Genomic DNA, 230,686 nt, shown 5'->3' with positions numbered 1-230,686 from the left:
CTGACGGAATGGCTGCAACGAAACCAGCAATGATTATCGGTTTTATTGGGCTTGGCGCAAACATTCCGCTTAACTGGGCCTTTGTTTATGGTAAGTTTGGTCTACCTGCACTTGGTGGTGTGGGTTGTGGTGTCGCAACGGCTATCGTATTTTGGCTGATGTTTATATCCATGCTAGTTTATATTCTCGTCTCTTCTAAACTAAAACAGGTTCAACTGTTTACTCATCCATATAAAGCTGTATGGGCTTCTCAAGTCCGGTTGTTTAAGCTGGGGTTTCCCGTTGCCCTTGCCTTGTTTTTCGAGGTGTCATTATTCGCAATAGTCGCATTGCTTGTCGCACCTTTAGGTGCAACGGTAGTAGCGGCTCATCAAGTTGCTATTAACTTTTCATCCTTAGTCTTCATGTTACCATTAAGTATCGGAATCGCGGCGAGTATTCAGGTCGGTCATCGATTAGGGCAAGAGAACATAGATGGCGCTAAAGTTACTTCACATGTTGCTCTTTTTATGGGGTTTGCCTGCGCTGTTTTCACTGGTATCTTCACCATTTTATTTAGAGAACAAATAACTGAACTGTATACCTCAGACAGCAGTGTCGCCGTTATTTCAACCCAACTGCTCATTATCGCCGCTATCTATCAAATTACTGACTCGGTTCAGGTGATAGGCGGAGGGATATTACGTGGCTATAAGGACATGAAAGCCATATTTACTTGTACTTTTATTGCCTATTGGATGCTCGGGCTCCCATCCGGTTATGTGTTGGCGGCCACCGATATTGTCGTTGAGCGAATGGGCGTATATGGTTATTGGATTGGTTTCATCATTGGCTTAACGAGTGCGGCTATTATGTTAAGCGTACGATTACGTTGGATGCATAAACAAGATGTCGAGATACAACTTGAATTTGCATCACGTTGACACTACACAAATATAATCTAACGCTAAAACAAGGCGTTGAATGTTCATACGCCTTGTTATCTTCGAGTTAAAATGGACGATTAATGTAAACAAAATGTTTATTATTTTGTATAATTTACTTGAAAACTAGGCACATGTTCTCATTTTTACAATCTTCTTACCTAAACATTAATATGTTTGATAGTAGCCACCTTCCGATTCTTCTAATATTCTCTCTCCAAAATTAAAAAGAGTGATATTAATGCCAGACAATGTTGCCGTTACCGTATCCGGAATTAAAGGTACCAGCCACTATAGATTGACTCGAAAATCGGTATTACGAATAAAACTACTGATACTTTCATTCTTTATCGCATTATTTTTTGTTTGCAGTTCTGTTGTTAGCCTAGTTGAAAAAATCAAGCTCTCACGCCACCAGCAAGTATTGTTAGAACTTCAATCTCTAGATTTAAATAGCCAATTAGACAACTACCTATCACTAAGAATTAGACTAGAAAACGACATATCCGTCAAAGAAGAACAACTAACATTAGTCGAGAGTCGGTTAAATGAAATTGAAAATTATTTAGGTGGTAATAATACCGAACTTGATATCGAAACAAGACTAGATATTGCCGCAATTAACACCGCAGTTCGTGTGGCAATATTGAGGTTAATACCAAATGGCCCACCAGTCAAAGGACCTACATCATCAGCATACGGCATGAGAATTCACCCCATTACAAAAAAAAGAACATTGCATAAAGGGTTAGATTTTTCTGTCAATACTGGTACGGAGATAGTAGCGCCAGCTGATGGCGTCATTGAGTGGACGCGGAAAAGCAACCAAGGGTCAGGGAATTTTCTACGTATAATACATTCATTCGGTATTACTTCTTCATACTCTCATATGAAGTCGTTCAATGTGAAGTCAGGACAGTTTGTGAAGAAAGGTGATCTTATTGGTTACACTGGAAATACAGGGATTACCTCAGGACCTCACCTTCACTATGAAATCCGTTTTGTTGGACGAGCTCTCGACCCAATGCCGTTTATAAACTGGAACATCGATAATTTTGAAACCGTATTCAACAACCAGAAGGGAATACCATGGGACTTTTTAATAAAAACAGTAGAACAACAGGTCAGCTTGGCACTACAACTCTAATTGCCGAAGGAGCCGTCCTTACCGGTGAAATAGCACTAACGAGCAATATACAAATAGATGGTAAAATTACCGGAACGTTGCGTACTGATGCTCATGTGACAATCAGTCCAACTGGGCACGTAAATGGTTCAATATTTGCAGATAAAGCTTTCATTAATGGGTGTTTTGAAGGTGAAATCTTTGCTAGCAGCGTAGAAATATTGAATAGTGGCAATCTAAAGGGCGATGTTACCTGCACAGATTTGACCATACAAAAAGGTGGTTTATTTCTCGGTACATCCAAAACTGTCTCGTCTGAGGACGTTGTCACCTTGTCTTCAAATAAAGGCAAGGGCAATAACGCAACTACCGTGGTAAAAGATAAAGCGGCAGTATAGCTTCTATTTTGCTTCTATCATTCAGGTTTTCTCACTCTCAAAAACCGAGCGAACCTTGGTAGACCATTGCTTGTGTAACCGTTGTAACGAAATGTGACTACTTCACCCAATGCTGGTGGATTTGCGCGTATTTTATCTGACAAGCCAGAGCCTACAGAAAGTATTTTTCCATTAACTAGTTTTAGAATAAGCGCACCAACTAACCCATCATATTTACCGTTGCCATTCTTATACGCGATGATTGTACCTTCGCTATCCATATGTCTTTTTATTTTTACAGGTTTTGTCACTCTGATCGGTTCATTATCCACTTTTCTCAGCATCAAGCCTTCACCACCTAACTGTTCCGTTTGATCTAATAACTCGACGAGTTCAGAGTAAGAAGAAATAGACCTCTGTTTTATAACATGAACATGTTGGATATGTAGACTGTCAACAAGCTCCAAAAGTTGAAAATAATGTTGCTTATACCTCCGAGAATCATTAGGTAGGCCAAACAACATAAACTGTATTTCTGACCAATCACGACCATGAGGTTCATTATCCAAAACTGTTTTTTGAACAAAGTTAAATCGGCCCCTTCCCGCCCACAACTCCCCTTCGACACTAAAATTAGGTAAGTCACGTGTAAACCATTCAGGCGCCGAGATTTTATTCCCCTTTCTCGTTAGCAATACTTTACCCGTCCAAAGAGCACGGATACCGTCAAGCTTTTCACTTACCCAATAGTGTTCCGACGCGAACTCTTTATCTTGTAGCAATGATGAACTTAATGTGTTCACGTCTTGATTCGCCAATGATTTAGTTGGTAATAATGCTGCATAGATGCAACAAGAGAGGATTGAAACAGTGCAGACTTTTGACATGACGGTTAGCTCATTAAATAAAATTCGATAATAAGAGCGTAAACTAATGGGTGTTTTATTTCATACAGGCAAAACTTAATTGCGATGAACACCTAAATTGATAGCACCAATTTTAGTCTTTTAGATTAGTGCATTAGCTATCAGGTGTAATAAAGTGAATGTTTTACGTCCATTCTGGCTATATTAACGCCACTCAGTTCATATATAGAAAAAATCTTCTTGAACTCGTCCGAATGAATGGTTAGTATTCTTGTCGTTCCAAGGCAAACATGAATTGGACAATTTGCTCGCTTAGCTCAGTTGGTTAGAGTACTTGCATGACATGCAAGGTGTCACTGGTTCGAGTCCAGTAGCGAGCACCAAATATAAATAAAAAAGCCCATATTATTATGGGCTTTTTTATTGCCTATTTTTCCCGTTTATTCTCTACCTAAAGTACACAGATTAGATCACTAATAAATAAGTAAGACCAGATAACAAAGCACTTCAGATATCTGTTGAACGGCACCGAGTGCATCGCCTGTATAACCCCCTACCTGCTTTGTCATCCAACGACCCAACCAGATTCGAGCAATAATCAACGACAATATGACGACTATCGCCTCTTTAAACGTGGGAATAAGTAAACAGGCCAACGCCCCAATAGAAAGCAAAGTGATAAAGTCTGTCGTACTACTTGGACTGCGAGCAATTTTTAGCTTCGAATGTTCAACCTGCCTCACGTAACCGTGCGTATAGATGAAACTCACCGCAACCGTTCGACTCAGAACATGGGCAATAATAAGTGCTAGAGCCACATTTTGTTGTGATATAAGTGTGGTGTATTTAAGCAATAATATAAGTACCACACCTAATAATGCATAGGCACCGACTCTGGAGTCTTTCATTATTTCCAGTTTTTTCTCTGCAGAGAATGCCCCGCCAAAACCGTCACACGTATCCGCGAAGCCATCCTCATGAAAAGCACCAGTAAGATACACACTGAACGCCATGGATAACGCCACAGAGACTTCAATAGGCCAAAGAAGGTTTGCACCACTGAATAACAACGCATTTAAGCAGCCCACGACGAGGCCAACTAGACCACAATACTTATAAGACTCGTTTTTACGTGTTTCACTGTAAGGCACTTTCTCAGATATCGGTATCCTTGTAAAAATCGACATCGCCAACAAAAATATCTGCCATTCTCTAATAATCTTTACTTTCATATTATTTACTTATTAAGTGCTAGGGTCGGTTGACCTCACGTGGTTGAAATTTATTCGAGATAAAAAAGAGCATTAGTCAGCACGTAATGGGTGGGTTGGCCAGTGAACCGTTGGCCACAACGTATCATCGTCGTCATGAAACACGCTTATTGTAACTCTCGCCGCATACGGGATTTCTATCCGTTGAAGGTAGTGACTTGTCTTTGGCATTTCCAATACTTGCCTTAATATTTGCTTAATTACACCACCATGAGTCACCAATAACACTTTTTTACCTTTGCATTCATTTAACAGGTTAATCCATGCTATTTGAATACGTTTATCATACTGCTCAATTGCTTCACCATTCGGCGGAGTAAACGTCCATGGTTGGGTCCAAAACTGAGAAAGTTGCTGCTGATGAGCCTCCCAAATGGCTTGCTTAGGTTGGCCATCCCAATCACCGAAATTTAATTCCATGAACTCAGGTTGCTTAATTAATTTAAGCTCATTTCTATTGGCATAATACGTGGCGAAATGGTCACAACGCTCTAGTGGTGAAGTCACCACTAAATCGACGAAAGGCATTCCTTTTACCGCCTCTTTCATCTGTTCGAAGCCCACAGAAGTTAATAGAAAGTCAGTATGGCCTCTAAAACACTCATCCCCTTCCGGTAATCCGTGCCTCAGCAATTCTATATGGGTTGTTGTCATGTTATTTCTCTACTCAAAGGTAACGTAATCGGTCGCCATTCTAAGATGCTAATTTGCCACTAGGTTAGATATTACACCCGATGTGCCAATAGTCTCGCATCGCTCTCTTTTGATCAACAACCGTGCCTCGCAAGAAACCTAAAAGTGTTAATAAATAACACGTTTGACGACAAACAATGTGGCCAGCCGAATTTCTATACTTCACGCGTCGTCAGAATCGTCACGTCACTTAACTTTTTTCGCCCAATAAATGGAGAATTCTTCATTTTCTTCATACACTAAATAGGAATTTAACTTATTCATTTAATTTGATTTATTTATAAGGCTAGGCAATGAAAAAAACAATACCTAACATGTTTGCAATGTTGGTCGCCATCACTTTTTTACTATTATCTATTGCCACACAAGCAAATGATTTAATCGATCGACAGCAGAGCTTACAATCCGACCTTACAAAATTAACTTCTGCACATGACAGCGACAAACCTTTCCTTGAAGATATTCTTAAGCGAAAAAACGCCAATTTTCGTGAAGATCTTCTGCTTAATATTCAAACTGCCTCTGACAAAGAAGAGGTGGCTGTTATCATATTTGGCCAGATTGAATTACTTAGAGATCTTATTAAATATAGTGACGAAGATGTCGTCAACCTTGCTAAAGAGGTAAGAGCGAGCGCTTTCGAGGAAAACATCAAATTGCGCCTTCGAGTGCAGCGTCGAATCGCCACTATGGACACCTATTATCAACAGTTAGATGCATCATTGCGTACGGCAGAACAATACAACCTCGATATAGAAGAATTCAAATCAGAATTCAAAGCATCTCTTGTAAGCCGCGCCGAATTTTTATCTAACGCAATTCTGTATCTGGATACACAAAAACAAGAAGCTGAAACTCGTCTAGCCTACGTGAGTTTGGCAGACAAAGAGCCTTTGTTACAGCAAATCATTAGATATAACGAACAGATTTCGGTGTCAGTAATCAGCTTAGAAGTCGCTATATCCATCATGGAATCAATGTCGATAGATGTGACACAAAACAAGCAGTTACTATTAACGATTACTGGTGATATCAACGTGGATGTTCTAGACATTGACGTTGCCTATGGTCTATTTGAGCAGTGGTTAGCGTCGTTAAAAGAGTGGGCCTTTGAAAACACACCATCACTCATTGTAAAAGCGTTATTGTTCCTATTCATACTCTATGTAACACGGAGTATCTCTCGTGTCGTCAGTAAGGGCGTACGGAAAAGCGCGAAGCACTCTAAAATGGATTTTAGTGTCTTGATGCAGGACTTCTTTGTTTCTATTGCATCTAAAACGGTTATCTTTATCGGGATATTATTTGCAGCATCTCAAATCGGCATCGAGCTTGCGCCCTTATTAACCGGTTTTGGTGTCGCAGGTGTCATCATCGGTTTTGCTCTTCAAGATACGCTATCTAACTTTGCTTCTGGACTAATGATACTCATCTATCGACCTTATGATGTCGGTGATATGGTAAAAGTTGCGGGTATTCAAGGGACCGTGAAAAATATGAGTCTGGTGTCAACAAGTATACAAACAATCGACAACCAACGATTGGTCATTCCAAACAACAAGATATGGGGTGATGTAATCAATAACATTACGGCCGAAACAATACGACGTGTCGATATGGTTTTTGGTATTGGTTATGCAGACGATATTGACGCCGCTAGAGCCGTTTTTTCAGATATTCTTTCAAGCGACCCACGCGTGCTGAAAAAACCAGAATCCATGGTGAAACTTCACACGCTTAACGAGTCATCTGTCGATTTTGTTGTCCGTCCATGGGTTAAAACAGAAGATTATTGGGATGTTTACTGGGATGTTACTGAGCAAGTTAAAAAGCAATTAGATAATGCGAAAATCACGATTCCTTTCCCTCAGCGAGATGTCCATATCTACAACCATAAAAGCGAAGATTAACCTTTCTCCGATCATGGAGTGAAGTCAAACTTGCGAAATACCAATGGAAGGTCTCTTTTTATTTGAGACTTCCCATTTAGCTAGCGCTAGTATCTAATCCCAACGGATCTGGTTTTTACCATTCGATTTCGCTAAATACATATTCCGGTCAGCGTCTTTTACTAAGCCATCAATACCTTTTTGACTTGCGCATTTACAGCCAGAAATAGCGACACCAATGCTCACACTAGACACAAGCTGGCCTTTTGATAAATCAAACACGGTGTCATTGAATGTTTGGCGGAGGTTTTCAGCGACGTGCTTAGCCAGTTCGAAGTTTGAGCTTTGTAAAAAAACAATAAACTCTTCCCCTCCCCACCGTCCAATAATACCGAGCTCTCCTACTTCTTCTTTTAAAATAGACGCCAACGTTCGAATTACTTCATCGCCATCCTGATGCCCGTGGGTATCATTAATTGATTTAAAGTTATCGATATCAATTAGCAGGCAAACTAATGACTCTCCGTTGGAACAGGACGCTTTCAATTTCTCATAAATAGCAGAACGATTATATAAATCGGTCAATGAATCATGTGATGCTCTGTATTCTAACTTCTTTCGCAACTCAACATGCTCAGTAACATCTTCCAATATGACTTGCAGTGCAGGCTCTCCATCCCACTCGATCAAATTATCATAAACATTGAAATAGCGTTTTGTTCCGTCATAACAAACATTTTGATAGACATTATTGTCATAGTCCACGCGCCTACCGCCAAGCTGAGCATTGTTGCGGTTAATAGCTGTTTGACGATTTTCGGGTAGTACCCGATCGAGAACATCATCTCTTGCTAATACGAATTCTATCGATTTCGCTCGCATGAGTTTAACCCAAGCTCTATTAACAAATAGAGGCTTGAAGTTCTTATGTACTAAGATACCTTGTCGAGAGTCGGTGATCATGCGTTTAAATTGAAGGTTCAACTCTTTGATCTGCTCATTGGCGTGCTCTACCATGGACAAATCTATGACCGTAACCTGTAGCGCTGGCGCGCCCTGCCACTCAATGAGATGGTCGATAGCGAAAATAATAAAACTTCTACCATATCTATCTACATTTCTAAACGTATGGCCTCGAGGAACCACTCTACCGGAAATAATATCTTTATAATTGTCCATTGCCGCTTCATGCATAGATGGCTCAATCAGGTCCAAGAAAGAGTCTGTCGAATCCATCAACTCTTGTGGAGAGTTATACCCAAATATCCGTGCATAATTATTATCCACAGATACAGCTTTATAGTTTTGGATAACCACTACGCCATATGTCGAGTCGATATTTAGCTTATTCATAGTAAACCATTTAACAAAATTAAATCGATTTCAAAAAAACACAGCACGGATAGAATCTAATATAGAAATCAATTTTGTAAAAAACCGTGCATTATTTAAATCATATTTAAACAATAACCAAAAAGAACCAATAATGACATACGATAACAAGAAAAGTCGGTCATAAGGTCTAAATTATGACGACTTGAGACAATTGATATTACACAACCAAGACAATTTATTGTGTTGGTTCATAGAAAGGAGAGCTAATAAAGAAGTTCTAAAGTTCGCATGCGGTTAGAAGCCTCGTCGCTTCCAAAACTGACCTTCGCCTTTTTCGTAAACATCAAACGTTTTGTCAGCAATAATGTTTCCATCCAATTCGATAGTCATTCGCCATGGTCCAAGTTTATTGTTAATTGGCAACCAAATCGTATCCCCAAGATAAAAATCCCAATCATTGCTATTGATATGTTCCTCTCCATCAAACGGAGCGAGAACATCGCCATCCTCTGTAGCAATACCTGGGTGATCGATACAAAAACGAATTTTTTTTCCTTTTGCTTTCTTAATATTAATAGAAAATCCAAATTCAATATCTAACTCTGCTGGTATCTGGGTCGTGAATTCCAAAATCTTCGGCAAATGCTTAGATTTTGAATCCCATGCTGAATATATACCATACGAGACCATGTCAATAATCGCTGAACGCTTTGTCATTTGAATTCATAAATTTAACGAAAAATTAGCTACACATTATAACAGTATTCGGTCAAAAAACCCTTATCTGCTTGAGTTTCCGTCGATTTATCACTCTCCATAATACGTCTGGTCTACTCAGCGAAAGACCAAATCAAATTATTGTCGCGCCATATTTAGTACACAAATCATTCATCAAAGTTAAATTTGAGCGAAACATAACTGTAATGATTTGACTCGATTATGGACACCACGCGAAACACAACACATTCATACGAAAGTAGTTTCTTTTTTTTGGACCTGATTTTGGAAACAAGCTCTTGTATACCTCCGCTTTATTAACGCGGTTTTTATTTAAACAATAATGACGAACATTTTTCATACATAAAGGAAATAATAATGAAAAAACTATGGCTAGCCGGACTACTGTCTGCAACCGTATCTGGTAATGTCTTTGCTGAAACTGAAGTTACTTGGTGGCACGCAATGGGGGGGCAACTTGGCGACACCGTAAATAAGATTGCGACTGATTTCAATGCATCACAATCTGAATACAAGATAACGCCCGTTTATAAAGGGTCTTATACCGAAGCATTGACTGCGGGTATTGCTGCTTTTCGTGCTAACGAATCGCCCAATATTCTTCAGGTATTTGATGCCGGAGCTGCAACCATTATGAATGCGCCAGGCGTCGCTAAGCCTGTTCAAGATATTATGATAGATTCTGGCTACAGCTTCGATTCCTCCGCCTATCTGTCTGGCGTTCGAAATTTTTACGCGGACAGCAATGGTAAAATGATTGGTATGCCATTCAATAGTTCGACCCCTGTTCTTTACTATAATAAAGACATGTTGAATGAAGCGGGTGTGACGCCACCAAAGACCTATGAAGAAATGGAAATGGTCGCGCAGAAGCTAAAAGAAAAGGGCCATGCCGCATTTTCTCAATCTCATACCCCTTGGATCTTCTTCGAAAACTTCAAGTCTCGTCATAATCAACAACTCGCGAACAAAAACAATGGTTTCGACGGCCCCGCGACTGAAATCATGTACAACACAAAAAACCTTCAAATGCACTTCACCAAAATGAAAGAGTGGTCAGATAAGGGCTACTACAAATATTATGGAAAAGACTGGGCCGCAAACCAAACGCCATTTGAACGTAAAGATGTCGCGATGTGGATTGGTTCGTCAGGTTCATTTGGTGGCCTAAAAGAACGTGTCGATTTCAAAATGGGCACCACTTTCTTACCCTATTGGAAATCGGTCAACGACAACCCAGGAGTCACCTTTATCGGTGGAGCCGCTCTGTTTGCTCTTTCTGGTCATGATAAAGAACAAGACAAGGGTGTTGCCGCCTTCTTTAACTACTTAACCAGCTCTGAAGTGCAAATGTATTGGCACAAAACAACGGGGTATGTACCCGTGACGAATGCTGCATATGACATGACAAAAACATCAGGTTACTACAACGAGAACCCCGACGCAGAAGTCGGTGTGCAACAACTTAGCTTGCCTGGTGGCGAATGGACCAAAGGTTATCGTTTGGGGTTCTATCCTCAAATCCGTGAGGTTATGTACCGTGAAACGGACAACATTTTCTCTGGTGAGTCGACCGTTAAAAACAGCCTAGAAAAAATCGATGCCGAAGCACAGCAATTGCTTAAACGTTTTGCTCGTACGATTAAGTAACCTGATTATTGCCTCAACCTAGGTTGAGGCATTTTTATTTTTTTGCTTCGCCTATCTTAACTAACAGCAGGTACTCTAGTGGAACGTCGACAAAATTTCCGACACTCTCCTCTGCCATATCTTTTTTTGGCACCGCAGATAATCATTATCGCCATCTTCTTTATCTACCCGGCGGCGAAAGCCGTTTATCTCTCTTTTATGCTTGAAGACCCTTGGGGTCTGTCATCCACTTTTGTTTGGTTTGAAAATTATCAGATGATATTGGAATCTGGCGAGTATATAAAATCCGTCGGATTCACCTTGTTTTTTTCCATTGTGGTCTCATTTTTATCTCTGGCTCTCGCCCTCCTGCTCGCAGTTAAAGCCGACAAGGTAATCCACGGCCAAAGTGTTTATCGAGTCACGCTTACTTGGGTATATGCGGTTGCGCCTGCCGTCGCGGGCATTATGGGTTATTTTATTTTTAATCCACATATCGGGTTATTCGCAGATTTCTTTAAGAGCATTGGCTATGATTTTCATTACCAAACTCACTCAACCCAAGCCATTAGCGTACTAATCCTTGTTTCAGTCTGGAAGCAAATATCCGTAAACTTTGTTTATTTTTTGGCCGGACTACAATCGATTTCTTACGCAGTAAGGGAAGCCGCTACTTTAGATTGTGAAAGCGACACTCGACGATTTTGGACCATCACTTTCCCTTTACTCGCGCCAACAGGGTTTTTCTTGCTCGTCATTAATATGACCTATGCCTTTTTCGATACCTTCGGCGTTATTGACACTATGACGGCGGGTGGACCCGGTGGTTCAACAACCTCACTTGTTTATAAAGTGTTTTCTGACGGCTTTGTTGGGGCCGATTTAGGTGGCAGCTCAGCCCAGTCTGTTGTTTTGTTAATTCTGGTCCTCTTTATTACTTATCTTCAATTCAGATTCGTTGAAAAACGAGTGCACTACTAAAGGAACCAATTATGAAGTCTAGTCACTGGAGTGATCACCTCGTTCTTATTCTCGGCGCGCTTATTATGCTTTTTCCGATATGGCTAATTTTTGCAAGCTCTACTCATGATTCAGCAACCATATTAAAAGAAGGATTACAGTTACTACCTGGCGAAAAAATGTTCGAAATATATGAAAAAGCATGGACTCAAAGTCAGGGGTTTGCCAACAATGTTACGGCTAAGACTATGATAATTAATTCAATGATTATGGGGCTAGGATTTTCAGCAGGTAAGATTGTTATCTCTATGTGCGCCGCTTATGCATTGGTGTATTTTAGACTTCCATACGCCTCGGCATGGTTTTGGCTTATTTTTATTACGCTGCTTTTACCACTAGAAGTACGCATTATCCCGTCTTACGAAGTGGTATCAAGCCTTGGGATGCTTAACAGCTTTTCAGGTTTGATCCTTCCACTCATAGCTTCAGCAACGGCAACTTTTTTCTTTCGCCAGTTTTTTAAAACGATACCGGATGAACTACTAGAAGCCGCCCAACTCGACAATGCTGGACCTATTCGATTCTTTATCGACATTTTGTTACCTCTATCAAAAACCATGATGGCCGCCATTTTTATTATTATGTTTGTGGTCGGTTGGAATCAATATCTATGGCCAATCATGATGACGACGGATGAGAACTACAACACTATGGTAATGGGCATTAAACAAATCCTCAGCAATATTAACGAAACGCCAAAACCCCAGTACAACTACGCGTTTGCCATGGTAATACTGGCCATGTTGCCTCCCGTACTTGTTGTCATCATTTTCCAACGCTGGTTTGTCAAAGGCTTAGTAGAAAGCGAAAAATAACCCGTCTTTAGGTTGGTCGAATTTAGAACAAAGGAATAAAAAATGTTAGAAATGCAGCAACTTGTAAAAACATATGAAAATGGGCACCAGGCTGTCAAAGGGATCGACCTCAACATATCTCAGGGAGAATTCATCGTATTGGTTGGTCCGTCAGGGTGCGGAAAATCATCAATCCTACGTTCTATCGCCGGGTTAGAAAGCATCACAGCAGGCGAAATTCATCTGAACGGACGTCGAGTCGATACGGTAAAACCTGCCGAGCGCGATATCGCGATGGTATTCCAGAATTACGCTCTTTATCCTCATATGACCGTGTACAATAACCTCGCTTACGGATTGAAAAATCGAGGTGTCGACAAGGCTGAGATCGAAAACAAAATTCAAGACGTCGCAAAGACCCTGAAAATTGAAGATTATTTGGACAGGAAGCCCTCAAAACTTTCTGGAGGACAGCGTCAACGCGTTGCGATGGGACGCGCGATAGTGCGTGACCCTCAGCTCTTCTTGTTCGATGAACCACTGTCTAATTTGGATGCAGCGCTACGTGCTCATATGCGACTACAGATCAAAAAACTACAGCGAAAACTTGCCGTCACCAGTGTCTATGTTACGCATGATCAGGTTGAAGCGATGACGCTGGCGGATAGAATCGTGGTATTGAACCTAGGGGAAATAGAGCAAATTGGAACGCCATCCGAAGTTTATCATCAACCCGCAAGTACATTCGTCGCCAGTTTTATGGGTAGCCCCGCCATGAACTTCTTGTCTTCTAGGATGATCAAAGGGCAATTAAATGTTGGTGACCAAATCCTGTTTATTCCTGAATACGCCCATTTATCGGATCAGGAAATTACATTAGGTGTTAGACCGGAGCATGCCGAAACGACGTTGTTTCATAATGGACTTAACCTAAATATTAAAATAAGCGTGATTGAACCGTTAGGACCTAATCAACTTGTCCATGGTAAGTTTCAATCTCAGAGCATCATCGCAGTGACCCCCGAATACCCGTTTGATATCAATCAGAGTCTACAACTCAGTGTTGAGCAGAAGAACCTCCATCTGTTTGATACACAAGGCAAACGGATCCAGGCGCTGTCATCTGAAAAAAGTCAGTAGTAATCTTAATCCCTGATACCTGCCGTCTTCGACGACATATTTTTATAGTTATCAGACAAGGTTAAAAGGTGAAACTGATCAATTTTGGGTATAGAGCCAGTTATCGCATCTATGCCCATTAACAGACCTATTATTTACTCTTCGCATTTGTCATAGCAACTCGGTTTTCTTGGGCACACGCCACCGCGAGAACAGATCAATCTCGCTTGCGAATCAATACCTCTTTCAACCCAGTTGATATTAAGAATTCGCGAGATTGTTGATAGCTTCTTCTTAATGTGTTTTGGAATAGCGGCCGCTCCCCCACTTTCAACGCATAACGCTTTGAGTTCACTTGCAATTTCATTGGCATCGCCCCCCTGCGCTTCTATCGCTGGATTGAGATCTAACCCAGCGCATAAAACCCGATTATTCATCGCTGGGTCTTTCACATTCACCGACTCGCAACAGTAGAGCCTTGGTTCATTGTTCACATCTAGGATTGAGATCTGAGCCGTAGTACCTGATTTCTGTTCTGACAGCATTCTAAATACCGACCAATGTTGACAAGGATCATTCACCATTCGCATATTGCCCCAAGGCAGTGGAATGCCGTTGCCACGGTATACTGCTTTTAATTTACCGGGAGCATAGGCGTCGAAGTAATGCCAGTGCGGATACGGCGAGACGACCGTCATTCTTCGCATCGCAACCGATGGGGACACCTCTATTGCTTTGTGCACATCAACTTCATATCCATATCGATCAAGTAGTTGTCGATATGGCACTTTAGGACAGAGCAAGGCCCCAGCAAAAAAACTGGATTCGAAATCACGCCATGCGTGTAGTATGTCCTGAGGGTTAATAGGCGAACCATTAGTGACACTATCGTCTACGGTCCAAGAATGATTACCTACCGTAAGCACACTCTTTAACCCTTCTTTATTATGAAGAATGCAATTGCCGATATACACGGCCAAATCGTATTTCAAGCGAGTGGGATGCTTCTTTAAAAGCTTGTTAATGTAAATATTACCTGGTGGTTCAAAATAAGAGGTCACCATTTGTTTACTCATCACACCGAGTTCGTCCATAACCTCCGTTGGTGTCGAATCGACCCAGTGGACCATAAGCCCCTGAGCTTTTACCAATTCCAACATATCATCAACCGTCAATCCTAGACGTTTTAGACCCACCTCTTCTGCTGCTCGTTCTAGGTCAGGAAAGTGATTTTGATGATGCTCTTGATAGGCACGTATAAGTAACTGAGCGAATTGGCGACCGTTCACGCCTGTTTGAGACAACAGTTCAGGAATAGCGATCTGCAGCATATCATTAGAGAATAGGAAGCTCGGCTCCAAGGGCATGCCACTGATTCCCCCTTTGCGACCTTTGTTCGGTGTGATGGCTTCCGATTCAGGTTCATCATCCAAAAACCACTTAGGCTCTTTTTGGAAAACCTTCGCAATGACCTCTAACATATCCGCACTGGGTACCCTTTTCCCGCGTTCAATCATTGACAGGTATGAGACAGACGGAGAATGTTCCGCATCAATTCTTACGCAACGGGCCGACAGGTCTTCCATGGTTAAGTGATTCCGTTTTCTTAGGTTTCTTATCTTTGTCCCTAAAAAATGTGACTTACGAATCAAGCTTTGTGACTGTCTCATTTCACACTATCCTTTTGTAAAATTCACACTGTAAAATTTTTGTTGTGAAATTGTATATAAAAATAGAGTAGTCTACAAATTAAGCAAGGAAGTAATTAGACCAGTTGGTCGCAAACGCATAAAACCAACCAAACCTTGTAGGCAAATTAAAGAATAAACTAAGAGGGCGAGACTATGAACATACCAGCATACAACAGCATTAAAACTGATCATCACGACAGAACATTTATTGCTGAAGCGGTCTTCGCCGTGGAAACGATAAAGAGTCAACAAACAAAAGAAAAACAAGCAAAAACCAAACTGCTTCTCGACGCCATATTTCCTCTAGATCAACGCGCTCACGAAGATGCAACAAGCTATATGCTGGATGGACGTCACCTAATAATCTATTTCACCGACGGACAGCACACAGGCTTGAAAAATGCCGGAAGCTTTGTTGCCTTTACCGGGCATAGAAGCCACCCAGATTCAATACTATTACGTGATAAAGAAGGCTGTTACGTAGAGGTAAGTTTCAAGCGTGGGTCTAATGAGGGGATGACAACCTTAGTTGAAATATCTGATATTCAATTAGAAACCTGTGCGACATTTGGCCACAACTACGACGATCAAGGTTTGCGAGGAATTCGTCATTGGGTCAGCTTGCTAAAAACTGACGATCAGGGGCAGCCTAGAGCAAGCTTAGATGATAAAGACTTTACGGCCAAAAATGGGGACGACTACGTACTGACGTGTTGCTTCAAAAAGTAATCAAAGTAAGCTGTTGCAAGTTTCTGTAATCCCCATCCATCTATTTTTTGTGGTTGGGGACTTTCTTTCTCTTCACCACTTTTTTGTTCACCTCTTTGTACTCTTTGTAGATAAACCAGATAAATAATACTATCCCTACAACAAAGCCCATAGTGAAAAGCAATAGTATCCCATCACAAACAATATCGGGCCGACAAGGCAGATAGATTTCAATTTCCATAAAGATAAAAACTCAAAACGGCGACAGTAAATAAGACCATAACGAAAGGGATTAACTTTCGCCACACACCGCTAATTCGGACAATCTTTTAGACGACTTTATATCTCTTTAGAAATCATAAACAATCGAGCATCAAACTCTAACTGATGGTAATCAGGCTCCATATGGCAACATAAAGCATAAAACGCCTTATTGTGTTCTTTCTCTTTTAAATGAGCTAACTCATGGACCACCAACATTCTTAACAACGGCTCTGGTGCATCTTTAAAGACATTTGCAATTCGGATCTCATTCTTGGATTTTAACTTGCCACCGTGTGCTCTAGAAATAAACGAGTGCAACCCCAATGCGTTATTGATCAGATGAATCTTACCGTCATAAACGACTTTACTGATCGGTGAGCTCTTCTTCAAATATTGATTTTTAATTGCAATAGCATAATCAAACAGTGCTTTCTCACTCTTTATTTGGTGGTTATCAGGATAACGTTGGAGGAACCATGCGGAAAATTGACCACTAGAGACAAGCTGTTCGATCTGCCCAACAATATGTTCTGGGTAACCTCGAATGTAGCGAAGAGAAGGATTCATGATAGAAATTCAGATAATAAAAGCGTTATTATACGTCAGTCCCAAGAAACTTACTCTAACCACCTACTATTTAACAGCAGGAAACATCATGAAAAGAGTCGTCTTATACGTAAACGACAAATGTCCTCACTGCAAGGACGCACAAAAACACCTTGATTCAAAAGGAATTAAGTACCGATTAACCAACGCCAAGATGCAGCGAGGTCGCAAAGAACTCGAGGCGATGGGCGCGCGTTCTGTACCAGTACTTAAAATTGGTGATCAGGTTATGATTGGCTGGAATGCTAAAAACTTTGATAGTATTTATAGCTCCAAGAATTAAATTATCGTTCCAACAACTGAATTATCCCTGCAGAAAATTGCGTTATAACGCATCTAGTTCAGCCTGTCGTTTTTTGGTTAATGACGATTTCACAAGTAAATAGGAATCGTCGACTAACCCTTTCAGCATCCCTTCATTTTCACTGTGGCCTAACTCTACCGACACCCAATGTTTTTTATTCATATGGTAGCCAAGAGTAATAGAATCGTTCTGTTCTGAAAGAAATAAAACATTATCCGGTATCGCCTTCAAATTGATAAAATATTTGCCATTTCGGTAACCAATCAAGGCAAACATTTTTTCTTTCACTTTAAAAACGAGGGTTTCAGGTCCGAAAGGATAACTCTGTTCGGAACCTGGTAACGATAATAAATAAGCAGTCCAATGTTCAACATGATCCATATTCGTATCTCACTCTTAGAATGGGCGTATTTTTACTAGACGTAATAATAACCTACCCCATAACAGGTTCAAGTATAGTTAATTAATCGTATTGAAAATGCCATCTGGTCACCGTCTAAGAAATAAAATAAAATGTGTTATTATCCGCTCAACTTATCTTATATGGACGCGAAAAATGAAACTAACCAAATTAACTCAGCCTATCTACGATCATATCTACCGTGACATTAATGAGTTTCGCGCGACATTCGATCTTCCCGTTAATGACAAAGCATCCATGAGCGATACACTGGACACTTTACACTCCTCATTAATTATTGAAGAGTTAACGGAATTAGCCGAAGCAGACAGCAAAATTGAACAAGCTGATGCTATAGTCGACAGTGTCTACGTTTTAATGGGCCGTTTGGTTCACCTTGGGAACACCCAAGTTGGAGATAACCTAGCAATAAGCTATTTCATTGACGTTCTTCTTAACGCCGCAACTAACCTGAAAATCGATTTTATTCCGTGTTGGGATGAAGTCCACTCAAGCAATATGAGCAAGGTTTGCAAAGACCAAGCCGAATACCTAGAAACGGAAACGTTTTATGCTAATCAAGGTATTGCATTGATGGCAGTAGAGAAAGGACATTACGTTATTGCTAAATGTGCCGAAGATTTTGTTTCTGATGCAAAAACCATCAGAAAAGGAAAGGTATTGAAATCGGTTAACTATCGTCCAGCGGATCTTGCCCCGTTACTTTAAGTCTAATTGCTCTATTTCAGGCAAAAAAATGCGCCTTCTGCAATGCCCACAGAAGGCGCTAATGCCTAACAAAAGTAGAACGAGAATGTATCAATATTAATATTGCTAATAGCATGCCAACAAACGAATATTTTTAACTAATTGTTTTTATAGGCATTTTATTTAACTGTTTATTTTACACGTAAACATTCGCACTATAACGGTGCTTACTGCCTTAAAATCGATCGTGGTTTCAATGTTAGGTCGAATAATTATTGATATAAATCAAGCAACTAGATTGGCATTTGGCAATAGTTTAAAGATAATAAACAAAAACGCCGACATTCATCGTCGGCGTTATTCATTCAATTTCAAAAATATCTAATCATAAACTAACTGATCGTCTTGAAACCATGTTTCTACCGGGCTCACCATCAAAGCGGCTCTCTGACCAAGCGCGACATGTTTGTTTGGAAACACGATGGCTTCTTGGTCTACTTTCGCAAACAACAGCTTCTCACCATCATGACCAAGTACCTGACCATGCTCAAACTGAGTAAAGTTTTCAACGTCGTCACTGAAATTGAAGTCAAAATCTTCAGTCAATCGCTTTATCGTCTGAGTCACTCTATACGTCACTACTGGTGAGGCTTCTATCGCGTCCATCTGATCAGATAAAAGCCCTCGTAATGCCTTATCAAAGCTTGAAATTGAACTAAGATCATTTTCACCCAATGGAGCAACCTTACCCAACTCTAGAGTTAACGCTTGAGCTGAAAACTGCTCGGCACTAAACCAACTGAAGGTGGTAGCTGGTGCATTAGAAAGCAAAATTGACTCAATTTTAGCCTTTTCTATAAACTGAATGAGTTCACGGCTACGACTTTTTGCTTTCGCAACCTTAGGACTTACGGCAAATGTGTAGTGCTTAGAACCACGTATCGCACAGTGCAAATCTAAATGCCAACGTTGATGCTCTTCAGTACCATTAAAAAATTGGGTTAGCGTCTCTTTTAATTCTTCCGCTATTTTGGTCTCGACCGTTTCTGGGCGTTCCTTTCCATCAAAAAGCCGATTTAAATTTTCATCTATATAACGACAATGTTGATTGGTCGCTTTTGGGTGACCATATAAGAACAAGCACCTGTGCTTCACCGTCACTTTTTGCTCGATGATATCGTTAACCAATGCATCAAGTAATTCCATCGGTGCTGTTTCATCTCCATGAATACCAGCCGAGAGTACAATCGCTTTCGTATCGTTTGTCGCTTGATAAGGAATAACTTCGACAACACCACGTTTTAGCAGACGTATTGTTGGGCCAGCAGGGAGTTGAACCTCTTGTTCTAACACTTCGTTATCTAGATTTAAGCTGTCATATAAAAATGATTGGCGAAACAGCGTTTGTGCCATGAGTAACTCCTTCAATACATCAGGTCTTGTTCTATCTGGTTCTATTAATATTATTCGCTAAAGTCTGCTTAGTTACTCTCAAATCATTTACTTGTGAGTACTGATCCATCCCATTAACTCTAGCTATAGGATCATCAAGCCTATCAGAGTAACTTTCTCAACTTTATGAATCAATCTCTAATAATTAAATTTCATATTTTCGAGACATACCTCAATGACTTAAGCCATTTAAACCGTAACACCAGCGCTTTCAAAGCTCGCCATATTATTATAAAACTCAGCAGCTGCGAGCAAAATAGGAAGCGCTAGTGCCGCCCCTGTTCCTTCACCTAACCTGAGCCCCAAATCTAGTAGCGGCTGTACATTCAATTCTGACAATACAAGTTGATGCCCTTGCTCTTCAGATTTGTGAGCAAATATCATCCACTCTCTACACTCAGGATTAAGTTGAATGGCGGCATAAGCTGCAATACTCACTATGAAACCGTCGACCAGTACGGGAACATTCTGCTTCGCTGCTTCTAAAAATCCCCCGACCATCTGTACAATCTCGTATCCACCAACCTCGGATAGTATCTCTTTCGTCGATTGACCATTGCAGCGCACAACCCCTTTTGTTACTAACGCTACTTTGGCCTTAAGTTGGTCTTCATTAATACCCGTTCCTGTCCCCACACATACGTGAGCGTCTTTACCTGAAATAGCGCTTAATATAGCGGCGGCACTGCTGGTGTTTCCAATGCCCATCTCTCCAAACATGAGCAAATTTGAACCATTTTCTATAACGTTGCTAACTATACTTGCTCCAAAATTTAGGCCCTTATTCACTGTATCAAGTTCCATCGCCTTTTGGTTTGCAAAATTCTTCGTACGTTTGCCCAACCTCTGCAATATCAGTCGATCCGATTCCGAATCAACGGGGCATAGAATGCCACAATCGACCACTTTAAACGCAATATTGTTAACTCGACAGAAGCAGTTGATAGCGGCCCCACCACCAAGAAAATTCATTACCATTTGAGCAGTTACTTCACTGGGAGCAATGCTCACGTTTTCGTCGGCAATACCATGGTCCCCTGCAAATACAAGCATTGTTGGTTTGTTTATTCTTATGTCGGTTACCGCTTCTTCTCTACCTTGGCTTTGGATTAAAGCGAGCTGATAAGCGACATCTTCGACTAACCCTAGTGAGCCTAACGGCTTGGTCTTTTGATCGATTCGGTTTTGGATAACAGTAGAAAATCTTTTGTTTAGCATAATGTCTTCTTTTACTTGGCGTGATTTAGGGCTAGTTCGGTCTGGCAACCGAGATTATTTTATCCAATGAAACAAACTCACTTCCGCCGAGTCGAGACAATGGGTCAATTTTTAATGCGTCAATTTTAAGGCGTTCGTCAACCTGACTGATCACTGAGTCATTGACATATATTTTTTCAATCTCAGCGAACAATAACGACTGAGGAGTATCTCCGATATCCTGAACCTGATACAAGGAGCAACCAAAAGCAATAGGACAAGATGCGACTCTCGGTAAACTGAATCCCGAAAATTCCGTAAGCTCGATCTCGTTTATGTCTACCTCCGAATCCCCATACTCTAGACTCGCAGACGTTCGTGTTAAGGCATCTTGCGAACCAACGCTTGATATATGAATAACAAGCTTACCCGTTTCCAGAGTATTGCGTGTAGTGTCTTTAATTTCACCCGTCGGCTTTTTACCAATAGAGAGCATAAGTAAAGGTGGTTGACTGGAAACAGCCGTAAAAAAAGAGAATGGGGCAAGATTGAACGATCTGTTTTCTGATTCTGTCAGCACCCATGCTATGGGTCTAGGCACGACAGTTTGAGTCATTAAATGGTAAATTTGAGTGGGAGAAATGGTACTCAAATCAATATTCATAGCCGCTCCTTGTTAGTACTATAAAACCAATGCTATTTATTAACCATGCAGATGAAATGTATTCGATGTTTCAAACCCCAATAGGCATGATCTTTTCGATAAAGCGCTTTTCTTAATGTACATGATTCGTTGGGGCGAATCGAATTCTTAAAAAAGAGTGTAGCTTCTGGCACACTCTCACGCACTAAACATTACCTATTTTTATTTCATTGAGTTGATACCGTCTCAACGCGATCAAATTGACTAATAGCTTAAATAAGTTATTGTTAGTTCAGGCAGAAATGGTATGCATGAGTACAAAATATTATAGAGGTTATTGATGGACAGTTTTGGTGACGGAGCACATGCCATTATCGCAGGGGCATCAGGTTTAATTGGTTCGCAGTTATTGGAGCAATTGTTAACCTTACCTTCAATACCAACAGTGACGGCTTTGGTCAGAAAACCGCTATCAGTACAACATGACAAACTCACTCAAGTTCAACATCCAAATTTAGCGATGACACAATGGAATGAGCAATCTCCCTCGCCCGATTTTGGTTTTATATGTCTCGGCACTACGATGAAACAAGCAGGGAGTAAGCATGCCCTCGCTCAGATAGACGTAGAATTGGTTACTCAGGTTGCACAAACCATGAAACTACTGGGTGTAAAAAGAATCGCGGTTGTCTCAAGCTATGGCGCTAACGCTCAATCACTTTCTAACTACCTAAAATGCAAAGGCAGAATGGAACAAAACCTCCTGAAGCTTGACTTCGAACGCTTGGTTTTTGTACGTCCAGGCCCGCTAAAGGGTGCCCGAGACAATCCAAGGGCAGATGAACAAGTCTTACAGAAAGTGCTGTGGGCTCTTCGTCCATTCCTTCTCGGCCCATTAGCAAACTTCAAGCCTATACGAGCCAGTGCGGTTGCCAAAGCAATGATATTTTCGTTAGTTAAACCAACACACCACCCATCGGACAATTACTGCACACTAAATTCAAAAGAAATTCATACGATGTTGATGGAATATCAAGTACCAAGTTGACCGTTTGATAGAATAAGAGCAAATAAACCAAAAATTACTGTTCAAAATGAAATATAATCGCCGCCAGTAAGGGATTTAAAGCGGTTAATTAGAGTCTATGACAAATTATAAAAACAACGAACAGCCTACATTCTTCTGGTTCGACTATGAAACCTGGGGGATAAGCCCTTCAAAAGATAGGCCTAGTCAATTTGCTGGCGTTCGTACCGATATGGATTTCAATATTATTGGCGAGCCTCTTGTCATCTATTGTCAGCCACCTGTTGATTATCTACCGTCACCAGAAGCCGCACTTATCACTCGCATCACACCACAGAAAGCCGTCCAACAAGGTTTGCCTGAACCAGAATTTATTCGACGAATCCACGACGCTCTTTCAACCCCAAACACCACCAGTTTGGGTTATAACAGTATTCGATTCGATGATGAAGTAACACGTTACACACTATACCGTAATTTTTTTGACCCATACGCATGGAGTTGGAAGAATGGTAATTCCCGCTGGGACCTTTTGGATGTAATGAGAACGTGCTACGCACTTCGTCCTGAAGGAATAAACTGGCCTGTCGATGATGAAGGTTTCCCGAGTTTCAAATTAGAAAAGCTCTCAGTTGAAAACGGTATCGAGCACGAGAATGCTCACGATGCGATGGCAGATGTCATCGCCACAATAGAGCTTGCAAAAAAATTGAAGGCAGCCCAACCAAAATTATTCGATTACCTTTTTAGCATGCGCCACAAGCGAAAGCTAAATGAGTTAGTGGATATCATCAACATGACGCCTCTTGTCCATGTATCCGGGATGTTCGGTGTTGGTTGCTCAAATACCAGTTGGGTTGTACCAATGGCATGGCATCCAAAAAATCAGAATGCTGTCATTATGATTAACCTTGCCATGGATCCAACGCCACTTTTGGAGCTGAGTTCAGATCAAATACGCGAACGTATGTACACTAAACGAGCAGACCTTGAAGCCGGACAACAGCCTATCCCTTTAAAGTTGGTGCACTTAAATAAATGCCCAATTTTGGCCCCTGCCAAAACGCTCACAGCTGAGAACGCAGAACGAATCGGCATAAACAGAGAAGAGTGCCTTCAGAACCTTGCTAGACTAAAGCAGCATCCAGAGATTCGCGAAAAACTGATAGATTTATACTCGATAGATAGAGATTATGCGGATAACGACAATGTAGATAACCAGCTTTATGACGGTTTTTTTACGCCTTCAGATAGAGCGGCGATGGATATCATTCTAGAAGCAAAACCCGAAAACTTGGCTGTACTAGACATACAATTTGGCGATAAACGTATCGCACCGCTTTTGTTTAAATACAGAGCGCGCAATTATGTAGAGACGTTAAGTGATGAAGAACAACAGCGATGGACTCGCCACTGCCGGGACTATTTTGAAACATCACTTCCGGATTATATGCTCAATCTGGAAAACCTCGCTCACGAACATGAAAGCGATGAGAAAAAACTCGCTATTCTAAAGTCCGTGTATAAATATGTTGAACAACTCGTCTCATAAAAATGATATTAACGATACTTAAATACATTGTTTCACTTGCGCTAATCTTATTAGCGCTAGCCATAGGCACTGCGATTCAGCATTGGTTAGCGATCTCTATACCCGGAAGTATAATTGGCATGCTAGTGCTCTTTACCGGAATGGTTTCAGGGCTGATCCCAGCAGAATGGGTAAAACCGAGCGCTAATGTTTTTATCCGATATATGATTTTGCTCTTCATTCCTATCAGTGCTGGGTTAATCGACCATTATCAACTATTAATGGATAACGCATTTCCGATAATCGCCAGCGCAGTAGGTGGCACCGCTATAATGACCGTTTTTCTTGCGCTGATGCTTGAAAAAATCTTGGTGGTTAAGAAATGATCTGGATTGCACTCACTTTCGTCGTATTCTTAGTGGCTCGATTTATTAGTAAGAAGCTTAACCATCCCTTAGCGAACCCCTTATTAATATGCTTACTGATTATTATTCCCATTTTAATTATTTTAGAGATGCCATATGAGGAATATAAACAGCACAACATAATATTCACCTACCTACTGCAACCCGCCGTAGTTGCCCTCGCCTACCCGTTATATGAACAATTTCCAGAAATCAGAAGACATTGGAAAATCATATTTCTCGCTTGTGGCATTGGTAGTGCTTTATCGATGATAACTTCGGCAACCATTGCGGTTTTACTTGGGACGGATATGACTCTGGTCGCAAGCATAATGGGTAAATCTGTTACGACACCCATTGCGATGGAAGTCTCCAGTCACCTAGGTGGGGAGCCTGCAATCGCGGCAATATTGGTATTAATAGTTGGCGTATTCGGTTCCATATTTGCGTACCCGATTTACAGCGTATTAGGGGTTAGTCACCCTATTGCAAAAGGACTAACCATGGGGACAGTCTCCCATGCGTTAGGAACCGCAACTTGCATTGAAAAAGATCAACGAGATGCCGCTTTCAGTTCACTCGCGCTGGTACTTTGTGGTGTAATTACTTCTATTCTCGCACCCATTGTCTACATTTATATAGAATGGCTAAATATTTTAATCAATAAATAGATAAGAGCTCGTGACGGTTCATTTATACTCGCTAGACTTAATGCATGATAAACACCGCTTGTGTTCAGATAGTAAATAGATGAGAGCTCGTGACGGTTCATTTATACTCGCTAGACTTAATGCATGGTAAACACCGCTTGTGTTCAGATAGTAAGTAGATGAGAGCTCGTGACGGTTCATTTATACTCGCTAGACTTAATGCATGGTAAACACCGCTTGTGTTCAGATAGTAAATAGATGAGAGCTCGTGACGGTTCATTTATACTCGCTAGACTTAATGCATGGTAAACACCGCTTGTGTTCAGATAGTAAATAGATGAGAGCTCGTGACGGTTCATTTATACTCGCTAGACTTAATGCATGGTAAACACCGCTTGTGTTCAGATAGTAAATAGATGAGAATGCGCGGTTCATTTTGCCATTGTTTTAGCGTGCATCTTTTTTCATGCTTTCTCCGCTATCTGATTTCCGATTAATTACTGAGAACCGACATATTATGAGTTTTACCTCTTTAGGCTTATCTGCACCTATTCTTAAAGCAATCGAAGAACAAGGTTACGACACTCCTTCCCCAATTCAAGAGCAGGCGATTCCTGCGGTATTAGCGGGAAAAGATGTGATGGCTGCGGCTCAAACAGGCACTGGTAAAACCGCAGGATTTACCCTACCTATTTTAGAAAGGTTAAGTGGAGGCCCACGAGTAAAAGGAAACCACGTCAGAACATTGATTCTTACGCCAACGCGAGAATTAGCGGCGCAGGTTAACGAAAGTGTAGTCAAATACAGTAAACATCTTCCGCTTAGTTCAATGGTCGTATTTGGTGGCGTAAAAATAAATCCACAAATGCAGTCTCTTCGAAAAGGCAGCGACGTGCTCGTTGCTACACCCGGTCGTTTACTCGATTTATATAATCAAAACGCGGTCAAGTTTACTCAAATTGAAGTGCTAGTTCTTGATGAAGCAGACCGAATGCTGGATATGGGCTTTTTCAGAGATATCAAAAAAATCCTAGATTTACTGCCTAATAAGCGTCAAAACCTTCTGTTTTCCGCCACGTTTTCTACCGAAATAAGAGCGTTAGCTAAAGGCTTAGTGAATAACCCTGTAGAAGTATCAGTCAGTCCTGAAAACTCAGCAGCACCATCCGTCGAGCAGTTTGTCTACCCCGTGGACAAATCTAAAAAGTCGGCGCTACTAGTAAAGTTAATCAAAGAAAATGATTGGCAGCAGGTGCTTATTTTTAGTCGCACTAAACACGGTGCCAACCGACTTTCTATGTACCTAGAAAAACAGGGGATTAAATCAGCACCAATTCATGGCAATAAGAGTCAGGGGGCGAGAACCAAAGCGTTAGCAGGATTTAAATCTGGTCAGGTTAGAGCGTTAGTCGCCACAGACATCGCCGCCCGTGGCATTGATATTCCCCAGCTTCCTCAAGTCGTTAATTTTGATTTACCTAATGTTTCTGAAGATTATGTCCATCGAATCGGTCGTACAGGCCGAGCTGGCGAGGTAGGCAAAGCCATTTCACTTGTAACGGCAGAAGAAGCGATAGACCTTTTTGGTATTGAAAAGTTAATTAAAAGTATTATTCCACGCATTGATGTTGAAGGCTTCATACCCGTCGATGTTTTACCAGAATCGAACCTAAATAAAAAACATATTAAGCCTAAAAAACCACGAACTCCGAAGCAAAACCACGCAGACGGACAACGTTCAGGGGACAACGCTCGCGGTAACAAGCCTGCGAGTAAAAATAAGCGTCATTTTGGTGCTAAAAGTTCAGATGGTAGTGGCAGCAACTCTACTTCCAATACGGCAAATAAAGCCCCTTCAAAGCGTAGAAGACCAACGAAGCCAGTATAGGGTCAATTAAGGCAAAAAAAGGATGGGTAACCCCATCCTTTTTTAATTCTTTTAAACTAATTTTGGAACCGACTTTAAATTCGCACGGCGACTCAATAAAGCATTTAGGTAACAAACCACCCACACCTGTTCGTCTAATCTAATCCCAATAACTTTGACATAGATATCCGCCTTTCTTTCAAACACTGCTTTGGCAAAACCTCACTGCTCACTCACCGTTTCACGTCGTATTTGAGTGGATTTTCTAACAAATTGATTGTCCAATGTTGGTTTAAACTATGTGACCTCACTCTATTTATGAAACATCCAAACATATTGCAGTTTAAAACGTGATCTATACCACTGCAATAAGGCTAATGTTGGTTAAAATATTCCACATCAATAAATTAAGGATTAACTATGAACTCTCGATTAGACGCAGCGCTAAACGATACACCTAAGTCAATAGCTGATTATTTAAGAAGTCTATTTAACTCAGAAAATTTCGATGCCACCATTTCTGCGCAACAATTTGAAGAACTCTTAGTACTTTCTGGATTGAGTGACGACGAGCTTCGAATTTGCTTACTTCCATTTGCAGCCGCTTACTCATACGCTCCTATTTCAGAGTTTTATGTTGGTTCTATCGTTCGTGGATTATCAGGAAGACTATACTTCGGCGCAAACATGGAATTTATCGGTGCGCAGATGAGCCAAACCGTACACGCCGAACAGTGTGGTATAAGCCATGCTTGGATGAAAGGTGAAACTGGAATCATAGATATTACCGTTAACTATAGTCCATGTGGTCACTGCCGACAGTTCATGAACGAGTTAACCACAGCCAACGAACTAAAAGTGCAACTGCCTGAACGTGACGAAATGTCGCTTCAGCAATATCTCCCGGATTCATTTGGGCCTGCTGATCTAGATATAGATGCGCGTTTAATGGACGGTAAAACAAGGTCTTATCAAACCCATGAAAGCGACCCTTTGGTGTTAAAGGCGGTTGAGGCACTCAACTACAGTCATGCACCATATTCAGAGAATCATAGTGGCGTTGCTCTAAGGTTAGCTGACGGTTCTGTTTACTTAGGTTCCTATGCAGAGAATGCAGCGTTCAACCCTAGCCTTCCTCCTCTTCAAGTTGCGCTCGCTCAAATTCTTATGGCAGGTAAGTCATTCGAGCAGATTGATACTGCAGCTCTGGCGGAGTTGTCAGCAGGTAAAATAAGTAATCTTGACGGGACTCAGTCAACCTTAGATGCCCTAAACCCCGACATTACGTTTGCTTATATCTCACTATAGACATTATTAATGCCCTAATATATTTAGGGCGTTTTTTTACCTATTTTTCCAAAGCAAACGATTGCGGTTTTTTAAAGATCCAGTATGATTCGCTCAATTTAATTGATAATGAAGGATATACGAATGCTGGGTACTGCTACTCGCGCTGGTGCGACTCGAGTTTTATTATTAGGTTCAGGTGAATTAGGTAAAGAAGTGGCGATAGAATGCCACCGACTTGGCTTAGAGGTTATCGCTTGTGACAGATATGAAGACGCCCCTGCGATGCAAGTAGCACATCGTAGTCATGTGTTCGATATGCTCGATGGTGACGCGCTAAGCGCTGTCATCGCGTTAGAAAAACCAGATTATGTTGTACCAGAGATAGAAGCCATCGCAACGGATACTCTGGTCAAACTCGAAACAAAGGGGCTTAACGTTGTCCCTACAGCAAACGCAACCAAACTAACGATGAACCGTGAAGGTATTCGTCGTTTAGCCTCTGAAGACCTGTCCATTCTAACCTCACCATACAAATTCGCCGATTCACTAGATGATTTTAAGCTCGCAGTAAGGGAAGTTGGCATACCCTGCGTAGTAAAGCCAATAATGAGCTCTTCTGGTAAAGGTCAAAGCATTATTAAAAGTGAAGACGATGTCTTGCAAGCATGGGAATATGCGCAAGATGGAGGCAGAACTGGCGCTGGACGCGTTATCGTTGAGGGCTTCGTTGACTTTGATTATGAAATTACGCTCCTTACCATTAGAGCCGTTGATGGAGTGCATTTTTGTCAGCCAGTTGGCCATCGACAAGAGGATGGCGACTACAGAGAGTCATGGCAACCACAAGCAATGTCAGAGGTCGCGTTAAAAGCGGCTGAATACATCTCAGAGCAGGTTGTCGATGCATTAGGTGGGTACGGCCTATTTGGTGTCGAATTGTTTGTAAAAGGGGATAAGGTTATTTTTAATGAAGTATCCCCTCGCCCGCATGATACCGGTATGGTCACCATGATTTCACAAGAGCTCTCAGAATTTGCGTTACATGTTCGGGCCTTCATTGGAATGCCAATTAATAAGATCATTCAACATGGTCCATCCGCTTCTGCTGTCATTCTGGGGGAAGGGACTTCCGATAACCTTCGTTATGAAGGGCTATGCGATGCGTTGGCGACACCAAAGACGCAGGTAAGGCTGTTTGGTAAACCGAATATTAATGGCCGACGTAGACTTGGTGTAGCCTTAACTCAACGTGAGACATTAGAACAAGCCATTGATGACGCTAAAAAGGCAGCGGAAAAAGTGAAAGTAATCTATTAACCCGCGAGCATAAAGATATTCAATAAGGGCTTTAACACCCCTTATTGAAACCTATCTCTTTATCCATCATCTTCTATCAGCCAAACCAACTCTGCAAATCGGCTCAAGCCCTTTTTCGATATCTTAGGGTGGTTTTCATCTGCTTGATCTCTATTGAGCATAGTTAATTTGTAATCGCTAAACAGTCGTCTTATTTCCGTCTCGTCGACACTAAATGGTGGGCCTGACATTTCAGACTGAACATAATCGAGTGTCACTAATAATAGCCGCCCTCCATTATTGAGCAGTGATTTTAGCCTGTTTACGTACTCTTCTCTCATATCTTCAGGAAGCGCAACTAATGCAGCTCGATCATATATAATATCGACATTACTTACCGACGCCGTAAAAACATCGCCGACATAAATCGATAGCTCATCAAATTGATAAAGCTCATGTGCGGAGTCGAGCCTTACAACGGTTGGTGTATAAAAATGTTCAGAAAAAAATGAACGCACTGCAATATCACTAATTTCAATGCCTTGCACTGCGTCATGTTTAGCGGCAAGCCAGATTAGGTCTTCACTCTTACCACATAGTGGAACCAACACGTTATCCGAAGCGCGAGGGTTGGTTCTATCCCAATATCGAATGAGTAAAGGATTTACATCTTCCAAATGAAAACCAATCTGGTTGGATGCCCATTTTTTGTGCCAAAATTCACTATCTTTCATGATGTCTAATTATAAATAAGAATAAGTCGCATTAATGTCGCTAAATCACTATCAAATTGCAAGAAAAAGAAAGCGGCTAATTAGGTGACACCTTTCACACCAATTGTAAATTTATGCAAAGATTACTTGGTTTTAAGAAAAATGCCCTAAGATACTACCTGTAGCCGATATTTCTACCAGTAACAATTAGATTATCGACTTCAATAGTTAATCCCTTGGACACGATACGACTTAGACTTTTAGTACACCGTTTTACTAAGTGTTTATCGACTCAAGGAGCGTTAATGAACGTTATGCTGCGTACCATCCTCACCCTATTGGTGTTTAGCCGGGCATCTGCATTCGCCTCTGTTGAACCTGTTTCTCAAAGTCAGCAAGAAAAAGAACAAACACAAAGCCAAATTAACCCAAAACTGTTTAAACACAGTTTAAGTGGGCTTTATGGTATATCTTCTATCAAACATGATGCTAGTCAACCCTACTCTGATTTCGATGCTCTATATAGTCAGGCTCAAAAAGCACAGCTTGAATTAGAAACCATATGTATAAGCACCGCTTTATTGACTAATTCTCACGCGATTTCCGTCGGAGTAAAGTCAAGACAACGAGCTGAAACAAAGATAAAAACAGATCTAGCGAACAATGTGAATCAAATTACCGATTTAGCAAGAGCTACTATCGTATCTGACGATATTGAAAGTCTAGTTTCCACTTTCGAGTTACTCGAAAAACAAGCAAATATAATTAGTGTTAAAAATCGCTTTAAAAAACCAGCACCTTCTGGATATCGTGACTTGAATATTCTTGTTGAACTACCAGAGACGAAAATTATAGCGGAAGTGCAGTTGCATCTTGCTGAGATTGCAAAAGTAAAAAGTGGTCCTGAACACGATTTATACAAACAGATTCAGGATATTGAACGCGGTGCATTATCATCAAACCGTGCGATAAGTGAGATTGAAAACGCCAAAATTGAAGGCTTAAGAAGACAATCTTTAGACCTATATCATTATGCTTGGCAACCCTATATCACGACGAATATAAAGGCAGCATAAAACAGAGGCTAAATTCGGATTCTCGAACCCAAGGGAGTCCATTCGTTTTCACTCATGTACTGAGCCCTAGGATTCAGCCCGAACGGAGCACCAGTGCTTTTTTAGAAGGTGATTTTGCAATGGAAAATAAAAAGACCACGCAGCGCGTGGTCTTTTTTATTGGTTACTTCTCGATTTTGATATTTTCAACTCGAGCTTTCAATTTTTGCCCAGGACGGAAGGTAACAACCCGCCGAGCGGAAATTGGTATGTCTTCGCCTGTTTTTGGATTTCGACCAGGTCGTTCACTTTTTTCTCTTAGGTCGAAATTCCCAAATCCGGATAGCTTGACCTGTTCGCCATTTTCAAGAGCTTTACGAATTTCTTCGAAAAACACCTCTACTGTTTCCTTGGCATCACGCTTGCTGTATCCAAGTTTCTCAAACAGGTTCTCAGCCAAATCGGCCTTTGTGAGCGCCATAAAAACTTCCCTCAAAGCTGTATTAAACATTGCTACAATTGTGTAGCGCCAAATTGGATTGTGCTATACCGACATAATTATCGGCGACATCAACAGAAGTGTAAGCCAACCTTATGATTTTCGCCAATTTTTTTCTTTTATTTATTCACTAATAACTCAAATATCAGTAGTAAAGGGAAGGTTTCAATAGGTTCCACTAAGAATATAGCCTCAACAAATGATACATAGGCAGTTTAATTCTCTACTATTTAAAATTTATCAGGATAATACTTCAATTAATTTCGTGCCTTTAAAATTTTAATTTTTTTCAATCAATTCATGATCTTGCATAGGTGTTTTAATACATTTATTGTTAATTTTGATGTCAGCTACTACTATTTTAACCAAATCACTCAAAACGTTAACAATACATATCCGACTTAAGAAACAAAGGGTGTGTACAATATGTTCGTGTAATTTAGTGACGGATCTCAAAAGATTGCAATCTCGATTATCCTCTTAGCAAATCGGTGACCTATGCAACAATGACCCATCAAGAATAATAGTAGTTTAGTAAGTGTTGGTGTTGGCCCCCTCTACTAATTACACAACATCATCATTTTTATACACATTACCTATAAGGCTTTAATTATATGTCAAGTAACAACTATTCACATGCTGATACCAACAAACTTGTTCGTGAAACAAGTGCGCTTATTTTAGCAGGAGGAAAGGGAACACGATTAAAACAATTGACTAACAATAATGCCAAGCCTGCCGTTTCATTCGGTGGCAAGTTTCGAATTATCGATTTTACTCTTTCAAACTGTATAAATTCTGGCGTTAGAAAAGTTGGTGTACTCACTCAGTACATGGCACAAGACCTAATCGACCACCTTCAAGATGGCTGGCAGATCCTTTCACCAGCAATGGGTGAAGGCGTTCGTATTATTCCTGCACAACAGAGAACTGGTAACGACTGGTACCGTGGTACAGCCGATGCTGTTTACCAGAATTTGGATCTTATTAAACGCCAAAACGCTAAGCGCGTATTGATACTTGGTGGCGACCACATTTATAAAATGGACTACTCTCGCATGCTTAATTTCCATGTGGAAAATAATGCTGCGGTCACTGTTGCATGTATTCATAAACCAATCGAAGAAGCCTCTTCTTTCGGTGTTATGGGACTCGATGCGACAGGACAAATTAATACCTTCGTTGAGAAGCCAGCTAACCCACCAGCCGACCCTAGTGACCCAACACAATCACTCGTTTCAATGGGAATCTATATCTTTGATGCAGACCTACTTGAGGATGAACTGGTTAAGGCGTTAGAAGACCCTGAATACAACCATGACTTTGGTCACAACATCATTCCAGGTCTGCTTGGCCGAGCTAAGGTATTCGGCTATATCTTTACTGAAGATGGCCACCCAGGTGACACCGCATACTGGCGCGATGTAGGTAACCTTGATGAGTATTTTGCTGCAACTATGGATCTACTTTCCCCAGACCCTGAGTTAGACCTTTACTCGCCAAATTGGCCTATCATGACCAACCAATCACAACGTCCAGGTGCTAAGTTTGTATTCAATGATGAGAATCGTCGTGGACATGCGGTCGATTCTGTTCTTTCTGCCGGTACTATTATTTCTGGTGCGGAGTTAGAACACTGCATGGTTTCAGCTAACGTTCGTGTTCACAGTTACTCACAATTAAAAGACTGTATCCTATTACCAAACTCTGATATCGGCAGAAATTGTCGATTAACGAAAGTAATCGTTGGCGAAGATTGTGTGATCCCAGACAATACAGTGATCGGCGAAAACCCAACAGAGGATGCCAAAAAGTACACGGTATCTGAAACAGGCGTGATCTTAGTTACATCCGAAATGTTCGGATAACGTTAACACCCTATATAATAAAGGGCTCTTCGGAGTCCTTTTTTTTATGTTGAAAAGTGTGTCTAACCAAAGTATATCAACACCGTTAGATAACGGTTCAGCACTATGGACAGTTATGTTTGAGCAAAAAAAAAGGCCCTATTCAAGGCCTATTTTTATATCGTTAAAACGGATTAATTAGTCGCGAAGAGCAGCACCAAATTTTTCTGATACATTGGCAACAATTGCTTCTACTGCACCTGCAATATCTGCATCTTCTAATGTACGTTCGACAGACTGGAGCGTTAGGGCGATAGCAAGACTTTTCTTGCCCTCTTCCACCCCTTTGCCTACATACACATCAAATAGACTAACATCCGTGAGGAAGTTTCCACCAGCGTCTAAACATGCATCAACAATATCGCCAGAAGCAATGTCATCAGCAACAACTAATGCTATATCACGACGGTTAGAAGGGAACTTAGATACCGCCACCGCTTCTGGAAGTACGCGGGTGTTAATTGCCGACCATTCAATTTCAAATACAATAGTACGACCATTTAGACCAAACGCACGTTCTAGTTCTGGATGCACGGTACCAATAACGCCCACTTCTTTACCATCAACAACGATTGCAGCAGCCTGTCCAGGATGAAGAGCTGGGTGTTTTGTTGAAGTAAAACTGTAAGCAGTTTCATTCGAAGTCAGTTCTAAAACGGCTTCTAGATCACCTTTTAGATCGTAAAAATCTACCGTATTGCTTTCAATGTCCCAGTGCTCTTCACCACGACTTCCTGCAATAACACCGGCAAGCATCTGCTCTTGGCGCATACCATTCTCTACCGCTTCATCTGGGATAAAACGAAGGCCTGACTCAAACAATCGCACGCGAGGTTGTTGACGTTTTTGGTTGTGAACAACCGTATTCAACAACCCTTGGATCAAACCAAGGCGCATTGCAGACATATCTGCCGATATTGGGAAAGGTAGAATAAGTGCCTCTACACCTGGAACCACGAGTTTCTGTTGCTCTGGTTCAACGAAGCTATAAGTAATCGCCTCGTGATAACCACGATCAACAAGTAAGTCACGAACACGTTTAAGCGATTGGTTCGCTTCTTTGTGAAGGTTCATGCTTAAACCAGCAACCGGAGCTTGGTTTGGAATATTGTCGTAACCGTAAATTCGGCCTACTTCTTCAATCAAATCTTGTTCAATTGCGATATCAAAACGCCATGACGGAGATTCAGCGGTCCAACCATTGTCAGTTTCAGAAACATCACAACCTAGTCGAGTAAGAATCTCAACTACATCAATTGATGGTATTTCATGGCCTAAAAGCGAATCAAGCTTTGTGCGACGAAGTAACACTGTGTTTGATTTCGGTAATGCAGATTCAGATTCAAAACCAGCAATAGGACCCGCAGCACCACCACAGATATCAATAAGTAGTTGTGTAGCACGTTCCATACAGTCCGCTTGGCGAGCATAATCAACACCACGCTCATAACGCATAGAGGCGTCAGTATGAAGACCATAGCGGCGAGCACGACCGCGAATAGCATCTGGCGAAAAGAAAGCACATTCAAGAAGTACATCTTTAGTTTCATTTGTTACGCCGGAACCTTCTCCACCAAAAACACCACCAATGGCGAGTGGTTTTTTATGGTCACAGATAATCAACGTATCGCTGTTTAACTCGGCTTCGTTGCCATCTAACAGTGTCAGTTTTTCACCCTGTTCTGCTAAACGAACCACAATACCCCCTTCGATTTGATCCAAATCGAAGGCATGCATTGGTTGACCTTGTTCTAACAATACATAGTTAGTGATATCAACAATAGGATCGATAGAGCGGATACCACATCTGCGCAATTTCTCTTGCATCCAGATTGGCGTTTCAGCTTGAACATTTACATTCTTAACGATACGACCTAGGTAACGAGGACAAGCATCAGCCGCTTTCACCTCTATTGAAATCATATCGTCAATGCTGGCGGCAACAACATCGAAAGATGGTGACTGCACTTCAGCTCTATTTAACACGCCAACTTCTCTTGCTAAACCGCGAATACTAAAGCAGTCCGCACGATTAGCTGTGAGGTCAACATCAATAGTTACATCGTCAAGATCTAAGTACTCACGGAAGTCTTTGCCAATAATGGCATCTTCAGTCAGTTCCATGATGCCATCGGATTCAACATCAATTCCAAGTTCCGAAAATGAACAAAGCATGCCATGTGATGGTTGACCACGTAGCTTTGCCTTCTTAATTTTAAAGTTACCAGGGAGAACCGCACCAACCGTAGCAACAGCGACCTTAATACCTTCTCGGCAATTTGGTGCACCACATATAATGTCTAATAATTCTTCGGCACCGACATCCACTTTTGTAACGCGAAGTTTATCTGCGTCTGGATGTTGGCCACACTCTACAACTTTACCCACTTTTACGCCGGTAAAAATGCCCGCTACTGGTAGAACGTCATCAACTTCTAGGCCAGCCATAGTGATTTGATGTGTTAGCTCGTCGGTCGTAACAGCGGGATTAACCCACTCACGTAGCCAAGATTCACTGAATTTCATTGTTCGACTGCCTCTGAATTACTTGAACTGTTTAAGGAAACGAAGATCGTTCTCGAAGAACGCTCGTAGATCATTGACGCCATAGCGAAGCATAGTCAGACGCTCTACGCCCATACCAAATGCAAAGCCCGAGTATTTCTCAGGGTCAATACCTACGCTGCGAAGTACATTGGGATGTACCATGCCGCAACCTAAAATTTCTAACCATTTACCATTTTTTCCTTTTACGTCCACTTCCGCAGAAGGCTCGGTAAATGGGAAATATGATGGGCGGAATCGAACCTCTAAATCTTCTTCAAAGAAGTTACAAAGAAAATCATTAAGAATGCCTTTAAGCTGTGCAAAGTTAACATTCTCGTCAACTAACATACCTTCTACTTGGTGGAACATTGGTGTATGCGTCTGATCATAATCGTTTCTATATACTCGACCAGGCGCGATAAAACGCAACGGTGGTTGACGTTCTTCCATGGTGCGGATCTGTACACCTGATGTATGAGTACGAAGCATCAACTTAGGATTAAAGAAGAAAGTATCGTGGTCAGTACGAGCAGGATGATCATCGGCAATATTCAGTGCATCAAAGTTATGGAAATCATCTTCAACTTCAGGACCAGACTCGACGGTAAAACCTAACTCACCAAAAAAGCTTTCAATTCGCTCTATTGTTCGAGTTACTGGGTGTAAGCCACCATTCTCAATACGACGACCTGGTAATGTCACATCGATTGTTTCTGCCGCGAGTTTTGTCTCTAATTCTGCACGTTGCAGTGCGTTTTTACGCTCTGCAATCGCTTGTTGTACGGCACCCTTCGCTTTGTTGATCTCTTGACCAGCAGTGCGACGTTCTTCAGGTGGTAGTTTACCTAGGCTTTGAAGTTGAGCCGTTAGCTCACCTTTCTTTCCTAGAAATTGAACACGCACTTCGTCAAGTGCAACTAACGAGTCAGCACTATCAATGGCTGACGTTGCGTTAGCAATGATCTCTTGTAGATGTTGCATCTTTTCCTCATCCACCTTGCGGTAGTGTCCATAATAAGGGCGTTTTGGTCTTTCAAAGTAGGTCGACTACTTTGAAAGATCAACACGCCCACATATTAAACTTAATAGCTGTACATATTAATCAAACCGAAGCTCAAAGCCAAATTGAATCTACATTAATCGACTCTTATCATTCAATTAGTTGCCAATTATTTTGTAAATAGCGATTTAGCCTCGTCTATTATGTAACTGATACCCTATATAGACGCCTTTTACACACCATAAATCATTGTATTGTCCGCACACAGTTCTTGCCCGCGTTTTTCGCCATATATACTGAGTCGTCGGCCAACTTAATCAAATCACTGACATCTTTAGTCGATTCGCATAGTGCTGCGACACCCACACTGATACTCCCTTCCCAGCAATATCCGTCATAAGGTAAACGTATTTTATTCACTTGTTCGTGAACGGTTTGTGCCAAAGCTAACCCTTGTTGTAGATCTATTTCCGGGCAAATAACAATAAACTCATCACCACCCAATCGACAGACTGAATCTTGTGGTCTAAAACTCCGCTTCAGAACAGTCGAAAGCTCGACGAGCACTGCGTCCCCAGCATCATGGCCACAGGTGTCATTGACTTGCTTAAATTTGTCCACATCGACAAGCATGCAAACTAGGGGCAGTTGTTCAGCTCGTGCTTTATCCCATTGCATACTGATCTCTCTCATTGCGAATCGGCGGTTAGGCAATTTAGTTAACGTATCAGAGTACGATAACTCTTGGAGCATTTCATTGGCTAATGATAATTCCTGAGTACGCTGCTCGACTTTATCTTCGAGAGACAAATTCAAAAGTATTAGCTCCTTATTGCGAGCTGAAACTTGTTCAAATAACGTTTTCAACGCTGTCAAAAGAGGACCAATCGCCTCATCATGTTCACGCTCTTCATTTTCGAAAGCTTGTGCAGAACTCAAACCATTTTCAATAGCAATCAATTGCCTCGCCATATTTTGGTCACTACCTAAAATATGGTAAACCAGCCATTGAACCAGAAAATCTAAAAGTTGTTTAGACAGGTCGTCACTTTCCAGTCGCAAAGATTCTGAAAACTCTTTTACATCATCAATAAATTTTTGATGAGATTGGCAGTGGCCCTCAAAATGTCCTTGAGAAATACCCACTCGTTTCATTAAGTTTTCTTCTTCATGAAAATGATAAGAAGTGTAGTCAGATAACTCTTTCAGTGCCCGCTTTGCTTCCAGAATTGAGAAATCGTTTTGTGTCGTTAATTCCCCATATTTATTGACAAGTTTTACAAGATACAGATGCTGCTCATCGACTTCCTTGATACCCGTTTCAAAATTTTTATCCCATTGAAATGACTGCATCTGGTACTCCTACCTTATGACTTCTGTTTCTTATAATACGAAATAAAAAAAAGAGAAGATATTAACAAGATATAATTTTTCACTTTATCTTCAATAATAATTAGATTTTTATTACTTCGAAAAGGAATATTTCGCAATGAGCACGCTGGTTCGGTAAGATACCATTGCATGGCGCTTTGATCTCACCACTGAGGTTACTACCTGCAAAATTTGTTTCCTATTTTAACTATACTGACCCGGCTGACTAAATAATGAAAAAAATATTCTGTGGTGCGTTGACTAAAGACAACGAAAAACAGATTCAACTTATAAGAAATACCGTCTTCACCTCCGAGCAAAATGTGGACCCTAGTATTGATTTTGATGGTCAAGATATCGTCGCCATCCATACCCTTATCTTCGTAGACAATACTCCTGTTGCAACAGGACGAATGCTTGGGGATGGACATATTGGAAGGGTTGCCGTACTTAAGACGCACAGAGGATTAGGTTTGGGTTCGCAGGTAATCGCAGCACTACAACAATACGCCATTGAAAATCAATATCCACGAATTTATTTGGGTTCTCAACTTCACGCTGAACCATTCTATACCAAATTAGGTTTTAAACCGTTTGGCGCTCAATATACCGAAGCGAATATTGAACATATCTCTATGGAGAAAGTCATCCTTCCATAAACCGTTGATCAAAAACGGAGTAGCAAACCAAATAGTCTTGTGGTAAATGTGATTTATAGACAAAAAAAAGAGACCCGAAGGTCTCTTTTTTAAAGTCTGTATAACTGTCTAATTAAAGAGCAGCTTTCGCTTTTTCTACTAAAACTGCAAATGCAGTTTTGTCGAATACAGCGATATCAGCAAGGATCTTACGATCGATCTCGATAGATGCTTTCTTAAGACCGTTAATAAAACGACTGTAAGATAGACCATTTTGACGAGAAGCAGCGTTGATACGAGCGATCCATAGTTGACGGAACTGACGCTTTTTATTGCGACGGTCGCGATATGCATATTGACCAGCTTTTGTAACTGCCTGGAAAGCTACACGATAAACACGTGAACGTGCTCCGTAATAACCTTTAGCTTGCTTTAGAACTTTCTTGTGGGATGCACGTGCTTGTACACCACGTTTTACGCGAGGCATTATGTCTCTCCTAAACTATTAATAAAACTAAAAAGAATTAAGCGTATGGCAACATACGTTTAACAGCAGCTACTTCACATTTAGGAAGTATTGCGTTAGGACGTAGTTGACGCTTGTTCTTAGTAGTACGCTTAGTCAGGATGTGACGTTTTGTAGCGTGCTTGAACTTTATACCACCAGCAGTTTTCTTAAAACGCTTGGCAGCACCTCTATTGGTTTTCATCTTCGGCATGATGAATAACTCCGCATTGTTAGTTGTTAATAAACATAGTAATTAGGGCGAATAAAATCCCGCAACATAAGCTGCGAGACTATACTACTTGCAGGCCTTTAATTACTTCTTTTTTGGGGCCAACACCATGATCATCTGACGGCCTTCTATTCTCGTTGGGAAAGATTCGACAACAGCTAATTCCTCTGTATCTACTTTCAAACGATTAAGAACGTCGACACCGATCTCTGGGTGTGCCATTTCTCGGCCACGATAGCGAATTGTTACCTTCACTTTGTTGCCTTCTTCTAGGAAACCGGTCAGGTTGCGTAGTTTTACCTGATAGTCTCCAATATCAGTCCCAGGTCGGAATTTTATTTCCTTAATCTGGATCTGCTTTTGCTTCTTCTTCTGCTCTTTTGCAGCTTTGCTCTTCTCGAAGAGGAACTTGCCATAGTCCATAACACGACAGACTGGTGGCTCGGCGTTTGGACTGATCTCTACGAGATCCATACCAGATTCTTCTGCTGTAGCTAATGCGTCAGCAAGACCTACGATACCTACTGGCTCACCATCTGCGCCAGTTAGACGTACTTCACGTACGCCACGAATTTCACCGTTTAAACGGTGTAGGTTTGGTTTGGCCACTTGCTGGCCGCGTCTTCCGCCTTTAATAGTTTATTCCTCCAGATTAAGCTTACGGGTAGAAACCTCAACTTGAAGATAGCTTATAAAGTCTTCAACTTTAATCTTACCAAGGTCTTTACCTTTACGAGTTCGTACTGCAATTTCTCCGGCTTCCATTTCTTGGTCACCACAAACAAGCAGATACGGTACACGCTTTAAAGTGTGTTCGCGGATTTTAAAGCCTATCTTCTCATTTCTCAAGTCCGCTTTTGCTCTAATTCCCGATTTTTGCAATTTATTTACAACTTCTTTAACGTAATCGGCCTGTTTGTCCGTAATATTCATAATAACGGCTTGTTCAGGTGCCAACCACGTCGGGAAAAATCCTGCGTACTCTTCAATGAGAATTCCGATAAAACGCTCTAATGAACCCAAAATCGCACGGTGAATCATTACAGGAATCAACCTTTCGTTGTTTTCGCCAACGTAAGTTGCCCCTAAACGACCAGGAAGGTTGAAATCGAGTTGTACTGTACCACATTGCCATGCACGATCTAAACAGTCATGTAATGTGAATTCGATCTTAGGACCATAAAATGCGCCCTCACCTTCTTGGATTTCATATTTAATATCAAGGTTTTCTAAAGATTCTTTGAGCGCTTCTTCTGAGCGGTCCCAAATCTCATCACTACCTACACGTTTTTCAGGGCGTGTCGAAAGCTTGACCTCAATCTCTTCAAAGCCAAATGTCTTGTATACATCATACACCATCTTGATGCATTCAGTGACTTCTTCTTGAATCTGTTCTTCTGTACAGAATACGTGGGCATCATCTTGTGTAAAGCCACGTACTCGCATTAAGCCGTGTAGCGCGCCAGATGGTTCATTTCGGTGACAAGAGCCGAACTCAGCCATACGTAAAGGCAGATCACGATAAGACTTCAAACCTTGATTGAATATTTGAACGTGCCCTGGACAGTTCATTGGTTTAATAGCATATTCACGGTTTTCAGAACTAGTGGTAAACATCGCATCCGCATATTTGTCCCAGTGACCAGAACGCTCCCATAGAACACGATCCATCATTAATGGACCTTTTACTTCTTGGTAACCGTACTCATCAAGTTTAGTTCGAACAAATACTTCTAAATCTCGGAAAATTGACCAGCCATTATGATGCCAGAATACCATTCCTGGTGCTTCTTGTTGCATGTGGAACAAGTCTAAATGCTTACCAATTTTACGATGGTCACGCTTGGCGGCTTCTTCTAAACGAGTTAAATGCGCTTTTAGCGCTTTCTTATCATGGAAAGCAGTACCATAAATACGCTGCAACATTTTATTGTCGCTATTACCTCTCCAATAAGCACCAGCCACGTTTAAAAGAGTAAAGTTTTGACAAAAGCCCATATGCGGTACATGAGGACCGCGACACATGTCGATGTATTCTTCATGGTGGTAAAGGCCTGGACGGTCGTCTTTAGCTACATTTTCGTCTAAGATCGCAATCTTATAACTTTCATCACGAGATTCGAAAGTATCACGAGCTTCTTGCCAGCTAACGTTCTTCTTAACAACCTGATATTTGGTTTTAGCCAGTTCTTTCATGCGCTTTTCTAACGCTTTAAGGTCATCTTCAGTTAGAGAATGCTCTAAATCGATATCATAATAAAAGCCACTGTCAATCGTTGGGCCAATTGCCATTTTAGCTTGTGGAAACAACTGCTTAATCGCGTGTCCAAGCAAGTGTGCACATGAATGACGTACGATTTCTAAACCATCTTTCTCATCTTTTGTCGTGATAATTTCTAAACTTGCATCGTTTTCGATAAGGTCACAAGCGTCGACACGATTGCCATCTAATCGGCCGGCGATGGTTGCTTTAGCAAGACCGGGACCAATTGAAGCGGCGATGTCCATTGTTGAAACAGGGTTGTCAAATTGACGCTGACTACCGTCAGGAAGAGTAATTACTGGCATGATATATCCTTCACAGTGGTGTTGCGTACCAAGCAACACATGCTAATTTATAATAAAGTTTGGTTTGGTGAATATCTATCAGTAATACGTATACCGGATATTCATCAAGGGGAGGGATTTTACTCGCTAAATCTAGATTTGCATAGTGTGAATATGCCGTTAATTCAACTTTTTAGCCGAATAAGCCATCGGATTGTTCTCACAGTGGATATTCCGATCAATACAGGGAGACTACTCTTAAAAATAATGGGCATAGTTTGTCCCTATGCCCAGCTTAGATTATTGGTACTACTTGGCCTTAATGTAAAGATCTTTGGAATAGATTCGACCTTCTGCATTATGCATTGGGAAGCCACCAATCGTTGGCTTTACTAACCTGGCTTGCATATAGAAATAGATAGGTGCTACCGGCATATCCTTAACGAGGATCGATTCCGCTTGATCGTAATACAGATTCCTTTCTTTTTCATTGGTCGCCATCTGAGCGTTAGAAATCGCTAGATCGTACTCATCATTTTTGTAAAAAGCGTAGTTTCGTTCATTATCGGATGTAAACAAGCTCAAAAAGGTAGAGGCTTCATTGTAGTCACCACACCACGATGCTCTTAAGATATCAAAGTCACCCGATTTCCTAGCACTCAGGTAAGACTTCCACTCTTGGTTTTCGGGCATTATCTGTGCACCTAGATTCTGATCAAGCATAGACGCAATGGCAATAGCAATGGTTTTGTGACTTTCGCTAGTGTTATATAAAAGCTTTGCTTTAATTGGGTTTTGCTCGTCAAAACCGGCCTCTTTAGCCAATAATGCACCCTGCTCTTCCCGTTCTTTCTGGCTCAATTTAGCATAATCCGGCAAGGTCGCTTTAAAGCCCGCAACATCTTTGTGCGCGAAAGTGAATGCCGGTTCATTTCCGACATTCGTAATTCCATCCGTGATCACATCACGCTTGATTGAATACGCCGCGGCCTTACGTACTTTTGGGTCATCAAATGGTTTGTGTTGCGTGTTAAAGGCATAGTAATAGGTACATAACAAAGGTGTCACACGATAGTCATCTGGATAGGTTTCTTTAATCTTTATTGCCATCTGTGCTGGCACGTCTGACGTCATATCAACTTCGCCAGTTTTATATCGATTAAGTGCAGAATTTTGATTCTCAAACGGGATATAAGTTACGTGATTCAAGACAGTGTTGCTATTATCCCAATAGTTTTCGTTTCTTTCCAATTCGATACGTTCGTTAATCACCCATTCACTGAGCTTAAACGCTCCGTTAGAGACCATGGTTTCGGGTCTAGCCCACTTATCACCATTAGATAATACTGTTTTAGCATGGAGTGGCATCATCGCAGTATGTGCGGTCATGGCGATAAAGTACGGAACCGGTTTGTCCAATTCAAATTCCAAGGTATAGGCATCTAACACTTTTACGCCCAATGATTCTACTGGCATTTTTCCTTCTATTATCGCTTTGGCATTTTTTATTTCTGTCAGTTTCAAATACCACGCGTTAGGAGAGGCAAAATTAGGATCGACGACTCGTAACAAACTAAACAAGAAATCATTTGCAGTGACAGGGTCACCATTAGACCACTGCGCATCTTTACGAAGATGAAAAGTATAAATTTGGTTTCCTTTATTTTCCCATTTTTCAGCTACACCGGGGATTACTTTGCCGTTTTCATCCTGAATAACTAGCCCTTCAAACAAGTCTCGTAGGATATGCATTTCTGGCATCCCTTCCGCTAGTAAGGGATCTAATGTTGCAGCTTCTGCATCATTGCCTCTTACCAAAACCTGTTTTTCTGCGAGTGACACACCTTCTGGCACATTGGCCGCATTCGCTTGTGCAGAAAAGACGATCGACAAAATTACGCTCGTTAGTATTGAGAGGGGTGTTTTACACTTGTTTTCCATTGGTCATCCTTGAATGTTGATACACATATTAAATAACGCATTGACTAATTGATAGTTATAGACAAACCATAATGATATTGTTTATATCTCTGCGACATGTTACGAGATGTAAATATATCAGTTTGAGTGGGGCGTCGTTTAGGGTAAAGCTCACATATTAAAAAATGGAAAGCCTAATGATACAATTAAGACAGCGTTCTGAAAGAGCAACATTCACCGTTGAACCTATTTTATATGGTCACTCCGTTCATGGTGCCCCCCTGTTATATTTCCCTGCTCAAATTGAGGTCGATCAAGCGGGCCTAATTTTCGCGGGAACTCATGGTGATGAAACGGCCTCAATCTCTGCATTATCATGTGCACTACGAACACTTGTTGGGAACCAACAAAAACACCATGTCATTTTATCCGTTAATCCCGATGGCAATCAATTAGGCACACGTTCGAATGCTAACTACGTTGATCTAAACCGAAACTTCCCAACACGGAATCAATTAATTGAAGATACCGTCTACCGTTGGAACGGCAGAGCAAAGACAAGAGATGTGATCATTAAATCCCGAAACGGTACAAATCCAGAACCGGAAACAGAGGCGCTAATAGGTTTAATTACTCAACTAAAACCTTTATTTTCTATAAGTTTTCACGAGCCTCTTGCCTGTATTGATGATCCGAGTATGTCCCACCTTGCCCATTGGTTATCAATCAGATTCAATCTTCCAGTGGTTCCAAATGTTGGTTATGAAACACCGGGGTCATTCGGAACATGGTGCAAAGAGAATGACTTACCATGTGTAACGGTTGAGTTTCCTCCCGTGTCTCCCGACGATTCAAGCGAAACATATCTTACTGCATTAACTCAATTATTGAGTTCTAGTACAACAGAGTTACTCGGCTGACTCAAACAAAGTACTCATGCCAATAGTTTAATTGGCCACCAATATCTATCGAATGTCAGTAGTTGGTCAAAACTCACTGATTAGACCATTGTCACAAAAAAATTGTATATAATTGATCTGTTTTTAGCGACTAGCAGAGAATTATGTTTTTAACTCCTTATTTTTCAGTACTTAACCAGAGATTCCAATTTACTCGACGTCAAGCGAGCCACTTTGCCAAAAAAGTAGCAGGCGATTTTAACCCGCTTCATGACGAAGACAACAAACGTTTTTGCGTACCTGGTGATCTTCTTTTTGCTGTTTTACTTAAAAAAGAAGGAATCAGCCAAAAAATGCGTTTCGATTTTTCTGGCATGGTCAATGATGGTGTTGCGCTTCAGGTCGAAAACAAATGCGAAAACGAAAGTGCGGTTGTAGATGAAAATGGTAAAGAATATCTGCATATGAATCGAGAAGGTGAAGTGAGTCACGATGCAGAGTTTATCGAACATGTCGTTAAAAATTACGTACAGTTTTCCGGAATGAACTTCCCACACATCATGGTTCCTTTGATGGAACAACAAAAAATGATGATCAACTGCCAGCGTCCTCTGGTTATCTATGAAAGTATGGAAATTGAGTTTACTCGTTTAGATCTCCATCACCCAGAAGTTGAGTTTTCAGGTGCGACGTTTGATGTTGCAGGAAAACGTGGAATCGTCACCCTCAACTTTGATTTTAAAGAAGATGGTGAACTAGTAGGAAAAGGGGTTAAGCGCATGGTCGCAAGTGGATTACGCCCATATGACCATACTGCTGTGGATGATCTAGTCTCTCGATTTATCGAATGTAAAGACGCATTTTTGTCCAAATTTGTTATCACCGCTTAAATCCAGCATATTATTAAATAAAAACCCTCTTCACTATGTGAAGGGGGTTTTTATTTAGCTAAATCCAACGCCTAACCTTATTTTTATAATCCGTATAACCCTTGCCAAATTTACTGGTTAAGTGCCTCTCTTCAGGGCCAATTTGAAACCGATTCATGTACATTACAAATACAACGCACACAGCCATACTGGAGAGATCTTGTAACCAGTACCCAAAACCAAACAAAAGCAGAAGTAAACCCAAGTACATAGGGTTTCGGGTGAGTTTATAGACACCTGTATCTACCACCGATGTCGTCTTATTTATATCGACTGGATGTACCGATGTTTTCGCTTTCTTAAATTCATAGATCCCACTGAGACCAAAATAGCCAGCCCCAACAAAACAGATAGCAAAGATTACGTTTGAAATCGGAACGCCAATAGTAAATAACGAACTTAACGAGTGAAACCAATACATAAGGCAAAGACACACTAGAAACACAAATACTGGTGGTACTTTCAGTTCTAACACTTTCATTTCTTGGTTCCCAGTTTCTTACACATTAACAAGTACCATCGTCAACCTGCTTAGTTGAACGACAATTATTGAGTACAATTTTCAGCTAAATCATTAGCAGTAGAGCCTGCACCGGATGCTTCATCTTCTCATGCTCCAATCGCTTGACCTGACTACGGCAAGAATACCCTGTGACCAAGCAACGTTTTTTGTCTAACTGCTGCATCTGTACTCCCCAGCTCAAATTGTAGATATCTTTCGACATCTGGTACTTGTCTTGTTCGTGTCCGAATGTTCCAGCCATACCGCAGCAGCCTACAGACACACTCTCTAGCACGCCGCCAAAGAATTTAAAAATTGTTTGCCACTCTTTTTCAGCGTTTGGCAATCGTGTTTTCTCAGTACAGTGTGCAAAAAGATGCCACGGTGCTTCGTTGGATGGTTCACCAACCTTTAGACTATCAAGTTGATCAATTAGGTATTCGTGGGAATTCTGTACCTGAAACTCCCCTCTTTCCTCTCCCAAAATATCGACGTACTCATCGCGATAACAAAGCACAAGCGCGGGGTCAACACCAACCAATGGAATATTCAAGTCAGAGACCATATTTAAGAAACTTGCCGCTGTTTTTGCGGTGCCCGTAAACTGTTTTAAGAACCCCTTTATATGCTGTGCTTTCCCATTAGGTTTGAACGGTAACAGAATCGGTTGTTTACCCAGTTTCTCAAGCAAAACAACAAAGTCGGCGACCACTTCCGCATCGTAAAAAGAGGTGAACGGATCTTGTACGATAAGCACATGGTTGTCTCTGTCTTCTTTAGAAAGTTGAGCTAGTTTTTGAATGTCAAAATTGACGTTATTATTATCGGCAAGTTGTTGTTTCAATGTCGGTTTCGACAACAAAGGCGCGTCAATGTACCCCACTGTTTTTGCCGTTAAACCTTGTACCCATTTCTGAGCTAGAACCGCATTTACTACCATGGGTGCTTTTGCCATTAACGGCAACATCGTTTCAATATTTGCCACGAGGTAATCTTTCGCTGGGCGTTGATAACGAGAGTAGTAGATATTTAAGAAACGAGATCTAAAACTCGGCACATCAACTTTGATTGGGCACTGAGTACCACAGGCTTTGCATGCTAGGCAGCCGTTCATCGCCTCATACACTTCATGTGAGAAATCATATTCGTGTCGTTTGTTTAGGCTATTTCTTACTCGGTCAACCATCACGCTAATTGTTGGATTCTTGCTCAACGTCTCATTTTCTAGATCAAGGATATCAACGCCTTGCTCGGTCAGTTGACGAAGCCACTCACGAACAAGCCCTGCACGGCCTTTAGGCGATTGTCTTCTGTCTGCTGTTACTTTCATAGAAGGACACATTGGTGAACTGGTATCGTAATTGAAGCAGAGCCCGTTACCATTGCATTCCATTGCTTGCTTAAAGCTATCTCTTACTGTAACGCTAATTTGACGGTCGTAAAAAGCCCGTTTAGTATCACTCACTTTCACCAGTTCAGCACTGCTGTCTAGCGGTGTGCATATCTTTCCCGGATTCATCTTGTTCATTGGGTCAAACGCTGCTTTTATGCGACGAAGTTCAATAAACAACTCCTCCCCAAAGAACTCTGGGCCATATTCTGAGCGATAACCTTTTCCATGTTCTCCCCACATCAAGCCGCCATACTTGGCAACTAAGGCGACAACACGATCAGATAACTCCTGCATCAACGTCTCTTGTAAAGGGTCACAAAGGTCAAGCGCTGGACGAACATGAAGTACGCCAGTATCGACATGACCAAACATTCCGTAATAAAGCCCTTTGCTATCTAATAGCTCACGAAACTCCGCAATAAAATCGGCAAGATGTTCTGGTGGTACACACGTGTCTTCAGTGAAAGGAACGGGTTTCGCTCTTCCTTTTATCGCCCCTAACAGACCAACGGCTTTTTTCCGCATGCCGTAGATACGACCGATACTCGCTAAGTCTTCACAGACTTGATAGCCTATCAATCCTCTCTCGTCATTTGCGAGCATCTGGTCGAGTTGTGCCGTTAAGGCCGCAACTTGTTCAACGATGACTTCTGTATCATTTCCAGCAAACTCTACAATATTGATGCCAAGCATTTCCTTGTCTGGAACATCAAGAAGCAGATCACTAACCGAATGCCAAACAATATCCTCTTTCGCTAAATTGAGCACTTTTGAATCAATGGTTTCTACAGACAAAGCGTTAGCTTCTACAAGAAACGGCGCCATTCTAAGCGCGGAATCAAAGCTATTATATTTTACGTTGACTAGGGTTCTTGTCTTAGGGATTGGGGTAAGATTTAATTTGGCCTCGGTTATAAAAGCCAATGACCCTTCAGATCCACACAGTACGCGAGTTAAATCAAACTCGCCTTGTTCACTCAACGCATTTTTTAAATCATAGCCAGTTAAGAATCGATTTAATGGTGGAAACTTATCAACTATCTGTGTTCTTTTCTCTCGACATACTTGTTCCGTTACTTGATAGGCGTTGTATGCATACTCACCTATTTCATTCCCCCCATGAGACTTATCTGTCTCATAGATTGATCCGTCTGCAAATACAGCTTGCAATGAAAGAACGTGATCAGAGGTTTTACCATACCGAAGAGAACCTTGGCCTGACGCGTCGGTATTAATCATACCGCCAAGTGTCGCTCGGTTACTGGTTGACAGTTCAGGAGAGAAAAAGAACCCATACGGGCGAACAACATCGTTAAGTTGGTCCTTTATGATGCCAGTTTGTACTCTAACCCATCCCTCTTTTTCGTTCACCTCTAGCACTTTATTCATATGCCTAGACAGGTCGACAACAATGCCTTTCGTTAACGACTGACCATTAGTCCCTGTTCCTCCACCTCGAGGAGAAAAAGTAATGCGCTCGTAATCCGAATGCTGACTTAACCTACCGATAAGGATAACGTCGGCAGTCGTTTTTGGATGCACAACCGCTTGTGGCAGTTGTTGATAAACGCTGTTATCCGTTGCAACCGCGAGACGGCTCGAGTATTGAGATTCTATATCACCAGTAAAACCTTGGGTAGCTAACTGGTCCAAGTATTTTAATACAACAGGATCAACACTGTTTTGGTTCTCTAACCGGGGTAGTGTCATTCTGGTCACTGATTTTACGTTTTTAGACATATCTGCATTGCTAGACATTGTGCTTCCTGCCCTCTACCTACACTGTATCCTACAGCTAAGGGGATGCTTAAGTGTTAAAATTATGATTTGGGTCACTTTACCTCATCTGACATTTGAACAAAACACTATTCCTAATGACCTAGTCGATATTTTTGTTCATAATCAATAACAACTAATGTGAAATCAATATAAGAATAGACACAATGAAAAAAAATAAAGTCATCACTACCGAAGATATCTTGCTTATGCTTTGCCAATCTGTTTCAGGCGTTCTGAGCACGGCGACCAATACCGACATAAAATACTCAGCTATGGTACAAAAAATAAATAAGACCTGCTTACGACCTGACTTTGGTTGTTTTGTCTTATTCGATGGTGGTTTTTCTGGTTTGGTTGTCACGAACTTTACCTCACAATCCGCATTAGAAATTTACACCAATTACATGCGCAACATGGGGATGCCAGAAGAAGAGCTCGCGATACTTCACACCTCAGATGAAGTGGGTGACGTATTAGGTGAATTGATGAACCAACTAGTTGGTGACTTTACGCATAAAATCCGTAAAGAACTAAAGACAAACATTACTCAAAACCAACCTAAAATGCTCGCAATCAATAAACAGGTTCTTATTTCTATCGATACTAACTTAGATAGACCCCAAGCTAGACGCGTAACGTTCTCAACAGAAGGCAATAACATTTTTTATTTAGAACTAGCGATGGATAAAACCGAGTTTATTCAAATGGAAGAATTTGAGTTAGAAGAGAGTTCTGACCCTGATCTCATTCTAGAACAAGAGCAAAACAAAAAGGCTAAAACGAAATCTGAAGAGGTGGAATCAAACCATTCTGCAAACGATTTATTAGATGAACTAGGGATATAGTTAGACATTATTTGTCTTTGTACTCATAACGAACCGTCGAAAGACGGTTTTTTATTACTCTTCTATATTAAAGCTCTCCTTTATCTCCGAGCCAAAAGTAGGTAAAATAGTCGACTTTTCGAAGTTAAGCACTCTATTTTAAGTAGGTTCATGGATAAGCAGAAAGCGCTAAAGAAAATTGCAAAATGCCTAGAGTTAGGTAACTCAGCCAATGTAAACGAGGCTGCACAAGCAATTAAAATGGCCCATCGCCTAATGATCAAATATGGTCTGGATAAAGACGATATTGAATTCATTAAGATGGGTAAAACCCAATCTACCCATCTGCTACCAACCAGTATTAGTTCCACTATATTAAGAGTAATTCGTGGTATCAACACCAAGTTTGGTGTGGAAGCTGTTCTCTTAAACCATAAAGGACTTAAACGAGTAGAATTTATAGGAGAAGCTGATCGCGCTATTTTTGCCGCATTTGCTTTCGACATTATCTATCGAGAAATGAACGAACACACTGGTCAGTTTAGAAATAGCTTTTCTGGTACAGGGACAAGCAACACTGAAGTTACACGTAGAGTAAACTCATTTGTATCTGGCTGGGTAGAAGGCGCTCTAGAAAAATTACCTGAGATTGCACCCGACGACGATTCAAACAACAAAATCAACAACTATATTGATCGTGAGTTCAAAAACATCGATCGTGAAACTTTTAAGCAACAACTCAGAGACGCGATGAAGAACATCACGAAAGACTACGAAGTAGGATTAAAAAAAGGTCGAAAGCTATCAGTCAACCGGCCTGTCGATGGTGCCAAAGCACCAAAAATGCTTGAGTAACCATACACATTGGGATACGTGGGATAGCAACATGATATGTTTTAGGTCAGTTTGGTTAGCTTGTTGTTTGCTCATGAGTACACTCTCATATTCCGTCACTGCTGCGATCGATGAAAATCTTATTACGACTGCGGAGTCTGGAGACAACAAAGCACAAATAGCGCTTTCAATTGCATATCAAGAAGAGAACAAATTCAAAGAAAGTCATTATTGGCTAATTAGAGCGGCGATGCAGGGAAATGGAGAAGCCGCCGTTCTTCTCGGGAATCTTTTCGAATCTATAGATAGCGAAAGTTTCCACTCGCTATCTATAGCTGAAAACTGGTATTTAGCAGGCAGCAACAATGATATTGCTGAGGCGGAGTTGGGCTATGCTCGGGTATTAGAAGCTCAGTTTAATCATAGAAAATCTAAACAACTATCATCAATAACAGCACTTGATGATCAGATAGACCAAGATATTCAACAGTCCATAATGAGCGCCGCAGAATCCACTAATCATAATAAGAACAGAATCAACAGTGATATCATCGTTACGTTTCTTATTCTGTTCAGCGCTGTTACTTATGGGTCCATAAGACGTCGAATAACGCGTAGGCAGGGCGTAAAGAGGACTCAGTTAAACAATCAGCTACATCATCAAAGCAAAAAGATCAAAACGCTTCAAAGGCATCTAACCGCAGCGCATTCTCAGCTTAAACAAAATCAAATCGAAGTAAAAAAAACCAATGTAGACCAAGGCACTATGCTTGCGTGTGCCGTGCTTGGTTACCACCCAAACCACTTACCTAATGAAAAAGAAATAAAATTAAGATACAAAAAATTAAGTCGTATTTATCACCCAGACGCTAACGGCAGCGACGAAGAAATGAAGCGATTAAACAGCGCAATAAAAGTCATTAGTACTTTTCTTAAACAACGACAACGTCATTAGGTAACAAAAAATTAACATTTAAGTTTCAGGTATGTCATAATACTGCCCAAAAATAGCATTGTACTAAATTGCCCATTCATTTGGTCGATTGGATATAATTGCACAAAGCCATTGGAGAGAATGTAATGATTAACACTGAAGGAAACTGCGATTGGTGCAACAGATATAGTATGTTGATCCGCCATGACTATGTTGATGGTAAATATCACCACTCCTGTGAAAGCTGTAATGACATGGCAAAAATCGATGTCAACCTATTCAACATTGACGAAATTGCATTAAGAAATAAAGCAGCCGTAAGTATACGAGCATAAAAAACCAGTCGTTATCCTCCAATTAAAAACCGCAAATGCGGTTTTTTTTATATCTATAATTCCCCTATAGCCCTTATTTTTTGTGTCCTCTGTCTAAAATCTGTCTGATTCGCCTATAAAATCAGCGAAAAAATCTTGCGTGCCGACTAAATTCGGACTACTGTGTATCTATACAGTATGTACAGAGAGACAGTATTATGCTTCAACTAAACATCGATAACACAACCGACACATTAGTGGCATTGAGCCCAACAACAGAGTTCAACCAACGTTCTTCTTTTTCGGATGACATATATCCTAAATTGGCAAAGCTGTCTCAAAAAAAACAGTGGATTTTATATACGGCAAACTGCCCTCGCCCAATGCAATCTGAATTGATTCAACACAATATTAATTGCACCAATGTGATTCATTTGAAGCCTTCTAATCAATATTCTGAAGAACAGATCGTTATTAAAGCTTTTGAAGCGGGAACAGCAAGTGCCGTAGTCGCAAGCTCAAATTTAAATCTACATGCACGAGCAAGGATTCTCACGGTTGCCAAGTTAAGAAACTGCGCTGTGTTTTTTTTAAATGAGCAATCAAAGCCAAGTTATTTATGTCATTAATCGTTATGCTTTAGACTCCCTCTCTAATCGCGTGTGTCGTTAATAATTGATTTGAAGCAGCGAGTTCAATACGACTCATGATTTGGTTTCAATATAAATTTTCGGTGCTCTTTTTAGCACGTAGTGCTAGGCCAGTATTTTTGCTAGCAATAGTAACTACACCCTATAAAATAGATCTATTGACACCATTCATATTGGTATTGATACATATATTTAGCGCAATCGTTTGCTTTTTCAGTGGCAGTCCATTCTAGTTCTGGTATTATGCGCCCATATTTTGAAGCCTCTACCAAGGAATGTCTCGATGAGTCTCTCTGATCAAGTTCTCGCTGTTAATGATGATCTTCCAATCCGTACCAACAAACCTGTTCATAGTGGAAAAGTACGTTCTGTGTACTGGTTAACTGAAGAAGATAGCCAGCGATTAATCAAAGAAAAAAACTACAATGTCGCACCTGACGCGCCACTTGCAATCATGGTAATCAGTGACAGAATTTCAGCTTTCGATTGCATTTGGGAAGCGGAAGGTGGATTGAAGGGTGTTCCTGGCAAAGGAGCAGCACTCAACGCTATCTCAAATCACTGGTTTAGACTCTTTAAAGAGAATGGCCTCGCTGAAAGTCATATATTGGATATCCCGCACCCATTTGTTTGGATAGTCCAAAAAGCAAAACCAGTAATGATTGAAGCAATTTGTCGACAGTATATTACCGGTTCCATGTGGCGAGCTTATGACAAAGGCGAAAATGAATTCTGTGGCATTCAGCTTCCTAAAGGTTTAGAAAAAGATAAATCACTGCCCGAGCTTCTTATTACACCGTCAACCAAAGGTGTTCTTAAAGGAATACCAAATGTTCCTGAAGCTGATGACGTTAATATCTCTCGGCAAGACATAAAGGACAATTTTTCCGCCTTCAACTTCTCTCAATCTAGCGATATCAAAACCTACGAGAGACTACTTAAAGAAGGGTTCAATGTCATTAGTTCTGCGTTGGATGATGTTGGTCAAATATTTGTCGATACTAAATTTGAATTTGGTTATGTCATTGACCGTCACGAGAATGAGAAACTCATCTACATGGATGAAGTCGGTACGCCTGATTCGTCCAGAATTTGGGATAAAGCAGAGTATCGAAAAGGAAATATCGTAGAGAACTCTAAAGAGGCTTTTAGACAGTTCTTACTGAACTATTTTCCTGACCCAGATATCTTATTAAATAAAGCGCGCATGGATGAACGATTTGCACTCGCAAGGAACAATAAATTGCCAATCGAAGCGATGACTAATGTGTCAGAAGTCTATATCGGTATCGCTGAAAAAATAACGGGTCAAAAAATTCACATGAGTGATAACCCGAAGAAAGAAATTATTGATGTGTTACGAGCAGATTATGATCTGATAACCGATTAAAACATAATGTGACGTTAACAACTGAGATGAAAAAGGGACGCGATTGCGTCCCTTCTATTATATTTGGACGAGTAACTCATCTTGAGTTGTATGCTTAACTTGTGCATTAGTGTATTTGACTATTTTTTCTATTTGAATCTCATCAAGTTCATAAGGCATCATTAATCGGATCTCTTTTATACCTTCATGCTTTGCTAGGTTAATCAGACTAATTAGATTTGATTCATCACTACTCTGCGCTGAGAGATTATTAAAGGCTTGGTCCCACAATCTATCTTCAGGTTTTCTAGCTTCATCAATATTGCTTTTCCAAACGGTACCAAAGATAGGCGAAAAAAATCCCATCGCCTCGATAAAGGTCCACTTTTTTTTACAACTAGCACCTAAAAATGATGTGTAATCAAATACAGCTGATATCGTTTCTTGCTTTTCCATTATGCCCCCCAAGCGATAGCGGTAAAACAACAGTACTACTATTCAACACCTTCGCTCAGTTAGCAATAGAATATAGTACATTGTTCTGTTCTCATGAGCTGAATCTCAGTTAAAGCATACTAAAACCAAGGTTTTAACAAAAAAACTACAGTTATGAGACCTATCGCATTACGCCCTGTAATATTTACCCACTAAATACAGTTCTAATAATAATAGGACATCAGGCGGGCAAAATACTATTTCAGTTTAGATTAATTAAACTGATAGTTTACTGTTTAAATAATTATATAAACGAACAATTTTCAGCTAATTAATCATTATTTAACTGAACAGTTTATGTTTGATTACTATTATTTGATGTCTACTATTCGACTCGATTTTTTATACTTAATACGCCATCCAGACCAGATTGGCAGCTCCCACCGTTTCGGTTCGCTTTTACGCAACCCACTCTCATACAAAATGTATACCCGTTTTTTGCTCGGCACATATTCTACTTTTAGATGTAGGTCTCCAAGGTTAAGACGAAATGGGTACTTTTGCGAAAAATCATCATATTCCCAATAGGGAATCCCTTCAAAAAGAAGGTCATCTTCACAGAAAAGTAATAATTCATCTAGCTTATCAACACCGAGATCCTTTAGCTGACGAATAAACCAATCTTCAAATGTCAGTGATTGCGGACCAGAATATCTCTCATCCAAGCCTAGTTCTGTAAAAAGGCACCAATGATCAATCTCTTGTCTGCGTTTATTTGCAAAACCTGGAAGCACTTTCTGTTTCAAAACGGCTTCTAATAATGGCTTTAGCAGTAAATCGCCCTCGGGCTCTACGAGTCGATTCATGATTTCTCGTCCTGCAAATACCAGCGATAACTGACTATATAATTGACCATCGACGACAGTCGTCTTACCTTGTTCCCATTTCCCTAACCCCAATCTGGCGAAAAGATTTAAAGGAATAGGTAACATCACCGTTGCCAGATTGAGTGTCTGTTTGATCCCTTTTCCGGGCAGGCTGTGTTGGTCCAAGACTATCGCAGCCTCATCACCATCAGAAAATCGACTGTTTCGCGCAGGAACCATCTCTATAAGACCATTGCCTAGTGCTTGTCGCCTTTTTTTTCGTCTAACAAATACCAATTCAGGATGGTTCTCTGCTATTGCTGAAACAAATTCGACCCGCTTAAAACGAGAGGCGACTTCAAGCTCTGGTAAATGAAATACGCGACGCATTTGCTGAGCTAACCTCCTCGCCTCTTTAACTGCATCCATCTCTAATTGAATATTGTCTTGGATATCTCCTCGCACAATCTTTATCAAGATCTCAGCATCGCAGCTATTGGGTTCCCATTGAGCAATTTTGTTTAAGCCGTGTTCATCACTAGGCAATTGGTAGAGCGCTGCCGACACTGAAAGCGCCGCCGCTAGATCGAGCATAGCTTCTTTTGTTGCCTTACAAGGCATTCGAGTTAATAGGTCGGCATATAACGTGTCTATCGGTAGCGGGTAAAGCCGTCTTCCATGCTCAGTAACCACCCCGTTGTCATCGATCGCGGCCATTTTTAACAATACTAATTTTGCTTGCATCAGCGATTTTTCGGGAAGAACATCTAGGAAAGTGAGTTCACATAACTCAAATCCACAGCAGGCGGACGTCAACATGGCCTCTGACAACTCTTCGCGCAGTAATTCTGGTGGCGTAACCAATTCCAATGGAGCATGTTCTCCATAAAGACGAATGCACTCACCATCCATCACACGCCCTGCTCTACCCGATCTCTGTTTCGCACTCGCTTTTGAGATGCTTTTTAAACTCAATACAGTACGACCATTACGTTGCAATGTTCTTCGTTCTAAACCGGTGTCAATGACCAAGGTAATATTAGGTATCGTCAACGACGTTTCAGCAACGTTTGTGGCCACCACGATCTTCTTCTTATTCAACTGTGTTAATGCTCGATGCCGTTCATTGTCAGAAACCGATGCGTGCAGCATCACCACCTCGACATCGTCTAACTTAGACAATGATTGGACACATTGAGTGATTTCGTTTCTGCCCGGCATAAAGACAAGTATGTCTCCAGGGGTGTCTTGGTAAACCGATTTCACACAATTCACAGCATTCTGAACACAATTTTTGTTGTCTGGTAGATAGTGTGAATCTAAGCTCCTATAAACTAATCTCACATTATATTGACGGCCTTGTGCAACTAATCTCTTCGCCCCGATATATCGTGCAAGCTTATCTCCTTCGATGGTTGCGGAGGTTATAATCAGTCGGTGTCCTTGTGTTTTTTGTAATAAAGCGACGAGCAGATCGGTGTCCCATCGTCTTTCATGGAATTCATCAACTAACACGATGTCAAACTCTGCTAATCTATCGTCATAAAACCACCGTAATGCAACTCCGGGGGTAACAAAAACGATGTTGGTCTCTATGCTAAAGCAAGATTCAAGCTTTATTGCATAGCCAATATTACCCCCCAACGTTGAACCATTTTGTTTGGCTAAATAAGTCGCAAGCGAGGTACAAGCTATTCGCCTTGGCTCTATGACCAGCACGCGGCCATGTTCTGATGCCCATAAAGGAAGTTTGGTTGATTTTCCAGAGCCCGTTTCTGCTTCAACGACGATATGATGCTTTGGTAAAATCTGTAAAAATTTACTTTTAATGTTGTCGATTGGGAGCGATAGCATGGTCTATTTCAAAGAGGTGAGGATGCATGAAGGACTACTATACCGATTTTATACAATGAGAAAAATCAATTCAACACAAGACAATAGATTGATATTTGATAGAATCCTATTATTAAAAATACGTTAGGTTAAAAGTTAAGCCATGTTTGACATTTTTGCTCCAGTCGGAAGGCACATCGTCCCTTATATCCCAGAGATTTCTATCGCCTTTATTGCATGTATGCTGGTTATTTTAGGCGGAGACATTAATCGTCTACTAAGAAAAGTGATGGTCCGACAGCATTTTGTTGTGCGAACGTTCGCATTTGTACTGCTGAACGCATTTGGTTATGGCTTGTTAATAGTAAAGGCTTCACCTTACCTATCTTTGTGGCTAAAGACTCTAAATACTGGACTCTTATTGGTATCTATCGTTTCATGCTTTATTGTCATTGGTATTTGGGCACAAAGGCAGCGCCATGTATGATTTACTAATAGGAAAGATTTAATTTGTTTGGGCATTTTTCGAACGCAACTAAAAAGAAGGCAAGTAAACCAAGGTCTTTACGTGGCAGAACATCTGCAAGGGCCATTATATTAGGCGCAACTGCGCTCTGTATTGCTTTTGTCTTGGCTTTGGTCTTTGTTGACCGCGTATTTAGTTGGTCAACAAAAAACGACATCTATACCGAACCCTCTCATTTACCGAATTATGATGTCGCATTGGTCTTAGGCACAAGTAAGTACTTGGGAAAAGTACTGAACGACTACTATGCGAATCGAATTAACGCCGCCATTACTTTATTCAAAAATGATAAGGTCGATGCTTTTCTACTTAGTGGCGATAATGCCCATCGTTCATACAACGAACCATGGACAATGAAAAGAGATCTACTGAAAGCTGGCGTACCTGAGGAAGCTATCTACCTTGATTACGCGGGGTTTAGAACGTTGGACTCTATTGTTCGCGCAAAAAAAATCTTCGACGCCGATGAGTTTATTATTGTCACTCAAAAATTCCACTGCGAGCGAGCACTGTTTATAGCGGAGTATTACGATATTGAAGCGGTGTGCCTTGCCGTTCCAGGCCCAAAACAGCACTCTGGCTTAACGGTACGGTTTAGAGAAGTTTTTGCTCGAGTCAAAGCGCTACTAGACCTTTATATATTTGAAACTCAGCCGAAGTTTTTAGGCCCCAAAGAACCTATCAAACATAATGTCACGAGCGCCAAAGTCGATAAAAAACTGGAGATAAAAGTAGGAACTTAAGACAGATCATTAATTTGTCCGTTAGACATCCAATCCTTCACTTTTTCCCCTTGCCCAATAACTTAGCGTCCTATACTAAAAAGTGAGCGACAGAGCGAAAGGGGCGAACAATGAAGAGTCTTACGTCTGAAAAAATAAACAGTTATATAAACAAAAATACCGTTATTATTCTGGCCGACATTTGTCTGTTTATCTTCATGCTCAACTCTCTACCATTTGAAACAAGCGTAGTGCACGGGTTGAGTATCCTTATATTTATCGCCATTCTTTGGTTAACCGAAGCACTACACGTCAGTATCACCGCCCTTCTCGTACCCGTATTAGCCGTAGTATTCAATATATTCGACACATCAAAAGCCCTTAGTTATTTCTCTAGCTCTATTATTTTTATTTTTCTAGGCGGTTTCGCCTTAGCGGCCGCTCTGCATAAGCAAAAAATTGATAAGGCAATTGCGGACCAAGTATTGATTGCGGCAAAAGGTAAAATGTCCGTCGCCGTATTGATGTTGTTTTCCGTTAGCGCAGGACTCTCAATGTGGATATCAAACACTGCGACCATTGCCATGATGCTTCCTCTTGTTTTAGGTGTAATGAGCAATGTCGATGAGAAAAAGTACAAGAGCACCTATGTCTTTGTTTTATTGGGCATCGCTTACTGCGCATCTATAGGCGGTATTGCAACGCTTGTGGGGTCTCCGCCCAACGCAATTGCTGCCGCAGAACTCGGTTTAAACTTTACCCAATGGGTCGCTTTAGGGTTACCCGTGTCTTTGACATTGCTCCCAATTGCCGTCCTCGCTTTGTACCTACTTACTAAACCGAATCTTTCTCAATCATTTGAGATACATCACACCACGTTGGAATGGACGCCAAAGAGAAAACTCACTTTAGTTATTTTCGCATTAACCGTAAGCTTCTGGATATTCAGTCGGCCTATCAACGCCTTTTTAGGGGGGTACAGTAAATTCGATACCCTAGTCGCTATTGGTGCCATCTTATTATTAGGAAGTACCCGCGTGGTCGAATGGAAAGATATTGAAAAGACGGTTGATTGGGGGGTATTGCTGCTCTTTGGTGGGGGAATTTGCCTAAGTAATGTACTCAAAGAGACAGGCACGAGCGTTTTTCTCGCTAATGAACTCAGCGATGTACTTAGCCAAATGGGATTATTCATTACCCTCCTTGCCATTATAGCTTTCGTGGTATTTCTAACCGAATTCGCCAGTAATACTGCAAGTGCGGCACTTCTAATTCCAATATTCGCTAGTATCGCCGAAGTTCTTGGCGTGTCTCCCATTATTCTGTCAGTCATTATTGCTATATCTGCTTCCTGTGCCTTCATGCTCCCTGTTGCGACACCACCAAACGCCATAGTATTTGCCTCTGGTCACATAGAACAAAAGGATATGATGCGCGTCGGTTTCGTTTTGAATATCGTCTGTATCACTGTTTTAACCATCATTGCGCACTTTTTCTGGTGACTTAGAGACCGCGAGCCTGTGCTCATTTTGTCTATCGTCACTTTTCTCTTATAAAATATAACTATTAATTGCCTGTAATTGCTTTCAACACCTTAATTTATTCCCTACAATCACAATCAAAATTGATAACTATTTCGGAGTCAGCTCTATGAGCGAAGTTAAGCATAGCAAACTACTAATATTGGGCAGTGGTCCAGCAGGTTACACAGCGGCAGTATATGCCGCGAGAGCAAACCTAAACCCTGTTCTTATTACTGGTATACAGCAAGGTGGTCAACTTACCGAAACGACGGAAGTGGAAAACTGGCCTGGAGATGCTGAAGGCTTAACGGGTCCATCCCTGATGGAACGCATGAAAGAACATGCTGAAAAGTTTGATACCGAAATACTATTTGACCATATCCATACAGTGGATTTAGAGAACAGGCCATTCCGCTTAACTGGAGACAGTGCAGTCTACAGTTGCGACTCCCTGATTATTTCAACCGGCTCTACCGCAAAATATCTTGGACTAGAGTCTGAAGAAGCATTCAAAGGCCGCGGTGTATCCGCATGTGCGACCTGCGATGGCTTTTTCTATAAGAATCAAAAAGTAGCGGTTATTGGAGGAGGCAATACAGCGGTTGAAGAGGCCCTCTATTTAGCAAATATTGCGGCTGAGGTTCATCTAATACATCGCCGCGAAGGGTTTCGAGCTGAAAAAATATTGATGAAGCGCCTCCAAGATAAGGTGGACAATGGCAATATTGTCCTGCACACCAATCGTACTTTAGATGAAGTACTTGGTGATGATATGGGGGTTACTGGGGTTCGTTTACAAGATACCTTGTCCAATGCAAAAGAAGAGCTTCAGGTAATGGGGCTTTTTGTCGCAATTGGTCACCATCCAAATACGGGTATATTTGAAGGACAGCTCGAAATGAACAATGGCTATGTGGTCGTGAATTCGGGATTGAATGGCAATGCGACGCAAACCAGTATTGAAGGCGTATTTGCTGCCGGTGATGTTATGGACCAAAACTATCGCCAAGCTATCACATCGGCTGGCACCGGATGCATGGCGGCACTCGATGCCGAACGATACCTGGACGCACTAGCAGATGCCAATAAGTAGTCATTTATCTCTATTTATTGCATTAATTAACCGCTTTCTATCATAACCTTATAAACCAGCGGTATTCCCGCTGGTTTTCTTTTTGTATACTCTCTCTCTTATTCTAAATAACGAATGAATCTACAGATTTTTTTCTCATAAAATCTACAGGTCCAAATAAAGAAGCCTTATACGTAAATGGATAAAACAAAACAAAAAAACCTCAATAAGTGGCTGAAGCTTCAAGGTAAACTGGCTAAGCGATGGCTACTTATTAGCGTCTCTCTAGGGGTATTCTCTAGTATTGTCTTACTTGCTCAAGCAGGATTACTCGCATCAATATTGCATCAGCTTATTATAGAAAGTGTAGATAAGCATCAACTTGTCCCTTACTTCTTTGGCCTCGCGCTAACGGTTGTGGCTCGATCAGCCTGCACATGGGGAAGAGAGATCGCTGGTTTTCGCGCTGGCGAGCAGATTAGAATATACATTCGCCAACTTATCTTGGATAAGTTACGCGCTGTTGGACCGGCTTATATCAAAGGAAAACCCGCTGGTACGTGGGCAACATTGTTGTTGGAGCAGGTAGAGGATATGCAGGATTTCTTTTCTCGCTATCTTCCTCAGATGTCTCTTTCTGTGTTAATTCCTTTGGTTATTCTCGTTGTGGTATTCCCGACTAACTGGGCCGCAGGGTTAATTTTCCTTATCACCGCACCGTTGGTGCCATTCTTCATGGCATTGGTTGGCATGAAAGCCGCTGAAGCCAATAGAAAGAATTTTAAAGCTTTGCAACGTCTGTCAGGCCATTTTTATGACCGCTTGCAATCTATGACCACTATCCGCCTATTCAACAGAACAAAAGCAGAAGAAGAGACGCTTCACGGGGCTTCGGAGGTGTTTAGAACTCGAACTATGGATGTCCTAAAAGTCGCTTTTTTGTCGTCGGCTGTTCTGGAGTTTTTTACGTCTATCTCCATCGCGATTACCGCTGTTTACTTCGGTTTCAGTTACATTGGAGAGCTCAATTTTGGCTATTACGGAACCGGCATTACCCTATTTTCTGGTCTGTTTATTCTTATTCTCGCACCGGAGTTTTATCAACCTTTACGAGATCTCGGCACCTTTTATCACGCGAAGGCTCAAGCGGTAGGCGCGGCAGAAAGTATTGTGGATTTCTTAAATACCGAGGTGTCACATCAATCATCTGGACACGAACCTATTCGCGATGTTAATTCCATCAAAATAGAAGCATCTGACTTGGTCGTCAAAAGCCCTGAAGGATCAACATTGGTAGGGCCTTTATCATTTAGCATAGAACCAAACCAGATGACGGCACTTATCGGACCAAGTGGTGCAGGTAAAACCAGCCTTATCAACGCTATCCTCGGTTTTTTACCTTACGAAGGAAGTTTGAAGGTAAATAATGTTGAGATTAAGGATGCAGACCTTGTTCAATGGCGTGACCAGATCAGTTGGGTTGGGCAAAACCCGCTGCTTCTGCACGGCACTATTGAAGATAACATTACGTTAGGTAACAACAATGTTTCTGTTGAGCAACTTGATTCCGTTCTAAAAGAGTCCTATTCCGCTGAGTTTGTCTCTCAACATGGGTTGGATTATCAGGTCAGTGACCGATCTGGTGGCTTATCTGTAGGGCAGGCTCAACGATTAGCCCTAGCTCGTGCCATGTTGCAAAAAGGCAATTTTTGGCTATTGGATGAACCAACTGCAAGCCTTGACGCACGCAGCGAAAAGCTCGTCATGAAAGGATTAGAAAACAAGATCAACCAAAGCACAACTCTTATCGTTACACATCAACTTTCACAACTTAAAAATGTTGAACAGATTTTTGTAATGCAGGAAGGTTGCATTGTCGAATCGGGCTCCTATCAGGAACTCAAACAAAACCATGGACTCTTCGCTAGCATGTTAGATGCGAAAAACAGTGCACAAGAAGAAGGAAAAGGAGATCTCGATGCGTGAGTTATTGCCTTATATAAAGCTCTATAAAAAACATTGGTTCGGCCTTTCAGCAGGTATGCTGCTTGCGTTTGCGACCCTTTTCGCCTCTGTTGGGTTGTTGACTCTGTCTGGTTGGTTCATTTCAGCTTCTGCCGTCGCGGGCCTTAGCGTGGCGAGAAAAACCTTTAACTACATGCTACCCGGAGGTGCGGTACGAGGCTTGGCAATGGGCCGAACTGCAGGTCGTTGGGGGGAACGTGTCGTAAGCCACAACGCGACATTCAAGTTGTTAACAGAACTCAGGGTTTTCTTTTTCAAGAAACTTGCCCCGCTCGTCCCCGGTCGTATTGCCAATCTACGTGATGGTGACTTACTAAATCGATTAGTCGCCGATGTCGATGCGATGGATCATGTGTATCTTCGACTACTAAGTCCGGTTGTTGTGAGTGCGTTGGGCATTGCAACGCTTACTCTGTTTCTAAGTTGGTTCGACCTTACTTTGGGTCTTATTCTTGGTGCCATATTAATGTCATTATTGATTATCTGGCCCGTCGTCTTTTACAAGCTCGGTAAACACAATGGTCAGCAGCTCACCACCCAAAAATCCGATCTCCGCGTCGCCTCACTTGATTGGCTACAAGGACACAGTGAACTGGTTTTATTTGGTGCAGAAGAACGCTATCGAAATGCGATTCTTAATTCACAAGCTAAGCTGCTAAATAATCAATTCGTAAACGCAAATTTGACGGGCATGGCAAGCGGATTGCTCATGCTAGCGAATGGGCTGACATTGACACTGATCTTGTGGCTCGCAGCAGATGGTATTGGCGGTAATCCCCCCGGCCCGATGATCGCGTTATTTGCGTTTGCCACTATGGCCAGTTTTGAAATGTTAATGCCGATAGCGGGTGCATTTCAGTACCTAGGACAAACGCTCACCTCCGCAAGACGACTGAATGAAATCATCCTTGCTGAACCGGAAGTGACATTTCCTGAACAGGGAGAACTCAACTCAACAGAGTATGATATTCAATTTAATGATGTCAGTTTTCGTTATGATGATTCGGAACAATCCGTTATCAATAACCTCAACCTGCACATAGCCAGCAATACACGTGTCGCGATTCTTGGTCAAACAGGGTCAGGTAAATCCACCCTAATACAGCTGCTTTGTCGATATTGGGACACCACCGATGGGTCGATTTCTGTCGCCTCTACTCCCTTAAAGAAAGTGAGTGAGAACACGCTAAGAAACACTATCTCGGTCGTCAGCCAACGCGTCGATATTCTTAATGGTACGCTACAAGATAACCTCGCTATCGCGAAACCCGATGCTTCTGATGAAGAACTGGAATCGGTACTACAGAAAGTGGGGTTACAGGCGCTATTAGACGGTAAGAGTCTCAATACATGGTTGGGCGAAGGTGGGCGTCAGCTTTCCGGTGGAGAGAAGCGTCGTATCGGTATCGCAAGAGCCATTTTGCATAACGCACCAATCATTTTACTTGATGAGCCAACAGAAGGTCTGGACAAAAAAACTGAGCGTCAGATTATCACTTTGTTTGACAAACATTTCGAAGGAAAGACCGTAATTTTTATCACCCACCGTTTAGTTGGACTAGAGGCGATGAATCAAATATGTTTGATTGAAGATGGCTCTATTGTTGAACAAGGTACACATGATGATCTGATTGGTTTACAAGGGCGCTACCACCGCTTGCATCAAACCCTGTAATGACTATAAACGTATAGCCGTGACTGGTTTTAATCGGCTTGTAAAAACCCACCTGAATAGCCGGTGGGTTTTTATTATTTCAGCGAACGACTAGGTATTGTCAGCTTCAAATTTCTTCATAAACTCAACCAAGGCTTGGACGCCTTCTAATGACATCGCATTGTAGATCGAAGCACGCATACCACCCACCGCTCTATGTCCTTTCAGCGCCTTTAAACCTGCCGCATCAGCAAGATCCAAAAACGTACTGTCTAGTTCTGGTTTCGCGAGTTGAAAAGGCACATTCATCAACGAACGGTTATCCGCGTGGACGGCGTTGTTATAAAAATCCGATTCATCAATAGCGGCATACAACAACGCGGCTTTCTCACGATTAATTTTTTCGATAGCTTCTACACCACCGGCCTCTTTCAGCCACTTGAACACCAACCCAGAAAGATACCATGCATAAGTTGGAGGTGTATTAAACATAGAATCCTTGGCCGCAAGCACTTTATAGTTAAGTACACTTGGTAAGGATTCCGTGGCGAGTTCTAGAAGGTCATCACGAACAATTGCAATGCATATGCCTGCTGGCCCGATGTTCTTCTGAGCGCCAGCGTAGATAACACCATACTTAGAAACATCGATTTGACGAGACAATATTGTTGACGACATATCCGCAACGATAGGTTTATCGGTTACTGGCAACTCATTTATTTCAATCCCGTCAATGGTTTCATTTGGACAAAAATGAACATAGGCCGCCTCTTTTGAAATCTTCCATTCACTGGCTGGTAATATCGCGGCCTTTCCGTCAATCACTGTCTTTGCGTTGAATGCCTCTGGCTGACAGTATTTAGTCGCCTCAGTAATTGCACTTTCAGCCCAATATCCACCATCAATATATGTGGCAGTTTTCGCGGTTCCAAGAAGATTCATCGGCACGGCAGCAAACTGGGCACGTGCTCCGCCATGACAAAACAACACCTTATAATTATCAGGAATACTTAATAAGTCTCGGAGATCTTGTTCTGCTTCGTTTGCTACCTTGATAAATTCTTTGCTACGGTGGCTAATTTCCATCACCGATGTACCCTGGCCATTCCAGTCAACTAACTCGGATTGCGCTTTTTGCATTACTGCTTTTGGCAAAGCCGCTGGTCCTGCACTGAAATTGTAGATCGTTCCCATGATGATATATGCTCCTGCTTAATCTGATTTTTGTGAACTGGAACCAGTAATAGCACGTTTTGCGCAACAGAAAAAGCACAAAAAAGAGGTCGAATGACCTCTTTTAATTGAATGCGGGTTTTTTCTAAAATATCACCACGATTATCGCATCATTACCGACATAAACATGGCAAGTAACGGAATTTTTTGCCCGCTAGTAAATTCTAGGTTTCCTTCTGAAACCGCGGCGTCTATCGTGTAACCATCATCCGTGGGCAGCATGATTTCCATAATAACCATCTCATCAATCCCTTCTTGCATATAAGGGTAAGCTTTTACTAGATCATTCGATACGAAGGTATTGAGCTTACCGGTCAATGCTGGGATAACCTTACTAAAATCTTGGCTCACGTTATCCGTGCCCTTTGGGACTTCCAATAACCAACTTGACTTAAACAAGCCTTCACCAAGGGTCAATTCTAGATCATTAAGTGCAACCTGAAATCCTTGGCTAAATAACGCATCTATCAAAGGGGTAGATTGACCTAATACGGCTTCATCAACGACGGGACTAGACTGATATAAACCAACCAAACCTTCAAAGGCATTTTTGTCTAGGTTTCCAATCGTAAAATCAAGATTCAAATTACTCAACGCACCTTCGTTGGTAACGATATCGCCTGCTTTAACAATATGGTTTGTATTTAACCTTTCACCCGTTTCATCGGTAGAAGAGCTAAAATTATAGCTAAAGTCCTTCGCACTGGTGTACACAGTGCCATCTGGCATCAACATGGCTGAATTGGCCACATTCACTTGCTGCTCTCCATGCCAAAAACCGTTTACTTTTTTGCCTGTCGCAAATCCAGTAATAGACGAAATATTGATACTTTCACCAGTGCCAAAATGAACCTGTAATGATGGGAACTTAAAGGTTAAATCGACTTCGCCTAGTACAGTTGCATTTCCCGTCATTTGAGAAGCGGCCAGATAGATAGAAGTACCAGAAGAGTCAGGTGCTTCATAATTTACATTATCTATATTTAAAGAGAATTCAGTATTCCCATTTAACTGAGTAATGGTTGATAACGTTGCGGGTAGAGAATCGAAGTCCACCAAATTGGTTTCGGTAGCAACACGAATAAGCCCATGTTTGATATCATGCTTAAGGATAAACTCAGTCGGTAAACCATCAATAACAAACTGCTCTTTAAGAGCCGGATCTTCAATAGTGTATTTTGTAGTGGCGATCGCAGATAGGTAACCTCTTTCATAACTGATGATTTCAGCTGAAATTTCACTCGAGTCTAAGGACCCTATTCCATCTTTCAATACATTTTGAGCGATCTGTCCGACGGCTAAAGGCCAACAAGCCACCAGTACCAACGCACCACCTATCGCTCCATATTTTTTCAACTGTTGCATGTGTTCACTTTTAATGGTTTTAAAACATTGAGTCTAGCTCAGTTAACAATAAGTTAAAACCTTGAGTTAAATCAGAGTTTTCAAATGTAGTGAGTGAAGAGTTTTACTCACCTCTCATATCGAAAGGTAGAAAATTGTTACATTGGAAAATAAAACGTCTACGAGGTGACTGTGACTCCATATGTATTGCTCTACCTAGATAATGACCCGATATCTGTAGAAATGTTGAGAACGGAGTTTTCTTTTCTCTCAACGCATTTCGACATCTGTTGCGTTGATTCACCAGAAGAAGCTCAACAGACATTAGAATTTGTCCAAGAACAGGGTCAGTCCGTCGCCATGGCGATTGCGGCTTCAAGTCAGTCATTTGATGCTGCTGAGTTTTTAGTTCAGTTAGACCGACAAGAGCATACGAAAGATGCTCGTAAAATATTAGTCAGTGATGGTGAAGACATCCATACCATTCTCTCTGCCGTCAACGAAGGACGTTTGGACCATTGCCTTACTAAACCATTGAAGAAATACGCTATTTTGGAAACCGCAAAAAAGGAGCTGACAACATTTATTCTTGGAAATCCAGCAGCTGACTGGCTTCACTACAGCTCTATATTGGATCAATCTCGAATCTTAAGTGCGCATATAGAGAACAAACTTGACTCATTTCGCTCCGGCTTCATCCATGACTTCCATCGCCTAAGCGACTCTTTTCTTACCGATCAGTTTATCGGCTCTTTGTTGAAATTTTTCGCGGAGAAAGACGATTCTAGAGCGTGTAGAACGTACTCTTCTGACCATTTATTAACCGTAGAGGGCGAACCCAACGAATTTCTATGGTTCATCGTCGAAGGTGAAGTCGCGTTATATAAAGCCGATGACCTCTCTATCCAAAGAGAGGTTGTCAGGCATTCAAAAGGCAGCTTAGTTGGCGGTATGTCATTTGTTACCGGTGAAATATCTTTCTCCACTGCGATCACATTAACGGAAACAAAGGTAATCAAACTGGACAAAGACATCTTCTCTGAAGTCCTCAACTCAAACAGTGAACTGTTGCCTCTGTTTACGAATATATTACTGCGGCATTTCAACCGAAGGTTGCAAAGAAGCATAAATACAAAGCTTGAATTACAACGAACCTATGAGTCACTTGAAACTGCGCATCAACAGCTAATAGAAAGAGAAAAAATGGCTATGCTAGGTCAGTTAGTTGCGGGCGTGGCACATGAATTAAACAACCCCATTGCGGCAATACTAAGAGGTGCAGACACCTTAACATCTAAGATTGATGAACTTATACACTCTCCACTACCGACCTCGCATCAGGAGCTGGGGGCCAATATATTAAGAGAATCGATGCATTCTCGGCCAATGTCAACGTCGGAAGTTAGGCAACAAACTAAGAATATATTGTCCGATATTAACGATAAAAAACTCGCCAAGAAAGTCGTACAGCTCAACTTACATAGAGACCTATCTGAGATTATACAACTCGGTAAAGAAAGTAAGGATCTCGCTGGCACCATTGCTGGATTAGAAAAGTACTATGTTACTGGTTCCACTCTCCGTTCCATACAGGTGTGTGCCAAGCGTATTGCGGATATGGTTAAGAGTTTAAAGGGCTACGCACGCCAAGATAACGAGATCATGCACGTTATCGATATTCATGAAGGCATTGAGGACACACTGGTCATTTTTGAAAACAAGCTTAAGCGACATACGGTGATTAAAGAGTATCAAGATCTGCCTGAGATTCTCTGTTTAACCAATGCGATGCAACAAGTTTGGACCAACCTTGTATCCAATGCTGTTGATGCATTCCCAGAAAATGGTTGTCTTAAGATTTCCTCAGAACAAGAGATCAAGGATGATTTACTCTATGCCAAGGTGACCTTTGAAGACAATGGTCACGGTATTCCTAAAGAGCAACAAGATAAGATATTTGAACTAAACTATACGACAAAAAAAGAGGGCAACTTTGGCCTAGGTATTGGGCTTTCTGTTTGTCACCAAATTTTAGCCCAACATGGTGGTTGGATAGAGGTTGAATCTAACCCAGATGAATACACCAAAATGATTGTATGGCTGCCGTTTCAACCTGCAAACACTGTGGTAAATACTGATAAGGAAATACGATGAATAAATATCTCATTCTCTGTGTAGATGATGAACGCGAAGTATTGGACAGCGTAGTACAAGACCTTTCCCGGTTTGAAGACAACTTTATAATTGAGGGCGCAGAGTCAGTGGCAGAAGCCAAAGAGGTTATCCAAGAAAACGCGGATGATGATATTAAATTGGCCTTAATTCTGTGTGACCACATAATGCCCGAACAGACTGGAATTAGCTTTCTGATTGAACTTAACGAAGCAAATGAAACAAAATCAGCAAGAAAACTGCTCCTAACCGGACAAGCCGATTTAGAAGCGACAATAAATGCGGTAAACAGCGCAAGCTTGGACTTCTACATTGCCAAACCATGGCATGGTGACGAATTGGTCAAAACTCTGACCCAGCAGTTAACGCAATATATGATTGAAAATGAACCTGATCTTATGCCTTGGGGACGAATTCTTGATACAGAAAAAATATTCAACGCAATCTCAGATAAACGCAGTCAATTTGGTGAATAAAAATCACACTTTAATCCATTTTCTGACTGTTACATCATTAGGCAAGGTAAAATGGCGTAATAATTGATTGCTTTTCAAACAAGTATAGTCAAAACGCCATTTATTTGATGACGCGAAGTGTTTAAAATTATATGGTTAGAAAAATAGTAATGTGAATTTGCTACTACCGAATTAACTTGAAGGACATAGGTTTACCTTAATTATGCGAAAAATACTTTTTATTGCTGCTCTTGCACTTACCTCTAGCTCTGCATTTGCCGCTTCAGATCCAAACAGCCCATCCGTTATGAGCAATTTTAACTATGACTATGTTGAAGCTCGCATTGGCATTGATCCTGTTACTTTCGGTGGCGCTTACAGTACATCTATTCACCCGAATGCGCATGCTGTTGTAAGAGTTGATTCAGAATTCGAGAGCGACTACAACCTTGCCGCAGGTTTGGGTTTCCACGCGCCAATTAATAACTGGGCAGATATGACCGGTGAAATGCTTTTACGTGGTGTTGATAAAAAAAATTCCAGTAGCGATCTCGGAATGGAAATTAACTTGGGTATTCGCCAATGGATAGGACCTCAGTTAGAGCTTGGTGGCAAAGTCGGCTATGTAGATATTGATGACGACGACGATATCATCGGTTCCGTTTATGCTCGTTTCCACTCAACAGAATTATTTAGCATTGGTATTGAAGGTAAAATCAATGACTTTTATGGCGACCAGTTAATGCTTACAACACGATTTAAAATGTAAATCCAATAAATCGTTCGCTATTAAACACAAAAAACCGAGATACGCGTATACGTAGCTCGGTTTTTTTACATCTGATTTTTGATATCCATCCACCGTTTGAAATTAGCCTTAACAGCGACTTTTCATCCACGAACCACTCAAACAAACTGTTCTTTATTTAATTTCGTGGCTTGCGTTTTCTCTGATTTGGGTGAGACACAGGAATAGCCGCAAGCAGTGTCTTTGTGTAATCGTCTTTAGGTGACTCAAAAATCTCGGATACCGTCCCATGTTCAACCACTTTGCCGAAATACATCACAGCAACGCGATCAGAAACATGTCTAACGACCGATAAATCATGCGAGATAAATATCATCGCAAGGTCCATTTCTTGTTGAAGGTGTAGTAATAAGTTTAATATCTGAGCTTGAACCGAAACATCGAGCGCCGATACAGACTCGTCACAAATTAGCAGTTTAGGCTTAAGGGCGATCGCTCTTGCAATACCAATTCGTTGTCTCTGACCACCCGAAAATTCATGAGGATAACGATTTTTCGCTTCCTTCGACAACCCCACTTTAACAAGTAACTCTTCAACCCATTTCTTCCGTTCTTCCTTCGTACCAATTCCATGGATAATAAATGGTTCTTCAATAATCATGCTAATGGTATGTCGCTGATTAAGCGATTCGAGCGGGTCCTGAAACACTATCTGCATGTCTTTTCTTAAAGGGCGCATTTGCTTAGTGGTATATCCCGTGATATCCAGCCCTTCAAAGAATATCTTTCCCCCATTTGGCTCATAGAGTTTTAGTATTGAACGTCCCAAGGTACTTTTACCACAACCTGACTCTCCGACGAGTCCTAATGTCTCGCCTCTAGAGACATGAAGTGACACGCCATCCACTGCTTTCACTGTGTATCCTTTACGAAACACACCGCTTCCAGACGTAAAATATTGTTTTAAGTTTTCAATCCGAATCACTTCTTGCATGCGTATCGCTCTTAACTGCCGTGTGGAAAATCAATAGTAATCATCTGCTTAGGAGGGTTATCTAGATTGGGCATTAACCTAAGTAACTTTTGCGTATAAGGGTGTTTTGGCGAATCAAATAATTCAAACACATCGGCTTGTTCAATGATTTTCCCCTCATACATTACAGCAACGTCGTCACACATTTCGGCAACAACGCTGAGATCATGAGTAATGAAAATTATCGCCATTCCTGTTTCTTCTTGCAACTCAGTCATCAACGCTAATATAGACGCTTGCACAGTAACATCCAAAGCAGTCGTTGGTTCATCACAGATTAATATGTCTGGTTTACAGGCCAATGCCATCGCTATCATTACGCGTTGTCGCATTCCGCCAGAAAGATTGTGTGGATATTCAGACAACCTTTTTTCAGGTTCAGGGATACGCACTTTCTCGAGCATCGCAATTGAAAACTGCAATCTCTGCTTCTTATTTAGCTCTTTTCGATGCAATACCAAAACTTCGTCGATTTGCGCCTTGATCGTCTGTACTGGATTTAATGCCGTCATCGGATCTTGGAAAATAATAGAGATGTTATTTCCGCGCATCGCATACATCTGTTCTGGAGGAAGTCCGAGCAAGTCGGTGCCTTTATACAAGATTTTGCCGCGTGTGACGTTCCCATAGGGCTTAGGTAGCAAGCCAAGGATAGACATAGATGTGACGCTTTTGCCACAACCAGACTCACCAACCAACCCGAGTGTCCGGCCTTGTTTTACGTCAAAATTCACACCATGAAGTACCTTAACCGTACCATCATCAGTAATAAACTCCGTTTCTAAATCACGCACTTGCAATATTATCTCAGCTTCGACCATCCTCTCCTCCCTTAAACCTATATTTGTTTAGAAAACTAGACGCTTAAGCTAAATCATCAAAACTTATATTTATCATTGATTGTCGTCACTGGCTCATACGTTGTGCCTTTCTTCATCGCAGCCAGCGTTTCCTTTTTAGCCTTCAGATCAATCCAATAGGTACCGAGATCAGATGGTGCGCCAGTACTAAATAAACTCGCTGTTTTTTTGGTCATGGGTTGTGCCGGGAATCTCATCCAACGCCAATGCGCGCTTCGTGTGTAAGGGACCATGTAGCCTGGAATAATGATGCTCGCGTCATCCACTATTTTCTGAATGGTTCGAGACAAGTCTTCGCGCTTTTCTCTGCTGAATTCAGAACGGAACTCCGTGATGAGTTTGTCCAATTCAGGCGTACTGTAATTTGTAAAGTTATTCGTTTGCGGCTTGTTTGCGTTTACGGAATGCAAGTATTCCCAATAATGGGGTTGCGAACTCGACCCCATTCCGTGAAATGAAATTTCATGTTTCTTTTCACTCACGTATTTAAACGCTGACGACCCATCAATAAGGTTTAGCGTAAACTCCATTCCCGCCAGCTTCGCCTGCTCTTTTAAGTAAGCCAATCTTGGGGTATGAAACCTTGCCGAATAGGTGATGGCAAATGTCAGTTTTTCACCTTTATCATTCTTTCGAATGCCATCAGAGCCAACGATATTGAAGCCTGCTTTGTCAAAAAACTGAGCCGCTAAAGCAGGATCAAAAGCAGGTGCGGTTATCAGTTCATTAGTAAACTTCTCCTGACCAACACCCATTCCATTCGGTTGCCTTGAGTAGTCGCCTCGTAATACCTTTTTTATCATGCCATCAAAATCTGTCGCATGCGCAATCCCTTTACGAACGTTGATGTCACTCAATTTAGGTTTGGCGGTATTCAACCACATTCCACCAGCCCCTTGAGGCACTTGATTGAACCCCCAAAATTTCTGGACGTACCCTTTCTGGTATATTTTACCGCTTGATTTTTCATGCCACAAAGAGGGACGAACCAAGTGATAAGAGTCCAAGTCACCCTTTTCAAAATGCTTTCTCGCGATATCATCGTCACGAATAATCTGAATTCTAATTTTTTGTACGTTGTAACGGTTTTTATAATAACGGTTGCTATACCCCCACCAATCTTCACCTACATGTTTAAAGGTAATTGAGCGTCCTTTCTTTACCTTATCTATCGCATAAGCCCATGTGGTCGGCTCTGCCTTAAAATTATACTTTCTTACAAAATCATCGTCGACACCGTCTCCGTTCTTGTCGGTATCTGGTTTATAAAAATGTTTTGGTCTTGGTGCCATACTCGTGCTTTCCAACAGGTCTTTTTTGTCTTTCGCTTCGGACAATGTGACCGAAATAGTATGATCATCGTACTTCACTACGTCTTTTAATACGGTGGTGTAGTAAGTGTTGTACCACGGCGCCACAATATCCTTAGAACGCATTAAGGTGAGCACATAGGTGAAGTCATCAGCGGTTACGGCCTCACCATCTGACCATTTCGCCTCGGGATTCAACCTATAAAACACCGTTTTATGGTCTTCGCTAAAAGCCCATTCAGTTGCAATATCTGGGATCCATTCACCCGTATCAGGATGCTTACTGACTAAGGACGGATGCGAGTCGAGCAACCAAGCACGAAATGAGCCATTTGCATCAGGCCCGACGGTTCTGAATGTTTGTGGAAAACTTGCAATAGAGGTGCGAAAAGTGCCGCCAAATTGCGCCTCTGTAGAGGCAAAAAGCGGATCGCTCACATTGGTTTCCCAGACTAAGTTCGAGGGTAAGGGTTGGTCTGCCCACCCATAAAAAGAACAACTGCAGAGCAGAATTGTCGCTATATTATTGTTCATTTTCATATCTACATCCTTGTGTACGCAAGCCCTAGCTATAGCGTGTAAATTTCTTAGGATCAAACGCCGCACGAACGGCCTCTCCGATAAATGTCACCATCACGAGAACCAAAACAATTGAGGTAACAACCGACATAACTATCCAGGGAGAGTCTAGGTTAGACTTTCCTTGCTGTAATAATTCTCCCCATGAAGGTGTGGGTGGCATTAATCCCAATCCTAAATAATCCAACGCGGTTAAGGCCGTAATATTACCGGCGATAGTGAATGGCGCTAATGTTACAATCATGACCATCGTATTTGGTAATATATGTTTAAAAAGAATACGTGCAGTAGAAGCCCCCAAAGCCCTAGCGGCCAGTACATACTCTCTTGCTGACTCCTTGTAGGTCATCGTTCGCATGTACCAAGTAATACCCATCCAACCAAAAAGAACATTGATAAAAACAAAAAGAGTGAACGTTGGTTGAATAATTGAAACCAAAATCATAATGACATACAAAAATGGCACCATTGACCAAACCTCTATTACCCTTTGGAATATGAGATCAAATTTCCCTCCCCAAAAGCCCATTGCACAGCCAACTGCGGTACCTATCACATAAGAAATAGCCATAGTGATTAATGCAAAACTCATTGCGATTCGAAATCCATAGACCAATCGAGCCAAAATATCTCGACCAATAATATCCGTTCCTAAATAATGTTTACTTTTCGCATCTGGCGCTGTCGGTGGATAATCGCCACTGTAGTCTTGTTCGTATGGGTTCCACGGAATAATAGGCAACAAAACAAAGTCACCGTTATCTTCTTCGATAAATTTTTGCTTTAATTCTCTATAATTGGCCTCTGAAAGGTAATCAAGACCGTATTCCGTCCCCGGAATAACATCAGAAAGAACAGGAAAGTGATACGTGCCCTGATAGCTCACTATTAAAGCTTTGCTGTTAACAAGCATCTCCGCAAAAATAGATAGCAACAGAAGCGTTGATAGAATCAAGAATGACCAATATCCCCGTTTTATTTCTTTAAACCGTCTGAATTTCCTTTGAGTTAAGGGGTCCATTTTAAATATCATACTACTCCCCAAACTTCACACGAGGGTCGACAAGAGCGACACACATATCAGAAAGAATATTGCCAACCAACAACATCGAGGCGTTTACCGCAACAATGCCCATCACGACCGGATAATCTCTTTCAACAATAGACTCATACCCAAGAAGACCAATACCGTTGATATCAAAAATAACCTCGATCAGAAATGAACCCGTCATGAAAAAGAGTAATGAATTCCCAAAGTGACTTGCTATTGGGATAAGGCTATTTCTGAGCGCATGTTTTCGCACAGCTTGTTGAAATGGCAGTCCTTTCGCAATTGCTGTGCGAATGTAATCGGCTGACAGGTTTTCCATTAGGTTATTTTTCATTGTCATCGTCAGAGTGGCAAAGTCACCAATCAGATAACAGATAAGTGGCAAAACGGCGTGCCATAACACATCGCTAGCTTGCTCATAAAAGGACTCATAGTCGTCAAAGTCATCGCCGACAAAGCCCCCCATTGGAAACCACTCCAAATTGTAGGCAAACCAGGTAATCAACAAAACACCAACCACATAACCGGGTAAGGCGTAGCCAATAAAAATCGCAATCGAGGAAAGTGAATCAAACACCGAACCATGTTTGAGTGCTTTAAAATATCCCAATGGAATTGATATGAAATAGGCGATGAAAAATGTCATACCACCATAAAAAAGTGAGACTGGCAAACGTTCTGCAATCATATCGGTCACAGGTTCGTAGTAGCGAGTTGATTCGCCAAAATCTAGAGACATGATTTTGGTCAACCATTCCCAGTACGCCTCCACTACGGGCTTATCTAAACCATAAAATTCATTGAGTTGTGCAATTTGGTCCTCTGAAAGAGCCGAGCTTGCGCCGACATCATTACTGACTGCCGTTTCGCTGCTATTAAATTGAATACTAGAAAGGATCCGTTCAACGGGTCCGCCAGGGACAAGGCGAGTGATGGCGAATATGAGAATAGTAATCCCTATAAAAGTGGGGATAACTAACATCATCCTACGTAGAAAATAATCAAACACTAAATATTGCGCTCCCAATCCATGGTTACAGGCAAACTAAAACGTATTTCAAGATATCATGCATATTCTCAGTAATCATATAGTTAATATTAGCTTTAGTTCCAGTAAAAGTAGCCATTGTTGCGTTTGAAATGAAAAAAACCTAGCGAGGGCTAGGTTTTTAGTATTAATTTTTTACTTGGGTATCGCGTTAAGAGAGGTCACAAGTACGTTTCAATTCCTTTTTCGTTTTATTGCTCAATAAGCTCCAGTGAGTACCTTCAACTGCACCAGCAAACTTCCACAACAGGTTAGTATCTGTATTTTCACCATATTGACGCCGCACCTTTTTATATACTTCAGCAGCACCAATCTCCATAAATGAACTGACATCAGAGATACCCGCTTTCTTAACCATCCTCTCCAAGGTTAATCGCATATTAGGTAAGTCTCTTAGCCGTTTACTCTCGGCGGAGTGTCGATATACCTTATTAGCAATCGACATTCGAATTGAACGTTCAATAAGACCATCAAGCCTTAAATACCTTTTGTTATAAAGTGTTGATATATCATAATAGTTGACCGTAACAACGGCTTGTTTTTTAACATGTCTGTACCGTTTACAGCCCAAGGCACGTAGGTCCGCGTCTAGATGTCCTCCTCCTCTTAAATACAGAGCATCACCAGTAATCAAAACAAACATAGCGTCTTGAATAAATAGCCCTATACCACCAAACATAGAGTGTTTATGAAAAACACCAAATTTTCCTGCATAACCATAAAAGTCTGAATTATTCATTAATTTCACCTCTGAAATAACATATTAATTTCTACAAACTTCAATGCCTTCAACGACGAATTAAACTTAAATTATTGTAATTGATATAATTATTAGAATAGTAACGCTATCATGGTACTACTGGACACGCTTCGTTGGCGAAATTGCTAGACGTTAGGCAGTATGAAATGGTTTATTTTTCGACTAACTTCACGTGAATACTCAACAAATTTAAAGAAAACACTCAAGAAAACATCTTTTGTTACATTTTCTGCTGTAGTCGCAGCCTACGCAGACAACTCCTTGCAAAATAGTGGCGCAATTAATTGAATATGTGGTTGGCAGAGAGCAGCAACCGCATGTAAGATTGATGCCAAGTAATTAGGACGAACTTCATGAATCATTTATCTTTTTTTTGGCTGCCTGAAAACAAAGCAGTCCTTTTAGACGGGCTAGAATCTGAATTTGCTCAATTAGTAGAGCAATCAATTCAAACCGGGCGCATAACGTTGCCACCAATACCCGAAGTGGTGCTTAAAATTCAGCAATTGAGCATCGGAGAAGAAACAAGTGTGTTCGATATTGCGGAGTGTCTTATTGATGACCCGAGCTTGGCTGCGGTTGTCATTCGTGTTGCTAATTCCATCTTTTTTAACAGACGGAATATTACCTGCACAGATATACAAACTGCAGTATGCAGACTAGGTATCTATAGAGTCCGCGATATCGTGACTGCCCAGTCTATTGAGCAACTTAAACACAGTTCTCACCTTTCAAAGCAATGTCGTAAAATATTGGTCAACAGTGCTTCGACGTCACGAGAGTTAGCGGCAACAATGCTTTTAGTGACTCAGGAAATACAGAATTATCAACCTGAAGAGTATGACTACCTAGAAGCTGAAAAAGCGTTGCTTGTAGGATTATTAGCCGATATTGGCCTTTTTTGTCTGGTAAGCGAATACCATTACTATCTCGACAACGGCAATTATATAGACGAGCAATTAGCTATGCACATCTTTGAATCACGTTGTGCCGTGACGAGCGAGCTGGTGCTAAAACATTGGTTATTTGATAGAGATTTTCTCGAGGTAGCGACGAACAAAAAACACCAAAAACGCGCCGATGAACAGGAAAAAAATGAAGAAATAAGTTACCTGGATATTGCTCGCATCGCTCACCATCTTCTGATGTTCAGAAAACAAGATGAAGCAATTGACGATCACCATGTCGAGATTAACCTTGCAGGTGCACAAGCCATGTATGAGCTAAGTAACCTACCAATGAATGAATTTAACACCCGCATTGCGGATGTTATGACGGCAACCGGGCTATAGCCTCAAATTACACAGGTTCTACCATGTTTTCAGGGATGATTTTTATTTTTACCCCACTGGTTGTGGGGTATCTATTTTCTATATCAAATGCAAAGTTACTCGACCAAATCAACAGCAATACGTCTCGATTGGTCTATGTAATACTTTTCTTAATGGGGCTTAGCCTAGCTGCATTGGATAACTTAAGTGCCAATTTACAAACTATTCTAAAATTCACCTCAACGTTTTTCCTTCTAATGGGAATGTGCAATTTGTTGGTGCTGCCCTTTATTGACAAGCTATTTCCACTCAAAACTGAACAATCCAACAAAAAGCTCCCACTCTCTTCGATGGCGTTAGAGTCAGGGAAACTCATTTTGGTCGTGGGCTCTGGTTTGGCGGTTGGATTGTTACTTAACTTTGATCTCCATTGGGTTGAGGACGCGAGTGAGTGGATATTGTTTTTCCTACTATTTCTTATTGGTATTCAACTTAGAAACAGTGGTCTTACACTTAGGCAGATACTGCTGAATAAACATGGCATGATCATAGCGGTCGTTATCGTACTAACATCTTGGATTGGTGGGCTGCTTGCCGCTCTATGGTTAGATATTCCCCTCACTCGTGGTTTAGCGATGGCTTCTGGGTTTGGATGGTACTCGCTTTCCGGCATCTTAATGGGGGATGCGTTTGGTCCTGTATATGGTGGCGCTTCTTTTATGATAGAGCTTTTAAGAGAGCTTATTGCTTTGGTTATGATACCGATGCTAATTCAACGCCGACCCTGTACTGCTATAGGTTACGCCGGTGCAACAGCAATGGACTTTACCCTACCCGTGATTCAAACCTCTGGTGGTGTACGCTGTGTACCAATTGCGATAGTTAGTGGCTTCATCCTAAGCTTGCTTGTCCCTCTATTTATGCTTTTTTTCGTTTCGTTAAGTAGCTGAGTAAAAAATGTGATAACTAACTCTTTTCAAACCCGTTAATGAGATGTTACTTATTGGTACATTAGTGTAAACTTGTTTACTTATATTAAATCCTATTTATTGCCGCTTTTTTTGCGAGCAAGTTATTCGCCCAAGAACATGCCCAAGGAACGTAAATGAAACGCTTTCTCATTGCAGCTCTATTGTGTAGCGCCTCAACACTGTCTCAAGCAGCTGATACACAATGCCTGTCAAATAAATATGACGCCTACATAGATGCATCTTTAACCTGGTATCAAGATCTCATCGAATTGACAACTCAGCAATATCCGGATTTGGAAGAGGTCGGTGCGTGGTTCTATAATGGTCGAAAAAACCATTTCGAACTAAATCGCGGTGCCGTACACTATTACCTGAATGAAGACATGAGCAAAGTCTCAACAGAAAAGCCTGTCGAAGCATGGTTACAACTAGAACAAATAGATATAAAAAACCTTGCTAGTCGTGACGATGAATTAGGCAAACTGGCTTCAGATAGCTTTAGCGATAGACAGTCGAAACCTCATGCGAAGAACTACGAATTGCGTTCTGCATTTGCCGATTTACTTAGTCATCCAAATAAAATTGATGATGTATTAAGCAAGTACAATCAGGCCATCATTGAAGCAGAAGAAGTTAATTGCCTGTAATTAAACAGGTTTTTATATACTGCATCATCTTTAAGAATTGAGTTTTCACAATTAAAACGGGACATTGTTCCCGTTTTCGTTTAGATTGAGCGGCTCAAAATAGTTGATAATATTAAATACGTCGTTTGTATGGTAACGAAAAACAAAACAGCAGATGTAAGTCTTGAAAGCTTGCTTCGAATCTTCACTGTCCCAGAAGCCGCAGATTCTGCACTCACTCAAATTGAAGCGAAACTGTCGCAAAATTTAAATGAATTTTTGCGCGAGCATATTGTCGCCGAAGAAAAACCACTACGCGAAATTGAAAAAGATTTCTCTGAAGCGGCGATTCCTGAAGTGCCGGTATTTGTTTCCGATCATACTCAGCACTTATTGGACACCCTCGTTTCTCATTCGGTACATACCTCTGCACCAAGCTTTATTGGCCATATGACGTCGGCACTGCCCTATTTCTTGATGCCTTTGTCAAAGATAATGATCGCTTTAAATCAAAACTTAGTGAAGATAGAAACCTCCAAGGCATTCACACCTCTTGAGAGGCAAGTATTGGGTATGTTACATCGTCTTATATACCAGCAAGATGACGTATTTTATGAGCAATGGATGCATAGCGCCAAACACTCACTAGGCTCGTTCTGTTCCGGTGGAACTATCGCTAACATTACCGCGCTCTGGGTAGCACGAAATAATGCCCTCAAGGCCGATAACGAATTTAATGGTGTTGAAAATGAAGGGCTTTTCAATGCAATGAAACATTATGGCTATGAAGGTTTAGCGATATTGGTTTCAGATAGAGGCCATTATTCCCTTAAAAAAGCAGCGAATATATTAGGTATTGGACAGGATTCACTGATCCCGGTTAAAACCGATGAGAATAATCGGCTTTGTACTCTAGCGCTCCAAGAAAAAATTGCCGAGTTGAAGCAGAAAAACATCAAACCATTCGCGATCATTGGTGTCGCAGGCACAACGGAAACAGGCAACATTGATCCCATTCGCGAGATAGCAGAAATTAGTCAACGCGAAGGGTGTCATTTCCATGTAGATGCAGCTTGGGGTGGTGCGACATTAATGTCAAACAATCACCGTCACCTCCTGGATGGTATCGAGCTAGCCGACTCAGTAACTATAGATGCACACAAACAACTCTACATTCCAATGGGCGCGGGAATGGTATTGTTCAAAAACCCTGATGATATGGCGGCAATTGAACACCATGCCGAATACATATTAAGAAAAGGGTCAAAAGATTTAGGTAGCCATACATTAGAGGGTTCACGCTCTGGTATGGCGATGCTTGTTTATTCCAGCATGCATATAATCAGTCGACCTGGTTATGAATTGCTTATCGATCAAAGCATTGAGAAAGCGAAGTATTTTGCTGGCCTAATTAAACAACAACCCGATTTTGAACTTATCTCAGAGCCTGAACTTTGCCTACTGACTTATCGATATGTTCCATCATTAACAGCCAAAGCTTTACTCGTTGCCGATAAAGATCAGAAAAAAAAGCTACATAGGCTATTAAATGGGCTAACCAAATATGTACAGAAACGACAACGAGAAGAAGGAAAAACGTTCGTGTCGCGGACCAAACTCAACCCACATAACTGGGACAAAATGAATACGATAGTATTTCGAGTTGTATTAGCCAATCCGCTTACCACCAAAGGAATTTTACAGTCAGTACTTGATGAGCAACGAGAAATCTCAATGAACAGTGGTTCGTTAATGAAAGAAATAACCAAATTAACGCATTCGATTCTTAAGTAATTTTCAGAACTGTAATTTTTTTTCGGTGTCCTGTAACTATCAAATCAATATGGCGCAAAAACCGTGCGGTTTTTGCGCATATATCAATCGTCCGCTTCCAAAACTGAAATTTTGTTTGAACTTTGTCATAGATTCGCCAATTAGTCGTCATTTTCACTCGCTTTTGTTTCAAGCACAGCGGCAGATAGGTTTATACTAAATACAGTCGTAAATTATCGAATAATAAGCATATTATCTATAACTTAGACGGCTTTTAGTTCTCTTACTTATTGATGAACTTACTTTTTTAGATGTTTGGTTTTCTGACCTTGAGTTGAATAGGGCCACACACTTACTCGCTGCATTAACTATTAGATAATATTATGAATACACTGGAAAAAATTCAAAAAAGCCTAGAGAATTTCAGCAAATCTGAACGTAAAGTGGCTGAAGTTATTATGGCGGCGCCACAAACTGCGATTCATTCTAGCATCGCCACGCTGGCAAAAATGGCCGACGTAAGTGAACCAACTGTAAATCGCTTTTGTAGAAGGCTCGATACTAAAGGCTTCCCAGACTTTAAACTTCATCTTGCGCAAAGCCTAGCAAACGGCACGCCTTACGTTAATAGAAACGTAGAAGAAGACGATGGACCTGACGCCTATACGCACAAAATATTTGAATCAACCATGGCCTGTTTAGACGTCGCGAAAAATAGCTTAGACGCCTCTCAAATAAACCGAGCGGTTGATCTTCTTACTCAGGCAAAACGCATATCTTTCTTTGGCCTAGGCGCATCTTCAGCCGTCGCGAAAGATGCTCAAAATAAATTTATTCGTTTCAATATTCCAATTGCTTCCTTTGAAGATATTGTTATGCAACGTATGAGCTGTATCAACTGTACCGACAATGACGTGATTGTATTAATCTCGCATACCGGTAGAACCAAGAGCATGGTTGAAGTGGCAAACTTAGGACGTGAAAATGGCGCGACCGTCATTGCGATCACGTCGAAGGACTCACCACTTGATAAGGCCGCATCACTATCTATTACTTTAGATGTACCCGAAGACACTGATGTGTATATGCCAATGGCTAGCCGCGTAGTACAAATGACCGTGATTGATGTACTTGCCACTGGCTTTACACTTCGCCGTGGTTCTGGTTTTAGAGAGAATTTGCGACGGGTAAAAGACGCATTGAAAGATTCTCGATACGATAAGATAACCCAGTTGTAAAACTGGCCGTCAATCAAAACAATCAATGTAACGCGATTCAAACACTTCATCCCCAAGAAAATTGGGGATGACTACACCTCTTCTCTAGATTGAAAATCTACTTCTTCAATTTTGACGCTGCCTGATACCACAACACCATCATCGAGGCCAGCAGGCTCCTCACATGAGCAAACTTGCTGAAGAATGAAAACTAAACGGTCCTCATTTAACGGTAGTGGATTGCCTTTTATTGACGACGATTGCATGGCATCCCTTGCCACTCGATGGAATGATGTATTACAGATGCCAAACTCACTTAGATTAGGCAACTCAAGCCGTTCTAGCATCATTTTAATCCAAGCTATGCTGTCCAAATAGTCTGCCTCCGGATTTTGGGTAACAATTTTAGCTATCTCCCCGTAGCGATTAAGAATATCACCTCGTCCATTCTCCTCTGCTGATTTAATGTTCTCATCCATGACAAAAGGGGCCAGCCTTGCGGTAATGATACTGTGAGGTGCTTCTATTTTTCCTCCTAGGGATGAAGCCAAACCATGAGCAGCGCCTAGCTTAGCGTTGCTAATAGCCATTCCACCTAACATTGCCGCAAAGGCTAGGTCTGATCTCGCTTTACAATCATTATTTTTACAGCCAGAAATGACCGATGTCGTCAATCGCCTTAGCCCTTCTTCACAAATTGTATCTGTCAACGGATTGGGGTCACCACAAACATAGGACTCCATTAGATGAGTAAAGGTTTCGAGCGCACCTCGGCTTGATATATTTAGGTTGGTGTCATAGGTTAACGTTGGGTCAATAATCGCAACATCAGGTAAGATATCGGGCGAACGAAGGCTCACTTTGACCCTGTCTTGGCCCGACCTCAACACGGCTTTGTTGGTAACTTCAGAGCCAGTACTTGCCGTGGTTGGGATAGCGATAAATGGAAGCGGTTTGGTTTTTAAGGGGACACTTCGACCAACAACTTCAACGTAGTCATAAAGATCTCCCTGGTTTGGGATAATCGCTGATAACGCTTTTCCCATATCGATAACACTTCCGCCTCCTATCGCTACCACCATATCTGGCTTAAATCGACGCCCCACTACAGCGGTTTCTTCAACCATGGAGATATTGGGTTCACCTGATATAGATACATGCTGGTAACGCATGTTTTGACTTCTTAAGTATGCCACTACAGGCGCGGCACGAGCCATGCTTTTTCCAGTCACAAGTAAAACACTATATCCATATTGGTTGAATACAGATAAGGACGAATTAAGCGCTCCTTCACCAAATATAACCTTTGCCGATGTCATAAACTGAAACATGCAGACCTCCATTAAAAATTCTAAAACTAGGTTGCTTGAGTTTGAGTTCTTGTTTATTGATTTAGTACAATGTGCGTGCACTCTCTCAAGTGTAATTGTAAAACTATGTATTTGTTCACATTGTGCATGTATATGGAATGACAAGCTATATGCCCGTCTTGACCAGCGATTCGACGTATATTCTTTCATCTATATTTAATGATAGATTATACCTATCAGATTCAAAGGATATTCCATCTTTATTTTCTTCAAATATTAGGGCATAGTGAGCGCATAAAGACATCGTTAGTCCATAAAAAGTGGTTAATCCATAACGAATTAGTTAGCTTAAACAGATTTAGGAGAGAAGTTATGTTTGTTGTTATTTTTGGTCGCCCTGCATGCCCGTTTTGTGTACGAGCAAAAGAAATCGCGGAATCGTTGAAAGAAAGTCGTGATGATTTTAACTATCGTTATGTAGATATTCACGCTGAAGGTATTAGCAAAGCGGATCTAGAGAAAACAGTGGGTAAACCTGTAGAGACAGTGCCTCAGATCTTTATCGATCAAGACCACGTTGGTGGTTGCACAGAATTTGAAACCTATGCTAGAGCAAACCTAGGCTTGTAGTAGTAAGGTGTTCAAAACGAGTTATCTGATATTAAAGCCCTCTTAAGGGCTTTTTTTGTACTCGAATTTTTACGTAAAGCCTTCATCGGTTTATTTTAATCTTAACATTTGACTGAATCAGCAAAATAGATGTAATGAGGCGGACTTCATTGGCGTCTCTTAACGGACTGCAGAATAAGATTTATATTGTTCATGAACTTGCTTAGCTAGGTATTCGTTCAATAATCAAAGAAAAGCATAAATTACGCTTATCTTTTATAAATATTCAGATACAATTCATTCATACGCATTCTATTTCAAATTATAAATTTTTGAGTTAAATCTGTGAATATTGATGTCGCTTTAATCCTCGAACAGAATCAAATATTACTCGTTTTTGTCGTTCTCGCCATTGGCTTAGCAATAGGTAAAATACGCTTTGGTGGTTTTCAACTAGGAAACTCAATTGGCGTGCTTATTACCGCACTCGTCATGGGTAACCTTGGGTTTTCAATTGGCCACGAGGCATTAACCATTGGTTTCATGCTATTTATCTATTGCGTAGGCATTGAAGCTGGACCCAACTTCTTCGGCATCTTTTTTAGAGATGGTAAGCATTATTTGATGCTGAGCTTAATCGTGCTTGTTTCTGCTATTTCTCTCACCTATTTCGCTAGCCGCTTGGTTGGGTTAGATTACGGTCTCTCGGCTGGACTAATGGCTGGCGCATTAACTGCAACACCCGTACTAGTTGGTGCTCAAGATGCTCTGAATTCGGGTTTAGCAACACTGCCACATAATGCAGACATGGAACTGGTGTTACAAAACCTATCCGTTGGCTATGCACTTGCTTATTTGGTTGGTTTGATAAGCATGATACTGTTTGCGAAGCTACTCCCGAAACTACAAAAGCAAGATTTACACGACAGTGCAGAGCAAATAGCACAAGAGCGTGGTATCGGTAGTGCCGCCCATAGAAAGGTTTATTTGCCGATTATTCGAGCGTATCGTGTCGGCAAAGAACTCATTAATTGGATCGATGGTAAAAACCTTCGAGAACTGGGTATATATCGTCAAACTGGTTGTTACATCGAAAGAATCAGGCGTAATGGCATACTAGCCCATCCTGATGGAGACGCCATCCTACAAGAGGGTGATGAAATTGCATTGGTTGGTTACCCCGATAGCCATGCCCGATTAGACCCAAGTTTTAGAAATGGTAAAGAGGTATTCGACCGCAATTTACTCGACCTGCGAATTGTTGAAGAAGAGATAGTGGTAAAAAGTGACAGCATATCTGGTAAAAAACTATCAGACCTTAACCTTTCGGAATATGGCTGTTTCTTAAACCGAGTAGTCAGAGCTCAGATCGAGATGCCAATGGATCTCACCATTGTTTTGGCTAAGGGTGACATTCTGCAGGTTAGTGGTGAAAAGAGCCGCGTATTAGGGCTAGCTGAACGTATTGGTTTTATATCTATACACAGTCAAATGGCCGATCTATTGGCTTTTTGCAGCTTTTTTATCCTTGGTATTCTCTTTGGGTTAGTGACCATGACTTTCGGTCAAGTCACCTTTGGCTTAGGTAATGCAGTGGGACTTTTACTCGCAGGTATTACTCTCGGGTTCTTAAGAGCAAATCACCCTACCTTTGGCTACGTTCCTCAAGGTGCATTGAATATGGTGAAGGATCTTGGCTTAATGTTTTTTATGGCGGGAATAGGTCTTAGTGCGGGTGGCAATCTATTCACCTTTATGAATCAGACCGGATTACAGATCATACTAATTAGCTTGATTGTAAGCGTGGTTCCTGTGGTTCTCGCTTACCTTGTTGGAGCTTATGTCTTTAAAATGAATAGAGCTTTGCTCTTTGGAGCAATCATTGGTGCGAGAACCTGTGCACCAGCGATGGACATTGTTAACGAATATGCAAGGTCCACGATCCCAGCTCTAGGTTATGCAGGTACTTACGCTATCGCGAATATTTTAATGACGCTTGCTGGCACCCTACTCATCATTTTGAGCTAAATCGATTTATGCCAACACTTTCGTCTTGATCTTATGATCAAAAAAGCGCTCAAATGAGCGCTTTTTTATTACCACATAAACTTAGATATCGATGATATCAAAGTCTACAGCAGGATTAACATCTGCCTCGTAGTCGACGCCATCAACGCCAAAACCAAATAACTTCAAGAATTCTTCTTTGTACTCGACGTAATCAGTCAATTCTTTCAGGTTTTCAGTCGTGATTTGAGGCCACAACTTACTACAGTACTCTTGAATATCATCACGCAGTTCCCAGTCATCAAGACGTAGACGATTACTTTCATCCACCTCTGAAACCGACCCATCCGCTTTATATAAGCGCTGGCTAAACATGCGTTGGATCTGTTCGATACAACCTTCATGCACACCTTCTTCACGCATCTTCTTAAACACCATCGCGATATAAAGAGGCATAACCGGTATAGCAGAACTTGCTTGTGTAACAACCGACTTCAGTACTGCCACATTAGCACTGCCATTAAACGCCGCCAATTTCTCATTGAGTGCGTTGGCTGCACGATCTAGATCCATCTTCGCTTTACCAAGCGCGCCGTCCCAATAGATAGGCCACGTCAATTCCGTACCAATGTAGCTATAGGCAACGGTTTTGCATCCCTCAGCTAACACGTCAGCTTCAGATAGAGCATTAATCCAAAGCTCCCAATCTTCCCCACCCATAACGGTAATCGTATCGCTGATTTCTTGCTCGTTAGCTGGCTCAACACTCGCTTCGATGATCACATCTTTATTCGTATCAACGGCAGTAGAACTATAAGCGCTTCCGATCGGTTTCAATGTTGAACGAATCAACTCACCCGTGTCCGGCAATTTACGTACAGGTGAAGCCAGCGAATAAACGACCATGTCGATCTGACCCAAATCTTCTTTAATGAGATCAATCGTTTTCTGTTTTGCTTCATTTGAAAACGCATCACCATTTAAACTTCTCGCGTATAGGCCTTCTTCATGTGCTAGCTTTTCGAAAGCAGCGGAATTGTAATAACCTGCTGTTCCTGTTTTCTTTTCGGTACCCGCTTTTTCAAAGAAAACACCAATGGTTGAAGCCCCACCACCAAATGCAGCGGTAATTCGAGAAGACAAACCGTAACCACTAGAGGAACCAACCACCAAAACACGCTTTGGTGCATTAACAATAGGACCTTGAGCTTTGGTGTAAGCAATCTGTTCTTTGATGTTTGCTTCACAACCTACTGGGTGTGTAGTGGTGCAAATAAAACCACGAATTCTAGGTTTGATGATCATTTTCAGCGTCCTTTAATATAAAGCTTGGGCAATAGTAACAACTTTGCCTTTATTATTCTGGCTAGAATAAAAGGTTAATCAAGAAATCGCATCAATTTTCTTACAAATTACTGTTCATTTATAAGTGGTTGGAGTAGTTGTCGCATAAAAATGGCGCATGTATAACTAGAATCAACGTCAAACAGGACCATTATCACTTTCTATCAATAAGGTTTAGGATTAGAAAATAAAAAGGCATCTTAAATGAGATGCCTTTACTGTCCAATTTTTATTGGTTTTTCTTCACCAACGAACGTTAAGCAACACTGTTGAGCTTCGGTTCTGATTGCTTATAAGTTTTCACTTCAGAGAAGTCATGACTAAAGTGGTCAACTTGAATAGCTTTACTTCGTAGCGCTTCAGCTTCATTAATCTGATCCACTTCTTTTTGGGTAAGAACACCCGCTTCCAACGCTTGCTGGAGACGCTCTACTAACGGACCTTTTCTCACGACCTTACCATCCTTAACACCTTGAATGAGTTTTCTTTCAAGCCCGCGAACACTATACAACTTGATAAATGCTCGTTCCATCAGCCCAACCGCATCATCTTCTTTTACGCCTACGTAACATAGGTGAGTTAAGCGATCACGATGCGCACCCGGCGTCATCAAAGACTCTGCAATCTTAACTGACAACTGATCCGCTGGTTTCTTAAAGCGATTGCCTAATGGGAATACAAGCACACTTAACATGTGTCCAGCAATACGATTAGGGAAGTTGGTATACGTTTCTTGTAGCGCTTGGGAAGCGCGATACAAGCAATGTTGGATAGAGTAATCCACATACACCAAGTCGCTTTGTTGACGTCCTTCATCTTCGTACTTCTTCAGTACCGCTGACGCCATATAAAGAAAACTCAATCCATCGCCTAACCTTGCCGATATCATCTCTTTACGTTTTAGATCACCACCCAACGTTGCCATCGCCACATCAGAGCTAAGTGCCAAAGCGCGACTGATACGAGTTAGGTCTTTGTAATAACGCTTTGTTGGACCACTCATATGCGCCTTGATAAACGCTGAACCAGTGATACCAGCCGTGAAAGCACCAAAGGTGTTCTTGAGACCATGGCCGATATGTTTGAATAACAACTCATCGAACTCTTTCGCGCCTTGCTCTTGATCTGGGTTGGCGGCGGCGGCCATCTCTTTTAACACATATGGATGACAACGTGTTGCGCCTTGACCAAAGATCATAAGGTTACGAGTCAGTATATTCGCTCCCTCAACCGTGATAGCAACAGGTGCTCCAATATATTGATTCGCAAGATAGTTCATCGGACCTTGCTGTATACCACGACCAGCATGAATATCCATTGAGTCATCGAGCAATGTACGTGCCATTTCTGTCATATGGTATTTAGCAATAGCAGTGACAATACCCGGCTTCTCTTTCAGATCAAGTGAGGTCGTCGTTAGCGTACGTGTGGCTTCTAACATATACGTTAAACCGCCGATACGACCCATCGCTTCAGCGACACCTTCAAATTTACCAATGGAAAGCCCAAACTGTTTGCGTACATAAGCATAGGCACCTGTCGTACGTGAAGTAAGGTGTCCGGTTGCCGCCCCCATTGCTGGTAAAGAGATACCACGACCTGCAGACAAACACTCAACCAACATCCGCCAGCCTTTACCTACATAATCTTGACCACCGATTACCCAGTCCATCGGAATGAATACGTCTTCACCACGAGTAGGGCCGTTCATAAATGCAAGGCCGAGCGGGTCATGACGGTCGCCAATCTCTACTCCTACATGATCCGTGGGTATCAAGGCACAGGTAATGCCTAAATCGACCTCACCACCAAGTAAACCGTCAGGGTCTTGAAGCTTGTATGCCAGACCTAATACAGTAGCGACTGGTGCTAGCGTAATGTAGCGTTTGTTCCAGCTAATTCGCATACCAAGGACTTCTTCACCTTCGTGCATACCCATACAAACCGTACCCATATCTGGAATACCGCCCGCATCGGAACCCGCTTCCGGACCCGTCAAAGCAAAACAAGGTATTTCGCGCCCATCAGCAAGCCTTGGTAACCAATAGTCTTTCTGTTCTTGTGTCCCATAGTGAGAAAGCAACTCACCAGGACCTAAAGAGTTGGGCACCATAACTGTAACGCCAGCACTGCCATTACGAGAAGCGATCTTTGTCACGATGGTTGAGTTAGCATGAGAAGAAAACGCTCTTCCTCCATACTCTTTAGAAATAATTAATGAGAAAAAACGCTCTTTAAGGATATAGTCCCAGACATTTTTTGGAAGATCTCTGTCTTTCTTAACAATCTGATGGTCGTCCAACATTTCCAACAAGGTTTCAACCTCATTGTCGATGAACGATTGCTCTTCCGCTGTCAACGAAGGCTTAGGATAATGATGCAACTTTTGCCAGTCTGGTGATCCAGAAAATAGGTCGCCATCCCACCACACACTACCCGCTTCCATTGCTTCTTTTTCTGTGTCTGACAATGGTGGTAATACTTTCTTAAACATTTTAAATGCTGGGTCACTTACCCATTTTCTACGTAGAGAGCACATAGTCCGATCCTTTTGTTCTATAAGTACTTTTATTTTTAAAATAAGTAGTTAGTTATTGGTAACGTTTCACTTTGCTTAAATAGTAATTTTTTCGTTCAATCTTTAATCCGCGCTAACCCCAGCCGCTAGATAAGGGATAAGTTGATTTATCACTACCGATGAATCAACGGCTTGACCATAATCGTTAATTGCGATTTCACTTAATGCCTGACTTGAGGCCATAGTGAATACGCAGGTTCCCAGCGTAAAATGCAATCGCCAAAAAAGCGTTTCTGGTGATAAATTTGGGTTAGCTTTAACAATCAAATTAGTAAATTGAGAAAGTACTTCACTATATCGGGTTGTGATAAACCATCTCAAGTGGCCTTGCACATCGGTATAGCCTCTTCCAATCAATGACATAAAACGAGATGCGCCATGAGGTCTTAATTCGTTAAGTTGCAACAATGGCTTTTTCAGACAAGAGAATACGTCTTCCATTGAGAAATTATCTGTTTGGCTTAGAATACGCAGTTCTTCACCTACAGCAGGCATGAATGCTTCTAAGTATCGATTAAGCACAGCCCTTACTAAGGTTTTTTTGTCTCCAAAGTGATAATTGACCGACGCCAAATTCACATTAGCTTTACTGGTTATCGCTCGTAATGAAGTATCGTTAAAACCTTGCTCTGCAAATAGGCTCTCTGCTACATCTAATATCTTATCTTTCGTTTTGTTTTTCTGAGCCATTTCAATCAACCGTATTAAACAACTGTTTGAAATATACATTCGCCGAACAAAATTAACAAGTATTTAACATCACATTTATGAGAATTAGTCATAAAAAATTTAGGCATGAATGAAATGAAATTAAATTGAACTGTCTTGAATAAGAGGGGTCATATAAGTGTAGTAAGCAGAGCATTGCTAAGTTTAAGAAGGTGTAGACTTGTTTTCTCACTGTTTTACTCCACATACTGCTTTTTCTTATTAACTCCTATGTTTGTATCGCCCAACCCACTTTGGATTGGGCATTTTTTTGCCCGTATATAAGCTCGGTCGTTCAAACTATTAGTAAATAATAAAAAACCCCTGAACCATGTGGTTCAAGGGCTTGCTAATTCTTAAATGACTTGTCTATCTAACTCTCTTCTAAATCAATTTACGCTTTCTTTGGTAGTGAGATGCTTAATAGAACATAACCCAAAATTGCGGCGGTCGTTGAGCCGAGTAGTATGCCTAGACGTGCATAGGTATCGAACTCTGCACTCACCCCCGTAAACGCGAGTGATGAGATAAAGATAGACATGGTAAATCCAATACCACATAAGACCGACACTGCAAATATATGTTTCATATTCACACCTTCAGGTAACTTAGCCACACCGCTTTTAACCGCTATCCAGCTAAAACTAAAGATACCTAATGGTTTACCAACCAGTAGCCCTAACGCGATACCCAAAGGCAACATAGAGGTCAATCCGGATAATGACACACCAGCTAACGAGATGCCTGCATTGGCAAAAGCAAATATTGGTAAAATCAAGAACGCAACATAAGGGTGCAGTGCGTGCTCTAAATGCTTAAGTGGAGACTCTTCACCTTCTTTCCCTTTCAGAGGTATAGCGAAACCAATAACGACACCGGCCAATGTGGCGTGTACACCGGATTTCAAAACGGCTATCCATAGGATCAACCCAGCGATAACGTAGTAAGGCAGTTTTGTCACGTTCTTAGAATTCATCATAAACAGAACACCTGTCATAATGAAACCGATCGTCAGTGCAAGCGTAGACAGATCACCACTATAAAATAGAGCAATGATAACAACGACACCCAAGTCATCGATGATAGCCAAAGCCAGTAAAAACACCTTTAATGAAATAGGCACTCGTTTACCAAGCAACGCCATAATACCAAGTGCGAATGCAATATCTGTCGCCGCTGGTATGGCCCAACCTTGCATTGCTTGTGGGTCACCATAATTGAATAGTATATAAATTAATGCAGGAGCTAACATACCGCCAACGGCGGCAATTGCTGGAAAAATAGCGGTTTCTTTGGACTTTAATGCGCCTTCTAATAGCTCTCTTTTTACCTCAAGACCAATTAAAAGGAAAAATATCGCCATTAATCCATCGTTAATCCAGTGCGACACCGACATGCCAAACACATAGGTGTGCAATACATTGTTGTAAGATTCACCAAACCCTGTATTCGCTACAACCATAGCGACAGCCGCCGCTATAACGAGCAGTATGCCACCAGCCGATTCCATTTTAAAAAAGTCGCGAATTCCGTCACTCATTGATCTTCCTCTAACTCACTTTACCGCTGTGCCTATCTAACTAACAACAATGCATTTGGTTAAGCAACATTATGTCTGTGATTATTATTACATAAGAATAGGCGCAGTTTATACGATAGGCCAACTTAGGAATAATCGATTGTTTAGATGAATATATTCGGTTTTTCCGAGCATTGGACGAACATTGAACGTTATTTGTATATTTACGAAGCCGATCCTGACTTAAAATCCCACAAGCTGAAGCATCCCATAAGCATCTTGCGTTCCCATTGCGGACACCGGCCCTTGCCAATATGGATTATAAAACGCATGCCAGAGGTCATCACGAAGAGGGGTAATAATTAGATCTATATCTAATTTTTCTATGCTTATTTGCCACGTTAATGGGACTGATTTTCCATTTATCATCGGCGTAAATTCTAATGCAGACATCACTATATCGGTGTCTGCTAAAGGAAGAATGGAACCATCTCGTTTCACCAACATACCATAGTTATAGACAGGATAATTAGGAATACGAGTTTGATTAAGCTGCAGGTGCCCTCCATCGGCCAAATGGAGATTAACAGTCACCGCCTTCTGCCCTTCGATAACGGCTAGATCACTGCCCCACTCCTTGCTTAGCCATGCCTGTCCATTCACAGTAACAACCTTACCATCGAGTACAAGTTGACCCGACGAACGAACAGACGGCGCACCGAAGCCATAAGCTGCGATAGGCAATAGATCATGCTGTTCTTGGTAGCCTTTGTCGCCGTTAAAAATAAAACCCTGACGAGAAGATGAACTTAATTTGAGAGCAAAATCATCGGTTTCCACTTGTAAAATCCCTGGCAAGGGCGAGGAACTTATCGAGCGCCAGCTCCAGTTATCTATCCACAGCCGAAATGGACGAGCTCGAAATCCAGCTTGTCCTATACCACCTCTAGCGATACGTTGCTGTTTCCATACTTTATCTTTTGAGGTGACAACCGAGTTAGACAGATAGAGCTGATTGCTGTTCCACCCATTAGCTTCGCTCTCATTCCGAGCAATGCAATAATAGTTCCATTGAACTGAGTAGAGTTCACCGTCATCGCCCACTAGGTTAGCGAAATACTGCCATCCCTCTCGTTTAAATTCATGGTGAAATGAAAAGCTGTCCGGAAACGAAACCGAAACACCCGGTAAAACGGGTTCAAAGACCGATTTTTGACTGTTAGAAAATGCGTAGGTAATGGTCTCTTTCTCAGAAGAACGACCAAACGAGAGATAGTAAAAAAGCCCAGCAACCAAGATAATGAGAATGGCGGCCAACATAATGACTATATTGCGTTTTTTTACAAGCATCTTCATAGTTACAATGCATCTCTAAGTGATTTCATTGGTGTTCGTTTGATCATACCTATGATGGGTAAAATCCCTGCTAGTATGAGCGCGATCATGGCCGACGCAAAGGTATTTAGATATTCCCACGGAATAACATACAGGGGCATCGTCCAACCAAAGGATTCTTTTAGTACCACTTCTACCATCACTTTCGCAAGCGCTAAACCTAACGGCATTGCGACCAAAGCAGAGATCAATCCAAACATAAATAGCTGTAAACCACTTAACGCGATGAGTTCAAATGTCGATATGCCAAAACACCTCAACAGAGCGGTGTTTCTTTGTTTAGAAACTTCTCCTGCTAACGTCGCAAAGAAAATGCCGCATATCGCGATAAACAACGTCAGGTTTCCTAACGTGTCCGCTATAACAAAGGTGCGGTCAAAAATACGCATCGCTTGACCATGTATATTACTGTTATCAAATAGCCTATCTTCTGACAACGCATACCTAGATTGTAATTGAGCCAGCAAATTATCGATATTTGCATCATCAGTGGCTATAACTCCAAGCCCAATATTGCCTAAGCCGCCAAATCGGCTTTTCCAATTTCGATGAGACATTAATACTTGGTTGTATGGGTTGCCATAATCATAATAGACGCCAACTACCTGCCATGATTCTTCAACCACGCCACCCAATTGGATCTCATCGCCAGGGCGTATATCCTTTTTAAGCGCCATAGCCTCACTGATCATGACACCCTTCGATGTATTAAGTTGATACCAATAGTTAGGTATCGCTATTTTTACAGGTACCGAATCTCTCTCACCATTACTCAAGCCGGTACTAACAACTTCTAACACACCGGTTTTTGTTGGTAATTCTAATTCCCAGCGCGACCATACTTCTTTTACTTCTGGGCGCGTACTCAACCAACTGCTCATTCGACCTGCCGAACTATTGGTAGGAAATATATAGACATCCGCCGCCAATCGTTGTGTCAACCAACTCTCGGTTGTGGCTCTGAAACTGCCCACTAATGTTTCTACGGTAATGTTTGCTGACATCGCCAAAACGAACGCCATCACAGCAACACCACGAAAGCTCATACTCGACGCCGCATCGGAGAAAAACCAACGCGCTTTCACCCAACGTAAAGAGAACGATAATGCAGAAAATAATTCAAAGATAACGTATGGCATAAACAATGCCACACTCAATAGCAATAGTGCGACAATAATAAAGCCATGTTGGGGTGTGGCTGGAAGCTGATAAATGCCAATCGCCATTACGCAAAATATACCGGCCGCTAATGCTTGCCATGCAAACTCCCTACCCGCAAAACGGACCAAAGAAAGCTTTGCAGAAAGCCTTATTGGCGGCGTCTTTATCAACCGAACTAACGGCCAACTACAGGAAAGCAGCGCACCAAAAATAGCCATCAACAGACTGTTTTTACTCCAATGCCAACTCCAGTCAACCGTCAGAGAAACGTTTGCAGTGTAGAGGTCGGCCAAGGTAGTCGATACCGAAGGCATAAGTTGATTGGCCAACATAAGACCAAATACATTGCCAAAAAACCAACCTATTAATATGAATAATGTCAGTTCTAGCGCTAACGCTTTCGCCAAATGCCATCCCGAGACCCCAGCCTGACGCATCACGCCTACTAGCGTTTGTCTTTGAATAAATGAAAGCGACATCGCCTGGTAAAAAATAAAGATGCCCACGACAAGTGCAAGCATACCCATCGCAGATAGGTTTAGATGAAACGCCTTTGTAAGAGACTCTAATTCGGCTCTAGAGCTTCTAGACAATTCTATGCCGTTAGGCAATATGCTTTTGAGCCTTTCTAGTTTTTCTTCTGGCATGCTTTCGCAAGCAAGACGCGAGAACCCACCCGATCCATTGATTTCTCGTACCTTTGATATATCGGCGAGTATTCGAGTACCCGAAAGAAGCGCATTATGGTCAAGAAAAAGTGGACCTAGTTTCGTGCCATCTTTTAGTTCTATAAAGTCGCCACTGCTTTTACCAAGATATGATGCAAGCTCCGCCCCCATAATGAGAGGTTTCGACGGTTGCATCATACGTAAAATCGAGAGGTCATTTTTACGATGTAGTGTTTCTAACCCCAAAATAGAAACGGGGTCGACACCAACAATTGAGAGATCGCGACCACTCTTTGTTTCAATTCTTAAATTATCAAACGGGATACATTGATTGAAACCCTCACGACGAAGCTGAATGTAAAAGCCTTGAGGGATCTTATTTGCACTAAATTTAGGCGTAATAGTATAAGGAAGAGGGTTTGCGAAAAGAGTTTCACTGTGCAAATAACTTTGTTTTGCATGTTGATTGATCGCAGCAACCCCAACATACACGGACACACCCAGAGTGAGCCCGAACAAGACGAGTAATAGTTGAAGTGGATGACGACGATAATGCCCTAGTAGTGCTTTAACTACCGGCCATAACATGCAATTGCCCTCCTTGAAGACGGACACAACCGCTCATGTGCTCTGCTACTTTTTTACTGTGCGTAACAAGTAAAAGAGTGCAATTAAGCTGCTTAGCCAATGAGGTTAATAACCGCATTACCGCTTCCGCGTTTCTTTCATCTAAGCTACCAGTTGGTTCATCTGCCAACAGCAATTTGGGCTCCATATACAATGCGCGAGCAATCGCCGTTCGCTGTTGTTGACCACCAGACACTTCTTCAGGATAACGGCCTAATAACGGCATGAGGTCAAGGGCCGACAATATCTGACGCCACAAACCTTTATCTTCTGGTAACCCTTTCAACTGTCTACAGAAACGAATGTTATCTGCAATATTCAATGTTGGTAGAAGGTTGTATTGTTGGAATATATGGCCAATATTATGTCGGCGATAGGCTGTTTTCTGTACCTCGTTACTGGCATGCATAGCGAAACTTGAAAACCAAATTTCACCCGAATCAGTCGAGTCGAGTCCAGCAATCAGGTTGAGTAGCGTACTTTTACCAGAGCCACTTTCTCCCATTAACGCGAGTTGTTCACCTTGATTTAATTTTAGAGCTGCCCCTTGTAGTACTGGATGAAATTCTCCACCATCTACATAGCCTTTATTTAGGTCGGACAATTCTAGCATTAAAGATTACGCTCGCATTAAAGAATTCAGGGTATGTGAAGTTACACTAATTACTCACTTTTCGGAAGTATTTTACCTACCTGATCACATTATTTTAAGCAAACTGTCACGCTAGGATGATATAGCTTCAATAAAATTCAATTAAAATTGCATTCTCTCAAAAATAACCGTACGAGTGTCGATTATTTAGCCAATTGTCAACAGACTTACCTTTCGATCAAGTTTCGAATCCATTTTCTGCTTTTTAATCGATGGATAGCACTAAAGCACTTAATACACTCTTCAACCAAAAATAGCGCATAAACATATTCCGGTTTTAACCCAAGATATACCGCGGCAAATGCAGCAATTGGGATCCCGATAAACCATTGGGAGACGACATCTTGATACAAACAATATTTAACATCACCACCTGCCCTTAATACACCCACCACTAAGGTAAGCGGTATAGATCGAATTACCATTCCAAAACAGAGTATCAGCATAAACTTGTCTGCAAGTGCCCGTGTCTCTTCCGTTAACGCACTAAAAGAGTCAAGGATTGGTATTTGGATAGTATAAAGGACCACCGCCGTGCATAAGCCAAGCAGAACACTGAGAAAAAGTAACCCTATCGATTGGTAATAAACCGCATCATATTTCTTTGCGCCAATTTGATTACCCGTAAGAACCCCCGCAGCCGTAGAGGTACCAATAAGCAAGCTTATCCCAATGGAGTCTACTGGCGTCATCACCGATAACGCGGCTAAGCCTTGTACCCCGGTTCGTCCCATAATAGCGTGGTAAGCAAACAGACCAGCGGCCCAAGTAAAGAAGTTTAATGTTGTTGGTAATGATAACCGAAGAAAACGCGACACCTTCTCTGAAGTAAAAGCGACCTTCACGTCAGACAGCGTAAACGCGAGCAAACTCTTTGATTTATATAAAAAGGCGTATAAACAGACAATTTCTATAGCGCCACTAAGCACTGTCGCGATAGCCGCGCCTTTGATTCCCATTGCGGGCATTCCAAAATGCCCAAAAATCAAAACCCAATTAAGAAACACGTTAGAAACAATACCAATACCACTAAAAAAGGTACTCACACCGGGGCGATGCATCGCTCGAAGGCCCACCGCCATACTACTGACACATGCCACCGCAAACATACTAAGGGATGTAATGACGATATATTCACTACCCAGAGCAATAACCTGTGCTGAATCGGTTGCCAGCCCCATAATCTGTTCTGGATAGAGCATAAACAAGATCACGGTCAATAAGGCAAACGCATTCGCAATGATCCACGTTAAAGCGGTACTCTCTCTTACACCGTCCTTATTCCCTGCTCCCCAAAACTGCGCCGTCAATAACGCCCCACCCGTATTGACACCGACCAACATGAGCGTAGTGACAAACATCGCACGACTCGCTACGCCGACGGCGGCGATATCCGCTTCACCAAGCTGACCAAGCATAAGAACATCGACTAATCCTCTGCTAGAAAACATAATGTTTTGCAGTGCGATAGGGAGTGCAATGGCAAATAAACGGCGTAAAAAATCACCTTTTGTATACTTGTAAACTAATGATAAGGTGTTGGTCATAAAGCCTCATAAAAATGAAAGGGATGCGCGCCTAAAGACGTAGAAGAATGGGCAGAGCATTAACACGAAGAATAGCAAGAGTATTCTACTCCCATTGATTTGGGATCACCATGAAAAGGAATGAAGTTATTGGCTATGGAAAAGAAAAAAATATTGGTTCTTGGCGCTTCTGGCTACGTAGGCTCGCAACTTATTCCACTGCTTCTCGAGCAGGGCCATTTCGTTACTGCCGCTTCCAGACAGATCGACTACCTGAAAGCACGAGTCCAACCGCATGCCAACCTAACAACTGTCTATCTTGATCTAGCCGAAAAAGAAGCGACATTAGATGCCGTTAGAGGCCATGAGCTTGTTTATTTTCTTGTTCATGGGATGGCTCATGGTCACGATTTCCTCGAATATGAACTTTCTTTGGCTATCAACTTTAAAGATGCGTTAATTGATAGCAGCGTTAAACATGTTGTCTACCTTAGTGCTATTCAACCGCAGACAGGAAACTCAGAGCACCTTCTTGCTCGTAAAAAAACCGGAGAGATCCTAAAGCAAGCTAACGTCCCCGTTACCGAATTAAGAGCCGGAGTCATTATTGGTCCCGGGTCTGCCGCGTTCGAAATCATGAAAGATTTCACCTATAACATGCCAATTATCATTGCTCCTAAATGGGTTGACTCCAAAGCAAACCCGATTGCACTAAACAACCTTAACCACTACCTTCTTGCTCAGCTTAATGAATCACCAACTCAAAGTTATTTTTACGAAGTCGGCGGACCCGATATTCTGAGTTATCGAGAACAGTTTAGTGTGATATGTACCGCTATCGGTCATCCTCTTCGGCTCTGGTCTACCTCACTGCTCACCCCTAAAATGGCCTCTTATTGGTTGGGATTGGTCACGTCTGTTCCTGCCAATATCGGTCGGGCTTTACTGGCCGGGCTCGAACACGACTACGTTGCCGATTCTCAAGAGATCCGTAAAAAATACCCGCAACCATTAATCTCGTATAAAGACGCCGTTACCCAGTCGGTCAGCAATGAAGGCGAGTTTATACGAAGTGAGGTTTGGGGGTTTGACCCTGCCGCACTTAACCGGTGGCAATCTGGTTATGGGTACTACCCGAAAGATGCAGGAGCAAGCATTAAGACCGATAAAACAGCCGAAGAACTATGGCAAGTTGTTAAAAAAATAGGTAGCCCTGAAGAAGGTTATTTTTTCGCCAATATATTGTGGCGTACACGAGAATGGCTTGATCTGTTGGTCGGTGGCGGCATTCCAAAAAGACGAAGCCCCTCAGGCCCTGAACTCAAGATCGGGGATCATATTGACTCATGGAAGGTAATACGATGTGAGAAAAATCAGTTTATATCACTGCTTTTCGGTATGACGGCTCCGGGGTTAGGTCGCCTTGAATGCACCATTAAAGATCATGGTGATTACCGAGAGTTAGATGTCAGAGCCTGGTGGCATCCGCAAGGCTTTAGAGGTTTACTCTATTGGTTTGCAATGATGCCTGCACACCTGTTTATTTTTAAAGGCATGGTTAAAGCGATAGTAAAAAAAGCGTAGATTAAATAAGTTACAGGTTTAATGTTGATTAACTTTGAACCTGTAACTTACCCTATTTGGTCTTAAAAACCGATTGGGATCTCCGCTAACTGGCTCCCTTGGTTTTTTGGGTAAATTAGGTATTCGCCGTGATACTTCACTGCGGACTTATAGTCCGTACGCTTATGCAGCATAAAACCAAACTCACTCGCCATCCTGACAAACTCGGCATGGTGACCTCGAACATAAAAACTCATTGGTTTTACTAGTTCAGAGCCCCCTTCAAAACAATCATCGCATTGCTTTGCGCAAAGAAGGAAAGAGTTATCCCCTTCCGTAAATACCTGCATTTTGCCTGTAATTTCAAACTCAGTACTTACCCCCCAATTGGCCTTTTCCATCACCTCAAGAAACGCTTCAATATCAGAATCAGAGATAATCTTAGGTTCTTCGTCTACTGGTGACAACTGACCATAAAACTTAGAGATATTTTTGAAGGTAAACATCAGTTCAGATTTAGTCCCTTTGCTTCTTCCCATTTTTTGCCAGCGTACAAGATTATCGCGAACACAGCGATCGAATCTCTGAGTTTTCAGACTCAGTGTTACCCAACGAACCAAAAAATGTGTATTACTGACAGGTGTATTGGCCACCTTTCCTCTTTTATGTAGTTCTTCTAATTCATCAAGCGCTGAATTAACTACGTTTTGCATTTCAACTGTATAGATAGCCATTAAGCTTTACGTCCTAAAAACCAATAAAAAACCGCAGACATTACGGCACAAAGTGTCATTATTAAAATCATCGGCCATGCTGTGTCACCCGGCAACATAGCAACGATAACACCGATAATAGATCCGACACCAAATCTCAACGTACCCGCTAACGAAGAAGCGGTGCCCGCCATACCTGGGTAAGCCGATAGCAAGATAGCCATCGAGTTGCTGCCCACTGTAGACATCATACTAATATAGAGCATGACAAAAGGGACAATACCCCACAATCCAATATCCGCTAACCAACCAATAAAGAGCCCGACACCAGCGATAAGTTGAATCAGAATGGCAAAAGAGAGCATCCATTTAGAGCTCACTCTTCTTACAATCCGGCCATTCACGGTCGTCATAATGAATAAACCGACAACGTTTAAACCAAACAGATAACCAAACTGCGACGTACCCACTCCGTAGACATCGATATAAACAAACGAGCCCGCGGTTAGAAATGCAAACATACCCGCAAATGAGAACGCACCGGCGAACATCAAACCCAAGGCGACAGGATTCATAAACAAGCGGATATAGTTTTGAATCGTGGTTCTAAAATGCAGCTTCTGTCTGTTTTCTGGTGCGAGTGTCTCTGGTATCTTCCAGATCACCGCAGCGATAACCAAACCAGATACGACCGCGAGTACCCAAAATATTGAGCGCCAGCCAAACCAAACGGCTAAATAGCCACCCAGCATGGGGGCAATAAGTGGTGCAATCATCACCACCAGCGTAATAAAGGACATAGTACGAGCAAAATCTTCTTTCTCGTACATATCTCTAACCAAGGCTTGAATAACAACCGCGGCTGACGCCCCAGCAAAGCCTTGCGCCGCCCGTACGTATTTTAACGACTCGATATCGGATGTCGTTGCACACACGATAGAACCAATAGCAAACAGCAAAATACCTATGATTAATATCGGCTTTCGACCATAACTGTCAGAGAGTGGGCCATGCAATAATTGACCAATAGCAAACCCAGCGGTATAGGTTGTTAACGTTATCTGAACCGCGCCAGGATCTACCCCTAACTCTTTCGCGATTGTTGGCATTGCAGGCAGATACATATCAATGGCTAATGGAGTCAGTGCACCAATAGCACCTAAAATGATAAACATTAAAAGGCCAAGCTGATTTGTGTTGCTACTTGTCATACTGCTCCGACATCAATTTTGATTAATATGTATAGTAAATAACGACTCTACTACCGAGTCGACCTACCCCTTTGCCAGCCCATTACTTGCTCCAGACAGAACCTACTTCTTCCTCTGTCAAATAACGATATTCGCCTGGCTCTAAATCAACATCCAATTCGATTGCACCTATGCGTTCTCGATGAAGCGCTTCAACTTTATTTCCAAGCGCGGCAAACATCCGTTTAACTTGATGATACTTACCTTCTACAATCGTCAACAAGACCTCATTGGTATCGATAACCTCTAAGGTCGCTGGCAATGTCGGTTCCGGTTCACTTCTTAACTCGATACCTTCTGCAAACGTCGATACGTAATCGTCTAAAACTGGATCGGCTAACCAAACCCTATATGTTTTTTCGCACTTATGTTTAGGGGAAGTAATCCGATGTGACCATTTCCCGTCATCAGTAATAAGCACTAAGCCCGTGGTGTCGACATCCAATCGACCAGCAAAGTGCAGGTTCTCCATCTTGATTTCATCTAATAAAACAAACGCCGTAGGGTTGAAACCATCTTCATGAGAGCATACATAGCCCTCAGGCTTAAATAGCATGATATATTTAGGCCCATGAACAGTGATTACCTTGTTTTGCCATTCAACAACACAGGTCTCTTTTAGTTTATGTGCGCCACTTTTTATCGTGGTGTCATTAACCGTTACACTGCCGCTTTTAATGATTTTTGTCGCTTCTTTACGTGTCGCACCTAATGCATCACACAAAAATTTATCTAACCGCATGATTACCTCTTCTTTCTCTAGTGGGGTATTATAGGGATCTTTCTTAAATTAGTTGAGCTATTTCACACTTTTCCTATATGTATAAACTTCGGCCCTACCAAACGGATTCAGTCAAAGCCGTTATTCACTATTTTAGAAAGCACACGACCCCTGCTGTCATCGTCCTACCGACAGGCGCAGGCAAGAGCCTTGTCATCGCAGAATTAGCTCGCATCGCTAAAGGGCGAGTACTTGTGCTCGCCCATGTAAAAGAGTTGGTTGAGCAAAACCATGCTAAATACGAAAGCTATGGCGAAAAAGGCGCTGTTTTTTCTGCCGGATTAGGTAGAAAAGAGACCGACCAACCGGTTGTCTTCGCCTCTGTTCAATCGGTAGTACGCAATCTTGATGCATTTGCGAACCAGTTTTCATTATTGGTTATCGATGAATGCCACCGCGTACCAGATGAAAAAAGCAGCAGCTACCAAAAAGTTATCAGCCATGTAACTGAGCTAAACCCCGGTATTAAAGTGTTGGGCTTAACGGCGACGCCGTATAGATTGGGCATGGGCTGGATATATCAATATCATACCAGAGGGCAAGTTCGCAGCGAAGAACCACGCTTCTTTAGAGACTGTATTTTCGAACTGCCCATTCGATACCTGTTAGATGAACAGTTTCTTACACCCGCAAGGATGATAGATGCCCCTATTCTCAGCTATGATTTTTCGGCACTAAAACCCACCAGCCTCGGAAGATATAAAGAATCTGAGTTAGATATGGTGATAGAAAGCGCCAAAAGAGCAACGCCGCAGATTGTTAGCCAAATCATTCAAATGAGCGCGGATCGTCAAGGAATAATGATATTCGCAGCAACGGTTCGTCATGCTCAAGAGATCCTCTCTCTGCTGCCACCAGATCAATCAGACATAGTGATTGGTGATACCCCTACACTGGATCGTGATCGCATTATCCAAAGCTTTAAAAATAGAGAGCGCAAATTCTTAGTCAATGTATCGGTGCTAACCACCGGGTTTGATGCCCCCCATGTGGACCTAATCGCTATCCTTCGGCCAACGGAGTCTGTGAGTTTATATCAGCAAATTATTGGGCGAGGATTAAGGTTATCGGAAGGCAAAACAGACTGCCTTGTTCTGGATTATGCAGGCAACAACTACGACCTCTATCAACCAGAGGTCGGTAACCCACAACCCGACCCAGATAGTGACATTGTCACTATTCCTTGCCCTGCTTGCGGCTTTAACAATAATTTTTGGGGTAAATTAGACAACAACGGGTTCTTACTTGAACATTATGGTCGACGCTGCCAAGGTTACCTTGAAGAAGAGGACGGAACCCGAGAACATTGTGGCTACCGGTTTAGAGCCAAATACTGCCATGAGTGCGGTGCTGATAACGACATCGCTGCACGCATTTGCCACGAGTGTGATGCAACCCTTGTTGACCCAGACAAAAAACTAAAAGAAGCCCTTAATCTAAAGGATGCTTTGGTGTTTGAATGTAGGGATATGCAATTAAACGTCTTAAAAGACAGCCGCGGTAAGAATCAATTAAAGGTGACATACGTTGGAGACAACAACGCTCAAGTACATGAATTTTGGTCACTAAGCACCAAAAAGAGAAAAGAAGCGTTTTACAAACAGTTTGTCAGACCTCATTTGGCCGACCGTCATCGACCTTTTAATGAGAGCTCTCCAATACGAGTGGTCGCCAACCAACATCGCTTCCGTTTACCGCTTTTTGTCATCGCTAGAAAGTCTGGTCGTTTCTGGAAAATGCGCGATAAAATATTTGAAGACGAGATGAGAGATAAATAGCAAAATCCAATCGGATTCTGTTGCTCGAAAATAGCAAGAATGGTAGTATCCGCGCTCGCAAACAGCTAACAACTCGTTTTCTGATTGCGGTATACATTATCGGCTAGGTCGCTATGCTGATAAACAATCCTAATTTTTTACTAATTTGAGAGTAAATACTATGAAATTTGAAACAGTAGTACGTACTGAACTAGGTAAGAGTGCGAGCCGCCGCCTACGTTTAACTGGCCAATTCCCAGCAATCGTTTATGGTGGTGAAGCAGCTCCAGTTTCTATCGCACTTCTACATTCTGATGTGATTCATCAAATGGACAAGCCTGAGTTCTACGAAGCCATCACTCTAGTGATCGACGGCGCAGAAGTTAAGGTTAAACCGCAAGACGTTCAACGTCACGCGTTTAAGCCAAAAGTTGAGCACATGGACTTTATCCGTATCTAATTCTGCCACCACAGAATAGAAAAGGATATATCCAGCTTTTCGCATAGAGATTATCGGCCTTTACCATCCGAGACATCAAAAAATCAGAAACCCCAGATGCTACCAACATCTGGGGTTTCGCCGTTTTTGGGACTTTGTTTTTTGTAAATTTGCCTGCAACTCTATTCGCTGATAAGCATAACAAACCACTGATAGAGTCCGTTTATTGGTCTATGCAAGCTCGTCATGCTGACCTATCAAAGTGATTTCCTATGGAGACAGTTAAGTTAACGCACTCATGGGTTTTATTAAAACTGTTTTAACCAGAGAACACCAACAGGATACAGGTTATAAGTTGCCACTTTCTTTTCAACTAGCGGGAGCTCATCCAATACTTGTCTCGCTTCTGTCTCTGTTTTTGCTTTGATAAAAAACATTACCTTTCCAACCTCTCCTTTTTGTACCGTATCCTCGATTTTTTTATTGTCTAGATATACATTTTCTAACGTACCATTTTGCCATAACGCTAACATTTCCTGAGTTTGGTCAACCAGTGTATTCTTGAAGAGAATGGTGTCATTAGTATCAATGGTCCACATGACAGCATAAGTATTGCGCATATCAGCTTCTTCTGCATTTACTGATGATATTGAAAACAAATTTAACAATACAAATAAATACGTAAATAGAATTTTTCTCATCATAATTTCCTTAAGTAAGGTGGTCTTGCCAATTTAGCAACAGCTTCAGAAGATTTGTATCCTCTGCTCAAACCATTTGTTAAATTGGCAGTGTATATAGCAATACACCTGCCTCTGATAAATCAACTAGCAGGTAGCTACTTATTAGTTAGTCTTTAATACAGGTCCGGGCAAGGTACCTGGTATCAATTCAAAATCCATAGTGAAAGTAGTCAGCATATTTAATAGCTCATCATAAGGTTTACGATCTCCTTTTAACGTAGCTTTACCTTCCTTAATTTTATCATCAAGGCTTGTTGTCCCCATCATCACGTCATTAAGCTCAGAACGATTCATCGTAATAGTAAGATCAGCTTTGGGTGACTGAACCCCTTCAATATTGATAAGTGCGGAATTGCTTAGTTCAATCAAGTACTTCTCATCATTGTCAGGAGTAACAAAGTTAATAGTAAAATGCTTACCCTCTGTCTTAGTTGTGTCTAAACGCACAGCCAAAAAATCCAACCATAGTGCCGTCGACATGCCACGAATTACATCAGGGCCAGATTTTGGTGATGCACCACTTGGTATACCATGGCGTAACTCGTAAGCAGCAGCAAGAAAGCTATTACGAACACTCGGGCTTTCTTTTTGATAACCAATTTGTTCATATACATCAGCCAGTAAGTCTTTTGCAGGTTGGTTTTTAGGCTCGGCATAAACCAACTTGTTCAGAATTTCAATGGCATAGAAATACTTACCCTTATCGTAAAGTTGTTGACCTTTACTCATGATCTTCTTCGCCCCCCCCATCATTTCCACATACAACGGGGCTGAATCTTCAGGAGAAAGAGGCATCAGAGTCGCAGGGTTAGCATCCCAATATCCTAAATAGCGATTAATAACCGCGCGGCTATTGTGCTCTTCAGAGCCATGGTAGCTATGCGCAGACCATTGGTTTTTCAAGCTATCGGGTAATTTGTAGACATTATGGATCTGGTTAACGGTCACACCTTGGTTAGCCAAATGTAATACCTGGTTGTTTAGGTGGGCATAGGTATCCCGTTGGGTGCGCATCACTTCCTGAATACGCTCATTTCCCCAGCGTGGCCAACTATGTGATGCAAACATGACATCTGCTTCTTGGCCATATTTGTAAAGTGCTACGTTGATTTGTTTGGACCATTCCAATGCATCACGAACTAAAGCCCCACGCAGAGTGTAAATGTTGTGAATGGTGCCAGTAATATTTTCAGCGGCCCAAAAAGCATTCATATCAGGAAACCAAGTATTCATTTCTGCGGGCGCTTCAGTACCGGGTGTATTCTAGAATTCCATTTTGATACCATCAACAGTCATTGTTTCAAAGTCTTTTTGGATAATGACATTCGGTTCAATTAGACCAGTATTACCAGCAGCGACGTTTTTACCAATTGATTCATCAACATGACCAAATGGACTGCGTGGCAGCAATGAACCATATTGAAAAAACAAGCGACGCGTCATTGCATTACCGGCCATTACATTCTCGGAAACTGCATGGTGCATAAACCCTGTAGATGCAATAATTTTCACTTTGCCACTTTTAACATCTGCTTCATCAACAACACCACGAACGCCTCCAAAATGGTCACCGTGAGAGTGCGAGTAAACAACGGCCACAACAGGCCGTTCACCTAGTTGTTCATTGATGAATTTAAGTGCGGCGGCGGCAGTTTCTTTTGCTGTTAAAGGATCAAAAATTATCCAACCTGTATCACCTTTTATAAAACTGATATTAGCCAGATCATAACCGCGTATCTGGTAAATTTTTCCCGGTAATACTTCGTATAGGCCATAAGCCATGTTAAGAATGGCCTGACGCTGTAGAGAAGGATGCATGCTGTCAAAGTTATTTCCTTCTTCAAGTAAAAACTCGTAGCTCCCCATGTCCCATGCTACATTTCCCGCTTCAGCCATAATTTGCTTATATTGTGGCGCTGCAATAAAACCTCTCTTTGCTTCTTCAAAATCACGTTTGTCTTCAAAAGGCAGATTTTTACGATGTTCGGATTGTAATTCAATGGTAAATATCGAAGGCAATTTGCCTTTTTCATCGAAGTGTTTAATCGAGTCGCTGACGATTACATCACTACCACCTGCTGCAAAAGCCGTTGAAAACACGCTACAAACAAGTACGGATGTAATTGCTAATCGAATTGATTTTTGAATCATGCTTCTCTCCTATTTTGATAATTAGTATCGCAAGTCCAGTAGCATATAATGTGCAATGGCTTTTACATGCCTTACTGAACTGATATTGCAGGTTAGCAACCTCTTATCATTTACATTAATACGTTGTCTCTCTTAGAAAATAGTAATGCAATGCAGCGCTCTGGTTTTTTCAACACCTGTAGACATAGAAATAAGAAAGCTTCCAACAATGACGACGAAAATAAGCATTAGGAACATGAGCTTGTGGAATACTTTGGGGATCATTCCATATTTATTATCTACATTTCTTATCACAATCGTTTCTTCAATCTTAAAACCAATAACTTAGAGCACACAAATTGATTAAATAATAATCAAAACTTAGTATATATGATTATAATTTTCGGATAAATATGCTAAAAAGAAACTCATTGTCTACAAAAGTTAACTAATATGAATGTTATTCCTTACTTAGAAACTTTCTCTTCTGTTGTTGAACACGGCAGTTTTACTTCCGCTGCCAACAAATTGGGTATATCCAAATCCGTTGTGAGTAAAAAAATATCGCTACTCGAAGCGCATTTAGGCGTTCAGCTACTTCACCGCACAACTCGGCGTTTAAATCTCACGCCGGCTGGGGAGATATTCTCGAGTTACGCACTGCGGATAATGTCAGATGTTAGAGAAGCTGAGTTCTCTGTTTTACCTCAACAAAGTGAGGCCCGGGGACGGTTACGGATTTCTGTTCCAGAAAGCCTTGCTGGCTCATTACTACCAGAAGTACTATTGCGATTCCAACAAGAATTCCCAAAGGTTGAACTGGATGTAAGCGTATCTGGACGATGGGTAGACCTTATAGAAGAAGGCATTGATGTCGCATTACGCGTTGGGGAACTAGAGAGTTCGAGTTTGATCTCTAAACGACTGATGCCATGTCACTTTCATGTTTGCGCATCTCCCGAATACTTCAAAAAGAATGGCAAGCCTCAACACCCAAATGATCTGAAAGCACATAACTGCTTTGTTTATTCTCAAATTCCGAATTCGGATAATTGGATATTTAAAGATAATCAGGGGCATAGCCTTAGTATTAAAGTAAAAGGTAACCTACGTTCCGGTGCAGGTAACATATTGATGAATTCAGCACTGAACAGTAATGGGATATTTATCGGGCCCACTTTTATGGTTGCTAGTGCTTTAGATGATGGAAAGCTAGAAACGGTATTAGAACAATATGCATCAACGGCGACAGGATTATATGCCCTCTATCCACGTAGTGCTTTCGTTCCTCTAAAAGTACGTGCTTTTGTGGATTTCATTGCTGAGTCATGGCGGGATTGAACCAAAATCGGGCGCTAGCACAAAAAGGCAAAAACGATAGATATAGCCTAATAATCACCCATTTCAATAGTTTCTAACTGAATTCCAATTAGGGCAAAAGCCTGACGAGGTGACCAATTTCACTATGCCACTGCACCGCTACGTGCCGGAGCCATCAGTCAGAGGGTGGTGAAAAGAACACCCTCACCTTTTGTCTGAGTGATTTTGACGGAGAAAAACCGTCAACAAACATATTTCTCCACTCAGTAAAGGTGACCGTCCATGGGTTAAAACTCTTAATGGGTTTGGATATCCCATAACGAACGGGCTCATGTTCTGGTTCAAACGAACCAAATAATTTATCCCAAACAATGAGCACACCTGCGTAGTTTTTATCGATATATTGAGCGTTAACGCCGTGGTGAACACGGTGATGAGAAGGCGTATTAAATACGTACTCTAAAGGGCCTAAAGTACGTACCCATTGCGTATGAACAAAGAACTGCAAGCTAAGGTTAAACAGTACCGCAAAGATAACCCAACTGGGCTCAAAACCGATCAATACTAATGGTACCCAAAATAACCACATACCAGCGAAAGGATACATTAAGCTCTGGCGAAACGCAGTGCTAAAGTTCATCCGCTCAGAGCTATGGTGTACAACATGCGCCGCCCACATCCAGCGAATACGGTGGCTTCCCCTGTGAAACCAATAATAGAAGAAATCTTGCAGCAGCATGAGCAAGGCGAAGCTGGCTAGGTTCATGTCAATATCAAACATCCTCCAACCAAAAAGCCAAATATAGAGATTAACGATCAAGAGACCAGTCACTAAATCACTCAATTGGTGCATCCCTGCTAACATAAAGTTACATAGCACTTCATTGCGTTGATAGTTGGCGTTTTCAGGTAAGCGACCTGATTTTTGACCTAAATAATACTCGGCCAGCATACACAATAGAAATACCGGAACTAAAGCAAGAAGAAGCCATTCAGGGTGATCAATTAAAAATGAGATGTCCATGTTCATCCTTACCAACGTGCAAAATGGTCTTCCGTTAAACCAAGGCAATTGACCAGTTCATACGTGTTACCCGACGAATCTATTATCGTCCCATTGAAATGGCCAATAAACTGACGAAAATTGCTTTTAAGTAGCCATAGGTTGAGCTTTTCACTGCGCTTATTAAGCCCGGTGAACGTTAAGTTAACTTGTCCATCACGCGAGTAGATTCGCCAAGGTTTCTCTTGATTGCTTCGATCGAATTCGAAGTGAACAGGCCCAAGAAAATGACGAGTGCCGTCAATCCATAACGCATTTTCACAATCGCCCGTTTCATTCACACCAGCGGCCAAATTAAGCCCCAACTTAACTTGGTCCAACGTTGTATTGATGCTCGCCCAGCGCCAACTGGTTTCTCTTCTCATGTAACCTGCCGAAAAATCGTAGCTAGCGAGCGCCTGTTCCAAACGGATCGTTTCACCATCGATACTAAGCTGCCCAGCCACAGATAGTGCGTTGTGTTTTTGAGTGTAAGTCCAACCAGAATAACCCGTCGGTGTACACATCGACAAAGGTAAGCTTTCTAAATGGGTTATAAGAGATAGATTTGCATGAATAGCGTTGCTGTTAATTATCACTCGCCACTGTTGTTGATGAATATCGAACTTTATCGGCTCACCATCAAGTGTTGAGATGCCATTACTAGGTGAGTTTGTCATCGTAGAGGCGATACCAAGTGGTTTAATCCAACTTACTTCTGATAGCTTATTTTTCTCAATATCATAAAGATAACAGAAGGCGGTTGTTGCATAGCGAATATCCGCGATGGCCAAACCAATGACATAATTTTCCGTCACAATACTGGTAAACTGAAACTGTTTATAATGAAAGTATTTCGCCCACTTTCTCGATATCTTGTCCATTTCTGTGGTGTAGCGAAAGTGCTCTACTCCAAGTCTTAAAGGGACACCGTCAAATTGACCAAATATCGGCTGTCCATCTTGTTTGATAAGCGATTTTGGAGCTGGCATAGTATTAAACATAGACTCACAGATAACATTTTATTAACACAGCTCTAGTTTGCAACGTTATCGCTCTATTTAGGAGTATTATTAACCAACTTTTTAATAGTTAGCTCACAATTAGAGTAAAAACTTTTAATCGTGGACATACCAGTATAGGTACAAAAGAAGCACTCAGATACAAATAAAGCGCACTATAGATACCACAATGGAACCGAACTGAGTTTCCTATCACGATTTGATACCCCCGTCATTATCTGACCACAGTAACACCTTGTTCGAGTGTCTTAATTATGAAATACTCTGTTCACATTTTAGTCACATATTGATGGCAGAGTTTTAAAAACACAAGAAAATCCAATCAAAACAACGCAGTTCAGTTAGGGAAAACACTATGACATTTAAACTACGCACACTCGCTACCGTTGCATTGACCAGCGCAATGATTCCTGCTTTGGCACAAGCGGACACTCTACGACTACTCACTTGGGGAGGTTATGCCCCCGATGAAGTGATCGATATGTTTGAAAAAGAGACAGGTATAGACGTCAAGGTTACGACCTCCAATAATGAAGACATGATTTCCAAACTCCGTGCCACTGGTGGTTCTGGTTTCGATTTGGCTCAGCCATCTCAAGACCGAATTGCAGGTGCGCAAGCTGAATTTAATATCTACAAACCGATCGACTTATCCAAAATCGATGCCAAGCAGTTCATTCCTTCAATGCTGAAATCGACTCAAGCAATCACCAGTGTAGACAACAGTGTATACGGTGTTCCCCATATTTGGGGCACCAGCGGACTTGTAGTCAACACAAAAACAGCGTCCGATATTTCTGACTACACCGACCTGTGTAATGCCGATTACCAAGGAAAAGTCAGTTACCGTCTTAAGCGTCCTACTCTGATTGGTTTCGCTTTTGCTATGGGTGAAGACCCGTTTGCGGCCTATGCCGATCAAGCACAATATCAAAAAATATTGGATAAGGTCGAAGCCAAACTTGTTGAATGTAAAGGCAATGTCAAAACCTACTGGAGTGGCTCTGACGCACTGATGAACCTGTTGCGTACCGAAGAGATTGTGGCCAGTATGGCGTGGGATGCCGGCGGTTGGAAACTCAACCAAGAAAATACCGACATCGAGTACATTGCGCCGTCATCAGGTGCATTGGGTTGGGTTGATACCTTTACACTGCCACGTAAAACGAAAAACGAAGCGGCTGCTTATCAGTGGATCAACTTTGTAATGCGTCCGGAAATTGCTGCTAAAATCACAGAATCTGCGGGTAACTTTACGGCATCTCAAGGTAGTGATGAGTTTGTAAATGAAGACGCAAAAGCGCGATTCCAAAAGAGCTTTCCTCAAGCGGCCATTGACAACATTAAGTGGTACCCAGCCGTGCCCGCCGGACTTGAAGAAATGGAAGGCATGACCCTAGATCGAATCAAAGCCTCAAATTAATCTGGCATTACTACTGCCATACTCGTTTAGGTAGTTACCTCCCCCTGCTGAGCATTGTCTCAGCAGGGAATGTGTTTTTTCAAGGAACATCGACGACTTATTTATGCCCCAGCCCGATTACATTCTACAATGCCATGAGTTAGGAAAGCAGTTTGAGCAATTCACAGCTGTGCACAACCTAGAACTGAACATTCACGCCGGTGAGTTTTTCTCAATACTTGGTCCGTCAGGATGCGGTAAAACAACGCTACTGCGTATGTTAGCGGGGTTTGAGTCTCCAAGCCACGGCCGCATTGTACTCAATTCACACGATGTGACCGACACACCGCCAAACAAACGACCCCTTAACATGGTGTTTCAACATCTCGCATTATTCCCCAACATGAGCGTTGCTGATAACGTCGCGTTTGGTTTAAAACAACGTGGTGAAAATAGCGACCAAATTAAAGTCAAAGTGCAAGACATTCTTCAACGAGTTGATCTTCACGGCAGCGGAACTAAGCGAACTCACCAATTGTCCGGAGGACAAAAACAACGAGTAGCGTTAGCACGTTCATTAGTGTTAGAGCCAAAAGTTCTACTTTTGGATGAGCCGTTAGGCGCATTAGATCTAAAACTTCGCGAGCAGATGAAAATTGAACTCAAACACTTGCAAAAAGCCTTTGGCACGACATTTATCTACATCACTCACGATCAGAGTGAAGCCTTGATGATGTCGGATCGAATCGCGGTTATGAACGCAGGTCGCTTCGAGCAAATTGGAACGCCGAGCGAGTTGTACATGCGACCATCTACGCCCTTCGTTGCAGAATTTGTAGGCGAAAATAATACCATTGTCACCAAAGTTGTAGACATGACGTCATCCACTTTGTCCGTTGTCAGTCAGAACGATGTGGCGCTTACATTACCACGCTCCTGCTGCCAAACCGCGCTCAAAACCAACCAAACCGTTAAGATATATCTTCGACCTGAAGCGCTCACCATGAGCAACAATCCCATCGATGGCGAACCCATATTAGGCAAGCTCAAAGAGTTATTGTTTGATGGTGCAGCCAGTGGCGCGATTGTTTCTACTAATCTCGGTGATCTTCGGTTGTCTATTACCCCAAATCAACTAAACGACCTGCAGTCAAAACAGCGCACAGAACGATCTGAAGACATCGCTGTGGAACTGAGGTGGGACCCTAGTCAGGCTATAGCATTAGGGATCTCCGAATGAGCAAAAAATGGACACTCGCTTTGTTCCTTACACCCGCTATCGTATGGCTATTAATGCTGATAGTGATTCCACATCTTCAGTTAGTCGAATTGGCGTTCTCCAATAGAGGCGATGGATGGACAGTTAAGCACTTTAACAACTTTTTTCAGCACAGCATTTACTGGAATACCTTTGTTCGGACCGCTTGGATGTCAATTTTAGCAACGGTGTTTACTTTACTGCTTGCCTTTCCAGTGGCTTATTACATTGCGAAAGTGGCGACCGGAGCCAATAAGCTCATCTTATTGATGGTGTGCATCCTGCCATTTTGGCTCAGCGAACTGATTCGTGCCTATGGCTGGATGATCATCCTTCGTGAATCAGGGCTGTTGAGTAACGCCCTGATGTGGGTAGGGTTTACCGAACAGCGCATCGAATTTTTATACAATGACTACACCATCATCATGGGGCTCGTCTACAACGGGTTGCTATTTATGGTGGTGCCTCTGGTCAGTGCGCTAGACAGCCTAGACGATAGCCACATTGAAGCGGCTTTCGACCTTGGTGCCAGTCGTTGGGTTGCTTTAAAAGATATCGTAATTCCTCATGCTCTTCCCGGCATTGTTTCGGGATGCATTATTGTCTTTATGCTCAGCCTAGGAAACTACCTAATACCCAACCTCATGGGGGGCAAAGATAGCTTATGGTTCACCGAGCAAATCTTCACTCAGTTCATTACGCGCTTTAATTGGGAGCAAGGTTCTGCATTGGGATTACTGCTACTATTGTTGTCATCGGTAATGGTGTGGATCGGGTTGAAGATCAGTGGCCAGTCTTTACAGTCCACTGTAGGACGCTAGGAGAATATATGATCCCTTCAGTACCATTTAACACTTCAAGAAAGAAAATTTACCAGTGCTTTATCGCAATATTCTTTGTCTTTTTACTGCTGCCCTTGGTAGTGGTGGTGGTGTTTTCCTTTCACGACGCCGCTTACCCATCACTGCCTTGGAAAGGCGCGAGTACCGTTTGGTATGTGGGTGATAGTGCACCCTATGTAGGTCTTTTTAACGATGAAAATTTGTTGTCTAGTGTACTCACAAGTGTTCAAGTCGCGCTGGGGGTAACCCTAGTGTCAACGCTTTTAGGGCTCAGCAATGCACACTTACTGGTTCGATTTCAATTCCGCTACAAAGAACTTCTTTCCGTATTGATGTTGGTTCCCTTAGTGATCCCCGGTGTCATTTTAGGTGTCTCTATTTTAGTCACATCCAGTACGATGGCAAATTGGGTCGATGAGGTTTGGGCATGGGAATGGGAATGGGCCAGGCCCGGGTTGATTTTGGTTGTATTAGGTCAGGCTGCGTTCATCACTTCCATCACAACGCTTGTTATATTGGCTCGTTATCGACGATTTGATCCTAGCTTAGAAGAAGCGGCGCTCAATTTGGGTGCGACACCATTGAGAGCATTTAACGCGGTTACCTTACCGTTTTTACGCCCAACATTGGTTAGTACTGCTATCGTCGGTTTTTTAATGTCCTTCGAAAATTTTAATACTACTTTGATGCTAGTTGGCTCCGATTCACCATTAACGGTCGAGATGTTTCAACGAGTACGAGAAGGTACAACCCCTGTGGTCAATGCGGTTTCAGTAGCATTGATGCTAGGATCTACCGTACTTGCTGGTTTGTATACATGGTTTCAACATAAAGCTCAGCAAACGAAGTCCTGACGCATTATGACCAACGATCGCCTCGTTATCACAGCTACCTGCGATAACGAGGCGATACAGCTTAAAATAGTCCGCAAGTAAGACATCATCGACTTTCTTCCCTTGACTACCATACCTACACTTCAGAATTGCTTAAAGGTATTAAGAAAAGTAACCGTTTTATCTCTACCGGATTCAATTGATTGTTCAGCCACCAGCTAATCATAAAACTAAGAAGCCAGCGATAATATATCGCTGGCTTAGGCATTACTATTAACCAATTGATATAATTAAATAAATGCAAGTATTGGTGAAACACACAATAAAATACCAGTGATAATGATAAGATTCGTTGCCCAACCTTTGTATTTTGCAAGGTGCGGCACTTTATAAACCAAGTAGGCAGGAATAAGACAACCAACCAAGCCAAACACGGGGCTGCAGATTGATGTAAATGATAGGATAGGCGCATTAATTGCGATTGCGCTCCATGCCAATAGAATAATGAAAACGACAACTAATTTACTGATTAAGTCTTTGTTGATGCTAGATTCATCACGATTACGCAATAACATATTCATAGCTAAACCAGTACACGCTTCTTTAAAGGCTAAAAACACACCAAAAAACGAAGTCACTACGGCGAAAATGTTAATAATTATTCCTGCAACTGTTGCCCAACTGCCTGGGAAATATTGAGCAATAATAGCCAACGCAGAGATGTTTTGGTGCATCGCTTGCGCTGCTTGCTCTTGACTGATTGCTAACGTAAAAGAAACGGCAAAGAAGAAAACAACCACGAACAAAATTGTGAAGGCAATTTTCATCGCTCTAGATGCTTTATAGCGCGCAACTTCAATTGATTTTTCATGAGAGCGGTAAGAGATTACCATTGGGCTAAGAGATTGAATAAATAGAATTGACGTTAGAGTGAATGGTAACGTGATAATTGCATCTTTGAGCATAGAACCCCAATGACCAAAATCTGGTACATTTGCCATGTCCCATCTTGCCATTAAGAGCACACCCATGACCGCCACTAATGATAAAACGGTTACAGCCATAACTCCTGATAGTTTAAATAGTAATTTTTCACCTTTAGAGCCAATAAAAGATAGCACGCAGATCAACGCTAAACCGTAGAACACATTGTCGTTTAAATGACCTTCAGTAACACCAAACGAGTGTAGATACGAGGAACTGTCGTTGGTAACGGCTAGCGAGTATACCAACACCCAAATGACTAACATGACAAAATATAGCGCACCTAACAACATGCCCCAGTTTTTACCTAAGTATCCTGTTATAACACCTGGATAATCGGTACATTCTTTTGACTCAGCCAATGTATTAATGAAAAGTTTTTGGAAAAGATACATTGCTGGATAGCCGATAACAGAAGAAAGTAGGAAAACCCATAACCCCATAACACCTACTTGTACTGGCAGAAATACGATACCCGCTCCTATTGCCATGCCAATGCTCATAACAATCCAACCAATATCAACGCTGTCAAACTTAGTTGCGTTCTTCCATTCTTGAATGGTCATTCCTGCGATTTCATGTGGTTCTTTGTTACTGGTTGACGCATCCGATCCAGTATTAATAATATCCGTCATTGTAGACTCCGAAAGGTTCGATTTTTATTAGTAAGCAATAAACTTTTGTACTTGATTTTATTGCTCTTATTTAGATAACGGAAGGAAGAATACGCCTATTTTTAGAGAAAAAAATTTCAAATTTTCCACCAAAACGGCTCGAGGGAGAAAATTATTATCACTAGTCGATAAATACATAACTATAATTCTTTGTATTGATTTAAAATAACAAACAAGAAAACCCTGCGACTCACTAATGTGCTTCAGATCGCACATTAAGCAATAGATAACACTGCTTTGAAATTTATTAATGGTGATTTATATCACAAATATTTATTTTTGCAGAATTTTTAATTTTAGATTCTATATCTAGAGAGGATCGTGACTATTGGAAATGCAACTGTTTTAGGAGGGGTGTACACATTGGAACGTTAAGTCGTAAAATCTCAATGTTAATGAACAACATTGAGATCAGACAACGTATTATCAATCCTTCAATATTAGTAGACAATATTGCGCCTAATTATTTATTTTGTAGCAACTACCTCTATTTCAACTTTGGCATCCAGAGGTAGTCTAGCCACTTCTACACAACTTCGCGCGGGGCAATTATCCCCAAAAAACTCCGCGTAAGCATTATTGATAATTGAAAAATCATTTAGATCTTTCACAAACACGGTTGTTTTAACAATATAAGTTTTATCCAATCCGGCTTGCTTTAATATTGCTTCTACATTTAATAATGATTGACGGGTTTGTTCCCCGACATCTTCCGACATTTTTCCGGTATTAGGATTAATTGGTAATTGGCCTGATGTATATAATGTTGTATCGGTGAGTTTTGCTGGGTGTGTCGTTGTTGGTTTATTAATGAATGAATTGATCTTGTTGAACGAACGCTTTTATTTGCTTTGCCGTTTTCGAGCTATAAATAATACTGGTATGGCTGCTTTCCAGCATTACATGGTCTGTCATACCTTGCAACTTAGTTTCATTAATGGTGACAGTACCGTCAGACCTCTCTTTGTCCCTTAGTAAAACGGATCTAATTCCCAAAGGAAGATTGCCAGCAATAGAGCCCACCTTTTGCTCTCCGCTCCAAACCCGGTAAGTTGGCTCCAAGCCATATAGAATCGAATTTCCCAGTAGCCTACTACAATTAAGTTCGACTAACCGCTGAGCTATTGAAGAACCGTTCAGAGGGCTAGCAAGCGTGACTAAGTGCGAAATGGAGTCATAGCTAGGTTTTTTACTCTCTAAAAACGACAAGGCTAACAAGCCACCTAACGAGTGCCCTACTATGATATTGGGTTTTGATGGATTTAGAGCCCTTTCTATCTTCTCGAACAAATGGTCGACATTAATATTTCGGCTGTTATAGCTGATTATCTCAACGTCAAAACCCTCCCTTTGCAATCTTTTTGACAATGGTTTCATCACTATTCCATGCATAAATAAACCATGCAATATTATAATTTTATCCACTGTTCATCCTCTTCATCATTACCAATGATTCAAATAACCTCACCATATAGACGGTCTCGCACCATCGGCATAGCTAAGGGCTATTTGATACGCACTGTGGACGCGAAATTGATGAGTGCAACGGTTTTTGATTACAGCATAAATAGAATTTAGGGGCAAAAGTATTATTAAATAAAAATTCTAGCCCGTAAACCAAATGCCCAAGTATTGTCCTCACTAGAAAAGGCGGGGTCAACTTTTCATGACCCACAAAAACAGGCTATAGCCGTTATCAATGGTTATGCTCATTAATCACATGTCAAAAACTATCAAATTTAACCCCTTGTCATAATGTAAATAATTGCATACAGAAAGCAATTAAATATTTTACACATTCCTTTGATCTCTTGTCAGATATGCTACACAATCCTTCCCTCTCATTCATACTGACTAAGCAATAGCTTGCAAGCAGTGTTTAAACCTATTCATACACTCACAGCCGTAAAGAAATATATACAATGATAAATTCCAAGATTTTAGGCAGTACTTTGATTATCGCGGGTACCACGATAGGTGCAGGGATGCTTGCTCTTCCTTTAGCGTCCGCTGGGATAGGCTTCCCAACCTCTTTAACCATAATGCTGGTACTTTGGTTATTGATGACTTACACCGCACTACTTATGCTAGAGCTGCATCAACATGCGCCTTCGAATGCAACCTTGCATACGTTAGCCAAACAATTTTTGGGCGATAAGGGGAAATGGGTTGCCAGCATTGCGATGTTATTTCTGTTTTATGCACTCTGCTCAGCGTATATCGCTGGAGGCGGTGCTCAGTTTGGTGAACGGATTTCTCAGTTTACAGGGATAGAAGTCGACGGATCGATAGCAACGGTTATCTTTACCATTATTGTCGCCTTTATTGTTACGGTTGGAACCCGAACAGTTGATCATATCAATCGCGTTCTCTTTGCAACCAAACTTGTGGCAATGGTTACCGTACTGTTTTTCCTTGCGCCCAATGTTACTGAATCTTATCTTCTTAATATGCCTCTACAACAAGGGCTCATTGTGGCCTCTATTCCGGTGATATTTACCTCTTTTGGTTTTCATGGAAGCATTCCCGCGATTGTAAATTACCTAGACGGTGATACTAAGGCTTTGAAAAAAGCGGTAGTGATCGGTTCAGCCATCCCACTAGTTGTTTACCTCTTCTGGCAAATAATGACACTCGGCGTCATTAGCCAGCAAGAATTGTCTGAAAGCAAAGGATTGAGTGCGTTGATTTCTGCTTTGGCTACCAAGATCCACTTTAGCCAGCTTGATCAAATCATCGGAATTTTTGCTGACCTTGCTCTACTCACCTCCTTTTTAGGGGTTAGCCTTGGTTTATTTGAATACCTTGGTGATTCATTAAATAAAAACAAGGGCAAACTGAATCGTGTGCTATCTGCGTTTGTGACGTTTTTACCCCCAATGTGTTTTGCTTTATTCTACCCGCAAGGTTTTATTATGGCACTAGGTTATGCCGCTATTGCCCTCGCGGTATTGGCCATATTTCTTCCTGTTGTTATGATAAAAAAAGTAAGAAAGGACAGCCGCTATGAAGGAACGTACAAAGTGAAGGGTGGAAACGTTTCATTAGCTTTGGTTTCGTCTTTCGGGGTATTAATTGTTGCGGCTCAGTTCTTGATCACCGTCGGTTACCTCCCTTCTCTGGGTTAAGTTCTAGATAAAGAGAGGCGATTCCAGCCTCTCTTTAACCATTCAATTAAACAACTAACCTTAGAATGAGTCCCAAACAAATTCGGCCACTTTCCCCTTTATTCTGTTCTTTCTCTTCGCAATATATATAGGCACCAGATCATCATCTTTTAGCCAGTCAAGCTGAATCAGTTTCCCAGATTCTAGATCTTCACTAATCAATGGCAGTGGCAATCGGCCCCAGCCAAGGCCATGCACGATGATGTCACGTTTCGAGTGTGTGTCAGATACTTTCCATTGTAACGAATCGGTATGAACACCAACGCTATAGTCACTATCAGGGAGCGTACTTCTTTGAATAATCTGAGGGTATTTATACAAATCTTTGATCGTTCGGTTAGATGCAGGGATATCTAAAAAGGGGTGCTGTGATGAAACGGTTAATACCATTTTGACTTCATCAATTTGTTTATAATCGAGATCTTTCTTGTTTTTTATTGTCTCGAAAATCGCCAAATCAACCATGCCTGTCGTGAGCATCTTCTCCCCACTTAGAATTTCTCTCTCTAATTGAATCTCGGTTTGAGGGAAGGCTGACATCGCGTTGGCAATCACTGGATGAACCATGTCCATCCCATAGATACCAGATACACTCAACCGAAAAAATGACTCTATGTGTGATTCGAGCTGCGAACATTTTATTAATAAGTGTTCGTATTCGATCAATAACTTTTTTGAGCTCTCTAAAAAGTCTTTTCCCTTGGCGGTTAGCTGACTTTTATAACCACTGCGTTCAATGACTTTAAAGCCCAATTGCTCTTCGAGTCGCTTTATAGAATAGATCAAAGCTGACTTAGCTTTGCCTTGCCTTTCAGCCGCCATATTAAAGCTCCCGTATTCAACAAGGGCTTTGAGGCATTGGATTTGTTCAATCGTAATATGATGCATGGTCTAAATTTAGCACAAATAAACATAAAATTGGGTCTTTTTTTTATTTTACAGAACCCTATTATTGAACCATCAAATACAAAGCGATCTACACAAAAATGCTGACGAATACATTTACGTTAGAAAGCACTCGAATAATCTTAAAGGAGACACAAAATGAAAGTATGGCACATTGATTCAAGCGGAAGAGGCGAGCAATCCCACAGCAGAAGAATCACTAATCAGTTCATCGATAGTCTATCGAAGAAAAAAAATATTGAAATCAGTAGATTAAACGTTGCGACAGGGCTACCTTTTTTAACAGACTCAATGATACAAGGTTATTTCACGCCAGAGAAGGAGAGAACGGCCGAGCAAACATTGGACCTAAATACATCCAATCGCATCGTAGAGTCGGCTAAAAATGCAGACGTGTGGGTTATTGGTATTCCTATCTATAATTTCTCAATGCCCGCGTCATTTAAAGCCTTTTTTGATCTGCTGATTCGTTTACAAGAAACTTTTTCATATGGTGAAAATGGCCCTATTGGCTTGCTAGAAAACAAACAGGTGTATGTTGTAGTCACATCAGGCGGTACGGAAATTGGTGCCGATAACGACTTTCTTACGCCTTGGTTAACCTACTGCTTAAACTTTATCGGTGTCACCAATGTACAGATAATAAAGGCCGACAAATACACCCCAGAAAAAGACACGGCTATTCAACATCAAATAGAAGCCATGACACAATCACTAGCCTAACCAGTGAACAACATTAATAGTGCGGGTGATTCCACTAGGCCATTTGCGCCATATCTGATCGAATTGCTGGATGAATAAATGAACGTGGGAAATCTTAGACATACCATTAAAAAAGTCCACCTAATAAAAGTGGACTTATAGAGCTCTGTAACATTATTGACCCACTGATTTGATATAAAAGACATGAACGCTTTGTTAACGCTATTCGTTGTCAGCAAACCACCCACTTTTTAAAATAGATTGTGCTCTTTTTTACCCGCGTACATCAGCGCACCTTCAATCGCATCAAATTGTGGCTCAACAATCCATTGCTGCACGGGTGGTGAGAGCCAGAGTTTGATTCGCTCGGCGATACTCCCCATTAGGCAAATCTGGTTTGCACCTTTCTTGTGTAGAGCAACAAGAAACATCTCAATATCACAGGCAGTCTGTTTTAGTAAGCTAATAGCAAGTTCATCACCTGATTGCGCATAACGAAATATCGCAGGTGAAAACTGACCATAATCGCACGGTAGCGCACTTTTAGACCATTCAACAATGCAATCTGCATCGTGATTAAAATGCGCCATAACATGCTCCGTAAGCGGCGTTTTTACGCCAATGCCGTCTTCAGAAAGCAAAGTTTTTTGAATCAAATGTAAGCCCATGATAGCACCACTCCCTTGATCCGAGATTGGAAACTCTCTGCCTCCAACAACGTGTTGCTTTCCGTTCTCAAGAAAAATACCACAAGACCCAGTGCCCGCGATCATAATCGCACCGGTCTCGCCATTATGGGCACCAACACACGCACCGTAAGCATCGGTATTTAACGTCATGCTGGCAAAAGGATGACGTTGTTTCATGAATTCATGCCAAGCCGATTTTTGCTCCGCTCCTGCTAATGCCAGTCCAATATGCATTTTGGGAAAGACTGACTCGCTTAAACCACCAGAGTAGGCTGCTTCAGTTATGGATTCGATGATCGAACGCATCGCAACTTGAATACCAAGCAGAATATTGGCACTACCACTTTTTGCTTCACCAACAAGGACCCCCTCTTGAGTACGAATCCGAGCTCGGCAAGAGGTTCCACCGCCATCCACACCAACCAAATACAACGTCATAATACCTATATTAACCTCTCTGGTTTACTTGCAATAACGCGTTACTCATTCACATCAAGTGTCATATCAGCAATGAAACAATATCGGTCACCCAGATACCAATAGCGTGTGTATTCAACACAGCGATCAACGCTATCAAACCCTCTACGTTCGATATACAAAACAGCGCTCCCTTCAGGCACCTCTAAATACTTAGCGGTACGTTTGTCCGCAGGACGGGCGGTGATGGTTTGCATCGCTCTTATTGGTAAAGAGCCTTTAAATTTCAGCGTATCATACAGAGAATCGTCTACTTCACCGCTATCAGCTATGACGCTAGAAGGTACACAAGCAACCTCGATCGCTAGGGGTTTGTCGTCAGCAAAACGTAATCGCCAATAATGCCCTACCTGACTGTTCTGAGGAATACCCAGCGCAAGGGCTTCTTGAGTACTGGCGAGGCAGTTTTCTTTTGTTATCCAGTGGGTCGAAGGTTTCATGTCTCTAGCCTGCATATCTTTGGTAAAATTATACTGATCGGAGAGATGCAATTTTGGCGGAACTGGAGAATAGTCGTTGTAGGGTTCAATCTGAACACCTTGACGCGGAATCAGTTTAACAACGCCTTGCTTAGCAAGTTCATCTATCGCTTTGGAAACAGTGATACGAGAAACATCTAAATCAGAGGCCAAATTTCGTTGAGGTGGAAGAAACTCTCCCTCCGACAGGATCCCTTTCTCAATGGCCATTTTTATATTGCTGGCCAGTTTTTGATAGAGCATACCAGGGGACGATGTGTCCACTTTCAGTGCATCAAGTAATGTCGAATTGAACATTTTATCCATTACCAAACCCTTGTTTACATTTCTTTTTTATTCAGCAAATTGGCAACAAATGATGCTGCACCTGAAACCGTATTCTCAAGCTGATGCCCTACAGATAAAGAACAGTGAATATGCTGCCCTTTTTCTATGCAACCATAGAGTAATATACCATCAAATTCGGTACCGTCTTCATCAAAGATTCTTAACAAAGGTTTATACACACTTCCCCATTCTTTAATAAAATAAAGACCCCGTTCTTTTCGCCAATGCTGCCACGTGCTATCCGTGAGTAGGTTAGGCTCCAACATGATCTCGGAATCAGGTTGAAGCACAATCACAGGGCTATCCGCCTGAGTTACTCGCCAACGCATCGAAGGTGATCCAATGGTCAGCTTTGCAGGGGGTTGCCAGTTATCATCAGGACGATGGTACAAGGTGATTAAACGGCCACCATTTTCGACCCACGATTTGAGTGCCGGATAACGGCTGATTGAAGCAAAGGCACAACTGCCAATTAGCAGGACATCAAATCGATTTAATGTGTCCATCTTAAGATTATCTATTGGTTCTATTTCAAACCCCAATGAGGACAATTGACGTAAATAATTGTCTGTTGTCCCTAGGAAACACCCGATTTTTGATGAAGGTAATTCACAATCAACCGCTTCCACAACCACCCTTGTAGGAACCGAGAATCCCGTCTCTTGGATATGAGGGTATTGAATCGTCTGGAAGCTTGAACGCCAACATTCTGTATTATTTTTTGCTTCCACTGTAATTTCATATCGACCAGGTTCAGTACCTACTGGTGTGATTATCTTGAACTGGATGTCTTGATTCGTGGATTCCTTAACATCAAGGGTCATCTTTGAAGGCTCTGATTTCCAGCCTATCGGTAACGTAGGCGAGACATCAAGTGAATGAATGCGGCTATCAAGACAATTCAATTGCAATGAAATATCGAAATCGAGCCGTTTTTTAAGATTGAGATAACGGTTCGGCTCTACGCTAAGCAGGCTCACTTTTGGTCTAACAATCGTTGCTGGCATCGCTATCTTCTGCGTGACCTCTACACCCAGTATAAGAAAACTGATTTCGCCGTATAAGGATCCGTAATCACATGCATCAATAAATCGTTGTTGATAGGGGAAGAACATACGTTTAGGGGCTGTAAACTGACTGAGATGTGTAAGCGTTTCATCCCGAACAACAGAACCAATCTCATTCTCATAGATAAGCTCTCCAGATTGTTGAAACAGTCGCAGCGTTAAGTTTTTCACCGCATGCACGCCATTATTCAGCACTGAATATGTAAAGGGCACAAGTTGCTCACAACACATAAGGTCCGTTGTCATTTCAACACGAGACGTAAGATCGGCTAGGTTCGCCAATAAAGAGATTAACTGCGTTTTTTTTATCAACAGTTGCTCTTTCAAATAGGGATCAGTTGGAACCAAGTCCTCGACTATTTCAAGGGCGGTTATCACGTTGCATATCATCTGCTGTTGATCAGGATAATTACTCCTAATCTGCTCACACTGTTGAGCGAGTCTTGCTATTGCTTTCCCGCAAGGTTGCTCATGATACCGTTCTGCCCAAGCGTGCAAACTGAGCGGAACACCACCACCTAAGCAGTTATTTTTATTGGCTTCAAAGCAATTACTCACAATATGAAAGCGTGCTTTTTCGCCAATACTTGCATCTAATTCCAACCCCATCTGCTGTGTCTGATGGAATTGACGGCTTTCCTCCCCAAGCTGAAAACAACTCATTTTCCATTTTCTTAAGATAGAATCTGTCGGAAGGGTAAAGTCCATTGATGGTGGAGGGATTTGATCGTCGTAGCAGGTTCCTCCTCCCCCCCAAGCGGGAAGAAGTAACTGGTTTGCTTGCCAAATATCTAACCCTTGCGTTAGATGCTCTGGATAGGCTGTTTTTTCTGCGGCAAGGGTATACGCCTTAATCGTGGCCTCCGTAACCGCTCGATGGTGGCCATGCTGCCCTTCTACATCGAGAAATGTAGGGCAAATTACATTAGGTTTGATCGTTCTAATAGACCGCACTAACGATTCCAGTAATCTCTCTTCTCCCCAATGTTTGAGCGTGTCCGTTTTACTTTTTGAAAAACCGAAATCACGAATAGCGCCTTCAAGCTCAGTATTAAGCCAATAAAGCGCCATAGGGATGTTAGAGGCAGCCTGCTCCATCTCTCTCGTACGCAGAACACCAAGGGCCGTCTCTTTTTCCGACCCAATACTGTTTTGCCCACCCTCTCCCCGAACGGCACAACAGTAAACGACCCTAGCCCCAACCTCTCTCGCCAGATAAGCAAGAGCCGGAGAGGTTTCATCATCAGGGTGTGCGCCAGTCTGCATAAAAGTTAACGTTGCAGAGAGGGCATTCGTTTGTAACCACAGTGAATCGGGAGCAGTGAAGCCGACTTTATTTGAAATGGGTTTTTTCCGCTTATTACCTGTTAGATGCACAATCTCTCTCCAAACTATTCTTTTAAGTTGTTTTTTACATTGACGCCGTTTGATCACGTTCGTTTTGTGTCCCTACAATTCGCTTCTCTGTCACAACATCAAACAGATGCAAATGTCTTGTGTCAAAAGCTATTTTTATCGAATCGCCAGAACGAATGAACTGACGACCGTCTGCTATCGCTTTAATCTCGACAGCCGCGACTTCCGTAAAGACGGTGGTATCAGCACCCAAAGGTTCAACCACTGTAGCGTGTGCGCAATACACTTTTTCATGGTCATTTGCTTGCTCGTCAGCTTTAAGTACTCGAATATCTTCCGGACGGATGCCCAGCTTAATTTCGAGGTCTTTGTATTCATCTAGATCGTATTCCACGTGGAATGGAATACTTTCGCAATCAGGCAAGTCTACACACCAGTTTTCGGTGTCACGCTTAAGTGTGCCACTGAGGATATTCATCGGAGGATTCCCAATAAAGGTGGCAACAAATATGTTAGCTGGCGTGTGGTACACATCCATAGGAGTGCCAAGTTGCTGAATATCGCCTTCTTTAAGAATGACAATCCGATCGGCAAGCGTCATCGCTTCGACTTGATCATGGGTAACGTATATGGATGTCGTTTTCACCCTTTGGTGCAGTTTTTTTATCTCTACTCGCATGTTAGCGCGCAGTTTCGCATCGAGGTTCGACAAGGGTTCATCGAATAAAAACACTTCGGGATCTCGAACGATAGCTCGTCCCATAGAGATCCGTTGGCTTTGTCCCCCAGACAACTCTGATGGCTTTCTCTGGAGTAAATGAGTCACACCTAATATATCTGCAGCGTTAGCCACCCGCTTTTCGATCTCTTTTTTATCCATTTTTGCAGCACGCAAACCAAAAGACATATTGTCTTTAACGGTCAAGTGGGGATAAAGTGCATAGTTTTGAAAAACCATCGCAATGTTTCGATTTTTGGGTTCAACCTCGTTGGAATATTGATTCCCAATGTACAGCTCGCCATGCGTAATCTCTTCTAAACCAGCAATCATCCTAAGTAGAGTTGATTTACCGCATCCAGATGGGCCCACAAGAACAATAAACTCACGATCTTTTATCGATAAATCCAGAGTCTTGATGACCTCGGTTTTACCATATGATTTAGCGATATTTTTCAATAATACTTCGGCCATGACTATCCCCTCTGCTGTTTGGACGTTACATCATTCACAGCTTGCAAACGTACCTTTACCGCTTCCACACTGAACGTTCGAATCGATGCCCATTGACCACTTAGATGCTGTAACTCTTCCCTGTATCTCGACACCGCTTTCTTCATTGCTATTGGAGCAGGACCTCCGAATCCTTCTCGTACATTAATGAAATTTTTTGCCGAGGCATAAAAACGCAGCTCAGGTTCGGTCAATTGACTGGGCCGACCAATATGCTGCTCAAATAAGGAATAGAACACATCAACCGGAACCGTCTGCAAACTCAACTGATGTCTCACCACATAATTAGCGATATCCGCAACGACTTCATGTGCTTGCCTAAAGGACAGTGCTTCTTTGCGAACCAACGTATCGGCTAACTCAGTAATGGTTGCACAGCTCTTATCAAGGTGATCCATTACCCGGCCTTGGTTGATACTGACCGACCCGATAAAGGTGTTAAGTAATGACAACAAACGGTGGCTGTTATCAAAGGCTTGATATCCAACCTGTTGCGTTTCGCTTTCACTATCATTCATGTCCGTAAAGGGGGTGTTATGCATTGCGTTCACAATCGTATCGCAGAGACCAACGCCTTTAGAACAGATAAGACGCATATGTTCTATTGGGACAGGGTTTCGCTTTTGCGGCATTATAGAACTAATCTGTACCAGTGAATTCGGAACGTATAGGTGGCCGGTTTCAAAACTACTCCACTGAGCCATGTCTTGCACAAATCGACTGATATGGATAAACAGCAATTTCAGCGCACTGTAGACTGACGTAATGTAATCACAAGAAGAAATACAACCATAGGAATTTTGTAGAGGTTTAAGAAATCCCAACAACTCGGCCACACGGTCTCGAGACAGATTAAACCCGGACGTGGTAATCGCAGCAGCACCCATAGGAGAAAGATCGACAATCTCTAAGCTGTCAAAAAGGCGCTGTCTGTCTCTATGCATCACCTCAACAAAGGCGGCAAGATAATGGGCAAAGGTTGTCGGTTGGGCAGGCTGACCGTGCGTGTATGCTAAGACAATGGTTTCATAATTGAGCTCACACACATCGAGCAGTGTTGTCGTCAATTGTGTTAGGTCGCTATCCAACGTAAAAAGGCGTTGCTTGAGGTTGAGCTTAAACAACGTATGGTCAATATCGTTTCGGCTCCGACCAGTATGAAGTCGCCCGGCTAAATCAGCACCGAGCTTCTGCTTTAAACAATGCTCTATGAAGAAAAAGTAGTCTTCAAACTCACCCGTATACTCAAGCTCATCAAAATTGACCTCCTGCAAAATTTCATCCAACGCATTGAGAATATCACTACCGTCTTGAGGCGACAAAATCCCCTGTTCAACCAACATAATGCAGTGGGCTTGGTCAATCGCCAAGTGCCCTTGTTTAAAATGCTTTTTTGAGCCCTCAAAGAGAGGTGCCAACACCGTTTCTTTATAAACCGGAGATGGGAATACAGAATTATCTATCATGTTATTTATCCTTTAAGTCCAGCCATTACAACGCCACGGACGATATATTTCTGTAATAAGATGAATACCAAAAGCGTTGGTATCGTTGCGACACTTGCACCTGCCATAATCATTTCCCATTCCGTAATGAACTCACCAGAAAAAGAAGCTAAACCAACGGGTACGGTATAGAGACTAGGATCATTACTCACGATCATCGGCCATAGAAATGCGGTCCAATTTCCAAGAAAAGTAAATATTGCCAATGCAGATAAAGCGGGGCCCACCATCGGCATGGCAACCTTCCACCATATGGCAAACTCGCTAAGCCCATCAATTCGTGCCGCATGAATGTAATCATCCGGTACGGTTTCAAAAAACTGTTTCATTAGAAAGACACCGAAACCTGAAATCATTCCTGGAAACATGACGCCCCAGTAAGTATCTAACCAGCCGAAATTTTTGGACATGATGTACCAAGGAATGACGAGCATTTCCGTCGGGATCATCATGGTGGATAGAATGGCAACAAATATGATTTTCTTGCCTCTAAAATCAAATTTGCACAATGTGTAACCGATAAGCGAATCAAAAAACAGAACACTTACTGTTACCCCGATAGCCACAACAAATGAATTGAAAAACCATGTGAAGAATTCTGAATTATCAAAAAGGTATACATAATTCTCTAAGGTTGGCTCAGCAGGTATCAAGCTAAGGTTGTATACCTCTTCACCAACTTTTAGGGAGGTAGAAAACATAAATATCAATGGCACTATCATTCCTAGAGCACCGATAAATAAAATGGTCCATATGATTATATTTTTTATGTCTGGCATCGTTTTTATATTGGCCATTTATTTCTTCCTCATTAATGAAAATTGGATGAAGGTGATAAACAGTAAAATGACAAACAATACGACCGTTTGAGCGGCAGCATATCCCATCTCAAAATCAGCAAAAGCGGACTGATAGATATGCAGAACCAGAGGACGAGCGGAGTTAACTGGCCCCCCCTGACCATCGACGGTCATATTGAACACTTGATCGAAGATGCGAAGGAAACCAATAGTGCTCATCACCACAAGAAAAACGATAGTTGGCCAAAGATGAGGGATAGTAATCTCTTTCAATACCTGCCAGCGACCTGCCCCGTCTATTTTCGCCGCTTCTAAATAGCTTATCGGTACAGAACGGAGACCAGCCATAAAGATAAGGATCTGAAAACCTAGACCCGCCCAGATTGCAGGAAGGAGTATCGAAGGCAAAGCTTGAGTCGTGGACTGCAAGAATGGCATCTGGTGCAAACCCAGATCAATAAGAACGTTATTAAAGAAACCAATCGGCGCAGCCTGATAAAACCAACGCCAAACCCAGGCCATCGCAACGGCAGTTGTGAGAAAAGGAACAAAATAACACGCTCGAAGAAAGGTATGACCGAAGCGAATTTTATCTAGATTGTAGGCAATAGTGAAAGACAAGAGTAACGATATTGGCATTCCCAATATCAAGTATTCAAACGTATTAGAAAGGACGACCCAAAAAACAGGATCGGAAAAAAGCCTTTTGTAATTTTCTAAACCTACATACAGTTTATCGCCAACAATATTCCACTCTGTCAGTGAAATATAGAATGAATCGAACGTTGGGTAAAAACGAACAACAACAAAAAATAGTATTGGCACAGTAAGAAATAACCACGCCCAAATGGCCTTTTTTTGCTGAATAGTCAAGCCACGCCGCACTGGTGTTACGTTTTCTGCAACATTCATATTTACGTCTCCATAGAGTGAGTAGGTATAACGATACCTACTCATGATGGCGGATTACTTTTTGTCCAAGATCTTCTGTTCTTCAGCAGAGGCTTTCAAAAGCGCATCCTTCACTGAAACCCCTTGTAGCACCACACTATCAAAGGCATTAATTAAGGTTTGGCGCTGCGACGCCTCCGATTTGAACTTCGTCGTGTGAGCATAACCAAGCCCTTTAATAAATGGTCCATATTGCTCGTGGGTAACATTCTCTGGTCTTTCTGCTACCGCTCGACGTGCAGGCAATTCACCTACATTGTCCAACCAAAGTTGCATTGCATCTTCAGATGTTAAGAACGCGACAAATTTCTCAGCCGCATCACGGCTTTCTCCTTGCGCTTTCTTACTAACCGCATTTACCCAGTAAGAAGAAAAGTTTGATTTGATGCCATTATGGGAAGGCAATTCAGCAACACCCCACTCTAGACGACGCGCTTTATTGTAGGTAGAAAGTCGGAAAGACCCATCGATATGCATTGCTGCTCGACCCGCTTTAAACGCCGCTTGGCCTTCATCCATAAATCGAGGCGTAGTAACCTCATGTTTGGTTAAAAGATCCGTCATAAACGCAAAGGCTTTTTCACCGGCTTCATTGGTGTAGTTAGTCGTTTGATAATCGTTTAAATAAGGCACTCCACCCATCTGGCGAATCAAGACTTCTCGCCACCAATGGTGATCTTGCTCGGCTAGGTCCACAGTGAGACCAGCCGAAAGTAGGTTGTTATTTTCATCCCGCTTGGTAAGTTTTTTACTGTAGCTAACGAGCTCGTCTAATGTTCTTGGTGGCTCCGTTAGCCCGGCTTCTTTAAAGAGTTTTTTGTTCCAGAAAAGAGCAAGCGTTCTCACGGCAGTAGGTACCGCATAATACTGTCCATCGTATTTCATACCTTGGACAAAAGAGTAGAACTGCTCATCAATCTCTTTGCTGGATATATATTTTTCAGATAACGGTTGGATCAACCCAGAAGTATAGTAGTCCGGCACCCAACCATAATACAGTTGGAGTACGTCTGGTCCTTTATCTGCGGACATTGCAGCCGCCATTTTGGTACGATATTGGGCATACGGAAAAGTTACGTGTTTGACATTTATCTCTGGATTCTGCTTCTCAAATTTTTCGATTAGAGCATCCACAGTTTTAACGCGAGCATCGAACTTGTATTGCCAGTATTCGATATCAACAGCAAAACTACTTGTTGATAATGAAGCCAGCACAAGTGCTAAAAGGTGTTTTTTCATGTCCATAATCCTTTGTCACCGAATAGATTTATAGGGAGTCGTACAATTTATAACGTTACATCTCACCGTAAAGACTAAACCTTATTTCTAGCGTAAAGCGGAGCCTTCTCGATATGACCACGACAATACCAAGGAGGCGCAAAAATAAATGCAACGCGGATCACAAGTTGGTTGTTTTTTATACTATCGTGAAATTATGCGCCCATTGGGAACCCATGGCGGATGTGAAAATTGGCACCTATATTGAACTGACAATTCTCCTCGAACAGTCCTGAAAGGCTCTGTTTCTCTCGTTCCGTAGAGAAAAAGGGTCAAGTAGAAATGCTTTTAGAAATGTCGACATCGACGGCATTTAGCACCGAAATTTAAAACATAAATATCAAAAAGTTAAGACAGTTTTCATTGGAGAAGTGTGACCGCAGCTTGAGAAAGTCATATATCAACCCACTATTGTATAAAAAACAAACAATAACTGAGAAATATATGCAGATAGATGGGCATCATACATTAACGTACGTGGTTGCAAGATTCGCGGGTATGGAACACGAACAGGCTGAAAAACTGGCCTATTGCGCTCAATATGTTGACGAGGCGACAAACTCAGAACCGGTCAGGTTTAGTAATGGGGCGATGTTCAACCGTATTTCATCCGCCCACAAAATGCTTGATTACAGAAATGGCAACGAACTATCAAACCATTTGGCGTGGATCCCGTTCCATTTCTTACCCGGCAATCAAGGCAAAACAAGCGAATCCATTCCAGAAGGCGGGTTCATCCAAAGATTGGTATGCAAACCAGACAGCCCAGTCGCTCGAGATATGCTGCGCGCTGTCGCCAAATATCGCCAGAGCCCATTTGGCCTGCATATTTTGGGGATTGCCATGCATGTCTACGCGGACACCTTTGCACATTATGGCTTTGCCGGAGTCAGCCACGAAATCAATGAAGTGACCGAAATCAATTCCAATGATGACGGCAGTTTACTCGACAGAGTCAAGGACAGTATTTTGAACTGGGGGATTTCCTCCGTTTCTCCGTTAGGCCACGGCCCGGCACTATCCTTTCCCGATCGTCCGTACATAAAATGGGATTATAAAACCGGAAGTGGCGATCGGGTTGTGAGAGATAATACGGTCGATTTTCTAAAGGCATCTAACCAGATGTACAAAGTCATCAGGTGCTATCTTGAAGATGACGGAACCATGGATTTAGATAACCAGAATGATATGCCAGAAGAAAAATCAGCCCTGATCAAAAAGGCATTATCAGAATTTAGAGACGACGAAGGTGAGGTTAGACACAAACACTGGCTTGAATGGATTTCAGAAGGTAGATTTGGATTTGACGCTGTTAAACTGGAGTTTATCGTCAGCGGTAAAGGGAGTTGGAAAGAGATAGCAAGAGGCAAAGCTGTTGCCTCTCCGTTATCGAACGACCTCATTACTTATCGTTATAACGAAAGCTTTCTCAATTCAGATTGGAAACACTTCCATGATGCACTCAAATCTTACAGGCTGGATATCATAAGAGATGTGCTTCCAAAATATGGTATTTGTGTGGCTTAGACAATCTACGGCCATTCAGTTATTAGATTGACGTCCTTTAATCGAAAAAACGCCCCTTACCTATTGATTCAAGTAAGAGGCGTTTGAAACACATTAACCCAGAACCGCTACTGAGCCATCTTTTCGGTCGGCTTCCAGCGTGCAAGGCCGATAGGGAGTTTTATACCTTGTGAAGACAACAGATTGACCCGAGCTAAATAAGCGGCGCCATGCATCAAATGCATCGCTAGATCCACTGCACGACGATCTTGGTAGTTATCGAGATAGCTGCCTTTTGCCCACGCATTAAATGCCCCTAAAGCAGGACCCGCCCATATCTGGTAGTCCATTTCTCGGCCAACTTCACCGGTATTAGACCAACGACTTGAAAGACCAAGATACCAACGGAAAATCAACGCCATTTTACGTTTCGGGTTCCCTTCAGCACGAGCAATTTGCTTTGGGTCTCTCTCGTTAAAGTGCTCCACTGTTCCCGCCCAAATATCATCAAGCGTTGAACGGAAAACTTGAGTTTCTAGTTTATGACGCTCATCTGCTGGAATCGCTTCGATAGAATCGTAACGGGTGTATATTTCATACAACTTATTTGCTCGCATCGGGAACAACGTACCACGTTTAACAACCTGTAACTTTACGCCCATTTCGAACATATCCGCTGCCGGAGCCATCGTAACATCGGCCATCTCGGTCGTCGCAAGGAGTTTACGAGTATGCTCACTCGCACCTGCTTCGATACAAGCTTGATTGATCGAACCCGTTACAATGTACGCGGCACCGATGTTAAAGGCGGCTAGCGCAGCATCAGGGGTACCGATACCACCACCAGAACCAACACGCAGTGGCGTTTTAAATTGGTATTTCGCTTGAATCTCGTCTTTCAATGCCAGTAGGGTCGGTAACAGAGTAACCAGAGGACGATTATCAGTATGTCCGCCAGAATCTGATTCCGCCGTAATATCATCGGCCATTGGCACATGCTGAGCCAACTCCATTTGCTCGGCGGTAATTCGGCCCTCGTTTACTAAGCCTTGAAGCATTTTTACCGGAGCTGGCGCCATAAACTTACGTGCGACTTCCGTGCGACTCACCTTTGCGATGACTTTGTTCGCAATGTGGATCTCGCCTTTTTCGTCACGGCTAAGTCCTGCGGCACGGTATTGAACAATCTGTGGTGTCAAACCTAAAAATGCGGAGGCCTCAACGGTACGGACTTTATGCTTTAAGAACAGTTCTACGCTACCGCGCTCAAGCGCTGGTTCGCTAGGACTATGTATTAGATTAAACGCATAGGGGCCATTTGGTAAGGCGGTTTGAATACGGTGTATCGCTTGTTCTACCCTTGATGGGATAAGGCCCGCCGCACCGAATGAACACAGTATACCCGCCTGACCCAATGCAATAACCAACTCTTCTGACGAGATACCATTCGCCATTGCACCTGCATAATAGGCGTACTTCACGCCATGTACTCGACAAAACTCACTGTCACCAAGGCTTTGCGTGCCAAGCGCCGGCGCAAACGCACTGACCGGATGAGCACTGTCGGAAATGGCGTCTTCTCCAGACACAATATCAGCACTCTGACTGATTCCCAGCCCTTTTTCTGGATGATTCACCAGAAAACAGCCCACACTAAGATCTTTCAATACCTGCGCCATTGTATCAATGGAGAAATGGATTTTGCTTTCTTCAATCTGCCACGGCCACGGTGACAATTTTTTATTTTTTAATGTCGCTTGATGAGTCGTCATAGTCTTTCTTTACCCTTTTCTCACGCTTCTTCAATACAGATAGCGATGTCAGATAGTTCGTATATACGCAGACCATCTTTGCTTAAGTTTGCATCACCGATAATGACCGTTTTACCGTCTCTCTCTTCGATAGCGGTAATATGTACATCCAGTGACATCTGTTTATTCAACGGGTTAATTTGACCGCGATATTTCCATTTTACTTCAGACTCAATCTGACCAAATTTTGGTGAATGGAAACCCGCGCCTAAATCTTTGTTAATCGCGTAGGTTTGCATCAGCTCAATAATGGCTTCAACACCAAGCGAACCAGGCATAACCGGATCTTGATGGAAGTGGAACTGGAAGAACCAATCACTCGGGTCAATCGTACGTTCGGCATGCAAATAGCCGAGGCCAGCTTTACCACCATCACTAGTGATGTCGACTTTATCAATAAAGTTCAGTCGGCCACCGGCGAGCTTATAATGGGGCTGCAACTCACCACTTGCAGAGAGTGGCGCGTTAAAGTAGCGACTCGCTTTATCGAGCAAGTCAATACTCACATCCGGCGTGCGATTGTTATCCACGTGCCATGGTTGTTTCACCTGCCCGTTATCCAGACCAAGTTGATCCTTTAGCGCATCCCCTTTGAAGTAACCAAATACCGCGGTGCCTTCATAGAAAGGAATGCCGTCGGTGCTTAATTCAAAGCTGAAGCTCTGGATGATATTGGTGCCCATCATGACCGTTGAAAGTAGACGAGAATCATTGACGATAGTCTTACCACGCAGATCAACATTTCTTAACATCTTGCCGCTTCCATCTAGGTTGCGGAAAAAGAGTTCCAAACCAGGGAAGCCTAACGTTGTACCCATATAGCCTGAAATAAATCCATTTGGTTGCAACGAGATTTCCATCAGCACTGAATATGGCATCAAACTGCTGTGGCTATTTTCGTCAAAATACCATGCGTTTTGCGGCACTTCGTATTCCGCAATACAAGACGAAGGTGTCTTAAAGTCGCCACGCGTACCATTAACCTCGATCACTCGGGTAGTCAATTGCAAATCACCGCAAGGGGTACGCGGCGGGATCATACCGCGATAGATGGAGAAATCTGGACCAAAGCACTTTTCGATATCGCCCGTTGCGAATTCAAACATATGGTACGGAGTAAATGGCACGGTATCGGGTGTGCGATTGGCGTAATCCGGTGTCATTGGTGCTTCAACATGCTGAAGCGGAATCACGCCTTTGTTCTGAGCCGTTTTTAGATCGGGAACCTGAGCCATCAAAGGCGCATTAGCCGAGGCTTGCTTTTGAACCGAAGATACCTGAGTTACTGGCGCAACAGGCTTAGGGTTAACGTTCAGCTCGGTGGCGTCGGCCAGCGTTGCTTGCGAGCGTTGATCGTAGCGAGTGCATTCTGCTTCTTCTTTGATCATCACACCCAAGTTTTTAAAATCGACGACGATTTTGCCATCGAGCAGGATATCAATATTCGCTTTCGCATAAGGGCGAGGTGTTAACCCTATTTCCGTCACTTCCATTCGATAAGTCAGTACAGCAGATTGCGGTAATACCTGACCACGACAACGGACCTGCTGAGAGGCATTTTCCAACGGCTGAAAACGCCCATTTTCTACCTGAGTATGAAGACCCAAATGCATCATATAGAACTGAAGCAATTGACCACAGCCTTCCGCCATCAATGATCCAGCCATCACCGAGTCATCTTTAAAGTGGCAAGGAAAGTACCAATGATCAGGCTCAAGCTGTTTGTGACCTTCAATAAGACCAAGTCCCCACGCGCCACCTTGAGGTTCAACACGGCTGACTTGTTCAATCATCATGAATTTTTCTGAACTGAAACACAGTGAAGGTTGAACACGATTGGACTGATGACTGTCTCCAAAACATCCCGCAATATCCCCATCGAGTAACGGGTACAGAGCTTGATAATCAAATTGGGTTTTCGGACAATGCAACAACGGATTGAAACGCTGTTTAACCACAAGATTTTTTGACTTTATTTCTTCTTCCGTATGGATAACGCCTTTACCATCCGCAAGCTCTTCATCAGTAAAGAAGCCTGCACAACCATTATCCATTTTCAGAATTATCTTATCGCCGACAAAACATTCATAAGAGAAGAAAAACAGTAGCGTATCGCCATTTCGGGCAAAGTGATTGATGGAGATGTCGTAACGGAGGGTGTCTCCCCCACGAGGTAAATCACCCAAGAAAGTCAGAGTACAATCTAGCAAGCGGTAGACCCGCTCACCTTTGTTTTCAAAATCAATACCTAAATAACTGATCAACATCAAATCACATTGACCTGATTCTACTGCCACAGCCCAAGGGATTTGTCCGTCAACCAGATAAGGGGCATTAACCGGAATATCGTATTCAGTCGTCATGCTGCTTGGCTTATATTCAAGCATGGTTGCATCAAGCTTCGTGACTCGAGATACCAATAAATAGTCTGTCGTAGGCAATCTTACACGACGAGAATAGCTGTCGATAATAGCGTAATCCGCTCCAAATACCTTCGCAATATCGCCTTCCGCATACTCCACTAAGTCATCATAATCCCAAATGCATGGTTTACGAATAGGCTTGTTGATAACGGGCTCTGGCATCAACGCGGAACGCGACGACGACACGGCCTTTTGAGATATTACGGACACCGCAGGTTGCTGGTTTAACCCAGAAATTGGTTCCGCCTGTACCTGAGAAGTCACCGCCTGTAACTGCGCTTTCATTAACGCATCAGCCATCTTCAAGCCCTGCTCTCGGCTTTGAAGGAATGCTTGATGAACCTGCTGAGCACGTTGTTGATTTTTTATGAACGAAGATGAGTTCTGATCTGTCATATTACTTTGAATACCTGTAATCGAAGTCTGGTGTGATGGTGCCAACGTCTGGGATAAGAGTGGACTTACGGGGACGGATACTTCCGGCGACTTGGTCGCTTGCGAACGCGTTATTTGCAATGGGTCTATCAACGAACTCGCGACGGAATGCTTCGTTGCTTGTTGTCTAGCTACGCGCGGCTTTGCATGGGTACTTTTTTGTCGAATTGCGGATAATTCAGAAAAATCCGAACTCACAACATGCTGATAAATATCACGGCCACCAAGGGTGACTTGTTTAATCAACTGACGCTTAGAATCGGTCGGAAGGTCGTTATTCAGACGAAGAGCCAACGATTGTGTTTCGGCAACCGATTGACAAAGTAACAGCTGAGAGCATTGATTTTCACTAATATTCGTGACCATTGCGGCTTTATCATTCGAGTCCACTCGTGTCTGATTTAGGCTGAGTAACCCGTGTAGAATACTCGCCATACCTGATGCTGAATTACAATGACCTAAGCGCTGACTGGCTTGAGTTCTTGTCGCATTCACCAACGGTAATTGCACTGGTTCGTTGCTTTCTGGTGCCTGGTTTATTTCGAGTATACCCACGCTTTTTTCGAGCATCTTCGATTGACTTAATAGACGCTCCGTTAGCTTATTACTGTGTGTCATGGCGCTAAAACCAAGGGCTCTGATTTCTGCATAACTGTTGCTTGGTTGATTTTGTGTGTCAGCAAGAACGTGCTTATCAACCAAGACAATGGCACCCGCACCTTCACCTACTTTCCAACCATTATCCTGTGCCGTCGCGGCCACGGGAGTGACGCGATTTTTCAGAATAACTTGTTCAACACTACCACTTAGATCAACCGCAGCAATCACCACGGCATCCAACGAATCTTGTGACATTAGGTTTTGAGCTACGTCGATACAGCGCGCTACCGATTGTTCTGCGGCGGAAATCGTAAAGGCCGGACCATTAAAGTCCCATAACGACGCAATACGCGACGCCATGATATTGCCGATGAAACTGGTGTACTGGTTCAGTTTTGCGGCATCGAGCACGCTGTCCATTGCAATCGCTTCTAGTGCAAGATACTCACTGTCACTCAACGCTATGCCCATGTTGTTCAGGCTATCGGAAAGTTGAGTGTGCAGGTTAACTCGCCCACGGAATTGATGCATCTCCAGTTCGGTTTCCATGGCAACTAAAACCGCCACTTTTTGTCCGGCCTCCAACTTCGCATCACGGATCGCCTCATCTGCCACCTTCATCAATAAAAGCTGTTGCGATATCAGTCGGTCATCTTCATTTGGCGGTACTTTGAAGCGCAGAAAGTCAAAATCGAACTGGTCGATATAGGCACCTTGCGGTACGGTATGTAGTCCAAACTGACTCAGTAGTTCAGGATGTTGATCCAGCCCTTTCCAACGTTTTTTTGGTAGCGAAACAAAGGCATCCGCACCGGTTTGGATAGCGGAATTTAAGGCACCTATCGTTTTTAGCGAACCAAAATGCGAGGCTAAACCCGTCACCTTCAACTGAGGTATTTGCGTTTTATCTTTTCCAGTCTTAGAGGCAATCTTATCAGATTGACCTTTCCATTCTTCGAGTAAGAGATGCGCGTTACTGCCACCAAAACCAAATACAGAAACGCCCGCACAGCGTTGACGGTTGCCTTTCTTATCAGGCCAAGGTTGCACCTGATTCGGCAGCACATGGGCACCAAATAGACCATCAGGGGAAGAGAGCGGCGTAACAAGATTGATACTCGGTGGAAGTTGGCCTTCTTTCATTGCGAAGATCATCTTCATAATACCCGGCATACCCGCCGCCGTGAGTAAATGACCTAAGTTGGATTTAGCAGATCCGATAAGTGGTGCTTCGCTTCCCTTCAGTTTATCTGCAAAAAAACGTTCCATTGAGGTCAATTCAACTTTATCCCCAAGTGGCGTTCCAGTTGCATGGCATTCAATCACTTCGATACTTTCCGGCGAAAGGTCACTGGCTTCATAAGCTCGTTCAAAAGCTTGAACTTGCCCTTTGCTATTTGGGCTCAGTACAAATTGCCCACGGCCATCATTTGATAAACCAGTGCCACTCACAACCGCATAAATTTGGTCACCATCACGCTCTGCATCTTCAAGCCGCTTAAGGACTAATACCCCTGCTCCTTCACCAGCAAATAAACCTTTACTATTGGTATCAAAAGGCACCGATACACCGTGATCCGGGTAGGCATGGAAGATTGAAAAACCCATATTAATAAAGAATGGGTCCGCGCCTGACACGGCACCGGCCAACATCATGTCAGCTTTGCCAGTATTGAGATAATCACAGGCTAGTTTTAGTGAGTAAACCGAGCTTGCACAGGCAGCATCAAGGCTTAACTGAACGCTTCCTAACCCTAGGGCGTCAGCAACTAATTTGGAGGCATTATGTGCAGCAATACCATTGGCTGGGTTTAGTTTTCGGTCTGACTCATTCGAAGGGCTTAATAAAAAATCTGGGTTGGCCAACGTTGCCTGCAAGGCTTTCTCTACCGCAGAATGATAAAGCGGCAAAAATAAGTCATTAGAACGCGTAGTAGGAAACGACAGCGCCCCCATAATTACACCCGTTCGCTCGAGGAGTTGAGAATCCGAGGCGATGCCTGCATCCAATAATGCTTTACGGCTGGTATCTATAGCCCATAAAAAGCTGTCATCTAAACCTTCAAATTTTTCTACTGGCAGGTGATATCCGCTCGCATCAAAAGTGAAGTTCTCAATGTACCCCCCTTTATCGCAATAAAAACGGTCGGATTCCCCTTGCTGACCTTGATAGGCCTCGGGATCTGCACCCAGTTTTTCGGCACGTAACGTGGTACGAGAATCTTTTTTTTCTAGCAGGTTTTGCCAAAACGTCTTTGGCGTATCCGCGTCCGGGTAAAGGTTAGCTAAACCGACGATAGCTATCTTAGCTTGACGGTGAGAACTCATGCTGGTTCTCCTTCTAAAGTTGTTTCTGAGGTTGCTCGAACCTGCTCAAGCCCTTTCAACAAAGGGTCGAGTGACAATGGAATTTGGTGACTCACTAACTGTCCAATACACTTAAGTAAGGTGAGTATGTCTTCGCCACCTTTTGCATTCGTCGCAACAGTACCGTGTTCATTGGTCACGTTATCTACTCGATTAATCTTATCTATCAGGGTGCACGTTTGGCGATCAGCGCCTACCTCGACAAATAAACGAGCTCCGTGCCCACGAGCATTTTGTACTAATGCAGTGAAATTGAGCATCGAGCAATATGTATCGGCGATCGAATCGGCGATACTCTGGCTATCCATATTGATAGGCTGGTCCTGATTTTGCGGCAGCAAGCTTGCTGCGCTGATAAAACGAATGTGTTTCGGTAATTCATCACATAGTGGTTGACGATAGAACGCCGTCACTTGCTTATGCTGGCTTAATGCTGGCGGCGTATGCATCGCGGTGACTCTGTTGGCTGCGATACCACGTTTACCGAGTTTTTTAAGTAAGCGACGGCACGCCTGCTCACAGCCTGCAATGACGCAAGTATCCCCTTGAATTATCGCCAAATAGACATGTGGAAATTCTGGTAACAGCAATTCAATTGAGGCGGCATCGCTACGCACAACAAAGCTGTTCCAGATAATCTCTTCATTACCGCTTAAACGCCACGCCTCACGAACCGCGGTTAATTCACCAGAAATTGCACTCGTAAATATTGGGCTCGTTTTGGTCATTTCTATCAGGGCGTGTGGGTTTTTCCATACACCTAGACTCGCCCACATTGATGCCTCTCCTTTGGAGTAACCCAAAGCAAAATCAGGTCGAATGGCGAATTCATTGCACAACAGTTGAGTCAACAGATAACTGCTACCTACACCAGCAATCGCCAACTCACTTAAACTCATCTCTGTCGGATTGTTGCCGTATATTTTGTCACTTTGCAGTATCTCTTTTAGGTTACCTTCACGCTCTAAACGAGAATAAAGTTCGGGAAAATACTGATAGAAATCGCGCAACATTCCGGGATAAACCGTCCCAACACCGGGGTATACAAACGTCACGCCGCCTTTGCTGTTTGGTGACGATGAGAAACAACTTCCGGCGGGTGTCTTATAATGGCTCTTATCCGCCATTAATTTTGGTAGTGCATCGCCTATCGCCTTGATCTCTTGCAACAATGTCCTTACCGACGTGGCTTGCAGTACAATGGTCAGTTCCGCTGGTGAGCGCGAGACTCCAACCTGAAACTGTTTAAGGTTTTCAATCATCAAATCTATCAGGTAATCCGAGCGAGTAGAATCTGCGTTCAACTGCCCGCTCAATCGCGTTAAATAACTCGACAACTCCATTTCATTTTTCCCGGTCACGATGAAGAAGAGTCGTGACGACGACAATAATGAACGAGCCATTTTTAGCCCGGTGGCCTGAGTTAAGACTAAGCTACTTGAGCTCGATTCAGACTCAAAAGTAACACTGGTCACTCGCGCTTTATGCGGCTCAGTGAACCAATAGTTGTGTGTACTGGTATCAGCAGAATCAGAGCCAATATCTCGACCAGCAATCGCTTCAACCATGCTATGCAACGCCATAAACTTCTGCTTTGCCGTCGAGGAACGAAACGTTTGTTGGTTACTTAAATCCGCTTGCTGACGGCGGGCTTGTGCCAACGCGCCTTTCACACACTCAGTAGTTGTACCAACGGCACCCACATTAAAAGCGCACAGATAGGCGTGAGGATGTATTTTATTCTGGGCCGCCATAAGTCCCGACAGCATCAGCAATACTGGCTGACCATCGTTTGCCTTAGAGAACGCAGCATTAGGCTCAGCAGGAATCGAGAGTTTTACTAGGCGCCCTTGAGTAACGAGTTGAATCGCTTTTTGTAAGGAAGCTTCAAAGTCATCCATCAGTAACACGGTTTCAATTGGCGGTAGTTTATCGCCAGATAACGACAGGATCTCAGCTGATTGCGTTAAGATAGCGATGCGCAATGGCATCGCTTCAGTAACAGAGTTGTCCACTATGACAAACACTCCTTTTCTAAGTTAGGCTTGTTCAAAAATGCCTCATTAAGGCTTTTACTGATCGTCACCTTGGCCCCACTCATTGTGCAGCTTAAACGTCCATCACTATGATAAAGCGCGATATTTGCTTGTAGTGAACGAGAGGTGTGTTTTACCACTTCAAGCTCTAACCAACCTTTATCACCTGATCGCATAGGCTCATACGAAACGAACTCGCCGATAGCAGAAGGCAAACTCGCGGCCGCATATTTTAATCGGGCCCAAACCAACATAGCTTGTAGTAAATAGTCCTCAGCGAATGGCTGACAACCAGCAAAATGTTGCGTCGCAATAAATGAACCACAGTCTTGTTCAGCGATCATCGGTAACTGGCAAGAAGCAAGAAGCCCTGAATCATCAAAATCTTGAACCGCTTGTATGCCTTGCAACCTTGGACCATGAAATAAGGTCCCATTACTGTATAGCTCCACGCCTACCGCAACCTGAGTACTTTCATCCGTTGTGAACGTTTTTAGCTTGGGTTCAATCACGGTTTGGATCGTCAACAGCGCTTTATATTGCGGTCGACCCTGATTGTTAATGAGAGCTTTAACCTGCCCTTCATCATCAAGCGTCATATCCAAGGTCAATATTTGAACATCGTCCGTTTCAAAAATAACACCTTTCAGCAGTTTGTAATCGCGAACCGTCACGTTCGCCCCTAACCATTGTGCTGCAGTCTCACGCATCCATTGTATGGCGCACACTGTCGGTAACACAGGGTTACCCGCAATGCAGTGGTCCTTTACAAAAGGCATCACCTTTGGGTCAAGGGTACGTGTGACAGTGATATTTTTATTCAGCGGACTCTTTGCAACTAACACAGACTCCGCATCAAGCTTTTTTATTGACGCTTCCTTGTCTGCAGAACCTTGCATGCTTGTACCCACAAGCAATTGAATGCCTGTGTCACTAAGCAGCTGTGAACTAAACAGTTCAGCACCAGATTTTAGTGGGATGACATACACGCCACGGTCAGTAAACATCTTCTTGAGTGCTGGACTGACCATACCTCCATCCCACGGTCCCCAGTTGAAGCTCATTACTTTTGCTTGAGGGTAACGGGCCGACATCTGTAACGCGGCTTTATTAAGGATGTCATTTGACATCGCGTAATCGCTCTGTCCATTATTGCCATAGAAGCCAGCGGCGGATGAGAATATCGCGACCAGTTTTAGCTTGCTACAATCTAACGCATTCAATACCGCTCTAAGTCCACCTACTTTCGTTCCGTAAACGAGGTTGAGTTCATCCAGTGTTTTATCTTGAATGAATTTGTCAGCCAATACACCGGCACCGTGAATCAAACCCGTGATATCGCTAATCTGAGACAGCTTTTGGTTCACTGATTCGTCGTTTGATACGTCCAGACTTAGGTATTCTGCACTGGCACCCACTTGGTTAAATGCGGCCAGCGCGGTGTTTATTTCAATACTACTTAATATTGGTTTTTCTAATGCATCCACTTTCGCAGGTGTTGGTTTATCCCCCGACGCTTTTAGAAACGCAATAGCCGCGGCTTTTAACTCTCCGGTTTGTTTTCCTTCTGCCCACTCAGGTAGCTCATCGATCTTAATGTGCTTACTGCGCCCTGCTAATATAAAGTGTGATTGACACTTCTTAGCTAATGACAAAGCACATTCAAACGTAACGCCCTTTGCACCACCAGTAACCAGAACTTTATCTGTATTGGTTAATAATGCAGCCGCCTGTTTCTTTTCAGAATTGACGGCTTCAATCGCCGTTAGTGCGCTTCGACCAGAGCCACTCAATCCAATCTCGACGGCATGCGTATTCACATCAAATAACTCAGCGGTTATTGAGTCTGCAAATTGGCGAGCGTCCAGTGTCGGTGCAACATCTAATGCTCGACAAAATACCGTCGGCCATTCATGGCTAAGGGTTTTCGTTAAGCCCGACAACGCGGCTTGGTTTAGCTCGGCTTTCGCTATTTGCTCCGCATCGAGATAACCAAATCCACCATCAATACGGCTCACGGTAAAGAAGCTTCGGCGGCTTGACGAGGTGACTGAATTTAATTGAGAGTGAAGCAACTTGGCAAACAAGAACGCCATTGAAATGCTTGATTTCGCATCTTCATTCAACTCAATCGCTGCATGACCCGATGTTGTATCCGAAACATAAGGTTGTAAGTGAATGAATCCACCAATCTGTTTATGTGCGCTTTCAATGTTAGCAATCACGCCTTTCACACCCGCTTCATCAACGCTGGTGAGTGAGTAACTGCTGATTTCGGTGTTCAATGGAGACGCGACAGATAGAGGAGTACGCACGACGGCAACTTGTAAACCGTGAGCGCTTAACGTTTCGGCAAGCACACCAGCATTGTGACCATCATCGGTGATCACAATACAGGCATTTTTGTCAAAACAGTCAGCCAATCTATCTACCGCTGGACACTTTTTTAGCGCCACCTCATTGTGAGGAGGTAAATCCACAACGAGTGTTTCTGTCACGGACTCAAGCACCGCTTCGACTGGGGCTTTTCCCCCGGTCGACGCAGAGGTTAAATCACCTGAAAGCTTACTCTGCATGTAGGCAACAATCTCTCCGAGGGTACGACACTCAGCTAAATCTTCAGGGTTAAGCTCTGGTAAATCTGGAAGCTGATCCTGAACCGTACCTAAGATTTCGACGCGCTTAATAGAGTCGATACCTAAATCTGCCTCCATATCCATGGCAAGATCAAGCATCTCCGCAGGATAACCCGTTTTGTCAGCAACAACGGCTAACATGACGCTTTGAATATGAGCCGCATCTAAATGATTGATCGTATTGTTCGTCGCGGATGTTGACGCCATTTCAGTCGCCATTGGAACCGCAGTAGCAACGGTAACGGAAGGTAACTTACTGTTCATGTAATCAACAATCTCGCCCAAGGTTCGGCACTCAGCCAGATCTTCTGGGTTTAGCTCGGGTAAATCAGGAAGGAGATCCTGAACGGTCCCTAATATCTCGACACGTTTAATAGAATCGATACCTAAATCGGCTTCCATATCCATGGTTAACTCCAGCATCTCTGAAGGATAACCTGTCTTTTCCGCGACGACGGCTAGCATAGTGCTTTGAACATGAGCCGCATCTAAATGCGTTACGGCATTATCTGCAACCGGAGTCGATGTATTATCAACCGCCGCTACAGACGATAACTTGCTGTTCATATAGTCAACGATTTCACCTAGCGTACGGCATTCGGCTAAATCTTCAGGGTTGAGCTCTGGTAAACCAGGAAGTTGGTCTTGAACCGTGCCTAAGATTTCAACACGCTTGATAGAATCGATACCTAAATCGGCTTCCATATCCATAGCCAGATCGAGCATCTCAGTCGGATAACCCGTTTTGTCTGCAACAACTTCAAGCATGGTGCCCTGAACCTGTTCTGCAGTTAAGCCGTTAGTCTGTACTGGTGCAACTGTTGACGGACTGACTTTCGCCAATTGACCATTCATATAGTCAACGATTTCGCCTAGAGTACGACATTCTGCTAAGTCTTCAGGGTTAAGTTCAGGTAAGTCAGGCAGTTGGTCCTGAACCGTACCTAAGATTTCTACACGTTTAATCGAGTCAATACCGAGATCCGCTTCCATGTCCATCGCAAGATCGAGCATCTCTGTTGGGTAACCCGTTTTGTCGGCAACCACTTCCAGCATGGTTGTTTGAATTTGAGTGGCCGTTAAAGCACTGGCGTTGGTAGCGGCAGCTATCTGTGTATGGATAGCGGGTGCTTCATTAAGCCCAGATGGCGATTGAGCGCCCAACTTACCATTCATATAGCTGACAATTTCGCCCAGCGTACGACACTCGACCAAATCTTCTGCGTTAAGTTCCGGCAGATTAGGCATTTGATCCTGAACGGTACCTAAAATCTCGACACGCTTAATAGAGTCGATACCCAAATCCGCTTCCATATCCATATCGAGGTCGAGCATTTCAGTTGGGTAACCCGTTTTATCGGCAACCACTTCTAGCATCACTTTCTCTGCATCGGATGTTTGAATCGGAACAATGGCTTGTGGAACGGCCACAGATGGGGCCGGAGCCACAGGTTGAACTGGAGCGACGGTCTGAACGGGAGCAACAGGTTGAACCGGAGTTGGCGCTGACACCACAGGTTGAGAAACCGCGACGGTTTTTACTGGTGTCATTGCTGGAACGACCGTATCTATCGCCGTTACCGCAGGTACAACGCTAGAGTTTGAACTCAACAGCCCTAATGCAGAGCTATTGCTGATCGACTGAAGCTCAAGGTAATGTGCGTGAGCTTTCAATGTTTCAGCTTGATGTTGATGGAACATTTCCATTGAACGCTGCAAGCTATCAGGAATAGCCACACCCGTTGCCGCCATTTGAGCCTGTTGGGTCATTAGCGTCGCAAAGGTGTCACCGTATTGCTGTGGAATAGCAAGGAATTGCTGATGAAGCTCTGCGGCTTGTTGTTGCGCCGTAAAGAAGGCCTGCAATGACGCATCAGCATTCGGAATCGATAAAGCGGATGGCTGTGGTGATCCTGTCTGCGATATAGCATTATGCGTCGTTGTTACTGGTTCGCTTGTCTTAGTATTCTGTTGCGAAACAACCTGTACTGTTTCTGGCATTGCCGCTACAGCCACTTCACGAATTTCGGTTTTAATCACTTCTTTTTCCACAATCTTCTCTACGATTTCAGTTTGTTTGCTGACCTTGCCTGCTTCTAATGACACGGTCATTTTCGCTCGTGTCGAGGCACTGATGTGATTCGCCGCATTCAGTTTAATGTTCATTGGTGACATCGCGCCCGGCTTAGCCAATTCAGCTTGATAAGGGTCAACCGTCTCTAGCGAGACACCAACAACAGCCAATTGAACCGCAGCCAAACGCAGCTGCAAATCATGATCACCTTTAGGGTTCGGATTAAGGCTGATGGTATAGAGTTCATCCGCCTTGTTGATCAGCGTTTTCTCAACCAGTTTTTGCAGAATATTTTTTGGTCCGAATTCTACAAATACGCGCGCGCCAGCTTGGTACATTGATTCAAGTTGGCTGCTGAAACGGACAGATTGCAGCATATGTTGCTTGAACGCTTTTTTAATGACTTTGCCATCATTCTTATAAAGCACACCCGTTGCATTGGAATAAAGCGGTAAGACTGGCGTATTGAATGTTGTTTTATCAATCGCCGCCGCAAATGGTTTCTGTGCGTGAGCCACCAACGGGGTATGGAATGCACCCGAAACAGGCAGTGGTATCGCTTTGAACCCTTGCTCCGTTAACGCTTTTGCTGCTCGTTGAGCATTGTCTGTCGGTCCTGCAATCACTAACTGTGTCGGTGCGTTGTAATTGGCGATACTCACACCATCAAATGCACCGATTGTTTTTTCAACCTCGGCCAACTTATCCGCATCAAGAATCACGGCATACATGGTACCGCTGTCACCTTCAAGTGGCGTTGCCGCCATAGAATCACCGCGAGCAAAAGCCAGTTGGTAATAATCTTCTTGGGATATCGTACCGGAAGCAAACAACGCACTTAGCTCACCAAAACTGTGCCCGGCGATCATGTCTGGTTTAAAACCAGCTTGAGTCATCAACTCATATTGACCCATAGAAAGCACACCGATAGCGCTCTGCGCATTTGAGGTATTGGTTAATGTGGCTTCTTGAGTGGAAATGTCTTGGCTATTAAATGCAGGAATAGGAAAAAGCACCTGTGATAGTGGTGTCTTCTTATTCTGACTAAATACTTTATCTGCATTCGCCAAATGTTGACGCATTTCTGGGAAATGACAGGCTAAATCCGAGCCCATATTGAGATACTGGGAACCTTGACCTGCGAATAGAGCCGCTACTTTCGCTATACCATTTTCACTTACTAAGCCCGAATCGCGGTAGCTTGTCCCACTTGGTAGCTGCCAATGTGATTTTGATTGGCCTTCAAGCAATGAGACGGATTGCTTCAACTGAGTCAGAAGCTCTTCATCAGAATTAACGACCATACCCAATCGCGCATGGTCTGCGTCAATACTGCGCATACCATGGATGCCAGCAAGCGTTTCTAAGGTTGTTTTTTGATTAGAAATATCCATAGATATTTCTTTCAAGTTTGCGAGAAGTGTATTCGGCGTGTCAGCACTTAATAATACTGTTTGCGGCACCTGACGCTGGCGATATTTATCACCGCGAGTGTGTTCAGGCGTGTACTCTTCCATAACAACATGGAAGTTGGTGCCACCAAAACCGAATGAACTTACACCGGCACGTCGAGGCGTATCATCTGCCTGTCTCATCCAAGGCCGAGTTTGGGTATTTAGGTAGAAAGGTGAATCTTCGATATTTAGCTTGGGATTGGGACTCGTCACATTAATTGTGGCAGGTAACACTTTGTGGTGCAGTGCAAGAGCGGCTTTTATTAAACCCGCAGTCCCAGCGGCAGACTTCGTATGACCAATCTGAGATTTCACCGATCCTAACGCAATGTGTTGTTTATTCTCGTTGCCTTGACTAAAGATGGAGTTCAAACCATTAAACTCAGCCACATCACCGGCCGCCGTACCCGTACCATGAGCCTCTAGTAAGCCCAATGTATGTGGCGCAAAACCAGCGTCATCATAGGCGCGCTTAAGTGCCTTCGCCTGACCTTCAGGTCGAGGAGCATAAATACTCTTGAACTTTCCGTCTGAAGAAGCGCCTATACCTTTAATAACGGAATAGATACGGTCACCGTCTCGTTCCGCGTCGTCAAGACGTTTCAGAGCGATCATTCCTATACCTTCACCGATCATCATTCCTTTCGAATCGATATCAAAGGGTTGAATCGTTTCGTTGGTGGTAAACGCAGGTGTTTTAGAGAAACTCATGTACATGGTTGGCGAGTTATCCGTACATACGCCACCCGTGATCATCATTTCACTGCGGCCATCTACCAATTCAGACAACGCCATGCGCAACGCGGCAAGAGAACCAGCACAAGCGGCATCAACCACACAGTTCATGCCACCCAGATCGAATCGGTTAGCAATACGTCCAGCAATAACATTTCCAAGAGAGCCCGGAAAAGAATTTTCTTCCCAGTGGATGTACTGATCTTGGAACTTTTTGATCAACATCTCGCTATCTTGGTCGCTAATTCCACTGCTGTTGAATACTTTTTTCAATACCGGATATTGCAAACGAGCATTGAGGCTTTGAGCTATCTTCTGACCACCACCGACACCTAACGTGATACCAATTTTATCTCTATCATAGTTTTCCGGAAGCTTTGCATCCGCCAAGACTTCTTTCGCGACAATCAATGATAATAGTTGTGACGTATCCGTTAGCTCTAAAATGTTTGGCGGCAGGCCAAATTCCATTGGATTGAAGTCCACATCTGGTATGAAGCCACCGCGCTTACAGTATGATTTATCAGGTGTGCTCTTATCTGAATCATAATAATCTTCGGCTCGCCAATGTGATTCAGGGATGTCGGTTATAGCATCAATTTTTTCACTGATAAGATCCCAGAATTTATTCAAGTAACGGGAATTAGCGAATATGCTCGCCATACCGACGATAGCGATAGGCGTATCTTTAAGGCGTTTGTTAAGTCGCATATCTTGTTGCGAATCGGATGTTGATTTTGAGGTTTGGCTCATAATGAGGCTCCACTGGACAACCGCAAAGCAGGTGTCATAATTTCGGGCAGGGATAAAATAGCGAAAAAGTTATAGATAGAAGCCACCAAGAAGAAGCACAGAAATACAGGAGGCTCGCTTCGGCTAGGTAACCGTCTTAAATTCAAAGGCTTGAATGGAATTACGCTGGTCATATAATGACAAGCGGAAATGTCATACTGAATTCGTGGATTATATCGCATATGCAAACTAGCGCTAACATACTGTTAACATTAGATAAGTTGTTGCGGCGCTTTTAAAAACTAAAGCAAAGTCCATAATAATTCTACTGAGGTTACGGGCTGAAGTTCTCCAAGGAAATTGATTAGCATTCCCAATGAAAACCAGCTGATTCGGTTAATGGATGAGCAGGTTACCCGAGGTCGCGTTTTGATACAATCGTCAGACGTGAAGGCGACTCCTCCTCAGACCAGTTAAAATTTTTGTAGTCTATATTATTGCAAACTTAATCAACCTAACTAATTGATTATTATTAGCTTTATAATGAAAATTAGTGCAAACACTCTAAATCAAATAAAAAGGTGACGTACGGCGCAAAAACAGAATGATTCCTATGTAACAGGTTTTTAATCAGTGATTTATTCTCTAAACAAATTCATTTTCATTCATTATCGTCGTGCATTCTATTTTCAGTATGTTCAAAATCAAATTGAATAGAGGAGTAACCGGCGTATTGCTAAAGGAGCGAAAGAAATGGACTTTGACGTGGTTTGACTCTAGAGGTTGTTGATCTTTCATGGAGAAAGATCAACAAACCCTAGAATTGATTTGAGGGAAATATTGATCTTTTATTGTTTTGTGTAATTTTAGAGCATATTAAAAACTCGTAATACTTACAAATACTGAGATTAAAATTCCGCCAACCATAGGAATCGTTGTTCGTTTAGCAAGTTCAAACGGTGATACATCGGCTACCCCGGCAATAGCAACCATATTAGGAGCAATAGGAGAAATATTACGGCTCATACCAGCGACAAACTGCATTGGCAATAACATCATCACAGGAGCGATGCCCATCTTAGCCGCTATTTCAGGTACTAAGTTGGCGAATGAGAAGAATGCCGCATTGCCTGACCCCATTAATATTGCAGACACCATGATAATTGCGACCATCACTATAGTCATTAATACGGGTCCAAATCCTGCTGATTCTGCGGCTCTTACTATTACATCAATCGCTCCAATCGTTTTTAAACCCTGGGCGAACACTTGACCAGCAACAATGAAGGTAACTACATTCGCAAACTGTCTTCCCATCCCATCAAAAAATATTTGAATTGATTCTACGACGGCTTTGGCGTTATCACGACGAACAAATTCAAAGCAAAGCGTTACAGCGATGGATACAAGCATAGCTGTCGTTACGTCCATCTTAATGCTGCTAACCATCAACTTGCTGAATGTGAAAATTAATACCAAAGGTATGACAGGCAGAATGGCATAGATCTTAGGAGCATATGAATGACTTGCATCTTGATTGCTTTGTGCATCTGTTAGTTCATTTAAATCACGATGTTCGCTCGCAATATGACCACTTTTCACATCGAAATACTTTTGAACAAGGACATGCAATACAGCAATGACAGCCAGTGCAGCAATAGCAACTGACATCTGATACTTCACTACGTAATCAACCACATCGATACCAATGATTTCGGCAGCAAAATTCACATTACCTTGACCCGGTCCCATTTCTACCGCTACCGCGGTTGCAATAGGGGCACACGCTGACAAGCGACTTAAACCAACACTACGCATTAACGGATATAACGTCACCATCAACAGAACACCCAAACCGGATGCACTGGTGATAAAAATGGATAAAAATTCACCAATCACAAAACACATAGCCATAAACAAATAAGGCATATGTTTAATGTGTGTCAATGGACGAGTAAGCACTCGAACCAACGACTCTGATGCTCCGATTTCATGCATATAAAATGCAAAACCGGCAATAGCCATAATCTTTAAACCAAGCCCTGCACTTTGGCTAGAAAAGGTAAGTTTAATAAAGTGGAAGATATCGAGCCATTGCGATCCTGAGGAAGCACCTTCAGGTAAAGGCAGGCCCTTTCCAATCAACATTGCCGAAACCATCAGCACAATGCCGCCAGCAATTAAAATAGCTTGCGCCTTGTACCCTTTAAGGACAAATGTCGCGACAAAGCCCGTAACGATAAGAGATATAATAATAGATAACATTAAATTTTCCGAATATAGTTCTGTTAAATAGCAATTGTGACGGAATTTATAGTAAATCTTGGTTTCAAAATGTGACATCACGCATGAATGTGAACTTATATGAAATTAAATGAATTACTTCCAGTTTCTCAACATAACATTGCAATTTTGGTGCATAAATAATTGAGATTTTGCGTTCAAAAGCACTTTAAAATAATGGCTAATTAAGGTAGGCAGTTATGATCATATTTTAATCTGTTGTTTTAATCGTAAAACCGTCACAATAGATAATACGTTTTCTTCTCAAGGTCTCACCGTGTCTGCCACTCCTCTCATTCAACTCTGGTTTTTCTCTTTAGCCCAACTGGATGACGGCGATAGCCTGACGGAAAACATGAAATGTTGGCTCTCTAAGGATGAGCTGAGCAAAGTGGCGCGTTATAGGCAGCATGAGTCGAGAACAAAAGCCCTTTATGTTCGTAGTTTACTCCGAGTGGTATTGTCACAATACGCCCCTATTTCGCCTGATGAATGGCAATTTGAATACGGAAAAAATGGTAAGCCAGCGTTGATAACCAGTCAACGCACTCAAACAGGCATTGAATTTAATATAAGCCATAGCGGCGACTACTTGCTCATAGGCGTCATAGTAGCGAAGAATGAGACACTGCAACTGGGCGTAGATGTAGAGCATGCCAGAACAAGTACCAACATTGACCCCATCCTCAATCACTACTTCTCTAACCAAGAAGCCAGCGCTTTATTAGCACTGCCGCGAAGCCAACAAAGGCAGCGTTTTTTTGATCTTTGGGCATTAAAAGAGTCGTACATAAAGGCAACAGGACAAGGCCTTGCAAAGTCATTAAAGTCGTTCGGATTCGATTTAACGATGGAAAAAAAAGAATGGTTGCTTATTCAAACGACGAAGTCTACACCCTCTTTGGGTCAAAACGAACAATATAGAAAGGTAGAGTTTTACCGCGGAATAGCGCCCTTTTTTATTGAAAACAGGGAAAGTTCACTCGCTAGCCAACCGAGCAATCAACCTGATTGGCAGTCTTGCTTAGGCCGGTTAAATGAACAGTATCGTTTTGCCGTTACGCTCGGCAATGGCACCAAGCCAATGAAACTAAGCGCGACATTGATAGACCCTATTCAACTCCTCCAATCAACAGACAGCCATGGATTAAATTAATCCCCATTCATCATTGATGTTAGAATAGCGTTGGGAATCGGTTGCAACCGCTTCTCTTTATCTAAACAGACCATCTCTATATCACCAATAACGGCTGCTCGGGTTGCTTGGGGACGCCAGACCTCTTGACGCCACAAGGTTTTGTATTTGCCATCGAACTCGAAGGATGTACGAATATCACAGACTTCCGCAAACTCTACGCCATCTTGAAAAATCATATTTGCTTTGTAAACCGCAAACCCTAGACCGTGTTCGTTCCATAAGGTCGCTAACTTATCACTATCGATAACATGCTCGCGCGCTCGTTCAAAATATTTCAGAAAGTTGGGATGATAAACCACGCCTGAATGGTCGGTATCTTCATAATATATCTGTACTGGATGATGGTGTATTTTACTCATTAGTGGCTATGTCTCTCAATTTATTAAGGCTAAGTGCCATTTTGTTATTCTACACGACTGAGAGCTGCACTTTACCTGAGACTCGATTCGAACTTAATATTTATTATGCTGGTCATATGAGTTGTGTGCAGTAGAGTTCTAGAATCGTCTAAAAAAGAGCAGGCCAATGATAATACATAGCCTGCTCTTCTTTATATGTTGCTTATGACGTTTGGAACATTGACGCTAGATCAATCGCCAATCTCTGTATTTATTTTCCAGTCGCCTCCCAATGACTTATACACGCCTACGGTAACCTGTGCGACTTGTAAACGAGCAGCAACTTGTCGGTCTTCAATCACACGCTTTTGTCTCTGAGCATCAAGTACTGAAAGGTGGTCGATAAGGCCGGCATTATAAAGGGACACCGCTTTACTTACTGCTTTTTCAGACGCCTTTAACGCTTGTTCGATTCGATCTTCATTTTCTTGGCTTCTTCCATAGGCAAATAACATTGAATCCACTTCAGTGATAGCAGAGTCAACAGCATATTCATAACCTAGAACCGCAGCGTCAAATCTCGCTTCGGTTAGTTCTACCATGGCTTTACCTCTGCCACCGTCAAACACATTCCAACTCACTCCAGCAGAGCCAACCCAACCAACAGAATCACTACTAAACAAGTCATCAAAACTACTGGCAGAAACCCCCGGCGCACCCGTTAAGAAAAACTTAGGATAACGGTTAGCTACGCTAGCGGCGACTTCTTCATTAATCGCCGCCATTTCGCGTTCTGCTATCCTAATATCCGGACGTCGCTGAAGCAGATCTGAAGGTAATCCGACCGGAATAACCCCATTCATATCAGGCAATGTTTCGTTACTCGCCAGCCTAATATCGACCTTAGATAAAGGCTCACCTAATAAGGTCGCGATACGTCTTTTATGGACCTGCTGAGCGATCTCTAGTTGAGGAATGATAGATTCCATTGCAGCCAGAGAGGCTTTGGCTTGAACCAAATCGAGCTCGGAACCATAGCCATTGTTCACCACTTTTTCGATCAACTCTAGGCTCTTTTTCTGATCCTCGATATTCAACTCTGCGAGATGAATTCGTTCTTGAGCTCCTAGATACTGTAAATAGTTATGGACGATGTCTGCGGTGATTAGCGTGGTTAACCCATCGGCGTATAAGCCTGCTTGTTCTACCCGTATTTCGGCGGCATTCGATTGATGGTCAATACGCCCCAAGATATCGAGTTCCCACGTAATGCTTGCCCCGAGAAAACCACCATCGTGTTGATTATCAAGCAGAGTGGTATTGCTCAAACTAGGCGGAAGTGCGCTAGTACTCTCTCCTAACGGCGAGAGCGCCGGCCCCATTAGCGAATCATTTTTACTCAATTGGTAGTTGTAATATCCCGCGCCAACATTGATGGTTGGCACCTTGAAAGATTCGACAATCGATTTGTAGCTATTCGCCATTTTAATACGTTGTGCGGCCATTTTTAAGGGCACATTTTGCTGTTGAACATCAGTAACAAGTGCGTTCATAGTAGAGTCGTTAAACTGACTCCACCAATGATCGGTTTGCAAACTCTCATCACTCTCAACATATAGATAGCTTTCAGCCATAGAAACCGTTGGCTCTTTATATTCCGGGCCAACGGCGCAACCTGCTAAAATAACAGCCAGTGCGATAGGAGCGAACGTTAACGACGTCTTGCGATAAAATTTAAAAGAATTCATTTTATTCCCTCTACACTGGTTGAATGTCTAAAACAGCAGGCTCTGGCACCTGACTTTTTGAGTCTGCCGTATTTTCTTTGTAAGCCAATTTATATAGCGCAGGCATTACAAAAAGCGATAACACGGTTGCAGCGGCCAAACCACCAATTATCGTCGCCGCCATTTGGTCAAACAACAGGTCACTTAACAGTGGTATCATGCCAAATGCTGTCGTCAACGCCCCCATCGATATGGCCAAAGTACGGTTGATTGTTGCTTCTTTGATCGCGTCTGATAACGATCTGCCGTTGGCTCGTTCGAGTTCGATTTGATCGATTAACACGATACCGTTTTTGATAATCATCCCCATCAACGTGATTGCACCAATCAGCGCCATAAAACCAAATGGTTTGTCAAAACTCAGTAGCGCAAACGTCGCACCTGTTGCGGCCAACGGTATAGTGGACAAGATAATAACCGGTTGCTTGAAACCATTAAACATATACACAAGAATAAGCACCATAATTAACAGTGCTTTAGGCAACTGCTTCATGATGTCTGTAACCGCTTTATTCTCATCATAATATTCCCCACCCCACTCCATGCTATAACCCTGCGGTAATTCAATGGCTTCAATTTGTGCAAGCACCGCATTTCGAACGTTGGCGGGTGTTGTAGTACGTTCAACGCCCGCTTGAGCGGTTATCGTTTTCACTCTATCACGGCGCCATATCATGCTCTCTTCAGCATTGAGCTCAAAACCATCCACCACCTGCCCAAGCGGAACCGTATGCAATCCAAGTAGAGACTTCACTGGTAACGTTTCGAGTGATGACATGGTTTGTTTTGACGCTCGTAATTGAATGGGGATCAGCTCGTCATTTAGGTTCATTTGTCCTAACGGCATTCCGTCAGACGCCCTCTTCATTGCAAAAGCGATGTCTGCTCGGTTAATGCCTGAACGACGCGCTTTTTCTTGATTAATGATCGGCTTTAATACCTTGCTTTTTTGACGCCAGTCATCTCTTACATATTTGGCTTCTGGATGCGTTGCCATGATGGCTTTTGCTTGATTCGCCAAATCGTGAAGAACATCGACATCCGGACCAGAAAACCGCGCTTCGACAGAGTATTTGTCCGAGGTGGCTAACTTTAAACCCCTAAAGCGAGGTTCTGCATCAGAAAATTCCGTCAACAACCATTTGTCTCCCCGCTCCACCAGTGTAGAAATTGCTTGGAAATTTCGTACATTTATTAGAACCTGACCATATGCAGGGTCGAGCGGTTCAGGCTCTACCGTCACAGAAAACCTAGGCACGCTTGCACCAATCGAAGATGAAATACTTTCTACTTCGGGTTGCTCTAATAACCAGTTCTCGATTTTTTTCATATCGCTAGACGTCTGCTCTATTTTTGCGCCATTTGGCAGCCAATAATCTAGGAACACGATAGGACGATCTGATTGGGGTATAAAATTGATTGCGACATATGGTATCGCTACGACGGTAACGACGATAAGTGGTATCAGAGCACTCAATGTTCTGACTGGATGGTCGACAGTCCAGCCTACCAGTTTTTTGTAGTAACTGGTTTTCTTTGCACCGGATTGTTTCGTCGGCTTAATAAAAACCCAACACATCAAAGCGGTAAACGTGACCGCGACTAACCAAGACAGCAATAGCGATGACGCGATAATATAGAATACAGAGCCCGCAAATTCAGCAGCATCCGTTTTGGAAAACAAAACCGGGCTAGCGCCCATGATGGCAATGATCGTGGCACCAAGCAGTGGCGTTGCGGTCTCTTTCACTGCCTCTATTGCGGCCTTTGTTCTTTCCATGCCCTTATTTAACTTCGCAATCATCATATCCGTAACCACAATCGCGTTATCGACTAACATTCCCAAGGCTAGAATAAAGGTACCTAACGAAACACGGTGTAACGAAATATCAGCGAAATTCATATAAATAAGCGTCAGCAATATGGTTAAGAGCAAACTACCGCCAACAATAGCAGCACTCTTAAAGCCCATGAATATCAACAACACGATAAATACGATGCCAACACTTTCCAGAAGGTTACCGACAAAGTTATCGATAGATTTCTGCACTTCTTCAGGCTGAAAAGCTACTTTCGTAATCTCAACACCGAGTGGTAAACTGGCTTGATAGTTGTCAATAATTGATGTGATTGTGCCACCTAACGACACCACATTAATGCCTTGAGCAGGGCTCACTGCGAGTGTCACAGAAGGCTCACTATTGAAACGGTTTTCTACCAACGCGGGAGTATGGTACCCCATGGTGACATCAGCGATATCGCCTAAACGAATGAGAGAAGAACCAAGATTACTCACCCCACCTTTTATGACTAGGTTACGAATATCGTCAAGGGATTGAAACTCACTGCTTTGATGAACCCTAACGCGTTCGTTGCCAACGTCGAACTTACCCGCTTCGAATGTCATGTTTTGGCTATTCAGTTGGCTCCAGACCTGAGCAAGCGAGAGGCCATATTGAGAAAGCCTTTCATCTGGCATATCAATATAAACCGTTCGTGGTTGAACACCATGCAACTCGACTTTTTTTATTCCGTTGACACTTTTTATCTGGCGTTGTAACTCTTCCCCATACCTACGCAGTTCTTCAGGGTTAGCGTCGTTGCTGTGGATGGCGAAAAGCATGCCATAGACTTCTGAAAATTCGTCCTGAACAATACTGATCTGTGCAGTACTTGGGAGCGATAACTTGACGTCGTCGACCTTTCGGCGCAGTAAATCCCATTGTTGTGGTAGCGCTTTCGAGTTAAGACTCTCTTTGATATCCACAAATACCATAGACACACCCGGTCTAGATAGAGAACGTAGGCGGTTGAGTTCACCCATTTCTTGGAGTTTAGTTTCTATCGTATCCGTAACTTGAGCCTCTACTTCTTGTGCAGAGGCGCCGGGGTAAAGCGTCACAACGACCGCCGTTTTTACCGTAAAGCTTGGGTCTTCAAGTTTACCTAAATCAAAATAAGAATAGAGGCCTGCGACGATGCTTATGACGGTAAAGAACATAACAAATGTTCGCTGACGAATAGCAAACTCAGCTAGATTGAACATGATTAATCCTTATTGATTTCTTATGATTAGCTTTTTGGCACTATCACCATCACTAAGGTAATTCGACCCACTCACAACGACGTAATCACCACTACCCATTGCACCGGTGACACAGGCTTGGTATGCGTCCAATGACGCCAGTTCGACATGAGTTTTAATCACCTGATCTTCTCGAATCAGGTTAACGAACAAGCTATCTTTTTGACCAACAACCGCAGAGTAAGGTACGCAGTAGGCACTGTTGGAATCGCCGACTTGCGTCGTCACAGTGACGGACTTTCCAGGAAATACCGACGCACTTGGGTGGTCGATAGCGTATATCACAGAATAGGTTTGCTTTATTAGGTGGGGCACTGGAGCGATTTCAGCCACGCGAGCGTTGAGCGGCGCACTCGAATCATACCAAGATACTGAACCTTGTTGGCCTATATTGAAAAGTCCAATCAAGTTTTCAGGTACATCTACTTCAATCTCTAATACATTGTTGTTTTGCAAGGTGACAATAGATACGCCAGGCAGTACCTGTTCATATTGTTCAAAATCAACGCGTGCAATCACGCCATCAAATGGGGCGTTCAATTCTGTATACTTCAACATATCTTTCGCACGTTGGATATTTTTGTCTACTACTTTTAAGGCTGAAAGGGAACGTTCGTATCCACTGATTGCACGATCAAGATTCACACGGGCAATAGCATCATCATTCGTTGCTTGCTTTACTCGTTTAAGCTCTGATTTCGCGAGCTTATGGGCTGATTGGGCTTCAAGTTTTCTGGCCTGCAGTTCTTCTAACGTCACCTGATAATCATGAGGGTCAAGACGCGCGATAACCTGACCTTGTGTTACTGAGTCGCCCTTGTTAAACAACATCTGTTCTATGGTTCCAGGGACACGAAAAGCCAAACCGGCTTGTTCATGAGAATGAACCGTACCGTTGAAGGTTTTGGTCATTGATGCATTGGGGTTTTGGAGCTGGACGACTTGCAGGGTTCGTTGCTCAAGCTCGTCATTATCGGCCACTTGAGTCTGGTTACAACCAGTTAGAAATACGGCGGCAACCGAGCAGAAAATAAGATGGGTTAGGTTATTCATAAATAGCTCCTTAAGTTGCGAGCTATTCTAGTCATAAATTTAGTGGAGATAATCCATCATCTCCAATTCTTACTGTCACGAATTTTGTGACAATAAAATCTGTTTGGGTACTTCGACTAACAGGTAATCAATCAGTGTTTTGGTTGCCAGGTTGAGCGTTTTCGGCTGGTTGTAAAGTATGTAGCCATGTTCTTCATTCGCAGATGATTCGCTCAGTATTTGGATTAATTTACCATCCGCGATCTTATCTGCCACCAAAATTTTGGGCAGAAATGCAATGCCTCTTCCAGAGATAGCCGCACTTTTCAAAAACGCGACACTGTTAGACACTAGCTTTGAATTAACGGTAATACTGGTATCTGCAAAGTGCCATCGCCGATCAACCTCACCTGTTGGCCATCGTAGACATATCGCGAGATGGTTCAATAAATCTTCCAGTGAAGATGGTCGTCCATGTTTCTCAACATAGCTTGGCGACACAACTAAACACCGATCAAGCTGTAAAAGCTTTCGAGCAACTAAGTCCGAATCGATGAGTTCGCCCCCATGGAAAGAGATATCGAGGCCTTGATTGTGCATATCAATAAAACCGTTATTAATCACCCTTACATCAAGTTCAACATCTGGGTACTGATCAAGAAATCGAAATAAGATTGGCTGAATAATATCGTGCGTTTCTGAGACTAGGCCTAGCTTGACCTTGCCTTTGATTGTATCCGCATTATGGATCAAGGCCTGATTAGCGGAATCAATCATCCTGATCGCTTTCAGTAGATCATGATAATAGGACTCACCTTGATTGGTCAGTGATAGGCTGCGCGTAGTACGGTGAAAAAGTGGCGTCCGCAATGCACCTTCCAGATCGTTAATACGACGACTCACATTTGCTCTGGGCAAATCCAACGCATTGGCCGCTGCAGTAAAACTGCCCAGCTCAACCACCTTTATAAACAATTTCAGATCACTAATTTTCAACCACTATTCCTTCTTTTCGGAAAAAACCATACCCTCTTATTGTTACGCAAAATCACGAATATTGATATGGTAATTATATGAATGGCTTTTTACCCTTCTGCGCATAAGACCGAAAAATATTGGACTGGCCAAGAGGCGTTGACAATGAATTCATCACCGATGAAAAACACCCAAACACATCGATTAAAAAATGGGATAGATCGACTAAACTCAAGAATAGAATCATTGATTTTTTTTGTTTAACAGCCCAATTTTTTATCTTTCTATCATTACTATATGACCCCATTCATTGAGGTGTAAATGAAAAAGCAATTCATCTCGATGCACTGAAACGCCTTGTAAAACATAGAAAACTATCCTATCTATTAAATCGGCTAGATAAAAAAAAATTAGACACATCAAAAGGCGCACGCGTTTATTATGGATAATTTCGCTTCGACAACGTCAAGATTTTCATTCCGGATTACTGTGGGTGTTATGTTCCTGCTTGCAAGCATCCTCACCGCAACTATCGCCGTCTCGATGCAATATTATTTCAGCTCCAAATTTGCTGAAGAGCGAGCGATAAATCAATACTCTACCGTCGCAGCAGAAGTCAGTCGCCATGTGAATGAACTCGATGCGAGAGTGACGCACACCACGGAGTTATTGTCTACTTTGGTGGGGCAAATGGATCGTAATTCAACGGATTGGATGAGTATATTTTCTATCGCCCTTAAGGCCAATAACGAGATCTATAGTATCTACGTTGGCCGCCCAAACGATAACTTCTATCAGGTGATCAATTTACAATCCTCCGAACAAGTTCGGCTAAGAATCGGCGCGATACCTGAGGACCGTTGGGTTGTCATAATGGTCGCGGGTAAAGGCAAAAATCGTATAAAAAAGACAATTTTTTTGAATGACCAGTTTAAGATACGAGAGATCAAACCCGAAATAAGTAACTATTTTCCCACTCAGCGTCCTTGGTTCAATAATTCATCCACAACTCAAGTAAAAAAAACCGACCCTTACTTATTTCAAATATTGAAAATACCGGGACAAACTTTTTCTATTAAGGTGGAGAACACTGGCGCCGTTGTCGGTGTCGATGTTCTATTATCGACATTGTCTGGTAAGTTGCGTTCTGCTCTGGATGGGTACAATACTGAAGCCTTCTTATTTCGTCCGACAGGCGAGATTTTAGCGAGTAATGCCATCGTTAAAAATGAATCACCATTACCCGTATTGGAACCAATTCAGTTCACCCCACAAGAACAACTTTTAATAGACAACACGCTCTCTCTTAAAGTATCCAATCAGAACGCATGGGGGCCAATAGATTATTCTGTTTCAGGTGAACCAAAAGGGTACGCCATTGACTTACTCACCGTTATTTCTCAGCTCACCGGGCTTAAATTCGAGTTTATCAACGGGTTCAACTGGAATGAACTAGTTGACCTTTTTAACGACGGTTCTCTCGATGTTTTACACTCGTTACAAAACAACCCCGATGGCTATGTAAAAGGCGTTTATAGTGACCCTATCTACTCGTTACCTTTTGGTGTTTTAGTTCCCATTGGTCGTGACAAGTTTGACGACTTATCTGCATTGTCTGAGCAGAAGGTTGCTATTTTGTCCGGTTGGTCCATCATTCCACGGATTAAGAATGCGTTTCCCACCATCGAGCTTGTTGAAGTAAACGAACTTGTTGATGCTGTCCGTATGTTAGAACATGGAAAGGTTGATGCGGTCATTGATAGCGCTGCCATTTTACGTCAAGCAAAAAAACAGTACTTCATCGAAGATGTCAAAATATTAACGAACATCACGCCATTTGATCAACAGTACAATTCCGATTTCCATATTGTGGTTCAACCAGAAAATTCGGCACTAATCGATATCATCAATAAAGCAATCGGTCGTATTACACCTGAGCAAAAAAAAGCGCTTTATAAAAAATGGTTGCAACCATTGCAAGTAAACACTGTCGTTAACGATAGAGTCATCCCCTATGATGATCTTTACAATTTGATCAGCGATGAAACATCCTACGGGACGTTAGTTATGCGCGACATAGACGGTGTTGATCAATATTTTTACGTTCAACCCGTCAACTATCAGGGTCATCAAGAGTACTTTGCTATCACCATTCCAAAAGCGGCCGTCCTTGAACTCGTTTTTGAACGCATTAAAAAAACCATTATGATCACAGGGGGTTTACTGTTTCTTTTATTGCCTATCATTTGGATTATGGGATCACCAATCGTTCATCCAATTAGGCAATTGAGGGCAGAAACACTCAAAATTAATCAGAGAAAATACAAGAGCGTCCAGTTAATCAATACCCGGATAAAGGAGGTTTGGGAGTTATCTGAATCTATCCACGATATGGCTGAGCACCTCCATCAACATGAGAAACAACAAGAAGAGTTTATCGAGTCTTTTATTCGTCTCATCGCTCAGGCTATCGATGACAAATCGCCCTACACCGCGGGTCATTGCAACCGAGTACCCGTTATAGGGATGATGTTAGCAGAAGCCGCAGAGCAGAGTGGCCGAGAAGCCTTTAAGGCATTCAGATTTGCTAATGACCAGGAAAAAAGAGAGTTCAGAATTGCAGCATGGTTGCATGATTGTGGGAAGATCACGCAGCCAGAACATATCGTGGACAAGGGAACAAAATTAGAAACGAATTACAATCGTATTCACGAAATTCGTACCCGTTTTGAGGTACTGTGGCGCGATGCGCAGATCGATTACTTGAACCATAAGTTACGTCAAGATATCTCAGAGCAACAAGCGGAAGCGGAGTTAGAAAATCGACTGAAAGAGTTACAGGAGGACTTTGAGTTTATTGCACATATAAATGTTGGAGGCGAATTCACTAGTCCAGATAAAGTAGAGCGCGTTAAACGTATTGCCAATCAACATTGGCTTAGACATTTTGATGACTCGTTGGGCCTATCAAATGTTGAGGAATGGCGCAAAGACCCCGTTAAACATGACTTACCCGTTGTAGAAAGTTTACTCGCAGATAAGCCTGAGCACATCATACCTCGAACGCACGATGTCGAAATTGATACCAAGTTCAACATCAAAATGGATGTCCCTGAACACCTTTATAATCTGGGCGAGATCTACAATTTATCCATATCGAAAGGAACATTAACCGCAGAGGACCGCTACAAAATTAATGAACATATGATCAGCGGCATAAAAATGTTAGAAAGTCTGCCGTTCCCAGACGAGTTAAAAAAAGTACCCCAATATGCGACAACTCACCATGAAACGCTGAAAGGAACCGGATACCCACGCAAACTGAAAGCGGAAGACCTCTCCATTTTAGAGCGTATATTGGTCGTTGCAGACATTTTCGAGGCGCTTACCGCCGCGGATAGACCTTACAAAAAGGCCAAACCAATGAGTGTGGCCATCGATATTATGTATAAGATGGCGCTGGATGAGCATATCGACATGCAGCTATTTCTATTATTCTTAGAAAGTGGCATCTACCTGCGCTATGCCGATGAATATTTGGACAAAGAGCAGAATGTGCCCGTTGATATCAGCTTTTATCTAAATGCTCAATCGGGAAACTAACACCTTTCTAATGACTATACGGGAGCAATGACGAAGCGGGCTACCCCTCACGCGCCGCCAATATGCATTGCTGTCTTAACCATCGATGAGTCGGTTCATTGGTACGCGAAGGATGCCAATACATACTCACCGATATCTGTGTTGGCAGAAAATCCGCTTGCAGCATTTTCAATCCAAAAGAAGCGCAATACTGCTTCGCTAAGTGACCCGGCAAAATACCGATGCACTCACTTCCAGCGATTAACGGCAACATATCCATAATACCGCTAGCTTGCCATGCGACATCCCGTTCGGACAATCCCACTATACCTTTATCGCCTAAATAACCTGCTTTTTGCTCCGGTTGTGAGTGAATGACATGCTTTTCTTTTAGATAGCGATCCAACGTAAGTTTGCCATCAGCAAACCGTGGATGCCCTACTCGACACACAACGACTAAGCTATCTTGCATAATCTCTTCAGAGCGTAAATGCGGGAAACGATTTGAGTCAGCCTCAACGAGTAAATCACATTGATGAGACCGCAGCAGACTATTCATATCTTGACCAAAAAGAGGTTCGGTTTTGATTGACACTAAAGGTGCTTGTTCAAATATCCGTTTAGCCAATTGTGGAAATAGCGTAAAACTGAGTACGCTCAATGCTGCAATGGTAAACTGGCGTTGATAATGAACCGGGTTAAAGTGACGTTGCTCAGGAAGCATGTGAGCAATACTTTCGACCGAGTTAGACAAGGCCGGATATATATCCAATGCATAGGGTGTAGGCTCCACCCCATGGCTACACCGAATAAACAAGTTATCCTTATAAATATCTCGCAAACGGTTAACGCTTTGGCTAACAGCCGACTGGCTTATACCTAAACGCTTGGCGGCTTTACTGTAGTTTCGTTCTTCCACAATCGCGACAAAGATCGGAATCAAGCTGTAATCAGAATGCTTCATTTTTAAATTACTCTATCAGTTACCTTGTATGCTATTAGATATCTTATATCACATATCGTCAAACCAATAATGTTTTGTCTTAATCTATACACAACATAAACGTAAATAATAGATTGGTTTGATATGAAAAAAACAACGATTGCATTATCCGTGGTATTCACTACTGGGCTTATCAATGTGGCCTACGCTGCTACTGAACATCGCTTTGACGGCGTTGAAGTGACCATTCCGACATTATCTCACGACTATTACCTTGGCAAAGATTCCGGCGCGACTCACTACTGGCATGGTGCTAACCAAGATATGACGTGGACAACGACAGGTGGAAACGGTGCATTCGATGCTGAATCAGACAAAGTTCACCCTCAATTAACAGCCCATTCTCAGAAAATGGACAAAGGTATCTTTGCTTACAAAGAGAAGTTCTTTCAAGTTTACGGTTACGGTTTAACCTCACCAATGATTGTTGATGGTGACAAAGGTTTGATGATTTTTGATCCAGTTGAATCTGTAGAAAAAATGGCCGCAGTCATGGCTGACTTCCGTAAAGCAACTGGTAACGACAAACCCGTCGTAGCCATTATGTACTCTCATTGGCACCCGGATCACTACGCTGGTGTGCGTGGTATTGAAGGCGCAGAAAACGCAAAAATCATTGCGCACGAAACCTTCATGGCTAACGTAGTTAAAGGCTCTATGGGCGGTACTGGACCAGCGCTAGGTTTTCGGGTTGACTATTCCTTAGGTACACTACTTAACGTTGAAGAAGATGGCCGTGTCAATGGTGGCCTTGGTCCTGACTTTGAAATCCTTGAGCACAGTCTTATCGCTCCAAACACCTTCGTAGAAGGCAAATTTGGTCAACTAGACCTTGAAATCGAAGGTGTAAAAATCGAATTCAAACATGTACCTTCAGAAGCGTCGGACGAAATTACCGCTTACTTCCCTGAATACGACATGGTATTTGGTTCAGAAGTTATTCAAGGCGAAAGTTTCCCTAACCTTCACACCATTCGTGGTACGCAATATCGTGACCCAAGTGTTTGGTTTCCTGGTGTAGATACACTTCGCGACTACAAAGCAGACGCTATGATGGTATCACACGGACGTCCAGTCGTTGGCGCTAAACACGTCGATAACACATTGACTGCTTATCGTGATGCTATCCAGTTTACTTATGACCAATCAATCAAAGCGATTAATGATGGTGCGACTCAAGAAGATTTGATTCGTCAAATTACATTGCCTAAACACCTTGTGAATCACCCTTGGTTAGGTGACTTCTACGGCTCAATCCGACACGCAACGAAGGAGATCTTTGTTGGTGAGATGGGCTGGTTCAACGGTGACCCAACGACGTTGAATGCAACATACTCAGTAGACGCTTCTAAGCGTTACGTTACCATGGTTGGCGGCAAAGAAAAAATGATGGAATTTGCTGTCGATGCATGTGATAGCGGTGATTTTCAATGGTGTGCCGAGCTTGCAACGCACGCTATTCGTGTTGACTTTGAAGACATGGAGCCTCGCTTACTAAAAGCAAAAGCACTACGCGAATTAGGTTACCGTGAAACGAACAACAACTGGCGTAACTGGTACCTAACTTCAGCACAGGAGCTAGATGGTACTATCGATTATTCCAAAAAAATCAATCTACAAGCTCCTGATTTACTGACAGAGTTTAAACCGTCTCAGCTCGTGAACGCATTACGTTTCAGCCTAAACGCAGAAAGAAGTGCAAACGAACACTTTACTATCGCGTTTAACTTCTCTGATACCGAAGAAACGCATGCACTAGAGGTTCGTCGCAGTGTTGCAGAGTTCCATGAAAACTTCATTGGGCGCGCAAAAGCAACCGTAAACCTTACTAAACCTGTATTTCTAGGTTTACTCGTTGGTAAAGTTGATTTTGCTGAAGCGGTTGAAGCAGGCTATATCACGTTAGATGGCGATGCAGCCACCGTTCCAGCCTTCTTCGGATTGCTAGACAAGCCGGCTGAGAATCCAAAAGTGACGCTACGTTAATCCTGCTAAAGCGGTGTGTTTTACAAGCGTGTCCTCTCCTTTGGGGACACCTTTTACTTTTAATGCGCACTTTTTATACCCAATGTTATCCAAATACGTAGAAACCGACCAATGAAAAAGCACCTATTCCTATCAATTTTACTTATTCCAATGACTAGCCTTGCTTGTGGTCATGATGTCCATTTATCGTCGCCTGCAATGCACAATAAAGACGCAATAATTACGGCGTTAGAACAGTCGAAAGGAAAACAACCCAAGCTATTTGACTTAAAGAACGTAAAAAGCAAAGACAGTATTCACAACCACAAAGACATCCATAACCATAACCACGCGCCGACGACGTTAGTCGACAAGAGTGGATAATGGATTTGACCTAAACCAAATGGAAATCTGGTAAGCACAACGAATCTAATTACATACCACTCTAATTGTCACGTTTTATACAACAGTGAGTCTTCACACTAGCGGTTTATGCGCTGAAGAAAAATAGATAAAATGACCACATCTTCACACTTAAGGCAACCGCATTGGAAAAGTTCCTACTCGCATTCATTATCGTTGTATCTTGTAACGCTTACGCTAGTCAGCCACTATATACCTATGCACAATCCCCTATACATTCAAATATATTGTCGCTTCAATTGCGAGATGCTAAACCTCAGCCTGTTGGGTCATTCGAGCTAAAGACCGGATATACTCAGGCAAGTATTTGGGCTGAAACAGGTGAGTATCTGTTTGACTATTACCAAAACAATGTTGATCTCGCGCTCTCTTACCAAGTAAACCCTATTTGGAAATCCGAGATAGCGCTGAAACGAGTCACAGCAAAAGATAATGGTTTGGACGAGTTAACGAAGAACTTTCATAACTTATTTGGTATCGGACACAATGGGCGAGATGAAGTCCCGCAAGATCAGTTCTACCTATCTATTCCAAATCAAAATATTGAAATTGGCGACTTTGAGGGAGAAACGCTTACTCGAGCTATCTACTCATACAACGAACTCAGCTTGTATCAAAGTAACCCCTTATCCATTTCGGTTGGTGCCTCATTTTACTATAATAATGTCGACAGCGGCCCTTTTGCACGAACAAGTTTTGAACAAGGCTTACAGCTTAACGCAAGTTATTCAGCCAACGTCCACCATCTGTTTTCTTCATTTGGTCTAGTGCACCGCAACAGTGATATTCCAGAAACGGTCATGTCTGATACTGCAGGTTTTATTTCCGTTGGATACGAATATAACTTGCTCAACAATCACAGTTTGTTACTTGAATCTCATAACTATAAAGGATGGGCAACATCCAACCCTAGCTTTTCAGAGCCATCAAATGAGGTGCTTGTGGGGTACCGTTACCGTTATATGAATAGTACCGTGGAAGCTTTTATGACTGAAAATATCAGGAACATGGATAACAGTACCGACATCGCCTTCACTATCGTATTTCGAATACTTCTGTAACACCGCCTTTTCCTCCGTTAGAGCGAACATACACCTTTCATTCAACTTCAGTAAAATTCAAGCGAAAACGTGACCTTATTGTCTCGTATTATCAAACAGTGAGTCTTCACACTAACCCGTTACCTGATCACATTTCAATAGTAAAATAAACGCAGATGACACAACCTTTGATGACCATTTCCATGAAACCAATTTTCAGTATCCTGCTACCGTTGGCATTACTTAACGGTTGCAGTTCAAAAGGCATGATTACCAACCAGTCAGCAGAACTGGCTCAGACATCCTCTTACTCACTTTCAGAGACATCACAGCAACAGAATTCGAATACCGCCGTCCTAATCACTTTCTCTGGTGGCGGTACTCGCGCAGCGGCGCTTTCATATGGCGTATTGAAAGGGCTTAACGAGATAAACGATAACTCCCCTCAGGGAAATGGTAGCTTGCTCGAACAGGTTATGGCGATCAGTTCTGTTTCTGGAGGAAGTTTTACTGCTGCCTACTACGGATTATACGGTGACCAGATATTTGATACGTTTGAAGAAGCGTTTCTTTACCGCGATATCTCTAGTGGGCTTTTAGATATATTAGTGAGTCCAAAATATATCTTTTCCCATCAAACTCGAACGAGAGCGGCAGCAAGCTTCTACAATGAATCCCTATTTAAAGACCAAACATTTGCAGACATGCGCGAAGATGGCCCTTTAATCATCATTAATGCTAGTGACTTAGGTGGTGGCGTCCGATTTTCATTTCTACAAGAATACTTTGATTTAATCTGTTCAGATATCGATCAATACCCTATTTCCGATGCTGTGGCCGCATCCTCTGCTGTACCCATTATTTTTGAGCCCGTTGTACTGAAAAACTTTGAGCAATGTGAAAGGTCTTCGTTCTCGGATATGAATGACAGTTATTCTCCGCATGTACAAAACACGTTGAAGGGCTTAGACAGTTATGCCGACAAAGAGAGACGGCCTTACGTTCATTTAGTCGACGGCGGAATTACCGACAATCTAGGGTTACTCGCCTTTTATGACATTACACAGAGCAATCTCTCATTTTTCAATAAACTAGACAGCAATGTCGACACCATCGTTATCATTGCCGTTGACGCGTCGACTCAACCAAAAACAGGAATTGATAGCACAATTGATACTCCGTCAGCATCGACTACAATCAATGCGGTAACCGATATTCAGCTCCATCGGTACAATGACATGTCAAAACAATTAATCATTGAAAAATTGAATCAATGGTCAAAAAATGGTGACGAGCGAAAAACACTATTTTTAGATATTAACCTTGCTAACTCAGCCGAAGCAGAATCTATGAACACTATTCCAACAGATTTTAAATTAGATAAAAATCAGGTAGATGCCCTCATTAAGTATGGATATGACGAAGTAAAAAACAGCCCATCACTCAAAAATATCAATTAATAGGATTTAGGGACAGATCATGAACTACATAGAAAATGTATTGCACATAGAATCTTTTCTCGCGGTAACGTTAGGCATCATCGTGTTATTCATTGGCCGCCGACTCACTCAATCCATTCGTATCCTTAAGGAATTTAGCATTCCTGAGCCTGTATCAGGTGGAATTTTGGTCTCTGTACTTTTGGCGGTTTTGTATTACCTAACAGAAATAGATGTTCAATTTGATTTGGCCACGCGAGACTTGCTGCTCGTTTATTTTTTTACCACTATTGGTATCAATGCAAGCCTTAGTGATCTGTTTAAGGGGGGGAAACCACTACTTATACTGCTATCCATCACGATTGGGTATATGTTTATCCAAAACCTTACCGGTATAGGCATCGCTACATGGTTGGGACAGGATAAAGCCGTAGGCTTACTAAGTGGTACTGTGTCCTTGATTGGTGGTCACGGAACCGCGATCGCTTGGTCTCCCAAAATAGCGCAGCAATTTGGACTTGATAACGCGATAGAAATTGGTATTGCCAGTGCGACATTTGGCCTAATACTTGCCAGTATAATGGGGGGGCCAATTGCTAAATACCTAATAAATAAACACAACTTAATGCCAGAAAAAATCGAAAAAATGGACGTAGGCGCAGCAATAGATAAACCACAACCATCGATAAACGCTTATGATTTCCTTGATGCCGTTTTAGCGATTCATGTTTGTATCATTCTTGGTGCCATTCTAAACGAAGGAGTGGGAAAGTTGGGCCTTGAACTGCCTCTTTTTGTCACCTGCTTATTTGCTGGTATATTAATTTCTAACTTAGTTCCCGCTTCTTATCCTCGAATTACGGGGACTCGCTGGCCAGCAGGAAAACCTTCTATTGCGTTGATTGCAGATATTGCATTGGGCTCCTTTCTTGCGATGTCGTTAATGAGTATGCAGTTGTGGGCAATGGTAGACCTCGCTGGGCCTATATTTATGATTCTTGGGGCACAATTTATTATCGCCATTTGTGTCACAATTTTCGTTGTTTTTCCAGTCATGGGAAGAAATTATGACGCCGCGGTTATATGCGCTGGGTTCAGTGGTATTTCGTTAGGTTCTACCCCGACAGCAATGGCTAATATGTCTGCGGTAGCCCAAAAGTATGGTAATTCTCACCAAGCCTTTATCATTGTCCCTTTGGTTTGTGCATTTTTCATCGACCTTGCGAACGCATTAATCATCCCTTATTTCCTGAATTGGATAAGTTAGTTTATGCGTTAGAACGGTATTAGATCCGTATCAGTACGTGCAAATGATTTTTACCGAGCAGTAAAGGTTTAACCGCGCCTATTTCGGCCTTGAAGTCACCATTGGCTGTGGCTTCAAGGTGAGAGTCTGTTGACCTTTCGTGGTTAAATTGTCTTCGAGGTAAAGGTGTTTTTATTAATCAGAGGTTATTGAGATATAAATAAGCGCGCTTGGTTTCAATAACACCGGTATAACGCCCCATATCGTCAATAACGACCCAAGGAAAGTCATATCCATTGTTTATTTTCTCATGGACTTCCCCACTAACAATCGTCTCGTGAACCGTTACCATTTTACGAATCATGATCGTCTCCGCTTTCTTATGTAGAAAACTGAGGTCCGAAGATGTTTCAGTAGGAGAACCTAAGGACGGGGTTATGTGGAGATTATACGTGGCAACATCGATGTAACCGACACAGACTGAATCTTTAACAATCGGTACAATCGAAAAATCCGTATTATCGAAAATCGCCTTGATATCTTGTAGGCTACTTTCTGGTTCTAAAGAGGGCAATAACTGGACTAACTCAAATCGACTTTGATTGGTCGATAAGCTCGAAAGATCTTTCAGTTTATTCAGATAGAAAGCAGGCGATTCAACATTACTCAATGATTTTGGTTTAGAAAAATAGAAGCCTTGTAATAGGTCGACTCCAAGGCTTTTCAAAAGCACAACTTCTTGAATCGTTTCTACACCTTCAGCCACGACTTCGACATCTAAGGTATGGGCTAAATTTGTAATCATTTTCACAATATGAAAATTTGCTGACCCTACCGTAATATTTTTTACAAATTCTCGATCAATTTTCAGAATATCAAAATTACTGTCTTTCAAATAGGTGAACGACGAGAACCCGGTACCAAAATCATCGATCGCAATTTTTACGCCTCTTGTTCTGATGGCAGTCAGGACCATAGAATCAATTTCTTCGCTGTCAAAGTAAGCGCTTTCCGTTAATTCGACCGTTAAATACGGTAGATCTGACACGTATCTGTCGAATAGTTTATTGAGATCCTCGAAAATTAACTTACTCGGTTTTTCCGTATTTAAGGATATATTGATGGTTACTTCAATATCCCTGCCATAAAGCATTATCAACTGTTGTCTTTTCTGAATGGCCTTTTCTGCTACCACCAAATCAAGCTGATCAACAAGGTTGAGTTCTTCCGCAATTCGAACCATTTCTTGCGTATTTAACAACGAACCATTTTGATCCCTAAATCGACATAGCGCTTCAAATTTTCCCACCTGCCAGTTATCTGAGTTGATGATTGGTTGGAAGTAAACTTCAACACTTTTTGACTGAATTGCATTAACCACAATTTTTTCTGATCGCTGCCGCGTCTTAACTTTGTCATGCAACTTATCACTATAGAAACACACTTTACTCAGTCTATTGTTGCTATGCTTTTCACGCATCGCATGTAGAGAGTGAGGTATTAAATCATGAGGATCGTGGGTATCAAGTCCAAGGACGGAAACCCCAAGCACAGAATCAGTAATCAATTGATAGACAACGTCATCTACTTCCTGTCTTATTTGATACAGTTTTTCTTTTATTGCCTGCAAGATTGACAGAGATAACGGTTTATTTTGTGTTTGGCAAAACGTTATCGCAATCATAAATACACTGCCATACAAATACCCTGACAAGGTATTGTCACATCGATAGGAAAGTACAGACGCGATTTCTCTTTTTTGCTCCAATATATTATCGATAGCAAATTTTGGCTCGAAGCTTAGAACCATCAAACCATTTGTCACATCCATCTTGAGATAATATTCATATAATCGGAATGCAAAATCGTCGTCACAAGGAAGCTGTGTGAGTAATTCGATACCTCCGTACTCTCTGCCTGCAATTCGATACAAAGAATTTGATAAATCTCGACACATTCCTATGTAATAGATCTTCTCTTGAATCGACGTTACCCGTTGAATCGTCAACTCTTGAGGAATGGCCAACCCATCCTTTCGCTTACTTAAAATTAACCCAATCCAGAAGCCTTCTGTATTGATTTTCTCCCACATATCAACAAAATACAGTTCACCATGTTTATTTGCATTAAAGATACGGGTCTCTTTGCCAATCAATTCCATCAATGAATATTGTGTTGAGGCTTCGAACTCTTCATTGCACGCGACAATCGCGGTACTTTCATCCGTAAGTACCATTCCATGGTGCTGATTTTCAAAAATTTGTTCAAAGAATGAGGAGAACTCGCCGAAATGAGTGGAAGTAAACAAAGGAAGAATTTCACCACTAATGGTACCGATGTCAGATAGCTTTGCAGAGAGTAAACAATAACTAAGGCTGCCTCCTATGGTGGTAAAACATATTCGAATTGGCTTAATTTGTTCACCAACCGTCATCTTTTTTACCAGACCACCTAAACGTCTTAAATCTCGTTGACTTTTTATGGACAATATATGGATAAAATCATCAATAGTTGACACTGTTTGCTCTAAATGTAGACGCTTTTTCAGCAACTCAGACTCAATATAGAAGTAACTTTCATCAATATTCCATTGCCATTTAATAGACAATGACTCTGAACTAGCATGTTGGAATATTGGTGTTACTTTATTTGAATTATTATTCACGGATAAAATCAACTTTACCTTTATTTATTTTATACAGTTGAATATCAGCTTGCTGTATTCAACTTAAACACTTCATCGTCAAAGGTTACACTACACTGGCATCGTATAATTCAACTCACAGCCCGACAGTTTACCGCCAATTATGTTTATTAACAGTAAGGTGCTGTTGTGAGATAAACGCATAAAATTGTTCACATAGAAAGAGTAAACACAGGTTCAGTGAGGTTTGGTAAGGCTATCATTGACTTCTAAGTCCTTAGAATTATACGTTTAATCAAAAAGGATACCAGTTATATCATGGAAAATAACCACAGAAACAGAATTAATTAATATATTCATTGAATATGTGAATCATCTAAAAATTAAAATAGAATTTTCAAATATTTTCTAACTATTTGAATCCATATATATTAGTAAATTAAATATTAGCGGTCGCTTCTGTTATATCACTTGTCTATCTACCAGCGTGCAATTAACTAAATAGCAACAGTTAATTAAACTATAATTAACAAGAATTTTATGATGTCACTCGTTTTGATAAACAGGAATGTATTATGTGGGGCGCATTTATATGAGGAAAAAATCACAAAGCCCAAAAGCATGCTCGACATTCTGTTTTACTATCGGAACTCAGACACCGCAACTCACCGGATTAACTACCTCATAATGATAGGGCCATTAAGTATAAAAATGACTAAACATAAAATAGAATAAATCATGATCCGGTGAAAGTTCTTGTACGTTTATCCCCTCTACTTTTTATCAGCTGATTACTAATAAGTGTAACCAATGAAAAACACATTGATTCGCTCTACTTTACTATCGATTTTTCTTATTGTGAGCACCGCTATCAACGCACAGGATTCTCTGCGTGTCTCAGAGGGTAACCAAGTAGACAACGATCTCGATTCTACATTAAGCTTTACTAGGACCGGCTCCCTTACCACCCCTTATAGAATAATATTCATCCATGGTTCTCCGGGAGAAAAAGAGGCCTATGACGACTATTTACATCACTCTAGTCTTCAGGAAAAAGCCGAGCTCATTGCCATTGATAGGCTTGGTTATGGTGATTCAGGCAAACAGGTCGAAACCTCTTTGCTCGCACAAGCACAAGCCATCACCCCTTTTTTGTCCCACGATAAACAGAACATATTAATCGGTCATTCACTTGGCAGCCCCATTGCACTTCAACTCGCATTAATAGAGTCCACAAAAATTGCGGGGATGGTTTTAATCGCCTCTGCCTTTGACCCGGAATTAGAGCATCCTAAATGGTATAACCATGCAGCCAATACTTTGCTTGCCCAGTGGCTACTTCCTACAGATATGAACAACTCTAACTTAGAGATGATGGTACTGTCTGAACAGCTCACTAGTTTAAGCCAACAGGATTGGTCAGACTTAACGATGCCGATTCGAGTTCTACACGGCGAGGACGATGACCTCGCCGACCCAGACAATTCAGAGTTCGCCTATGAGAGACTCAAACAAAACCAAGCAACCTTACGTTACGTAGAAGGTGAAGGGCATTTAATTCTGTGGCAAAACGTACCCGAAGTCGTCAGTGAGATTGATCTACTATTAAACCAATTGCCCTAATCATTCATTTTTCTGAACAAAAGCCGTCATCCGGCAAGCGACAGGGCAAACGTAAGCAGCACGGGTAATGTTAATATACTGAAGAAGTTGCTAAACAAAACCATGGACGCCACTTTTGTGGGTTCAATATCAAAACGTTCAGCGAACAAGAAATTCATAACGGCCGGAGGCAACATGGTGAACAGAACCATCATTTGCAACTGCATAATAGGCAGTGGGACAAAGAAATAGATAACCGAGAATGATACGACACCTGTTATGAGTGATAATAGAGTACAAAGCACACCAACTTTTAAGCCGCTCAATCGCATATGGCACATTTGCGCGCCAAGCGATAACAGCATAACGGGTACCGCGGCCTGTCCTAACAATGCAGTTGCATCATAGAGAGGCTCCCAAACACCAATTCCAGACAGGTTAAGCACCAAAGCCATCATAGACGCCAGAAAGATGGGTAAGCGTACTACCTGTTTAAACGGGTTGCCACCCGTTAACAGTGTTAACCCTAAGCTAATATGCAGACACGCTGATACCACAAAAAGAAGTACCGCCGGTGCCATTGCACTGTCACCAAACGTATAAGCAAACAGAGGAATCGCCAAATTGCCACCATTACGAAACATTTGCGGAGGCGTCCACGTTTTATAGTTCAGCTTTGCAAATCTGCATATTGGCCACATTAGCAGTCCGGGCAGTAGTACGGTGATAAATGAGGCACTAAGCAGAGGGATCTGCGTGGCATCAAGGGGCATTGCCACAAGTGAAGAAAACACCAAAGCCGGCGTAAAGGCATCCATATTTATTCGGTTAATCGGCCGAAAATCAGGCTTTAACCAACGCCCCACAGAAAAACCGACGGCGACAAGCGCGAAAACGGGGAACAGTATCCCGATTACCTGTTCGAACATGTTTGTCCCTAATTCATCATCAAAACACAAAAGCGGCCGTTGAAGCCCCCTTAAATCAAGAAACTCAGTACGCGTTAGGCACTTTTCGTAGCATCATCGATACGACTTGCGTTGCGCGATTCACTCTCTCTTCTTGGTTAAATTTTGGTGCCATCGCGCCTTGGGCAAGCACTCGCCAATCAGGGATATTCAGGTTTCTTCCAAAAAAGACAATATACACTGAACCTTTTTCCGCTTCTTTGTTATCGTAATAAAAGGTTTCAACGCCGGTGGATAACGATGTCCCTCGGTATAGGGTTTCATCGCTCAACTGAGATTCTTGCGCAAGACCGAAACTGACAACCACATCTGTATTGGGTGTATCCATGTACTGATATCCTTTGTCCATCAAATCATTTTCTATTGCCTCCTTATATACACGCAACGCTTTCCGTCCAAGGTTATTGCTATCCAAAAAAGCCTTAGCGGCCACCGGATGCCAAGAAAACGTTTTTACATTAGAAAAATAGGAGGGTTGACCGACAACAATCACACCATACTCAGGCTGAACTTCATCTTGAGTCGTTTGAACACAAGACATTAAAAACAGGCATATAAAACCAATAAATAACCTTCTCACTTAAGCCTCACTCCATAAACTCAATGACAATTGACGCCCGATAGCCCCAACTTATTCAGCTGACAATAGTCAACATTCGTTCAAAATGATAGCGATAAGCCCGTTTTTCCTTCAATTACATCGTTATAGGTCACACCTAGACCAAAGCATAATTGAGGGTTAAGTGAAATCAACCAAACTCATCGTCAATAAGAACAAATAATGAGTAGGCTGAATATTAGGGGCCGACAATTATCAACCAAATCATCTTTAGAGAATAATCTATGCCTATCAATTTTCTACATAAATGGATACCTAGCCTATTATGGCTCATTGTTTCGCTTATCAGTTTGTCTCTATTTGGGATAACCTCAGCGGTTTTGATCTGGTTTGCTCTTCTTATCACGACAATTCTTGACCGGATGACTAAGCCCTCAGACACTAGTTCAACGATAAACGAGAAAGTCGTGGACTCAATTGCCCCTCTTATTGCTTCTGAGATGAACTACAAAGCAGTTGGTGCAGCCGAAGTCTCTTTTGCAATTGATTTACTTAAAGATAAAGTCAGCGCTCAAGTCTCTTCTATCGAACAAATCACCCATTCATCTGGGTCCATCGCGTCAACCATCAAAGCAACATCATCGTCAGCCCAACAAACATTATTAGCGGCTCAAGAGATGCATCAACACAGCAGCGCTGGTCTAACAGAACTCAACTCAACGCTTAAAGAAATGGGTGAAATAGTCAATGAAACCACCACCTCAGTAGACAAAGTCGCCCTACTCGATGAACAAGTAAAACGAATTAAAAAAGTAGCTCAGGTCATTGAAGATATTGCCTCTCAAACCAACTTACTCGCACTTAACGCCGCCATAGAGGCCGCTCGGGCAGGCGAATATGGTCGTGGCTTTGCCGTCGTCGCTGACGAAGTGCGAGGGTTAGCAGAACGAACCTCAAAGAGTACCGACGAGGTATCCAAAATTGTAAACCAAGTGCTTACCGAAACCCATGAGGTGACGAGTTCCATTCAAAGCTTATCAAACAAAGTCAGCGCCGGTTCGTTGAGTTTACAGAAGGTCGAGGGTCAATTATCAACCATCGCCTCGCTAGCACATAATGTCGAAAACCAAGTATCCGATATTACCTCAGGCGTCGAGTCCAACGAAGAAGGTATCCACCAAATCTCAAGGGCCATAAATTTCGTTCAGGGCGAGTTATTCGAAAGCGATGAGCAACTACTAAGGCTTCAAGCTGAAGCACAGAAGCTCATGGAGATGGCTGAGCATAGTAACGCCGTATTGGTAGAGCATTACCAACAAAGCGTACATTGGCCTATATACAAACTGGCGGAAAAACTTGCCCAAGATATTTCTTCCGCATTTGAAAAGGATGTCGCATCAGGGACAATATCTTTAGCGGCGCTGTTTGACCGACAGTACACGCTAATCGCCGGCACAAATCCCAATAAATACCACTCTCAATACGATCGTTATTGCGACAATTTACTTCCGGCACTGCAAGAGCCTATTCTTGCCGAGCATGACCGCTTGGTGTATGCCATTGCAAATGACAACAAAGGTTACGTGCCAACTCATAACAATCAGTTTTGCGAACCGTTAACGGGAAGTCCAGAAATAGACATGCTAAAAAACCGTACAAAGCGACTTTTTAATGATCGAGTCGGTATACGCTGTGGCGGACATACCAAAACCATGTTGCTTCAAACCTATAAAAGAGACACCGGAGAAGTCATGCACGATTTATCCGTGCCTATATTAGTTAACGGGCAGCATTGGGGGTCAGTAAGGTTAGGCTATCATCCCTTGTTGTAAAGAAAAATATTGCCGCTTCACCTTGCGAATATCCGGTCTGGTTATATGCTTAAGTTATTAATTTTATTAACATACCAAATAAATTGACTTAAATTGCACCGTCACTTATCGCAGATTCTGTATGGGAATAGACAATGACAGAGAAACCTATTGTACTTTTGGTCGATGATACGCCCGGAAATTTAGATGTATTGATCGGCGTACTGAACCAACACTATCAAACACGCATAGCAATTAATGGGTCTCTCGCCATAAAGCTTGCTCAAATGCAACCCCAACCAGATATTATTTTGCTCGATATAATGATGCCAGAAATGGACGGTTACCAGGTGTGCGAGTGTCTCAAAGCTAGTCCAGCCACCGCTCAAATACCCATCATATTTGTCACGGCCAAAATATCCCCAGAAGACGAGATCAAAGGCTTAGCGCTAGGCGCAGTCGATTATTTAACCAAGCCAATAACGCCCGCTATTGCACTGCAAAGGATTAAAACTCAACTTGCGTTGTATGATCAAAAAAGGTCGCTATATGAAAAAGTTCTCGAACAGACCAAAGAGATAAATCAAGGCAAGTTAGAAACCATCCACAGCCTAGGTAGAGCAGCAGAATACAAAGACAACGAAACCGGCATGCATGTGATGCGCATGAGTCATTACTGTCACGTATTGGCACTTGCTGTCGGATTGAATCAAGAAGAAGCCGACATATTACGCGACGCCGCCCCAATGCATGATATAGGGAAAATCGGCATCCCTGACAGAGTGTTGCTCAAACCGGGAAAACTGGATAAAGAAGAGTGGGCTATCATGCAAACCCATGTTGATCTCGGTGTAGACATTCTCGGCCATTACAACGACTCAACATTAATGGCTGTCGCAAGAGATGTCGCCCAACACCACCATGAAAAATGGGATGGTAGCGGTTACCCCAACGGCATAAAAGAACAAGCCATTCCAATCACAGGTAGAATAGCGGCCGTCGCCGATGTCTTCGATGCACTCACGTCCGAAAGACCATACAAAGACGCGTGGCCAGTTGATAAAGCGGTGAACCTGCTATCTGAAGAGCGAGGAAAACATTTTGACCCGCAAATAGTCGATCTGTTTATAATGCATCTCGATAAGATGTTGGACATTAAATCCCAATTCAAAGACTGAACCTATGTTAACTTTTTGGCGTTATTTCGTCCGTTTATCGATGGCTCTATTGCTTGTCAGTACGGCAGTTAGTGCCAACGAACAATACGATACCCTTTCCAGTCAACAGAAAGAATGGTTAGAACAGCACCCATCAATCACCGTCGTCGCGTTATCTGATGCCGCACCCTACTCCTTCTTGGATGAAAATGGCCAAATATCAGGGTTAAGCCGCGATTACAGTCGTTTGCTCGCGCAAGCTTACAACATCAACGTTAAGTTTTTAGTCGTAAACACCGAACTGGAAGTGCGTGAAGCGATAAAGATGGGTCATGCTGATCTTTACTTTTTTTCAAGCGCTATTACTGAATCACGAGCACCATTCACTGTTTCAAAACCAATAGTGCCTTATCAGTTAGCGATTATCTCATCAAAATCTCATGGCATTGCTAGCCAAATCCAACAACTAGAAAACAAGAAACTCGCGTTTATAAATGGTAGTGACGCCTTCTTAAGCATCCCCGACCTTGCGGTTCGTTTTAATCCTGTCAGGTTTGAAACCATCATTGATGCACTTCGTGCATTAAAAAAGGGTGAGGTCGACGCCTTTATTGCCGAACCAATTACGGCGATGGAACACGCGAAACGCTTCGACGTCAATGAGTTGGCAGTCACTATCCCTATTAATAAGTGGAGACGACGCGAAGCAGGTGCATTAATCCATCGTAATAACCCCGAACTCATCTCTGTTGTGGACCATTTCGTTTCTACACTCAGCAATACCGAAAAAAACAGATTGCTAAAAAAATGGATTTCACCGTCACCCTATCGACCTAGCTTATCCGGTGTCCTGAGCTATGGACTGGCACCATACGTTTACTCAGATAGTACTTCAATGGGCTTACAGTACTCTATAATACAACGTATCTTTATGGAAATGGGGTATCAATTTGGTCAGGTGGATGCCTTGCCAAGTACTACAAGACAAAACATAGTCAAACAAAAATCTTCTATCGACTTTGCTCTTGTTCTAGAACACTCGAAAATAGATAAACGAATATACAGTCAATCCATATTACAGTTAAAGTACGTTCCAGTTACATTAGCGGCTCGTCAGCTAAGCTTAAATAAAAACGGTCAGGCCCTGCATGTTTCCGCCACTGTCTACGAAGATAAATCAATCGGCCGATACGCTGTCGAAAAAATGACGGGGCAACTCAATATAGCGACGCTTCAATTTGAACATGATATAGGCCAATCCGTCGAGCAACTCAGAGACCAAGCTATCGACGTCTTAATCATAGAGCAACGTATCCTCGATTGGTTCATCATGCATAGCGGCAAAATCGATCCGAGTACCTTAACGCTACACCACGCCCTATCAAGCGAATTCTTGATTCCAATTGAGTTTAAAGACAAAGGAATACGGGACCAATTTGACGCCGCATATCAGACCCTCAAAGAGGACACAACCGAACTGCAAGAGTTGATCTCTCTTAGCCTTAAAAAAGACTTACGAGAGCATATTAAAAAGGCAAAAATACTGGCTTATATCGCCGGCATGTTCATCGTCGATAAAGAGATTGACGGATTTACCACTATATTAAACCTATTCGACCTGTCGTCAGAAGCCGACTATATAGAACTGTACAGTGATATGTCGCTTCCTCCGTTTAGTACTTGGCAAGTACAGAACAACCAGATGACATTGACAACCGACAACATCGACACGTCTTACCACACTTCGGTCACCCAACAGGCCTTTTATCGAACAACAAATGGCGACAGAAAAGCAGGGTACATTAAGGTTTACTTTGACGTAAAAAAACTGCTCAATGACCATGCGTATTTCCCCTCTTTAGGCGCATTAACGGACATTGATGGTGAGGTATACAATTACATCTCAGAGCTCTATCATAGCGATGGTTTAAGTAACGAAGTACTCAATCTCAGCAGACAGGAAAGGGATTGGCTCACCAAAAATCGTCAAGTCGATATTGGCATCGACCCTAACGCACTCCCATACGAAACCCTAAGTGTCGACGATGAGTACTCGGGAATGATCAACGATTACCTCCAACTCATTAAAACCAAAACAGGCCTTAATATCGATGTTACCCCCGTAAGTCGTTGGAGCGAAACCGTCGCTCTTGCCGATAATAGTTTGGTTGATCTCGTCTCTGCTGCAACAGAAAATACATCATTACAAGAAAACTATCGCCACACTGAGCCTCTTTTTTCTAGTCGACTCGCGATTGCATCCGAGCTAAAGAATGCGGATTTAGAATTAGATAATGCTGACGGATTGGCTATCGGGTTGTTAGTGAATGCCGCAAATACCGCCTCTATTATGGCTGAATTTCCTAACGTAAATTGGCAGTTAATAAACAGTACCGAAGAAGGATTAGAAAGAATCAAAACCGACGAATTAGTCGGTATGGTAGACACTCTACATGTGCTCAACTACCTGATCAACACACTCGGATATGACGACTTGAAAATTGTTAGCCGGCTAGATTATTACGTCACACCCAGCTTTCATGTGCTAAGAAGTAAACCGGAAATGTTAGCCATACTGAATAAAGCCATTCGTTCCATAAGTGCGGTTGAACACAAACAGATCGAAACAAAATGGAGCGCACCGAAGTCGATAGAACGAGTGAACTACCAGTTGGTGTATACCATTGGTGGATTCTCCATATTCATTCTACTGCTCATTTTTGCCTGGAACCGACAACTTAAGAAACAAATTTCCATTGCTACTGAAGCCAAGATACAGCTCGAACAGGCACAACAACAACTCTACGCCATACTCAATACTTCACCTATTGCCGCAAGTGTCATCATGAACAATCGGATCAGTTACGTTAACGATACGGCGAAACAATTATTTCGCCTAAGCGATGAACAAATCGCAGGTTTCGACGTAACTAAAATCTATCAAGACCCTACGACACGCCAAGATATGTATGATCGAATCCTTACCAACGGAAAAATAGAAAGCATCGAGATTCCCTTGATAAAAGTGGATGGTGAACATTTCACTGCACTCGCCAGTTATTATCAATTAGACATAAACGGTGAAACCGCGACCCTATTCTGGGCCTATGATATCTCTGAGCTAAAGCGGCTTAATCAGCAACTAGAAGAGGCAAAAATCGAAGCGGATAGTGCCAACAAAGCAAAATCTGACTTTCTTGCCAACATGAGCCACGAGATCCGAACACCGATGAATGCCATCATCGGGATGTCATATCTAGCCATCCCAGAGATCAAAAACAAGGTGGCAAAAGACTACGTAGAAAAAGTCCATTACTCCGCTCAATCCTTGCTCACTATTATCAACGATATATTAGATTTATCCAAAATTGAATCTGGTCACCTTGAGTTCGAATCTATCCCTTTTGCTCTGTCTAAGCCGATGAAAGACGTAGAACAACTTATGCAAATCAAAGCGCAGGAAAAAGGCATCTATTTTAGTATTGAGAAAGGCGAAGGTTGCGAAAGGCTACTCATTGGTGACCCCTTGAGGCTGTTTCAAGTGATACTGAATTTGGTCAGTAACGCGGTCAAATTTACCGATCATGGTAGTGTTACCCTATTCGCTCAGGTGGCTGAAGGCAGTAGAAATACAGCTAACGTGGCCGTTTCCGTGACAGACAGCGGTATTGGCATCTCAGAAGCGAACATCAAAAACCTGTTCGACGCCTTTTCACAAGCGGACACGTCGACGACCCGAAAATATGGTGGGACAGGGCTTGGCTTAAACATCAGCCAAAAACTACTTCACGGAATGGGAAGCAGTATGAAGGTAACAAGTGAACAAGGCGTTGGCAGCCAATTTTCCTTTTGCTTAACGCTACCATTTGCCAATCAAGAACAGGCTGATGCACATGAAACATTACAACACGAGAACAAAAAAACGATCCGATTTAGAGGGCAACAACTTCTATTGGTCGAGGATAACGAATTCAATCAAGAACTAGCGGTAGCGATGTTAGACAAAATTAATCTTAAGGTTGATATCGCCAACGACGGCAAACAATCGATTGATATGGCAGGTCTACAAACGTACCCATTAATACTCATGGATTTGCAAATGCCAATAATGGACGGTTATCAAGCCACTACTTCGTTAAGAAAAATGGGCATAGAAATTCCTATAATTGCAATGTCAGCCAACGTTCTGTCCGATGTAAAAGAACGAGCTAACCTTGCAGGGATGGACGGTTTCATAGAGAAACCCATCGACGCGAACTCGCTTGCTCAAACCTTAAGCAAATGGCTAGAGTTTGACTATATCGAATCAAAGTCTACGGCTCACCCAGACAATGAGGCTTCACTTAAACAGAGTCTGTTTTCACTTCACGCCGCTAATATCTTCACTGATAACGATAAAGCGCTACTCATCCGATTGATCAATAGGTTTATCGAACAGGCGCCTAGTCAACTTGGCGTCATTGAGCAAAGCTATGCTGAGGGAGACGTCGCCAACGTAGAACTCACAGCACACACGCTAAAAAGCATGTCTGCAAGTATCGGAGGTCAACAACTTGCAGAAACGATGCAAAACATTGAAACCTTATGCTCAACTCAAGTAGAAACACCTGAGATATCTATCGCAATTACAAAGGCGACAGACCAGCTGCATCAGTTAACGGTAGAGGTAGGAAATTACCTAAAGTCCGATACTCAGTTCACGAGTAATTCAACAGAGCGTTCATCTACAACCATCGCCTATTCAGAATGGCTCGCAATCAGAGAAAAAGTATTGAGCTATGATGGCGAGGCAATGACATTGTTAGAACAGACCATACAAAGCAATAATGCTCAATCAGAGATAACTGAAAAAATCAGAAAATCGCTCGAACGGTATGATTTTGAACAGGCCCTTTTGTTCATCGATGAAATGCTAGGTGACGTAGATGAAGGTTAATTGAGTTAACCTTGCTCTTTGCAGATTGGCGACGTTTTATTTATACCTTAACTTTTCGTTTTCCATTCGAGATAACCCTCTGGCATTCGCTAGATTGAGGATATGACGTTTTGATTCGTTTGAAGATTCGGACCATTGCATAATTTCGGACAGACTTCGATGGCAGCCCAAGCAGATGTCTTCTTCATCTAAGCAACAGTGTCGAATGCAAGGTGAACAAGGGGATTCTGATTCAATAGACTCACCCTTCTTTTGCTTTGAATCACTCATATCGCCTCACTGCTGTCAAAATGGTTGTTTTCAATTGGCCAGACCATGGGTTTCTAATTCAACGTTGTGAACCAGTCTAGCGTCTATTTTATTGAATACAAACGCCATGAACAATCAAACGTCATTGCATGGTAATTAAACCGTCGTTGTTCGTAGTGATATCCATAAGCTTAATTCAACTGAATAAGTACGCATCCATTGCCAGTACGTCCATTTCTATAGCCTGATGCAGCCGTTTAACATCCTGAAAATCACTGCCACCTAACGCGGCAAGTAATGGCAAAAAATGTTCTTGAGTGGGGTGATTAAAACGCGCAAATGGTGCCTCTTGTTCGTAATTTAGCAGCGAGTCTATGTCTCTATTCAACAATTTATCATGTACCCAACGGGTAAATTCACCGACCATTTCTGTGCGATTTTTTGTCGGAACCGGGTTAACGAGTTCAGCTAAATTGTGGCTTATGCCACCAGAACCCACAATTAATATGCCTTGTTCACGCAACTCAGAAATACTATTTCCATATTCAAAATTCTTCGCGGCACCTACTCTGCTGCTTATCGATATTTGCACAACGGGAACATTTGCTTCAGGGAACATAAGTCGTAGTGGTATCCAAACACCGTGGTCCCACCCTTGTTTGTCACTTAACGTTGTAGCTAGACCAACTTGATTAAACTTCGCCGCAATCGTTTCTGCAAGAACCGGATCTCCCGGCGCAGGATAATCGACTTGATATAGTGACGGTGGAAAGCCATAAAAATCATGAATAGTCTGTGGTTTTGTTCCACTCGTAATTATTATCTCATCCGCACTATCTAGATGCGCTGAGAACACTACAATCGCTTTAGGTATTGATAATGTCTTACCAAGCTGCTCCAAAAATACGGATGTTTTTGATCTTTCAACGGCCATCATGGGTGAGCCGTGCGAGATAAATAAGACGGGCATTTTTGCGAATTTTTTCATGTAAAAACCTTAGGTCCTGCAGCTACTAGTCCACAAAGATAAAGAACCGTGAGAACGTAGTAACCTCGTTTAAAAATGTGTTCGTGTATTCCGTTAATGTACAAGCTAATAAATACCGGCTCGTTCAAGGGCATAATTAAGTGACATAGAGATGGTTACCTTCCTTCTCTGCCTAACAACCACCTATACATTTTTGAATTTCATCACTCACAACTATTGTTTTTCAATCTTATTGAGCATCAATTGATCCATCGAATATCGACCCGCCCCCTGAAAGACCAGAGATAACGCCGCGACGGCAAGCAGTAATGCATACTCATATCCATTGTTTGCAACAAATAACCCGTTGCCAATATGAACCGACATCGCCATTGCCATAGTAAAAGCAACAATTAACGCAGCGGGTCGTGTTAAAAATCCAAATATCAACGCCAAGCCGCCAAAAAACTCTCCGCTGCCTGCCAGTAGGGCCATTACATATCCTGGTTCAAAGCCGATACTTGCCATCCACTGTCCAGTCCCTTCTAGACCATAACCACCAAACCAACTGAACAACTTTTGAGCACCATGAGCAACAAGAATAAGACCAAGCGGCACGCGTAATATTAGTGTTGAAATACCAGATTTTGATGACAATACTTTTGTAATCATTTTAATTTTCATAGTTGCTCTCTTTTACATTCAATATGGTTTGTATGTGCTCCATAATTTACTCAAAACAGCTTTTTTTATAAATACTCGCCTTATTTAATTATTATCAACAATATGTTGTCTATACCTCTATCGACGCAATCAACAACACTACCAATCGCTTTATATCTGTTTATATTGCTTAGCCTTTATTCAAATCACACAATTTATCCAACTCAGCTCAAAGTGTTCGGAAGAATTCGTAAATAATGCCTTCAAATAGGCTACGTTTAGGTTACGTGTAAATTAAAGGACTATGATGATTCGACCCTCTTACTTAGCTATAACATTGACGTTGCTGTTAAGCCCTCTAAGCCATGCTGACAGTACAAATCTCGAGACGATCAAACGTTGGGTAGATAAAGAGTTCTTACATTCTACTCTTTCAAAAGAAGAGCAGATCGATGAACTGATCTGGCTGTCTAATGCCGCGAAACCATATGATGGGCTTTCGATTAGAGTGGTATCTGAAAACATAGCGACACACACATACGAATCCAATGTACTTGCTAAAGCATTCAGCGAAATAACAGGCATACATGTCGTCCACGAGATCACAGAAGAAGACGATTTGGTTAAGAAAATGCAGCTGCAACTCGATACAGGTATCAACCTGTATGACTCATATGTTAATGACGCCGATTTTATTGGGACCCACTACCGGTACGACAAAACCATTTCTATCTCTGCAAAAATGGATGGAGACTGGCAAGCAATTACGTCACCTACACTCGATATTGAAGACTTTATTGGAATAGAAAGCGTTAAAGGGCTTGATAACGAAATATATCAACTTCCAACGCAACAATTTGCAAACCTTTATTGGTATCGAAAGGACTGGTTTGAACGTCCAGATTTTCGGGATGAATTTCAACAGTTCTACGGATACCAACTCGGGGTTCCACAAAACTGGGCAGCGTATGAAGATATCGCTGATTTCTTTACCAATAGGGTAAAACACGTCGACGGAGAACCAGTGTGGGGCCACATGGACTATGGACTCTATGACCCATCACTTGGCTGGCGAATCTCGGATTCCTGGCTAAGTTTAGCGGGTGTAAATGACCAGTCTGTCGATAACACTTCGTATAAAAACTCGAACTTCGTTGGGGACTGGGGCATCAGGGTAGAAAACTGCCATCCGGTTGGGGCATCGGTTTCGCGAGGAGGTGCATTAAATAGCCCCGCGGCAATATATGCTGTAGAGAAATATATACACTGGTTACATGATTACGCACCACCTGAAGCCATCAAGCAAAATTTCTCATCGTCGAGTATTACTCTTGCGCAAGGAAATACCGCGCAACAAATTTTTTGGTATACCGCTTTTGTCCCTACCTTACTAAACAAAAAACTCATCGATGACGACGGTAAACCTGTATGGCGACTTGCTCCGTCTCCTAGAGGAAAGTATTGGAAGCCTGGAATGAAATCCGGTTATCAAGATATCAGTGGTTGGACGTTCTTACGCTCAACACCAGAGAATAAGGCACAAGCCGCGTGGCTCTACGCGCAATTCGTTGCCTCTAAAACCGTTTCAATGAGTAAATTTTTGGTCGGTTTTACACCCATACGACAATCTGATTTGGACTCCAATTACCTAAAGTCGCGGTCGTCTGAATGGGGAGGTCTACTAGAGTTTTATCAAAGTAACGCCAGAAACTCTTGGACACCGACAGGATTAAGCGTACCGGACTATGCTTTTTTATCCAGCGCATGGTGGCAACATATTGGCGCTGCGCTGAAGAAACAACGCACAGTAACAGAGGCGATGACGGATCTAGCAACAGAAATGGATGATAGAATGGCATTATTAAGCGCGAATACAGAGATGAAATGCGAACCAAAGATAGCCAATAAACAGTCTGAAAGTCGCTGGATAAATCGAAATGGTGCGCCCTGGAAACAGAAAGCAATGGATGATAAGCCCGTTACTCTCCCTTACGAAGAAGCACTGTTGTTATGGCAAAAATACTAACCTTTATTTTGGGCTTTTTCTTGACCTATCAAGCCTATGCGGATATCCGAATATTGACGTTTGCTTCGCCCCCACTAGTCAATTTTCATAATGACGACCATGCTGATACTAGGTATTATTTTACCGGATTTTCCGTCGATTTAATCGACAAAGTATTTACCGAAAGCAATATCAAGTACTCGATGCAAAGTAAGCCTATAAAACGAGCACTTTATGAAACTAGCCAGAAATCAAATACGTGCACCTTTCCGATTGACCGAACGCAAGACCGAGAATCAAAATACAGATGGATAGGGCCTGTCGCCATTAATCGATATGCATTATACAGCGCCCCTAACGCAGAGGTTGAATTAACCACGTTAATAGACGCAAAACCTTATACTCTTGCTGCCTATGCAGGAACTGGTATCGCGAATTATTTGAACGAACGTAATTTCGAAATGTATGAAACCAAAAGCCTAGAACACGGTTTGCAAATGTTGAACAATAATCGAGTCCAATTGTGGGTTGCTGACACCAACTCGGCAAAATTATTGGCGGAAAAAACAGACATTAGCCTTCTAGACCCGGAACTCATTTTCTTTACCAGTATCAGTTTTATGGCCTGTAATATCGATACACCAGAATCAGAACTAATTAAACTCGAGGCGAAACTAAAACATATGTATCAATCTGGAGAAGCGCAAAAAACCCTTCATTTAGATGATTAAAAAAGCAGCAATTAGATTGCTGCTTTTTGGGTTAATTCAATGATACGAACGACAAAGCTATAATCCCGCTAGGAAGCCTGTAATTTTCTCTTCATGAGCAATTCGAGTTGCTTCGCTCGCCGCTTGAGTATTTTTATGTGAGAAGTACACAAGGATCGCCATTTGAGCGGTCAGACGGTTTTCCGCTTCATCAAATGCAACAGAATACTCACTTTCAAGCGCACCACGAGTCACTTCTTCTTTATCGTTTGCTGGTAAACAATGCAATAGCATCGCCCCTGGTTTCGCTTTCGCCATTAGCTCTTCCGTAATGACATAATCAGGCATAAATGCAGCTAAACGCTCCGCTTTCTCATCCATTTGAGTGACCCAATAAAAACTGTCGCCGTAAACAACATCACAATCACTGATTCTTTCAACATCATCGGTAATTTCAATGTGACCACCAGACTCTTTACAGTACGTTTCTGCTAGATCAATCCACTCTTGCTCCATTTGGTATTTCTTAGGACCGATTTGCTTGAAACCCATACCGTATTTAGCACAAGTTAACATCAAAGAACGGCATACGTCAGTCGCATCTCCCATGAACGCTAGCGTCAAATCTGATAATGTTCTACCATCCTTGATGTGTTCTTTCACTGTGAATAAGTCGGCTAGCATCTGAGTAGGATGGAAGCGAGTATCTAGTCCATTAATGACTGGCACAGTAGACATTCTAATCAGCCCATCAAGCGTTTCCGGACTGTTGGTTCTTGCCATGATAATGTCACACATACGGGATAACACACGTGAAGTATCATCAATGGACTCTTTACCACCTAAATGAATATCTTTAGGGGATAAAAACAGTGCATGACCACCCAATAACGTTGCCGCAACCTCAAAAGAAACACGAGTACGAGTTGAACCTGCTTCGAAAATCATACCAACAGATTTGCCTTTGAATAACTGAGGTACTGCGTTATCTTTTCTTGCCTCTTTTAAATAACTCATCAGTTCCATCATGTTATCCATCTCTTTTACTGAGAAGTCTTTCATTGAAACCATGTGTTCGATATTTGTTTTATTTAAGTCAGTCGCACTTGAAGATGGAAGTTTCATTACGGGATCCTTTTTTACATCATTGAATGATATTTAATTAAATGAGAAATTACTAAATAGGTATTACTTAAATATATAATGAGCGTAAATATTCACAATTTAGTCTTCACTCATTATTTTCGATAAACTTATTATCCACTATTAATTCTACAAATTCTAAAACTAGAATCATTAATCGGTAAGGTATGACTAGGGGCCTAAAATTGCATGACAAGAATCACATATATTATTTTAAACGAATTTAATTTTCGATATTTGATTTTAATAATGATTTTGTTGCAAAAAAAATAGCCAGGTATTTGATATTACTCAAATACCTGGCTATTTAACGCACAATTTTTTCGGTTAGGTTCTTGGTAATATCTTCGGTAAATACGCACCTAAATACGCTTCTGTAATCACCAACGCCTCTCGAGCCATTTCTGGCTCTATCTCGCCATTCTGTCGATAGTTAAGCGAGTACACTTTATCCGCTACTTGCAGCGCAATAGCAAAGATGTTTACGTCTTTCGGTAACTCCGGTAAGACAAAATGTCGACGATAAATAGCCTCTACCTTGCTTCCAAGTAATAGGTCGTTTTGCGCATCTTCGTTGCGGACAGAGGCATAGGTATGCTGACCTAACAGCGTATGTTGCGCCAATGGCGATTGTCGGTAATAACTAACAAAGCCTTGCTCAATCATGCGATTAATATCAGACCAATGAACGATCTCATCTTCGACAATGGACTCGTCCAAAACCGTGATGAAGTCTTCAAAGATCCCTTTCATCAATTCGCATATTAACGACTCAATATTTGGATAATGATGATACACAGTAGAGGCGGCGATCGAGGCTTCTTTTGCGACATCGTAAATCGATATTGAATCAACACTGCGCTTTGATGCTAAAACAATCGCCGCCGAATGTATTCTTTCAAGCCTTTGTTCTGTTGACTCTTTTTTCATTTCCAATTAAGCCTTATGGTTAACATTAGAGGCGGATGTGTGTACCTGATTGTCCATCCATTATCTCGTAAGCTTTATGTAAAGAACCGATATGTCCTGTCCCTTTTGTCTCTTGTGCAAATTCACAACATGCGTCTACCTTAGGCGCCATTGATCCCGCGGCAAAAGTAGTTTTCTGCAACTCTTCAACGGTCACATCATAGAGTGCAACCTCTGTCGGTTTACCCCAATCGATACAAACATTTTCACCATCCGTCAGAATTAAAAGATGTTCTGCATTTAATTGCTTGGCTAGCGTTGCGGCGGAAAGATCTTTATCTATTACGGCTTCAACCCCAATAACACCCGTGTTGGTCTCAATGATTGGACAGCCTCCGCCACCGCAGCATATTACAGTATGATCGGCATCTAATAGTGTGCGAATGCTATCAATCTCGACAATTTTTTGAGGATAAGGCGATGGGACGACCCGACGCCAATAATCACCATCAGGCTTAATAGACCAGCCGTATTCGCCTGATTTTTCTTGGGCTACTTTCTTGTCATAGATTGGGCCGATAAACTTACTTGGGTCAGAAAATGCAGGGTCATCTTTGTCGACGGCAATCTGCGTCAACAATGTGCTCACCTTGCCATTAGGCATATATTTTTGTAAACCCTGAGCCATAAGATAACCGATCATCCCCTGTGTTTCTGCACCCAACACATCTAATGGATAAGGCGGTACATCGGCGTACGCTAGATTTTGCAATGCCAATAAGCCGACTTGAGGACCATTACCATGAACGATAACGACTCTATAACTTTCGCTCAATTTGGCCAATGCCTTTGTTGCAACATCAATATTTTTAACTTGGTTTTCGTAACTCATTAATTCGCCACGTTGCAACAAAGCGTTTCCGCCCACTGCTACAACGATAATAGGATTTTTATTATTCATAATATTCACCGGTTTGTTCCACACTGTTCATTTTATGTATTCAATTTATCTTTTTTATCCATCCTATAAACTTGATCAGAATCAATTTTATCGACTAAGGCAATTACCCAACTAATAATTATGCTGGGCGTCACGACTTTATTACTAAATATTCAACTATCACCGATAAGTGATTCTCCTAACAAATAATAACGAATAAAGACACTATATTTATAACGTCAAAATTTGAATCATATTCACACGTTAAATAATAAATCGTGTGAATAAATATTAAAACGGAGAAATAAAATGGATACTCAAAGTTCTGGTGGCAAAATGGGGGTCGGTAGCCTTGCCCTATTTAGCCTATGTGCCGTTATTGTCGTCGATACATTGACTGCATCGGCGTCAATAGGCGTAAGTGCTATCGGTTGGTGGTTAGTTACCTTAGTTGTCTTTGTCATCCCCTACGGACTTATAACATCAGAACTGGGCACGACTTATCCCGGAGATGGCGGTATTTACGATTGGGTTAAAAAAGCATTTGGATACAAATGGGCCGTAAGAACAACGTGGTTTTACTGGATTAATGTGGGCTTGTGGATGCCTGCGGTTTACATCATGTTTGCGGGAATGTTTGCCGAATTATTCTATCCAGAACTGGCGATGGTTTGGCAAATCGCTATCTGTATCGTCTTAACTTGGTTAACTATTTGGGTCTGTAATGTCTCAGTAGATGTTGGCGTGTGGGTGACCAGCGCAGGTGCTATTCTTAAAATTATTGTTATCTCTGTCCTTGGTTTTGGTGGCTTTTTCTATGCACTAAAAAATGGGGTTGCTAACGAATTCTCTTTCTCTGCAATGTTGCCAAGTTTAGATACTGGCGTCGCTTTCCTTCCTGCTCTCGTCTTCAACCTTATGGGTTTCGAGCTTGTTGCGACCATGACTAAAGAGATGAAAGATGTTCGAGATATGCCTAAATCTATCTTCTTAGCGGCGGGAATTACCGCGTTCTTATACGTGTTTGGTACCGTAGGTATTTTACTGGCGTTGCCTGTAGAAGATATTGGCCTCGTAGCGGGCATCATCGACACTCTTCGCAAGCTATTTGGTGACAGCGCAGTGGGTCACTTCATGGTGTACGCGATCGGTATTATGGCGCTACTGACTTTCATCGGAAATATGGTGACATGGACGATGGGTGCTAGCCGTGCCGCAGCAGAGGCCGCAAGTGAAGGTGAACTTCCTGAAATCGTTGGCAAGATGTCTGAAAAACACGACACGCCTGTCGGTGCGAATAACATCACGGGGATGGTTTCTACCGTTGTGATCTTGGCCTACGCCGTATTTGCCCAAGGTAGCGATGAACTATTTTGGTCTGTATTTGCCTTCTCTAGCTGTGTGTTCTTACTTCCTTATCTATTCATGTTCCCTTCTTACCTCAAACTTCGTGTAAGCGATGCAGAAACTGAGCGTCCTTTCCGAGTTCCGGGTGGAATTGGCGTGCAATGGTTGCTGAGTATCATCTGCTTTTTGGTTATTGCTCAAGCCGTTGTGCTTTTCATTTTCCCAGACTTAATCACACTCAACGTCGATTGGGTTTACAGCGCGCCTGTTCTTATCGGTGTATTCCTTACCGTTGCTATCGGCGAGTATTTATTGAAGTTAGCCGTCGCCAAGAAAGTTGACGAAGTCAATAAAGAGTCAGCTGAAACCCTTTCTCAAAGCCATTAATTAGGACATATGATCATGAGCAATAGAATTCATTCAATACCAAGAAACGATGGCTTTAGAATGCCAGGTGAACATGAACCACAAGAGTCTATCTGGATGGCTTGGCCTGAGCGTACAGACAATTGGCGGTACGGCGGTAAACCCGCGCAGAAGACATTTGCTGAAGTAGCAAAAGCAATTGCACAAACCACACCCGTAACGATGATTGTGAGTGCCACTCAGTTTGAGAATGCTCGCGGTATGTTACCCGCGGAAGTCAGGCTTGTAGAAATGAGTACCGATGACGCTTGGATGCGAGATATTGGTCCATCTTATGTGGTTAATGATGAAGGCGAACGCCGCGGGATTGATTGGCACTTTAACGCGTGGGGTGGTTTAGTTGATGGCCTGTATTATCCTTGGCACAACGACGACGCTGTCGCTCAAAAAGTGTGCGAGATACTTGGAGACGACAGCTATAGAGCGCCCATCGTTTTAGAAGGTGGCTCCATCCATGTTGACGGTGAAGGAACGCTCTTTACCACCGAAGAGTGTTTGCTGCACGAAAGTCGAAATCCTGACTTATCACGCGAAGAAATCGAAGATGTGCTCTGCGAACATTTGTCTGTCGACAAAGTCATCTGGATACCATCTGGCTTGTTTAATGATGAAACCAACGGACACGTAGATAACCTAATCCACGTGGTTCGCCCTGGCGAGGTCGTACTTACATGGTGTGACGATGAATCCGACCCGCAGTATGCATTGTCTCGTACTGCACTCGATGCGTTACTCACACAAAAAGATGCAAAAGGAAGAGAGCTTAACGTCCACAAAATCCCAATGCCAGGGCCACTATATATCACTGAAGACGAGGCGAGCGGTGTCGATATGTCTGATGGAATGGAACGAGTACCTGGAGAACGACTAGCGGGTTCATACGCTAATTACTTGGTGACTAATGACCAAATAGTTTACCCATTATTAGACAAAACACTCGATGCTGAAGTTGAGGCTATTCTTAGCAACCTTTATCCCGGTTACAAAGTGACGGGTGTGAACGCACGTGAAATTCTACTGGGCGGAGGAAATATTCACTGTATTACTCAACAGATACCGGCCATTAAATAACGTCGATTGTAACGACATAATCACATAACCAACAAGCCTCGCACTAGCATTACATAGAGCGGGGCTTTTTATTCTTCATCAAATAGATCTCGCTGAGGACTGAGCAAATCTATTGATTCTTGTGGCTTCTTCTTGCCTTGAAGGATCTTTCTTCGGTATCTTTGTTTGCACAGCTTTATCACATGAAGCTGTTGTGTAGGGGTGAACTTTTGCCAATTAAAGCGCTCGTCTCTTTTTCGCATACAGCCATTGCAGTAGCCTTTATCATCTACTGAGCACACCCCAATACAAGGGCTAGGTACGGTAAAAAATTCAAGTTGTTCCATAGAAGATAAAACGTCTTATTTACTATTACTAATTCTATATTAGTTCCATAACGCCTTGATAACAATTTACATTCTATTTTAATCCATTACTTTTCTCTGACACCAAGCCCTATATTGGGTCTATAATTCAAATAATTAAAATTTCTTATGCTGGAGCCCGTTATGAAAAAACTGATTGCTGTCGTTACATTACCCCTATTATTGACTGCATGCCAAAGCACCGGGGAGGAAAATAACATGGCGAAAACGATCTCTGTTCAAGACCTACAGCACCATAATTGGGAGCTCACTCAAATTGATGGTAAAGCCGTCATTACTCCAGATAACATGCAAGCTCCTCGTCTGGAAATTGGTGAGAAGATGACAGCAAATGGGAATGCTGGCTGTAACAACTTCTTTGGGCAGGGCGAACTCGATGGAAACAATTTCCGTATTCTACAAATGGGCATGACGATGAAGATGTGTATCAATGACGTGATGGGGACTGAAATGGTACTCTCACAAACTCTGCCTGAGTGGAACGAGATGAAATTAACGAAGGAAACAATGACGCTAACGGGCGAGAATCATACGTTAACGTTCAAGTTAAGTGATTGGAAGTAGAGAAAACTACGCAGATTCCCGTTTTAACCAAGAAGACGGGATTCTTGCTCTCGTTGGATCGGACGATACCTTACGAATGTACACATCAATAAGTATTTTAGCCGTCTAGACGTTTACAATGGCAAGAAGTTACGTTAGTTTATGAGTTCGATTATTGATATCCCACACGATATGAAGAGAACTCATGATAGAACTTAAGCATTTACGCACTCTCGTATCCTTGAGGGGCTCAGGGTCACTCACTGCGACCGCAACGTCATTACACTTAACCCAGTCAGCACTCTCCCATCAGATTAAGGATCTCGAACTTCGATTAGGAGGGCAGTTGTTTCTGCGTAAAACTCGCCCGGTAAAATTCACGGCTGAAGGCGAAATCTTGTTACAACTCGCCGATGAAATCCTACATAAGATAGCGATTGCAGAAGGCAAAATTGCCAACCTGAAGGAAGATGTAAATGGACGTTTGCATATGGCTATTGATTGCCACTCTTGCTTTCAGTGGTTAATGCCTGCATTGCGGGAGTATCAATTAAGTTGGCCGAGCGTAGGATTAGATTTTATCTCCGGGTTTGATTTTGAACCTATCCCAGCGCTGCTATCCGGTGAACTCGACCTCGTGATAACCTCAGATATTGTGCCGAGTTCAGATGTACACTACGAACCCTTATTCGATTTTGAAATGTGTTTGGTGACCTCAGTCCATCATCCGTTAGCCGGTCAAGATAGTATTCAACCTGAAAATTTTATTGATCAAACCGTTATCACCTACCCCGTTCATAAATCTCGCTTAGACGTGTATAAGCACTTCATGCAACCTGCGGGCGTTGACCCTCTCAAGTGGAAACAAGCAGACAATACGTTGATGCTTATTCAAATGGTCTCCGCAGGACTAGGTGTGGCGGCAATACCAAATTGGGCCATTCACGAATTTTCTAGACAAGGATTAATCACTAATAAGCCTTTAGGTAATGGATTATGGCGACGGCTCTTTGCCGCGACTCGTCAATCAGAACACGACAAAGCGTACCTGCAAGCCTTTTTTAATACCGCCAGATCCCAGTGTAAAAACCACCTTGAAGGGATCAAAATGCCATAAAAAAAGGATAAACCTAGGTTTATCCTTTCTCTGACAACGTCAATTCGGCTCTATCGCTCATAGGACTTAAACTGATTCGTGAGCGGGTCATATTGATAGCCAAGGACGTCAAGTTTGCCAATCAGGTTTTGAACATCCATCTCGTACATAACGACCAAGTCTTCAAAACTGTCACACTCTAATCTCAGCTTCTCGTTAACAATCCCCAACAGAATATTACTGTCTATATGGTTAACTTTACTCAAATCCATCGCCCTACTCCCATTCCCCATCACCTAAATTTAAGCGTAGTACGATAGGACAAGTTGTGACAAGAGATTGGTCATATAAATTAGCGCCTAGTTGAGAAAACCTGCCCCTTTAAACGCTAGATAACAAAAATAACGGGTATAATTCTGCGCCTGCGAGGAGCAAAGCCATCAAGGCCATCGATAGTTGAATTTTGCTAATAGATTGACGCGTCATCATATGTAACGGCCATATCAACAACCCCACAACCAAAAGTGCCAAGCCCAGTAACACATTGCTTTGCAGCATGGACATTAAGTGGTCACTTAAAGCGCCCACTTGCAGAGCAACGAGAATCGCCAAAATCATGCCGCTAATAATGCCAACGACCGGCAAAATTTTGTGGAAAGCATCTAACCGAGAACGTGCGATCAGCAACAATAGGTTAGCGAATATTGCCCCAAGTAAACTCACAAAGCAGACCCAACCTATGGATGCAAAAAGAGAGGAGAACAGAGATAATTGTTTGATGACAAATACCAGCGCTAATGCATCGGCGATGTAAAGCACCCACGTTGGACCTTTATCACGCGTTTTCTTAATCTGGACTTTAGAAAAGAAATAGAAGATAGGTGCGGCGACCACTAAAGAGGTTAGATTGACAAAGGCAATCGCTAACCAAAGCACACCTACTATGGGTAGTAGCTTATGCACACGCCCTCTTTGCCCTGGACATATCTCACCTTTAGTGAGAACCAAGGTAAGTATAATTTGAGCACCCAATAACATTGGGGCGAAAAGTGACAATAAAGGTTCAATCATGATTTATTCATCTATTTTACAGAACCGCGGATACTAACATAGATATCGTTTCCATCCACAAACATACGCCATATTAGGTGATACGCAATCGAGGAAAGAACCGTTCGAAATTCAACCAACCAAACATTTTAAATTCTGCTATAATCCGCCGATTATTTTTCGGTTCACATAAAACCATTGCATTCTCAAATGAAGGTTACGTCATTTCATGATCCCATTACCAAAAACAGAGCTGTTCGAATATCCCAAATACTGGGCTGAATGCTACGGCACTGCGCCATTTTTCCCTATGTCGCAACAAGAAATGGACGACTTAGGCTGGGACAGCTGCGACATCATTTTAGTCACTGGTGACGCCTACGTAGACCATCCGTCTTTTGGTATGGCGATTATTGGCCGAATGCTCGAATCTCAAGGCTTTAGGGTTGGTATCATTGCCCAGCCAGATTGGCATTCGAAAGACGACTTTATGACATTAGGTAGACCAAATCTATTTTTTGGTGTTACCGCGGGTAACATGGATTCAATGATAAATCGCTATACCGCTGAACGCCGTATGCGACATGACGACGCCTACACACCCGATAACGAAGGTGGAAAACGACCTGATAGAGCGGTGACTGTTTATACTCAACGATGCAAAGAAGCTTTTAAGGAAGTTCCCGTTGTCATTGGAGGCATTGAAGGAAGTTTACGCCGTATCGCCCACTACGATTACTGGTCCGATAAAGTACGCCGTAGTGTTTTATTTGATTCTAAAGCAGACATTCTAGTTTATGGTAACGCCGAGCGTCCATTGGTAGAAGTTGCTCATCGTATCGCTCAGGGTGAAAATGTAAAAAACATTACCGATGTTCGTGGTACTGCATTTGCCGTCAAAACAGCCTTACCAGGTTGGCGTGGTATTGATTCTCGTAGCATTGATAGACCGGGGAAAATTGATCCTATTCCTAGTCCATATCAAGACATGACGCCATCAAATTGTGATAAACCGGATGAAGTCACAGCGTCAGGCGCGACAGTTGTTACCAAGCCTACAACTGTCAATTCGACGGATGTTACAAAAGAAGCCGTACCAATACAAATCAGTCAGTACCAGAACAAATCTTGGGAGAATAAGATTAAACCGTGGGAAATGACTTACGTTAAACTTCCCTCATATGAACAAGTGAGTAATAACAAAACGCTGTACGCCCACGCCTCTCGGATTTTTCACCAAGAAGTAAACCCTGCAAGTGCTCGTGCATTGGTTCAAACTCACGGAGATCGGATGATCTGGTTGAACCCACCGGCGCTTCCATTATCTGAAAAAGAAATGGACGGTGTTTTCGCACTGCCCTATGCCCGAGTCCCTCATCCAAGCTATGGTGATGCGAAAATCCCTGCTTATGACATGATCAAAACATCAATCAATATTATGAGAGGGTGTTTTGGCGGTTGCTCATTTTGTAGTATCACCGAGCATGAAGGGAGGATAATTCAGTCCCGTTCTGAGCAGTCGATCATTGATGAGATCGAAGACATTCGTGACAAAGTACCTGGTTTTACTGGTGTCATTTCAGATCTGGGTGGACCAACGGCAAATATGTATCAGCTGCGCTGTAAAAGCGCGAAAGCAGAGGCAACATGTCGGAGGCCTAGTTGTGTTTGGCCCACTATCTGCGGGCATATGGATACAGACCACAAGCCAACCATCGATTTGTATCGTAGAGCACGTAAAGTAAAAGGCATTAAGAAAATTTTAATTGCTTCCGGTGTACGTTACGATCTCGCTATCAAAGATCCAGAATATGTCAAAGAACTGGCAACTCATCATGTCGGTGGTTATCTAAAAATCGCACCTGAGCATACTGAAGACGCGCCGCTAGCTAAAATGATGAAACCTGGAATGGGATCATACGATGAGTTTAAGCAAATGTTTGAGCATTACTCGAAACTTGCTGGTAAGAAACAGTTTTTAATCCCGTACTTCATATCTGCACACCCTGGAACGACAGATATGGATATGGTTAACTTAGCACTATGGTTAAAACAAAATAATTTCAAGTTAGACCAAGTACAAAATTTCTATCCGTCTCCTTTAGCAAACGCGACAACGATATACCACACAGAGATAGACTCCTTAAATAAAATTCGTAAGGAAAACCCAGCGGTTCCCGTTCCAAAAGGGACGATACAAAGACGCTTGCACAAGGCTATCTTACGTTACCACGATCAAAATAACTGGGGGCTGATTAGAGAAGCACTTAGTAAATTAGGACTGGCCAACAAACTCATTGGTAGCGGCCCTGAATGCCTTGTACCGCATGAGACTCGTGGTGAAAAGAACAGTAATAATCGAAAAGGTAAGAACAATACAAATGGTAACAAAACGTCATTTGGCCAAAAACGAGGCGATAATAAGTCACGGGGTAAAAGTAACCCAGGGTTAACTCGCTTTAGCAGCAATCAGTTCAAAAAGAGTAAAAAATCCGACTAGCGATAAAAGCGTTTCGCATAAACGTCAAACTGAAAGCACTGAATGTTTCAGTGATTCTGTTAACTTAAGACATCAAACTCCGTCATCCTCACGAAAGTGGGGTTCTAAATCCACCCAGATTCCCGTTTTCACGGGAATGACGACGAATACTTTTTCTTAAGCGAACGGCATTACTGAATGTTTCAGTGCTTTTTTTATCTGGCCATTCCCTTGCTACTCGAAAATTCTTTTTTTCAGCCTCTCTAAATCACCTCGACAACTTGAGAAGAGACAACCTAGTCGATAATGTGGTCAAGCCGTTACAGGGTAAGAGTATGGGTGTTGTCTCAACGACAAGTGCTTAGCCGATAAAGCTAGGCACTGACTCTTCCTACTTCTCTACATCTGAGTTTATCAATAGGTAAAGGTCTATCCACGTAATAGCCTTGGACCAAATTACAGCCATAAGAAACCAATTTTTTATATTGCTCTTTCGTTTCTACCCCTTCAGCGACGACCTTCACTTCACAAGATTGACCAATCGCAATAATCGCTTTGATTAAGGTATTGCTTTGAGTGCTCACTAATATCTTATCCACAAAGCATCGATCTATTTTTATCTCTGTAATGGGTAAGCTATTTAGGTAACTTAGCGATGAATAACCCGTACCAAAATCATCTAACGAAATTCCGAAACCTAAATTACGCAAGTGATGCAAGATCGGCGTAACCATATCAACATCATCAATAAGTACATTTTCGGTAATCTCTAGCGTAATTCTTTCAATTGAAATACCAACATCATCAATTATTTCTACTAGCCGTGTGGAAAAACCAGGCATAACTAACTGTTTTGGCGAAATATTTACTGAAATATCAATCGCGTCTTTGCCATTTGGCGATATAGACATAATATCTTCACAGGCACGACGAAATACAAACTGACCGATCTGTTCAATCAACCCAGCACTCTCAGCTATAGCGATAAATTTCACAGGAGAAACCATACCTAACCTTTCATTACTCCAGCGTGCCAATGCCTCTACGCTAACTAATGTTTCCGTCATTACATCAATTTGCGGTTGATAATGTACAGAAATTTCATCTTTGTATACCGCCCGACGAAGCTCCTCTTCTATCATGTAATCATATTGAATCTGTTCATTGATGGTACTATCAAAAAACATCACCTCGCCTTTCTGAATCGCTTTAGACTTATATAAGACAATATCGGCTTTGCGGATCAAAGATTCGGCGTCATCACTATCAGATGGAAACATGCTGACGCCAATACTACAATTGGTGTGAAAGATTTTTCCATTGATCACAAATTGATCGTCAAAGACTTGTTTAATCTCTTTAATAATATCTCTTGCCTGCTCAGTACCACTCAACTCAGGAAAACAGAAGATAAATTCATCACCACCAAAACGAGAAACCGTATCCATAGGCCCTAAAATAGTCTCAAACTTACGACTTATTACCTCCAGTAGTTTATCCCCCGAAGAGTGACCGTAAAGGTCATTCACTTTTTTAAAATCGTCTAGATCGACAAAAATTACCGCGAGATCAGTTCCATTTTTCTTAGCAGATTCTATTCCATGGGTAATATTTTCTACCAGCAACAAACGGTTAGGCAACCCGGTAAGAGCGTCATGTAATGCCATATGTTGCATTCTATTTTTCACATTTTCTAGTTCGTCAAAATCGCTATTGATTCGCGACTGAAATTTGTAAAACCTGGTCGCAATCATATTACTGAGTAACAATGACACAAGCGTAACTAATATAGTAAGGATCGCACTTAAGCTAATAACCTTTAGAAATTCTCTGTTATTTTGTTGTTGCAGAAAGGCCTTTTTTTCCAGCAAATACTGTTCAAAATCATCGACGTAAAATCCAGTGCCAATGACCCAACCCCATTCATCTAACCCTTTTACAAAGCTGATTTTTTCTTGGGTGTCGTTGTTACCGTAGTTAAGAGGAACACCATATCGCAGAAAACCACCACCTTGCTCGGTTTGAAAGTTCATGCTTTTCATATCCAAATGCGTACTTTCATTCACATCCGCCAGATATTGACCGATATAACGATGATCTCTATGGGAAAGAATTTTGCCTTCATTATCCAATACAAAAACGAACCCTTGAGCGTCGTAACCGTAGTCTGTGAGCCATTCCAAAACCTGATTTTGCACGTCGTGTTCTACATCAACGAGGTATTCGCCTGTGCCAATTAACCAGTTGTATGGTTCAAAACGCTTTGCAAACCCTACTTTTTCGAACTCTTTTGCCTTTTCTTCACCTGGTTTTGGATACCACCAGCGATAAAACGCCTCACCATACTCTTCGACAAGTTTGATATGTTCTCTGAGGATGAAAGTTCCGCGAATGTCTTGGCTATCCCACCCCGATCTCCCTTCAATCTCGGGCCGTAGGCCATGCATGATATTGATACCATCCATTTGAAAAATAAAAAAATAACCTCGACCTTCGAAAAAACGAATCGGTCTTAATGCCTCTGCTATTAATTTGGTAATTTCGGCCTTAGACTTACTCTGATTAGTTCGGTATATGTTAGCGGCAATTGCGTAGGCTTCTTCCACTCTATTTTTTGCCTGCTGCTTAAGCAGTTTTCGAGTCTGGGTTTTCTGATAATGTATTTCATTTACTACCAAATCGATATGTTGGCGGATACTTTCTTTCTGCCTATCAATCGTTTCATCACGCAATGAATCAATACTGTGTTGGGCTTTTAATCGGTTATCTTGAATAACAACAAAATTAATAGTTAACGCAAAAATCGCGATCAACACCACCGGTGCGAATCGAATCAATCTGAGCAATTTATTATCGTTAAGTGAGGACATAACAATCCATCTTTTAATTACTTAAAAAGTATAGGCAATCAATAGCACTAAACCATTTCATCGATCTCAACACGTTTGTTTTTATCTCATTTATTAACAAATATTATCTAACCGCTATAGTCAAACCTCTATGTGATTATTTTTATTATAGTTTAATACGTCAATTTGGTACTTTGACTTAGGTCTAGTCCCAAAAATATTTGCTTGCTGTGACAAACACCTCATTTGAGAACCGACAATACTGCCGGCATTTGCTGGATAAACATCGTACTGGTTCTGGTTATTCCATTCTGTCATGGGGGGATATTTTTATTCAGTTGTACAGAATTTAATATACGGCACTATGATTAAATAATCATCAATGCTCGATTCGCAAGGGATTAGAAAATGAGTCACGTATTCCACAGACATTGCCATACAAATCTGCCACATGTCTCGCATGGTGTTGGTGTCTACCTCTATGATAACGAGGGCAAACAATATCTCGATGGATGTGGTGGTGCTGCCGTATCTAATTTGGGTCACAGCCACCCTGCTATCAAAGAGGCAATTAAACATCAACTCGATACTATTCCTTATGCTCATACGGGATTTTTTACCAGTGACGTATGTGAAGAGCTAGCCACATTAATTTCTGACCTTGCCCCGGCATCTCTCAACCATGTCTATTTTGTCAGTGGAGGTTCTGAGGCCGTCGAATCTGCCTTAAAAATGGCTCGGCAATACTTTGTTGAGAAAGGCCAAACAGATAAAAGCCAGTTTATCGCAAGGCGCCAAAGCTATCACGGTAATACATTAGGCGCGTTATCTGTGGGTGGTAATGAATGGCGACGAGAGCCATTTAGGCCATTGCTCAATAATGCACATCACATTAGTCCTTGTTACGCCTACCGTGACCAAGCAAGAGAAGAAACAGAGCTCGACTACTCCATTCGCGTTGCTAATAAGCTTGAGACTACAATCCTAGAAGTTGGGCCAGAGAACATTATGGCTTTTGTTGCGGAACCCGTGGTAGGTGCCACAGCCGGAGCGGTGCCTGCTACAGATGGTTACTTCAAGAGAATTCGACAGATATGCGATAAATATGACGTATTGCTGATCCTTGACGAAGTAATGTGTGGTGCTGGTCGTACCGGAACCTTCTTTGCTTTCGAACAAGACGACATCATTCCAGATCTTGTGACTATGGCGAAAGGACTAGGCGCCGGCTATCAGCCTATTGGTGCTGTCGTGGCAAGCGATGAAATCTATGACACGATTGCCAATGGGAGTGGTTTTTTTCAGCACGGGCACACTTTTATGGGGCATCCCATGGCTTGCGCTTCAGCACTAGCCACCATAAAAACCATCATCAACGACCAATTACTCGCTAAAGTAACTGATTTAGGTAGTAAACTTAAACAAAAACTTGAGGATGCTTTGTTGCCATTACCCTACGTAGGAGACATACGAGGTCGTGGGCTATTTTTGGCTATTGAGTTGGTTGCCAACAAAGAAGATAAAAGCCCTTTAGCCGTATCTACCCAAGCGAATAAGACTATCAAACAAGCCGCAATGAAAAATGGACTAATGTGTTATCCCATGGCAGGAACAATAGACGGGAAACGGGGCCACCATATATTGATCGCCCCTCCATTTATCATCGAAGAGACACAACTGGACGAACTTGTAGACAAACTGAAACTGTCCCTACAAGAAGCATCGTCGACATGGAGCTAGGCATGGAAAATGACAACAATAAAATCGCCATTATTGTCGCTCCCAATGGCGCGAGAAAAACTCGACTAGACCACCCCGCTCTACCTATCACGGTAGATCAAATCGTTAAAGAGGTGCTCGCCTGTCGAGACGCAGGCGCCGCAATGGTTCATCTACATGCGCGAGATAATAATGGTAAGCATTCATTAGCCATCGACGACAACATTCAGCTAATGGACGCCGTTACTGCAGCGGTAGGTGACAGCATCATTGTTCAGCTCACGACAGAAGCCATTGGTATGTATACGCCAAAGCAACAAATGGAATTAATAAGGCACACCCAACCTGAAGCAGCATCATTTGGTTTAAAAGAGCTTATACCAGATGACTCTTATTTGGATAAAGCTAAGTCGTTTTTCCAATGGGTGGCTGACGTTGGCATGATCGCGCAGTACATACTCTATAGCGTTGACGATATTGCCCTTTATTTTTCATTGCTCAAAAGCGGTGTTTTGCCGAATAAAAACCACCATACACTGCTTGTTTTAGGTCGATACCACAAGGCATTGCAGTCTTCACCAAGGGATCTAGTTCCATTTCTTACCGACGAGTTGTTGGATAACTCTCATAGATGGGCCGTATGCGCTTTTGGCGTACAAGAGCAAAAATGTTTGGTATCTGCTATGCTTTTAGGTGCCGATGTTCGAGTAGGATTCGAAAATAATCATCTTAATAATCTGGGGCTTATCGCAAAAAATAATGCTTCACAAGTTGATAACATTAAGGAGCTAACAGATTTACTTGGAATAAATAGGCATAATGCGCACAGTTATCGCAATGCGTTAACAGATTAATTGCCGTCTTAGCGGCTTGTTAACTTAGTTAGATGGATAATTTAAACACATAAAAGGAATTACTATGTCTCGAATTAAGACCCTATTAACCGCTACAACCACAACCGTTCTTATGGGTGCCTCTTTTGCTGTCAGTGCAGCCGATCAGTTCGTCACAATCGGTACTGGTGGCGTAACTGGGGTTTACTACCCAACAGGTGGCGCAATTTGTCGCCTCGTTAACAAATCTAAGAAAGAACATGGTATTCGCTGTTCTGTAGAGAGTACTGGTGGTTCAATCTATAACGTCAACACTATCCGTGCTGGTGAACTGGATCTTGGTATTGCTCAATCTGATTGGCAGTATCATGCATACAATGGTACAAGCAAGTTTGCTGATGTTGGTCCATTTAAGGAACTTCGTGCTGTATTCTCGATTCACCCAGAACCGTTTACTGTTGTTGCCCGTGCTGATTCCGGCATCAAAACATTCGCAGACCTAAAAGGTAAGCGAGTTAACATTGGTAATCCAGGTTCAGGTCAGCGCGGTACAGTAGAAGTATTAATGGAAAGATACGGTTGGACAAAAGATGACTTTAAGTTGGCTTCAGAGCTAAAAGCTTCGGAACAATCTAAAGCACTTTGTGACAACAAAATCGATGCAATGGTATACGTAGTTGGTCATCCGAGCGGTGCAATCAAAGAAGCAACAACGTCTTGTGATAGCGTTATCGTTTCCGTAAATGGTAAAGAAGTAGATGGCCTACTAGCAGACAACAGCTTCTACCGTACTGCAACAGTACCAGGTGGCATGTATACAGGTAACGATGCTGACGTAGAGACCTTCGGTGTTGGTGCTACTTTTGTATCTTCAACGTCTGTTTCTGACGATGTTGTGTATGCTATTGTGAAAGCAGTATTTGAAAACTTCAGTACCTTTAAGAAGCTTCACCCTGCATTTGCGAACCTGAAGAAAGAAGAAATGATCAAAGACGGTCTTTCTGCCCCTCTTCACCCAGGCGCTATAAAGTACTACAAAGAAGCCGGTCTTCTTAAGTAAGATTAACGTTGATTACAAATAATAAAAAAGCCTAACCGTTTTCTGTTAGGCTTTTTTTTACGAACTAGACAGCTCTCACAAGGTGCTTATAAAAAATGGAACGTCGCGGTCAACGATAGGTTTTTAACGTCGTCGTTGTCCATCTTATAGACATGGTATGCCGCACCAACGGCAAGAGGACCAAATACGAAGTATTCAAGACCAACACCGTACATAGGATCGACACCATCATCTTTCACCGTACCAAATTCTGAATTCCAAGAATGAGCACCAACACGCCCATAAACATGAAGTGGTCCGAAATCCATACTTGGTCGAATAGCCGCGTATATTGAATCCGCAGAGAACTCGTCTGCACCAATATCGAATGTCCCATGGTCAATATAACCAGCTTCAACACCAATGAATGGTAGTAAACCTGTACCTATGTGAATCTCGGCCGATGTCGCCGTTTCACCACTATAATCAGACTGACCTACCATCGCTCCACCATAAATCAGTGAATCAGCAGACACTGATGTTGCAAAACTAGCTAATGCTAGGACTAATAAAGTCTTTTTCATACCTTACCTTCTTTGTTGTAATCCGCAGGTGGCATAATATTGCCGCTCATACGTTCAATTCTTGAATAGTTTCATACTTTGCAATTTTCCTGCCTAACATGACCCTATCGCATTTTTTATTCTCTTATCAGACACAGGATAAGGTGTACCGAGTTGCTGAGCGAAGAAACTCACCCGTAACTCTTCCAGCATCCAACGGATCTCTTTAACATTATCAGGAATCACCACACCTTTCGGTATTTTATTGAGAAGTTCACGATAATCATTATAAACCGCTTCTACTTTTAACATCTGCAGACGATCTCGATTAGGGTCAATAGGCAGCTTTTCCATTCGTCTCTCAATCGCTTTTAAGTAACGAAGAATATCCGGCAGTTTTTTCCACCCACATTCTGTGGCAAACCCTTTGAAAATCAACCCTTCAACCTGAGACTTTATGTCCGATAATGCAAACGCCATCGTAAAATCAATCTTACCTTTCAGCTTCTTATTGATATTAAATGCTGTCGTCAAGATTGTTTCAACTTGTTTCGCAATATCAACAACCGTATCCCCGAGCTCAGCGCGAACAAACTCTTTCTGAAGCTCAAATTGATCGTTATCCCAAACCAGCCCACCTTTTTTCTCGATAAGCTTGTCTATTCCACAAGCAATACAGTCATCAATCAAATCCATTACTTTACCGTAGGGATTGAAATACAACCCTAGCTTGGATTTATTCGGGAGGTTTGCGTGCAAATACTTAATAGGCGATGGTACGTTTAACAGTATCAATCGTCGCTGGCCTGCTTTCATTGCAGACTCTTGTTCATGTTCTGTTTCAAAAAGCTTAATTTCTACACTATCTTTGCCATCGACAATTGCAGGAAAGGCTTTTACTTCGAACCCCCCTCTTTTTTGCTGATACACCTTCGGAAGCTCACCAAAACTCCATGTATGCAAACCTTGCTGTTCAATATCGTCATCAGCAACCTGTGAAAGCGTCTTCTGCACTTGCTCTTTAAGGCTCTCTTTAAGTTCGTGCAAATCCTTATGTTCTTTCAGTTTACGTCGATGCTGGTCTACTGCACGAAACGTTATCTTTAAATGCTCCGGAATTTGATCCAACTTCCAATCATCTCTTAATACTTCTACACCGGTAATACGGCGTAACTCTTTTTCTAGAGAGTCCAGTAACGGGGCTTCAAACGGCGTGACACGAGCCAAAAATGCATCCGCGTAGTTTGGCGCTGGCACAAAATTTCGTCTCAGCGTTTTAGGCAGCGATTTGATTAAACTAATGACCAATTCTTTTCGTAAGCCGGGAATTTGCCAATCATATCCGGAGTTGTCGATTTGGTTGAGTATAGGCAACGGTATATGCACTGTAACGCCATCTGTATCGTCACCCGGTTCAAATTGATAACTCAGTTTCAACTTGATGTTGTTGTGATGCCAAAAATTCGGGTAATCCAGATCGGTTATGTGGCTAGCATCACCTCTAAACAACATCTCTCTTTCAAAGTTAAGTAATTCTGGATTCGTTTTGCTGGTTTTTTTCCACCAACTGTCAAAATGCCTTGCAGATACGACATCCGTTTCAACGCGTTGGTCATAGAATTCAAACAGTTCGTCATCATCAACTAGGATATCTCTACGACGAGATTTGTGTTCCAGCTCTTCAACTTCGAGTAACAACTTGCGGTTGTTTTTGAAAAAGGCATGTCTGGTTTCCCATTCACCTTCGACTAAAGCGCTACGTATAAATATCTCTCTACATACTACTGGGTCGATAGAATCGTAGTTCACCAGCCTTTTAGGCACGATAGGAATGCCATAAAGCATCACTTTTTCCGATGCCATTACAGCACCTTGTTTTTTGGACCAATGCGGTTCACTATAGGTGCGCTTTATCAGGTGTTTTGCTAAGGGCTCTATCCATTCAGGTTGGATTTTCGCAACAACCCGTCCCCACAGCTTAGAAGTCTCAACCAGCTCTGCCGATATCACCCACTTTGGCTGTTTCTTAAATAAACCAGAAGCAGGGAAAATATGGAATCGCGCATTACGAGCACCTTGATACTCATTCTTTTCCTGATCCTTCACACCAATATGAGAAAGCAAACCAACAAGCAATGCACTATGGATCCCCTGATAATCGCCCGGTTTGTCATTTAGTTTGGTATCCATTTCCCGCATGGATTGATGAAGCTGAAAATAAACATCTTGCCACTCTCGGATTCGAAGATAGTTTAAATAGTCTTGTTTACACTGCTTTCTGAATTGATTCGAAGAGAGTTCTTTCTGCTTCTCCTGAATATAATTCCACAGGTTGATCAACGTGACAAAATCAGACTCTTTGTCAAAGAAACGACGATGTTTTTCATCTGACGACTGTTTATTGTCAGATGGACGCTCTCTTGGGTCTTGGATTGAGAGCGCAGAAGCGATAATCATCACCTCTTTCAGGCAACCAAACAGGGGCGCTTCTATCACCATTCGCGCTAAACGAGGGTCAATAGGAAGGCGGGCGACTTGGCGACCTATTGCGGTTAACTGTTTTTTGGTATCACTGCTGCTTGCGTTCATCGCGCCTAGCTCTTCAAGCAGACGCACACCGTCCAATATATTGCGTTTATCCGGTGCTTCCACAAACGGGAATGCTTGAATATCACCTAGCCCTAAAGCGGTCATTTGCAAGATAACGGAAGCAAGGTTAGTACGCAGAATCTCTGGGTCGGTAAACTCGGGACGGGATTCGAAATCTTCTTCTGAGTACAGTCGAATACAGATCCCTTCCTCTACACGCCCGCAACGTCCTTTACGTTGATTGGCACTTGCTTGAGAAATGGCTTCTATCGGTAAACGTTGAACCTTTGTTCTGTAGCTATATCGACTGATACGTGCCGTACCAGGGTCGATAACACATTTTATACCCGGTACGGTTAAAGAAGTCTCTGCCACGTTGGTAGCAAGAACAATCCTTCGCCCCGCATGAGGTTGAAATATCTTATTTTGCTCGCCAGAGGATAGCCTTGCATAGAGAGGTACGATTTCCGTATCACGGAGGTTTCTTTTCGATAAAGCATCAGCGGTATCCCTTATCTCTCGTTCACCGTTCATGAAGATAAGAATATCCCCTAAACCTTCGTCTACGAGTTCATCTACCGCTTCAAAAATGCCCTCAAGCTGGTCTCGATCATCCGCGTCATCGCTATTTAGCGGTCGATATCGAGTTTCCACAGGGAAAGTTCGACCTGACACTTCAATGATCGGTGCATTAAAAAAGTGTTTAGAAAAGCGTTCTGGGTCGATGGTTGCTGACGTGATAATGACTTTTAAGTCGGGGCGCCGTGGGAGCAACTCTCGAAGATAACCGAGTATAAAATCGATATTAAGACTGCGTTCATGCGCCTCATCGATAATAATAGTGTCGTATTGATTAAGAAATCGATCATGCTGAATTTCCGCTAACAAGATACCGTCAGTCATTAATTTTATCTGGGTATTGTCGGAAATTTGATCATTAAATCTAACTTTATAACCAACAAATTCACCGAGCTCGGTTTCCATCTCTTCGGCTATTCGGTTGGCAACTGAGCGAGCCGCCAAACGACGCGGTTGCGTATGACCTATTAAACCGTATTTCCCCCGGCCTAACTCACTGCATATCTTTGGAAGCTGTGTGGTTTTACCCGAACCTGTTTCCCCAGCGACAATAACAACCTGATTCTCAGCGATGGCTTTCGCTATATCTGCTCTTTTTTGACTAACCGGTAGTTGTTCTGGAAAATCGATGGTTGCACTGTTTGACTGACGCTGTTGCACCTTCATCATAGACTTAGCAATATCGAGTGTTATCTCATCAAAAACCGCATTCATTGAATGTGCGTTTTTAATGCGGCTAGCACCATGAATACGCTTAGATAATCTAAATCTATCCTTTATCAAGCAATCTTTCAGTGCATTTCTTAGTTGCGCTGCACTGTTGTGTCTGTTTTTTTCGTTCTCAACGCCGTGCGATTGAGATTTCGATTGTGACGATGTCAACGAGATAACCTACCTAACTTGAAATTGCGCCGATTGTATCACAGCAATATCGAGAAGCCGTAACATTGTTAACCCGACTTATTCGTAAAGATTTGTTATTCATTTACTTAGGTTATCGTTACAATAGGCTCTTCTAAACAAACCCAGTGGTAAAAAGTGAAAACCTCTCAATTAATTCAGTTCCTCTCTACTCTTCCAAATGACCAAGACCCTGATGTAGTAACGGGTGAAGAGTGGCTACCTGAATCGTTGATAGACGCCAGTTTTGATGGTGATCTTGTTAATCTACGGTTTGACAATGCACCTGAAGAAGATGCGGGCGAGTTCGAAGGCAGAGGCTTTGTTGAGCATGAAATCGTTATGTTAAAAGATAAAATAGTAACGCTAATGTTCGATCAAACGATTGACCAAAAAGAGAAGGCCGAACTTTTCTTATCGCTTTTTATCCTCTCTCACGAGAAAAGTAGTACCGAAGTGATAGAAATATTAGAAGACCCGTTGGCGTGGATATCAACTACCAAATAATGCTTTCCAATATTGCCCCTGCACCACTAACAAAACAGAGCAATAACGCTGCCCAACGAATCCACTGCTTTGATAATCGATGAACAATTAACGTCGCCGTTTTATACCCTAGCCATGCCGCGGGAATTAGAGGCAAACTTAAGTAAAAATGGTTTAACGTTAGGTAACCGACAAAAAACTGTACAAGAAGAGACATCAACGAGCTAAATAAGAAAAATGCCGCCAGATTCCCACGAAACTTATTAGCATCTTGATGCTGTAACAATATTGCCATTGGTGGCCCACCAATACCTGAACTTGTTCCCATAAACCCTGACAAAAAGCCCGCCACTGCCATTTTATTTCGTGTTGGCTCGAGCCGAATTGGTAGCAGACTCAAAACCAATGAGATGATGACGGCAATACCTAACCAAAGTGACAAAGAATCGACTGACACGTAAACAAGCAAAAAACCACCCGCAACAGAGCCTGGTATCCGTCCGATTATTGCACTTTTTAACCCTCCCATTTCTATATTGGAGCGGTTTCTAAAGGTACTTAATAGCGTGATAAAAAACGCAGCAATAATAATTGGGGCGGGTACATATTCTGGAGAAACATGAAAGAGTAACGGTGCAGAAACAATGGCTAAGCCAAAACCTATTGCGGTTTGAACAAAAGCACCAAGGAAGATAATTCCCATAGCGATAAGAACGGAAGAGTCTAAATCTATCATTAAAGTAAACTACGAATACAAAACCGCATCTTAACTTTTTTTGTTCAAGTTTTGTAAACTATCGTAAGCAAGGGTTGTAAATATATTTTGTGCCTATATCTTTTAATAAAGAGAAACGAATAAGGTTCCATTATGTTTAAATCTATAAAGTCGATATTTAAAGAGTTATTGGAAGGAAATGACTTATCTGGCAATACCATCAACGACCCTGATCTCGCTATCGCCTCTTTGCTTTGTGAAGTGGCAGCAGCAGACTCTCAAGTGGCAGAGGATGAAGAAAAAGCCAAACTCGTGCTGCTCATGCATCTGCTCGATATTGATGAGCAGAAAGCCAAGTCTTTAATCGAACAGGCTAAAGAAGGCATTAAGCACGCCGTCTCTCTTTACGACTTCACGACTCAGCTAAGAGAGCTAGAACAACCTGCACGCTTTGACCTTGTGAAGGCGATGTGGGAAGTGGCCAATGCTGATGGATATATAGACCCCCAGGAAGACGCCGTTATCAGAAAGGTCGCGGAGCTCTTATACGTGGATCATAGCGAGTTTATTCGTGCCAAGCTCAGTGTTATTCCTAAGTAAGCTCAAGATGCCGCATCTGGAGTGGTAAATAGAACGTGATTGTGAATATTTGGGTATCCATCATCGACACCCAAATCAATCCGCTATAAAAAATTAAATTTATAGCAAGGTAAACGCTAATTTCGCTAGATTATACGCATCCACATAACCGGAATGCTGTCGTCCTTCCCACTCGATTCCTTTTGATTCTTGCGCCGCTCGATGACCGATTCTTTGATCCTTAACTCGGTTTTGAATTCGATAAATTGTCGCTAAATTAAGATACTCATGAAAAGGGACGTCTAACCCCTTTTCCATACATTCCCCCTTAAGAATGAGATCATCACGACCCCATGCAGCGTAGATCTTATTTGGACCACCGAAGTATTTAACCATGGACTTAAATACTTCTTCTAAGGGGCGACCTTGCTTTTGAATTGTTTTTGAGGTGATACCGGTGAGCTCTACACAAAACTCTGAGATTTGATCACGCTCTGGCTTTACATAGTATTGTGCTCGTCTCACTATCCTCTGAGTAGACAGATCTATTTCAGCCAAACCAATCTCAATGATCTCACCCGTCGTACCTACGCCATCATTGTTCCAACAACACATCTCTAAGTCGAAACAGACGACCCTATTATAATTCATGTTAAACCCTGTTCTTTATTGCTTTTCACCTAGTTTTACGCTGCCATCACTGGCAAACCAAAGTGCTTCCTTACGTCTTCTACCTAATAATATTGGACCATCATCGTAGAATAAGAAGTTTTTCCAATTCTCTTTAAACACGGACCATTTTGTCTCGACAACATTATATTTTTCATAGCAAAAATAGACGGTGACGTCATCTTGCCAATCGATATGTTCAAGTACATCTGTAGGTAACGCCGCGTCATCGCTCTCCCACTCTTCCATCCAATTTACTTCGTTAAACCAGCTGTTGGTCTTACTTGGCCAGTCTTGGTTGGAAAATCGTTCTGCATCAGGACTCTGATTGCTGATGTTCTCTTTCCAAAACTGAGCCGAACGAGCTTGAGTCATTGGCTTTATTAGTGGAAAAAACTTCTCTTCAATAGGCATCGACTGGTGAGTAAAAATCCACTTACGACTGTATTCATCTAAATTTAGGTACGACATTGCAATTCCCACATAATCTACGGCTTGAGCCAGCCTTTATCGACTGAATCATTTATCATCTCTAACGCTTTTTCCCACAAGGCATTGGAGCCTTTATCTATTCGGCCGTTGATATCAATAACCTGTTGTCTCGCAATACCATGCTCAACCCAACTTTGTCCCTGATTTTGATGGTTCATTAATATTGGGATAACTCTATCTAACGCCTTAGCGAATAATGCCTCGTCTGATTGAGCTTCTTCAAACTCTAACCATACCCCTTTTAGCTCCATCGCTTGGTCACCTGGAAGCATGCCAAACAGCCTGTCCGCCGCTTGCTGTTCTTTTTCCGCTTGATTTTCTGATGCTACTGCATCGTAGACAAAGGTATCACCTGCGTCAATTTCAACGATATCATGCAGCAATAACATCTTTACAACCTTTGTGATATCGACTGGTTGGTTCGAATGCTCTTGTAAAATAATGGCCATCAATGCCACTTGCCAGCTATGTTCTGCCGTGTTTTCCAATCTTCTGTCTGCACTTTCAACTCGCGTTCTGCGCAACACTGATTTCAATCTATCTAGCTCCATGATTAATTCGAGCTGTTTACTTAGTCTATCGCTTATCATATTTTCTCTCGCCATTCTGTATTAAGCAAAGCGGTAAGGTTATGGTCTTCCCATTTGCCGTTAATCAATAAATAGTCTTTTGCAAAACCAACTTTTTCGAATCCTTTTGACTTTAGGACCGCTGCACTTTTCAAATTCATAGGCATGTAACTTGCTGATATGCGATGCATATTTTGTACCTTAAACATCCAACCGCAAGCGAGATTAAGCGCTTGGTTCATAATACCTTTACCTTGCATATCTTCGTCTAGAGAATAACCAACGCTACAAGAATGCACAGGAAAACGGGTTAAATTACTAAAGGAGATGGTACCCAACATGTCACCAGAAATACGATTGATGATAAGACAATAGAACCCCAGTTCGAGTAAATGCAGTTCGTTAAGTTTAATCAGTTTTTTCGCCCATCCTGCTTCTGTAAAGAAAGCGTCTTCTCTAACCGGCTCCCAAGGGCGTAGGTATTCTTTGTTTTTAATAAAGTAATCACTGATAAGTTTTGCGTCGTCTTTTGTGGCCAGTCTGACCTGCAGTTCGCCAACTCTTTCATCCAGTCGGTGAAATTTAAATTCTTTCCACATTACAGTTTCTTAATTCCATATTCTCTAAGTTTATTTGCAATTGATGTATGTGATACACCTAAGCGTTTCGCCAGTTTTCGACTCGATGGGAATGATTGATATAACCTATCTAGAATTTGAGATTCATACTCCTTCATAATCTCATCTAATGACCCATCCAGACTAACGCCGATATGGTTAACCATACTCGACTCTACTTTGGGCAATTGAAAATCATCTATGGATAACGAATGTCCACTAAGCTGCGTTATCGCCCTTAATACCATGTTATCGAGCTCTCTGATATTCCCCGGCCATTGATAATTAGATAGCTCTTCAACTACCTCAAGGCTGATACTTGGTTTACTTATACCCAATTGAAGCGAATATCGATGAATGAATAAGTCGAGTAACGGTGATACATCGCTTGAACGCTCTCGAAGAGACGGGATAGATAGCGTTAAAACGTTAAGCCGATAATAAAGATCTTCTCTAAACTTACCTAATTCGGTCAGCGTCGCCAAATTCTGTTTAGTCGAGGCAATAATTCTTACATCCACATGTATTTCGTCTTCCGCGCCAACACGCCTATAGGTACCGTCTTGCAAAAAACGAAGCAGTTTGATCTGAAGATGTGGGCTCATTTCGCCTATTTCATCTAAGAACACAATTCCGCCATCGGCTTGTTCGAAGATACCTTTATGTCCAATGCCTTGGTTAAAAGCCCCTGGAGCATGCCCAAATAGTTCTGTTTCTGCGACGTCATCAGGCATTGATGCACAATTGAGCACCAAAAAAGGCTTGGTTGCTCTTTCTGAACGCGAATGACATGCGCGGGCTATCATCTCTTTACCGGTCCCCGTTTCACCTTCAACAAGCAGAGGTTGGTCCAGCATCGCCAATTTTTTTGCATGGGAAATCAGAAATTTATGTCTATTGGAAATACCAACAAAATGTTCAAATCCGACCGAACTCGACTCCGGAAGAAAATTCGTCTTTAGTTGATCTTGAAGGATTGATTTGAGTGTCACTACTGCGCTTGCAAGGACGGAGTCGTCTTGATTCTCTCCACTAATATAGACAGGTGTAACTTCTAGAACGTAGTCGAGACCATCAATGACTACCGACTCTCGTTTTCTATTTACTTCACCTTCTATCCAGTCAGCAAAACTGAAACTAGGGACATACGTCGCAATTTGTTCACCGATAATTGCATCCACATCCTTACAAAGTAATTCGCACGCGGCATGGTTTGCCATGTCAATGCAACCCGTAAGGCTGACAGATAATACAGGATCCGGTAGGTTTGCCAGTAAAGAAACCAATTCAGTATTGTGTCTTTCACTTGGCATAAATCGAATTTTTCGTACATCAGTTACGCCAGATATACGCCTTATTTGAGCCATTAACTCACTGAAAGCCTCAAATTCAATCTCTCGACAACATAGGTATATGATACCGACGACATCGATCTCTATACCACGCAAGTCGATATTTCGAGAGGCGAGTAACTCAAGCAATTCGCGGGTAAGCCCCACTCTGTCTTCACATAATACTTCAAGACGCACGAAAAAATCCTTCAAGGTGTCAGGAAAAGTTGACACCAGTTTGTATTAAGGATTTTACGGCGTCAAGATCATAAACAGATTCTGAGGTGATCGACTCAAAATGGCCCTCAACTGATGGATAAACAAGCGTTAAAGGCTGAGTTTTGTCATATAAAACGACGCAGTTATTACCAAACTTCTATAACGTATTTTTAAGTTTCATTAGCAAAATTTTACGAATTTCACCTAAACGGACCTTGCTCTCTTGATTCCACGGGATCGGTCGTAACAAGGACATCGCTCTAAGCCCTAATCTTGCCGTTAAGATGCCAACACCAAAACCCTGCGCGACTCGAGTAGACACTTTACCCGCGAGATCCATAGAAAGCAGATCCATACCTGCATCAGTGGCCACCTCTGTTGCTCCTGCTACCGCCATGTTAACCAACACCAACTTAAACAGTTTCAACCTTGACCAATAACCGAGTTCGACACCATACACTTGAGCTAACTCATCAATTAGTTTGAAGTTTCGCCATGCAACTAGCAATATATCAACAATAGCCAATGGGCTCACTGCGACAAGTACCGCGGCTTCTGTTGATAGTTTCGCCACAATCGCTTTCGCTTGCTGATCTTGCTTGGTGATGACCATACCTTCATACATTTGCAATATTTCTGCGTCGTTGTGCGTATCGTTTATTGCGTTTTGCCAGCGGTTAAAGCTCGGATTGACGTCGCTAATCCCGCTCTCTTTTGCCAATTGCTCACAAAAAGGCTTTCCTTTACCAAGTCCTGAGCTTTTTAATAACGCTTCACTTTGCTCATGTACAGAAAAATGATGGCGCAATCTTCTTAGCTTTAATAGCTCTTTACCAATTGCCGAAATTCCCAACCCAGCGATTGATGCCATAAACAGAGACCATCCTACCGATAACCAATTCGATGATTGTACCGCTGTAATCACAGTGTCTGCGGCTTGCCAACCGATTAAGCCTGTAAATACAACCAACAAACCCGCACCTAGCCATTTACGTTTTTTACTCGGCCGGATAATTGACTCTAGTTGTTGTTCAGCTAACTCTGCTGGTTCTTCCTCTAACGCCGCAGGAACAAATTTGACCTGTTCTTCGAATGTTTTGTGAGTAGTCAGTTCGATATCATCTTGCGTTGGTGTATCGATATTCTCAGAAAAGATATGCTTAGATTTATACTCTGTCATTTAAGTTTATCCCCAATTAAATATTGCAGTGCTTTATCGATTCTGATGTGGTTCAAAGCGGTATCACTACTCGACTCCATCGGCCGAAAGCTGTTAAAGTCAAAACGATTGTTTTCCCAAAACTCTTTTTTGGGAAGTTTTTCCGGTACTTCCCCGGGGTAGATTGTCAACGGCACACCATCGCTCGTCGTTCCTTGCAATGCAGGCACATTCTCATCACCATTTGAGACAAATCCCGTCGTCGTGGCACGGATTGACGCAATGGTCATACATTCCATATCGATGTTCTCAAAAGCGGCGTGTTGCCATGATGGATGAACCATCTGTTGCAGTAGAGAAAGTAACGAAGTGTGTTGTTCTGGTGTTACATGGTCTGCTTTTGTACTCGCAAAAAGTATCTTATCGATTCGTGGAGAAAATAATCGCTTTAATAGGGAGCTTCTACCGTAGCGAAAGCTTTTCATGATCTGCTCTAATGCACTTTTCATATCATGGAAAGATTCATAACCCGCATTCAGTGGTTGCAAGCAATCGACTAATACAATTTGTCGGTCAAAAGTGGCAAAGTACTCTTTATAAAAACGTTTGACCACTTTCGTTTGGTACTCTTGGTAACGAGTACGCAGCATTCCATAAACGCTATGCTTACTCGCTTTCTTGAGCTGTTCTGGATTCTCGGTATCAGAGTATGGAAAGAACTGTAGAACAGGCGCACCCTTCAACTCTCCTGGCAAAACAAAGCGCCCCGGTTGTACCCAATGTAGCCCTTCCTCTTTGCAGCGATATAGGTATTCTGTATAGACTAACGAAATTCTTTCAATCTCTTTTTCATTCGCTTCCGCTAAAGGGTCTAGATTTTTTAAATTCTCTAACCACGGCTTGGCAAGTTCCGACCGGATCCCTTTCAGCGATGAAAACTGCGTTTCGCTCCACTGTTCAAAACTCATTTCTAATAAGGGTAAGTCAAGTAGCCATTCACCGGGATAATCGATGATATCAAGATACAAAGTTGATGAGTCAGTTAATAGACGTTTAGCCCCTTTTTTAGGTTTATAGCGCAACGCAAGACGGATCTCACTGACATCTTTTGTTGGCTCTGGCCACTGAGCGGGCACTTCTTGTAAAGAGTCCATGGCTTCATCATAGGAGAACCGTGGAACCATCATGTTGGTTTGCGGCACTCTTTTTGCGCCGATCAGCCGCTTGTCTCTTGAGGCGCTAAGAAGCGGTAAATTGTCATCAATAGACGAGTATAAAAGCTGATTGCTCAATGAGGTTATAAACGCCGTTTTACCTGCCTTGGAAAGCCCTGTAACAGCTAATCGCATATGGCTATCCATTCCTCGATGGAACAAGTCATTGACTTCTTGGCGGATTTTTTTCATTAATTTATGCATCCTCTACGAGTTTAAGCACTGAATAGGTTAGCGAGATGATACGTGAGGAGATGTGAAAGAAAAAGAAACAAAGATTGGCTAGCACGACGACCAATCAATCTTTGTTCGGTTATCTATGACGTTGCTAGTCTTCTTCTACCAATTTGTATATGACAAAGAGAGCAAGCTCTAGTAGCAACGTAGTGACGATACTAATCATTACCCACTGCTGATTGAAAACACCAATACCTTGCAAAATCATATCTTTTACAACGAAAAAACCAACGATAACGGCAATGATGAGCTGAAGTACTTGTACAAAACGAGCCATTTTAAATTCCATCCTTGTTTTTATTTTTTGGTCGATATATCTAATTTTGAGGTCGATATAGGATACATCAAATTCTGATAGCACATTATCTGGCGTACCCTAGTTCATAATATTTGTAAAAATATACGATTACTTTTTATTAAATACCATACCATTGATAAATCAAGAAAAAGCGCAAATTATCCTGCGCTTTGTCAACATTAAGTGTCTATTTTGCTGCTTCTGCTATTTTTACTTTCCAAGTATCAGGGCCAATTTGGTGCGCATTAGCACCTCGCGAATCCACGGCGACGGTTACAGGCATATCTTCCACATCGAATTCATAGATAGCTTCCATCCCTAGCTCTTCGAATGCAACGACGCGAGCTTTCTTAATTGCTTTCGCAACTAAATAGGCGGCTCCACCAACAGCCATTAGATAAACCGCTTGGTTCTTTTTAATAGACTCAATAGCTTCAGGGCCTCGTTCCGCCTTACCTATCATTCCCATTAAACCTGTTTCTTCAAGCATCATATCAGTAAACTTATCCATACGAGTTGACGTTGTTGGACCTGCTGGACCCACAACCTCATCCCCTACCGCATCAACGGGCCCGACGTAGTAAATAAATTTACCTTTAAAGTCGACACCTTCAGGCAGCCCTTCCCCGCTTGCAAGCATGCTTTGAATACGTTTATGAGCAGCGTCACGACCGGTTAATATTTTGCCTGACAATAAAACCGTTTCACCTGTTTTCCACTCTTTAACGTCCTCTTTAGTCACTTCATTAAGATTCACGCGACGCGTGTTTTTATCTGCTTCCCACGTGATTTGCGGCCAGTCTTCCAGTTTTGGTGGCGTTAGTTCAGCCGGTCCAGAACCATCAAGTGTAAAATGTGTGTGGCGCGTAGCGGCACAGTTCGGAATCATACAAACAGGTTTAGAAGCCGCATGAGTCGGAGCGGATTTAATCTTGACGTCTACAACGGTAGTGAGTCCACCAAGACCTTGAGCACCAATACCAAGCTTGTTAACACGGTCAAAGATATCCAAACGCAGCGCTTCTTCTGCATTTGACGGCCCACGGTCAATCAAGTCTTGGATATCTATATTTTCCATTAACGACTCTTTAGCCAATACTGCTGCTTTTTCTGCCGTACCACCAATACCTATCCCGAGCATGCCTGGAGGACACCAACCTGCACCCATCGTTGGCAATGTTTTTTCTACCCATTCTGCAATGTCATCTGATGGATTCAACATCACCATCTTGGTCTTGTTTTCTGAGCCGCCACCCTTAGCCGCGATCTGCACTTCAACCTTGTCACCCGGCACCATATTGATATGAACGACCGCAGGCGTATTGTCTTTGGTGTTTATGCGTTTACCCGCAGGGTCAGACAAAACCGATGCGCGCAGCGGGTTATCAGGATTCGTATATGCCTGACGCACCCCTTCATCAACCATTTCTTGGACCGTCAGATCGCTCTCCCACTGAACTTGCATACCTATGTTTACGAAACATGTGACGATACCCGTGTCCTGACAGATAGGCCGACGACCTTCCGCAGACATTCGAGAATTAATAAGAATTTGGGCCATTGCATCTTTGGCTGCTTTACTCTGCTCTTTTTCGTAAGCACTCTCCAACGCCTTAATAAAATCGAGCGGGTGGTAGTACGAAATGTATTGCAGTGCGTCAGCCACACTACTAATTAGATCTTGTTTACGAATGACGTTCATTGCTTGCCTCTCTATTTCATTTTTTGATTCAAAAGAATGTGCCATGACACCCAACTGAATATTATTTAATTTTTAAATTATGATACCCTTGCTCGCAACCTAGCGCCATTCAGTGATTGAACCCTTTGTCACAAATCAAACAAATGAATACCAATAATTTTCGTCACATCAGCACAATTCCACTCGACTACAGCCCTAGCCTTGCGTTAACGCTTTTCACACCAATTTCGGAACTGCCGTGGTCGATGCTGCTCCGTTCTGCTTCTAAGCATCATCCGGACAGCCGTTACGATATATTGGTTACACGACCTATCGCGACACTCGTGACGTCCGGAGAAAAAACCTCAATAACGCATGGTAATGAAGTACAAGAATCCAACCGTGACCCATTCGCCTTACTTCAAGAAACTCAGGAAGCGCTTCTCCCTAATATCGACATAGACATCGATCTCCCTTTTATAGGTGGCGCACTGGGTTATTTTGGGTATGACTTGGGGAGACAAATAGAAACCATCCCTGATATCGCGACGAAAGACATAGACGCGCCAGACATGGCGATGGGTATTTATGAATGGGCAGTTGTCGTTGACCATCTCGAACAAACCGCCTGTATAGTTGGAAACAACATTGAAAAGCACCTCACGTGGTTACTCAATCTAAAAGAGGTCAAGCAGACCCGCTTTGCCCTTTCGTCTCAATGGCAATCAAACATGTCCAAGGCTGACTACACATCAAAGTTTAATGCGGTATATAAATACTTACACTCTGGTGATTGCTACCAAATTAACCTCGCACAGCGGTTTTGTGCCGATTATCAAGGTAGCATTTGGCAGGCCTATCAGATATTAGAGCAGGCAAACCAAGCCCCCTTCTCTGCCTTTATAAAACTGGAAAATAGCGCGGTTTTAAGTATCTCCCCTGAGCGATTTTTACAGATAAAAGGGCAAAGTATTGAGACAAAGCCAATTAAGGGCACACGTCCACGGTCTAAGAATCCAGTAAAGGATATGGAAAACGCCCACGATCTCGTCAATACTGAAAAAGACCAAGCCGAAAATTTGATGATCGTTGACCTGCTGCGCAATGATATCGGTCGGGTCGCAAAGCCTGGGACAGTAAAGGTTCCACTATTATTTGAAGTTGAAAGCTTCCCTGCGGTGCATCACCTTGTTAGCACAGTAGCTGCTGAGTTAGCCACAGAGTACAACGTAACCGACTGCATACGCGCATGCTTCCCAGGAGGCTCTATTACAGGTGCGCCAAAAGTTCGTGCGATGGAGATTATTGAAGAGTTAGAGCCGCACCGAAGAAGTGTTTATTGTGGCAGTATTGGCTATATTAGCCGCACTGGTCATATGGACAGTAGTATTACTATTAGAACGTTAATAGCAACAGAGCAGCACCTATATGCATGGGCTGGCGGTGGCTTAGTCGCCGATAGTCAAGTGGCATCAGAATACCAAGAAACGTTAGACAAATTGAGTCAGATTTTACCGATACTCACGAATTATTGAGAGAATGTTTATAGATGAATTACCAAACGTTGCTACAAAATTTCTGTTTAAACATCCCTGTCGAATATCATGCAGAATCACTCGAGCGTTTGCAAAAGTTAGAACCATCTTCATTACGCAAAGCGGCGGTGCTCATTGCTTGCGTTGAGCGACACGACGGTTTGCATATTATTTTGACCAAGCGGGCTAACCATCTACGCCACCATCCCGGGCAGATCAGTTTTCCAGGAGGCAAACTAGAATCGTTTGATCATTCACTTCAACAAACCGCAATTCGTGAGGCCAACGAAGAGATTGGACTTGACCCTAAATTGGTTACTATTCTCGGACAATTACCTCCATTAATGACATTCAGCCGATTTATGGTTACACCTGTTATTGCCTTGGTGAACAAAGATTATCAGACCACCATCGATGCCAACGAAGTTGATGCCGTTTTTGAGGTACCAGCCTCACACCTATTCGATATAGATCAACTCTATAGCCAAGTTTTCCAATTCAAGACATATTCCCATCGAATCTTCGCTATCCCTTATAAAGGACATTTCATTTGGGGTGTAACAGCGCAAATAATTCAAGCACTGCAACTTCAATTAAATTGAGTTATTCTACACATTGTACTCGTAACGACAATTTGGACTTGTTCAACCAATGATTACTATAAGAAAAGCCAAACTGAGAGATTATTCGACACTGATGGAACTGGAAATAAGTTCCGAGCAACAACCGTTTGTATCGATGTTTGGAGAGTTGTATAAAAATAGATTACCAGAATACGAGTTTTATGTTGTTAATGAGGGCAAAGAATTACTCGGGTTTTTCATATTAGATACCGCCTTTTCAAAAAAATACACCTTTGCAGAAAAGAACGAGTTGGGTCTTCGCAACTTCGTGATTGGAAAACAATATCAGGGCAAAGGTTATGGCACTTTAGCCATGCAACGTATACTCATTTATGCTTATGGTGCTTATGCCGATAGCCGTTCTATCTGCTTAACCGTAAACAAAAAAAACCTTGCGGCTTATCGCTGTTATGAAAAAGCGGGCTTTATTGATACTGGGGTTCTTTATTTTGGTGGTGACGCCGGTCCACAGCATATTATGAGGAAACAAATCGGCTAGTTTATCAACAACAAAAAGCCCATTTTAAATAAAACATAGCCCATCAGACCGGAATTTAGCCTCACTCGTCTTCATTTTGTACTTTTTCTATGTTTATTTGTCATTTGTGCTTGAAGCTATTTATTTGACAGGTAATATCGCAGGTTGAATATAACAATTTCTAAATTTGGTAAACATCGTTGCAAACAAGCGACATGTTTTGCTGTTCATTCTTTATGGAGAATAAAAATAAAATGACTTACGCGCCTGTAAAAGACGTTTTAGGCGGAAAGCTAGCGGTAGACAGTGAAGTAACTGTTCGTGGCTGGATCCGTACACGTCGAGATTCCAAAGCCGGTATCTCTTTCCTCGCCATTTATGACGGCTCTTGTTTCGACCCGATTCAGGCCGTGGTCCCTAATAATTTAAATAATTATTCTAATGAAGTATTAAAACTCACCGCAGGCTGTTCTGTTGAAGTAACCGGTACCATTGTTGAGTCACCAGCGAAAGGGCAAGACTTTGAACTCGCTGCCACAGACGTTAACGTTGTCGGTTGGGTAGAAGATGCGGACACTTATCCAATGGCTAAGACTCGCCATTCTATCGAGTATTTGCGCGAGGTTGCTCACCTACGCCCACGCACTAACGTCATTGGAGCGGTTGCTCGCGTACGTAACTGCTTATCGCAAGCAATACATCGTTTCTACCATGAAAATGGTTACTATTGGATGTCGGCACCTCTTATCACCTCTTCCGATGCTGAAGGCGCGGGTGAGATGTTCCGAGTATCTACATTAGATATGACTAACCTCCCTCGTACAGAGCAAGGTGATATCGATTATAACGAAGATTTCTTCGGTAAAGAGACATTCCTAACGGTATCGGGCCAACTTAACGCTGAGGCTTATGCGTGCGCGCTAAGTAAAGTCTATACCTTTGGTCCTACGTTCCGTGCAGAAAATTCAAACACTAGCCGTCACTTAGCCGAGTTTTGGATGGTGGAGCCTGAGGTCGCCTTCGCCGATCTTAATGACATAGCGTCATTAGCTGAAGACATGCTTAAGTACGTGTTTAAAGCCGTACTAGAAGAGAATCGCGATGACTTAGAGTTTTTTGCTCAACGTATTAATAAAGAAGCAATTACTCGATTAGAGCAATTTGTTGACGCTGACTTTGCCCAAGTCGACTACACAGATGCCATCCAAATTCTCATCGATTCTGGTAAAGAATTTGAGTTCCCTGTTGAATGGGGTATCGATATGTCATCGGAGCATGAACGCTTCTTAGCGGAAGAGCATTTCAAAGCACCAGTGATAGTTAAAAACTATCCAAAAGACATCAAAGCATTCTATATGCGCATGAATGACGATGGCAAAACAGTCGCGGCAATGGATGTTCTCGCACCAGGTATCGGTGAGATTATTGGTGGCGCACAACGTGAAGAACGCCTTGACGTTCTTGATAACCGCATGCGTGAAATGAATATCGACCCGGAACACATGGGCTGGTATCGCGATCTTCGCCGTTATGGGACTGTGCCACATTCTGGATTTGGTTTGGGCTTCGAACGTCTTGTAACCTACGTTACTGGCATGGCAAACGTGCGTGACGTCATTCCATTCCCAAGAACACCGAGAAGCGCAAATTTCTAAACGCTGTCTTTTGCTTCGTTAAATCAGCAAAGCGTTATTTGAAAAATGCTAAGAGCCGCCCAATTTAGGCGGCTTTTTTTATGATTTTCGTTCCATTTTTATCAGCATGAAATAAACTGGTTGGCCATTAGGTCTTATCAATTGAGATAACTGCCGGTGACATTCTAGGGACAGGCCATGTATCAACCGAAGTATCAATTCACTAATACCTTAATGAATTATTTAATCGCTGGCATCATTTTCGGTACGTACGGTGGCCGAGTTTGTCCGATGCTAGAAACATTGTCTGCAGTCGAGATAGGGTCGCATGTCGCCATTACCTTTTTTGCCATGTTCGTCACCCGTCATATATTATCTACACGTGGTTTTTTTCCATTCAATGGACAGCTTTCTAAATTAGACACACTGCTCTTTTTTGCATTCAGTCTCCCGCTAGCAGGGTTCTACAACCTGAGCTATGAATTCCCTTACGACAGCAATTTGAAAGTCATCTTTGGTATGGCATTGTTTGGTTTTCTATCTGGCACTATATTGGAGCTTCTGGAAAAAAATCGACACGTGGCAAGTGACCAATTTCTAACCTCTTTAACTGGCGAACGTCGCTCCATCGTCACGCAGATGATCTCTCTATTTTCGTTGCTTCTTATTGCAACAATTGCATCTCTGACCATGATTGAAGTTAAAGATATCTATTGGCTTGAACATAACCCTGAACGGCTTTTAGATGGCTCCGGTCGAATTAGCGTACTAAAGGAGTTTATCTACGTTTCGTTCGTTCTTATGGCATACGGCGCAACTATTATCGTCCTGTGGACAAAACTGTTAAAACAATTATTCGACTCTCAGGAACTCGCGTTAGAGAAAGTAAGCGCTGGAGAAGTTGATATTCGTGTGCCTATATTCGATAACGATGAGTTGGGGTCAGTCGCGTCGTTAACCAATGATATGCTCGACTCTCTTCACTCTTCTAGAGCAGAAGTAGAAAACACCCGCGACATCGCCATTGTAAGTTTATCCGCATTGGCTGAAACGCGCGACAATGAAACTGGCGCACATATCCTCAGAACACAGCAGTACGTGAAAGCATTGGCCCAAAACCTATCTTCACACCCTTTGCATTCTGAAACGTTGTCTG

The 230,686-nt window shown here is 42.3% G+C and carries 182 protein-coding genes, 1 tRNA gene and 1 pseudogene (2 of these 184 cut by a window edge); 85 read left to right on the top strand and 99 right to left on the bottom strand.

Annotated features, from left to right (window positions below; translation table 11 throughout):
• From IUZ65_RS07955 to IUZ65_RS07945, 3 genes are all read left to right on the top strand, one after another.
• Positions 1-923, top strand: partial view of an MATE family efflux transporter gene (locus IUZ65_RS07955; protein ID WP_195703225.1) — the 3' portion only. The gene continues 448 nt to the left of window position 1, outside the view; the window shows 923 of its 1,371 coding nt (coding positions 449-1,371); its start codon lies beyond the left edge, outside the window; the stop codon is at positions 921-923.
• Between the two features lie 241 nt (positions 924-1,164).
• Positions 1,165-2,070, top strand: coding sequence for a M23 family metallopeptidase (locus IUZ65_RS07950; protein WP_195703224.1), 906 nt, complete (start codon positions 1,165-1,167; stop codon positions 2,068-2,070).
• Entirely contained in the window at positions 2,013-2,447 is a 435-nt protein-coding gene (locus IUZ65_RS07945; protein WP_195703223.1) for a bactofilin family protein, read from the top strand. Before IUZ65_RS07950 ends, IUZ65_RS07945 begins: the two co-directional genes overlap by 58 nt.
• A gap of 17 nt (positions 2,448-2,464) precedes the next feature.
• Here the strand turns inward: IUZ65_RS07945 and IUZ65_RS07940 are convergent, their stop codons facing one another.
• Positions 2,465-3,313, bottom strand: a complete 849-nt coding sequence (locus IUZ65_RS07940) for a DNA ligase (protein ID WP_195703222.1) — start codon at positions 3,311-3,313, stop codon at positions 2,465-2,467.
• A 285-nt stretch (positions 3,314-3,598) separates the two neighbouring features.
• On the opposite strand from IUZ65_RS07940, the gene IUZ65_RS07935 reads away from it, so the two are divergent.
• Positions 3,599-3,675 (top strand) — tRNA-Val (locus tag IUZ65_RS07935).
• A gap of 90 nt (positions 3,676-3,765) precedes the next feature.
• Here IUZ65_RS07935 and IUZ65_RS07930 read toward each other — a convergent pair.
• Entirely contained in the window at positions 3,766-4,524 is a 759-nt protein-coding gene (locus IUZ65_RS07930; RefSeq protein WP_195703221.1) for an adenosylcobinamide-GDP ribazoletransferase, read from the bottom strand.
• A 72-nt stretch (positions 4,525-4,596) separates the two neighbouring features.
• Positions 4,597-5,217: a histidine phosphatase family protein gene (locus IUZ65_RS07925; RefSeq protein WP_195703220.1), complete on the bottom strand. Its 621-nt coding sequence runs from the start codon at positions 5,215-5,217 to the stop codon at positions 4,597-4,599.
• Positions 5,218-5,549: 332 nt separating this feature from the next.
• Between IUZ65_RS07925 and IUZ65_RS07920 the strand changes: the two genes are divergently transcribed.
• Positions 5,550-7,166 (top strand): mechanosensitive ion channel family protein, encoded by a 1,617-nt coding sequence (locus tag IUZ65_RS07920; protein ID WP_229638013.1) that lies wholly within the window; start codon positions 5,550-5,552, stop codon positions 7,164-7,166.
• Positions 7,167-7,259: 93 nt separating this feature from the next.
• Here the strand turns inward: IUZ65_RS07920 and IUZ65_RS07915 are convergent, their stop codons facing one another.
• Positions 7,260-8,498: a sensor domain-containing diguanylate cyclase gene (locus IUZ65_RS07915; RefSeq protein WP_195703219.1), complete on the bottom strand. Its 1,239-nt coding sequence runs from the start codon at positions 8,496-8,498 to the stop codon at positions 7,260-7,262.
• Positions 8,499-8,774: 276 nt separating this feature from the next.
• On the bottom strand, positions 8,775-9,197 hold the full coding sequence (locus IUZ65_RS07910) for a DUF3859 domain-containing protein (protein ID WP_195703218.1): 423 nt from the start codon (positions 9,195-9,197) through the stop codon (positions 8,775-8,777).
• A 378-nt stretch (positions 9,198-9,575) separates the two neighbouring features.
• On the opposite strand from IUZ65_RS07910, the gene IUZ65_RS07905 reads away from it, so the two are divergent.
• The 4 genes from IUZ65_RS07905 (at position 9,576) to ugpC (ending at position 13,801) form a co-directional block, all read left to right on the top strand.
• Complete coding sequence (locus tag IUZ65_RS07905; protein ID WP_195703217.1) at positions 9,576-10,868, top strand: extracellular solute-binding protein; 1,293 nt, start codon at positions 9,576-9,578, stop codon at positions 10,866-10,868.
• Positions 10,869-10,946: 78 nt separating this feature from the next.
• Positions 10,947-11,828, top strand: a complete 882-nt coding sequence (locus tag IUZ65_RS07900) for an ABC transporter permease subunit (protein WP_195703216.1) — start codon at positions 10,947-10,949, stop codon at positions 11,826-11,828.
• Positions 11,829-11,839: 11 nt separating this feature from the next.
• Positions 11,840-12,682, top strand: a complete 843-nt coding sequence (gene ugpE, locus IUZ65_RS07895) for a sn-glycerol-3-phosphate ABC transporter permease UgpE (protein WP_195703215.1) — start codon at positions 11,840-11,842, stop codon at positions 12,680-12,682.
• Positions 12,683-12,724: 42 nt separating this feature from the next.
• Positions 12,725-13,801 (top strand): sn-glycerol-3-phosphate ABC transporter ATP-binding protein UgpC, encoded by a 1,077-nt coding sequence (gene ugpC / locus IUZ65_RS07890; protein WP_195703214.1) that lies wholly within the window; start codon positions 12,725-12,727, stop codon positions 13,799-13,801.
• Positions 13,802-13,935: 134 nt separating this feature from the next.
• On the opposite strand, the gene IUZ65_RS07885 is transcribed toward ugpC, so the two are convergent.
• The gene (locus IUZ65_RS07885; protein ID WP_195703213.1) at positions 13,936-15,450 is read right to left on the bottom strand and encodes a DUF3612 domain-containing protein; all 1,515 of its coding nucleotides are present in this window, start codon (positions 15,448-15,450) and stop codon (positions 13,936-13,938) included.
• Between the two features lie 174 nt (positions 15,451-15,624).
• Between IUZ65_RS07885 and IUZ65_RS07880 the strand changes: the two genes are divergently transcribed.
• Complete coding sequence (locus IUZ65_RS07880; protein ID WP_195703212.1) at positions 15,625-16,200, top strand: hypothetical protein; 576 nt, start codon at positions 15,625-15,627, stop codon at positions 16,198-16,200.
• Between the two features lie 40 nt (positions 16,201-16,240).
• Here IUZ65_RS07880 and IUZ65_RS07875 read toward each other — a convergent pair whose 3' ends face one another.
• Together IUZ65_RS07875 and IUZ65_RS07870 are read right to left on the bottom strand one after the other, a co-directional pair.
• Positions 16,241-16,420: a hypothetical protein gene (locus IUZ65_RS07875; protein WP_195703211.1), complete on the bottom strand. Its 180-nt coding sequence runs from the start codon at positions 16,418-16,420 to the stop codon at positions 16,241-16,243.
• Between the two features lie 98 nt (positions 16,421-16,518).
• Positions 16,519-17,010, bottom strand: coding sequence for a M48 metallopeptidase family protein (locus tag IUZ65_RS07870; RefSeq protein ID WP_195703210.1), 492 nt, complete (start codon positions 17,008-17,010; stop codon positions 16,519-16,521).
• A gap of 88 nt (positions 17,011-17,098) precedes the next feature.
• Between IUZ65_RS07870 and IUZ65_RS07865 the strand changes: the two genes are divergently transcribed.
• A complete protein-coding gene (locus IUZ65_RS07865) occupies positions 17,099-17,332 on the top strand; it encodes a glutaredoxin family protein (protein ID WP_195703209.1) in 234 nt (77 codons plus the stop codon).
• Between the two features lie 42 nt (positions 17,333-17,374).
• Here IUZ65_RS07865 and IUZ65_RS07860 read toward each other — a convergent pair whose 3' ends face one another.
• A complete protein-coding gene (locus tag IUZ65_RS07860; RefSeq protein WP_195703208.1) occupies positions 17,375-17,734 on the bottom strand; it encodes an MmcQ/YjbR family DNA-binding protein in 360 nt (119 codons plus the stop codon).
• A gap of 175 nt (positions 17,735-17,909) precedes the next feature.
• Here IUZ65_RS07860 and IUZ65_RS07855 point away from each other — a divergent pair, with 175 nt between their 5' ends.
• Positions 17,910-18,482, top strand: coding sequence for a nucleoside triphosphate pyrophosphohydrolase family protein (locus IUZ65_RS07855; protein ID WP_195703207.1), 573 nt, complete (start codon positions 17,910-17,912; stop codon positions 18,480-18,482).
• A 360-nt stretch (positions 18,483-18,842) separates the two neighbouring features.
• Here the strand turns inward: IUZ65_RS07855 and astE are convergent, their stop codons facing one another.
• The 3 genes from astE to IUZ65_RS07840 all read right to left on the bottom strand — a co-directional run bounded on the left by astE (position 18,843) and on the right by IUZ65_RS07840 (position 21,774).
• On the bottom strand, positions 18,843-19,874 hold the full coding sequence (gene astE, locus IUZ65_RS07850) for a succinylglutamate desuccinylase (RefSeq protein ID WP_195703206.1): 1,032 nt from the start codon (positions 19,872-19,874) through the stop codon (positions 18,843-18,845).
• A 228-nt stretch (positions 19,875-20,102) separates the two neighbouring features.
• On the bottom strand, positions 20,103-21,131 hold the full coding sequence (gene cobT, locus IUZ65_RS07845; RefSeq protein WP_195703205.1) for a nicotinate-nucleotide--dimethylbenzimidazole phosphoribosyltransferase: 1,029 nt from the start codon (positions 21,129-21,131) through the stop codon (positions 20,103-20,105).
• Positions 21,132-21,162: 31 nt separating this feature from the next.
• Positions 21,163-21,774 carry a flavin reductase family protein gene (locus tag IUZ65_RS07840; protein WP_195703204.1) on the bottom strand — a complete coding sequence of 204 codons (612 nt, stop codon included), beginning with the start codon at positions 21,772-21,774 and terminating at the stop codon, positions 21,163-21,165.
• Between the two features lie 319 nt (positions 21,775-22,093).
• Between IUZ65_RS07840 and IUZ65_RS07835 the strand changes: the two genes are divergently transcribed.
• The 7 genes from IUZ65_RS07835 to purT all read left to right on the top strand — a co-directional run bounded on the left by IUZ65_RS07835 (position 22,094) and on the right by purT (position 29,839).
• On the top strand, positions 22,094-22,801 hold the full coding sequence (locus tag IUZ65_RS07835) for an NAD(P)H-binding protein (protein ID WP_195703203.1): 708 nt from the start codon (positions 22,094-22,096) through the stop codon (positions 22,799-22,801).
• A gap of 97 nt (positions 22,802-22,898) precedes the next feature.
• Positions 22,899-24,332, top strand: a complete 1,434-nt coding sequence (gene sbcB, locus IUZ65_RS07830) for an exodeoxyribonuclease I (protein ID WP_195703202.1) — start codon at positions 22,899-22,901, stop codon at positions 24,330-24,332.
• A 2-nt stretch (positions 24,333-24,334) separates the two neighbouring features.
• A complete protein-coding gene (locus IUZ65_RS07825; RefSeq protein WP_195703201.1) occupies positions 24,335-24,697 on the top strand; it encodes a CidA/LrgA family protein in 363 nt (120 codons plus the stop codon).
• On the top strand, positions 24,697-25,386 hold the full coding sequence (locus tag IUZ65_RS07820) for an LrgB family protein (RefSeq protein ID WP_195705044.1): 690 nt from the start codon (positions 24,697-24,699) through the stop codon (positions 25,384-25,386). The genes IUZ65_RS07825 and IUZ65_RS07820 overlap by 1 nt, the downstream gene beginning before the upstream one ends.
• Positions 25,387-25,882: 496 nt before the next feature.
• Positions 25,883-27,253: a DEAD/DEAH box helicase gene (locus IUZ65_RS07815; protein WP_195703200.1), complete on the top strand. Its 1,371-nt coding sequence runs from the start codon at positions 25,883-25,885 to the stop codon at positions 27,251-27,253.
• A gap of 399 nt (positions 27,254-27,652) precedes the next feature.
• Positions 27,653-28,540, top strand: coding sequence for a cytidine deaminase (gene cdd / locus IUZ65_RS07810; RefSeq protein ID WP_195703199.1), 888 nt, complete (start codon positions 27,653-27,655; stop codon positions 28,538-28,540).
• Positions 28,541-28,663: 123 nt separating this feature from the next.
• Complete coding sequence (gene purT, locus IUZ65_RS07805; RefSeq protein WP_195703198.1) at positions 28,664-29,839, top strand: formate-dependent phosphoribosylglycinamide formyltransferase; 1,176 nt, start codon at positions 28,664-28,666, stop codon at positions 29,837-29,839.
• 59 nt (positions 29,840-29,898) lie between these two features.
• Here the strand turns inward: purT and IUZ65_RS07800 are convergent, their stop codons facing one another.
• The gene (locus IUZ65_RS07800) at positions 29,899-30,552 is read right to left on the bottom strand and encodes a thiopurine S-methyltransferase (RefSeq protein ID WP_195703197.1); all 654 of its coding nucleotides are present in this window, start codon (positions 30,550-30,552) and stop codon (positions 29,899-29,901) included.
• A gap of 284 nt (positions 30,553-30,836) precedes the next feature.
• On the opposite strand from IUZ65_RS07800, the gene IUZ65_RS07795 reads away from it, so the two are divergent.
• Complete coding sequence (locus IUZ65_RS07795) at positions 30,837-31,607, top strand: phosphoribosylglycinamide formyltransferase (protein ID WP_195703196.1); 771 nt, start codon at positions 30,837-30,839, stop codon at positions 31,605-31,607.
• Positions 31,608-31,770: 163 nt separating this feature from the next.
• Here IUZ65_RS07795 and ihfA read toward each other — a convergent pair whose 3' ends face one another.
• On the bottom strand, positions 31,771-32,067 hold the full coding sequence (gene ihfA, locus IUZ65_RS07790; protein ID WP_195703195.1) for an integration host factor subunit alpha: 297 nt from the start codon (positions 32,065-32,067) through the stop codon (positions 31,771-31,773).
• A 632-nt stretch (positions 32,068-32,699) separates the two neighbouring features.
• Here ihfA and glgC point away from each other — a divergent pair.
• A complete protein-coding gene (gene glgC / locus IUZ65_RS07785) occupies positions 32,700-33,953 on the top strand; it encodes a glucose-1-phosphate adenylyltransferase (protein WP_195703194.1) in 1,254 nt (417 codons plus the stop codon).
• 177 nt (positions 33,954-34,130) lie between these two features.
• Here glgC and pheT read toward each other — a convergent pair whose 3' ends face one another.
• The 3 genes from pheT to IUZ65_RS07770 all read right to left on the bottom strand — a co-directional run bounded on the left by pheT (position 34,131) and on the right by IUZ65_RS07770 (position 38,892).
• Entirely contained in the window at positions 34,131-36,518 is a 2,388-nt protein-coding gene (pheT, locus tag IUZ65_RS07780; RefSeq protein WP_195703193.1) for a phenylalanine--tRNA ligase subunit beta, read from the bottom strand.
• Between the two features lie 18 nt (positions 36,519-36,536).
• Positions 36,537-37,520: a phenylalanine--tRNA ligase subunit alpha gene (gene pheS / locus IUZ65_RS07775; protein WP_195703192.1), complete on the bottom strand. Its 984-nt coding sequence runs from the start codon at positions 37,518-37,520 to the stop codon at positions 36,537-36,539.
• Positions 37,521-37,785: 265 nt separating this feature from the next.
• Positions 37,786-38,892 carry a GGDEF domain-containing protein gene (locus IUZ65_RS07770; protein WP_195703191.1) on the bottom strand — a complete coding sequence of 369 codons (1,107 nt, stop codon included), beginning with the start codon at positions 38,890-38,892 and terminating at the stop codon, positions 37,786-37,788.
• Positions 38,893-39,143: 251 nt separating this feature from the next.
• On the opposite strand from IUZ65_RS07770, the gene IUZ65_RS07765 reads away from it, so the two are divergent.
• Positions 39,144-39,569: a GNAT family N-acetyltransferase gene (locus IUZ65_RS07765; RefSeq protein WP_195703190.1), complete on the top strand. Its 426-nt coding sequence runs from the start codon at positions 39,144-39,146 to the stop codon at positions 39,567-39,569.
• Between the two features lie 112 nt (positions 39,570-39,681).
• Here IUZ65_RS07765 and rplT read toward each other — a convergent pair whose 3' ends face one another.
• The 5 genes from rplT to IUZ65_RS07740 all read right to left on the bottom strand — a co-directional run bounded on the left by rplT (position 39,682) and on the right by IUZ65_RS07740 (position 44,773).
• Positions 39,682-40,035 (bottom strand): 50S ribosomal protein L20, encoded by a 354-nt coding sequence (gene rplT, locus IUZ65_RS07760; protein WP_195703189.1) that lies wholly within the window; start codon positions 40,033-40,035, stop codon positions 39,682-39,684.
• 37 nt (positions 40,036-40,072) lie between these two features.
• Positions 40,073-40,267 (bottom strand): 50S ribosomal protein L35, encoded by a 195-nt coding sequence (gene rpmI / locus IUZ65_RS07755; protein WP_195703188.1) that lies wholly within the window; start codon positions 40,265-40,267, stop codon positions 40,073-40,075.
• A 102-nt stretch (positions 40,268-40,369) separates the two neighbouring features.
• Positions 40,370-40,894 carry a translation initiation factor IF-3 gene (gene infC, locus IUZ65_RS07750; protein ID WP_269213776.1) on the bottom strand — a complete coding sequence of 175 codons (525 nt, stop codon included), beginning with the start codon at positions 40,892-40,894 and terminating at the stop codon, positions 40,370-40,372.
• A gap of 30 nt (positions 40,895-40,924) precedes the next feature.
• A complete protein-coding gene (thrS, locus tag IUZ65_RS07745; RefSeq protein ID WP_195703187.1) occupies positions 40,925-42,853 on the bottom strand; it encodes a threonine--tRNA ligase in 1,929 nt (642 codons plus the stop codon).
• A gap of 288 nt (positions 42,854-43,141) precedes the next feature.
• Positions 43,142-44,773 (bottom strand): peptide ABC transporter substrate-binding protein, encoded by a 1,632-nt coding sequence (locus tag IUZ65_RS07740; RefSeq protein ID WP_195703186.1) that lies wholly within the window; start codon positions 44,771-44,773, stop codon positions 43,142-43,144.
• A 179-nt stretch (positions 44,774-44,952) separates the two neighbouring features.
• Here IUZ65_RS07740 and mpaA point away from each other — a divergent pair, with 179 nt between their 5' ends.
• Positions 44,953-45,672 (top strand): murein tripeptide amidase MpaA, encoded by a 720-nt coding sequence (gene mpaA / locus IUZ65_RS07735; protein ID WP_195705042.1) that lies wholly within the window; start codon positions 44,953-44,955, stop codon positions 45,670-45,672.
• 143 nt (positions 45,673-45,815) lie between these two features.
• Positions 45,816-46,541 carry a DUF3581 domain-containing protein gene (locus IUZ65_RS07730; RefSeq protein WP_195703185.1) on the top strand — a complete coding sequence of 242 codons (726 nt, stop codon included), beginning with the start codon at positions 45,816-45,818 and terminating at the stop codon, positions 46,539-46,541.
• Between the two features lie 58 nt (positions 46,542-46,599).
• Here the strand turns inward: IUZ65_RS07730 and IUZ65_RS07725 are convergent, their stop codons facing one another.
• On the bottom strand, positions 46,600-47,061 hold the full coding sequence (locus tag IUZ65_RS07725) for a methyltransferase family protein (protein WP_195703184.1): 462 nt from the start codon (positions 47,059-47,061) through the stop codon (positions 46,600-46,602).
• Positions 47,062-47,146: 85 nt separating this feature from the next.
• On the bottom strand, positions 47,147-50,185 hold the full coding sequence (gene ydiJ, locus IUZ65_RS07720) for a D-2-hydroxyglutarate dehydrogenase YdiJ (protein ID WP_195705041.1): 3,039 nt from the start codon (positions 50,183-50,185) through the stop codon (positions 47,147-47,149).
• Between the two features lie 233 nt (positions 50,186-50,418).
• Here ydiJ and IUZ65_RS07715 point away from each other — a divergent pair, with 233 nt between their 5' ends.
• From IUZ65_RS07715 to IUZ65_RS07690, 6 genes are all read left to right on the top strand, one after another.
• Complete coding sequence (locus IUZ65_RS07715) at positions 50,419-51,099, top strand: DUF3334 family protein (RefSeq protein ID WP_195703183.1); 681 nt, start codon at positions 50,419-50,421, stop codon at positions 51,097-51,099.
• A 150-nt stretch (positions 51,100-51,249) separates the two neighbouring features.
• On the top strand, positions 51,250-51,933 hold the full coding sequence (locus IUZ65_RS07710) for a DUF2786 domain-containing protein (protein WP_195703182.1): 684 nt from the start codon (positions 51,250-51,252) through the stop codon (positions 51,931-51,933).
• A 73-nt stretch (positions 51,934-52,006) separates the two neighbouring features.
• Positions 52,007-52,867, top strand: coding sequence for a J domain-containing protein (locus IUZ65_RS07705; RefSeq protein ID WP_195703181.1), 861 nt, complete (start codon positions 52,007-52,009; stop codon positions 52,865-52,867).
• A 125-nt stretch (positions 52,868-52,992) separates the two neighbouring features.
• A complete protein-coding gene (locus tag IUZ65_RS07700) occupies positions 52,993-53,181 on the top strand; it encodes a hypothetical protein (RefSeq protein WP_195703180.1) in 189 nt (62 codons plus the stop codon).
• A 197-nt stretch (positions 53,182-53,378) separates the two neighbouring features.
• Complete coding sequence (locus IUZ65_RS07695; RefSeq protein ID WP_195703179.1) at positions 53,379-53,789, top strand: hypothetical protein; 411 nt, start codon at positions 53,379-53,381, stop codon at positions 53,787-53,789.
• A gap of 304 nt (positions 53,790-54,093) precedes the next feature.
• On the top strand, positions 54,094-55,200 hold the full coding sequence (locus tag IUZ65_RS07690; RefSeq protein ID WP_195703178.1) for a phosphoribosylaminoimidazolesuccinocarboxamide synthase: 1,107 nt from the start codon (positions 54,094-54,096) through the stop codon (positions 55,198-55,200).
• 57 nt (positions 55,201-55,257) lie between these two features.
• On the opposite strand, the gene IUZ65_RS07685 is transcribed toward IUZ65_RS07690, so the two are convergent.
• Together IUZ65_RS07685 and IUZ65_RS07680 are read right to left on the bottom strand one after the other, a co-directional pair.
• A complete protein-coding gene (locus tag IUZ65_RS07685; RefSeq protein ID WP_195703177.1) occupies positions 55,258-55,635 on the bottom strand; it encodes a transporter in 378 nt (125 codons plus the stop codon).
• Between the two features lie 350 nt (positions 55,636-55,985).
• Positions 55,986-58,334: a helicase-related protein gene (locus IUZ65_RS07680; RefSeq protein WP_195703176.1), complete on the bottom strand. Its 2,349-nt coding sequence runs from the start codon at positions 58,332-58,334 to the stop codon at positions 55,986-55,988.
• Positions 58,335-58,476: 142 nt separating this feature from the next.
• Here IUZ65_RS07680 and IUZ65_RS07675 point away from each other — a divergent pair, with 142 nt between their 5' ends.
• The 6 genes from IUZ65_RS07675 (at position 58,477) to cydC (ending at position 65,856) form a co-directional block, all read left to right on the top strand.
• The gene (locus IUZ65_RS07675; RefSeq protein ID WP_195703175.1) at positions 58,477-58,800 is read left to right on the top strand and encodes a DUF3392 domain-containing protein; all 324 of its coding nucleotides are present in this window, start codon (positions 58,477-58,479) and stop codon (positions 58,798-58,800) included.
• Positions 58,801-58,904: 104 nt separating this feature from the next.
• Positions 58,905-59,582 (top strand): SanA/YdcF family protein, encoded by a 678-nt coding sequence (locus IUZ65_RS07670; protein ID WP_443083737.1) that lies wholly within the window; start codon positions 58,905-58,907, stop codon positions 59,580-59,582.
• A 110-nt stretch (positions 59,583-59,692) separates the two neighbouring features.
• Positions 59,693-61,063, top strand: coding sequence for an SLC13 family permease (locus IUZ65_RS07665; RefSeq protein ID WP_195703174.1), 1,371 nt, complete (start codon positions 59,693-59,695; stop codon positions 61,061-61,063).
• Between the two features lie 148 nt (positions 61,064-61,211).
• Positions 61,212-62,177: a thioredoxin-disulfide reductase gene (gene trxB, locus IUZ65_RS07660; protein WP_195703173.1), complete on the top strand. Its 966-nt coding sequence runs from the start codon at positions 61,212-61,214 to the stop codon at positions 62,175-62,177.
• 177 nt (positions 62,178-62,354) lie between these two features.
• The gene (gene cydD, locus IUZ65_RS07655; protein WP_195703172.1) at positions 62,355-64,142 is read left to right on the top strand and encodes a heme ABC transporter permease/ATP-binding protein CydD; all 1,788 of its coding nucleotides are present in this window, start codon (positions 62,355-62,357) and stop codon (positions 64,140-64,142) included.
• The gene (gene cydC, locus IUZ65_RS07650; RefSeq protein ID WP_195703171.1) at positions 64,135-65,856 is read left to right on the top strand and encodes a heme ABC transporter ATP-binding protein/permease CydC; all 1,722 of its coding nucleotides are present in this window, start codon (positions 64,135-64,137) and stop codon (positions 65,854-65,856) included. The genes cydD and cydC overlap by 8 nt, the downstream gene beginning before the upstream one ends.
• A gap of 90 nt (positions 65,857-65,946) precedes the next feature.
• Here the strand turns inward: cydC and serC are convergent, their stop codons facing one another.
• Positions 65,947-67,029, bottom strand: a complete 1,083-nt coding sequence (gene serC, locus IUZ65_RS07645; RefSeq protein WP_195703170.1) for a 3-phosphoserine/phosphohydroxythreonine transaminase — start codon at positions 67,027-67,029, stop codon at positions 65,947-65,949.
• A gap of 141 nt (positions 67,030-67,170) precedes the next feature.
• Positions 67,171-68,433, bottom strand: coding sequence for a DUF945 family protein (locus IUZ65_RS07640; RefSeq protein WP_195703169.1), 1,263 nt, complete (start codon positions 68,431-68,433; stop codon positions 67,171-67,173).
• 171 nt (positions 68,434-68,604) lie between these two features.
• Between IUZ65_RS07640 and IUZ65_RS07635 the strand changes: the two genes are divergently transcribed.
• From IUZ65_RS07635 to IUZ65_RS07625, 3 genes are all read left to right on the top strand, one after another.
• Complete coding sequence (locus IUZ65_RS07635) at positions 68,605-70,566, top strand: ATP-binding protein (RefSeq protein WP_195703168.1); 1,962 nt, start codon at positions 68,605-68,607, stop codon at positions 70,564-70,566.
• Positions 70,563-71,060, top strand: coding sequence for a response regulator (locus IUZ65_RS07630; protein WP_195703167.1), 498 nt, complete (start codon positions 70,563-70,565; stop codon positions 71,058-71,060). Before IUZ65_RS07635 ends, IUZ65_RS07630 begins: the two co-directional genes overlap by 4 nt.
• A gap of 202 nt (positions 71,061-71,262) precedes the next feature.
• Positions 71,263-71,808: a hypothetical protein gene (locus tag IUZ65_RS07625; RefSeq protein ID WP_195703166.1), complete on the top strand. Its 546-nt coding sequence runs from the start codon at positions 71,263-71,265 to the stop codon at positions 71,806-71,808.
• A 157-nt stretch (positions 71,809-71,965) separates the two neighbouring features.
• On the opposite strand, the gene IUZ65_RS07620 is transcribed toward IUZ65_RS07625, so the two are convergent.
• From IUZ65_RS07620 to IUZ65_RS07595, 6 genes are all read right to left on the bottom strand, one after another.
• Positions 71,966-72,781 carry an ABC transporter ATP-binding protein gene (locus tag IUZ65_RS07620; RefSeq protein WP_195703165.1) on the bottom strand — a complete coding sequence of 272 codons (816 nt, stop codon included), beginning with the start codon at positions 72,779-72,781 and terminating at the stop codon, positions 71,966-71,968.
• Between the two features lie 11 nt (positions 72,782-72,792).
• Positions 72,793-73,641, bottom strand: coding sequence for an ABC transporter ATP-binding protein (locus tag IUZ65_RS07615; protein ID WP_195703164.1), 849 nt, complete (start codon positions 73,639-73,641; stop codon positions 72,793-72,795).
• Positions 73,642-73,697: 56 nt separating this feature from the next.
• Positions 73,698-75,524, bottom strand: a complete 1,827-nt coding sequence (locus IUZ65_RS07610) for an extracellular solute-binding protein (protein WP_443083736.1) — start codon at positions 75,522-75,524, stop codon at positions 73,698-73,700.
• A 31-nt stretch (positions 75,525-75,555) separates the two neighbouring features.
• Positions 75,556-76,599 (bottom strand): ABC transporter permease, encoded by a 1,044-nt coding sequence (locus IUZ65_RS07605; protein WP_195705039.1) that lies wholly within the window; start codon positions 76,597-76,599, stop codon positions 75,556-75,558.
• Between the two features lie 4 nt (positions 76,600-76,603).
• Positions 76,604-77,629 (bottom strand): ABC transporter permease subunit, encoded by a 1,026-nt coding sequence (locus IUZ65_RS07600; protein ID WP_195703162.1) that lies wholly within the window; start codon positions 77,627-77,629, stop codon positions 76,604-76,606.
• Between the two features lie 190 nt (positions 77,630-77,819).
• Positions 77,820-78,407: a TfoX/Sxy family DNA transformation protein gene (locus tag IUZ65_RS07595; RefSeq protein WP_195703161.1), complete on the bottom strand. Its 588-nt coding sequence runs from the start codon at positions 78,405-78,407 to the stop codon at positions 77,820-77,822.
• 374 nt (positions 78,408-78,781) lie between these two features.
• Here IUZ65_RS07595 and IUZ65_RS07590 point away from each other — a divergent pair, with 374 nt between their 5' ends.
• The 5 genes from IUZ65_RS07590 (at position 78,782) to IUZ65_RS07570 (ending at position 84,307) form a co-directional block, all read left to right on the top strand.
• Positions 78,782-79,720, top strand: a complete 939-nt coding sequence (locus IUZ65_RS07590) for an HDOD domain-containing protein (protein ID WP_195703160.1) — start codon at positions 78,782-78,784, stop codon at positions 79,718-79,720.
• A 23-nt stretch (positions 79,721-79,743) separates the two neighbouring features.
• On the top strand, positions 79,744-80,649 hold the full coding sequence (locus IUZ65_RS07585) for a lysine exporter LysO family protein (RefSeq protein ID WP_195703159.1): 906 nt from the start codon (positions 79,744-79,746) through the stop codon (positions 80,647-80,649).
• Between the two features lie 155 nt (positions 80,650-80,804).
• Positions 80,805-81,317: a hypothetical protein gene (locus IUZ65_RS07580; RefSeq protein WP_195703158.1), complete on the top strand. Its 513-nt coding sequence runs from the start codon at positions 80,805-80,807 to the stop codon at positions 81,315-81,317.
• A 129-nt stretch (positions 81,318-81,446) separates the two neighbouring features.
• Entirely contained in the window at positions 81,447-83,090 is a 1,644-nt protein-coding gene (panP, locus tag IUZ65_RS07575; RefSeq protein WP_195703157.1) for a pyridoxal-dependent aspartate 1-decarboxylase PanP, read from the top strand.
• A 362-nt stretch (positions 83,091-83,452) separates the two neighbouring features.
• Entirely contained in the window at positions 83,453-84,307 is an 855-nt protein-coding gene (locus IUZ65_RS07570) for a MurR/RpiR family transcriptional regulator (RefSeq protein ID WP_195703156.1), read from the top strand.
• Between the two features lie 71 nt (positions 84,308-84,378).
• Here the strand turns inward: IUZ65_RS07570 and IUZ65_RS07565 are convergent, their stop codons facing one another.
• Entirely contained in the window at positions 84,379-85,617 is a 1,239-nt protein-coding gene (locus tag IUZ65_RS07565) for an iron-containing alcohol dehydrogenase (protein ID WP_195703155.1), read from the bottom strand.
• 351 nt (positions 85,618-85,968) lie between these two features.
• Between IUZ65_RS07565 and IUZ65_RS07560 the strand changes: the two genes are divergently transcribed.
• Positions 85,969-86,226, top strand: a complete 258-nt coding sequence (locus tag IUZ65_RS07560) for a GrxA family glutaredoxin (protein ID WP_195703154.1) — start codon at positions 85,969-85,971, stop codon at positions 86,224-86,226.
• A gap of 324 nt (positions 86,227-86,550) precedes the next feature.
• Positions 86,551-88,233, top strand: a complete 1,683-nt coding sequence (locus tag IUZ65_RS07555) for an aspartate:alanine antiporter (RefSeq protein ID WP_195703153.1) — start codon at positions 86,551-86,553, stop codon at positions 88,231-88,233.
• 81 nt (positions 88,234-88,314) lie between these two features.
• Here IUZ65_RS07555 and fabV read toward each other — a convergent pair whose 3' ends face one another.
• From fabV to IUZ65_RS07515, 8 genes are all read right to left on the bottom strand, one after another.
• Complete coding sequence (gene fabV, locus IUZ65_RS07550; RefSeq protein WP_195703152.1) at positions 88,315-89,517, bottom strand: enoyl-ACP reductase FabV; 1,203 nt, start codon at positions 89,515-89,517, stop codon at positions 88,315-88,317.
• Between the two features lie 295 nt (positions 89,518-89,812).
• Positions 89,813-92,095 (bottom strand): acyl-CoA dehydrogenase, encoded by a 2,283-nt coding sequence (locus IUZ65_RS07545; RefSeq protein ID WP_195703151.1) that lies wholly within the window; start codon positions 92,093-92,095, stop codon positions 89,813-89,815.
• 102 nt (positions 92,096-92,197) lie between these two features.
• Positions 92,198-92,833 carry a TetR/AcrR family transcriptional regulator gene (locus IUZ65_RS07540; RefSeq protein WP_195705038.1) on the bottom strand — a complete coding sequence of 212 codons (636 nt, stop codon included), beginning with the start codon at positions 92,831-92,833 and terminating at the stop codon, positions 92,198-92,200.
• Between the two features lie 403 nt (positions 92,834-93,236).
• The gene (gene nhaA / locus IUZ65_RS07535; RefSeq protein ID WP_195703150.1) at positions 93,237-94,382 is read right to left on the bottom strand and encodes a Na+/H+ antiporter NhaA; all 1,146 of its coding nucleotides are present in this window, start codon (positions 94,380-94,382) and stop codon (positions 93,237-93,239) included.
• A 222-nt stretch (positions 94,383-94,604) separates the two neighbouring features.
• Positions 94,605-95,717 (bottom strand): lipocalin-like domain-containing protein, encoded by a 1,113-nt coding sequence (locus IUZ65_RS07530; protein WP_195703149.1) that lies wholly within the window; start codon positions 95,715-95,717, stop codon positions 94,605-94,607.
• A 2-nt stretch (positions 95,718-95,719) separates the two neighbouring features.
• Positions 95,720-98,173 carry an ABC transporter permease gene (locus IUZ65_RS07525; protein ID WP_195703148.1) on the bottom strand — a complete coding sequence of 818 codons (2,454 nt, stop codon included), beginning with the start codon at positions 98,171-98,173 and terminating at the stop codon, positions 95,720-95,722.
• Entirely contained in the window at positions 98,154-98,825 is a 672-nt protein-coding gene (locus IUZ65_RS07520; protein ID WP_195703147.1) for an ABC transporter ATP-binding protein, read from the bottom strand. The genes IUZ65_RS07525 and IUZ65_RS07520 overlap by 20 nt, the downstream gene beginning before the upstream one ends.
• 206 nt (positions 98,826-99,031) lie before the next feature.
• Complete coding sequence (locus tag IUZ65_RS07515) at positions 99,032-100,411, bottom strand: MATE family efflux transporter (RefSeq protein ID WP_195703146.1); 1,380 nt, start codon at positions 100,409-100,411, stop codon at positions 99,032-99,034.
• Between the two features lie 135 nt (positions 100,412-100,546).
• On the opposite strand from IUZ65_RS07515, the gene IUZ65_RS07510 reads away from it, so the two are divergent.
• Positions 100,547-101,974 carry a DUF2867 domain-containing protein gene (locus tag IUZ65_RS07510; protein ID WP_195703145.1) on the top strand — a complete coding sequence of 476 codons (1,428 nt, stop codon included), beginning with the start codon at positions 100,547-100,549 and terminating at the stop codon, positions 101,972-101,974.
• Between the two features lie 62 nt (positions 101,975-102,036).
• Here the strand turns inward: IUZ65_RS07510 and IUZ65_RS07505 are convergent, their stop codons facing one another.
• The 3 genes from IUZ65_RS07505 to rsuA form a co-directional block, all read right to left on the bottom strand.
• Complete coding sequence (locus IUZ65_RS07505) at positions 102,037-102,687, bottom strand: DUF2913 family protein (protein ID WP_195703144.1); 651 nt, start codon at positions 102,685-102,687, stop codon at positions 102,037-102,039.
• On the bottom strand, positions 102,687-103,877 hold the full coding sequence (locus IUZ65_RS07500; RefSeq protein ID WP_195703143.1) for a Bcr/CflA family multidrug efflux MFS transporter: 1,191 nt from the start codon (positions 103,875-103,877) through the stop codon (positions 102,687-102,689). The genes IUZ65_RS07505 and IUZ65_RS07500 overlap by 1 nt, the downstream gene beginning before the upstream one ends.
• A gap of 82 nt (positions 103,878-103,959) precedes the next feature.
• Positions 103,960-104,658 (bottom strand): 16S rRNA pseudouridine(516) synthase RsuA, encoded by a 699-nt coding sequence (rsuA, locus tag IUZ65_RS07495; protein WP_195703142.1) that lies wholly within the window; start codon positions 104,656-104,658, stop codon positions 103,960-103,962.
• A 77-nt stretch (positions 104,659-104,735) separates the two neighbouring features.
• On the opposite strand from rsuA, the gene IUZ65_RS07490 reads away from it, so the two are divergent.
• On the top strand, positions 104,736-106,475 hold the full coding sequence (locus IUZ65_RS07490) for a DEAD/DEAH box helicase (RefSeq protein ID WP_195703141.1): 1,740 nt from the start codon (positions 104,736-104,738) through the stop codon (positions 106,473-106,475).
• 160 nt (positions 106,476-106,635) lie between these two features.
• Entirely contained in the window at positions 106,636-106,914 is a 279-nt protein-coding gene (rplY, locus tag IUZ65_RS07485; protein WP_195703140.1) for a 50S ribosomal protein L25, read from the top strand.
• Positions 106,915-107,201: 287 nt separating this feature from the next.
• Here rplY and IUZ65_RS07480 read toward each other — a convergent pair whose 3' ends face one another.
• The 3 genes from IUZ65_RS07480 to IUZ65_RS07470 all read right to left on the bottom strand — a co-directional run bounded on the left by IUZ65_RS07480 (position 107,202) and on the right by IUZ65_RS07470 (position 109,787).
• Positions 107,202-107,597 carry a hypothetical protein gene (locus tag IUZ65_RS07480; protein ID WP_229638009.1) on the bottom strand — a complete coding sequence of 132 codons (396 nt, stop codon included), beginning with the start codon at positions 107,595-107,597 and terminating at the stop codon, positions 107,202-107,204.
• Positions 107,598-107,738: 141 nt separating this feature from the next.
• The gene (locus tag IUZ65_RS07475) at positions 107,739-108,869 is read right to left on the bottom strand and encodes an alkyl/aryl-sulfatase (RefSeq protein ID WP_229638008.1); all 1,131 of its coding nucleotides are present in this window, start codon (positions 108,867-108,869) and stop codon (positions 107,739-107,741) included.
• Positions 108,870-108,899: 30 nt separating this feature from the next.
• Positions 108,900-109,787, bottom strand: coding sequence for an MBL fold metallo-hydrolase (locus IUZ65_RS07470; protein ID WP_229638007.1), 888 nt, complete (start codon positions 109,785-109,787; stop codon positions 108,900-108,902).
• 432 nt (positions 109,788-110,219) lie between these two features.
• Between IUZ65_RS07470 and IUZ65_RS07465 the strand changes: the two genes are divergently transcribed.
• Complete coding sequence (locus IUZ65_RS07465; RefSeq protein WP_195703139.1) at positions 110,220-111,107, top strand: LysR family transcriptional regulator; 888 nt, start codon at positions 110,220-110,222, stop codon at positions 111,105-111,107.
• 154 nt (positions 111,108-111,261) lie between these two features.
• Here the strand turns inward: IUZ65_RS07465 and IUZ65_RS07460 are convergent, their stop codons facing one another.
• Both IUZ65_RS07460 and IUZ65_RS07455 read right to left on the bottom strand, forming a co-directional pair.
• Positions 111,262-112,110, bottom strand: coding sequence for a sterol desaturase family protein (locus IUZ65_RS07460; protein WP_195703138.1), 849 nt, complete (start codon positions 112,108-112,110; stop codon positions 111,262-111,264).
• 8 nt (positions 112,111-112,118) lie between these two features.
• On the bottom strand, positions 112,119-113,132 hold the full coding sequence (locus IUZ65_RS07455; RefSeq protein WP_195703137.1) for a DUF2804 domain-containing protein: 1,014 nt from the start codon (positions 113,130-113,132) through the stop codon (positions 112,119-112,121).
• A 373-nt stretch (positions 113,133-113,505) separates the two neighbouring features.
• Between IUZ65_RS07455 and IUZ65_RS07450 the strand changes: the two genes are divergently transcribed.
• The 4 genes from IUZ65_RS07450 to IUZ65_RS07435 all read left to right on the top strand — a co-directional run bounded on the left by IUZ65_RS07450 (position 113,506) and on the right by IUZ65_RS07435 (position 117,506).
• Positions 113,506-114,573, top strand: a complete 1,068-nt coding sequence (locus tag IUZ65_RS07450) for an extracellular solute-binding protein (protein ID WP_195703136.1) — start codon at positions 113,506-113,508, stop codon at positions 114,571-114,573.
• Positions 114,574-114,676: 103 nt separating this feature from the next.
• Positions 114,677-115,792 (top strand): ABC transporter ATP-binding protein, encoded by a 1,116-nt coding sequence (locus IUZ65_RS07445; protein WP_195703135.1) that lies wholly within the window; start codon positions 114,677-114,679, stop codon positions 115,790-115,792.
• Entirely contained in the window at positions 115,789-116,631 is an 843-nt protein-coding gene (locus IUZ65_RS07440; protein ID WP_195703134.1) for an ABC transporter permease, read from the top strand. Before IUZ65_RS07445 ends, IUZ65_RS07440 begins: the two co-directional genes overlap by 4 nt.
• 8 nt (positions 116,632-116,639) lie before the next feature.
• Complete coding sequence (locus IUZ65_RS07435) at positions 116,640-117,506, top strand: ABC transporter permease (protein WP_195703133.1); 867 nt, start codon at positions 116,640-116,642, stop codon at positions 117,504-117,506.
• Between the two features lie 269 nt (positions 117,507-117,775).
• Here the strand turns inward: IUZ65_RS07435 and IUZ65_RS07430 are convergent, their stop codons facing one another.
• From IUZ65_RS07430 to IUZ65_RS07420, 3 genes and pseudogenes are all read right to left on the bottom strand, one after another.
• Positions 117,776-119,035, bottom strand: a complete 1,260-nt coding sequence (locus IUZ65_RS07430) for an amino acid permease (protein WP_195705036.1) — start codon at positions 119,033-119,035, stop codon at positions 117,776-117,778.
• A gap of 575 nt (positions 119,036-119,610) precedes the next feature.
• Positions 119,611-119,901: pseudogene (locus tag IUZ65_RS07425) on the bottom strand (RidA family protein); the annotation flags it as partial.
• Positions 119,902-119,950: 49 nt separating this feature from the next.
• A complete protein-coding gene (locus IUZ65_RS07420; RefSeq protein WP_231363609.1) occupies positions 119,951-120,568 on the bottom strand; it encodes an alpha/beta fold hydrolase in 618 nt (205 codons plus the stop codon).
• 497 nt (positions 120,569-121,065) lie between these two features.
• Between IUZ65_RS07420 and IUZ65_RS07415 the strand changes: the two genes are divergently transcribed.
• Positions 121,066-122,271, top strand: coding sequence for an aromatic amino acid transporter (locus tag IUZ65_RS07415; protein WP_195703132.1), 1,206 nt, complete (start codon positions 121,066-121,068; stop codon positions 122,269-122,271).
• A 60-nt stretch (positions 122,272-122,331) separates the two neighbouring features.
• On the opposite strand, the gene IUZ65_RS07410 is transcribed toward IUZ65_RS07415, so the two are convergent.
• On the bottom strand, positions 122,332-123,132 hold the full coding sequence (locus IUZ65_RS07410; protein WP_229638006.1) for a LysR family transcriptional regulator: 801 nt from the start codon (positions 123,130-123,132) through the stop codon (positions 122,332-122,334).
• Positions 123,133-123,354: 222 nt separating this feature from the next.
• On the opposite strand from IUZ65_RS07410, the gene IUZ65_RS07405 reads away from it, so the two are divergent.
• Positions 123,355-123,939 (top strand): FMN-dependent NADH-azoreductase, encoded by a 585-nt coding sequence (locus IUZ65_RS07405; RefSeq protein ID WP_195703130.1) that lies wholly within the window; start codon positions 123,355-123,357, stop codon positions 123,937-123,939.
• Between the two features lie 230 nt (positions 123,940-124,169).
• Here IUZ65_RS07405 and IUZ65_RS07400 read toward each other — a convergent pair whose 3' ends face one another.
• Genes IUZ65_RS07400 through IUZ65_RS07365 form a run of 8 tightly spaced genes read right to left on the bottom strand, consistent with a single transcriptional unit; the run spans position 124,170 to position 134,039 of the window.
• Positions 124,170-125,045: an N-acetylglucosamine kinase gene (locus tag IUZ65_RS07400; protein ID WP_195703129.1), complete on the bottom strand. Its 876-nt coding sequence runs from the start codon at positions 125,043-125,045 to the stop codon at positions 124,170-124,172.
• A 41-nt stretch (positions 125,046-125,086) separates the two neighbouring features.
• Complete coding sequence (locus tag IUZ65_RS07395; RefSeq protein WP_195703128.1) at positions 125,087-125,869, bottom strand: GntR family transcriptional regulator; 783 nt, start codon at positions 125,867-125,869, stop codon at positions 125,087-125,089.
• A gap of 14 nt (positions 125,870-125,883) precedes the next feature.
• The gene (locus IUZ65_RS07390; protein ID WP_195703127.1) at positions 125,884-128,334 is read right to left on the bottom strand and encodes a PIG-L family deacetylase; all 2,451 of its coding nucleotides are present in this window, start codon (positions 128,332-128,334) and stop codon (positions 125,884-125,886) included.
• A 34-nt stretch (positions 128,335-128,368) separates the two neighbouring features.
• Positions 128,369-129,505 (bottom strand): ABC transporter ATP-binding protein, encoded by a 1,137-nt coding sequence (locus IUZ65_RS07385; protein WP_195703126.1) that lies wholly within the window; start codon positions 129,503-129,505, stop codon positions 128,369-128,371.
• Positions 129,506-129,507: 2 nt separating this feature from the next.
• Positions 129,508-131,010, bottom strand: coding sequence for an argininosuccinate lyase (gene argH, locus IUZ65_RS07380; RefSeq protein ID WP_195703125.1), 1,503 nt, complete (start codon positions 131,008-131,010; stop codon positions 129,508-129,510).
• Positions 131,011-131,015: 5 nt separating this feature from the next.
• Positions 131,016-131,846, bottom strand: coding sequence for a carbohydrate ABC transporter permease (locus IUZ65_RS07375; RefSeq protein WP_195703124.1), 831 nt, complete (start codon positions 131,844-131,846; stop codon positions 131,016-131,018).
• Positions 131,847-132,761 (bottom strand): carbohydrate ABC transporter permease, encoded by a 915-nt coding sequence (locus tag IUZ65_RS07370; RefSeq protein ID WP_195703123.1) that lies wholly within the window; start codon positions 132,759-132,761, stop codon positions 131,847-131,849.
• Positions 132,762-132,815: 54 nt separating this feature from the next.
• Positions 132,816-134,039, bottom strand: a complete 1,224-nt coding sequence (locus tag IUZ65_RS07365; RefSeq protein WP_195703122.1) for an extracellular solute-binding protein — start codon at positions 134,037-134,039, stop codon at positions 132,816-132,818.
• Positions 134,040-134,522: 483 nt separating this feature from the next.
• Between IUZ65_RS07365 and IUZ65_RS07360 the strand changes: the two genes are divergently transcribed.
• Positions 134,523-135,605, top strand: coding sequence for a DUF6765 family protein (locus IUZ65_RS07360; RefSeq protein WP_195703121.1), 1,083 nt, complete (start codon positions 134,523-134,525; stop codon positions 135,603-135,605).
• A gap of 107 nt (positions 135,606-135,712) precedes the next feature.
• Here IUZ65_RS07360 and pfaD read toward each other — a convergent pair whose 3' ends face one another.
• From pfaD to dcuC, 5 genes are all read right to left on the bottom strand, one after another.
• On the bottom strand, positions 135,713-137,356 hold the full coding sequence (pfaD, locus tag IUZ65_RS07355) for an eicosapentaenoate synthase subunit PfaD (RefSeq protein WP_195703120.1): 1,644 nt from the start codon (positions 137,354-137,356) through the stop codon (positions 135,713-135,715).
• A gap of 20 nt (positions 137,357-137,376) precedes the next feature.
• Positions 137,377-143,181, bottom strand: coding sequence for a hotdog fold thioesterase (locus tag IUZ65_RS07350; protein ID WP_195703119.1), 5,805 nt, complete (start codon positions 143,179-143,181; stop codon positions 137,377-137,379).
• Positions 143,178-145,211, bottom strand: a complete 2,034-nt coding sequence (locus IUZ65_RS07345) for a PfaB family protein (RefSeq protein ID WP_195705033.1) — start codon at positions 145,209-145,211, stop codon at positions 143,178-143,180. Before IUZ65_RS07345 ends, IUZ65_RS07350 begins: the two co-directional genes overlap by 4 nt.
• A gap of 23 nt (positions 145,212-145,234) precedes the next feature.
• Positions 145,235-152,908, bottom strand: coding sequence for a type I polyketide synthase (locus IUZ65_RS07340; RefSeq protein WP_195703118.1), 7,674 nt, complete (start codon positions 152,906-152,908; stop codon positions 145,235-145,237).
• Between the two features lie 855 nt (positions 152,909-153,763).
• Positions 153,764-155,152 carry a C4-dicarboxylate transporter DcuC gene (gene dcuC, locus IUZ65_RS07335; protein ID WP_195703117.1) on the bottom strand — a complete coding sequence of 463 codons (1,389 nt, stop codon included), beginning with the start codon at positions 155,150-155,152 and terminating at the stop codon, positions 153,764-153,766.
• 295 nt (positions 155,153-155,447) lie between these two features.
• On the opposite strand from dcuC, the gene IUZ65_RS07330 reads away from it, so the two are divergent.
• Complete coding sequence (locus IUZ65_RS07330; RefSeq protein WP_231363608.1) at positions 155,448-156,326, top strand: 4'-phosphopantetheinyl transferase family protein; 879 nt, start codon at positions 155,448-155,450, stop codon at positions 156,324-156,326.
• Here the strand turns inward: IUZ65_RS07330 and IUZ65_RS07325 are convergent.
• The 5 genes from IUZ65_RS07325 to IUZ65_RS07305 all read right to left on the bottom strand — a co-directional run bounded on the left by IUZ65_RS07325 (position 156,323) and on the right by IUZ65_RS07305 (position 163,606).
• Entirely contained in the window at positions 156,323-156,727 is a 405-nt protein-coding gene (locus tag IUZ65_RS07325) for a thioesterase family protein (RefSeq protein ID WP_195703116.1), read from the bottom strand. The two genes, IUZ65_RS07330 and IUZ65_RS07325, sit on opposite strands and share 4 nt — an antisense overlap.
• A 230-nt stretch (positions 156,728-156,957) precedes the next feature.
• The gene (locus tag IUZ65_RS07320; protein ID WP_195703115.1) at positions 156,958-158,454 is read right to left on the bottom strand and encodes an efflux transporter outer membrane subunit; all 1,497 of its coding nucleotides are present in this window, start codon (positions 158,452-158,454) and stop codon (positions 156,958-156,960) included.
• A gap of 10 nt (positions 158,455-158,464) precedes the next feature.
• Positions 158,465-161,539, bottom strand: a complete 3,075-nt coding sequence (locus tag IUZ65_RS07315) for an efflux RND transporter permease subunit (RefSeq protein WP_195703114.1) — start codon at positions 161,537-161,539, stop codon at positions 158,465-158,467.
• Positions 161,540-161,548: 9 nt separating this feature from the next.
• Complete coding sequence (locus tag IUZ65_RS07310; RefSeq protein WP_195703113.1) at positions 161,549-162,631, bottom strand: efflux RND transporter periplasmic adaptor subunit; 1,083 nt, start codon at positions 162,629-162,631, stop codon at positions 161,549-161,551.
• A 75-nt stretch (positions 162,632-162,706) separates the two neighbouring features.
• Positions 162,707-163,606, bottom strand: coding sequence for a LysR family transcriptional regulator (locus tag IUZ65_RS07305; RefSeq protein ID WP_195703112.1), 900 nt, complete (start codon positions 163,604-163,606; stop codon positions 162,707-162,709).
• Positions 163,607-164,026: 420 nt separating this feature from the next.
• Here IUZ65_RS07305 and IUZ65_RS07300 point away from each other — a divergent pair, with 420 nt between their 5' ends.
• Positions 164,027-167,188: an HD domain-containing phosphohydrolase gene (locus tag IUZ65_RS07300; RefSeq protein ID WP_195703111.1), complete on the top strand. Its 3,162-nt coding sequence runs from the start codon at positions 164,027-164,029 to the stop codon at positions 167,186-167,188.
• A gap of 40 nt (positions 167,189-167,228) precedes the next feature.
• Here IUZ65_RS07300 and IUZ65_RS07295 read toward each other — a convergent pair whose 3' ends face one another.
• The gene (locus IUZ65_RS07295) at positions 167,229-168,131 is read right to left on the bottom strand and encodes a LysR family transcriptional regulator (protein ID WP_195703110.1); all 903 of its coding nucleotides are present in this window, start codon (positions 168,129-168,131) and stop codon (positions 167,229-167,231) included.
• Positions 168,132-168,254: 123 nt separating this feature from the next.
• Between IUZ65_RS07295 and IUZ65_RS07290 the strand changes: the two genes are divergently transcribed.
• The 5 genes from IUZ65_RS07290 to gltS all read left to right on the top strand — a co-directional run bounded on the left by IUZ65_RS07290 (position 168,255) and on the right by gltS (position 174,304).
• Positions 168,255-170,156, top strand: coding sequence for an alkyl/aryl-sulfatase (locus tag IUZ65_RS07290; RefSeq protein ID WP_195703109.1), 1,902 nt, complete (start codon positions 168,255-168,257; stop codon positions 170,154-170,156).
• A 111-nt stretch (positions 170,157-170,267) separates the two neighbouring features.
• Positions 170,268-170,519: a hypothetical protein gene (locus tag IUZ65_RS07285; RefSeq protein ID WP_195703108.1), complete on the top strand. Its 252-nt coding sequence runs from the start codon at positions 170,268-170,270 to the stop codon at positions 170,517-170,519.
• Between the two features lie 164 nt (positions 170,520-170,683).
• Positions 170,684-171,619 carry a DUF3187 family protein gene (locus IUZ65_RS07280; RefSeq protein WP_229638005.1) on the top strand — a complete coding sequence of 312 codons (936 nt, stop codon included), beginning with the start codon at positions 170,684-170,686 and terminating at the stop codon, positions 171,617-171,619.
• A gap of 182 nt (positions 171,620-171,801) precedes the next feature.
• Positions 171,802-173,058 (top strand): patatin-like phospholipase family protein, encoded by a 1,257-nt coding sequence (locus tag IUZ65_RS07275; RefSeq protein WP_195703107.1) that lies wholly within the window; start codon positions 171,802-171,804, stop codon positions 173,056-173,058.
• A gap of 19 nt (positions 173,059-173,077) precedes the next feature.
• Entirely contained in the window at positions 173,078-174,304 is a 1,227-nt protein-coding gene (gltS, locus tag IUZ65_RS07270) for a sodium/glutamate symporter (protein WP_195703106.1), read from the top strand.
• 178 nt (positions 174,305-174,482) lie between these two features.
• Here gltS and IUZ65_RS07265 read toward each other — a convergent pair whose 3' ends face one another.
• Complete coding sequence (locus tag IUZ65_RS07265; protein ID WP_195703105.1) at positions 174,483-176,948, bottom strand: sensor domain-containing phosphodiesterase; 2,466 nt, start codon at positions 176,946-176,948, stop codon at positions 174,483-174,485.
• A gap of 789 nt (positions 176,949-177,737) precedes the next feature.
• On the opposite strand from IUZ65_RS07265, the gene IUZ65_RS07260 reads away from it, so the two are divergent.
• On the top strand, positions 177,738-178,550 hold the full coding sequence (locus IUZ65_RS07260; RefSeq protein WP_195703104.1) for an alpha/beta fold hydrolase: 813 nt from the start codon (positions 177,738-177,740) through the stop codon (positions 178,548-178,550).
• 26 nt (positions 178,551-178,576) lie between these two features.
• On the opposite strand, the gene IUZ65_RS07255 is transcribed toward IUZ65_RS07260, so the two are convergent.
• Complete coding sequence (locus IUZ65_RS07255) at positions 178,577-179,458, bottom strand: AEC family transporter (RefSeq protein WP_195703103.1); 882 nt, start codon at positions 179,456-179,458, stop codon at positions 178,577-178,579.
• Positions 179,459-179,522: 64 nt separating this feature from the next.
• Positions 179,523-180,077, bottom strand: a complete 555-nt coding sequence (locus tag IUZ65_RS07250) for a DUF4136 domain-containing protein (RefSeq protein ID WP_195703102.1) — start codon at positions 180,075-180,077, stop codon at positions 179,523-179,525.
• A 263-nt stretch (positions 180,078-180,340) separates the two neighbouring features.
• Between IUZ65_RS07250 and IUZ65_RS07245 the strand changes: the two genes are divergently transcribed.
• The 3 genes from IUZ65_RS07245 (at position 180,341) to IUZ65_RS07235 (ending at position 187,960) form a co-directional block, all read left to right on the top strand.
• Positions 180,341-181,888 carry a methyl-accepting chemotaxis protein gene (locus tag IUZ65_RS07245; protein ID WP_195703101.1) on the top strand — a complete coding sequence of 516 codons (1,548 nt, stop codon included), beginning with the start codon at positions 180,341-180,343 and terminating at the stop codon, positions 181,886-181,888.
• Between the two features lie 134 nt (positions 181,889-182,022).
• Complete coding sequence (locus tag IUZ65_RS07240; RefSeq protein WP_195703100.1) at positions 182,023-183,045, top strand: response regulator; 1,023 nt, start codon at positions 182,023-182,025, stop codon at positions 183,043-183,045.
• A gap of 4 nt (positions 183,046-183,049) precedes the next feature.
• Entirely contained in the window at positions 183,050-187,960 is a 4,911-nt protein-coding gene (locus IUZ65_RS07235) for a transporter substrate-binding domain-containing protein (protein ID WP_195703099.1), read from the top strand.
• A gap of 36 nt (positions 187,961-187,996) precedes the next feature.
• On the opposite strand, the gene IUZ65_RS07230 is transcribed toward IUZ65_RS07235, so the two are convergent.
• From IUZ65_RS07230 to IUZ65_RS07220, 3 genes are all read right to left on the bottom strand, one after another.
• Complete coding sequence (locus IUZ65_RS07230) at positions 187,997-188,230, bottom strand: DUF1289 domain-containing protein (protein ID WP_195703098.1); 234 nt, start codon at positions 188,228-188,230, stop codon at positions 187,997-187,999.
• Between the two features lie 175 nt (positions 188,231-188,405).
• On the bottom strand, positions 188,406-189,197 hold the full coding sequence (locus IUZ65_RS07225) for a DODA-type extradiol aromatic ring-opening family dioxygenase (protein WP_229638004.1): 792 nt from the start codon (positions 189,195-189,197) through the stop codon (positions 188,406-188,408).
• Between the two features lie 213 nt (positions 189,198-189,410).
• Positions 189,411-189,860, bottom strand: a complete 450-nt coding sequence (locus IUZ65_RS07220) for a DoxX family protein (RefSeq protein ID WP_195703097.1) — start codon at positions 189,858-189,860, stop codon at positions 189,411-189,413.
• A gap of 283 nt (positions 189,861-190,143) precedes the next feature.
• On the opposite strand from IUZ65_RS07220, the gene IUZ65_RS07215 reads away from it, so the two are divergent.
• Entirely contained in the window at positions 190,144-191,865 is a 1,722-nt protein-coding gene (locus tag IUZ65_RS07215; RefSeq protein ID WP_195703096.1) for an ABC transporter substrate-binding protein, read from the top strand.
• The gene (locus IUZ65_RS07210; RefSeq protein WP_195703095.1) at positions 191,850-192,575 is read left to right on the top strand and encodes a substrate-binding periplasmic protein; all 726 of its coding nucleotides are present in this window, start codon (positions 191,850-191,852) and stop codon (positions 192,573-192,575) included. Before IUZ65_RS07215 ends, IUZ65_RS07210 begins: the two co-directional genes overlap by 16 nt.
• Positions 192,576-192,632: 57 nt before the next feature.
• Here IUZ65_RS07210 and argF read toward each other — a convergent pair whose 3' ends face one another.
• The 3 genes from argF to arcC form a co-directional block, all read right to left on the bottom strand.
• Complete coding sequence (gene argF / locus IUZ65_RS07205; protein ID WP_195703094.1) at positions 192,633-193,679, bottom strand: ornithine carbamoyltransferase; 1,047 nt, start codon at positions 193,677-193,679, stop codon at positions 192,633-192,635.
• A gap of 345 nt (positions 193,680-194,024) precedes the next feature.
• Complete coding sequence (locus tag IUZ65_RS07200) at positions 194,025-194,627, bottom strand: TetR/AcrR family transcriptional regulator (protein WP_195703093.1); 603 nt, start codon at positions 194,625-194,627, stop codon at positions 194,025-194,027.
• A 25-nt stretch (positions 194,628-194,652) separates the two neighbouring features.
• Positions 194,653-195,567, bottom strand: a complete 915-nt coding sequence (gene arcC / locus IUZ65_RS07195; RefSeq protein WP_195703092.1) for a carbamate kinase — start codon at positions 195,565-195,567, stop codon at positions 194,653-194,655.
• 288 nt (positions 195,568-195,855) lie between these two features.
• Here arcC and IUZ65_RS07190 point away from each other — a divergent pair, with 288 nt between their 5' ends.
• Both IUZ65_RS07190 and aguA read left to right on the top strand, forming a co-directional pair.
• The gene (locus IUZ65_RS07190) at positions 195,856-197,280 is read left to right on the top strand and encodes an APC family permease (protein WP_195703091.1); all 1,425 of its coding nucleotides are present in this window, start codon (positions 195,856-195,858) and stop codon (positions 197,278-197,280) included.
• Positions 197,281-197,295: 15 nt separating this feature from the next.
• Positions 197,296-198,390 carry an agmatine deiminase gene (gene aguA, locus IUZ65_RS07185; RefSeq protein ID WP_195703090.1) on the top strand — a complete coding sequence of 365 codons (1,095 nt, stop codon included), beginning with the start codon at positions 197,296-197,298 and terminating at the stop codon, positions 198,388-198,390.
• 68 nt (positions 198,391-198,458) lie between these two features.
• Here aguA and IUZ65_RS07180 read toward each other — a convergent pair whose 3' ends face one another.
• Positions 198,459-198,716: a DUF1289 domain-containing protein gene (locus IUZ65_RS07180; RefSeq protein WP_195703089.1), complete on the bottom strand. Its 258-nt coding sequence runs from the start codon at positions 198,714-198,716 to the stop codon at positions 198,459-198,461.
• A 162-nt stretch (positions 198,717-198,878) separates the two neighbouring features.
• On the opposite strand from IUZ65_RS07180, the gene IUZ65_RS07175 reads away from it, so the two are divergent.
• The gene (locus IUZ65_RS07175) at positions 198,879-199,319 is read left to right on the top strand and encodes an META domain-containing protein (protein WP_443083728.1); all 441 of its coding nucleotides are present in this window, start codon (positions 198,879-198,881) and stop codon (positions 199,317-199,319) included.
• A 184-nt stretch (positions 199,320-199,503) separates the two neighbouring features.
• Positions 199,504-200,415 (top strand): LysR substrate-binding domain-containing protein, encoded by a 912-nt coding sequence (locus IUZ65_RS07170; RefSeq protein WP_195703088.1) that lies wholly within the window; start codon positions 199,504-199,506, stop codon positions 200,413-200,415.
• A gap of 50 nt (positions 200,416-200,465) precedes the next feature.
• Here IUZ65_RS07170 and IUZ65_RS07165 read toward each other — a convergent pair whose 3' ends face one another.
• Together IUZ65_RS07165 and IUZ65_RS07160 are read right to left on the bottom strand one after the other, a co-directional pair.
• The gene (locus IUZ65_RS07165; RefSeq protein ID WP_195703087.1) at positions 200,466-200,666 is read right to left on the bottom strand and encodes a DUF4250 domain-containing protein; all 201 of its coding nucleotides are present in this window, start codon (positions 200,664-200,666) and stop codon (positions 200,466-200,468) included.
• Between the two features lie 109 nt (positions 200,667-200,775).
• The gene (locus IUZ65_RS07160) at positions 200,776-201,465 is read right to left on the bottom strand and encodes a hypothetical protein (protein WP_195703086.1); all 690 of its coding nucleotides are present in this window, start codon (positions 201,463-201,465) and stop codon (positions 200,776-200,778) included.
• 208 nt (positions 201,466-201,673) lie between these two features.
• On the opposite strand from IUZ65_RS07160, the gene IUZ65_RS07155 reads away from it, so the two are divergent.
• Positions 201,674-203,944, top strand: coding sequence for a YgiQ family radical SAM protein (locus IUZ65_RS07155; RefSeq protein WP_195703085.1), 2,271 nt, complete (start codon positions 201,674-201,676; stop codon positions 203,942-203,944).
• Positions 203,945-204,297: 353 nt separating this feature from the next.
• Here the strand turns inward: IUZ65_RS07155 and IUZ65_RS07150 are convergent, their stop codons facing one another.
• A complete protein-coding gene (locus IUZ65_RS07150) occupies positions 204,298-206,793 on the bottom strand; it encodes a bifunctional diguanylate cyclase/phosphodiesterase (RefSeq protein ID WP_195703084.1) in 2,496 nt (831 codons plus the stop codon).
• Between the two features lie 387 nt (positions 206,794-207,180).
• Here IUZ65_RS07150 and IUZ65_RS07145 point away from each other — a divergent pair, with 387 nt between their 5' ends.
• The 3 genes from IUZ65_RS07145 (at position 207,181) to IUZ65_RS07135 (ending at position 210,384) form a co-directional block, all read left to right on the top strand.
• Positions 207,181-208,512 carry an aspartate aminotransferase family protein gene (locus IUZ65_RS07145; protein WP_195703083.1) on the top strand — a complete coding sequence of 444 codons (1,332 nt, stop codon included), beginning with the start codon at positions 207,181-207,183 and terminating at the stop codon, positions 208,510-208,512.
• Positions 208,503-209,345 carry a 3-keto-5-aminohexanoate cleavage protein gene (locus IUZ65_RS07140; protein ID WP_195703082.1) on the top strand — a complete coding sequence of 281 codons (843 nt, stop codon included), beginning with the start codon at positions 208,503-208,505 and terminating at the stop codon, positions 209,343-209,345. The genes IUZ65_RS07145 and IUZ65_RS07140 overlap by 10 nt, the downstream gene beginning before the upstream one ends.
• 112 nt (positions 209,346-209,457) lie before the next feature.
• Positions 209,458-210,384, top strand: a complete 927-nt coding sequence (locus tag IUZ65_RS07135) for a TAXI family TRAP transporter solute-binding subunit (RefSeq protein ID WP_443083735.1) — start codon at positions 209,458-209,460, stop codon at positions 210,382-210,384.
• An 86-nt stretch (positions 210,385-210,470) separates the two neighbouring features.
• On the opposite strand, the gene IUZ65_RS07130 is transcribed toward IUZ65_RS07135, so the two are convergent.
• The gene (locus tag IUZ65_RS07130; RefSeq protein ID WP_195703080.1) at positions 210,471-210,947 is read right to left on the bottom strand and encodes an outer membrane beta-barrel protein; all 477 of its coding nucleotides are present in this window, start codon (positions 210,945-210,947) and stop codon (positions 210,471-210,473) included.
• A gap of 93 nt (positions 210,948-211,040) precedes the next feature.
• On the bottom strand, positions 211,041-214,976 hold the full coding sequence (gene hrpA, locus IUZ65_RS07125) for an ATP-dependent RNA helicase HrpA (protein ID WP_195703079.1): 3,936 nt from the start codon (positions 214,974-214,976) through the stop codon (positions 211,041-211,043).
• A 156-nt stretch (positions 214,977-215,132) separates the two neighbouring features.
• Here hrpA and IUZ65_RS07120 point away from each other — a divergent pair, with 156 nt between their 5' ends.
• Positions 215,133-215,501 (top strand): hypothetical protein, encoded by a 369-nt coding sequence (locus IUZ65_RS07120; protein ID WP_195703078.1) that lies wholly within the window; start codon positions 215,133-215,135, stop codon positions 215,499-215,501.
• Here the strand turns inward: IUZ65_RS07120 and IUZ65_RS07115 are convergent.
• On the bottom strand, positions 215,491-216,216 hold the full coding sequence (locus IUZ65_RS07115) for a sulfite exporter TauE/SafE family protein (RefSeq protein WP_195703077.1): 726 nt from the start codon (positions 216,214-216,216) through the stop codon (positions 215,491-215,493). The two genes, IUZ65_RS07120 and IUZ65_RS07115, sit on opposite strands and share 11 nt — an antisense overlap.
• Before the next feature lie 132 nt (positions 216,217-216,348).
• Between IUZ65_RS07115 and IUZ65_RS07110 the strand changes: the two genes are divergently transcribed.
• Positions 216,349-216,795: a tellurite resistance TerB family protein gene (locus IUZ65_RS07110; protein ID WP_195703076.1), complete on the top strand. Its 447-nt coding sequence runs from the start codon at positions 216,349-216,351 to the stop codon at positions 216,793-216,795.
• Positions 216,796-216,894: 99 nt separating this feature from the next.
• On the opposite strand, the gene IUZ65_RS07105 is transcribed toward IUZ65_RS07110, so the two are convergent.
• From IUZ65_RS07105 to IUZ65_RS07065, 9 genes are all read right to left on the bottom strand, one after another.
• Complete coding sequence (locus tag IUZ65_RS07105) at positions 216,895-217,425, bottom strand: 3'-5' exonuclease (protein WP_195703075.1); 531 nt, start codon at positions 217,423-217,425, stop codon at positions 216,895-216,897.
• A gap of 15 nt (positions 217,426-217,440) precedes the next feature.
• On the bottom strand, positions 217,441-217,914 hold the full coding sequence (locus IUZ65_RS07100; RefSeq protein ID WP_195703074.1) for a DUF2947 domain-containing protein: 474 nt from the start codon (positions 217,912-217,914) through the stop codon (positions 217,441-217,443).
• A gap of 17 nt (positions 217,915-217,931) precedes the next feature.
• Complete coding sequence (locus IUZ65_RS07095) at positions 217,932-218,525, bottom strand: HD domain-containing protein (protein WP_195703073.1); 594 nt, start codon at positions 218,523-218,525, stop codon at positions 217,932-217,934.
• On the bottom strand, positions 218,522-219,103 hold the full coding sequence (locus tag IUZ65_RS07090) for a GNAT family N-acetyltransferase (RefSeq protein WP_195703072.1): 582 nt from the start codon (positions 219,101-219,103) through the stop codon (positions 218,522-218,524). The genes IUZ65_RS07095 and IUZ65_RS07090 overlap by 4 nt, the downstream gene beginning before the upstream one ends.
• The gene (gene tyrR / locus IUZ65_RS07085) at positions 219,103-220,650 is read right to left on the bottom strand and encodes a transcriptional regulator TyrR (protein WP_195703071.1); all 1,548 of its coding nucleotides are present in this window, start codon (positions 220,648-220,650) and stop codon (positions 219,103-219,105) included. The genes IUZ65_RS07090 and tyrR overlap by 1 nt, the downstream gene beginning before the upstream one ends.
• Positions 220,651-220,828: 178 nt before the next feature.
• Positions 220,829-221,851 carry a YcjF family protein gene (locus IUZ65_RS07080; RefSeq protein ID WP_195703070.1) on the bottom strand — a complete coding sequence of 341 codons (1,023 nt, stop codon included), beginning with the start codon at positions 221,849-221,851 and terminating at the stop codon, positions 220,829-220,831.
• Positions 221,848-223,236: a YcjX family protein gene (locus IUZ65_RS07075; protein WP_195703069.1), complete on the bottom strand. Its 1,389-nt coding sequence runs from the start codon at positions 223,234-223,236 to the stop codon at positions 221,848-221,850. Before IUZ65_RS07075 ends, IUZ65_RS07080 begins: the two co-directional genes overlap by 4 nt.
• A 136-nt stretch (positions 223,237-223,372) precedes the next feature.
• On the bottom strand, positions 223,373-223,558 hold the full coding sequence (locus IUZ65_RS07070) for a hypothetical protein (RefSeq protein ID WP_195703068.1): 186 nt from the start codon (positions 223,556-223,558) through the stop codon (positions 223,373-223,375).
• A gap of 208 nt (positions 223,559-223,766) precedes the next feature.
• A complete protein-coding gene (locus IUZ65_RS07065; RefSeq protein ID WP_195705028.1) occupies positions 223,767-225,281 on the bottom strand; it encodes a fumarate hydratase in 1,515 nt (504 codons plus the stop codon).
• A 143-nt stretch (positions 225,282-225,424) separates the two neighbouring features.
• Between IUZ65_RS07065 and pabB the strand changes: the two genes are divergently transcribed.
• The 5 genes from pabB to IUZ65_RS07040 form a co-directional block, all read left to right on the top strand.
• Positions 225,425-226,795 (top strand): aminodeoxychorismate synthase component I, encoded by a 1,371-nt coding sequence (gene pabB / locus IUZ65_RS07060; protein WP_195703067.1) that lies wholly within the window; start codon positions 225,425-225,427, stop codon positions 226,793-226,795.
• Positions 226,796-226,809: 14 nt separating this feature from the next.
• Positions 226,810-227,397 carry a CoA pyrophosphatase gene (locus IUZ65_RS07055; RefSeq protein ID WP_195703066.1) on the top strand — a complete coding sequence of 196 codons (588 nt, stop codon included), beginning with the start codon at positions 226,810-226,812 and terminating at the stop codon, positions 227,395-227,397.
• Positions 227,398-227,446: 49 nt separating this feature from the next.
• On the top strand, positions 227,447-227,917 hold the full coding sequence (locus tag IUZ65_RS07050) for a GNAT family N-acetyltransferase (protein WP_195703065.1): 471 nt from the start codon (positions 227,447-227,449) through the stop codon (positions 227,915-227,917).
• 233 nt (positions 227,918-228,150) lie between these two features.
• Positions 228,151-229,551: an asparagine--tRNA ligase gene (gene asnS / locus IUZ65_RS07045; RefSeq protein WP_195703064.1), complete on the top strand. Its 1,401-nt coding sequence runs from the start codon at positions 228,151-228,153 to the stop codon at positions 229,549-229,551.
• A 177-nt stretch (positions 229,552-229,728) separates the two neighbouring features.
• On the top strand, positions 229,729-230,686 hold the 5' portion of the coding sequence (locus IUZ65_RS07040; protein WP_195703063.1) for an HD-GYP domain-containing protein. Its footprint extends 488 nt past the window's final position; the window shows 958 of its 1,446 coding nt (coding positions 1-958); it begins with the start codon at positions 229,729-229,731; its stop codon lies off the right edge, out of view.

The organism is Vibrio sp. VB16 (genome assembly GCF_015594925.2).
GTDB lineage: Bacteria > Pseudomonadota > Gammaproteobacteria > Enterobacterales > Vibrionaceae > Vibrio.
Note: the sequence above shows the minus strand (reverse complement) of the source record. Positions and strands in the feature narration are given on the sequence as shown.

Excerpts from the sequence above, each read along its gene's own strand:
- nhaA (WP_195703150.1), bottom strand. The coding sequence starts at position 94,382 with ATGAGTGACGGAATTCGCGACTTTTTTAAAATGGAATCGGCTGGTGGC.
- IUZ65_RS07885 (WP_195703213.1), bottom strand. The coding sequence starts at position 15,450 with ATGAGACAGTCACAAAGCTTGATTCGTAAGTCACATTTTTTAGGGACA.
- pheT (WP_195703193.1), bottom strand. The coding sequence starts at position 36,518 with ATGAAATTCAGTGAATCTTGGCTACGTGAGTGGGTTAATCCCGCTGTT.
- IUZ65_RS07450 (WP_195703136.1), top strand. The coding sequence starts at position 113,506 with ATGACATTTAAACTACGCACACTCGCTACCGTTGCATTGACCAGCGCA.
- IUZ65_RS07090 (WP_195703072.1), bottom strand. The coding sequence starts at position 219,103 with ATGTGGAAAGAATTTAAATTTCACCGACTGGATGAAAGAGTTGGCGAA.
- IUZ65_RS07840 (WP_195703204.1), bottom strand. The coding sequence starts at position 21,774 with ATGAATATTGATTTGAGTACCATTTCTCCCACTCAAATTTACCATTTA.
- IUZ65_RS07620 (WP_195703165.1), bottom strand. The coding sequence starts at position 72,781 with ATGCAAGAAGTGATTCGGATTGAAAACTTAAAACAATATTTTACGTCT.
- IUZ65_RS07725 (WP_195703184.1), bottom strand. The coding sequence starts at position 47,061 with ATGAAAGTGTTAGAACTGAAAGTACCACCAGTATTTGTGTTTCTAGTG.
- IUZ65_RS07385 (WP_195703126.1), bottom strand. The coding sequence starts at position 129,505 with ATGGCCGAAGTATTATTGAAAAATATCGCTAAATCATATGGTAAAACC.
- IUZ65_RS07560 (WP_195703154.1), top strand. The coding sequence starts at position 85,969 with ATGTTTGTTGTTATTTTTGGTCGCCCTGCATGCCCGTTTTGTGTACGA.
- IUZ65_RS07855 (WP_195703207.1), top strand. The coding sequence starts at position 17,910 with ATGAAACTAACCAAATTAACTCAGCCTATCTACGATCATATCTACCGT.
- pheS (WP_195703192.1), bottom strand. The coding sequence starts at position 37,520 with ATGCAACATCTACAAGAGATCATTGCTAACGCAACGTCAGCCATTGAT.
- gltS (WP_195703106.1), top strand. The coding sequence starts at position 173,078 with ATGAACTACATAGAAAATGTATTGCACATAGAATCTTTTCTCGCGGTA.
- IUZ65_RS07210 (WP_195703095.1), top strand. The coding sequence starts at position 191,850 with ATGGCAAAAATACTAACCTTTATTTTGGGCTTTTTCTTGACCTATCAA.
- IUZ65_RS07050 (WP_195703065.1), top strand. The coding sequence starts at position 227,447 with ATGATTACTATAAGAAAAGCCAAACTGAGAGATTATTCGACACTGATG.
- IUZ65_RS07415 (WP_195703132.1), top strand. The coding sequence starts at position 121,066 with ATGATAAATTCCAAGATTTTAGGCAGTACTTTGATTATCGCGGGTACC.
- panP (WP_195703157.1), top strand. The coding sequence starts at position 81,447 with ATGGTAACGAAAAACAAAACAGCAGATGTAAGTCTTGAAAGCTTGCTT.
- IUZ65_RS07580 (WP_195703158.1), top strand. The coding sequence starts at position 80,805 with ATGAAACGCTTTCTCATTGCAGCTCTATTGTGTAGCGCCTCAACACTG.
- IUZ65_RS07300 (WP_195703111.1), top strand. The coding sequence starts at position 164,027 with ATGGATAATTTCGCTTCGACAACGTCAAGATTTTCATTCCGGATTACT.
- IUZ65_RS07145 (WP_195703083.1), top strand. The coding sequence starts at position 207,181 with ATGAGTCACGTATTCCACAGACATTGCCATACAAATCTGCCACATGTC.
- IUZ65_RS07835 (WP_195703203.1), top strand. The coding sequence starts at position 22,094 with ATGGACAGTTTTGGTGACGGAGCACATGCCATTATCGCAGGGGCATCA.
- IUZ65_RS07070 (WP_195703068.1), bottom strand. The coding sequence starts at position 223,558 with ATGGCTCGTTTTGTACAAGTACTTCAGCTCATCATTGCCGTTATCGTT.
- IUZ65_RS07320 (WP_195703115.1), bottom strand. The coding sequence starts at position 158,454 with ATGAATTCTTTTAAATTTTATCGCAAGACGTCGTTAACGTTCGCTCCT.
- fabV (WP_195703152.1), bottom strand. The coding sequence starts at position 89,517 with ATGATCATCAAACCTAGAATTCGTGGTTTTATTTGCACCACTACACAC.
- IUZ65_RS07530 (WP_195703149.1), bottom strand. The coding sequence starts at position 95,717 with ATGAAGATGCTTGTAAAAAAACGCAATATAGTCATTATGTTGGCCGCC.
- IUZ65_RS07230 (WP_195703098.1), bottom strand. The coding sequence starts at position 188,230 with ATGAGTGATTCAAAGCAAAAGAAGGGTGAGTCTATTGAATCAGAATCC.
- IUZ65_RS07865 (WP_195703209.1), top strand. The coding sequence starts at position 17,099 with ATGAAAAGAGTCGTCTTATACGTAAACGACAAATGTCCTCACTGCAAG.
- IUZ65_RS07585 (WP_195703159.1), top strand. The coding sequence starts at position 79,744 with ATGTTTTCAGGGATGATTTTTATTTTTACCCCACTGGTTGTGGGGTAT.
- IUZ65_RS07870 (WP_195703210.1), bottom strand. The coding sequence starts at position 17,010 with ATGAATCCTTCTCTTCGCTACATTCGAGGTTACCCAGAACATATTGTT.
- argH (WP_195703125.1), bottom strand. The coding sequence starts at position 131,010 with ATGATAGATAATTCTGTATTCCCATCTCCGGTTTATAAAGAAACGGTG.
- serC (WP_195703170.1), bottom strand. The coding sequence starts at position 67,029 with ATGGGAACGATCTACAATTTCAGTGCAGGACCAGCGGCTTTGCCAAAA.
- aguA (WP_195703090.1), top strand. The coding sequence starts at position 197,296 with ATGAGCAATAGAATTCATTCAATACCAAGAAACGATGGCTTTAGAATG.
- IUZ65_RS07565 (WP_195703155.1), bottom strand. The coding sequence starts at position 85,617 with ATGTTTCAGTTTATGACATCGGCAAAGGTTATATTTGGTGAAGGAGCG.
- IUZ65_RS07395 (WP_195703128.1), bottom strand. The coding sequence starts at position 125,869 with ATGGATAAAATGTTCAATTCGACATTACTTGATGCACTGAAAGTGGAC.
- thrS (WP_195703187.1), bottom strand. The coding sequence starts at position 42,853 with ATGCCAGTAATTACTCTTCCTGACGGTAGTCAGCGTCAATTTGACAAC.
- IUZ65_RS07100 (WP_195703074.1), bottom strand. The coding sequence starts at position 217,914 with ATGTCGTACCTAAATTTAGATGAATACAGTCGTAAGTGGATTTTTACT.
- IUZ65_RS07275 (WP_195703107.1), top strand. The coding sequence starts at position 171,802 with ATGAAACCAATTTTCAGTATCCTGCTACCGTTGGCATTACTTAACGGT.
- IUZ65_RS07245 (WP_195703101.1), top strand. The coding sequence starts at position 180,341 with ATGCCTATCAATTTTCTACATAAATGGATACCTAGCCTATTATGGCTC.
- dcuC (WP_195703117.1), bottom strand. The coding sequence starts at position 155,152 with ATGTTATCTATTATTATATCTCTTATCGTTACGGGCTTTGTCGCGACA.
- IUZ65_RS07215 (WP_195703096.1), top strand. The coding sequence starts at position 190,144 with ATGATGATTCGACCCTCTTACTTAGCTATAACATTGACGTTGCTGTTA.
- IUZ65_RS07410 (WP_229638006.1), bottom strand. The coding sequence starts at position 123,132 with ATGGCGGCTGAAAGGCAAGGCAAAGCTAAGTCAGCTTTGATCTATTCT.
- IUZ65_RS07350 (WP_195703119.1), bottom strand. The coding sequence starts at position 143,181 with ATGAGTTCTCACCGTCAAGCTAAGATAGCTATCGTCGGTTTAGCTAAC.
- IUZ65_RS07930 (WP_195703221.1), bottom strand. The coding sequence starts at position 4,524 with ATGAAAGTAAAGATTATTAGAGAATGGCAGATATTTTTGTTGGCGATG.
- IUZ65_RS07915 (WP_195703219.1), bottom strand. The coding sequence starts at position 8,498 with ATGAATAAGCTAAATATCGACTCGACATATGGCGTAGTGGTTATCCAA.
- IUZ65_RS07470 (WP_229638007.1), bottom strand. The coding sequence starts at position 109,787 with ATGATTCAAAAATCAATTCGATTAGCAATTACATCCGTACTTGTTTGT.
- IUZ65_RS07465 (WP_195703139.1), top strand. The coding sequence starts at position 110,220 with ATGAATGTTATTCCTTACTTAGAAACTTTCTCTTCTGTTGTTGAACAC.
- IUZ65_RS07515 (WP_195703146.1), bottom strand. The coding sequence starts at position 100,411 with ATGACCAACACCTTATCATTAGTTTACAAGTATACAAAAGGTGATTTT.
- IUZ65_RS07680 (WP_195703176.1), bottom strand. The coding sequence starts at position 58,334 with ATGCTATCGCTCCCAATCGACAACATTAAAAGTAAATTTTTACAGATT.
- IUZ65_RS07295 (WP_195703110.1), bottom strand. The coding sequence starts at position 168,131 with ATGAAGCATTCTGATTACAGCTTGATTCCGATCTTTGTCGCGATTGTG.
- IUZ65_RS07175 (WP_443083728.1), top strand. The coding sequence starts at position 198,879 with ATGAAAAAACTGATTGCTGTCGTTACATTACCCCTATTATTGACTGCA.
- IUZ65_RS07625 (WP_195703166.1), top strand. The coding sequence starts at position 71,263 with ATGCGAAAAATACTTTTTATTGCTGCTCTTGCACTTACCTCTAGCTCT.
- sbcB (WP_195703202.1), top strand. The coding sequence starts at position 22,899 with ATGACAAATTATAAAAACAACGAACAGCCTACATTCTTCTGGTTCGAC.
- IUZ65_RS07730 (WP_195703185.1), top strand. The coding sequence starts at position 45,816 with ATGTTTTTAACTCCTTATTTTTCAGTACTTAACCAGAGATTCCAATTT.
- cydD (WP_195703172.1), top strand. The coding sequence starts at position 62,355 with ATGGATAAAACAAAACAAAAAAACCTCAATAAGTGGCTGAAGCTTCAA.
- cdd (WP_195703199.1), top strand. The coding sequence starts at position 27,653 with ATGAACTCTCGATTAGACGCAGCGCTAAACGATACACCTAAGTCAATA.
- cydC (WP_195703171.1), top strand. The coding sequence starts at position 64,135 with ATGCGTGAGTTATTGCCTTATATAAAGCTCTATAAAAAACATTGGTTC.
- IUZ65_RS07505 (WP_195703144.1), bottom strand. The coding sequence starts at position 102,687 with ATGGCTATCTATACAGTTGAAATGCAAAACGTAGTTAATTCAGCGCTT.
- IUZ65_RS07570 (WP_195703156.1), top strand. The coding sequence starts at position 83,453 with ATGAATACACTGGAAAAAATTCAAAAAAGCCTAGAGAATTTCAGCAAA.
- IUZ65_RS07285 (WP_195703108.1), top strand. The coding sequence starts at position 170,268 with ATGAAAAAGCACCTATTCCTATCAATTTTACTTATTCCAATGACTAGC.
- IUZ65_RS07310 (WP_195703113.1), bottom strand. The coding sequence starts at position 162,631 with ATGAATAACCTAACCCATCTTATTTTCTGCTCGGTTGCCGCCGTATTT.
- IUZ65_RS07315 (WP_195703114.1), bottom strand. The coding sequence starts at position 161,539 with ATGTTCAATCTAGCTGAGTTTGCTATTCGTCAGCGAACATTTGTTATG.
- IUZ65_RS07325 (WP_195703116.1), bottom strand. The coding sequence starts at position 156,727 with ATGAGTAAAATACACCATCATCCAGTACAGATATATTATGAAGATACC.
- IUZ65_RS07095 (WP_195703073.1), bottom strand. The coding sequence starts at position 218,525 with ATGATAAGCGATAGACTAAGTAAACAGCTCGAATTAATCATGGAGCTA.
- IUZ65_RS07080 (WP_195703070.1), bottom strand. The coding sequence starts at position 221,851 with ATGACAGAGTATAAATCTAAGCATATCTTTTCTGAGAATATCGATACA.
- IUZ65_RS07925 (WP_195703220.1), bottom strand. The coding sequence starts at position 5,217 with ATGACAACAACCCATATAGAATTGCTGAGGCACGGATTACCGGAAGGG.
- IUZ65_RS07700 (WP_195703180.1), top strand. The coding sequence starts at position 52,993 with ATGATTAACACTGAAGGAAACTGCGATTGGTGCAACAGATATAGTATG.
- rsuA (WP_195703142.1), bottom strand. The coding sequence starts at position 104,658 with ATGCGGTTAGATAAATTTTTGTGTGATGCATTAGGTGCGACACGTAAA.
- IUZ65_RS07615 (WP_195703164.1), bottom strand. The coding sequence starts at position 73,641 with ATGGTCGAAGCTGAGATAATATTGCAAGTGCGTGATTTAGAAACGGAG.
- IUZ65_RS07875 (WP_195703211.1), bottom strand. The coding sequence starts at position 16,420 with ATGGAAATTGAAATCTATCTGCCTTGTCGGCCCGATATTGTTTGTGAT.
- IUZ65_RS07690 (WP_195703178.1), top strand. The coding sequence starts at position 54,094 with ATGAGTCTCTCTGATCAAGTTCTCGCTGTTAATGATGATCTTCCAATC.
- IUZ65_RS07075 (WP_195703069.1), bottom strand. The coding sequence starts at position 223,236 with ATGAAAAAAATCCGCCAAGAAGTCAATGACTTGTTCCATCGAGGAATG.
- IUZ65_RS07155 (WP_195703085.1), top strand. The coding sequence starts at position 201,674 with ATGATCCCATTACCAAAAACAGAGCTGTTCGAATATCCCAAATACTGG.
- IUZ65_RS07910 (WP_195703218.1), bottom strand. The coding sequence starts at position 9,197 with ATGACAAAGCGTTCAGCGATTATTGACATGGTCTCGTATGGTATATAT.
- IUZ65_RS07525 (WP_195703148.1), bottom strand. The coding sequence starts at position 98,173 with ATGTTATGGCCGGTAGTTAAAGCACTACTAGGGCATTATCGTCGTCAT.
- IUZ65_RS07065 (WP_195705028.1), bottom strand. The coding sequence starts at position 225,281 with ATGAACGTCATTCGTAAACAAGATCTAATTAGTAGTGTGGCTGACGCA.
- IUZ65_RS07445 (WP_195703135.1), top strand. The coding sequence starts at position 114,677 with ATGCCCCAGCCCGATTACATTCTACAATGCCATGAGTTAGGAAAGCAG.
- IUZ65_RS07435 (WP_195703133.1), top strand. The coding sequence starts at position 116,640 with ATGATCCCTTCAGTACCATTTAACACTTCAAGAAAGAAAATTTACCAG.
- IUZ65_RS07340 (WP_195703118.1), bottom strand. The coding sequence starts at position 152,908 with ATGAGCCAAACCTCAAAATCAACATCCGATTCGCAACAAGATATGCGA.
- glgC (WP_195703194.1), top strand. The coding sequence starts at position 32,700 with ATGTCAAGTAACAACTATTCACATGCTGATACCAACAAACTTGTTCGT.
- IUZ65_RS07945 (WP_195703223.1), top strand. The coding sequence starts at position 2,013 with ATGGGACTTTTTAATAAAAACAGTAGAACAACAGGTCAGCTTGGCACT.
- IUZ65_RS07130 (WP_195703080.1), bottom strand. The coding sequence starts at position 210,947 with ATGAAAAAGACTTTATTAGTCCTAGCATTAGCTAGTTTTGCAACATCA.
- IUZ65_RS07115 (WP_195703077.1), bottom strand. The coding sequence starts at position 216,216 with ATGATAGATTTAGACTCTTCCGTTCTTATCGCTATGGGAATTATCTTC.
- IUZ65_RS07345 (WP_195705033.1), bottom strand. The coding sequence starts at position 145,211 with ATGCCATTGCGCATCGCTATCTTAACGCAATCAGCTGAGATCCTGTCG.
- IUZ65_RS07240 (WP_195703100.1), top strand. The coding sequence starts at position 182,023 with ATGACAGAGAAACCTATTGTACTTTTGGTCGATGATACGCCCGGAAAT.
- IUZ65_RS07190 (WP_195703091.1), top strand. The coding sequence starts at position 195,856 with ATGGATACTCAAAGTTCTGGTGGCAAAATGGGGGTCGGTAGCCTTGCC.
- IUZ65_RS07260 (WP_195703104.1), top strand. The coding sequence starts at position 177,738 with ATGAAAAACACATTGATTCGCTCTACTTTACTATCGATTTTTCTTATT.
- IUZ65_RS07165 (WP_195703087.1), bottom strand. The coding sequence starts at position 200,666 with ATGGATTTGAGTAAAGTTAACCATATAGACAGTAATATTCTGTTGGGG.
- IUZ65_RS07170 (WP_195703088.1), top strand. The coding sequence starts at position 199,504 with ATGATAGAACTTAAGCATTTACGCACTCTCGTATCCTTGAGGGGCTCA.
- IUZ65_RS07740 (WP_195703186.1), bottom strand. The coding sequence starts at position 44,773 with ATGGAAAACAAGTGTAAAACACCCCTCTCAATACTAACGAGCGTAATT.
- IUZ65_RS07545 (WP_195703151.1), bottom strand. The coding sequence starts at position 92,095 with ATGTGCTCTCTACGTAGAAAATGGGTAAGTGACCCAGCATTTAAAATG.
- IUZ65_RS07590 (WP_195703160.1), top strand. The coding sequence starts at position 78,782 with ATGAATCATTTATCTTTTTTTTGGCTGCCTGAAAACAAAGCAGTCCTT.
- argF (WP_195703094.1), bottom strand. The coding sequence starts at position 193,679 with ATGAAACTTCCATCTTCAAGTGCGACTGACTTAAATAAAACAAATATC.
- IUZ65_RS07595 (WP_195703161.1), bottom strand. The coding sequence starts at position 78,407 with ATGAATAATTCAGACTTTTATGGTTATGCAGGAAAATTTGGTGTTTTT.
- IUZ65_RS07460 (WP_195703138.1), bottom strand. The coding sequence starts at position 112,110 with ATGGACATCTCATTTTTAATTGATCACCCTGAATGGCTTCTTCTTGCT.
- IUZ65_RS07950 (WP_195703224.1), top strand. The coding sequence starts at position 1,165 with ATGCCAGACAATGTTGCCGTTACCGTATCCGGAATTAAAGGTACCAGC.
- IUZ65_RS07365 (WP_195703122.1), bottom strand. The coding sequence starts at position 134,039 with ATGAAAAAACACCTTTTAGCACTTGTGCTGGCTTCATTATCAACAAGT.
- IUZ65_RS07370 (WP_195703123.1), bottom strand. The coding sequence starts at position 132,761 with ATGAATGTTGCAGAAAACGTAACACCAGTGCGGCGTGGCTTGACTATT.
- IUZ65_RS07825 (WP_195703201.1), top strand. The coding sequence starts at position 24,335 with ATGATATTAACGATACTTAAATACATTGTTTCACTTGCGCTAATCTTA.
- IUZ65_RS07135 (WP_443083735.1), top strand. The coding sequence starts at position 209,458 with ATGGGTGCCTCTTTTGCTGTCAGTGCAGCCGATCAGTTCGTCACAATC.
- IUZ65_RS07255 (WP_195703103.1), bottom strand. The coding sequence starts at position 179,458 with ATGTTCGAACAGGTAATCGGGATACTGTTCCCCGTTTTCGCGCTTGTC.
- IUZ65_RS07455 (WP_195703137.1), bottom strand. The coding sequence starts at position 113,132 with ATGTTTAATACTATGCCAGCTCCAAAATCGCTTATCAAACAAGATGGA.
- purT (WP_195703198.1), top strand. The coding sequence starts at position 28,664 with ATGCTGGGTACTGCTACTCGCGCTGGTGCGACTCGAGTTTTATTATTA.
- IUZ65_RS07920 (WP_229638013.1), top strand. The coding sequence starts at position 5,550 with ATGAAAAAAACAATACCTAACATGTTTGCAATGTTGGTCGCCATCACT.
- IUZ65_RS07770 (WP_195703191.1), bottom strand. The coding sequence starts at position 38,892 with ATGCAGTCATTTCAATGGGATAAAAATTTTGAAACGGGTATCAAGGAA.
- IUZ65_RS07520 (WP_195703147.1), bottom strand. The coding sequence starts at position 98,825 with ATGCTAGAATTGTCCGACCTAAATAAAGGCTATGTAGATGGTGGAGAA.
- IUZ65_RS07880 (WP_195703212.1), top strand. The coding sequence starts at position 15,625 with ATGAACATACCAGCATACAACAGCATTAAAACTGATCATCACGACAGA.
- trxB (WP_195703173.1), top strand. The coding sequence starts at position 61,212 with ATGAGCGAAGTTAAGCATAGCAAACTACTAATATTGGGCAGTGGTCCA.
- IUZ65_RS07225 (WP_229638004.1), bottom strand. The coding sequence starts at position 189,197 with ATGAAAAAATTCGCAAAAATGCCCGTCTTATTTATCTCGCACGGCTCA.
- pfaD (WP_195703120.1), bottom strand. The coding sequence starts at position 137,356 with ATGACGACTCATCAAGCGACATTAAAAAATAAAAAATTGTCACCGTGG.
- IUZ65_RS07400 (WP_195703129.1), bottom strand. The coding sequence starts at position 125,045 with ATGACGTTGTATTTGGTTGGTGTGGATGGCGGTGGAACCTCTTGCCGA.
- IUZ65_RS07160 (WP_195703086.1), bottom strand. The coding sequence starts at position 201,465 with ATGATTGAACCTTTATTGTCACTTTTCGCCCCAATGTTATTGGGTGCT.
- IUZ65_RS07685 (WP_195703177.1), bottom strand. The coding sequence starts at position 55,635 with ATGGAAAAGCAAGAAACGATATCAGCTGTATTTGATTACACATCATTT.
- IUZ65_RS07140 (WP_195703082.1), top strand. The coding sequence starts at position 208,503 with ATGGAGCTAGGCATGGAAAATGACAACAATAAAATCGCCATTATTGTC.
- IUZ65_RS07715 (WP_195703183.1), top strand. The coding sequence starts at position 50,419 with ATGAAAAAAAATAAAGTCATCACTACCGAAGATATCTTGCTTATGCTT.
- IUZ65_RS07105 (WP_195703075.1), bottom strand. The coding sequence starts at position 217,425 with ATGAATTATAATAGGGTCGTCTGTTTCGACTTAGAGATGTGTTGTTGG.
- rplY (WP_195703140.1), top strand. The coding sequence starts at position 106,636 with ATGAAATTTGAAACAGTAGTACGTACTGAACTAGGTAAGAGTGCGAGC.
- IUZ65_RS07235 (WP_195703099.1), top strand. The coding sequence starts at position 183,050 with ATGTTAACTTTTTGGCGTTATTTCGTCCGTTTATCGATGGCTCTATTG.
- IUZ65_RS07860 (WP_195703208.1), bottom strand. The coding sequence starts at position 17,734 with ATGGATCATGTTGAACATTGGACTGCTTATTTATTATCGTTACCAGGT.
- IUZ65_RS07675 (WP_195703175.1), top strand. The coding sequence starts at position 58,477 with ATGTTTGACATTTTTGCTCCAGTCGGAAGGCACATCGTCCCTTATATC.
- IUZ65_RS07490 (WP_195703141.1), top strand. The coding sequence starts at position 104,736 with ATGTATAAACTTCGGCCCTACCAAACGGATTCAGTCAAAGCCGTTATT.
- IUZ65_RS07705 (WP_195703181.1), top strand. The coding sequence starts at position 52,007 with ATGAGTACACTCTCATATTCCGTCACTGCTGCGATCGATGAAAATCTT.
- ydiJ (WP_195705041.1), bottom strand. The coding sequence starts at position 50,185 with ATGACACTACCCCGGTTAGAGAACCAAAACAGTGTTGATCCTGTTGTA.
- ugpC (WP_195703214.1), top strand. The coding sequence starts at position 12,725 with ATGTTAGAAATGCAGCAACTTGTAAAAACATATGAAAATGGGCACCAG.
- IUZ65_RS07480 (WP_229638009.1), bottom strand. The coding sequence starts at position 107,597 with ATGATGAGAAAAATTCTATTTACGTATTTATTTGTATTGTTAAATTTG.
- IUZ65_RS07475 (WP_229638008.1), bottom strand. The coding sequence starts at position 108,869 with ATGAATACTTGGTTTCCTGATATGAATGCTTTTTGGGCCGCTGAAAAT.
- pabB (WP_195703067.1), top strand. The coding sequence starts at position 225,425 with ATGAATACCAATAATTTTCGTCACATCAGCACAATTCCACTCGACTAC.
- asnS (WP_195703064.1), top strand. The coding sequence starts at position 228,151 with ATGACTTACGCGCCTGTAAAAGACGTTTTAGGCGGAAAGCTAGCGGTA.
- IUZ65_RS07440 (WP_195703134.1), top strand. The coding sequence starts at position 115,789 with ATGAGCAAAAAATGGACACTCGCTTTGTTCCTTACACCCGCTATCGTA.
- IUZ65_RS07290 (WP_195703109.1), top strand. The coding sequence starts at position 168,255 with ATGAAAAAAACAACGATTGCATTATCCGTGGTATTCACTACTGGGCTT.
- rplT (WP_195703189.1), bottom strand. The coding sequence starts at position 40,035 with ATGCCTCGCGTAAAACGTGGTGTACAAGCACGTGCATCCCACAAGAAA.
- IUZ65_RS07710 (WP_195703182.1), top strand. The coding sequence starts at position 51,250 with ATGGATAAGCAGAAAGCGCTAAAGAAAATTGCAAAATGCCTAGAGTTA.
- arcC (WP_195703092.1), bottom strand. The coding sequence starts at position 195,567 with ATGAATAATAAAAATCCTATTATCGTTGTAGCAGTGGGCGGAAACGCT.
- IUZ65_RS07640 (WP_195703169.1), bottom strand. The coding sequence starts at position 68,433 with ATGCAACAGTTGAAAAAATATGGAGCGATAGGTGGTGCGTTGGTACTG.
- ihfA (WP_195703195.1), bottom strand. The coding sequence starts at position 32,067 with ATGGCGCTCACAAAGGCCGATTTGGCTGAGAACCTGTTTGAGAAACTT.
- IUZ65_RS07665 (WP_195703174.1), top strand. The coding sequence starts at position 59,693 with ATGAAGAGTCTTACGTCTGAAAAAATAAACAGTTATATAAACAAAAAT.
- IUZ65_RS07110 (WP_195703076.1), top strand. The coding sequence starts at position 216,349 with ATGTTTAAATCTATAAAGTCGATATTTAAAGAGTTATTGGAAGGAAAT.
- IUZ65_RS07375 (WP_195703124.1), bottom strand. The coding sequence starts at position 131,846 with ATGGCCAATATAAAAACGATGCCAGACATAAAAAATATAATCATATGG.
- IUZ65_RS07765 (WP_195703190.1), top strand. The coding sequence starts at position 39,144 with ATGAAAAAAATATTCTGTGGTGCGTTGACTAAAGACAACGAAAAACAG.
- IUZ65_RS07360 (WP_195703121.1), top strand. The coding sequence starts at position 134,523 with ATGCAGATAGATGGGCATCATACATTAACGTACGTGGTTGCAAGATTC.
- IUZ65_RS07695 (WP_195703179.1), top strand. The coding sequence starts at position 53,379 with ATGCTTCAACTAAACATCGATAACACAACCGACACATTAGTGGCATTG.
- IUZ65_RS07055 (WP_195703066.1), top strand. The coding sequence starts at position 226,810 with ATGAATTACCAAACGTTGCTACAAAATTTCTGTTTAAACATCCCTGTC.
- IUZ65_RS07795 (WP_195703196.1), top strand. The coding sequence starts at position 30,837 with ATGAACGTTATGCTGCGTACCATCCTCACCCTATTGGTGTTTAGCCGG.
- IUZ65_RS07815 (WP_195703200.1), top strand. The coding sequence starts at position 25,883 with ATGAGTTTTACCTCTTTAGGCTTATCTGCACCTATTCTTAAAGCAATC.
- IUZ65_RS07905 (WP_195703217.1), top strand. The coding sequence starts at position 9,576 with ATGAAAAAACTATGGCTAGCCGGACTACTGTCTGCAACCGTATCTGGT.
- IUZ65_RS07180 (WP_195703089.1), bottom strand. The coding sequence starts at position 198,716 with ATGGAACAACTTGAATTTTTTACCGTACCTAGCCCTTGTATTGGGGTG.
- astE (WP_195703206.1), bottom strand. The coding sequence starts at position 19,874 with ATGGCACAAACGCTGTTTCGCCAATCATTTTTATATGACAGCTTAAAT.
- IUZ65_RS07510 (WP_195703145.1), top strand. The coding sequence starts at position 100,547 with ATGGAAAAGAAAAAAATATTGGTTCTTGGCGCTTCTGGCTACGTAGGC.
- cobT (WP_195703205.1), bottom strand. The coding sequence starts at position 21,131 with ATGCTAAACAAAAGATTTTCTACTGTTATCCAAAACCGAATCGATCAA.
- ugpE (WP_195703215.1), top strand. The coding sequence starts at position 11,840 with ATGAAGTCTAGTCACTGGAGTGATCACCTCGTTCTTATTCTCGGCGCG.
- IUZ65_RS07220 (WP_195703097.1), bottom strand. The coding sequence starts at position 189,860 with ATGAAAATTAAAATGATTACAAAAGTATTGTCATCAAAATCTGGTATT.
- rpmI (WP_195703188.1), bottom strand. The coding sequence starts at position 40,267 with ATGCCGAAGATGAAAACCAATAGAGGTGCTGCCAAGCGTTTTAAGAAA.
- IUZ65_RS07200 (WP_195703093.1), bottom strand. The coding sequence starts at position 194,627 with ATGAAAAAAGAGTCAACAGAACAAAGGCTTGAAAGAATACATTCGGCG.
- IUZ65_RS07630 (WP_195703167.1), top strand. The coding sequence starts at position 70,563 with ATGAATAAATATCTCATTCTCTGTGTAGATGATGAACGCGAAGTATTG.
- IUZ65_RS07500 (WP_195703143.1), bottom strand. The coding sequence starts at position 103,877 with ATGACAAGTAGCAACACAAATCAGCTTGGCCTTTTAATGTTTATCATT.
- IUZ65_RS07610 (WP_443083736.1), bottom strand. The coding sequence starts at position 75,524 with ATGAACAATAATATAGCGACAATTCTGCTCTGCAGTTGTTCTTTTTAT.
- IUZ65_RS07150 (WP_195703084.1), bottom strand. The coding sequence starts at position 206,793 with ATGTCCTCACTTAACGATAATAAATTGCTCAGATTGATTCGATTCGCA.
- IUZ65_RS07940 (WP_195703222.1), bottom strand. The coding sequence starts at position 3,313 with ATGTCAAAAGTCTGCACTGTTTCAATCCTCTCTTGTTGCATCTATGCA.
- IUZ65_RS07405 (WP_195703130.1), top strand. The coding sequence starts at position 123,355 with ATGAAAGTATGGCACATTGATTCAAGCGGAAGAGGCGAGCAATCCCAC.
- IUZ65_RS07430 (WP_195705036.1), bottom strand. The coding sequence starts at position 119,035 with ATGACCATTCAAGAATGGAAGAACGCAACTAAGTTTGACAGCGTTGAT.
- IUZ65_RS07800 (WP_195703197.1), bottom strand. The coding sequence starts at position 30,552 with ATGAAAGATAGTGAATTTTGGCACAAAAAATGGGCATCCAACCAGATT.